This is a genomic window from uncultured Tenacibaculum sp. (genome assembly GCF_947502995.1).
In the GTDB taxonomy this organism is placed as follows: Bacteria; Bacteroidota; Bacteroidia; order Flavobacteriales; family Flavobacteriaceae; genus Polaribacter.
On the sequence record NZ_CANNBW010000010.1, the window covers coordinates 1 to 168,242 of the forward strand.

Consider the following 168,242-nt stretch of genomic DNA (forward strand, 5'->3'; position numbering starts at 1 on the left):
AGTTCGCTTTTTCTTGGATTCATTGTTATTCATAAAATAAGTCTAAATTGTGTAAACTTATTTCAGGACGGGACATGAATAATAAAAAAGCTAACCGACAAGGCTAGCTTTTTTTATTATTTAATTTTTTTCTAGAATTTTAATCAATTTAAATGATTTCAATAGATGAAATAATCCAGGAATAATAATTAATCCACCAACGATTAAAGAAATTCCGAGTACTCGAATTACTGAGTCAGGCGCAACATTTTCAAGAAGACTCATACTGTCGTTTTCAATTAAGAGTAAATGAGGAAAATGAGGAATTAAAGCCACAGCGATAATCAGTATCACTTGCAATCCTGCATAAATTCTGCTATTAATTCTATTTCCTTTTTTCACGGCAAACCATAAAGGAATTAATCCTAAAGCAGAAAGAAGAATCATTCCTACGCTAATAGGGTTTTTAATAATTCCATTTACAAAATAAGTATCAGTAATATATCCGTAAGCAATTGTAATGAAACCAAGTAAAACTACAACAATTGTAGCAATTTTAGCTTTTCTAACATATACAGGATATCCTTCTTGATCAGCTTCACCAATTAATAATACAGCAGATAAAAAAGCACACAAACTAGCAAAAAATAGCCCGACTAAGAACGAAAAGATATTAAACCAAGGTGTAATATAAGCTTCAGCAAATGTTGGCAGAACTTCTCCTGTAGGAAGTACAATTTTACTACAAATCATTCCTCCAAAAATCATCCCAAGAAAAATCGGCGTAACTAAACTAGAAACACGGAATAACCAATTGTAAATACGTTGAGATTTATCCACATAAGCATCATAATGTCTAAAAATAAAAGCAACACCACGTAAAGTAATTCCAATTAACATTAAAGTAATAGGAATATGTAAAGAAGTAACCATTACTTTATAATATTGAGGAAAAGCAACCCAAAGAATTACAATTAAAATGATAATCCAAATATGATTTGCTTCCCAAACCGGTCCCATTACTCTATAAATTGTCTTTTTAGCGATTTTCTGATTATCTTCAGAAGAAAATAATTCAATAATTCCAGCACCAAAGTCGGCGCCACCCAACAAAACATATAATAAAAGAGAAAAGGCTAAAAAGAATAAAACAACAGCTATCATACACTTAATTTAGGTGAGTTATTTAACGATTTAATTTGCCTGTTTAACAACCAAGCTAGGGTTATAGTTAAAATAGAATACAAGAAAACATACAAATAAAAACTATACTGAATTCCAGGCATAGGAGTTACAGCGTCTTTAGTTCTCATAATTTTGTGAATAATCCAAGGTTGTCTTCCAACTTCAGTAACAATCCAACCAGCTTCTAAAGCAATGAATCCAGCAGGTGCTAAAAAAGCAAATAATTTCCAGAACAGTTTTTTATCTAACCACTCTTTTTTCTTGCTATTTACAAAGAAAAAGAAAACTCCAGCCATGAGTAAAAGTCCGCCTAAACCAACCATAATTTGAAATGCATAATGTACAATAGCTACATTCGGAATTTCATCTTCAGGAAAGTCATTTAAACCTTTTACTTCAGCATCAAAATCACCAAAAGCTAAAAAAGACAAAGCTTTCGGAATTTCAATCTTGTATTTTACTTCTTTTTTCTCCTGATCTACAATTCCACCGATATATAAAGGAACACTTTTAGAAGTTTCGTAGTGTGCTTCCATAGCGGCTAATTTTACAGGTTGACGTTGCGCAACATCTTTTGCAGAAATATCTCCGCTAATCGGTTGTAAAATTGCAGCGATTGCACCAAATGTAATGGCTATTTTAAAAGCTTTCTTATGAATTTCAGTTTGTTTGTTCTTTAAAATCTGAAAAGCATGAATACCAGCAACTGCAAATCCAGTTGCAGTAAAAGCAGCTAAAACCATATGTAAAGCTTGTGTGAACCATGCTGGATTAAGTAATGCTTTTACAGGATCAATATTTAAGAATTGTCCATCAACATAGTCAAAGCCAGATGGAGCGTTCATCCAACCATTAGCAGAAACCACTAAAATTCCAGATGCAACACCCGCAATTCCAACAATAACTCCTGTAAACCAATGAAATTTTGGAGAGATTTTATCCCATCCATATAAATAAAAACCAAGAGCAATTGCTTCAACAAAAAAAGCTGCTCCTTCAAGAGAAAAGGGCATACCGATTATGGGTCCGGCATGTTCCATAAATTCGGGCCATAAAAGTCCTAGTTCAAAGGAAAGTGCAGTGCCCGAAACTGCACCAGTTACAAAGAAAATGGCAACACCTTTTTGCCATACTTTAGTTAATTTTAAATATACTGGATTTCCTGTATTCAACCACTTTTTGTGAGAGACAATCATAAAAAAAGGCATAACCATTCCGATACAGGCAAAAACAATATGAAAAATTAGCGTGAATGCCATTTGAAGTCTTGCAGCATCTATATTTTCCATAACGAAATGTTTAAAAGATAAGTCTCGTAAATTTACGAAATTCTCCTGTTTTTCGCTAGTATTTTAGTGCTGAAAAACCTTAAAAAATTAGCGTGTTGCTAATGAGTTTTTTATAGTTTCTGTTTGGAAATTATTTCCATTCCAAGTAAGCGTTTTTTGAAGTGTAGATGTAGTTGAATTGTTCTCAGGATTGTAAATAGATTCAGCCATTATAATCCTGTTTTTTTGTCCATTTTTCTGATTAGGGAAAATATATTCTACCCACGGTTCTGGTCCATCACAATGCGAATTTTCTAGTTGAGGTAGTTTTATAACATTCCCATCTGTAGTAATACACAAATAATGAGAAATTAAAGTAGAACAACATGCAGTATGAGAAGTAGTAATACGAACAACTTGTTTTATATTATTAAAGTTATTGGTATTTAAAACATGAACTGAAGTTTCATCGTAAGACATTAAGTTTACAGATAATTCTAAGATGGTATTATTGTCTTTATCTTTTAAAAAGATTGGTAAGTTTTGATTTTCATGAGGAAATTTATCCCAGTATTCTCTTCGAGTTGTTGAATCAATTTCAGTGATGTAAAAATCATCAGTTTTTTCAAATTGTTGACTAAAAGTATTTAGTCCTAAAAATAAAGCTAATACAATTACTAAATTTTTCATTTTATTATTTTTTAGTAAAAGTATTAGCCTTTAATTTATTATAAAATCAGTATTGAGTAACCCTGATCTTTTAATGAGTGAACATGATCACGTAGTTATTTTATTAGTTTTAATTGTATTCTTTTTCTTTTAATATCTATTTCTAAAACTTGTACTTGTACTTGCTGTTGTAAGCTTACTATTTTGTTGATATCATCAACGAAAGTATCAGATAAATTAGAAATATGAATTAGTCCGCTTTCTTTAATTCCTACATCTACAAAACAACCAAAATTAGTAATGTTATTTACGATTCCTGGTAAAACCATTCCTGTGCGTAAATCGTCTATAGTTTTTACATTATCATCAAAAGAAAATGCTTTTGCTTTTTCTCTGGGATCTAAACCGGGTTTTTCTAATTCTTTTACAATGTCTTTTAAAGTAGGTAAACCGAATTCAGCAGTAACATAATTATTCAATTTAATTTCTTTCAACTGTTTTGTATTACCAATAAGATCTTCAGTTTTTAGTTTTAAATCTTTAGCTATGTTTTTAACTAAAGTATAACTCTCTGGGTGAACACTAGAATCATCTAATGGATTGCTTCCTTTTTTAATGCGTAAGAAACCCGCTGATTGTTCAAAAGCTTTTCCTCCTAAACGAGCTACTTTTTTAATATCATTTCTTGTTTTAAAAACACCATGCTGATTTCTATGATTTACTATATTTTCAGCAAGTTTAGGTCCAATTCCAGAAACGTAACTTAATAAAGAAGCACTAGCTGTATTTACATTTACTCCAACTTTATTTACGCAAAGCTGCACTACAGTATCTAATGATTTTTTCAATTGATTTTGATCAACATCATGTTGATATTGACCAACACCAATTGATTTAGGATCAATTTTTACTAATTCTGCTAAAGGATCAGCTAATCTACGTCCAATAGAAACAGCTCCACGAACAGTTACATCTTCCTTAGGAAATTCATCTCTGGCAATTTTTGATGCAGAATAAATAGAAGCTCCAGCTTCATTTACAACAAATATTTCCAAAGTTTTAGCAGCTCCAATATTTTTAATAAAACGCTCAGTTTCTCTCGATGCAGTTCCGTTACCAATAGAAATTGCTTCAATATTATATTTCTTAATTAAGTGTTCAATTGTATATGCAGCTTCTGTAATTTTATTTTGAGGTGCATTTGGGTAAATAGCTGTATTATGTAATAATTCACCTTGTTCATTTAGACAAACTACTTTACAACCTGTTCTAAAACCGGGGTCTAAAGCTAAAATTCGTTTTTCACCTAATGGAGCTCCAAGTAATAATTGTTCAAGATTTTTCTTAAATACTGTAATTGCAGATTCGTCTGCTTTTTCCTTAGCAATATTCATTGCTTCAGTAGTTAAAGAAGGTAGCAATAAACGTTTATAAGAATCGTCAATGGCTAATTGAATCTCAGCACCACATTCATTATTATTTTTAATTAATTTTCGATCTACTTTTTCAAGAACTCTATCATCATCTATTGTAATTTTAACTCGAATAAAACCTTCTTTTTCTGCGCGTAAAATAGCTAGTAAACGGTGAGATGGAATTCGACTTAAATTCTCAGACCAATCGAAATAATCTTTAAACTTTTGAGCATTTTCGTCATCTTTTTTCGTTTTTACAACTTTAGTTTCAATAGTAGAAAAACGTTCTAATTCTCTACGGATTAAATTACGGATATCACTACGTTCATTAATCCATTCTGCGATAATATGTCGAGCTCCTTCTAGTGCCTTATCTTCATTTTCTACATTGTTATTAATATACTTTGAAGCAATATAATCTAAGTCATCAGCACGTTGACTCATTATAATTTTAGCTAAAGGCTCTAGTCCATTTTTACGAGCAGTTTCAGCTTTAGTTTTTCGTTTCTTTTTATAAGGTAAATAAATGTCTTCTAGTGTAGTTAAGTCTTTTGCATTTAAGACTTTGTTTTTTAATTCTGAAGTTAATACCTCTTGTTCTTCTAAAGCTTTAAGAATAGTATTTTTTCTTTTTTCAAGAGCTTCAAAAGCTTCCTTTAAAGCAACAATTTCTCCAATTTCAACTTCGTCTAAATTTCCTGTTTTTTCTTTACGATAACGAGCAATAAACGGAATAGTACAATCTTCATTTAATAACTCAACTGTATTTTGAATACTTTTTTCTGAATATGAAGTTTGTGAGGATATATAGGATAAAAGTTGCATAATTTCAATTTAGGGATTCAAATATCAAAAAAAATAATGATTTATCTAGTGTCATTTTTTTCAGTTTTTTTAACATAGATATAGCTTACACTTTAGCAATTAATTACTAATTTTTCAATGCAATTTATTAACCTTAATTAAAACCAATTGTAATGAAGAACTTAAAATCATTAAGGCAATCTTTACTTGAAAAAAGCCTTGAACACAAAGAGTTAAACAAACAAGAACAACAAAATATCAGAGGAGGGTATTATACGTCTGAAGAAGAATGCTACGAAGATTGTAGAGGTTCTGGTAAAGGATGGGGGTATTGGTCTCATAAAGATTACTGTGTAAGAGGAAGAGATGGATATTACACTTGTTACGATAGTTAAAAAAGAAATCTAAAACGGCTTTTACAGGCCGTTTTTTTATTGAACTTAAAAAAATATTTCCTGTGCTAAACGATATGTATTTGTATGTGCTTCTACGATGATTTTAATATCTTGAGAATATCCACCACCCATACTACACATAACAGGTATTTTTAAATCTCTACAGGTTTGCAACACAAAACGATCACGTTCTTTACAACCTAATAAACTCACACTTAATTTACCAAGTTTATCACTTTCTAAAATATCGACACCACACAAGTAGAAAATAAAATCGGGTTGTTCTTGACTTATTAATTTAGGTAAGGTGTTTTTTAAAATGGAAAGATATTCTTCATCTTTGGTATCATTTTCTAAGGGAATATCTAGATCAGATTGTTCTTTGTGAAAAGGGTAATTTGTCTTTCCGTGCATGGAAAAGGTAAAAACAGAAGCATCATCTTTAAATATCTCAGCTGTTCCATTACCTTGATGTACATCTAAATCTACAATAAGAATTTTGTTGGCTAATTTTTTATTTTGAAGGTAACGAGCAGCAACTGCCTGATCATTTAACATGCAAAAACCTTCACCACTATTTGTAAATGCATGATGTGTTCCTCCAGCAATATTCATAGCAACTCCATGTTGTAAAGCATATTCAGAAGCTTTCATTGTTCCGTCGGCAATAATCATTTCTCTAGCAATAAGTTGTTCACTTAATGGAAAACCGATTTTACGTTCCTCTTTTTTTGACAACGTAATATTTAATAAATCAAAAAAATATTCAGGAGTATGAACTGAAAAAAAATGTTTGTTGTTAGGAATTTCAGGTTCAAAGAAATTGTCCTTTGTACAAGTTCCTTCATACAAAAGTTGTTGCGGAATTAGATCGTATTTCTCCATCGGAAAACGATGCTTATCTGGTAATGGATGATTATAAATTTCGTGGTGAGCGATCTTCAGCATAAACACTTTAAATTATAAGACTAAGTTATTGATAAAATATAATTTTCACTGAATACAGTGAGTTTTTATTTCTAATACAGCTTTAATTTTGTTAGGAAATATATGATTGAAAACATGAAAAAAAAGTATATAATCCTCGTCCTATTAATACTACGTAATACTTCCTTCTTTTTAGTTAATGCACAAACTACGAATGAAATTTCTGTAGTTAGAAACGGAGTAACTTTCACATTTGCTTTTAATTGTGATAATGGTCCGTGTGAATATGGAAAATTTGTAACTGGTGATTATTGGATTACCCCAAAAACTTCTTCTGGAAAAGTAACTATTACTAGAATAACTCCTGACGGAGAAATAAATGGAGCTATGTTAAATCCTGATCTATTAAGAAATTCTTCAGGAGAATTAATTTCGTTAGATAATCAAAAACAAGGAATTTTAAATATGTACGATCATTACAGTAGTGATTTAAATCTTATGACTCAACTTCCTGTTGATATTGAAGGGAATTCATCCGTTTTTAAAATTTCAACAAGAACCACCAATTGTGGAACGCGTGCTATTCAAGATGGTTGTATTGACACTGCAGTTGTATTAACGATTTTAAAAGAAGTTCCAGAAAACAGAGGAGCTAATTTGTTTAGACCTCCTTTTCATGGAAAGGAAAAACCTTTTTACATAACTGATAAGGTAAAATTAAATCGATTACCTAAATTGTCTCAAGTTTCTAATGGCAGTAATGGTGTAATTGGTGGAGAAAATGGTTATGAACATTGGTTGGTCCCTCAAATAGATTTATATCATGGAGGTATGGGAGAGTTTCACAGAGCAACTATACCTCATGCAGCACAAACTCCATATGCTGCAGATCAAGCTAAAGATTTTTTAGATGATTTAGGAAACCTTTTCGGAAAAGAATCTAATGAAGAAAAAAGAGCTGCTGTTTATTCGTTACTTCAAAAAGGCATAGACAATTATGCGATTTATAAAATGGGTGTTTCTTTTCAATCTGGTGCTGGACAACATTTAGGTAAAAAACCACCTATTACTTTATTAGGTGCATTGTATGATGACGCTGTAATTTTTGAAGATATAAGAAGCATTGCTTCAAATCAGGAAGCGATTGAGAAAAGATTTTTTCAAGAAGACGCACAAGTTAAAATGGGGAAGTCTGGTATGGCTATTTGGGGAGATGAATTAGGAGTTGAAAATACACATTGGTATTTTGCTAGAATGTATCCAAATGTTGATTCTCAAGGATCAGCTGCTGATCCGTATGGGTATATAGATGGTCCCGCTGGAGGAATTCATCCAGATGATTCACAAACACGTGATAGAAATTATATGGGAGTTGCAGGCGGACCGATAATTGGTTATGCTTTTTTACAGCATTTAATGCCATGGTTAAAATATGCAGCAGGAGATAATGAGGTGTTACTTTGGTCTGATCGAATTTATAAAGGTTATGGTATCGAAAACTTTGAAGGTGGACTTTGGACTTTACCTGATCCTGTTGCTCCTCGTGATCCGAGTGAGTCAGGAAGTTGTAAGCCTTTTAAATTATATTCTACAGGAATATCAGAATGTACTAAATACATGCAAACTTGGGGACCGAAAGAAAATAATTTAGAAGATTTTATTCCGCATGGAAAAGATCCGAAAACTAATGGAAGAATGCCAGAATTGCATGGAGAAAAAGTTAGTTTTAATAGGTTGCCGAACTTAACTAAAGATTTTTGGGATGAGCTTCGACCATGTAGTGATCCAACAAATGCAAGTTATCCTTGCGAAGGATTAGGTTCTTTACCTTCAGCTGTATTGAATACAGGTGAGGTTAGTATTGAAGAAAAACCAGAATTATCAATTTCTTTTTCAAAAACTATTTTCAAAGTGAATACAATTCATAAGTATGATAAAATAACAGTTCATTTATATTCTGTTTTGGGACAGGATTTAATTTCAGGGAAAAGTTTTGGAGATTCTATGATGTTAAAGCTTCCGATTCATATGTTTCAATCGAATACAGTATATATCTATAGAGTTTCTTTGGATGGAGAAATATATAGCGGAAAGTACTTAATCAAGCAATAATTTAAAAAAGAAGTTTAAAATATTTAATGTTTTAATAGTATTATGTCACTCTTGTTTTTATGGATTAGAAGAGTAGGAATAATTCCCCAGATAGAGAGATTTAGAATCTCAAAATTAAGTTTGATAAATAGAGTAGTAGAAATACTGCTCTATTTTGCTTTTAAAAAGCTAAAAATTTATAGGTATTAGAAGACTGATTATAGTAACTATAAATCATTTTACCATTGAATTCAAAAATATGACTGTTTTCTTGTTTGCCATTTTCTTGAACATAAGTATTTATAGTATCATACACATTTTTTTCAACAGGTACATCAATAAAATTAAATTCATTATCCAGTATTCCTTTGAAATAAGTTGCTTTTTTATTTCTGAAAAGATTTAAAATGTAAGAATGTGGATCTAAAAAACCTCTATAATTATTTACTGCATAAATAGATACATTATCTCCCATTTTTAAGCTCATCATAGGATTGTGTAGCGTAGCGGGTTTTTTCCCTCCAAGTGTAATTACAAAATTATCTTTTTGCTTCGCTACAGTTATTCCCATGTCACTATAGTAGATTTTCTTTAAAAATACTTTAGTTTCTTTTGTGTTCACTTTTTTATATTCTTTTCCTTGAATTATTACTGGAGCATTTTTCAATGGTAAAGGTTTGTTGTTACTAAAAGTAAATTCTTGAAGCTTTTCATCTGTTTTTAAATCATAAATTGCAATTCCAAGATTTTTTTTAGAACAAGAAGAAGTGAATAAAAAATCATTAAAAAGAAAAGAATTAGAAGCTTTGTTTCTACCTGTTGTTTTGTATAAAGGCTTCCTGAACTTTTTTAATGTATGAGTACCTTCTTTTAAATTTAAAGTGAGAATTTGACTATAGAATTTATTCTTGTCAAACACAATTTTGATTAGATCGTTTTCAGCATAAAGTTTTGTGTATTCTGCTGTAGTTTCTATAGAAATAGGTTGAATTTTATTCGTTTTTTTTGTCCCATATTCAAAAGATTGAATCTTAGTTATGGTGTAATCGTTATATAATGAATTATACAAAAGTTTTGTGAGAGAAGTTTTTCTGTTTTTTCCAATAAGTAATCTTTCATTTTTTAATTTAAAAGATTGATTTTTTGCTTCTTTATCGTTGGTGTAAGTTCTAACAATTAATTCAGAAGTACTTTTCTTTAAAAAAAGTAAATGGGATTTGTTTTCTTGATTGAAATTTTGAAGTAATGTAAGTCCTTTTGTATTAAATTGATCTTTATTAAAAACTACAGTATCATTTTTAAAATCAAAATCAATGATACCAAAGTCAGAAACATTGGTGTTAGCAACAACAAAAGAAAATTTATTATTCGCATTGTAAATTTTACCTACAACGCCTCTGTATTTTGAGTTCTTTTTAAATTTAAGTTCCTTTTTAACTTTAAATGTGTTGTCAGTTAAATACGCGTAAATATATTTCCTATCACTAATAAAAGTAGCAACATCTTTAGTCGATTTATTTACTACAGAGAAAGAGCCTTTAACTGTTCTGTTTTTAGTTCTCAAAGAATGATTGAACTCGCCAATACTTTTTTGACCTACTAAATTAAAACTTAGAAATATAAAACAAAGGGAAATAATAGCACTCTTCATATACACATCACTTAATAAGCTAATTTACGCAATCTTTACGAAGCTTTCAAGTATATCTAAAGGAAAACAAAGACAATTTCTTGTTTGTAATTTTCTATATTTGAATATGATAACATTACCTGTATTTGCATTTCCAGATTTTAATCTTTACAGTACTCCTCTTTTCATATTGGTATTACAAGCTTTATTGTTTTCAGGTTTGTTATTGATTAAATATTTTAAAAATAACAATACTTCAAATTTAATTTTAGCAGTTATTTTATTGTTAGTGTCTTATCAACAGATTTGTTATACAGTTGGATTTATGGGTTGGTATAACACGTATCGAACAACTAAGATTAATTATTGGTTAATTCCAATTAGTTTGGCATTAGCTCCAATGATATATTTTTATGTGAAGTCAATAACTCAATCTAATTTTAAATTTAAGAAATCAGATATCAGCCATTTTATAATGATATTAATATTGATTTTATTTCGAGTTTCTATTTACATTTATGATGCTTTACAACCAGGTTTTCATGAAAATCAGAATGGAGTATTAAAAATAGCTGTTGATGAAAAAATAGTTCAACCGATCTTAGTTTTTTTAGACTTTGCAGTAATGCTTTTGTATTTAGCTTTCACATTCCAATTATTCTTTAATTACAGGAAAAAAATCAATCAATTCTTTTCCAATACATATAAACTAGAGCTAAATTGGGTGCTAAGTTTTCTGGTTGTGTTTTCCGTACTATTCTTGTACAGTAGTATTCAAACTGTAATTAACATAGCTTTTGTAGAATTGAGTTACACGCAACAGTGGTGGTTAAACTTATTAATGGCTGTTAGTATGTTGTATATTGGGATTCGTGGATATTTTACAGATACCAATAAGTTGAATAATTTAAACTTTGAGTTTAATCCAGATCAAAAACAAGAAAAATTAGCTACTGACAAAAAGAAAATTTCGGAACAAGAAATTCAGATGATTGATGAATATATGAAAGTAGAGAAACCATACTTAAATTCTGAGTTGAATTTATCAGATTTAGCTTCAAATTTACAAATGCATCGTTCACAACTATCACAAATTATTAATCAAGGCTACGATAAAAACTTCAATGATTTTATTAATGAATTTCGAGTAAATGCTTTTAAAGAAGAACTAAAAAAAGGATCTCACAAAGAGCTTTCTCTTTTAGGAATTGCTTTAGATTGTGGCTTTAATAGTAAAGCTACTTTTAATCGAGTTTTTAAAAAACTAACACAAACTTCTCCTACAGAATTTCTTCAAAAAATATCAAACTAAGACGTCTCAAATCGTATTTGAGCCTTATAAATACAAGATAAGTCGTTGGTGTAACTATCTGTTTTCATCTTTGTGTCATCAAATCATAATACACAATTTTTAAGAGATGAAAACAATTTTTAAAACTTTAATTACACCTGTTTTACAAAAGCATTGGGGAATCGATTTACACTTTGCAATTATTCGTTTTGTTTGCGGAATGTTATTAGCTATAGATTTTGGAGCAAGCAAATTTGGAATGCCATGGACAGCGGCAGACAGAAACTTAAACTTATTTGAAGTATCAGCTTGGTTTCCTGAAGATGTAGCAGCTTACGGTGGAGTTTTTGCTTTATTTCCTGTGTTTTTTGCTTGGATGGGGGCTTTTAGTGAAGCTGTTGGTGGATTATTTTTGGCTTTAGGTTTAAAAACAAGAATAGCATCTTTTTTAATTATCTGTACTATGTTGGTTGCCATATTCATGCAAAAATGGAATCAAGGTACTTGGGGAATGTTACCAGCTATGGGATTTTTATGGGTTGCAACATATAATTTGTATTTAGGTAGCGGGCGCTTCGGATTAGATTACTTAATTTCTAAAAAACTATAAAAGATGAGAACTATAGTATTCATAGCAATAATTACATTCGGATTAATAGGTTGTGTGCAAAAACAACACATAAAAACGGTAACACTAAAAGTAGACGTTAGAGATATAGCAGATGTAAAAACAATTGGAGTAAAAGGAGATTTTACAGACCCAAGATGGAAAGTTGAAGTTCCGTTAACAGATGAAGATAAAGATGGAGTTTTTGAAACTACATTAACTCAAAAAACAGCGGTTTATGCCATACAGTTTAAAGTGATTAAAAATGGTTCTATTTACGAACTTAAAGGAAAACCAAATAGAGTTTTACAATTTGAGTACAAACCAGAAACAATAATTTACGAAGTAAAATATAACGATCCAGAATTCATAATTAAAAGAAATTAAAAAGAGCTGCATTTAGCAGCTCTTTTTAATTTAATCAGTAAATTTTCTAAAAACATACTGTTTTCTTTTAGCATAATATCTTCCTAAAATGAAGAAGTCTTTATATTTAAAAACGGTTTGTGCTTTTTCAACATCATCGTAAACTGTTTGGTCATTTTCACGAATTTTTTCAAAAACATTTTCTGCTATTTCTCCTTCTTTATGATTAAAATTTTTGTCAAGTAAACACTCTATACGAGTAGATTTTGTGTTTGTTGAAGAATTGTAAGCAAAAACAGCAGGATTAAAAAATACAGAAACACTTCCAAAAGAAGCTACAGGTAATCCGCCAAAACCACCCATCATCATTGCTCCACCGCTGGCAACTTCTTTATATCCACCTAAAGTAATTTGATAATTTTCTCCACGCTTTCTAACTGCTATACCTACTTCACCAGAATTTATTTTTCGTAAAAACTGTTTTGTTTTCTTAAGTTCTCTGTATGTAGAAAACGAACCACCTTCTAAAATAATCGGAGAATTTTTAAAATCTATAGGCTGATCTTTAACAATGTTAAATGACTTTACAAGTGTATTAGTATTGTAATCTAAAATATTTAAAGCTAGTTTACTTTTATTCGATGTAAAAAGAAAAATGTGTTTGCCTTGAATAAAAGAATTTGAATTCTTCTGATGAATTTTGAATTCTTCCATTGGTTTCTTAAAATCACGAACATCAATTTTAAAATCATCAAGACTAATTGAAAGTATTTGAGTTACAGAGCTATTTTGATCAAAAGAAAAAACAATAGTATTATCTCTGATATACATTTTTGTTTTATCACCAACCAATTCAAGGCTATTAGGTAATTCGTCATCTATCTTTTTAACTTCTACTCCGTAATTTCTTAATAAATGCACAGCATTTGTTTTATTACCTTTTTCTGTTAAGAAAGGAATATTATTTAAGTGAACTTCATTCCTTTTAATTTCATTATTATCAAAAGTATAAATACATAAAATTCCCCAATATGGTCTGATAGAAAGTAAGTAAAACTTGTTGTTAGCAGAAACAGTTTGTAAAATTTGTTCGTCGTCTTGTTCTAGTGTAAATTCTTTTGTTGTTGTAGTTTTTGTATCAAAAGAAAAATTCATTAAAAGAAATTTACTTTTTGTTGGATTCGATAAAAATATAGTATGGTTATTTCCAGAAATACTATTTCCTACTAGAACTTTGAATTTTCTTCTTTTTCTGTCGGAAGCTAAGCTATCAATTACTTTATAATCTTCGTTTAACTTATACCCATATACATTTTTGGCATCTGCAATAAACAACGAAATTTCGTTGCTTTCTGGGTCTACAATAGGAATAACATCTTTAATATCGGTCCCATTTTCCTTCATTGAATTTCTAAATACAGCGATTTTCTCTTGTGAAAAAGAGAAAAAGGTTACAATAGTAAAAGCTATTGTAACCAGTTTTGTTTTTCTTAGCATATGTTTTTATTTATTTTAACAAACTTGTCCTCCGTTTTTTACTTTTTGTTGAGGTTCAACAAAAGCTAAAGAACCATCCTCAGCATCTGTCATTAAAATCATTCCTTGACTTTCAACACCTCTAATTTTTCTTGGAGCTAAATTACAAAGTACAGTTACTTGTTGTCCGACAATATCTTCTGGTGAAAAGCTCTCTGCAATTCCAGAAACAATAGTACGAACATCAATTCCTACATCTACTTTTAATTTTAGTAACTTTTTGGTTTTAGCTACTTTTTCAGCTTCTAAAATAGTACCAATACGAATATCCATTTTAGTAAAGTCGTCGAACTCTATAGTATCTTTTTGAGGTTCTACAGCTTTATTTGCAGCTTCATTTGCTTTTTTAGTAGCTTCTAATTTTTCTAATTGAGCTTCAATAGTTTTGTCTTCAATTTTAGAGAATAATAGAGGAGCTTTACCTTCCATTATTTTGTGCCCTGTTGGTAGTAGTATTTCTTTTGTAGTTACATCGTTCCAAGAATTTTCAACATCTTTAGTAATGTTCAAAATGCCTTTTAATTTTTCAGAAGTAAATGGTAAAAATGGCTCAGATAAAACAGATAACGCTGTAGAAATTTGAATGGCAACAAACATAATTGTTTTTACGCGTTCTTCATCAGTTTTAATTAATTTCCAAGGCTCTTCATCTGCTAAATATTTATTTCCTAAACGAGCAACATTCATAAATTCTTGAGAAGCTTCTCTAAATCTATAACGTTGAATCGATTTTTCTATAATATCAGGAAATTGTTGTAATTTCTCTAAAACTTCTTCATCTAATTCTGTGAACTCATTAGGTGCAGGAACAACTCCATCATAATATTTATTGGTAAGTACTGCTACACGATTGATGAAATTCCCAAAAATATCTGCTAATTCATTATTGTTCTTTGCTTGAAAATCTTTCCAAGTAAAGTCATTATCCTTATTTTCTGGTGCATTAGCAGTTAATGTATAACGTAACACATCTTGCTGGCCAGGAAATTCTTCTAAATATTCGTGTAACCAAACCGCCCAATTTTTAGAAGTAGATAATTTGTTTCCTTCTAAGTTTAAAAACTCATTTGCAGGAACGTTTTCTGGTAAAATATAATCTCCATGCGCTTTTAACATCGATGGGAAAATAATACAGTGGAATACAATATTATCTTTTCCAATAAAGTGCACTAATTTCGTGTCTTCGTTCTTCCAATAATCTTCCCAGTTTTTTCCTTCTCTTGCAGCCCATTCTTTTGTAGAAGAAATGTATCCGATAGGCGCATCAAACCAAACGTACAAAACTTTTCCTTCAGCGCCTTCAACAGGAACAGGAATTCCCCAATCTAAATCACGAGTTACAGCACGCGGACGTAATCCATCATCAATCCAAGATTTTACTTGTCCTAATACATTGGCTTTCCAGTCATTTTTATGACCTTCTAAAATCCACTCACGTAAAAACGGCTCGTGTTTATCTAAAGGTAAAAACCAGTGTTTTGTTTGTTTTAACACAGGAACATTTCCAGTAATTGCAGATTTAGGATTAATTAAATCTGTTGCATTATGACTTGTTCCACATTTTTCACACTGATCACCATAACTTTCTTCATTTCCACATTTCGGACAAGTACCAATTACGAAACGATCGGCTAAAAACTGATCCGCTTCGGCATCATATAATTGTTCAGAAACTTCTTCGATAAATTCACCATCAGCATACATCTTTTTGAAAAATTCAGAAGCTGTTTCATGATGAATTTTGTTTGAAGTTCTAGAGTAGTTATCAAAAGAAATTCCGAAGTCTTCAAAAGATTGTTTAATAATCGCATGATATTTATCAATAATCTCCGTTGGAGTTACGCCTTCTTTTTTAGCACGCATTGGTATAGCTACACCGTGCTCATCTGAACCACAGATGTAAGCAACATCGTTACCTTTTAAACGTAAAAAACGCGAATAAATATCAGCAGGTACATAAACCCCAGCTAAATGTCCAATATGAATTGGTCCATTAGTATAAGGTAATGCAGCTGTAATCGTATATCTTTTAGAAGAACTCATGTTAAAATTATAATCTTATTTTGGGTTACAAATGTAGTTAATAATTCGTTTTTACTTCTTGTTTTTATAAACTATAACCGTTATAAAATCTACTTCAATATTTTTATTTAGATTTATTATAAATAAATTATCTTTGTCGAAGAAAAAATCACTAAATAATGAATTTTAAGAGTTTTATACTATGTGTTTTTGTAGTTGGAATGCTGCAAGCGCAAAAGAGTAAAAATATATTTTTAGATAGAGCTTTTTGGAAATCTAAACCAACATTAGAACTTGTAAAGACTAAAATTTCCGAAGGAAATGATCCTACAGCATTAAGCGGAAGTAGTTTTGATGCAATTTCTTACGCTTTATTGGAAACTTCGGACGTAGTTAGCAACGATATTATAAAGTATTTACTTACGATTAAAGGAAATGGAGTGAATAAATTAACTCACGATGGACGAACTTATGTTTTCTGGGCTGCCTACAAAGATCGTTTAGATTTGGTAAAATATTTAGTTGCTAAAGGAGCTAAATTAGATGTTATTGATAGTCATGGTTATACTGCGTTAAATTTTGCTGTGTCTACAGGAGTAAAGAATATAGCATTATTTGATTATCTAGTTTCTAAAGGAGTAGATGTAAAGAAAGATAAAGATTTACATGGAGCCAATGCATTATTATTAGCGATTCCTACTCAAAAAGACTTTAAACTGATTGACTATTTCGTGTCAAAAGGTTTAAGCTTAAATGCTACTGATAACGATGGAAACGGAGCTATAAACTATGCTGCAAAAAAAGGAAATCAGAAGATTATTGATCAATTAATAGCAAAAGGATTACCATACAAGAATAAAAATAAGATTGGAGGAAATGCCATGATTATGGCTACACAAGGAGGAAGAAGAGGTTATAATTCTTTAGCTTTTTTCAAATATTTAGAAAATAAAGGAGTTGCGCCAAATGTAACAACAACTAAAGGATTAACTCCGCTTCACAACTTAGCGTATAGAAATCAAGATGTAGCTTCATTACAGTATTTTATAGACAAAGGTGTAAGTTTAGATCAACAAAATGAAGAAGGTAATACACCGTTAATGAATGCTAGTTATAGAAATTCTCTTGAAGTAGTTCAATTATTAGCAGAGAAAACAAAGAATATTAATGTTCAAAATAAAAAAGGACAATCTGCATTAACCAATTCATTAAGAAATAAAACAACTGTAGTTAACTATTTGCTTGAGCAAAACGCAAATGTGTTTGTTGAAGATGCTAAAGGAAACAATTTAGCTTTTTATTTAGCTGCGTCTTACAATGCTAAAAAAGAAGACGAATTTGTGTCGAAAATCAATTTGTTAAAAGCAAAAGGATTTGACTTTACAAAACCTCAGAAAGATGGAAATACATTATTCCATTTAGCTGCTGATAAAGGGAATTTACCATTATTAAAATTCTTACAGAAGTTTAAAATCGATGTGAATGCTAAGAATAAAGAAGGACAAACAGCTTTACAAAAAGCAGTAATGGTTGCCAAAAAACCTGAAATAGTAAAGTTTTTATTAGTCAATGGAGCAGATAAAACCGTGACGACAAGTTTTGATGAAACAATATACGATTTGGCACAAGAAAATGAACAATTATCAAAGTTCGATTTAAGTTTTTTAAAATAAATAATACATGAAATTAATCACAAGAATAAGTTTAGTTCTACTATTATCATTCACAGTTTTCGCTTTTACAAAAAAGGAAACAGCAAAATATAAATGCATGATTCAGTTAAAGAATTATGATGGAGAAGGAGCATACATTGTAGTTTCTCTTTTAGATACAGAAGGAAAATATTTAGAAACACTTCAAGTATTGGGAGATGATGATGAATGGTATCATGAAATTTCTGAATGGTGGGATTTTTATGGAAAGAGAAGACCAGATATTGATGCGGTTACTGGCGCAACAATTAGCGGAGGACAACGTGCAATTAAAGTGGTAGAAATTCCGACAGATAAAATTGATGCAGGTTATAAAATTCGATTCGAAACAGCTGTTGAAGATCAAGAGTATTATGCAGATGATGTTCAATTTGAATTAACTTCAGAAAACGTAAAGAGTAAATTTGAAGGTAAAGGCTTCATTAGATATGTTAGAATGATGCCTCAAAAATAGAGGAGAAAATAATTATAAAAACTTTTTAAATTTTTGAAGTTTAATATAATATGACACTTTCAATTTGGAGATATAGTCATTTAACACTGGCTATATCTTCTTTCTTATTTATAATAGTTGCTGCAATTACAGGAATTATTTTGGCTTTTGAACCTGTTTATAATCAGTTAGAAACCTATTCGGTATCTCATCTTTCTGAGGTTTCAGTTGCAGAAATGATAACAGTATTACAAGAAGAATACGAAGAAGTTATTTCTGTTGAAATTGATAATAATAGTTTTGTAGTAGCGGATGTAATTACCAAAGAAGGTGAAAGTCAAACATGTTATATTGATCCGAAAACAGGAAAAAAATTAGGTTATTTAAAACCCAAAGCCTCAATTTATAAGTTTGCTACCACATTACATCGTTCTTTATTTTTGAAAAGTATTGGTCGATTTTTTGTTGGCTTAGTTTCATTTTTATTGTTTTTAATTACAGTTTCTGGACTCGTTTTAATTCTCAAAAGACAAAGAAGTTTAATGAAGTTTTTTAATAAAATTACGTGGGAAAATTTCTATCAGTATTTTCATGTAGTTTTAGGAAGGCTTTTTATAATTCCTTTAATCATTATAACAATATCTGGAGTATATCTTTCTCTGGAAAAGTTTAATCTTTTACCTAAAGAGAAAATCAGTCATGCTATAGATTTTGATCATTTAAAAGCTGAACCACAACAAAAGATTTCAAATTTTAAAATCTTTCAGCAAACAAAATTATCGGAACTCAGAAAAATAGATTTTCCATTTTCACCTGATGTAGAAGATTACTTTTTTGTACAAGCTACAGATAAAGAATTCACAGTAAATCAAATCACAGGCGAAGTTTTAAGTGAAGTAAATTATCCGTTTACAAAAGTAGTAGCCTATTACAGTTTACTATTACATACCGGACAAGGAAGTATAATCTGGGCGATAATTTTAGCATTCTCAAGTATAGCCACGTTGTTTTTTGTGTATTCTGGATTTGCAATGACATTTCAACGCATAAAAGGAAAAACTCGAAATAAATTCAAAAAGGAAGCATGTGAATATGTTATTTTGGTTGGTACAGAAAATGGAAGTACACAAATGTTTGCCAAAATGCTTTATAAATCAATGATAAATGCTGGTAAAAAGGTTTTTATTACCGATTTAAATAAGTACACTACTTTTGAAAATATGCAGCATTTAGTTGTGCTAACAGCAACTTACGGAGAAGGTGAAGCTCCGTCTAATGCTTCTAAATTCTTGAAATTACTTCAAGATAAAACAATTCATAATCATCCGTTTTCTTTTTCAGTAGTTGCTTTTGGTTCGTTGGCTTATCCTAAGTTTTGTCAGTTCGGATACGATGTTGATGCTGCTTTAACAACAAATGAAAATGCGACAATGTTATTACCAATTCATACAATAAATAATAAATCGTTTGAAGCATTTTCACAATGGAAACAAGAATTCAGTAATAGAATTCAAACTGAATTGAAACTCGATAAAACTATACTAAGCAAAAGAGAAAAAACAGTTTTAGTACCACTAGTAAAAAAAGTAACAAACGATTCCGCTAAAGAAACTTTTTTGTTAGAATTTGATTGTAATGAAAAGTTTACTTCCGGAGATTTATTAGGTATTTATCCGAATGATCAAGAACATGAACGTTTGTATTCTATCGCAAAAATTAATGATAAATTACTACTGAGTGTTAAGCGACACGAATTAGGGATTTGTTCTAACTATTTACACAATTTGGTAGCAGGAAATTCTATCAACGCTTTTGTAAAAAAGAATCCAACATTTCATTTTCCGATGAAAGTTCCGAAAGTAATTATGATTGCTACAGGAACTGGTATTGCGCCATTTTTAGGAATGATAAATGAAGCGAAATCAACAACAATAGATTTATATTTTGGATTACCTAACAAAGCAAGTTTACAGATTTATGAATCTGTATTAAAAGAAGAAAAACTATCGAAGATCAATTATGTGTTTTCAAGAGAAGGTGATAAAAAAGTATATGTTCAAGATGTAATTGCAGCGCAAATAGATCAAATCATTTCAGACTTACATAACGGAACAGTAATTATGATTTGTGGAGCCATAGCAATGCAAAACGCCATATTTTTAGTTTTAGAAACAGCACTTGAAAAAAACGGTAAAACTTTAAGTCATTATAAAAACAGAAACCAAATTTTGGTTGATTGCTACTAATTTTAGTTATTTGGTTCTATGAAGTTGATTACACCATCGTATCTTAAAAAGGGAGATACAGTTGCCATTATTGCTCCTGCTGGAATTTTAATACATAGAGAAACTGTTATAAAAAAAGCAGTTGACTTATTAGAAAGTTGGGGTTTACAAGTAGTATTGGGGAATCATGTCTTTGCACAGTCAAATCATTTTGCAGGTTCAGATGAAGAAAGAATCGAAGATTTTCAAAAAGCATTAGATAATCCAAATATTAAAGCTATTTGGTGTGCCAGAGGTGGTTATGGTTCTGTACGAATTATAGATCATTTAGATTTTAATCAATTTCTGAAACAGCCCAAATGGATTATCGGTTATTCTGATGTTACCGTTTTTCATAATCACATTCACAATCTAGGGGTTGAAACCTTACATGCGATTATGGGAACCAGTATGCAAGATGATATAGCCATAATTAACGAATCTATAGAAACTTTTCGAAAAGCTATTTTTGGAGAAGATTTAGCATATCAATTGCCATCAAATCAAAATAATAGAGTAGGAGTAGTGACAGGACAATTAGTTGGTGGAAATTTAGCAATTTTAGCTTCGATGTTAGGATCAAAAAGTCAGCTTAATACAACAGATAAAATTCTATTTATTGAAGAAATCGGGGAGTATGAGTATGCAATTGATCGCATGTTGTTTAGCTTAAAACGAACAGGTTATTTTACAAATATTAAAGGCGTAATTATTGGAGATATTTCGAAAGTAAAAGAAAATTCAATAAAATGGGGAATGTCGATCGAAGATTTAATTTTAAATGTATTACCTGAAAATATTCCTGTACTTTTTGATTTTCCTGCTGGACATGAACCAGATAATCGTGCATTGTTAATGGGAAGAATAATTGAATTGTCAGTAAACAACAAACAAAAATCAAACATCAAGTTTATAAATGAATAAAATAGAAGTCGAAATTTCTAATTTAGAGAAATATTAAAATGGCAAAACACAATGAACTAGGAAAAGAAGGAGAGTTACTAGCTTTAGAATTCTTAAAAGAAAAAGGCTATGAAATTCTTGAACAAAACTACAGATTAGGAAAAGCCGAAATAGATCTTATTATAACAAAAGAAAATTGGTTGATTGCTGTAGAAGTTAAAACTCGATCAACAAACTATTTTGGTAATCCTGAGGAATTTGTTAATGCAAAGAAGAAGAAAATATTAGTTGAAGCTATGAATTCTTATGTAATTGAGAACGATTTAGATGTTGAAGTAAGATTCGATATCATCGCTGTTTTAAAGAAACAAAATGATTTCAAAATAGAACATATCGAAGACGCCTTTTTATTCTTTTAAGTAGAGTTTAAGTTTTCTAATTTCATTTATTACCATAGATCAATTTTTAAGAAATAAGCATAATGTAATTTTGAAAAGTAGTATTAGAAGTTATAATTTATTCTAATTCTCAACCTCATATTTTCTTAAAAAACATAAAATAAATCACTATGCTTAATTTTAACTTTTACAATCCGACTCACATCGTTTTCGGTAAAGATAGATTGTCTGAACTAGCTACATTAGTTCCAAAAAACGCTAAAGTATTAATCACTTACGGAGGTGGAAGTATCAAGAAATTTGGAACTTTCGATAAAATCACCGAAGCTTTACAAGGTTTCGAAATATTTGAATTTGGAGGTATAGAACCAAATCCACAATTAAATACATGTGTCAAAGCAGCAGAACTTATTAAAGAGAATAATATTGGCTTTATTTTAGCTGTAGGTGGAGGTTCTGTATTAGATGCAACTAAATATATTTCTATTGCAGCGAAATACGAAGGAGACGATTATACATCTTTAATTAAACACGGATTTTCACCTATTCCTGTTGAAGATGCTGTTCCTTTTGGAGCTGTTTTAACTTTACCTGCTACAGGTTCTGAAATGAATGCTTTTTCTGTGATCAGCCATGAAACTGGAAAGTATGGAATTTATTCTCCTCTGTTTTATCCGAAGTTTTCATTTTTAGATCCAACATTAACTTACACGTTACCAAAGAAACAAGTTGCCAACGGAATTGTAGATACATTTATTCATGTAGTTGAGCAATACATTACTTTTCCTGTAGATGCGAGATTTCAAGATAGAACTGCTGAAGGTATTTTACAGATTTTAGTTGAAATTGGAGAACAAACATTAAACAATCCTGAAGATTACGATACGAGAGCAAACTTTATGTGGTGTGCGACAATGGCATTAAACGGATTAATCGGTTCTGGTGTTCCACAAGATTGGAGTACACATATGATCGGTCATGAATTTACGGCTAAGTTTGATATTGATCATGGAAGAACTTTAGCGATGGTTTTACCTTCACTTTTAAGAGAAAGAAAGGACAAAAAGGAAGCAAAATTATTACAATATGCAGAAAGAGTTTGGAACATTACTGAAGGAACTTCAGATGAAAGAATTGAAGCTGCAATTCAAGAAACAGAAAAATTCTTTAATAGTTTAGGTGTGGCTACAAAGATTAGTGACTATGATATTCAAAAAGACGAATTAAAAGACATTATTTCTCAATTAGAATCTCATGGAATGGTAGCTTTATCTGAAACTGGAGATTTAACTCTAGATATTACTGAACGCATTTTAGAGAATGCTTACTAGTATATCTTAGGACTTATTTATAAAAAGAAAAACGACAATCAAAATTGATTGTCGTTTTTATATATGTTGAGTTTCTGATATTATTCAGAAGCTGTTTTTTCTTTATTTAAGAATTCTTTAATGTCTTCTATAGCATTAGGAACAGCGATAATTTTTTTGTTCTTATCTAAAATAAAGTACGTTGGCGTAGCATCTATTCTATATTTTTGAACCACTTCATTATCGAACTTATACGTAGGATGTGTACCTAAAACATTATGCCAGTTGTATAATTTGTTTTTAGCCCAAGAATTGAAATCAAGATCATTCTCTTCTATAGCAAAAGCAATCACAGAAGTATTATCGTATTCTTTCATGAATTCATGTACTTCAGGCACTTCTTTAACACAGTGTCCACATTGAGTACTCCAGAAAATCATTAAGTAATATTCACCATCATCTAAAGTTGATAAAGAATAATCTTTTCCGTCTTCTTTCCAAGAAAAATCAGGAGCAGTACGTCCAACAGAAACACTTAATTCACCTAATTTCTTTTCTTTAAATTGAGCGTCTTGTAAATCTGATGGTAATTTATCATAGTAATCTGCAAAAACTCCATCTACAATTTCTGAGTTTCTTTGAATTGTGAAACGAGTGATTAAATACTCTAAAATTTCTTTTTTAGTAGCATCCTTCTTCACAATCTTCATGATTTTGTCAATAGACTCTTTGTATAATTTTTGCTGTAATGTTTGACTTTCAGCAATGTTTAAATAAAATACATAGTTTGTAATCTTATCAACAACAAAAGGTGAATTGTATAATGTTTTATCTGAAAAATCTATGTTATCAAAAAAGCTGTTTAAAACATGATCTAAATATTCCTGAGTATCATCAAAAATATCATCAGAATTTGTAGCTTCAGAAGCTTTAATGAAAGTATTTACTAACATACCTTCAGATTTACCTTCGTAAATTTCTTGAACTTCTTCTTGCTCTTTGTAAGCTTTCTTATAAGCTTTTTTAGTTTTCTTTTCGTCAGATTTTAAGTATTCAACCTGTAAAGAATCAATAGCACGTTGAGTTAATGATAATGCTTCTAAATATTCTCTATATACTTTATTTTCTCTAGATTTTGTAAATACTACAGATTCTTCTGGAAACTGAGGATTAAAAACAAATTCTATATTTTCTTTATTAAAAAATAAATCAACAAAGCCAGCACCTGTATTTCTATAACTTACTCTATAAGCTCCAACTTTAGCATCTGCAGGAAGTTGTAATTCAAAACGTCCAACTTTTTGCGTGCTTCCTCCTAAATCAACATCTTCAAACTTGATTGTTGAATTGCTAATAAATTTTTGTTTAGCACCATCAATTCTATATAGTACAACCCAATCACTTTTTTCTGGAGGAGTCATTGTCCCTTTTATAGAAAATTGCGCGTTTGCAATTGAGGCAACAAAAATTAGTAAAACAAAAAATCTTTTCATCATTAATAAGGGATTTTATATTAAAATAATATTTAAATTCTGCTTCTAGTATTCCAATAAGCGTACCAAAATTACTATTTCTTATTTAATTTAAGTACTTTAGGTTCAAATTTATTGAACTTAATGACCGTAAAAAACAAAATAGTTTGGTTGACTGGAGCTTCTTCTGGTATAGGAAAGTCCCTAGCCATCTTACTTTCCTGCCAAAATACAAAATTAATCTTATCTTCAAGAAACGAAACGACTTTAAATGAGGTGAAATCTCTGTGTCTTTTTCCTGAAAATGTAAAAATATTGCCTTTAGATTTAGAAGATTATGAAAATTTATCTGATAAAGTTAGTACTGCGATAGCGTTTTTTGGAGGTGTAGATATCTTAATTAACAATGGTGGAATAAGTCAAAGATCTTTAGCAAAAGACACGAATATTTCTGTCGATAAAAGATTGATGGATATTAATTATTTGGGAACTGTTGCACTAACAAAAGCTATTTTGCCACATTTTGTGAAAAAGAATTCTGGTCATTTTGTGGTAACTACAAGTATTGTTGGAAAAATAGGAACGCCGTTACGATCTACTTATGCAGCAACAAAACATGCACTCCATGGTTTTTTTGATAGCTTACGTGCAGAAGTTTTTAATAATAATATAAAAGTAACTTTAGTTTGTCCTGGTTTTGTTACTACAAATGTTTCTAAAAATGCATTAACTGGTGATGGAACACCACAAGAAACTATGGATAAGGCTACGGCAAATGGTATACATCCAGATCGTTTTGCAAAGCTAATGCTAAAAGCTATTCAAGCAGAAAAAGAAGAAGTATATATAGCTGGAGCTAAAGAGAAATTAGGAGTTTATGTTAAACGTTTTTATCCTAAATTATTATCTAAAATGATTTGTAAATTAAGTGTTACTTAAAAAAGCCAATACTATCAAAATAAGAGATAATAGCTTCTTTCATTAAAACAGTTTGTTCACCAGGTTTTAAATTTGGTAATTCAGTTAGTGTTTTATAATGTGGCCAACCTTCATTATCGAAATAATCAAACTCATAGTATCCGTAAGGTTCTAAAAGTTTACAAATAGCAATATGCATAAGGTTTATTTTTTCATCTTTTTTGAATTTCCTTTGACCTTGACCCAATTCTTGAACACCTATGAGGTATATGATAGCATCTATGGTTAATTCATCTCCTTCTGCAAATTGATTTGTAAGTTTATTAACTATAAAATCCCATTTTTCTTTCAAGTTTATAACCTTTTCCATTTGTATTTTATATTACAAAGCAAAGATACAAACGAGATACTTATATTTGTTAAAATTCTTAATAACTATGAATACTCTAGATATTATTATTGCTGCATTACTTCTTTTCGGATTTGTAAGAGGTTTAATGAAAGGTTTGTTCGTGGAGGTTGCTTCTTTAGTAGCTTTAGTGGCTGGAGTATACGGAGCTATTCATTTTTCTTATTTTTTAGGAGATTGGCTTAAAGATAGCTTAGATTGGGAAGAGAAATATATCACATTAGTAGCCTTTGCAGGAACTTTTGTGATTATAATTTTAGCAATAGCGTTATTAGGAAAAATCTTAACCAAGATAGCTGATTTTGCTTCTTTAGGTATTTTAAATAAAATCTTAGGTGGAGCTTTTGGAGCCTTAAAAATAGGATTAATTTTAAGTGTTATTTTTATTTTCTTCGGAAAAATGAATGACACAATTCCGTTTGTGAAAAAAGAAAGTTTAGAAGAATCAATCTTATTTCATCCAGTTAAAAAAATTGCTCCAATGATTTTTCCATCAATTATAAAAGATGATGAGGGGCAAACTGATGATAATGAAGAAGAAACTACGATTTAGTTTTAGGTGTAAACCCCAGAATAGTGTAATTACTTTTTTTTCCTTTTTTACATATTTCCTCTTTTAAATGTAATTCAAGTGTAGTTCCTTTCATCACACTTAAAGCATTAAAAATTTCCTGTGTTTCGGTATTAAAGTATAGTGTTTTATTAGATTGAGGAAGATTGATAATACTACTTCCTTCATTTGAAACTTTTAAAATTTTACATAAAACAGCATTTACATTTTTTTTATTGCAATTTAATACTTGCTTACTTTTTCCTAAAATTTTAGCGTTTATAGTTAAAGTGTTAGGAGTAGTTTTATTTTCCGAATAAGCTACATCTCCAAACTTAGGTTTAGCTATTTTTTTCTTTTGTTGTTGAGCAGATAAAGTTGTATTACATGAAAAGAACACTAATAACGGAATTAAATATAAAGAGGTTGTAAATTTCATAAATGAAAGATAAAAAAAATAGAGGCTTTTTTACAGCCTCTATTTTATATGAAAGTTTATTTTTTAATAATTTTAAAACGCTTAGCAGTTTTTTCTCCTTTGATATTGATTAAATAGATTCCAGAAGAAACGTTAGATGCATCCCAAACATAATTAGATTTAGGAGAAACGTTTTGTTTTTGGTGTACTACCTTTCCAGAAATGTCGAATACACTTATCGAGATTTGATCATCTGAAGTAATAGTTTGTAAGTTAAAGTAGAAAACTCCATCTGAAGGATTTGGCCACGCTAAAGTTTTTAACTGTCCATCAATAGAGGCTAAAGAAGCTTCTTGTTGTACATCTTCAGATTCATTATTTAAACTGATGATATCACCAAAAATTTGGAAAGTTTGATCAATAGGAGCTCTACCTAAAGCAACAGTAGATGGTGTCCAATCTAAAGCTCCTCTTCCAAAAAGATTAGCAGGATCTCTTAATAAAGTAACTTGTCCCACTCTGTTATCTTCAGAAGACCAAAACCATTGGTTTCCTGTAGGTAAGAAAGGTAAATTTACATAGATAGAAATCCAGTAATTTCCACTTTCTAATGTTAAAGCTTCAGGAAGTAATAAGTTTAAGTTAGGATCATTAAGTTCAGAAATTGGAGTTAAATCTGAAGTATTGTATACTTCGTCTCCAGGAACTCCATCATTATCGTTATAAATAATTACATCTACACTTGAGAAATTAGGCACTCCATTATTTCCACCAAAAGCAAGAATTCTATTTATTACCCAACTATTACCTTCAGGAATTGTAAAATCATCGGCAGCTTGAACTACACCGTTAAAATCAACAAAGTTTTGAGAAGGAATAGATGAAACTACTTCATTATTTTGTTCGTAAATAGGAACTTCAGAAATCGTAACTGTAAATCCTGTAGAAACTTGTTCTCCATTAGAAGAAGCAATTAAACCTATAGAAGCCACACCAATTGCATCTGGTGTATATGATAACGTTAAAGTATTTCCATTTAAAGTAGCAGTAACTAAATCTGTGTTTGTATTCGTTACTTCAATTTCTATTGGTAAATTTTCAGATTGAACAAATAGACCAGTAATATCTATTTCAGTATCAGGACTGTTTTTAGGTAGGTTTACATTATCAATTAAAAATGCATTAGATAATGTAACTTCTGGTAATGGATTTGCTGTAATAGGAAAACGAGCACTAAATAAACCGTTACCGTGCGAAGCAACAGCAATAAATCCGTCTTTTCTTGTAACAACTTCATCAGTTACTGCATTTCCGATAGCGTTATTTTCTTTTCTCCAAACAGTATTTCTACCATTTAAATAATCGGTGTAATATAATCCTGTACTAGTTGCAGCAAAGATTTTTTGATTTCTTGAATACTGATTTTCTTTACTACCTAAAAAAGCTGTACTTCTTACAGAAGGTCCGTTTCCAGATCCATCAGGTCTTTCTTCTAAATTACCGCTAATATTAATCCAAGTTTCACCAGCATCTTCAGTAAAGAAAACACTAGGAATACCATAATTAGAGAACGTTACAATTACTCTATCAGAATTAGAAGGGTCTACATTAATATCATTAACAAAACCATTAGGCAATCCTTTACCACTAGAAATATCAATAGCTGGTTGGTTATCAATATTTGCATTATCCATTCTATAAATAATACCTGTGTTTGTTCCGTAATATAACTTGTTAGCTACTGGGAATTTAGAAATATCTAAAGAAGTAATTCTGCTTCCAGCAGGTGTTTGAGAAGTTTCAATAGAAACCCAATTTACACTTGCTCTTCCGTTAGAGAATAAAGGAATTCCGTCTAAGTTTATGTTTCTCCAGATACGACCTTGAATAGGCATATACATTATATTATCCTTATTAGGATCTAAAATGAACGGATTGATAAATGAAAAGTCATTATTACCAGGACCAGCAGGTCTTACACTTGTGAAAGATTCGAATTCTCCATTTTCATCGAAATTAAGACGGAAAACATTTCCTCTTTGAGAAGATACATAACGCGTTCTACCATTGTTTGCAATAGCACTATAAGCACCATCTCCTCCAAAATCTTCTTCCCACGTTGCATTAGATGCGGTAGAATTTGTAAACCATGTACCATTATCTTGGAAACCAGCAACTAAATCATCTGAATTTGCTTCAGGATCAAAAGCTACGTGATATGGTTGTGTTGTAATGTAACCATTATTTAAAGAAGTCCATTCTACAGGCTCTATTCCTGGATTGTTTGCAGTAATATCTTCACTTATAAAAACACCTCCATCATTTCCTGATAATACTCTGTTTGGGTTTGAAGGATAAAACACTAAAGCATGTTGATCTGGATGTTGATTCGTATACAAACTAACATTGTTTAAAGGAGAGTAACCAGCAATCCAACTTTCCTGACCAGCAGGTGTTGTAAAACCTGTAGTAGATCTATACACATTTGTTGCTCCTAAGAAAACAATATTACTATCAGTTGGGTGAACTTTAATTAACATATTATATCCACCTTGTATGTTAACATTTCCTACATTACCACCTATAGATGTTAATGGAATGTTTGAAGTTAAATCAACCCAAGCTTCACCTAAAGAAGCTGCTGAATTGTCGTATCTAAATAAAAAACCTCTTTCTCTATCTTGATCTGTTGGATCTGCTGAAAAGAAGTATACTGTATCTTCGTTTGAAGGATCTATTCCCATAACAGTTCTACCATAATCTGCTGGGAAATTTAAAGGAGTAATATTAGTCCAGTTGTCTCCATCAGTAGAAGTAAAGAATCCTGCATTAGGTGTTCCGCCAGAATCGATTGTTGCATAAATTCTTCCAGTTGAAGTGATACTAACTTCTACTGTGTTATCAAAACCACCAGCTAAAACTTCTGTGAAAGAATTTCCTCCATCTTGAGATCTGAATAATCCATCAAATGTAGCTACGTATAAATCACCATTAGTTGGATTTACAGCTATAGAGTTAATTAAATCAAAGCTAGATTCAAAGCCACCAACGTTTTCATTTCTAGTTGCTCTTAATAATTCCCAAGTTCTACCTTGATCTTGAGATTTATAAACACCACTACCTTGATAGAATCCACCTCCAGCACCAGCAGAGTTTCCTAAGCGTTCACCAGAAGCAAAGTACCAAATATATCCTTTATTTGGTCTTGGATCTTGAACAATAGTAGTGATACTAGGACTTTGGAAAGAACGTGTAACTTTTCTCCAAGTTTCACCGTTATTTTCAGATCTCCATAATCCACCAGAAACACCACCAGCAAGAATTATATTTTCATTAGTTCTATCTATTGCTAATGCTCTAGTTCGACCACCAACATTAAAAGGTCCTCTATTTTGCCAATTAGAGAAGCTTCCGTTTGAAGATCTAGAATATAATCTTCTTAAATCGTTGCTAGGAGTAATTTTTGTAGCGAATTTTAATTCAGCTTTACGAATTCCTTCAGGAATTTTTCCTGTTAAAGGATTTTTTAATCTTTCAAATTCGTATTCAGCTCTTTCAATAGCATTGTCTGCTTGACGTTCCATTGGAGTTTTAGAATTCGTAGCTCCTGTTTTACTATCAAACATTTTTTGGTTTTTGTAAACCTGACTCTTTTTAATTTTTTTTTGATTTGGACTAGGTTTAAGGTTTTGTGCATTTAATGTACCACCAATACCAAGCACAAGCAGTGTTAAAACACTGCCTCTGAGTAATTTTAGATTCATGTGAGGTTAATTTTAAAAAAGTCGAAGTTAGTTTTAAAAAACAGATCTTTTTTGTGAAAGAAATCTTAAAAAAAATAACAAAATGTTAATGTTTTTAGGAGGTATAAACTTGTTTTTAGGTATTTGCTTGTTATGTAGTGGTTTATGTTTCTGGGTAAAAAAAGCATCTAAAATGAATTAGATGCTTTTGATATTTTTTTTGAAAAGAATGTCGTTTTTCTATAACATTGTTACTTTTCCTGTATGTAAAGAGTAAACTCCACCTACAATTGAAATTTCACCGTTATCTTCCATCTCTTGTAAGATTTTACTTCTCTCGCGAATTCTTTCAATTGTTAACTTTACATTGTTTTCAACAGTTTTAGCAACAAAAGCTGGGTTTGAAGAATCTGCAACGCCATCTACTTGTTCTGAAGCCATTTTTGCAGCAGGAGTTATATTAGCTAACATTTTAGTAATGTTACCTAACTCTACACCATCACAAGCAGCTTTTACAGCTCCACAGCTTTCATGCCCTAGTACAAAAACTAATTTACTACCAGCTACAGCACATGAATATTCCATGCTTCCTAATATGTCTACATTTTCGAAATTTCCTGCTACACGAGCCACAAAAACATCTCCAATAGTTTGGTCGAAAACTAATTCTACCGGTACACGAGAATCGATACAAGATAAAATTACTGCTTTAGGAAATTGTCCACCAGTAGTTTGTTCTACTAGTGAAGGAACATCTGATGCAGTTAAGTTATTAGCAATATAACGTTGGTTACCTGCTAATAAATCGTCTAATACAGATTTGGGAGTTAAATCACTTTGCAGTTCTTTTGTTAATGCTGTATTTCTCATTTTATTTCTTTTTAATGGTTATCTTTTATATTGTTTTTTACCCAATCTAAACATTCAGAAAAGGTTTTAAATGTATGTTCTTTAGATACTAAATCAGGAATTAATCCGATTTTTTCCATCATGTATCTTGGTTGTTCAAGTACATCTACGAACAAGACTTGAACACCGTCTTTTTCTAAATCGATAAGAATATCTTCTAAAGCAAATAAACCAGATTGATCTACATAAGGCATTCGTCCCATTCGAACTATAACCGTTTTAGCTGTATCTGGTATTTGTTTTGCGAGTTGCTGAAAATTACTTGTCGACCCAAAAAATAAAGGTCCGTTAATGTGTTTTATAAATACTTCTTCTGAAAGTTGATCTGGAAACTCAGCTTCATCTTCCCAAGCTTCTTCTTGAAGTGAAGTTACATCGGAACGTTTGGCAGTAACATCACCAATTTTCTTCATGAAAATTAACGAAGCGATTACTAAACCAATTCCAACAGCATAAACTAAGTCCCAAAATGTTGATAATAAAAGTACCACCAACATGATGATAAATTCTGAACTCAACTTTATAGGTCCTAATTTAACATCTTTAGGTAGGTTTGGAATTGCGCGTAATCCTTTGTAATCCATTACACCAATTCCAACAGTGATTAATACACCTGCTAATACAGCAGCAGGTATTTTAGAAGCTATTGGACCTAAACCTAATAATATGATTAATAGCATAACACCAGCAATCATACCAGAAAGTTTAGTTTTTCCTCCAGATTTAATATTTACAACAGTTCTAATTGTAGCACCAGCTCCAGGAATACCTCCAAAAATTGCTGCGATACTATTTCCAATACCTTGACCAACTAACTCTTTGTTTGGTTTATGTTTGGTTTTAGTCATGTTATCTGCAACAACAGAAGTTAATAAAGAATCTATTGCTCCTAATAAAGCTAATGTGAAAGCGGTGAAAATATAAGGTTTTACACTACCGAGATTAAAACCTGTGAAGATTTCAAGATTAGGTACAGGAAATCCGCCAGGTATTTCTTCAATAGGTCTGTATTCTAAATTAAAGATCAAAGCAATCGCGGTCATAATAACTAAAGCAACTAACGTGCTAGGTATTGCTGTTGTGATCTTTTTAAACCCGTAAATAATGATAATAGTACCTAAAGCTAAAAGCAATTCTAAAAGATTAATGCTTTTTATTGCTCTAGGTAATACTTTTAATGCACCAATTACTCCTGAAGATTCTTTGCCCGCTAAAGTTTTAGCTTCTTTTAAAATAGCTTCTTGAGTAATTTCATTAGAACGTTTAATTGTTTCTTTAAAATCTTCTAATACTAATATTCCTTCTCCGGCCTCATCCTTTAAGATGTTTTGTAAGATGATTTCTTGAGCTTGAGGCTTAAATTGTTCTACGAAAGAAACATCTTCTTTGGCATAATATCCTATAGATGGTAAAATTTGAGTAAATAAAATAATAACACCTATGGCTGTCATAAAACCAGAAACTACAGGATAAGGTATATATCTTATGTATTTACCAAAACCAAGTAATCCTAGGCCAATTTGTAAAAGACCAGCTAATAAGAATACAGTAAGAATTGTTGGTAAAGCTTGGTTAATATTACCATCATTTGCTGCTATAATTGTTCCAATAACTACCATACTTACAGCTGTCATTGGAGCTGTAGGTCCTGATATTTGTGTATCTGTACCTCCAAAAAGAGAGGCAAAGAAAGCAATAATTATGGCTCCATATAGCCCTGCTGTTGGTCCTAAACCAGAAGAAACACCAAAAGCTAATGCTAGCGGTAAAGCTACTATACCTGCTGTTATACCTCCGAAGAGATCACCTTTAATATTAGAAAATAAGTTTTTCATTTTCAGTTAGATTGAATTTTTTGTTAAGTTTTTATTTATACCATAAAAAATAGTATTTCATAATAAATTAGTTAACTCAGATTAGGGTTAAGTTTAAAAAATTCAATATAACTAGGAGGATTTTCAACAGTTCCTCTTTCGGAAATTAACTTGATATTAATATTTCTTTCTTTTGCTTTATATGCAAAGTCTTCTAAAATTTCTATAATATCATTATCTAAGTATCTTGTTTTAGTAACATCTAGTTCTAAAGCTGAATTTTGAGGTAAGCTGTCTAATTCTTTCAAAATAGCACCTTTGTTAAAGAAAGTAACTTCTTCAGCTAATGTCATTTTTATTTTTCCATCATCTATATTTTCACCTTCTTTGTGTAAGAAGTGAGAGTTTTGAAAACTCTTAAATAAAATTACAAAAATACCAACAGCTAAACCTAAACCGATTCCTAATAATAAATCGCCAGTAATTGCCATCGGTAAAACAGTAGTCATAAATGGTAGCCATTGTTTCCATCCTAATTTGAACATAGTTTTAAATGTAGATGGTTTAGCTAATTTAAAACCAACAACAAATAATACAGCGGCTAAAACAGATAAAGGAATTTTATTTAATAATGTTGGAATTAAAATGACAGAGATTAATAATAAAAACCCGTGAATAATTGCTGATATTTTACTTTTTCCACCTGATTGAATATTAGCAGAACTTCTTACAATTACCTGAGTAATTGGTAGCCCTCCAATTAAACCTGAAATAATATTTCCTGTTCCTTGAGCTATTAATTCTCTATTGGTAGGAGTAACATTTTTGTCTGGATCTAACTTATCTGTAGCCTCAACGCATAATAAAGTTTCTAAACTAGCTACTATAGCAATAGTAAATGCTATTACCCAAACATCTTTGTCTCCAATTGCAGAAAAGTTAGGGAAACTAAATTGTCCTTTAAAACTATCGAAACTATCTGGTACAGGTACAGAAACTAATTGTTTTTGTAATAGTTCTAAAGAACCATCTTGAGTTACAACATAGAATATAATTCCAACTACTACGGCTACTAATGGTCCTTGAACTAATTGGAAAATTTTACCTTTTTTAGATAAAACATTAGACCATAATAATAAAATTCCTAATGAGATAATACCAATTAGTGTAGCACCGATACTAATGTTTCCACTGATTAAGGCGTTGATAGAATTTAAAAGTCCAGATATTAAATTTTTCCATTCAACTTGAAGAAAAGAATAATCTCCAGTTGGATTTTTATCCATTCCAAAGAAATAAGGAATTTGCTTTAAGATGATAATTATTCCAATACCAGTAAGCATTCCTTTAATTACAGATGAAGGGAAAAAGTAAGCGATAATTCCTGCTCTGGCTACTCCTAAAAGTATTTGGATAATACCTCCTAAAACCACAGCAACTAAGAATTTTTCGAACCCTCCATTTTCTAGACCTCCAAGAGTTACTATTGCTGCTAATACAATAGCTGCTAAACCAGCTGCTGGTCCACTAACTCCAATACTAGATCCACTAATACTTGCTACTACAATACCTCCAATGATACCTGCAATTAATCCAGAAAATAATGGCGCTCCACTCGCCAAAGCAATACCTAAACATAAAGGTAGTGCTACAAAAAATACCACTATACTAGCGGGTAAATCACTTTTTATCGTTTTAAACATGGTGAAATGTATTTTTCAACCTGTGAAAAAAGGTTGAATATTTATAATTAATTTTTTAAAATATTTGAATTGAAAAACCGAAAAATTAACTATAAATTTCTGGAGGAGGAGAGTCTAGTTTTTTGAATATAGAGTTATATCTTGTCGATATATATACTATTGAATTTTGAATCTTAGTTTTAGAGTAAGTTTTAAATAAAGGAGAAGGAGTTACAATTTTTGCCTCATTATCTTTTGTTATTTCAGTTTCTTCACTGTCTTCATCCATATCTATTTCTAATGATACTTCACAGTTAAACTTGGTGATACTGATGTAAGTAGGCAATACAATAGATGTAAGCAAAATAAAAGAAAATACGTATGTATAAAATACCCTTATCATTATTATAAATATATCAAATATAAAAAACTTGAGGGTATGAGTATTGTTAAAATATTAAAAAAGATCTAATATTTTAATATTATTGCTTTTTAGCCATCCTATTTTCCCGTCAGATAAACGAATTTTTTTCCAATTATCGACTTCGTCTAATACAATAACTTTGGTTCCTTCATGAAGTGAGAAAACTTCATCTCCATTTTTTGTAGGTTCATTTTTCACAGATACTTCATCAGAAAATACAATAGCTTCTACAGTGTTTGACGTTTTGCTGAATTGATGATAAGTAATAGCTAAAGAAATAACTAACAAAATGAAACTTAAAATGCTTGTTGAAAAGAATATTCTTTTACTAGATGGAGTTATAGAAAAATAATAAAGAATAAATAATAAAGAGGCTAAAAACGAAATAACTACAGCTATAACAGCCCAGCCATTGAAGCTAATTTTGCTAATGTAATTTTCGTTGAATTTTTGTAAAACAGACTTTGGTAACTCTTCAATTCTATCCAGAGTTAAACGTTTAGCAAATACAAGATTATTCTTGGCATCTTCATTTAAAGGGTCTAGCAATAGAGCTTTTTCGTAATTATAAATTGAAGGACCTACTTTGTTAAGCTTATAATAACAATTACCAAGATTATAAAATAATTCAGAAGAAACGTTTTTAGATTCTATTATACTTTTATATAATTCTACAGCTTGTTCGTAAGAACCGTTTTTATATAAGTTATTAGCTTTGTTAAAAAGCTCATCTGTGTTCTGTGCGTTAGCAAAGTTGGTAGTTACGACCAAGGTAAGTAACCAAATTATTCTCTTCATCATAATTGTTTGTCTAATGAGGTTATTACTTGTTTAGCTCTATTATACTCTTCATTCATCTGAGTATTTGTTATTGGAGTATATCTTGCAAAATCACATTGTTTTAATACTTCAATAAAATCATCTATTGTAGAAGTTTGAACTTGTTTATCGTCTAATAATTCGGTGATTTTTTCTCTACTGATATCAGAAGTTTCAACATTTAATTTTGCTTTTAGGTAATTGTGCAAGGCTCTTTCTAAAGCTTCATAGAATTGTTCTTTATTACCTAATTGTTGACTAGCTTCAGATAAATACTTTTTTGCTAATTTGTCTGCTTTACGTTGTTTGTTTCCAATAATATCAGCATCTCTTTCGCTTTTCTTTTTTCCAATTAGAATAGCGACAGGAATAGCAATTAATGGTAGAAGTAATAGTAAATAAAATGGAATTGATTTGAAAAAGTTTGATGTATCAATTACTCCTAACGATGTAGAAGTTTGTATAAATCTAAAGTTATTTCCAGTTACTTGTATGTCTTGTTTTTTTACTTGATTTTTAGTCGTTGATACTAATTCTTTTCCTTCAGTAACATTAACAAATAAATCATCTGTACTAATCGTATGATATTTATTGTCTTTAGGATTGAAGTATGAAAATTCTGTACTAGGAATTTTATATTTTCCTTTATATTGAGGTACAACAGTATATGTGTCGGTAACAGATCCTTTTAAACCAGAAGTAGAAATTTTCACATTCTCTTTTCTCTCTGGTTGGTATACTTCAAGTTCTTTAGGGGTTTCAACTTTTGGAAGTTCGAATAATTTTAAATTACCTAAACCAAAAACCTTTACTTTTAATTCTGAAGATTCATTAGCTTTTAATGTGTTTTTATTAGAAGTTAATGTATATTCAAAACTACCAACCGCCCCAGTAAAACTATCAGGCTTTCCTTCTTCAGGTAAAGCTTTAGCTTTAATTATTTTTTTTGCAGATGCGTATTGTTTTCTTACTCTTCTTGTGATTGGGTTTCCGAAAAAATCGGCTCTTCCTGTAGGAACTGCAACTAATATATCCATCTTCATAGGATCAATAGTTAAGTTTCCAGATTTTGTAGGAATTAGTAGAGCTTTATGTAAAACAGCGTATCTGTATTGTTCGCCATTGTACATAGCTGTTTTAAAATCGTAGTTTTTGTTTTTTATTTCTTGATTCCAAAAACCAATATATTGAGGAGATTCTGTAATAGCATTGTCATAAATACCAACATTATTACTAAAATACAGTCTGTATTCTACATAAATACCTTCCCCAACATAAGGTCTTCCTTTAGAAACTTCTGCAACTAAATGAATGTTTTGTTCAGCTATATAATCAGGATCGTTTGGATTTTTAGGTGTTTTCACTGCTCCAGTAACAATAATTTTTACTGGTTCAGATTTTAAAGTCTCTCCATTCAATTGAATACTTGCTGATGGTAGATTAAATTCTCCTTTTCTTAAAGGTTGAATTATGTAAGTATAAGATTGAGAGAAAGTAGACTTTCCGTTAATCCAAGATTGGCTAACTGATTGACTAGGTCCTCCAACAATTTTAAAATTCTTAAAACTAGGTGGAGTGAAATTGTCTGCACCTTGCTTGTTTATAGCAAATTCAACACGTAAACGTTGATTCAGTCCAAGTTTATTCTTGCTTACAGTTGCTGTTAATTTAGCATCTTGAGCAAAAATTGATAGCGAAACTAATGCTAGTATAAATGTTATAAACTTCAATTTCATTTGTTATTCAAAAACGCACAAAAATAATTATTTTTCTGAAGTATAAATTAATTGATTTTTAAGATTTTGATCCTTAAATTTTTCTTAATTCTTACCAGTCTTTTTCTTGTTTTATTTTTCTGCCTTTTGATTTTTTAACGTTCATTTTCTTTTGAGTCTTCTTTTCCTCGTTATTTAAGCTTTCTAAAAGCTGTTTCATTTGTTCAGGTGTCATTTTACCTGGGCGAGGTTTTGGTTTTTGTTTGTTCTTATCTTGTTTGTCTTTTTTCGGATCTTTCTGGTCTTTATTATCCTTTTGATCTTTATTGTCGTCTTTTTTATCTTGATCTTTCTTATTCTGATCCTTTTGATCTTTGTTGTCCTTTTTCTGGTCTTTATTATCCTTCTTGTCTTTTTTATTCTTGTTCTTGTCGTTTTTATTTTGCTGTTGTTGCTTTTTTACTTGCTTTTGAGCAGCAGCTAAATTATAACGAGTTTCATCATCATTAGGGTTATTTCTTAAAGCATTTTTATAAGCTTCTACAGCTTGTTCAAACTGTTTTTGCTCCATCATTGCATTTCCAATATTATGGAAAGCTTCAGCTTTTTCTGCTTTAGATTTAGATGTTTTGGTTGTAAGTTCGTATTGAGATACAGCTTCTTTAAAATTCTTTCCTTGATATAAAGAATTTCCATAGTTGTAACTCGCTTTATCGTATTTACTGTTTTTACCTAAAGCTTTTCTGTACGCAATAGAAGCTTCATTGAATTTTTCTTTATTATATAACTCATTTCCTTCGCGTAATAAAGATCTGGCTTCGCGTTGAAGTTTTAATGTGTCTTGTTGAGCACTTGTTAAAGTGCTTGTTAGTAATAAGAAAACAGTACAAAAATTAATAAACAATCTCATGGTTATGATTCCTTTTCGTTAAACAAGTCTACTTTTTTAATCCATTTTGTTTTTCTTTCAAAGAAGAACATATCTATTACCAAGAATAGTATTCCAATACCGATGAACCATTGAAACTGATCTTTATAATCAGAAAATTGCGTGGTTTCAAACTCACTTTTTTGAGCATTTGAAATAATTTTCTCGATCATTTTTACAGGTTGTTCGGTTTTGTTTCCGTCAATATATTTTCCATTGGCTACGTTTGCAATACTTTCTAAAACGTCTGCTTTACGCTTGGTAATTACAGTTTCACCTTGTCTGTTCTTCTTATAACCAATATGTCCACCATTAAGTTCGATAGGAATCGGACCACCAGTTTCTGTTCCTACACCAATTGTGTACACTTTTACACCTTCATTGGCTATATCTTGAGCTTTTTGTTTCGTTTCTTCTTGATGATCTTCTCCATCAGAAATAATTACTAAAAACTTGTTAGTTTGCTCTTCGTTATTGTAATAAGTTTTAGAAAGATCTAACGCTTCATTAATTGCTGTTCCTTGACTAGAAACCATATCAGGATTTGCGTTTTGTAAGAACATTTTAGCTGCTGCATGATCGGTTGTGATAGGAAGTAAAGGATATGCATTTCCGGCATAAATAATAATTCCTACACGATCGCTTCCTAGCTTATCTATAATTTTAGAGATGATTTGTTTTGATTTTTCTAAACGGTTTGGAGCAATATCTTTAGCCAGCATACTTTTAGAAACATCTAACGCAAAAATAATGTCTACTCCTTCACGCTTTACAGTTTGAAGTTTTGTTCCCATTTTAGGGTTTACCAAAGAAATAATTAAAAAACTTAATCCGACTAACAAAAAGATAAGTTTTAAAACAGATTTAAATGTAGAAGCATTAGGAGCTAATTTTGCTAATAACTCTGTGTTGGTAAACTTCTTTTGGGTATTTTTTTTCCACCATAAAACCAATAAAAAAATGACAGTCATTATTGGAATAATAATGAAAAGGGAAAAATATATTGGCTCTTCTATCTTATACATGTTATATAAAGCTTTTAAATAACGTGTTTCTTAATATGAATTCTAAAATCAAGAATATTCCTGCTAAAATCACTAAAAGGCGATACTTTTCTGTGTAATTATAATATTTAAATTCTTCAATTTTAGTTTTCTCTAACTTGTCTATTTCATCGTAAATTTCTTTTAAAGAAGTATTGTCGGTTGCTCTGAAATACTCACCTTCAGTTTCATCGGCGATAAATTGTAATAATTTCTCATCAATTTCAACTTTCTGATTTCTAAAAGATAATTTACCTGTTCTTGGGTCTTTAGCCCATGGGAACGGAGCCATACCATTGGTTCCTATACCGATAGTATATACTTTAATTCCTATTTCTTTTGCTAATTCTGTAGCAGTTTTAGGATCTACAAAACCAGCATTGTTTACACCATCTGTAAGTAAAATAATTACTTTACTTTTTGCCTTACTTTCTTTTAGTCTGTTTACTGCAGAACCTAATCCCATACCAATAGCCGTTCCACCTTCTAATTGTCCCCATTTAATTTCTGAAATGGTTCTTTTTACGATAGATTTATCACTGGTTATTGGTGTTTGTGTAAAACTTTCTCCTGCATAAACTACAATACCTATTCTATCGTTTGGTCTTCTATTAACAAAATCGATAGCAACTCGTTTTAAAGCTTCAAGTCTGTTAGGTTTTAAATCTTTAGCTAACATACTAGCAGAAACATCTATTGCCATAACGATATCAATACCACGATTTGTTTTTGTTTTTTTACTAACAGAAACATTTCTTGGTCTAGCTAAAGCAACAATTAAAGCGACTAATGCTAAAAGTCTAAAAACATGTAAAAATGGTTTCAGTTTTGGTAGTAAAGAACCACTTGCGTCAAAACCTTTTAGGTTAGGTACTGAAAGTAATGTGTTCTCTTTTTTTCTGTTAGAAAAAAGCCACAAAGCTAAAAGTGGTACAATAATTAATAACCACAAAAATTCTGGATTATGGAATTCAAAATTATTGAACATTTGTTACTTGAGGTTTTAATGAGTTTATTTCTGAAGCTGTTTTAGATACAGAGTAAATAATTGCAGTTATAATTAAAAGCAATACAGCAATAGTAATTATTTTAACGAGTATAGATGGTTTCTTTACTATTGGTTTTTCAACAATAATAACAGGTTCTAAATCTACTTCAGTAGTTTCAGTGTCTACACTATTAGGCTTTAAGTTATCAATTACATACTTAGCAATATTTCTATCAGCTTCTATTTCGTGAGCTAAAGGTTTAGATTTTGCGAACTTAACTAAGTCTGCTTGTTTTAGTAAACCGTTTAGTTTATCAATTGTTTCTTTTTCTGCGATAATCGAGTTTGAATCTTTGAAGTCTGTTAAGCTTTCTATAAGTCCGTCAGAAGTCGTTTCTAAAGCAGGAACATGAAGTTCACGTTCAATAAAGTTTCTGATAATATGAGTTAACTCACTATAATGTTCTTTAATTTGATTGTTTTGCCACAATAATTTTCCATCAAGTACCTTTAAGTTCTTTAAAGCTTCTTGATAAGGAGATAAAAGTTGCTCAGAAGTTTGAATTTCATCATCATTAGTTCTCTTTAAGGCAAAATATAATACAGAGCCTACTAAGAGAAGTATGGCTAAAACCCAAAATACAATATGTTTGTAATCGCTGAAACGAAGAGGCTCTCCTTTAATTCCTTTAATAGCAAACATTTTTACTTGAGTTGTATCTACAGGAACAGTAGCTACATTAATTAATAAACTATCTGTAAAAAAGGTTTGATTTCTAATAAAAATTTGTTGTCTAGGGATATAAAAAGATCCACTATCAAAGCCAGTTAAAATATATTTCTGAACAAGTTTGTTTTTTAATGTATCTAGTTTAAGGCTATCTATCATTTCTAAACCATTCAATTCTAGTTTAGGAATGATTACATTTTCTGTACCATCTATAGATAATTTATATTGAAACTGTTCACCTATACGAATATTCGTAGTATCCACTTCAGCCTGAACAGGGCCAGTTTGCGAAATAGCTTGAATAGAAAGTAATAATACTATGTATAGTAATAAATTTTTCAAATTATGCTTTGTTTTTAAAATAACTTAATAGTTTTTTGACGTAATTTTCGTCAACTCTTATGTTTATAGTTCCTAGTCCACTTTTCTTAAAAGAATTTTGAAATTCATCTTTCAAACGAAGTGCATTAGCTTTGTATTTATTTCGTAAAGATTTAGAACTGGTGTTAATTAATCGTACTTCTTTAGTTTCATTATCTAACATTGGAACCATTCCTAGATTAGGAATTTCTTCATCAAACTTATCGTAAATACGGATTCCTGTTAAGTCATGTTTGTTTCCAACAATCTTTAATGTTTTCATGTAGTTCTCATCAATAAAGTCAGATAACATAAATACAATAGCTTTTTTCTTCATTACACTCGATAAGAATTTTAAAGCTTCGTTTATATTAGTCTTTGTACTTTTTGGAGAAAACTCTATAAGTTCACGTATGATTCTAAGTACGTGGCTTTTCCCTTTTTTGGGAGGTATGAATAACTCAATTTGATCAGAGAATAAGATTAATCCAACTTTATCATTATTTTGAATTGCTGAAAAAGCTAATGTAGCAGCAATTTCTGTTACAGTATCTCTTTTAAATTGAACTGATGTTCCGAAAGATTCTGATCCAGAAACATCTACCATGAGCATCATAGTAAGCTCGCGTTCTTCTTCAAAAACTTTAACATAAGGTTCATTGTAACGCGCAGTTACGTTCCAATCAATAGCCCTAATGTCGTCACCGAATTGATATTGACGTACTTCGGAGAAAGTCATACCACGACCTTTAAAGGTCGAGTGGTATTCTCCTCCAAAAATGTGATTAGACAAACGTTTTGTCTTAATCTCTATCTTACGAACTTTTTTTAATAACTCTTTGGTATTCATATTAATTTAACCATTCTAATGGTAAAGGTGGTAGTTGAATTTCAGTATCAACAGAATCTGATTTTACTGAAAATAAAGGCGCTTCTTGAATAGTGATATTTACATTATTCTTTTTAGCGATCTCTTTAATTACCTCCTTCATACTTCTTTTTTGACACAATACTAAATAGTTCATTTGAACATTTGATTCTGTTTTTAAATCGAAACAATCTACCCAAAACGAAGGTTTGTCATTTTGGTAAACTATAGCTTGTGTGTTTTTTTGTTGTTTAGTTTCTAGAATTTCTTTTTTTCCTGTTAGTGTTTTGTACGTTGTTAATTTGAAAGTCATTCTTAGCAAAAATTTAAGGGATTAATTTAGTTTTGTTGAATGGCTAGTTTTGTTGATTTTGGTTTTGTTGTTACGGAACTTGAACTTCGTTAATAATTGCGTTAATAATATCTAAAGAGGTCATGTTCTCTGCTTCTGCTTCGTAGGTAATACCAATTCTATGACGTAAAACATCTTTAGTCATGGCACGAACATCTTCAGGAATTACATATCCTCTTCGTTTTATAAATGCATAACATTTAGCAGCTTTAGCCAATGCAATACTACCACGAGGAGAAGATCCAAAACTTATTAAAGGTTTAAGTTTTTCTAGGTTATAGTTTTCTGGATAACGTGTTGCAAAAATGATATCTAAAATATATTTTTCTATTTTTTCATCCATGTAAACCTCATTTACGGCTTCTCTAGCCTTAAGAATTTGATCTAAAGAAATAACTGGGTTTACTTTACCAAAGCTATTGTTTAAGCTTTGTCTCATAATTAATTGTTCATCTTGTAATTTAGGATAATCAATTACAGTTTTTAACATGAAACGATCAACCTGTGCTTCAGGTAACGGATAAGTACCTTCTTGTTCAACAGGGTTTTGAGTTGCCATTACTAAGAAAGGTTCATCTAATTTAAAAGTCTCATCTCCAATAGTAATTTGTCTTTCTTGCATTGCTTCAAGTAGTGCAGATTGAACTTTTGCAGGAGCCCTGTTAATCTCATCAGCTAATACAAAGTTTGCAAAAATAGGTCCTTTCTTAATAGAGAAATCATTATCCTTTACGTTATAAATCATAGTACCAATAACATCAGCAGGAAGTAAGTCTGGTGTAAACTGAACTCTACTAAAACTACCTTGTACAGCTTTAGATAATGTATTAATAGCTAAAGTCTTTGCTAAACCAGGTACACCTTCAAGTAAAATGTGTCCATTTCCTAGTAAACCGATTAAAAGTCTTTCAATCATTGTTTTCTGACCTACTATAACTTTATTCATTTCGTTGGTTAAAAGGTCAACAAAAGCACTTTCTCTCTCTATTTTTTCGTTAATCGCTCTAACATCTACGTCCATGTGATAAGAAATTATTAGTTATGATTTTAAGTGAACAAAGCTACAATATTAACAATTTTTTTCTTGTTAAAGTGAGGTTAAAGGTATTTGAAGATTTTAATAAATAAAACGACTCTTAATTAATGTCTTGATATAATTTTAACACTTTTTAATATTTTAATTTACTAAATTGAAGGCTTAACCGAATATTAATTAAAAACACTTCTTATCTATGAGAAAAAAATCATTAGAGAAAAATCTTTTTTTCTTTTTATTAACGTTTGTGAGTTTTAGCTTATCGTCACAAACTATAAAGGGGAAAGTAATCGAAGCTTCCGGGGAAAGCATTCCTTTTGCAGATGTAATTGAAAAAGGAACTACTAATGGAACTTCAACAAACGGGGACGGGGAATTCAGTATAACTGTAAAAAAAATACCAACTACAATAGTTATATCTTCTTTAGGTTTTGCAAGCCAGGAAATTAAAATTACTTCTGCATCAAAATTTATTAACGTAACATTAAAAGAAGATTCAGATGTTTTAGAAGAAGTAGTAATTTCAGGATTAGCTACAACAACCAAAAGATCGAATTTAGCCAATACAGTTGCAAGTGTATCAGCAGCTCAGTTAGCACAAGTAACAAATCAATCTGGATTTGATAGTGCCTTGTCAGGAAAATTTACAGGAGCAGAAATTAGAGCAAATTCTGGGGCTCCTGGTGGAGGAATATCTATGAGATTAAGAGGAGTAACTTCTGTTTTTGGAAACCAACAACCTTTATTTATTGTAGATGGAGTTTATGTGGATAACTCTTCAATTTCATCAGGTAATAATATAGTGAGTGAAGCAGCAGGAGGAGGAAATACCTCTACAAATCAAGATGATGCTTCAAACAGGATTGCCGATATTGATCCGGAAGATATTGAAAATGTTGAGATTTTAAAAGGAGCATCTGCAGCTGCACTTTATGGTTCGAGAGCAGCAGGAGGAGTTGTTATTATTACTACTAAAAGAGGAAAATCTGGTAAACCTAGAGTCTCTTTTTCTCAAACAGTAGGATTAAGAAGTCCAACAAGACTGTTAGGTTTAAGAGATTGGGATCAGGCAGAAATAACTGCTGCTGGTGGGCCAGCAAATGCAACTTTGAATGATTATGAAGCAGAGCTTTTTGATCATACAAGAGTTTCTACAACATCGAGATTTACTACTTCTGGAGGAAATGATAAATCGGATTATTTCTTTGGAGTTACGCATAAAGATGAGCCTGGTTTAGTAGAAAATACAGGATATGAAAAAACATCATTTAGATTAAATTTAGGTCAGAAATTAACAGATTGGTTAGATATTTATGTTACGTCTAATTACATCAATTCTGAGGCAGATAGAGGTTTTTTTAATAATGGTAATGCTAATAGAACTGTTGGTTATGCCTTGGCTTTTACATTTCCTTGGGAAGATTTATCTCCAGTTAATGGTGTTTTTCCTGCAGGAGCGGCTGGGTCTAATGTTTTAGAAACTGTAGCGAATACAACAAATAGAGAAAATGTAAATCGTTTTATAGGAAGTGCTAAATCAAACTTACAAATTTTAGATTCTGACATGCATAGACTAAAGTTAACTTTAGAATTAGGTTTTGACCAATATACTTTAAGAACAACAAATATTTTCCCAAGAAGTTTGTCATACTTTAGAGATCCAAGTACATTAAGAGGTGCTGCTATTTCTGGTACTACGGTAAATACAAATTATAACCTTTCTGCATTTTTAGTTTATAATTTAGACTTTGAAAATGGTTTAGGGTTTACGACTCAGGCGGGTACTTTCTTACAAGATTTTGATCGTAATACTGTAATCACTGTTGGAACAGGATTTAATGGTTCTTTAACTAACTTAGGACTTGCGGAAAATTCTTCTGTTACTCAGGATATAAGGTTACAAGAAGATACAGGTTTCTTTGTTCAAGAAGAAATTAATTATGCTGATAAAATTATTGCAACATTAGGTATCAGAGGTGATAAGTCTACAAATAATGGAGATGCAGATGAAATTTTCTATTATCCTAAAGCGAGTTTAGCAGTTAATGTTCATAAATTAGGGTTATTTGAATCTGAAGTTTTTTCAACAATTAAACCAAGAGTAGCGTATGGTGAGGCTGGAAGATTTCCTCCTTTTGGAAACAAGTTTACGCTGACATCTGGACAATTTATTGATGGTAATTCTGGTTTAGCCCCTGGAACATTAAGAGGAAATCCAAATATCAAACCAGAGCGTCAAAAAGAATTAGAATACGGTTTAGACTTAGGGCTATTTAATAATAGAGTTGTTTTAGAAACTACTTTTTATAACAAAGAAATTGAAGATTTAATTATCCAAGATCAAATCCCTACTTCAAGTGGACAAACAAGTGAGTCTAAAAATGCTGGAGCTTTAGCTAATAATGGTATCGAAATAGGTTTAAATGCGAGCATAATAGAGAAAGAAGATTTTTCTTGGAGTGCTAATTTGAAATGGTGGAAAAACACTTCTGAAATCACTCGTTTAGATGTTCCTGCTTTTGCGACAGGAGGATTTGCATCATCATTAGGAACTTTTTACATTCAAGAAGGATTTAGTGCTACGCAAATTGTAGGAACATACGATAGTACTGGTTTAACTCCAGAAGCTATAGCACAAATAGATCCAGAAGGAGATGGATTTGCTGTGTATGGTAATGCAGAGCCAGATTTTCAAATGTCGTGGCAAAACCAGATTAGTTATAAAAACTTCGATTTAACATTTTTGTGGCATTGGAAAAAAGGTGGAGATGGAATTAATTTAACGACTTTACTTTATGATTTAGCAGGAACTACTTGGGATTATGATGATACTGGTTTAGATCCTTTAGGAGTACAAACAAATGGAGAGTATAGATCTAGTTTAGCTTTCGTTAATCCAGCACCGGTAATCGAAGATGCAGGATATATTAGATTACGTGAAGTAGGTTTGTATTACACATTTGACGAAAATGTATTTAAAGGTTTTGAAAGAGTGAAAGTTGGAATTTCTGGTAGAAACTTAATTAATATTTTCGATTATAACAGTTACGATCCTGAAGTTTCTAACTTCGGAAATAATGTTTTAGCAAACAATGTAGAAGTAACTCCTTATCCAGCTTCTCAGTTTATTAACTTTCATTTAAATGTTAACTTCTAAAAAAAATACAATGCTTAAAAATAAAATTTCAATTTTAATATTAGTGTTCACAGCTGTTTTTTTTACAAGTTGTGAATTAGAAGATTTGCCTAACGAAAATGCTCCTACTTTAGAGAGTTTTGCAGATGGTGCTTCTCAGGCTGATGTTCAATCTTTAGCAGTAGGATTAGAGGCAGTAATGAGAAATGATTTAGAATTTCACTATCAAACAATTAGTTATATCGGTAGAGAGTATTATGATTTAACAGGAACAGATCCAAGATATACAGGAGAGTTGTTAAAAGGTCCTTTAGATAATAATGGATTTTTAACTACACGTGCTTATTCTGCTTGGTATAGAGTTGTAAAAGCAGCAAATGTTTTAGTAACTGCTGTAGAAAATTCTGAAGCAGGTTTTTCAGATGCGACTAAGCGTTCTTATTACGGATATGCAAATACCATTAAAGCTTATGCGTTATTAATGGTTGCTAATCGTCAATTCAGTAATGGAATTAGAGTAGATGTTGCAGATCCAGATAATTTAGGTCCGTTTTTAGGCTATCCTGAAGCTTTAACTGCAATAAGAAATTTATTGAATGATGCAAATTCAGATTTAACAAACGGTGGAGGAACTTTCGACTTTCCTATTAGTTCTGGTTATGATGGGTTTGCTACACCAGCAACATTTGCTACTTTCAATAGAGCTTTAGCGGCTAGAGTAGCATTATATCAAGGAAATAAATCAGATGCTTTATCATTATTAGGTAATTCGTTCTTTGATATTTCAGGTGCTTTAAATGTAGGAGTTGCTCATGTTTTTGGAGCTACAGGAAACGATGTTTTAAATGCTCAATTTTATGTTTTAGGTCAATCTGGTCAAGAGTACATGATTCATAATTCTTGGATTGCAGATGCTGAAGCTGGAGATACAAGAGTTGCAAATAAATCATTTATGCTACCAACACCAAGAATGTTTGATGATTTAACAGCAACACATCAAATGGCTTTATATACGAGTAATACCGATCCTGTATATTTAATCAGAAATGAAGAGTTAATTTTAATTTATGCAGAAGCTAATATCGGAACTAATAATGCTGAAGCTGTAAATGCAATAAATGTGATTAGAAACGCTGCTGGATTAGCAAATTATTCTGGAGCTACAACAGATGCTGCTTTGGAATTAGAGGTGCTAAACCAAAGAAGGTATTCTTTAATTGGAGAAGGACATAGATGGGTTGATTTAAGAAGAACAGGAAGATTAAATGATATTAACTTCTTGCCTTTAGATAGAATGGGAGATAATGCTTTAGATGCGTTTCCAACTCCATTTAGTGAAAATGTGAATTAAAATAGAAACAACAATAAAATGAAAAAGCAATCTCAAACGAGATTGCTTTTTTTATAGCTCAAGCTTGAGGTAAATATTTTTATTTTTTAATGAATCGTATTGTTTTGTCACCTTCAGTTGTACTTATTTTGGCAATATAAATACCTGAATTTAATCCTTGAGAGTTTACCAAAGTTTCTTGAGTGTTTAAGTTTTTATAAGATCTAACTTCTTTACCCAGAATACTGTATAATTTAATTGAAGTAATCGTAGATCCACTAGTTTTAACGTTCCAATTGTTAGCTGATGGATTTGGAAACACTGAAAAAGAACTTAGTTTGTTTTCTTCTACGCTAGCTGTAGCAGATTCTTTGTAGAAATAAATATTATCAATCCAAATATTTCCATTTCCATCGTATTTAAACTGATCAATTTGAGTTAAATCTACAATGTCACTAAATTCAGTCAGAGGAATATCAACGCTATTCCATGTTTCAACAGAACCAGATGGGATTAATAAGTATTCTTTTTCGACAGCAGGATTAACAACTGCCGAAGAATTAATTAAGAAAATACCTAAATCAGTTGAGCTCTTAGCCCAAAAATCAATATGTAAGTGTGTTTTTCCAGATACATCTACAGGGCTTGCCAAAGCATGTCCTTGATAATTTAATCCAGCTAGTTTAATTGTATTGTTGGCGTTTACCATAACTTCAGAATATGTTGTAGACTGCCCCCAGTTAGGGTTGAAATTTGTTCCAGAAACATTACTGTATGTATCACTGTAAATTGAAAGTATTTCAAAAGTCGTTTCGTCTCTAGATGGTGCTGTAGCAGCTTCAGCTGGCTCTTCTATTGTACAAGCATTTGGACAAGAGCCTCCGCAGTCTACTCCTTCTTCATCTCCATTTTTTAATCCATCAGTACATGTTGCTGCAATAACTACTCCACCAGAAAAATCATCGATTAAATATGCGTCATCGTTTCCTGCATTTGCGTCACCAGCATCAGGGAAAATTACTAATCTAGTATATTGAGATAAACCAGAGCCAAAATCTACACTAATATTTTGCCAGCCAGTACCGGTTGTTGTGAAAGGTAATTCTGTATTACCATTAGGTCCTTCAAATTTTAATAAATGATTTCCGCTAGAACCAGTTCCAGTTCCTAAAGGATTTATCCTAAAAGTTATTGTGTTATTGGCGTCATCCGATAAATCGATAAATTGAATTAAATCTAATGCTGCTCCGTCCCATGCATTGTTAGCTCCAACAATTTTCATTATTTTATTACTTGCATCACCTGGATCAGATTCATAAGTAACTACGGCGCCATTAAAAGCAGAAAAATTTTCATCTGCTGTATCTGTAAAATCTATAGGAAAAACTTGAGAAAATCCTACATAAGTTACAAGTAGAAAAATAACGGGGGTAATTTTTTTAATCATATCTATGTTTTTAAGTGAAATGTGTTATACAATTTACACAATTTTCATATTAAAAACAACTGTATATATCTGTTGGTTAGTTTTTTACAGGTAAAATCCCTTTTTGTTTCTTAGTAAAAAAGAAGTTGAAAGATTGTTATTCGTATTTATCGAGTGTAAATTTAGAGTCAGCAAAAGTTCCATAAGTAAAATATTGAACCCAGTCGCCAAGATTAAAATATTTACTATTTTCATTAAGTGTGATATCAAGAGGTAAATGACGATGTCCGAAAACAAAATAATCGTAATGCTTTGTTTCTAACTTACGTTTGCAATACTGAACTAACCATTCTTTTTCTTCCCCTAAAAACTTAAAATCCTCGTCTCCAGAAATCATTTTGTTTTTTACCGACATATATTGTCCTAAGCGAACTCCTAAATCTGGATGTAGCCATCTAAATAACCATTTAAAAAGTGGAAAAGTAAAAACCTTCTTCATTCTTTTATAACCAAGGTCATGTGGACCTAAACCGTCTCCATGTCCAATTAAAAAAAGTTGATTGTTAATTTTAAATTCTTGAGGTTTAAAGAAAACGGGAATGTTTAACTCTGTTTCAAAATAATCTTTCATCCATAGATCATGGTTTCCAACAAAAAAGTAAATTGGAATTCCATTATCTCTCAGTTGTGCTAATTTACCTAAAATGCGAACAAATCCTTTAGGAACAACAGTTTTATATTCGAACCAAAAATCAAATAAATCACCTAAAAGGAAAATAGCTTCAGCATCTTTTTCTATTTCATTTAGCCAATTTAAAAACTTCTTTTCTCGAGGAAAGCTTTTTTCTCTTGTAGGCGCTCCCAAGTGTTGATCTGAGGCAAAATATACTTTTTTATCTGTTGAGATATCTATTGAAATCAAACCTAAAATTTTGGTAAAAATAACTATTTTATTTAGCTAACTTTGTAAAAAAGCACTTATATGAAGATTCTTGCTACAAATATTGGAGAACGTAAAGAAATAGATTGGAAAGGTAAAAAAGTTACTACTGGAATTTTTAAATATCCTACAAATCAACCAATTTATTTAAATGTAGAAGAGGTAAAAGGCGATGCAATATGTGATAGAGAACATCATGGAGGAATAGATCAGGCGGTGTATGCGTATTCTGTAAAACATTACGATTACTTTAAAGATTTATATCCTGATTTAAAGTGGGAGTATGGAATTTTTGGAGAAAACTTAACTTTAGATGATATAGAAGAAACTAAAGTTCATGTTGGAGATACATACAAAGTTGGTGAAGTTATATTAGAAGTGACTAAGCCTAGATATCCTTGTATGAAGCTCGGAGTTCGTTTTAATGATATGAAAATTGTAAAACAGTTTTGGAATACAACTAAAAGTGGAGTGTATTTTAAAGTTTTAAAAACTGGTGAAGTGAAGCAGGGTGATCTTTTTGAATTAATTCAGACAGACACAACTAAGCCAACTATAGCTGATATTTATTTACAGAAAAAGAAAAGTAAGTTTTCATGAATCCTTTTGATGATGCATATTTTATGAGAAAAGCATTACAGGAAGCTGAACTGGCTTTTGATAAAGGTGAAGTTCCTGTTGGCGCAGTTATAGTTTTTAAAAATCAAATTATTGCGCGAGCTCATAATTTAACAGAACGTTTGAACGATGTTACAGCTCATGCAGAAATGCAAGCTTTTACCTCAGCAGCAGATTTTTTGGGAGGTAAATATTTAAGGGATTGTACATTATATGTAACTCTTGAACCTTGCCAGATGTGTGCAGGTGCAAGTTATTGGACGCAAATTGGAAAAATCGTTTATGGAGCCAATGAACCTAAATCTGGATTTACAATTTTAGGAACAAAATTACATCCTAAAACTAAGGTTGTATCTGGTGTTTTAGAAGAAGAATGTGCAGAAATTATGAAGAAGTTCTTTATTCAAAAACGTAATTTGAATTAAGCTGTAATTCTATTAAAATAAGGTTTGTTGTTTCGTGCCGTTTTCATGTTCTAAAAGCCATTTTTTTCGCCATACACCGCCTACATATCCAGTTAAAGATCCGTCAGAACCTATAATTCTGTGACATGGAATAATTAAAGAGATAGGATTTTTACCATTTGCAGAAGCTACAGCTCTTATAGCTTTAATATCACCTAATGCTTTAGATTGTTCTAAATAACTTCTAGTTTTTCCAAAAGGAACTCTTAATAATTCATTCCAAACTTTTCCTTGAAACGTGGTGCCTTTAGGAGATAAAGTTAATTCAAATTCTTTACGGTTTCCAGAGAAATATTCGTCTAGTTGTTGAACACATTTTCTAATTTCTATTGATGAAATATTTTCTGAGACAGAATGTTCATCTTCTATGAAATAAATAGAGTGAATTGATTTTTCATCTCCAGTTATTTCTAGAGTTCCAATAGGAGATGAGTAATATGTTGTTTCTGTATTCAATTTAAAGTATTTGCGCGTTTGCTTTTTAAGTAGTAAAGTTAGTTAAAATCAGTGAGTTTTTAGTTTGTTATGTCTTTTAAAAAGTAGAAGAAAGTTAATATCATTATATATCTTATATAAATAAAAATAGCAGTTTAGGTTAGATCCAAAACCGCTATTTAATATTTAGTTATTTTTCTGTTTTATTAAATATTTTAAAGTATTGGAATATCATTTCATTTTCATCCATTGTGCTAAAAATTGTTGTAGTCATTTCGTTTTGCATGGCTTTTTCAGATGCTAATTTAGCGGATTCTAAATCTGTCCAAAGGATAATGTCTAAAAACTTTCCTTCTTCAGAAATGGCTGTTTTTCTTGAAATAAAACCAGGTTGCTTGCTTGCAAATTCATTAAGCTTTAAAACAGATTTTTTACCTTGTTCAATGTTTATTCCGTCTTTGAATTTCCAAAGAACCATTTCCATGATGTTTGCTTGTTCCATATTACTTTTCTTTTTGTCTGACTGTTCACAACTGAAAATCGTAAAAACCAGTAGACCAATGATTAAATTTTTCATGGCTCAAAAGTAAAGCAGGAGGGTGACAGCCCTATGTCAACTATGTTTGAAAGCTCTCAAAATATTCTTGAATTTTGAAATATTCTAATTTTTCAAATTGTAATGAAGTCCAATTTAAGTGAATGATTCTGTCCAATCTAAATTCTCTTAATTCATTTCGGAGGTGACAAAAAGCAATTACAACCCATACATTATTAGTAAAATATATCGCTTGTGGTTCAATGTTTCGTTTGGTTTGTTCGCTTTTGTATAATGAATTATAAGTGATGAATATTTGGTTTTTTGAAGAAATAGCGTTCTGAATGTTGAATGTCTGACAGCCAATTACTCTCAATAATTTCATCCTTTTGAAAGTTAAAGGTTCTTGAAGATAGTAATTCGACTTTTTCTTTTTGATAATTTTTAAGAGTTGCCTTTATTTTAATGAATAACGAATTGAAATTTTCAGACAACGATTTGTCTCCTTGATTTTTAATGAATGTTTCAAATATAATTAAACTATTTGCTTCTTCTTCAGTAAGAGATATTGGTGGTAAATTATAGCCATCAACTATAAAATAACCTACTCCGTTTTCAGAACCAATTGGAACTCCAGAATCTTGTAATGTTTTAATGTCTCGATATACAGTTCTTAGGCTGATTTCAAAACGTTCAGCAATTTCTTTTGCCTTTACTACTTTTTTAGATTGAAGTTGAATTAAAATTGCAGTTATTCTAGTAAGTCTATTCATTTAATCACTATTTATATAGCTATACTAACAGTAACTATATCATTTAATTTTAAACAGGCTTTTTTTCTAATTTCAGCTTTTATAGGAAGTAGATAAGTGTTTTCTTTTGTATCGAACCAAATAGCTGTTTCCCATTGAAGTTCATTGATTTTAGCAGTTGCTTTCATTCTTCCCCAACCTTCTTCTTGCCATTTTAGATGATTGCGTATTTCTTTAGAAATGCTTTTGGGTAAGGATATAAAAAACCAACCGCCATTCCACATTTTTCCAGAAAAGTTGTATTTAATCTTTGCTTGCAATTCTTGTTAGGTTTTGTAGGTTTCTGACTTTATTACTACAATTAAAACATCTCTCCTTTTTCTTTCAAGAAAGCAAATATTTTTTTGTCAACTTCAGAGATAATGTTGGTATGAGAAGAATCTAACCATTGTAATTCTTCAATTTCATTATCTGCTAGTAAAGTTCCTTCAAATTTTGCTTTATAGCAAGTCATTTTAACTAAAACTCCTTCTTTAGCACCGTCTGATTGCGCTTTAAAAGTTCCAAGATACTCAATAGTGTCTTTTAATATAATAACACTTAATTCTTCTTTTATTTCACGAATAAGCGTTGCTTCATCAGATTCGTTACCTTCTCTTTTCCCTCCAGGAATATAAAACTTTTCTTTTCCTTTAGATCGAGTACTAAGAATTTTACCATTCTTAGTTTCTATCCACGCAACTTTGTCAATTTCTTTCATGTTATATTTTGAAAACCTGTTTTGAGTTTTCTGTAGTGATTTCAGAAATTTCTTGATACGATTTCCCGTAAATATCCACCAATTTACCTACAACTTGAGTGATATAACTACTTTCATTTCTCTTTCCTCTATAAGGAGTAGGAGCCAAGTAAGGTGAATCGGTTTCTAGAACAATATGTTCAATATCTATTTCATTTAAGAACTTGTCAATTTTTCCATTTTTAAAAGTTGCTACACCACCAATTCCTAATTTCATGTTGTATGAAATTGCTTGTTGTGCTTGCTCAAAAGTTCCCGTAAAACAGTGGAAAATTCCATGTAAATCGTCTCCTTTTTCTTCTTCTAAAATTTCAAAAATTTCATCAAAAGCTTCTCTACAGTGAATTACAATTGGAAGTTGTTTTTCTTTTGCCCATTGTATTTGAGTTTTAAAAGCTTCTTGCTGTTGAGTTAAAAAGGTTTTGTCCCAATATAAGTCAATTCCTATTTCTCCAATACCGTAAAAATCACGTTTGTCAATCCATTCTCTTACGTGAGCTAATTCCTCTTTATAGTTTTCCTTTACAGAAGTTGGGTGAAGTCCCATCATTAAAAAAACATCATTTGGATAATTCTTTTCCAATTCAAACATGCTTTCTGTGTGCGAACTATCAATAGCAGGAATAAAAAAACGAGAAACACCGGCATCTTTAGCTCTAGTCATCATTTCATCTCTATCGTCATTAAATTGCTCTGAATATAAGTGAGTGTGTGTATCTGTAATCATGTGATTTTAACTGTATCTTTGCAGCGACAAAAGTACAAGAAATGGCAAGTTTGAAAAAAGTATTACGTAAAAAGAAATACGTTCGAATAAAGTTGAAAAAAATGAAAACAAATCACCTTGAGTTGAAAGCTGAAATCAACGGTGTAAAAGGTGTTTTTATTTTAGATACTGGAGCTTCAAATTCTTGTGTTGGATTAAATTTAGTTGATCAATTCAAATTGGTTTCTGAAGTTAGCGAAGTTAAAGCAGCTGGCGCTGGAGCAACTGATATGGAAACTTATAAATCTGTTGATAATAGATTAAGAATAGGAAATTGGAAATTGAAAAATTGCGATTTAGTTCTTTTTGACTTAAAACATGTAAATGCTGCATTAACGATGCATAATGCTAAAGAAGTACATGGAATAATTGGCGCAGATGTTTTAGAGAAAGGAAAAGCTCTTATCGATTATGATAAGAAAGTATTGTACTTAAGAAAGATTAAAAAGAAAAAGCAACGAAATTTATCGTTGCCTTTTTAATACTATTGAATTTATTTCGGAATTTCGTAGGTAAATTAATGTTTACAATTTTATTCCTTGTTCAATAAGTTTATTAGTTACTTCATCTTGATCATTAATTTCTGAAATATCAATATGAACATGATCGTAAAATATTTTTCTGAGTTCTTTCATTAAATCTTCTTGAGAAGTTTCTGAAATATTTTCGAATGTAATAAAGTAACTAGAGCCTTCAGTATTTAAATATTGTCCTAAATAAATATTTTGATCAGTATTTAAGCCAATAATATTATTAATCGATTTGGTAAAATCTTTTAAAATAGCTTTCGAAGGCTGTTTAAATATTGTGTATAATTCTTCTATTTTTACTTTTCTGGCTTTTAAAGAGATGTTGTCTAGATTAAGCATTATGTCTTCAGTCACATCAAGACCTCCTTTGGAGTTCGTTTTTAAACTTTTTAAAGTATTTGTAACTCCATCTAAAGACCACCAACCAAAAATAAAGGATAATAAGTTGTATTTAAGTATGTGCTTTTTTTGATTTTCTTTTTTAAGTAAATATGCAGGTGACGCAGTAAAAATATTACCAACAATTAAAGATATGCTGTATTGATAAACAATAAAACGATGTCCGTTATCGATTCTTCGTTGTAAACTTTGAATATCTAAATTGTCTACATTTTTTAACTTACAAGTCAGTTTATTCATTCTTTTTATAGCTTTTAAAACAAAAAAACCTGATAAATGATAAATCAGGTTTTTTTTTGTTGTTATTAAGTTTTTCTAATTAAAACTAGCTCAATACTTCTTTAATACGCTTTACAGCTTCACGTAATTGTAATTCTGAAGCTGCATAAGACATACGAATACAGTTAGGTGCACCAAAAGCATCACCAGTAACTGTAGCTACATTTGCTTCTTCTAATAATAACATAGAAAAGTCTGAAGCATTGTTAATCTCTTTACCTTGTATTGTTTTTCCGAAGAAAGCAGAAATATCTGGGAAAATATAGAAAGCTCCTTCAGGAACGTTTAATTTAAAACCTTCGATTTTTTCTAATAAACCAAGAACAATATCTCTTCTCGATTTAAATTCATCTACCATGTATTGAACAGCACTAGGCTCAGCAGAAACAGCAGTAATTGCAGCTCTTTGTGCAATACAGTTAGTTCCAGATGTAATCTGACCTTGCATTTTAGTACAAGCTTTAGCGATCCAAGCAGGTGCTCCAATATAACCTATTCTCCAACCTGTCATAGCAAAAGCTTTTGCTAATCCGTTTACGGTAATTGTTCTATCATACATACTTTCTATAGAAGCAAAACTAAAAGGCTTTGTTCCGTAATTAATATGTTCGTAAATTTCATCAGACATCACGAAAATCTCTGGATATTTTTCTAATACTTTGGCTAAAGCTAAATACTCTTCCTTAGTATAGATTGTACCACTCGGATTGTTTGGTGAGTTGAATAAAATTAATTTCGTTTTTGGTGTAATTGCAGCTTCTAATTGCTCAGGAGTAATTTTGAAGTTAGTTTCAATAGTTGAAGGAATCTCAACAGAAACAGCTTCACATAATGTTGCAATTGCAGAGTAGCTTACCCAGTACGGACAAGGTAATAAAACTTCATCTCCAGGATTTAACAATACTTGCATTACGTTAGCAATAGATTGTTTTGCACCTGTAGAAACTACGATTTGATTTGGAGCATAATCTAAATCATTATCGCGCTTGAATTTTTTGCAAATAGCTTCTTTTAATTCACCATATCCATCTACTGGAGTGTATGAATTATAATTCTCATTTACTGCTTTAATTGCAGCTTCTTTAATAAAGTCAGGTGTATTAAAATCAGGCTCTCCTAAACTTAAGCTGATAATATCTTTTCCTTGACCTTTTAATTCTCTGGCTTTAGCAGCCATGGCTAATGTTTGCGATACAGGTAAACTGTTAATTCTGTTCGATAATGCTTCTGACATTGTTTTAGTTGATTATGCTAGTTGCGGTTTTTTTCCTAGTTCGGCAATATGTCTTAAGTGTTCTAATATTGCTCTTCGTGTTGTTTTATATTCGTGATAAGGTAAATTAAATTCCTTAGCAGTCTCTTTTACTATTTTCGCTATTTTACTGTAATGTATGTGCGAAATATGAGGGAAAATATGGTGTTCCACTTGATGATTTAAACCACCTGTGTAGAAGTTAATAAACCAGTTTTTAGGAGCAAAATTTGCTGTGGTATATAACTGATGAATTGCCCAAGTATTTTTCATGTTACCATTTTCATCTGGTAAAGGAGTATCTGTAGAAGGTACAATGTGTGCTAATTGGAATACAAAACTTAAAATGATTCCTGCTGTATAATGCATCACAAAGAAACCAATTAAAACTTTCCACCATGCAACATCTAAAACTAATAATGGAAGAACTAACCACATTGCATAATAAATAATTTTAGTAACAATTAATTTAGTCCATTCCACTTTTGGATTAGGGAATTTCCCATAAGATAATTTTCTTTTCAAGTAACTGTGCATTTGCTTGAAATCTGTAGTAATTGCCCAGTTTATAGTTAATAAACCATATAATACTGGAGAATAATACTTCTGAAATCTATGGAAAGGTCTCCATTGTGTGTGCTTAGAAAAACGAATAATTCTACCAGCATCCATGTCTTCATCATGATCTTGAATATTCGTATATGTATGGTGTAAAACGTTATGTTGAACTTTCCAATTATACACGTTTCCAGCTAAAATATACATACTACTTCCCATTAGGTTATTCACCCATTTTTTACTTGAGAAAGATTCATGATTACTATCGTGCATAACATTCATACCAACACCAGCCATACCAATTCCTATTACAATAGTTAATAAAAATCTAAGCCAGTTAGGCATATCAACAGTTAATATAACAGCAAAAGGAGCCAAGAAAAGCGTAAACATGATAATTGCTTTTAAGTACAATTTCCAGTTCCCTGTTCTTTTGATATCATTTTCTTTAAAGTAGTCGTTAACTCTTTTATTTAAAGTTCGAAAGAACTTTGCTTTATCTATTCTTGAAAATTTAATCGAATTCATGTCGTAATTTAATGGGGTAAAAATAAGTGTTTTTCGCTCATGTTTATCTGATAACGAAAGTTTTTAACGATAATTATTGATTTGTAAAAATCTTAACTATATAAACAAATGTTATTACTTTTGTCACGCAAATATAATAGCATGGATATCATTTTAAAATACTTTCCTGATTTAACTGAAAATCAGTTACGCCAATTTACACTTTTACAGGAATTATATGAAGATTGGAACCTAAAAATTAACGTTGTTTCTAGAAAAGATATTGATGAACTGTATCTACGTCATGTACTACATTCTTTAGGTATAGCAAAAGTGATGGAGTTTCAGCCAGGAACAAGTGTTATGGATGTAGGAACTGGAGGAGGTTTTCCTGGTGTACCTTTAGCTATTTTATTTCCTGAAACGAAATTTCATTTAGTAGATTCTATAGGGAAAAAGATTAAAGTTGTGAATGAAGTTGTAGAAGGTTTAGGATTAGAAAATGTAAAAACTACACATGGAAGAGTAGAAGAGGTTGATGAAACTTATGATTTTATCATAAGTAGAGCAGTTGCACAAATGGAAACTTTTCATAGATGGGTGAAAAATAAAGTTCAAAAGAAGCAAAATCACGAATTAAAAAATGGAATTTTATATTTAAAAGGTGGTGATTTAACTGAGGAATTAGCAAAGTTTCCAAAAGCTACGATTTATGATTTACCAGATTTTTTTGATGAAGATTTTTTTGAAACCAAAAAAGTAGTGCATTTACCAATAAAATTTAAAGGATAAATAAAAAAACCAGAGTTTTAAACTCTGGTTTTTTTATTTATAATCTAATTGATTATTAGTTCGATTTTGTTGGTGTTGGAAATTTAGGTACAGTAATTTTTAAATTTCCTTTTAGTTGTTTTAATGCCTCTTTTACTGCGCGTTCTAATTGAGGATCTTTACCTTGAGAAAGAGATAAAGCATCTTGGCGTACAAAAATGTCTGGAGCTACGCCTGTGTTTTCAGCAATCCATTCATTTTTTACAGGATCAAAAACGGCATTGTCAGGAGCAGTAAGAGAACCGCCATCAATTAAACGATAATGAGTAGAGGATTTTACTAAACCTCCCCAAGTTGTTGCACCGATTAACAAACCAGCCTTTTGTTGTCTGAAAACCCAAGGGAAATAATCTCCTCCAGAACCTGCAAGTTCGTTTATTAATAAAACTTTAGGTCCTAAAATTCCTGCTGGTAAACGCATTGGTTTTCCATTTGGAACTTCGTTTGTAAGTGCAGCTCTAGGTTTTCTTGTCATTAAGTCTACCATATAGTCATCTAATAAACCACCGCCGTTAAAACGTTCGTCAATAACAGCACCTTCTTTATCTTGTTGAGCAAAGAAATATCTATTGAAAGAAACAAAACCAGCGCCACTTGTGTTTGGTACCCAAATATAGGCTAGTTTTCCACCAGATAATTTATCAACTAAACGACGATTATCTTCAACCCAAGTTCTTTGTCTTAAAGAATTTTCACTTCTAATTGGTTTAACAATTTCTTTCCAGGCACCTTCAAAGGTAGGTTTAGAATTAATATGAATCACAGTTTGTTTGTTTGCGGTTCCATCTAAAAACTGATAAATATTATCTTTTGAAGTAATTTCGTTATTGTTAATTCCAACTAAATAATAACCTTCTTTAATGTTCATTCCAGGTTGATCTAAAGGTCCGTTTAATCCTGGGTTCCAACTTTCAGAAGTATAAATTCGTTGAATTTGCCATCTATTATTTTTGATGTTAAAATCAGCACCTAATAAACCGCCAGATGAGCGATCTGTTTTAGGGAAATCTCCACCACGAACAAAACTATGTCCAACAGATAATTCTCCGTTAACTTGATCTAAGATATAGTTTAAATCAGAACGATGTTTTATGTGTTTTACTAAAGGTTGATACCTTTTGTATACAGTGTTCCAGTTTCTTCCATGTAAATTAGGGTCGTAAAAATAATCACGTTCATATCTCCATGCTTCCTCAAACATTTGATTCCATTCGCTAAGTCTATCTAACTTCATGTTAAAGTCGATTTTCACAGTTTTAGCAGCTTTTGCATTTGGAGCTGTAGTTTTAATTACTTTCCAAGTTCTTCTAGAAGAAAGAAGCATGTGTTTTCCGTTAGGAGAAATTGCACGAATACGTATTCTTTTTCCAAACTCTTTTGATTTCAATTTCTTTAAATCAAATTTATAAACAGCTTCTCTATCAGAAATAAAAGCAGATCCACTAGGTCCAGCTGTTATAGAAAAATAAGAGCCATTTGGCATTGGTAATGGTAGAATTCTTCTAGCAATATCATTAAAATTAATGACAACTTCTTTTTTGTTTTTTTTCTCTTTCTTATCTCCTTTTTTACTAGGTGTTTTTTCTTTTTTAGTTTCTTCTTTTACAGCTTCTTCGTCGCTTTTAGCTTTAAAAGGAGAACTGTCTTTTTCATTCAGATTAACAATATAGGCAGCATAATTTGGTCTTGCAGTCATAGAGCTTGTGTTAGCCCATCCTGATCGTAAGGCCAAATCTGTACTAGCAAGAAAATAAAGATGTTTATGGTCTAAATCCCAAGCAGGCGAGAAAGAATCAGCAAAATTATTAGTGATTGCTATTGTTTTTCCAGTTTTTACAGACCAAATTTTTATTTGTCGTAAAGAGTTGTCTCCCGCTTTTGCATAAGCTAACCAGTTAGAATCCGGAGACCAAGTTACACCTAATCGTCCTCTTTCAAGATTAGTTCCTGCATTATCTATAGTTTGAACTTTTTTAGTTTCAAGATTTACAACTCTAATTCTAGTGTCATCATCAGTAAATGCAATGTGTTTTCCATCAGGTGACCAAACAGGATTCCAAGCCATTTTAGAAACACCTATCGAAATTGTTTTGTTTACAATGCTACCATCTTGGTTTGTAATATGAAGTGCATAACCTTTACCGTCTTTATCTGTAAACCAAGCAATTTTGTTTCCTTTAGGAGACCATATTGGAGCTCTATCTGCTGCGCCTGAAGATTGAGAAATGTTTCTAGAATCACCAAATTCAACAGGAGCAGTAAAGATATCTCCTCTTGCGCTCATTAAAACTCTTTTTCCATTAGGAGAAATACTAGCAAAATCTACTCTAGAGTTAACGTTTTCCCACTTAGTAGCCGTCCAAGGAAAATCTCCTTTTAATTCTATTTTTAGTTTTGTAACCTTTTTTGAGTTAAGGTTTAAAGTGTGTAGGTAGCCGTTTTGTTCAAAGATTAATTGTTCTGTATCACCATTTAAGGATTTTACTGCAGTTCCTTTAAATTTAGTGATTTGATTAACTGTTTTTGTGTTTATATCATACGACCAAATATTAGCTGTATGAGTTCTGTCTGAAAGGAAATAAATTTTATCTTTAATCCAAACAGGTTGTTTATCGGTTGTTTTTTTATTTGGGATTAAAATCTCTTTTTGAGATTTAAGGTCTAAAATAATTAAAGGAGTATTTTGGCCTCCACGATAATCTCTCCATTCTGTATCCCAACGAGACATCCTATCTATAGCTATTTTATTTTCGTTAGAATTGTATGAACCTGAAAAAGCCCATTGATCTGAAACTTTTGTTGCTGGACCACCTTTAACAGAAATAGTGTATAGTTTATTGTAAGATTTCGGAGCTGTATTTCTTGGAGAAGCGAAAAGGATGTTCTTTCCGTCATTAGTCCAACCACGTACACTTGATCCTGAAGGATGCCAGGTTAATCTTTTAGCTTCTCCTCCTGAAGTTGGAACGATAAATATATCGTTTCTGCCAAAACGATTTGAAGTAAAAGCAACCCATTTTCCATCAGGAGAAATATAAGGGTAACTTTCTACGGCTTGAGTTGAAGTTAATCGAGTAGTTTGGTTGGTTGTTAAATTTGTTGTCCAAACATCACCTCCATAGGTGTATGTAATTTGGTTTTTTGAAATAGTTGGTTGTCTTAGCAATCTTGTTTCTTGAGCTATTGCAGTTAAAGTTGATAAAGACAATAGTAATAAGATTACTCTTAAATGCTTTCTCATTAGAATTCGTTTGGTTATAAATAAAAGTTGTTACTGTAAAGTACAGAATATAAGACGAGTAATTTAGATTAAGGTTAGTTAAAAAAAAGTTAATGATAAAAAAAAGACAACTCGTATAAGTTGTCTTTTAGCATGTGATTTTTTGTTTGATGTTGTAGATTAGAATTTTATAATCTAAATACTTTATGATTTTCTGTTACACCACCACTTTCTACTTGTAAAAAGTAAATTCCAGATGCCAAATTCGGCATATCTATCAATACAGTATTATTTATAGATTGTTTCGCTCCTTGTGCAACTAATTTACCTCTGTAGTTATAAAGTTTATAATTTACTCCAGGTAGTTCTTCTTGTAAAGTATTGAGGTTTAATTTATCTGTAAAAGGATTTGGGTAAACAAACCATTTTTTGCCATTACTATCTCCATCAGGAATGCTAGTGTCAACTATACAGCCTGTGGCAATAGAATGCGAATCTTTTATTAATTCAGGTATTTTTTGGTCTTTAAAACTTTGATTATTACTATGATTGAAAAAAGTATTATCTATAACTGTGTCTGATGCTCCTAGATAATCTTGTAATAAAGTCGCTATCGTTTGTCGATAATCAAATTGTATAGTTTCTATCTGGTAATTATTATCATCTGTAGCTTCTGATAAATCTACATTAACACCAGATACACCACCATTAACTGGTTTTCCGAAAATAAACATTGGAGCAATTTCTCCATGATCAGTTCCTAAATTTCCATTTTCTTTAGCTTTTCTACCGAATTCAGAATATGTTAACCCTACTATGTCGTCTCCTAAAGATTGTTCATTAACATCTTTTATGAATGTAGTAATTGCAGATGATACTTCGCTTAAAAGTTCTTGGTGTTTTCCTTTAACATCACCATTGGTTTCTATTTGACTGTCATGAGTGTCGAATCCACCAATACTAACTAGATATACTTTAGATTGTAATCCACCACTAATTAAACGAGCAACAGTTTTTAATTGATTAGATAAGTCGTTGTCTTCGTAAGTAGCAGAAACGGCATTTTTACCTCGGTCAAAAGCATCGGAAATAGCCTTAGAGTATTTGTTTGAAGTTTTGTTTACATCAATAATATAGCTTAATTCAGTACCAAAGTCACTACTAGGAATAGTTGAAGGTGGATCACCACCTAAACTACTAATTTCAGTAAAAAAACCAGCTGGATCTTGCCCAGTTATGTTTATTGAAAGTCCGTGTTCTTCTGCTCCATGGAACCCTAATTCAGTTTTAGAAGATCCCATTTGTACACCTAAAGGATACGCTGCTTCTGTTTCTTCTGGATAAAACTTCTCCATGAATCGCCCAATCCAACCAGAGTCATTTCCATTATTCCAGCTATTTCCATCGTTTCCTGTAGAGTAAATATCTTTTGAGGCAAAATGACTTTTATTTTGAGATGGATATCCTACAGATTGTAAAATTCTAAGTTCACCAGCATCATATAAAGATTTAAATCCAGTAAGGGCTGGGTGTAAACCTAATTGTCTGTTTCCTGATAACGTAGAATCTAAAGTGATAAAACTATTAGCTCCTGAGTTAGGAATTTTTATTGTTGGTCTTAAATTAGCATACTTGTCGTATTCATTTATTGGGATAGTTGTATTTAAACCATCATTTCCTCCAACTAAGTTTACTAATACTAACTTTCTATTTGATATGTCTCCACAATCTATTGGTAAATCTACTGTTTTTAGTAATGCATTAATTTCGAAAGGCATTAATCCAAGAGCAGAGGTAGCTGTGGCTAGTTTTATAAAGTTTCTTCTTTTCATGATGTAAGTTTTGGGGATAGAGTATTACATTAATTGAAATTCTGGTGCATTTATCATTTGTATAATTAATGCGTGTAATCTAGTTTTTACAACTGTATCATCGCCAGTGTTTTTATATTGTAACCAAGCGTCTGTCCAGTAATAATCTGGGAATCCTTCAAGTAAATTTTGAGCGAAATAAGCAACTCTTTCATCACTAATATCTTCAGGATATAAAAAGCTCGCTAATTCAGTAATTAGTTCATTTGCTAATAAAGGTTCGGTTATGTTATTATCAATAAAATCAACAATATTTATTTCTACTCTAATATTGTTGTTGAATCGTATTTTGTTTCGTCCGGTCAATAAACTTTCAATAAGTTTATATCTAGCTAAAACGGTATTAGAAGAAAACCAATGTCTGTCGAAATCTGGACTTTGATAATGTGCTGGATATCCGGCAACAGAATCAGGAGACCATAATAGCATTCCTCCAGAGGCTAAATAAATGCTATGAACAAAATTGAAGAATTGATAAAAATCTTCAACTTCAGTTGCTGGGTCAGGAATCTCCATTTTAAAGAATGAAATAATTTCATTGATTAGCTGTAAAGGACTTTTTATAATACTACCAATAATGTTATCGTTAGCATTAGTGTCATCTAAATCATAAAAATGATTAGATGTTAAAAGCTTTTTTAAGATTGGAAGAATTTCATAATCACCATCTTTTAATTCTGTGGCTAGTGGTTTAATCACGTTTTCTTCTATGGTGTCATTCCATTCACTCTTAACGAAATATCTGTAAAGCTTTCTAATAAATGAAATAGCAGTAGCTTCTTTACTAAATACCATTTCTACAAAATCGCTAAGCTCTTGTACAATACCAATTTCTGTATCACTTCCTATGATGGTAGTGTTGTCAAAAGCGTGGCTAAACGTTTTGTTCTCTTTATCATGTCTATTAACATCTATTCTACCTTTTGGTATGTTTGTGTCAATATCAATTAAGCTTCTGTCTGTTTGAATTTTTATTCCAGAGAAAACTTTTGCTGCTTGCTGAACATCTAATTCTGTATAGTTTGTGTAATCCCCACTTCCAATTTGTTCAGCCTTTAAAATTGTAAAAAGTTCTAAGAATTCTCTAGCATAATTTTCATTAGGATTGTTAGCGTTATTTTGAGTGTTGTCTAAAAAATCTAACATAGAATTATCAAAAGTGATTTTTTTTGATAATGTTTTAAGATTTCCTAATGCGAATTTTTCTAAAAGTAAAAGATGATCGTAAAAATTAGTTGAAAAACCAGAACCATCATCTTTAGAAACAGTAAACGACGTGTGTAAGAAGAAGGTCATTTTCTGAATTAAAGAATTCTGATTCATTCCATTATACCACCACCAAGAAGTTATAATTCTTCTTTTTCTGAAATGTCCATCAAAGGTATTTGGATGTTCTGTAGAAGATGTCCAATTTCCATCAGGAGCAGTTTCAGGTCTAGGATCATAAGGCTCAGGCCAAAGATTGTTTTGACTAGTGATTAATAGATTAAAAGCTTCTTCTGGAGTTAAAGAGGCAAATTGTTGTAAAGTTTCTTTACTATAATCAAAAGATGTTCTACGTAATAAATGCTTAGCTTTTCTCAAACCTAATGGTTCAGAATGCTGATCTAAATAATTCATGTTATGGGGATTAAGTGTTGATATGTAATATTTTATGTATTAAATATCAGTTATAAAATTAATAACATTTTTGTTATAAACGAAAAAAGACCAGAAATATTTCTGGTCTTTTTAAATTTATAATCTTTAAGTTAAATCTTAACCTAAGAATGGATATCTGTAATCAGTAGGAGAAACAAAAGTTTCTTTGATTAATCTTGGAGACACCCAACGTAATAAGTTTTGTGCAGAACCAGCTTTATCGTTTGTTCCAGATGCTCTAGCCCCTCCAAATGGTTGTTGTCCTACAACAGCTCCTGTTGGTTTATCATTAACATAGAAGTTACCAGCACAGTTCTCTAAAGCTTTAGTAGCTTCAGCAATTGCATATCTGTCTGTAGAGAAAATAGCTCCAGTTAATGCATATTCAGAAGTTCCGTCAACTAATTCTAATGTTTTAGCCCAATCAGCATCTTCATAAACATAAATAGTAACTACAGGTCCGAATAATTCAGTAGCCATAGTCGTGTATTTTGGGTTTTTAGCTAAGATTACTGTTGGCTCAATAAAGTAACCTTTAGATTTATCGTAATTACCACCAGCGAAAATTTCAGCATCATCATCAGCTTTAGCTTGGTCGATATACTTAGCTAACTTATCAAAAGATCCTTCATGAATTACAGCAGTGATAAAGTTGCTCATGTCTTCTGGAGATCCCATTTTAAAAGAAGCAATATCTTCTTTTACGTAACCTAAAACTTCATCAGCAATAGATTTAGGTAAATAAACTCTAGAAGCAGCAGAACATTTTTGTCCTTGGAATTCAAATGCTCCACGAGAAATACCTGTTGCTACTTGTTTTGGGTTTGCAGAAGGGTGTGCAACGATAAAATCTTTACCACCAGTTTCTCCTACAATTCTTGGGTAAGTTTTGTATGTGTGAATGTTTTCTCCGATTTTTTTCCATAATTCTTTGAAAACAAAAGTTGATCCTGTAAAGTGTAAACCAGCAAAATCAGGAGAAGATAATACAACTTCAGTAATTTCAACTGGATCACCGTAAATTACATTAATAACTCCATCTGGAACACCAGCTTCTTTAAAAATATCTACAATTACTTTAGCAGAAAAAATTTGACTGTCAGAAGGTTTCCAAACTACTGTGTTCCCCATCATAGCAGCTGATGCAGGTAAGTTAGCTGCAATTGCAGTAAAATTAAATGGAGTGATTGCGTAAACAAATCCTTCTAAAGGTCTGTATTCAACTCTGTTCCAAATTCCATCATCAGAATTAGGCTGTTCGTTGTAAATATCAGACATATATTCTACGTTAAAACGTAAAAAGTCAATTAATTCACATGCCGCATCAATTTCAGCTTGGTGAATAGTTTTAGATTGAGCAATCATTGTCGCCGCATTAATCTTTGCACGGTAAGGACCTGCAATTAATTCAGCCGCACGTAAAAATATTGCTGCTCTTTGTTCCCATGGCATTTGAGCCCAGTCTTTACGAGCTTCTAAAGCAGAGTCTATAGCTTTTTGCGCATGTGACTTATCTCCTACGTGATACTGACCAACAACGTGTTGGTGATCGTGTGGAGGAGTCATGTTTTTAGTATTTCCTGTTCTGATTTCTTCACTTCCAATATACATTGGTACGTCAACAGATCCGTTAAAGTATGCTTTATATTGTGCAGAAACGCTTTCTCTTTCTGGAGAACCAGGAGCATAAGCTTTTACAGGTTCATTTACAGCTATAGGTACATTGAAAAATCCTTTTCCCATGGTTGTTTGTGTATTGAATTTATATATGATAATTTTGGTGTAACAAAGTTACAATTTTTAGATCTTTTTGTAATGATAGTTTTTATAATGCTACTAAAAAAGGAATAATCTATTTTTAAAGGGAAATTAAATGTGTACAGTTGCTTACTTACCATTTGGGAATAATGATTTTATTTTAACGTCTAACAGATATGAAGATCCGAAGAGAAATACCATAGAGCCTCAAAAATATGTCGAAGATAATGTAGAGTTGTTTTATCCAAAAGATAGTTTAGCTAGGGGTGCTTGGGTTGAAATAAGTGGAAAAGATCGTTTAGTTTGTTTGTTAAATTGAGGATTGGAAAATTATGTTAAGAAGAGTAAGTATAGGCATAGTAGAGGGATTATAGTAAAGCAATTATTAATTTCTGATAATGCTGTAGAGTATGTTGAAAATTTAGATTTAAATAATATAGAGCCATTTACAATTGTTTTAGTTGACTGGAATAATGGGTTATAAGCTTATGAGTTAGTTTGGACTGCAGAGAAAAAAATATTTAAAAAATTATCTCAAGAACCACATATTTGGTCAAGTTCAACGTTGTACAATGCTGAAATGAAGCAACAAAGAAAACTTTGGTTTGCTGATTGGCTTACGGATAATGAAAAATTTAATCAAAAATCAATATTGAGTTTTCACCAAAATGAAAACTTAGGAACTTCTGAAACTTCAATTAAAATGAAGCGAGAAAATGTTGAAACAGTTTCTACTACTTCTATACTAAAAATTAAAGAAGAGGTTTCTTTAAAATATGTCGATTATGTTACAGAAGCAATATCTAGTGTGTTAGTTTAACATAAAGGTTATTACTGTTAAAACTGACATCCCTAAACTTGCAAGCATCATAAAAGTAAAATTCACAAAAAAGTATTTTATCAAAGTTTTTAAAAAACCTTGTTTGTAAAATCTTTTCATGGCTATGAAAAGATAAATCATAAAAGCAAAAATGAGTGTTGAAATTACAGTAGATCCATTAACTTCCATTTGTTTATGCATGGTGATATCAAATAAAACAAACAAAATAAAAACGATAAAAAAGACAGTTTGAATATGGAATATAAAGACTAAATGTTCCACATAGGTGAATTTTCTTCGAATGTAAATTAGCTTAAAAAATAAAGCGAAAATTGGTAATAAAATAAATAAAGCAACAGATGTCTTAGAGACTAAATTATCTAGAAAAGATTTAACACCATCTCCATCATTAATAATTGATGCAAAAGTTTTTGCTTTTGAATATTTAAGTCGGTTTCCGAAGTTTTTTTCAACATTTAAACTGTCTAAAGCTTCATCTATGGATAACTTAGGATTCTTAGTGTTGAATTTTATAAAGCTATCAAAACTATTTGGTTTTTTAATACTGTCTGCAGTATAAGTAACCCCTTTTGTTTCATCCTGTATACTTTCTCTCATGCCGGCTTGTAAGCCTTCTTTAAAACTTCCGATTCCAGCGTTTATATATTGTTTTTTATTGGTTTCGATTTCTTTTTTTATTGAATCGGAAACTTGTTTCACGGTTACTTTTTTCTCGGTTTTTACATCTGTAGATGATAACTTTCGATATTCTTTAATAGTATTGTTTAACCCAATAAGTAGAAAAAATAAAACGGAAGTGGTTAAATAAAAACGGAAAGGATTGCTGTATTTAATTCGTTTACCTTCTATATAGTCTTTTGAAACTTTACCTGGGTTGAATAATAAGGGGCTAAGTGTTCTCCAAAATTTAGCATCCCAAGAAAAGAATCCAGCAAAAACTTCTTTAACAAAGCTTCCAAAAGTTATACGTTTATCTTTGTTTTTTTGTCCGCATGCAGGGCAAAATAATTCATGTCCTTCGAATTCGTAACCGCAATTTAAGCAGTTAGGTTCGTTACTTTTAATTGGTTGATTTTTTTTCGACATTAATTTAGCGTCGGTGTAGTTGTTAGTTGAAAAGTTGGTATGTTTACTAAAAACTCTTCAAGAGTTTCGGTATTAATCATTTTATATTTTCCTGTCATAGATCCAACAGAAGAAAGTAAAAAGCAGTTAGATCTGTAATTGTATTCTTCATTAGGTTTTATTATTGGCATTTGCCCAACAACACCTTCTCCTTCTACATATTCAGTGTCATTTAAGGCGTCAAAAATTGTCCAAAAACGCTCTAGTAACTGTACAGTTTCTTTAGAGTTATTTTTTATAGTAACAAAATAACTGAAGGCGTAATGTTGCATATACCCTCTGTAGATAGTACCATTGAATGCGGTTTTAACTGATATTTTAATTCCCTTCGTGATCTGCTGAAACATATATTAAATATACTGCTTTTTATTTACAATAGCAATTTGGTGCAAATTACCTGTTTTGATCAAAGTATCCAAGTCCAACACCAATTACTCTATCAAAAATACCACCAAAAGGTCTGTAGTAAATTATAGCATTGTAGACATTTTCTGTTTGAAAAAAAGATCCGTTAATTTCTGTAGGATCTACTTTCCCATTAGTGTCTACTGTGACATAAGTGTAGTTGTAAAACCCTTGTTTTAAAAGGATTTTTGCTTCATAAATTTCTTCATCAGAATTATAGGTCATTTTATTTTCTCCTTCTAATTTAAAATCATTAAAAGCCCCATACACATAAACATCTTTATTATAAGGTTGGTATACTTCTAGTGAAAAATGCATCATAGCATAATCGGCTTCTGAAGCTTCATCTTCAGCATCTAAAGTTCTGATAGTAAATTGTCCATTGATGTCTGGAAAATATGTGTAAGGCCTATCGTTTCTTTCTATGTTAGGATACAGGTAATTATGGAAAAGATCTCTTCTTTCTGTTTTTATGATATTTACATTGGTGTTTCTAATATATTTATTATCAAAATTGAAGTATTCATTTCCTCCCCAGAAATTTGTTTTTATAGTGTTGTTATATACAAGTTGATTGTTTCTTATAAACAAAGGAACTAAGTTAGTCACGGCTGTTTCCCATATGTTGTTTTGTAAAAGCTGAACTTTTATTTCTTGACTAGGATTATTAATGAATAAATTTTCATGGTTTACAATAAATTGAACAGTTTGTTGGGTGTTTACTGTTTTTGTGTTTCTACTTCTAATGACATTTACACCTACAGTAGTTATGTCTTCATATAAAACAAATCTTCGTGTAAATACAACTTCATCGTAGTCATTTAAAATGGATAGTAAATAGTTGCCACTTTTGGTGATTGTAGTGTTTTGATTTGGTATAGTGAGTTTGTAATGAGTGTAGTTTTGTAGTGTGTTAAATGAGTTTGTAACATCTATAATGTAATTTTGATCGAAACCATTTATGTATTGATTAGACTGAAGATTGCTAGGTTTCCAGTCGTAAGTCATGTGTTGAATTTTGTACTGATATTCTTTGTTATCGGCTTCTAAGTCATCAAAAGATAATTCTAAAACAGAGCCTAATCTTGCGATTGGAGCTGGATTTTTATTTCCTCTTGGTTTTAGTTGGATGGTTTTAATTTCTTGAGCTTCTGTATTAAAAATGAATACTAAAAATAGATTTAAAAAAACAATGATTTTTTTCATGTTAACAAAAATATCAAAATGTAAGCCAAAGAACAATTGTTTTATTTAGAACAAATATAAATAAGAGGGTGATTGTAAGATATACTCTTAATTCACTACTTGGTCGATTATAAAATAATTAAATTTGCGTGTTTTTTAAGAAAATCAAATACATTAGTTACTATGTCAAAAGACATCCGTATAAAAAAAGGGCTTGATATAAAGCTCGTTGGCGAAGCAAAGCAGGTAACTACCGAACTTCCATTAGGTAGTGTTTTTGCTGTAAAGCCAGATGATTTTCACGGCGTTATCCCTAAAATTTTAGCAAAAGAAGGAACAGAAGTAAAGGCAGGTGAGGCACTTTTTTACGATAAAAGTGACGAGCGTATTTTATTTCCTAGTCCTGTAAGTGGTAAAGTGACAGAGATTGTTCGTGGAGCTCGTAGAAAAGTTTTAGAGATAAAAATTACAACTAACGGAAGGCAAGATCATAAAGACTTTGGTAAGGTAGATGTAGATGCAATGTCTGGTGAAGAGATAAAAAATCACCTATTTGCTTCTGGATGCTGGCCTTTTATCAAGCAGCGTCCGTATGATGTTGTTGCTAATCCAAATCAAGCACCAAAAGCAATCTTTGTATCAGGATATAACAGTGCGCCTTTAGCTGCAGATTACGATTATGTTTTAGAAGGTAAAGAAGCTGAATTAAATGCTGCTTTAACTGCATTAACAAAATTAACTGAAGGTAAAGTTCACGTTTCTGTTGGTTCTGCTAAATCACCTCTAGCATCAACTAAAGGAGTAGAGTTACATAATGTTAAAGGACCACATCCAGTAGGAAATGTAAGTACTCAAATTGCACAAGTTAATCCAATTAACAAAGGCGAGGTTGTATGGGTGGTTACTCCACAAGATTTAGTTGTAATAGGTGAGTTACTTTTAACAGGTAAGTTAAATGTTACAAGAAAAGTTGCATTAACTGGTTCTAAAATAAACGAACCTAAATATGTTTCTGTAATTGCTGGAGCACAAATTTCTGATGTAGTAAAAGGAAACTTAAATAACGATAACACAAGAGTTATTAGTGGTAACGTTTTATCTGGTTTAGAAGTAAGCGAAGATGGATTTTTAGGTTTTTATGATAACCAAGTTACTGCTATTCCTGAAGGAGACGACTATGAGTTCTTCGGTTGGAATAAACCAGTGTTTAATAAAATTTCTACTTCCAGAGCATTAACTTTTTCTTGGTTAACTCCTAAGAAAAAGTATGATTTAAATACTAATACTAACGGAGAACATAGAGCATTTGTAGTAACAGGAGCTTATGAGGAAGTTTTTCCGTTAGATATCTATCCGATGCAATTATTAAAAGCTTGTATGTATAAAGATCTTGATGAAATGGAAGGTCTAGGAGCTTATGAAGTTGCGCCAGAAGATTTTGCTTTAACAGAGTTTATTTGTGTATCAAAACAACCACATCAAAAGATTATTCGTGAAGGATTAGATTTGATGATGAAAGAATTAGGATAAGATTATGAGCTTAAAACAAAATTTACATAACTTAAAAGAAAAGTATAAAGGAAAAAAAATAGCGCCACTATTTAATGGTTTCCATACTTTTTTATACTTGCCAAATGAGACTACTCATGGAGGAACTCACATTAAGGCAGCAGATGATTTAAAACGTACAATGAATACTGTAATCATGGCTTTAATTCCATGTTTATTATTCGGTATGTTAAATGCAGGTTACCAACATCACTTAGCTACTGGTGAAGTAGAAAGAGTTACAGGTTTTTTTAGCGGTAACTTTTGGAGTTTATCAAACTTATGGATAGGAGCAATTAAAGTATTACCACTTGTAATAGTATCTTATGTTGTAGGTTTAGCAATAGAATTCGTTTTCTGTATCATTAAAGGACACGAAATTGAAGAAGGTTATTTAGTAACAGGAATGTTAGTTCCGTTAATCGTACCAGTAGATTTACCATTGTGGATGCTTGCTGTAGCAGTTGCTTTTGGAGTTGTTATTGGTAAAGAAGTATTTGGAGGAACTGGAATGAATATTTTAAACCCAGCATTAACTATTCGTGCATTTTTATTCTTTGCATATCCAACTTGGATGTCTGGAGATAAAGTATGGGTTCACGATGCCGTAAACAGAGCAGGTAGTGCAGATGCTATTTCTGGTGAAACTATTTTAGGTAGTTATGCACAAAATCAGGAAGCAGTATACTCAATGTTCGAGAAATTTTTCGGATTTATTCCTGGTTCTGTAGGAGAAACTTCTACATTCTTAATCTTATTAGGAGCTGCATTCTTAATCTTTACGAAGATTGGTAGTTGGAGAGTTATCGTTTCAACTTTTTTAGGAGCAGCAGTAATGGGATTAATCTTTAATGCAGTTGCAAGTAATGGAATTATTGCAGATACAAGTAAGTTTTACGGGTTAATGAGTGCTTCTTGGTATGATCATTTAATGATTGGAGGTTTAGCATTTGGTGCTGTATATATGGCAACAGATCCAGTAACGGCTTCACAAACTAATAAAGGAAAGTGGATTTATGGTTTCTTAATTGGATTTATTTCGATTATGATTCGTGTATTCAATCCAGCTTACCCAGAAGGAGTATTCTTAGCGATTTTATTAATGAACGTATTTGCTCCAACAATTGACCATTACGTAGTTCAAGGTAATGTGAAGAAGAGATTAAAACGTGCTAAAGTTAAAACTGCTTAATTATGAGTAATAAGACAGATAGTAATTCATATACAGTACTATTCGCCATCGGAATGGTGTTAGTAGTAGGTGCGTTGTTAGCTTTTACAGCGTCATCGTTGCGTCCAATGATTGATGCTAATAAGAAAATAGAAAAACAACAAAACATCTTATACGCTATGGGTGTAAATGAAAACGAAGGAACTAGCGTTACATTTATATCTAAAGATCAAGTAAAAGAGGTGTTTAAAAAACATATCGAGAAGCAGTTAGTTATTGAAGGAGATAAGATTTCTGAAGATAATGAAGCTTTTTTAATTGATGTTAAAAAAGAACAGGCTGCAGCTAAAGATGGTAAAGTAAGAAGATTACCATTATTTATAGGTTCTAAAGATGGTAAAATGTCTTACATCGCTCCAATTAGAGGTAAAGGTCTTTGGGATGCAATTTGGGGATATGTTGCAATGGATAAAAATATGGTAGTTCAAGGAGTTTTCTTCGATCATAAAGGAGAAACGCCAGGTTTAGGAGCTAACATTAAGCAACGTTTCTTTATGGATGATTTTGCTGGTGAAGATTTAATGAGTAACGGTCAATTCAAAGGAATTGCAGTTTCTAAATCTAATGCAGATCCTAAAAATGAAGATAAAACTGATAATGAGGTAGACGCAATTGCAGGTGCTACAATTACTGGTGACGGTGTTGCAGCAATGATCAAGTCTGAGTTGAAATTGTACGTGCCTTACTTTAAAACATTAAAATAATATGGGACTTTTATCAAAGAAAGACGCAAAACTAATCACTGATCCGTTAGCGGATAATAACCCGATTACAATTCAGGTATTAGGTATTTGTTCTGCTTTAGCAATTACAGCAGAATTACAAGCTTCAATAGTAATGTCTATTTCTGTATTATTTGTATTAGGAGTAGGTAACGTGGTAATCTCATTAATGAGAAATATTATTCCATCAAAAATTAGAATTATCGTACAGTTAATTGTAGTTGCTGCATTAGTAATTATAGTAGACCAAGTACTAAAAGCTTTTGCTTACGAGCTAAGTAAAACACTATCGGTATTCGTCGGGTTAATTATTACAAACTGTATTATTATGGGGCGTTTCGAAGCATTTGCTTTAGGAAATGGACCATGGAGATCATTCTTAGATGGTATTGGAAATGCTTTAGGTTATGCAGTAATCTTAATTATTGTAGGATTCTTTAGAGAGTTGTTAGGTTCTGGAACTTTATTAGGATTTAAAGTTTTAGGAGATCCAATTGAAAAAACTGGTTTATATGCTATCGGATATGAGAATAACGGATTTATGTTATTATCACCAATGGCTTTAATCGTAGTTGGAATCATTATTTGGGTACAACGTAGTAGAAATAAAGCATTAATCGAAGATTAGTCTAACACACATTAAAAGAAAAAATTATGTTAGAGTACATAGAATTATTTTTTAAGTCGATATTTATAGATAACATGGTATTTGCTACGTTCTTAGGAATGTGTTCTTACTTAGCAGTATCTAAAAAAGTATCAACAGCTGTAGGTTTAGGAGCAGCAGTTATTTTCGTATTAGCTGTAACAGTTCCTGTAAACTGGTTATTAGATCAATATTTATTACAACCAGGAGCTTTATCTTGGTTAGGTGAAGAATATGCAGGTTATGATTTAAGTTTCTTATCATTCATTATGTTTATCGCTACGATTGCTACTATGGTACAATTAGTAGAGATTATTGTTGAGAAATTTGCACCAGCATTATATAACTCTTTAGGTATTTTCTTACCATTAATCGCTGTAAACTGTGCGATTTTAGGAGGTTCTCTGTTTATGCAGTCTCGTGAGATTCCAACTTTAGGATTATCTTTTGTTTACGGAATTGGTTCAGGAATCGGTTGGTTCTTGGCTATTTTAGCAATTGCTGCTATCCGTGAGAAAATCAGATATTCTCAAGTTCCAGGTCCATTAAGAGGATTAGGAATTACATTTATCATCACTGGTTTAATGGCTATCGGATTCATGAGTTTCGGTGGAATGTTAACTGGTGGAGACGATGCGCCTAAGAAAGAAGGAGCTACTACTAAAGCAGAAGTGAAGGTAGAGGTTAAAGAGGATGTAGATAAGAAAGCTGAAAAATTAGCAAATAACACTAAAGAAATTACAAAGTAATGATGTTTTTAGAAGTAAGTACAGGAGGAACAGTTGCAATAACCGTAGTCGCTTTTTTAGCAGTTACTTTGTTATTGGTAGCACTGTTATTATTTGTAAAGCAAAAATTAGCACCGTCTGGTCCAGTTAAAATTACGATCAATGGTGAAAAAACTATCGAAGTACCATCAGGTGGAACGTTATTATCTACATTAGGTAATCAAAAGATTTTCTTACCATCTGCATGTGGTGGTGGTGGTTCTTGTGTTCAATGTGAGTGTCACGTAAATTCTGGTGGAGGTGAAGCTTTACCAACAGAAACACCTCACTTTACAAGAAAAGAATTACAACACGGTATCCGTTTAGCTTGTCAGGTTAAAGTAAAACAAGATATGGATATCTCTATTCCAGAAGAAATTTTTGGAATTAAGAAATGGGAGGCTGTTGTTGTAAGAAATTATAACGTAGCAACTTTTATTAAAGAGTTTGTAGTTGAAATTCCAGAAGAAATGGACTACAAAGCAGGTGGATATATTCAGATAGAAATACCTCAATGTGAAGTGAAATATGAAGGTATGGATATTACTGCTCACCCAGATGATCATCCAGGTGAACCAGATAAATTCAAAGCAGATTGGGATAAATTTGGATTGTGGCCATTAGTAATGAAGAATGATGATACTGTAGAAAGAGCATATTCTATGGCTTCTTACCCAGCAGAAGGAAGAGAAATCATGTTAAATGTACGTATTGCAACTCCACCATGGGATAGAGCTAAAAATGCATGGATGGATGTAAATCCTGGAGTAGCATCTTCTTATATTTTTAACCAAAAACCAGGTGATAAAGTAACCATTTCAGGACCTTATGGAGAATTCTTTATTAATGATTCTGAAGCAGAAATGTTATATGTAGGTGGTGGAGCTGGAATGGCACCAATGCGTTCTCACATTTATCATTTATTTAGAACTTTAAAAACTGGTAGAAAAGTAACATATTGGTATGGAGGTCGTTCTAAAGCAGAGTTATTCTATATCCACTACTTTAGAGCATTAGAGAAAGATTTTCCAAACTTTAAATTTTATTTAGCGTTATCTGAACCTTTAGAGAAAGATAACTGGAAAGTTAAAACTGATATTAATGATGAATCAGGTGACGGTTTTGTTGGTTTTATTCACCAAGTTGTAATAGACCAATATTTATCGAAACATGATAGTCCTGAAGACTTAGAATTATATTTCTGTGGACCACCATTAATGAACAAAGCAGTACAAAAAATGGGTGAAGATTTTGGTCTTGACGACGAAAATATCCGTTTTGATGACTTTGGAGGATAAGAAAAAATCACATACAATAAAAAAACCAGCACGAATGCTGGTTTTTTTTTATATTTAATTGATGATTTTTAAAAGAACCTTGTCCCTAATTTTTTTTATAAGTGTTTTATCTAATGCCCAAAAGTTAGATTCAACCTATTTTAACTTCAAAAATCAAATAGATACAATTGTTGATTATAATGATAAAATGAAATCTATAATCGACAAAGCAGACAGTTTATCTGAAAAAGATAATGTTGCAGCTGAAGAATTTTATTTACATGCCGAAAGTATTTTAGATGAAGATGATTTAGTTAATAAGGCACATATTCTTAAAAAATTGGGATTAATCTATAGGAACAGAGGTGATTTTGATAAGGGAATGAAATATGGAATGGAATCTAAAAAGTTTTATTATGAACTTTTAGATACATTAAAAATGGCAGATGCTAATATTCATATTGGAGTTATACATAAAGCAGTTGGTGATTATAAGTCGTCTGTTGTTTCGTTTAATGAAGCTATACGTTTAGCTTCTTTTAAAAACGATAGTATTATCATTGGAAGGTCATATAATATGTTGGGAGGATCGTATCGAGCTCTTAAAAAAATAGATTCTTCTTTTGCTTCATACCGTAAAGCTATAGCCATTTTTAAAGCTAAAAATGAAGAGAGAAAATTAAATGATGTCAACAGCAATATGGCTATTCTATATGGAATGCAAAAACAGTATGACAAAGCTTTAAAAATACATTTAAAGAGCCTAGAATTCCTGAAAAATACAGATGATAAATCTAATATCGTAATAGCATATTCTATAGTCGCTTCAGAATATTATATCTTAAAAGATTATGAAAAATCTCTAAAGTATACAGACTCTTCTATCGCATTGGCTAAACGTGAAAAGTTTAAGCAAAAACTTGTAGGAGCTTATAGAAGAAGAAGTCATATTTTTAGAAAAAAGAAAGATTTTAAAAAAGCATATGAAAATCATGTGCTTTATAAAAAGTATTCCGATTCTGTTTACACAGTAAAAAAGAGAAAAGAAATAAAAGAATTAGAACTTAAAAATGAGTTCGAGATAGAAAAAAAAGAATTAGAAACTGCTGCAAAAAGAAAAGAATTGAAACTTAGGTTATATGTATTGCTAACAATATTGATTCTGTTTTTTACTATAATTATTGGTTTCTTATTATGGAGAGATTACAAAGCCAGAGCAAAAAGAATCAAAGATAAGTTTGAAAAAGAAAAGCTTAAAAAAGAAGTTTTAGCACAAAAGATTAAAGTGTCTGAATCTGAATTAAAAGGATTAATAGCAGATAATACGATGCGATTAGAGTTTATTAAGCAATTATCTAAACAAATTAAGGAAGATAAAGATGTTTCTAATTCAGATAATGTAAAATCATATGCGAATAGCTTATTGCTAAAATTACAAAGTCAAATAAGTACAGAAAATAAATTGTCTTCACTTCAAGATAAGATTAATGAAGTAAATCAAGGTTTCGACCAAATTATTATTAAAAAGTTTCCTGATTTAACAAAAACAGAGCGAGAAGTTTGCTCTTTTTTACGCTTAAATTTGTCAATTAAAGAAATTGCTTCAATAAGAAATGCTAGTATTGACTCAATTAAAGCATTAAGATATAGAATCCGAAAGAAAATGGAAGTGCCTAAAAATCAAGAGTTAGAGCGTTTTATTCAGAGTTTGTAAGTGCTTTGTCACTTTTTGTCACCATGTATTTTTTTGTTATTTACACACTTCTTATACATTTGCCATATAAATAGTTTTAAAAACTACAGGGTAATTTCCCTATTTTAATAATCCCTAATTTAATTTGATTTAAATTGCCCAAATTAGTAGTATGCACCAGCAATTTTATTGCTGGTTTTTTTTTGAAATTTGTTAGATGATAAAAAAGTATGTCATATTCGTTTTTCTGTTTTGTGTCATTTTAATAAATGCACAAAAGAATGATTCTATTTATGTAAAGATTAAAGAAGATTTAGATACTATAAATACTTATGATAGTAAACTAAGTTACTTAATTACCAAAGGAGATTATTACTTAGAGAAAGATTTAGATCGATCGATCTTATATTTCAAAGAAGCTCAAAATTTAGTTTTAGATACCGATTCTGTTCAACAAGCAAAAATCTTACGTTTTTTAGGAAGTGTTGCTTATCGTAAAGGCGATTATACAGAAAGCTTAATGTACTACATGGATGCTAAAAAAGTATACAGAAGCCTTAAAGATACATTAAGCGTTGCAGATCTTTTTTTAAGAGAGGGAAGAGTATATAAGTATTTAAATGAAAACAAAAGAGCTATTGAGAATTATAGAAAATCAATTTCTTTAGCAATTTCCATAAAAGATTCTACTTTGTTAGGTAGATGTTATACAAGTATGGGAGGATCTTTCAGAAGGATAAGAAAAATAGATTCTTCATTACACTATTACAATAAGGCGCTACAAATTTTTAGAAAAACTAAAAACGAACTTCGATTAAGTAATGTTAATAATGATATGGCTATCCTTTATGCTTTTCAAAATCGTTATGATAAATCACTGCAAGTACATCTTAATAATATAGATTTTATTAAAAAAAATCATAGTAAAAGAAATGTAGGGATTACGTATTTTAACATTGGTTATTCATATTTTAAACTTAAAAAAGATAAAAAATCTTTAGCGTATTTAGATTCTTCAGAGGTAATAGCAAAAGAAGAAGGTTTTAAGTACAGGTTATCTAAAGTAGCAGATATTAAGAGCAAAATATACTATCGTATAAAAGAATATGATAAAGCTTATGCTTTTCAGGTTTTATATAAAAAATATTCTGATTCTATTTTTAATTTAAAGAAACAAAAACAAATCAAAGAGTTAGAATTAAAAAGAGAATTTGAAGTAAAGAAACGAGATTTAGAAATTCTAGCTAACAAAAAAGAATTAGAGTTACGATCTTATGTATTAACGACTATTTTAATACTTTTCTTTACAATCATTATAGGTTTGTTACTTTGGCGAGATTATAAGGCTAGAGCAAAAAGAATTAAAGATAAATTTGAAAAAGAAAAACTTAAAAAAGAAGTTTTAGCACAAAAAATTAAAGTTTCAGAATCTGAATTAAAAGGATTAATAGCAGATAATACAATGCGATTAGAGTTTATTAAGCATTTATCTAGTCAAATTAAAGAAGATAAAAATGAATCTAATTCAGATGAAGTTAAACATTATGCTAATGGTTTATTATTAAAATTACAAAACCAAATAGGAACAGAAAATAAATTAACTTCATTACAAGATAAAATCAATGAAGTTAATCAAGGTTTTGATAAAATTATTATAGATAAGTTTCCAGAACTTACAAAAACAGAAAGAGAAGTTTGTACTTTTCTTAGATTAAACTTATCTATAAAAGAAATTGCTTCTATAAGAAACTCAAGTATCGATTCAATAAAATCTTTACGATACAGAATAAGAAAAAAGATGAAAGTTCCTAAAAACCAAGAATTAGAGCATTTTATTCAAAGTTTATAGGAGATTGTCACTTTTTGTCACCACATTTTTTAAAGGTTTTTAACTAAGGTAATTACATTTGCAACGTGAAGAGTTTTCAAAAACTACGCGGGGGTGGTTGTCCACCATTTTAATAATCCCTAATTTAATTTGAATAAATTACCCTAAGTAAGTAGTTAGTAAAAACCAGCAATTTTTTGCTGGTTTTTTTCGTTTGTAACCTATTATTTTTTAATTCTTGAAAGAAAAATGAAAGTTAATTAAGTTAAAAAAGTAGTTTTTAAAAAAATGTAATACATTTAAGTCGATTTAGCACTTAACCCCTAAAATATCTAATGCAAAAATTTAATCTAATAATTGTTGATGATCATTCTATGTTTCGAGAAGGCCTAGAAGGTTTGGTTGAAACAGAAGAGAGTTATAATATCGCTTTAAGTGTTAAAAATGGGAATGAAATTTTAAAGTACTTAGATATAAATTCGGATAAGGATGTCGATTTAATAATTTCTGATATTTCTATGCCAGATATTAATGGAATCGAGCTAACAAAATTAATTAAAGAAAAATATACTAAAGTAAAGGTCTTAATAATTAGTATGCACATGAATGCTGATATGATAGAAGAATTAATTCAGTATAATGTTGATGGATATTTATCTAAAAATGCTACCAAAAGAGAATTGTTAGAAGCAGTAAAAACCATTTTATCGGGTAAACGTTTTTTTTCAAAAAAAATTAAAGAAGTTTATTTTAAAAAAAAGCAAGCTGATGAAAAAGAAAAGATAAAACTAACTAAGAGAGAAATAGACGTTATTACATTAATAGCTAAAGAGTATACAACACAAGAAATAGCAGATCAACTTTTCTTAAGTAAACATACAATAGAGAGTTACAGGAAAACACTTATTTCTAAATTAGGAGTAAGAAATTTAGCTGGACTAACTCGTTATGCAATTAAAATGAAATATATAGAGTAAAAATAAATGTTATTCTTCAATTCTCTAATCAACTCGATTGACTAATAAAGAGCATTACCATCATCTGCATGGACATTTGTTTTCGCCCATGCAATTTCAGGTGATTTTTCAAACAATTCTGAACTTCCTCTATTTAACATGCCGATTCCCCTTGTTCCCTTTTGTCCCTAACTGTATTATTTCTTTTACTGAGGGATTAGTTTTAACAACTACAAAATTAGAGATCAACAAAAAGTTTTACATCCCTGAAAACAGTGAAACTTAATTTTAAGAGGTGTTTTTAATGATAGAAATTAAATTTTGTTAAAATAATATCTTTTAATAACATAATAATATATGTTAAATAGAGTTTTTTTACGTTTTTTACCAGCGAAGAGCTGTTAATGAATAATTATGAATAAAATATCCCCAATACTAATTTTGTTGTGTTTTTGGAGTAGTTTCTCTCAAAATACAAACTTAAAACTCTTAGAAAAGAAAGATAGAAAGTCTATGAACGAGATAAGTAATCTTTTTTTTAAAGAAAGTAAAGAAAAAGAAGCATATACAAAAGCTTTAAAATTGATGAAAGAAGGAAATTCTGATTCAGGAAAATCTTTGGCTACAAGTTTAATTTCTTCTTATTTTTCTAGAATGCATAGTTTAGATTCTGCAATTTATTATGCAAAAAAAACATTAGCCTATAAGAATTTTTCTACTGATTCAATTAAGCGAAAGCGATACATTATGGGAAGTATGAATTTAGCAACAGGCTATTTTGCTAAAGGAATAATAGATAAAGCTAAGAAACTTTATATAGAAGGAATTCAAAAAGCAGAGGAGTGGGGCGACATGAATAATTATTACGGTTTTATAGTAAACTTAGGGAATTTATACTATATGAATCGAGAGCATGAAAAAGCTTTAGAATTCTATGAAAAAGGCTCAAAAAGTCCTCAAAATAGAGTAAAAATGATGTGTAATTCATCAATAGGTAATGTTTACGCAACAGCATTTAAAGATTATAAAAAATCCAACGAATATTATCATAAAGCTTTATCACAGTTAAAAGGTAATTTATATTTTGAATTAACTTTAAAACTTAATATAGCACACAACTTACTTAAAATAGGGAAGGAGAAAGAAGGTATAAATGAGTTAAAAAATATTATTAGCGAAAGTAAAAAACTAGGATATTATAATCAAGAAAGACAGGCTAACGAATATTTAGTTGAAGTTTATGTTAAAAATGGAAATTATAAAAAAGCAGAAAGTTTATTAATGCCTCTTTTGAAGGATTATATAAAGAAAGGTAATTTAAAAGATGAATTAGATTCTTATGATTATCTACGAAAAATAAAAGAAGGTGAAAAATTATATCAAGAAGCGTTTCAATATTCTGAAAAGTATACTACTCTTAAAGATTCAATAAATAAGTTGCAAAGAGAAAAAGAGATTAATGGTTTAGAAGTTAAATTCGAAACTTTAGAAAAGGAAAAAGAAATAGTTTTACTTAAAAAAGAGCAAGAATTTAAGGATAAAGAAATAGCTCAACAAGCTATGATTAGAAATATAATTTTAGGAACTTCACTTATAATTATAATAGCAATATTATTGCTTTTAAGATTTTATTTTCAACGTTTAAAAACTCAGAAAATTCTAAATGAAACTCAAGAGGCTTTTAATTATCAGAAAGTGAAAAACTTAATGAAAAAGCAAGAGTTAGAATTGGTTAAAGCAGCTATTGAAGGTCAAGATGCAGAGCGAAAAAGATTAGCAAGAGGTTTGCATGATTCAATAGGTAGTAATATGGCAGCAATAAAATTACAGTTTGAAGAGTTATCAGAGGATTCAAAAAAACTCCAAAAGATTAAAAATGATCTAAGTGATACTTACGAGCAAGTAAGGGAATTATCTCACAATCTGTTGCCTAGAAAAATACGCCAAAATGATTATTCAGAAGTTTTAAACGAATACATTAGTAATATTGATGAAATTTCTGATTTGAATATCAATTTTACAGCCTCAGACACTGAGATTATAAACAACATAGATAAATACTTACAAAGTGAAATTTTTGCAATACTTCAAGAATTGATTTCCAATACAATTAAGCATGCAAATGCAAATTCAATAGATATCAATTTAGAAATTGTTGAAGATAAAATCTATTTAACGTACGAAGACGACGGAAAAGGATTTGATATTAATTCAGTAGAAGATGGAATTGGATTAAAAAATATTAAAGATAGAGTGGAGCAATTGTCTGGAAATCATATTGTAGACTCACATCCAAAAAGAGGTAGTTTATTTAGAATAGCATTCGATAAAGACATTTATATTGTACAAGAAGTAGTGTAGTTAACGTTGTTTTTTTAGTGTGATTTTCCGTTTTTCATTTCTTGTTTTAATAAAAAGGTAAACTGTTTTTTAACAAAAAAATCTTTGTATCTTTAACGTTTGTAACTTTAAAACAAATCTTATATAATGGATTACGGAAAAGAATTTGAAAAGTATGCTACTAAACACCACGGTATCAGTAGCACATATTATAATAAAATAACAAGTAGCTTAACTCCATATATCATTGAAGAGCGTCAATTAAATGTTGCACAAATGGACGTTTTTTCGCGTTTAATGATGGATCGTATTATTTTCTTAGGAACAGGAATAAATGATCAAATCGCAAATGTGATTCAAGCTCAGTTATTATTCTTAGAAAGTGTAGATTCAAACAAAGATATTTCAATATACATTAATTCTCCAGGAGGTGGAGTTTATGCTGGTTTAGGTATTTACGATACGATGCAGTTTATTAAACCAGATGTAGCAACAATTTGTACTGGTATGGCAGCTTCTATGGGAGCAGTTTTAATGTGTGCAGGAGAAAAAGGTAAGCGTTCTGCATTACCACATTCAAGAATAATGATTCACCAACCTTTAGGTGGAGCACAAGGACAAGCTTCTGATATGGAGATTACTGTAAAGGAAATAGGAAAGTTAAAAACTGAACTTTACAATATTATTTCTAATCATTCAGGGCAACCTTTCGATAAAGTTCATGAAGATTCTGATCGTGATTATTGGATGAAAGCAGACGAAGCGAAAGAATACGGAATGATTGATGAAGTGCTTAGCAGAAAATAAGCTAAGATTATAATAGAAAACGTAGTAAATAAATATGTCACAAGATCAAAATTTAGAATGTTCGTTTTGTGGACGCAAAAAAGCGGAAACAGATTTATTGATTGCAGGTATGGATGCCCATATTTGTGACCGTTGTATCGAGCAAGCTTATGGAATAGTGCAGGAGGAGATTGCAGAAGCAAAAACAACAACTCTCTCTAATGATCTAATCTTAAAAAAACCAATTGAAATAAAGTCTTTTTTAGATGAATATATTGTAGGACAAGAGCAAACAAAAAAAGCAATGTCTGTTGCAGTATATAATCACTACAAAAGATTATTACAGTCAAAATCTCCAAACGATGGAGTAGAGATTGAAAAATCAAATATTGTCTTAGTTGGTGAAACAGGTACAGGAAAAACATTAGTTGCAAGAACTATTGCAAGAATGTTAAATGTTCCTTTTGCTATTGTAGATGCAACTGTATTAACTCAGGCAGGATATGTTGGTGAAGACGTTGAAAGTATTCTAAGTAGATTATTACAAGCTGCAGATTACGATGTAGAAAAAGCAGAAAGAGGAATCGTTTTTATCGATGAAATTGATAAGATTGCTCGTAAAGGTGATAATCCTTCTATTACAAGAGATGTTTCTGGTGAAGGAGTTCAACAAGCCTTACTAAAGTTATTAGAAGGTGCAATTGTAAATGTAGCACCTAAAGGTGGAAGAAAACATCCTGAGCAAAAATTCATACAAGTAAATACTAAAGATATTTTATTTGTTGCAGGAGGAGCGTTTTCAGGTATAGATAGAATTATCAGTAAGCGATTAAATATGCAAGCTGTAGGATATAGCGCTTCAATAGATGAAGATAAAATCGATGAGGATAACTTACTTCAATATATCATTCCAGCAGATTTAAAATCTTTTGGTTTAATACCAGAAATTATCGGTCGTTTACCTGTTTTAAGCTACATGAATCCTTTAGATGCTAAAACATTAAGAGCGATTCTTACAGAGCCTAAAAACTCAATAATAAAGCAATACACAAAGCTGTTCTCTATGGATGACGTTGAGTTTTCTATGACAGAAGATGCGTTACAATATATTGTAGATATGGCTGTTGAATATAAACTAGGAGCAAGAGGTTTACGTTCATTATGTGAAGCTATTTTAACAGATGCAATGTTTGAGTTACCAGGTTCAGATACTAAAGAATTTGAGGTGACAAGAGATTATGCCGAAGAGAAATTAACTAAGAAAGCTTTACAAAAATTAAAAGCAGCATCTTAAAGAATTTTTTATTTCAAAAAAATATAAAAAGCATTGAGTTTATCTCGATGCTTTTTTTGTTAAATAGTTTTAAAACTGAATCTTAAATAACTGAAAAAGATTGTTAAATAAGGTTTTATTAAATTTGAATAGTATAAATATTAGTTTTCATTGAAGAACAAAACTATATTTGCGCTTCAATTTTTATAGATGATTACCCAACAAACCATAGAAAGAGTTTTCGAAGCTGCTCGTGTAGAGGAGGTGATAGGTGAGTTTGTACAATTAAAAAAATCAGGAAGTAGTTTTAAAGGATTAAGTCCTTTTACAGATGAAAGAACTCCTTCCTTTATGGTATCTCCAGTAAAACAAATTTGGAAAGATTTTAGTACAGGAAAAGGAGGAAATTCAATTTCATTCCTTATGGAACACGAACATTTTACTTATCCTGAAGCAATACGTTGGCTAGCTAAAAAATATAATATTGAGATAGAGGAGACTGAGCAGAGTGATGAACAAAAAGAGCAAATGAACGAACGAGAAAGTATGTTTCTGGTTTCAAAATTTGCAAAAGATTATTTTCATGATGTTTTAATGAATACTCAGAAAGGACGAGCAATCGGACTTTCATATTTTAAAGAACGTGGTTTTAGAGAAGATACTATAGAAAAGTTCGATTTAGGATATTGTAAAGATGAGTGGGATAACTTCACAAAAGCAGCTTTAGCTAAAGGATACGACTTAAAATATTTAAAATCTACTGGGTTAACCATTGTAAAAGAAGGTGGAGAAAAAGTAAGAACTTTCGATAGATTTAAGGGAAGAGTAATGTTTCCAATTCATAGTATGTCTGGTAGAATACTTGGTTTTGGAGGTAGAATTTTAACGAACGATAAAAAAGCTGCAAAATATTTAAACTCACCAGAAAGTGATATTTACCATAAGAGTAAAATACTTTATGGTTTGTATCAAGCAAAGAAAGAAATAGCTAAGCAAGACAATTGTTTTCTAGTAGAAGGATATACTGATGTGATTTCTTTTCATCAATCTGGAATTGAGAATGTTGTAGCTTCTTCAGGAACAGCCTTAACTCCAGATCAAATTCGATTGATAAACCGTTTAACTAATAATATTACGGTACTTTTTGATGGAGATGCAGCCGGTATTCGAGCTTCTTTACGTGGTATAGATCTTATTCTCGAGCAAGGAATGAATGTAAAAGTGGTTACTTTTCCCGAAGGAGAAGATCCAGATAGTTTTGCAAAATCAAATTCCGATGCAGAGCTTAAAAAATATTTAGAGGAAACAGCTCAAGATTTTATTGGTTTTAAAGTTTCCTTATTAATTAAAGATGCTCAAAACGATCCGGTTAAAAAAGCAGGATTAATTCGAGATATTGTAACAAGTATTTCAAAAATCCCTGATGGGATTCAAAGAGAAGTGTATGTGCAAGAATGTGCTCGTATTATGGATATTTCAGAGCGAGTACTTTTTAGCGAATTAGCACAGTTAATTAATAGGGGAGGTGGTGAAACTAGAGTAGAAAGAAACAGAAATCAGGCTTCTGCTAAACCACAAATGCAACCTGTAAGGGAAAGTTCTAAAAAACCTAAAATAGATAGCCTCTTAATTTATGAAAAAGAGATAATAAAGATTTTACTTTTACATGGGAATAAAGAGGTAGAATTTATAAACTGGGTAAACGCTCATGATAAATATGGTCGACCTATATTAGAAAAGGAAGAATATATTAATACGGTTTCTAATGAACTATATTTGAATTTACAAGAAGACGAAATAGAGTTCTCTAACGAGGAATTTAGGGAAGTTTATTACGAAATTATACATCAGCTCAATCAAGACGAAAAAATCATCATAGATAAGCTTATTGTTAGTGAAAACTCAGATGTAGCTATGCTAGTTACTAACATACTTATGGATGAAGAGAAATATCAATTAAGCGATTGGAGTAGAAAAGATATTATTCTCAAAGATGAAGATGAAAAGTTACCTAAACTAGTAACTGATGTTATTTTAAATTTGAGAAGATCTCTAGTAGAAAATAAATTGAGAGATATTATGGAACAGGTTTCTGAAATATCGAATTCATACGAAGAAGAAGAGGGTAATGTTTCTAGTTTGAAAAATTTGAATGAACTTAAAGAAGAGGTCGTAAATTATCTTGAACTTAAAAAATTATTGTACGAAAAGCTTAGTAGAGTGATTTAACCTTTTGATTTTTAACATTTTTTTATATATTCGTAATCCGAAAGAAAAGAAACAGAAACAAAAAAGAATCAGAAATAAATCTAGAAACTATGAGAAAATTGCTCCAAATTGGTCAATTGATCGTGTTGTTCATTGAATTACCATTTCAAATTTCAAATGGACACAAGAAAAAAGCGTATAAAAAAATTAAACAATTAATGATTTCAGCTAACTTATTGTAGTTTGATAATCAGTAAAAAAACAAAAAAACCATATATTTTTATATGGTTTTTTATTTTTATGTGTTTAACTATAGTTAGCTATATGGAAATCAAATTCTATTTTAATTCATTTGGAATTTCACAAACAGGAATTGGAACCATTTTATGTTGATTAATTGTATTTAATCGAATGTAAATACTGAATACTTCTTTTTCTCTACCAGAAAAATCATCGGCTTTTTTACCTGCATCTTGCATTTTCATTGCCCATTCTAATTCATCATAAGAAGCTCCTATTTGATCTTCATCTGTTCTGCTGTCACCAAAAAGTCCATCTGTAGGTTGTGCTTTTTGGATAGATTCAGGTACTTTCAAATATTCACCTAAAGCATATACTTCAGATTTTACTAAATCAGCAATCGGACTTAAATCTACTCCACCATCACCATATTTCGTAAAGAAACCAACACCAAAATCCTCTACTTTGTTACCTGTTCCAGCTACTAGTAAACCATGTAAACCAGCAAAATAATATAAAGTAGTCATTCTTAAACGTGCTCGTGTATTTGCCAAAGCTAAATCTAATTGAGCAGATTGTTCAACTTCTGGAGTTACGGTTTTAAAATCTTCAAAAGTAGATGTTAAATTAACTCTAGCTTCAGAAACATTAGAAAAACGTTCTTTTAATTGTGCAATATGTTCTTGTGCACGGTTTACTTGGCTTTGTGCTTGGTGAATTGGCATTTCTACACATAAAGTTGGTAATCCTGTACTGGCACATAAAGAAGATGTTACAGCAGAGTCAATTCCTCCAGAAACTCCAACTACAAATCCTTTTACTTTTGCATTTTCAGCATAATCTTTTAACCAGTTTGTAATATGTTCAGCAACTTTAGGTGTATTCATGTTATACGATTTTAGTAAATTCGAAGTTTAATATTTAAACGTAAAGATAGCGATTTCATGCGTAAAATTATATGCCTTTTTATTGTAGGATTCATAATATTATCCTGTAAAAAAGAAGAAAAATTTAAAGTAGATGTGTCTAAAATTACAGTAGATTCTAAACTATATCGATTTGATATCGATTTTTATACAGCTACTGAAAAAACATTGCCAAAGGTTAAAGAAAAGTATCCATTACTTTTTCCTCACAATAACGATTCTGTTTGGGTAAATAAAATTCAAAATAAAGATGAACAAGAGCTTTTTACAGAAGTTCAAAAAAAATATACAGATTTTACATCACAGGTTCAAAAATTAAAATCACTATTTCAGCATGTTAAATATTATAACACAAAGTTTGTAGCACCAGTTGTAATTACGATGCTAACAAATATAGATTATGATAATAGAGTTGTTTATAATGGTGATTTTATGTTGATTTCTTTAGATTGTTATTTAGGAGCATCGCATGAGTTTTATAATGATTATCCGCAGTATGTAAAGCAAAATAATACAGAAGATCATATTATAGTAGATGCAGCAAATGCAATAGTTAATGTGCAATTACCACCAAATACCGAGCGAAGTTTTATTAATAAAATGATTTATGAGGGAAAAAAGTTGTATTTGCTCGATAGATATTTGCCTAATATCTTAGATAAAGAAAAAATAGGTTACGCATCTGAAAAGTTTGATTGGGCAGTAAATAGTGAAGAAGATATTTGGAAGTATTTTATAGAGCGAGATTTATTATATAGTACTGATAGTAAATTGAACAAACGCTTTTTAGATATTGCTCCTTTTTCTAAATTTTATTTAGGAGAAGATAATTTATCTCCAGGTAGAATTGGAGCTTGGGTAGGATGGCAAATAGTTCGTTCTTACATGCGAAATAATGACGTATCTTTGCAGGAACTTTTATCAAAAAGAGGAGACGAAATTTTTAAAAAATCAAAGTACAAACCTAAGCGTAAATAAATGGCAATAGCACATACTTCTGAAATAAAATTTAAAATAGCATTAGACGAAAATAGAGTTCCTGAAGAGATTACATGGAACGCTGAAGATGGAGGCATAAAAGAAGCAGAATCTAAAGCTGTTATGTTGTCTGTATGGGATCATAAGAAAAAAGATACATTGCGTATGGATTTATGGACAAAAGATATGCCTGTAGATGAAATGAAGCAGTTTTTTCATCAAACTTTAGTTTCTATGGCAAATACTTTTGAACGTGCTACAGACGATACAAAAATGAGCGCAACTATGCGTGATTTCTGTGATTATTTCGCAGAAAAATTAGAACTGATTAAAAAGTAAGTCTTAGACTTAATTTTAAAGTATATAAAGTGCGGATAAACCACATAAAAAGTGTGGTTTATCCGCACTTTTGTTTTGTTATAAATCTATATTTTAGTTGTTATTTAAAAAAAGATGAGAATAAAGTCGTTTTTATACATAGCCTTTTTAATTGGTTTTTATAAAATTAATGCTCAGAAAACTTTAGAAGGAGTTTATCACAGAGATATTTTGTTTAGTTATGAGAAGTATGAATTTTTTAAAGACGGAGTTTTTACCTTTCAAAAAGGTGGTGATTTAGGAGTTTCATTAAAAGGAAAAGGAAATTATAAAATAAAAAATGATAGTCTCTTTTTGAACTATAATTTAACATCACTTAAAGAGAATAGTTATTTTAAATCGAAAAGTTATTTTAATGAAAAAGATTCAATTACTTTAGAGTTTAAGGTGTATAATCTTAAAGAAAAACCATTAAAAAATGTAATGATTTATTCTTTAAATGAGGAAAAAGAGTCTGTAGATGCAAGTGAAGATAAAGATGGAAGTAGAATATTAGTTTTTAAAAAAGGAAATTACAAAGACAAAGTTGAGGTTTTTATAGATGGTGAATTTTTAGGCAGACAAATATTAGTATTAAGAGCTGATAGAAATTATATTTTAGAAGTCTACATGAGCAACAGTGAATCACAAGGATTTTATCACCCGAAGGCAATTAAGGGAGATATTCAAACGTATAAAATTTTAAATTTTGAGGATAATTTTATAGAATTAAAAAATACTGAAGTCAATTTTAAACTAATAAAGAATAAGAATTAAAAAATTACAGCTATGAAAAATATAAAGTATTATTTATTGATTATTTTAATTGGGTTTTGTTTCTCCTGTAAAAATGGTACAACAATACATGTTATTAATGAAAGTGGAAAAACTTTAGGAAATATTAGTATTGAAACAGGTTTTAGGTCAGAGTTATTAGAAGAAATTAACGAAGGAGAATCACAAAGTTTTTTCATTGATTTTAATGAGCTTAAAACTAAAACTGATGGAATAATGATGTTAAAAACTGATGAAACCTATTCTAATCAAATATATTCGTTTGGTTGTTATTCCAGTGGAATTCCTCCAAATAAAGATATTACAGTGATTCTTAAAAAAGATACAGTTGAGATTAAATAACTTAATATAATCAAGGACGGTGTTCCTTGATTTTTTTTATGATAGTTTTATAGTCTTCTTTATTTTGTACAAAGTCTAACTCAGAAACATCTATCACTAAAATATTTAAATTTTGTTGTGTTTTTATAAAGTTACTGTAACCATCATGAATTTTCTCTAAATAAGAAGCTTCAATATTTTGCTCGTATTCACGCCCACGTTTTTCAATATTCTGTAATAATCGATCAGTGTTTTGGTATAAATACACATATACATCTGGCTTTACAATTTCCTTATACATTAAATCGAACATTTTTCGATATAATTTGTATTCGTCATTTTGTAAAGTAACTTGAGCAAAAATCAATGATTTGAAAATGTAATAATCAGAAATTACAAAGTTTTTAAACAAATCAAATTGAGCTAAATCATCAGAAAGTTGTTGATAGCGATCAGCCAAAAAACTCATTTCTAAAGGAAAAGCATAACGCTCTTGATCTTCGTAAAATTTTGGTAAAAACGGGTTGTCAGCAAAACGTTCTAAAACAATTTTAGCATTAAAATCATTAGAAATCATAGTAGCTAAAGTCGTTTTTCCTGCACCAATATTTCCCTCAATAGCAATGTAATTGTATTGTTCAGAAATAGGAATTGGTCTTTCTAAAACAATATCTAACTGTTTAATTTCAGAAGTATCTGAACATTCTTGTAAACAGTTCACTATTTGTTTTTTAGCTATAGGGTGAATTACATTTTTAGCGATTTCAGCAAGCGGAGCTAAGGCAAATTTACGATCCAACATTCTAGGATGTGGAACAATTAATTCTTGAGTAAAAATAATTTCATCCTCAAATAATAATATATCCAAATCAATTAATCTATCAGCATAAGAATCAGAAGTTTTTCTAACTCTTCCCAATTCCTTTTCTATCCATAAGAGTTTCTGAATAAGTTGTTCAGGTGGTAAATAGGTGGAAACTTTAATACAAGTGTTATAAAAATTGTCGCTATCAAATCCCCAAGAAGCAGTTTCGTAGATAGAAGCAATTTTTAAAATAGAACCGACTTCTTCAGCAATTAAATCAATTGCATTTTGAAGATTTTCAGTCTTATTTCCTTGATTAGTACCTAATGATAAATATGTAATACGTTGTATTCTCAATGCCTTTATTTCGTTAGGCAAAGAAACAAAACCTTATAGGATTAATTTAAATTTTTACGTTGTTTTTTTGAACAGTATACACTAAAAAAAATATGACTACGTTTGCTAGTATAATCAATCCCTAAAATCATGAAAACCAACAAAATTAAACTGCTTTTTGTATTACTTTTTACCATTCCTAACTTATTGTTATTCGCTCAGAACACATATTATGTTGCAACTAATGGAGATGATAGTAATACAGGAACAGAAAGCAATCCATTTAAAACATTTAACAAAGCTGTATCTGTAATGTCTCCTGGTAGTACTTGTATTATTAAAGGAGGTGTTTATGAAGAGCAATTATTTGTAAATAAAAATGGATCGGCAGGAAATTATTTGAAATTTAAAGCTGCTGATGGAGAAAATGTAACTATAAAAGCAACTACTTTTATTAATGGCTGGCAATTACATTCAGGAAACATTTATAAGACATCTGTAGATATGTCTATTGAAGAAAGATTTAGAAATGTATATCATAACCAAGCTCATATGGATTTGGCGAGATGGCCAAATAATGAAGATAATAATAGATTTACAGTAGATTGTAAGTTTATAGAGAATGGAGGAAACAACTTTTTTACGTTAACCGAAGTTCCAGATTTTGATTGGACTGGTGGTTTGGTATATTATATTGGAGGACATTCTGGAACGAGTTGGACTAGAAGAATTACAAGTAGTACAACAACGAGAATTGAACATGGTGGTGTAGATATTACCAAATGGCCTTTCGATCCTCATAATCCAACTATTTTAAGAAACGGACATAGAGGTCAGTTGTATTTATTTAATAAGCTAGAAGCTTTAGATTATGCCAGAGAATGGTATTATGATGAAGGTGCTAAAACATTATATTTTCAAACAGCAGATGGATCAAAACCTAGTGATGATACTGTAGAATATGCCACTCATAAATTTACTGCAGAATTAAGAGGTGATTATATTAAAATCGAAGGAATTAAGTTTTTCGGAGGAAGTGTAAAAATTAGAGGAGATTTTAATGTTTTTGAAAATAATGAGGTAATCCATGGAAGTGAAGGTTTCGATAATTTAGCGAGTACATCCGCTGGAGTTGGTGAATCTGCTATTGAAGTTTTAGGTCCTAGTACAATTGTGAGAAATTGTAGAATAAATCATAGTTCGGCAAACGGAATTTCAATTCAGAATTGGGCAGGAGCACATAATTCAATTATTGAAAACAATACTATTTCTAACATCGATTATCTTGGAATTCATGCTACTCCAATCAGATCTACTGCTAATAACGTAAAAGTATTAAAAAATACAGTTTTTAACTCGGGAAGAGATGGAATCTATGTAAGCGGAAATACTTGTGAAGTTGCTTATAATGATGTTTCTAAATCACAATTAATTAATGCAGATTCTGGTGTGTTTTACACCGTAGGAAATAATGATTTAAAAGGAACAGAAGTGCATCATAATTGGTTTCACGATTCTAAACCACCAACTTATGCGGGAACAAAAGCTGCAGGAATTTATTTAGATAATAATAGTAAAGGATATGTAGTACATCATAATGTAGTGTGGAATGTGTCTTGGTCTGGTTACCAAGTAAATTGGGCAAATTGGAATTTAGATTTTTTTCATAATACATTATGGAATTGTGGTCAAGCAATGGCTTCTTGGGTAAACGGTTACGAACAAAAGAATAACAGAGTTTATAATAACTATTCTAACGTAGGTGATTGGTTTGATGAAACTGGTTTTGATGTAAAAGACAATTTAATTACAGCTGCTTCTCCTTTTGTAGATGCTGATGCTCAAAATTTTCTTCCTACTGAAACTGGTTTAGTAGTAGATAAAGGTGTGGTGGTTTCTGGTTTTGAAAAATCATTTAACGGAACAGCTCCAGACTTGGGGGCTTATGAGTATAATGGTACTGCTTGGACAGCTGGTGTGAATGCTATAGAAGATACAGGAAGTACTTTAAGTTCTGAAGATATCGTTAAAGATGATTCTATTGAAATTATGTATCCGAATCCTGCTCATGATGTATTAAATTTGAGTTTTAAGAATTCTCTAGACTTCAGCAATTCATCAATTGAGATTTATTCAATATTAGGAAATAAAGTAAAATCGTTCGATATTGAAAAGAGGGTTGTTGATGGAAAAGTAACGATACCAATTTCAACTTTAACCACAGGAAATTACCTAGTAAAAGTAATTCTACCAGATGGAATAAGTAATAAGATACTAGTAAAGAAATAAGAGCAAAAAAAATCGTCAATAAATAAATTGACGATTTTTTTTTGCTTTATATAAACAGAAAATTAACTTTCTTTCTTTTCTGTTCTAGATTTTCTATCGTCTCTGCGATTATCACGGTTACGATTATCTCTACCTTTGTTGTCGTTATTTCTTGGTTTAGAAACATATCCTTCAGGCTTTGGTAATAAAGCTTTTCTAGATACTTTCTCTTTACGAGTTTTAGGATCTACACCAAAGTACTTCACATCAATAATGTCACCAATTTTTACTACATCGTTAACATCTTTAGTGCGTTCCCAAGCTAATTCTGAAATGTGTAATAAAACTTCATTACCAGGAGCTTCTGTATATTCAACAACAGCACCAAATTCTAAAATCTTAATTACTTTAGTTTCGTAAATGCTTCCTTTTTCAGGTTTAAAAGTAATCGCTTTAATTCGCTCTAAAACTTTATCAATACCTTCTTGGCTTGTACCTAAAATTTCTACGATACCTTCTTCAGTAACTTCATCTTCATTAATTACAATAGTAGTTTCAGTTTCTTTTTGTAATTCTTGAATATGTTTACCTCCAGGTCCAATCATAGCACCAATGTAATCTCCTGCAATACGAACAGTAACCATTTTTGGAGCGTGAGCTTTTACTGAAGCATTTGGTGTAGCAATCGTATTTGTTAATTTCTCTAAGATATGTAAACGACCATCACGAGCTTGTTTTAATGCATTTACTAAGATTTCATAAGATAAACCTTTAATCTTAATATCCATTTGACAAGCAGTAATTCCATCAGCAGTTCCTGTTACTTTAAAATCCATATCACCTAAATGATCTTCATCTCCTAAAATATCAGATAAAACTGCATAACGATCACCATCAGAGATTAATCCCATAGCAATACCAGAAACTGGTTTTTTAAGCTGAACTCCAGCATCCATTAATGCCATTGTACCAGAACAAACTGTTGCCATAGAAGACGATCCGTTACTTTCTAAAACTTCAGAAACCACACGAACGGTATATGGACAATCTTCAGGAACCATACCTTTTAAAGCACGTTGCGCTAAGTTTCCGTGTCCTATTTCACGACGAGAAGTTCCACGAATTGGACGAGCTTCTCCAGTTGAAAATGGAGGGAAGTTATAGTGTAAATAAAAACGCTCTTCATCTTGAATTGTTGGAGAGTCAATCATGTTAGCATCTCTAGAAGTACCTAAAGTAACTGTTGCTAATGCTTGAGTTTCTCCACGTGTAAAGATAGATGAACCATGAGTTCTTGGTAAATAATCTACTTCACACCAAATTGGTCTTATATCTGTAGTTGTACGTCCATCTAAACGTAAACCTTCATTTAATGTTAAATCACGAACAGCAGCTTTATGTGCTTTACTGAAATACTTAGAGATTAAATCTCCTTTTTCTTCTAATTCTTCTTCAGAAAATAAAGCTAAAACTTCGTCTTTTACTTCAGAAAAAGCTTGACCTCTTTCTTTTTTAGAAGTTCCTTTTTTAGCGATTTCGTAACATTTATCGTAAGCTGCAGCTTTAATTTTTTCTTCTAACTCTTCATCAGTAACAGCAGCCTCGTATTCGCGAGTTTCTTTTTTACCTATTTGATTTACTAATGCTTCTTGCGCTTCACATTGTACTTTGATAGCGTCATGTGCTACACGAATTGCATCTGCCATTTCTTCTTCTGAAACTTCATCCATTTCACCTTCAACCATGGCAACAAAGTCTTTAGAAGCACCAACCATTAAGTCGATATCAGCTTCTTTTAATTGAGAAGGACTAGGGTTAATAATAAATTCTCCGTTTACTCTTACAACTCTTACTTCAGAAATAGGAGCTTCAAAAGGAATATCAGATAATTGAATTGCAGTTGATGCAGCTAAACCAGCTAAAGCATCTGGCATAACTTCTGGGTCATGAGACATTAATTGCATCATTACCTGAGTTTCTGCATGATAATCTTTTGGGAATAATGGACGTAATACCCTGTCTACTAAACGCATTGTAAGAATTTCTTCGTTACTTGGTCTAGCTTCACGTTTCATAAAACCACCTGGGTATCTACCCGCTGCGGCAAATTTCTCTCTATAGTCTACGGTAAGTGGTAAAAAGTCAATTCCAGGATTAGCTTCTCTTGCCGAAACTACAGTAGCTAAAATCATGGTATCTCCCATACTTACAACAACAGAACCATCTGCTTGTTTTGCTAACTTTCCTGTCTCTAAGGTAATGGTTCTTCCATCTCCAAGTTCAATAACTTGGCTAAATACTTTTGGAATCATAAAGTGTTTTTTTCAAATAAATTACGTTGTTAGTTGTAGTTGTGTTGTGTGTGTGTTGTTGTTATTTCAATGGAAGTTTTAAGTTTAAAAAGTTAAAACAACTTTCGCTAAGATAATAAAAAAAGAGGCTGAAAATTCCAGCCTCTTTTAGATAGGTATTATTTTCTAATTCCTAATTCCTTGATGATTGCACGATATCTGTTGATATCTTTCTTCTTTAAATAGTCAAGTAAACTTCTACGCTTACCTACCATTTTCACTAGAGAGCGCTCTGTGTTAAAATCTTTACGATTTTTCTTTAAGTGCTCAGTTAAGTGGTTAATTCTGTGAGTAAATAACGCGATCTGTCCCTCAGCTGTTCCAGTATCTTTTCCGTCTTTACCGTGCTTTGCAAAAATTTGCTCTTTTACTTCTTTAGTTAAATACATACCAATATTGTTTAAATGATTTTAATGTATCAAAATTTTCATTGAAGTTGCAAAAGTACAACTAATTTTCCTAAAAAAATAATTAAAGTTTATTAAACCTTTTCCTTAATGTTAAGTCCAAGAATCAGATTAACTTTTAAATACTATTAATTATGACAGCGAAAGTTTTAAAATTCGGATTAATGATGTTGCTAGGTGCTATGGTTTTTATTTCATGTTCTGATGAAGAGGGAGTTACCATGAATGATTCTGTAGAATTAAGTATAGAAGATATTCAAGATGTAGTGGTAGCAGATGATATTACTTCTGACATCGATAATATTTTAGAAGACGATGATATCGATTTTAATTTATTAGGTAGAAGTACAGATAATTCAAGTAGTAGTGTAGCTGATTGTGTAACTAGAACAGTTGAAGCTGATCCAACGTCAGAAACATTAACAATTACCCTAGATTTTGGAGGTAATTGTACAGGACCAAGAGGTAAAGAATTATCAGGTAAAATAGTTATTGTATATCAAAAAACAGATACAGGTTACTCTAAAGAAGTTAGTTTCGATAATTTCTCTGTAGATGGTAATGTGATTGAAGGATCTAAGTCTGTAGTAAAAGTAAAAGATAATGGTAATGGAAATAAAGAAGCAACGCATACGGTAAATATTTCTTTAACATTAGCTACTGGAGAAACTGTAAGTTTAGAAGGAACTAGAGTAAGAGAAAAGATAGCAGGTGACGATACATTAACTAGAGGAGATGATGTGTATTTAATTTCAGGTAGTTGGAAGTTTGTAAATAAACTAGGGAATGAGTTTACTGGAAATATTACAGAAAAATTAAGAAGAGAGTACGCTTGCAAATTCATAGTAAGTGGAGTTACAGAAATTACAAAAAATGGAGTTGCTTATACTTTAGATTTTGGAGATGGTTCTTGTGATAATAGTGCAACAGTTACCAATAGTGCTGGGGAATCGAGAGAAATTACACTTAGAAGGAGATAATTAGAGTTTTTTTGATGTAAAAAGACCAGCAATTTGCTGGTCTTTTTTAACTAATCTTAGCGTTAGAATTTAGAATAACGTACATGTAAATTATTTTGTAAAATTAACAGCATTTCTACCTTTATAACTAATAGAGAATTTTTCCCAGTAACCAATATTTGTTCTATCGCAAGTAATAACGGAACTACCTCCATTTGAAGATAAATACTTACCATTATGACCACGAATTGCTACTTTATTACTACCTATGAATTCTAGCGTAAATACTTCCCAAGCATCAATATTATTTCCAATACAAAGTACTTTATTGCCAGGTCTTACAGATAAATATTTACCACCAAATCCTTTTAGAGCAACTTTGTTGTTATGTAATTTAATAATTCTAAAATGCTCAAGAGTACCAACACGAGTTCTATCAAATTTAGGTCCGTTTGTGTTAGGAACTCCTTCATTAGAACTTAGAAACTTATTATTATCTGCTTTAAAAGTAACCACATCATGAATTTGAGGATACATTTTCTTTAACGAAATTTTATCTTTAGCTGATAAATAGCTTCTATTTGCAGTATATGTAGCACCGTTTTTCTTTGTAATTGTTGGTTTTCCATTTTTAGAAAAAGCATAAGAGCTGTATAGCATAATACTAGAAAAGTCAAAAGAAGAGTATTCTTTTCCATCTCTACCTCTTTCAGCATAGGTTTGAAAATTATGTTGTTTACCATCTCTAATATTGGCATTATTGATAGTAATGTGTTCATTTCTATCTACTCTAGATTGTTCATGCCATAAGCCAACAGCATGCCCTATTTCGTGTATAACAGATCCAGTGCTGCAGCCATTAGCTAGTGTTATGTACTGCTTCCCACCTGTTCTACCAACAAAAGAAGAACACCCGCTTCCTTTTCTAAAAGTTATATAGGCATTACTCATAGGGGTAATGCTTTCTCTTTTTACAAATGCTAAGTTTGTTCTAGCTTCTATGTGGGCAATTGCATTACTTATCCTATTTTTATTAGGTAGATCTGATTTAATATTATAATATACAATGTTTTTAGTCCATCTCCCACCAGTTCGTCCTGTACCTTTGTTTAATAAATTGTTGTTTAATTGTTCTTTAGTAAATACAATATCACCTTCAACAATGTATTCGTCTCCGTATTTTTCGGCTTTTAAAGTTTGGTTATTAAAAACTATGTCAACAATCTCATCATAATTTTCTTCTGGATGAGCGAGTTCTACTTGATTTTTTATTTCATCAGGTGTTTCTATAAGTGAATCCTTTTCTGTATTACACGATACAAATAGAACTCCCGAAAAAATTATAAGTTTTAAAGAAGTAAATTTTAATAATTTCATTTTTTAGTTTTATTATTGATTAATACAGCTTCAAGTTGTTCTGCTGATAACATTCCTTCTATGTTTTTTAAAATAAAATTGTTTTTGTTCAAAAGCATAATCGTTGGTGTTGAAGAAATTCTGTAGTCCATTAAAACAGCATCATTAGCAGCCAACATATTAAAATGATATTTTTTTTCTTTTATAACTTGTTGTAGTTGGCTTACTGTGGTGTCATACTGTAAGGTTACAATATAAAATTCGTCACCAAATTTTTTAGCGAACTTTTCTAATTCAGGATAAAAAGCGATACAATGATCACAGGTTCTATCTGTAAAGATTAATATTTTTTTATCGTATTTTAATAAGTCTTTAGTAGTTATTGTTTGCCCATCTTTATTTAATAATGCAAAATATGGGGCATATTCTTCTTCTAAAGGTTGTATGTAATGAATTTCTTTTTCATTTAAAATACTATCGTTAATAATTACAGGATTATCAACTATGCTAGCAGTATTGTTAATGTTGTTTTCTTGTGTTGGTTTTTTTTGACAAGAAAAACAAAGTACTATTATAATTAATATAAAATTAATTTTTGTTTTCATTATTTCTTGTATTTAAAACAACTACTTTAAGTAAACCTTAAAGTAGTTGTTTATAAACAAATTATTGTTATTAAAGGTTTCTACAATTTTCTCTACGAATAGAATATCTCCAATACGTACTAGTTACATCAAAGTTGTTTTTTGCTCTATCTTTAGCAATATCATCAGGGAACGCATATTTAGCTCCACCCTTATGGTATGCTTCACCAGCATGCTTATTGTATGTAAAAGATTTTCTAAACCCAACTGTAGCAGGTCCGTCAACAGTAAGGCTCACCTCGTAGCGTCTTGTAACTTCTCTTTGCTCACCGTATAATACAAAGTCACATACCTTATTTTTTGGGATAATATTTCCCTCGTCAAAGTTTACAATATGAGATCTGGTAGATGTTTTAGTAACAGCCTTTGAATTCTCTCTACTCATAGTACCTGAAAAAGAAACTGTTTTATTAATTTCAGCACCAATACCGAAAAACTTTTTAGATAAAGTTAAACCAAAAGATACACCTAAAGTTGCACTATTTGTTCTGGTTCTTGTAATAGCAGTTGAATTTGTTTCGTCATACTGATAAAATCTTTGGTTACTTAGTTTTCTTGGTGAATTTTTCCATCCTCTTTTCTCTACAGATGTTAATATTCTTGGACCTTGAAGTCTTCTGCTCGACATAAAATTGGGTCTTCTTCTTCTTTTCAATACAAAATCAAATGGTATTTTTTTTCCATATTCAGTACAAGAACCTGAATTGAATCTATCGCTATTAACTCTACGGCATCCTATTAAGAAAGTTTCAGGCATTTGTAATGCATTTTTATGATTTGTAAAGTTACGATCATAATGGTTATTTCTAGCGTATCGTTCTCTTACCTTAGCTATATTACTACTTTTAATGCCATATCGGTCTAAGGCTTTATCTGAGACTCTATACCTTTCTTGATAATCAACATTTCTTGCTCGCAAAGAATTATTAGAACCATCTAATAAACCTTGCTGTTTTAAAAAATCTTCTTCAGGAATTCGTTCGCCTTTTTCATTATAAACAAAAGCTCCTTTTTCAAAAGGGTCGTCTTGTAATTCGGAAGAAACATTTTCGTTTTGTACTTCAGAAGAAGAATTATCTTCTGGAAGTAAGTTTCCATCTTCATCTGAACATGAAGCAATTGTTAATGCTGTTACAGCAATAATGAGTGTTTTTTTTGCTATGAAATTTACATTCATGATAATTTAAATTTTAATTAAGTTTAAAAGAGTCGTTCTCTTTTCGTGGTGTAAAATTATTTGAAACAAATGCGTAAAAAGTATTATTTTTTCTTGAAAAGCTAGGCAAACGTTTGCCTAGCTTTTCAAGAAAAAATAATGGTATTAAAGTTTTTTTTAAAAAAAGGTAGGGTAAATTGATAGTTAGTTGTTTATAATTTATATTAATTATGAATCAATAATTTAACTTTTTTTATGTCGTATTGTGATTAAATAGTGTTTTTTATTGATGATAACCAACTATTTTTATGAAGAAAAACATCCCTACATTAAAACAAATAGCAGAAAATTTAGAGTTGTCTGTTTCAACAATTTCACGAGCATTAAATAACAATGGAAGCATAAGTGATTTAACAAAAAAAAAAGTAATAGAAGAGGCAAAAAGACTAAATTATGTTCCAAATATTATAGCTAAAAATTTTAGGGATAAGAGAACAAAAACTATAGGAGTTATAGTTCCAAATCTTATGCATAGCTTTACTGGTACTATTTTAAAAGGAATTCTTTTAGAAACAGAAAGAATAAAGTATAAGACAATTATTTGTGAAACCAACGATAATATTGAAAAAGAAAAAGAATTATTAAATAGAATGTTAGAATTTGGTGTAGATGGCATTCTAATGTCGTTATCTAAATTTACTACTAATTTATCTCCTTTATTAAAAGTTTTGGAGAAAAAGCCAATCATATTGTTTGATAAAGCTTCGGACAAAATACCATGTACACAAATAGTGACTAATGAAGTAAAAGGAGCTTTTAATGCTGTAGAGCATTTAATTAATATAGGTAAAAAACGTATTGCTATTATTAAAGAAAAACAAGGGTCGTTTAATTCTGAGAAGAGGTTTATAGGTTACTTGAAAGCATTAGATCAGTATCGTTACCCGTTAGATGAAACACTTATTTTTGATGTTTCAAATACAACTATTGAGGAAGGAGAATTGTTAGGAGAATATATAGTTAATTTAAAAGAAAAACCTGATGCAATTTTTTGTATTACTGATTCTTTAGCTATTGGTATAATTAAAACGTTGAATAAATATAATATTGTTATACCAATTGAAATCGCTGTAGTGGGTTTTAGTAACTCCGATTCTTCTAGAGTAATAAAGCCAAATTTAACAACTATTAAGCAGTCCGGATATAAAATAGGAAAGTTAGCAGTAAAGCAATTGATAGAAGAAATGAGAAGTGAAAAAGACTTTTTTTCGAGTAAATCGATAGAGGTAAATACAAAATTGATTGTTCGAGAATCGACTTTTGTATTATAATTTGTACTAGAATTAAAAACCTCATTTCTTAAGAAATGAGGTTTATTATAATATGTTCAAAAAAACTTTTATTAAGCTCTTACAGGTTGATTTTGTATTAAATCTAAGTATAAGTTTACTTGTTTTTTTAAATCTTTACGTTCGTAAATAGCGTCTAAGAAACCGTGTTCTAAAACAAATTCAGAACGTTGGAAGCCTTCTGGTAATTCTTTACCAGTAGTATCTTTTACAACACGAGGACCAGCGAATGCAATCAACGCATTAGGTTCTGCGATATTAATATCTCCTAACATTGCAAAAGAAGCAGTTGTTCCTCCAGTAGTTGGATCTGTACATAAAGATACATATGGAATTTTAGCATCTGCTAATTGAGCTAACTTCGCAGATGTTTTTACCAATTGCATTAATGATAATGAAGCTTCCATCATACGAGCTCCACCAGATTTAGATACCATTAAGAAAGGAATGTTGTTTTGAATAGAATAATCGATAGCACGAGCTATTTTTTCTCCTACTACACTTCCCATAGAACCTCCAATAAAAGCGAAATCCATACAAGCGATTACTAAATCTTTTCCTTGAGATTTACCAACTGCAGTTCTAACAGCATCTTTTAATCCTGTTTTCTCTTGAGCACTTTTTAATCTGTCTGGATATTTTTTAGTGTCTTCAAACTTTAAAGGATCTTTAGCAACTAACTTTTCATTAAGTTCTTTGAATTCATTGTTGTCAAAGAATAATTCAAAATATTCTCTACTTCCAACTCTTACATGATACCCATCTTCTGGACTTACATATAAGTTTCTTTTTAATTCTTCAGTATCAATAATTTTACCGCTAGGCGTTTTGTACCATAAGCCTTTTGGTGTGTCTTTCTTTTCTTCGGTAGGGGTATGAATCCCTTTATCTTTTCGTTTAAACCAAGCCATAATCTAGTTTTGTTTGTTTAGTGTCAGTTTAAGAAACTTATCCTTATTTAGGGACAGGTTAGTTTACAAATGTAAAAGTTTTTTAATTACTGAGTATTCTTTTTAAATTAAAATTAATAATGAATTGGTTTTGAGTTTTTTATATAGTAAAAAAGCCTCTTAAAATTTAAGAGACTCTTTTGTGTAAAGTTGGTTATAACTTATAAAAGCTACTATAAAGTATTTATGCTATTTAAATCTTCGAAAGCTTGCTTTAAACGAGTTTTGAAAGTTAATTCTCCTTCTCTAAGCCATTTACGAGGATCGTAGTATTTTTTGTTAGGAATATCATCTCCATCAGGATTACCGATTTGTGTTGCTAAATAGTCAGCGTTTTTCTTCATGTAATCACGAATCCCTTCATTAAAAGCATATTGTAAATCTGTATCAATATTCATTTTAATTACACCGTAACCAATTGCTTCACGAATTTCTTCTAAAGTAGAACCAGAACCTCCGTGGAATACAAAATCAATTGTATTTGCGGGTACATTATATTTTTCAGAGATATATTCTTGAGAATTCTTTAAGATTTTTGGAGTTAATTTTACATTACCTGGTTTGTAAACTCCGTGTACATTTCCAAATGCCGCAGCGATTGTAAATTGATCACTTACTTTTAATAACTCTTCGTAAGCGTAAGCTACTTCTTCAGGTTGTGTATATAATTTAGAACTATCAACATCAGTGTTATCTACACCATCTTCTTCACCACCAGTAATTCCTAATTCTATTTCTAAAGTCATACCCATTTTACTCATACGAGCTAAGTATTCTTTACAAATTTCGATGTTTTCTTCTAATGGCTCTTCTGATAAATCTATCATATGAGAACTGAATAAAGATTTTCCAGTCTCTTCAAAATGCTTTTCACTAGCATCTAATAATCCATCAATCCAAGGTAATAATTTCTTAGCAGCGTGATCTGTATGTAAAATTACTGGAACACCATAAGCTTCAGCCATTAAATGAATGTGTTTTGCTCCAGCTACAGCTCCAGCAATTGCTGATTTTTGATCTTCATTAGACAATCCTTTTCCTGCGTTGAATTGTGCTCCTCCATTAGAGAATTGAATAATAACAGGAGAATTAACTTCTTTTGCAGTTTCTAAAACAGTGTTAATAGAATTAGATCCTACTACATTTACAGCTGGTAAAGCGAAAGCTTTCTCTTTTGCTAATTTAAAAATCTCTTGAACTTCGCGTCCAGTAGCAACTCCTGGTTTTATCATTTTTTTGTTTTTTAGTTTGTGTTGTAATTTCAATTGAAACAAAACTACATAATTTTTGTATTAAAAAAAGAAAAACAAAAGTTAGATTACGATTACGTTTTAGTTGAGGTGTCTTTTAGAAAGGATAATTAATTCCGATATTAAATACAGAATTTGCGAAATTGGTATTTTGAAACCATCTATTATTTGCTAAATATGGTTCTCTAACTTTAAACCCAAGATCTAAACGAGCGACTAAGAATTTAAAATCATAACGAACTCCAAAGCCAGTTCCAACAGCCATATCTGTTAACGATTTAATACCTTGGAATCTAGATTCAGCATCTACTCTAGATGAATTAGTAATATCCCAAATGTTTCCAAAATCTAAAAAGATCGCACTTTTTAAACTTCCAGCGATATCAAAACGATATTCAAAAGATGATAAGAATTTTAAACTACCAATGTTGTACTCTAATCCCGGAGCTCTTCTACCAGGACCTAAATCGTAAGTTTGCCAAGCTCTAATGTCGTTAGATCCTCCAGCAAAATAACTTCTAGAAAAAGGAATACTAGAATCATTATAAGTAACAATTGCTCCTAAAAAAGTACGATGAGCTAAAACATTGTTCTCTCCTAAATTCCAGTATTTTTTGTATTCAATGTCTGTTTTAAAATATTCTGCGATAGGAATTTTAAAAACAGTAGTTTGTCCGTTACTATTGGTTTGATTAGATAATAATCCCATTACATTTCCAGAGTTAGCGAATCTGATTCGGAAATATGAGAAATTAGAATCTTTAATGTTTTCCTGATTATTATAAGTAAAAGTGTATGCTATTTCTGGGATCAGGAAATCAGATGTAATAATATTGTATCGGTTTAAAATATTTAAATTATCTCTAAATGCTTCAGGGTTTGTTGTTCTAAAGTTTTCATCTAAAGATATTTCTCTCATTTTATCAACTATAGCATCATTATTTTCTGGAGCAGGTTCAGGTAAATTGAAAGTTGAATCGAAAATATCGACTACTTCTTCTAGTTTAGCATATTCAGATCCATAAATATTAAAGTAGTTTCCAACATTTAAATTTCTAATATATTGTGCATTCAAAAGTTCTAATTGAATAGATTTCTTTTTGTTGAATTGCCATCTGTAATCTATTCCAGCAGAAATATTTTGTTTGTCTAATGCTATGTTTTTTTGAATGCTTAAACCAGTGCTAAAAATAGTTCTAGGTTGCATACGTTTAGGAACAAGTCTATGAAAACCAAATGGAGCCATAAAACGAGGAACTTCTAACGATAAGTTTCCTCCAAACTCCCATCCTGGTCCATTTGCAGAGTTGAAAAAACCACCTTGAAGTGAAAGTTGAAATATTTCAGCGCCTTTAAAAGTATTTCTATTTGTAATTGAAAATTTACCTGAAATATCGAAGTTTCGAATGTTAGATCTTGATAATTCAGCATCTACACCGATAGAATATTTTTCGATAGGTGTTAAGAAAATATTAGCTTCAAGTTCTTCATCATTAATAGAACTATATCGAATAGATGTTGTTTTAAAGTTTTTTAAACCTCTTAAATGTAATTGAGTTAATCTTCTTAAAGAATCAGTATAAACCTGGTTTGGTCTTATAAAAATAGATTGTGTTAAGTGTTTCGGATTGTATCTCAACTTACCATGAGATAAGAAATTAATGTCCTTAAATTTTGCTTGATTATAGTAAGGCTCATTTCTTTTGGCATAAGAATAATCAGTATAAATATTGATATTCTTTATTTTTTGAATTTTAAAAGGTTTGGATATATATTCTCCGTTCCTTTCAATTAACTCATCTTTAATTTCTATTTTAACATTTGTCTTCTGATAGTTTTTTAAAGTATCAGGCTCAAACGATAATGAGTTTTCGTTGAATTTATAAACACCTCTATTTCTAAAAAGTTTAACAATTCGGTCAGCTTCTTTAATGAAATTTTCATCTTTATACTGATCTCCTTTTTTTAAGAAGTTCTTGCTTGCATGTTTTTTATAAATAGAATCTAAAATTGGCGATTTTATATCTGTATAAATAGAATCTAAAAAAGAAGGTTTACCTTTTTCTATAAGATAAGTTAAGGCTCCTTTTTTTCTTCCAACAGTATCTTTTTTATAGGCAACTTTAGCTCTAAAATACCCTTCAGTTGTATAATAGGCTAAAAGTTTACCAGCTGTTTTTCTTGTTTTTTTATCATTAATTATAATTGGAGCTTGTCCGTTATTCAAATACCAATTGTTTAAGCCAATAAATGTATTAGCAACTGCTATACTTTGTTTTTCTGAAAAGACATCTTTGAAAAGATTATACCATTTCGGATGGTTTTTTTCCCACTCTTCAACATCTTTAGATCCTTTAGGGTTTCCTAAGTTGTAAAAGTAAAGTGAAAGAGGTAAACCGATAGCTCTAGCGTTTCTTTGTTGCAGTAGTAAACTGTTTAAACGATCGTCGTTTTGTTTAACGCTATCAACAATTATAGTGTTTTTAGTAAGTAGTAATTCATTTTCAGGAACGTGTTTAATTGTGCTACAAGCACCAAAAAATAAGAGTAATAAAAAATAAAAACTGTGTTTTTTCATTAACTTTACACGTCGAATTGAATTGTCAAAAATACCATTTTTACAATTAAGAGCTGTTAAAAAACTGCCAATGAGCTTATCAAAAAACCAAATTAAGTTAATCAATAGTTTAAGACAAAAGAAATATAGAAAAATTAATCAACTTTTTATTGCTGAAGGTATAAAAGTGGTTAATGAATTATTACAATCTAGTTTAAAAGTAAATACAATTTTTGCTACTGAAGATTATGAATTAGATGAAAAGTATGTAAAGCTTACAACTATTATTTCTGAAGCTGAATTAAAGAAAATTACAGCATTAAAAACACCAAACAAAGTTTTGGGTGTTTTCCATATTCCGGATGGAAACAAAGCAAATGATGAAGGTTTGATAGTTGCTTTAGATGCTATTAATGATCCTGGTAATTTGGGAACAATCATTCGTTTATGCGATTGGTTTGGAGTTCAAAAATTAGTTTGCTCTACAGATACTGTAGATTGTTACAATCAAAAAGTAATTCAATCAACAATGGGGTCTATTAGTAGAGTAGATATTTCTTATGAAGATTTAGAGAATTATATAAAAACAACGAGCTTACCAACATTTATTGCTGATATGGATGGTGAAAATGTTTACACAACTACTTTACCAAAAGAAGCTGTTTTGGTCATGGGGAATGAAGCAAATGGAATTTCCGAATCCATTCGAGCAATCATACAAAATAAACTAACAATACCACGTTTTGGTGAAAGTAACCAAACAGAAAGTTTAAATGTAGCTACAGCTACATCTATATTAATCAGTGAGTTTAAAAGAAATTTAAAATAACCCGTTGATTTGAGAATCAATTCGATCAATAATGTATCCTAAATCTTCAGGGTTGTCTACAAAGTCTAATGTATCAACTTCAATCACTAATAATTTACCTTTATTGTACGTGCTAATCCAAGCTTCATATCTTTCATTTAACCTACTTAAATAATCGATACTAATAGAGCTTTCATAATCTCGACCTCTTTTGTGGATTTGTCCTACTAAAGTAGAAATATCTGCACGTAAATAAATTAATAAATCAGGTGGGTTTACTAAGTTTTCCATTAATTCAAATAGAGAAGAATAGTTACTAAAATCTCTATTTGTCATTAATCCCATTGCATGTAAATTCGGAGCAAAAATGTGTGCGTCTTCGTAGATTGTTCTATCTTGAATTACATTTTTTCCTGATTGCCTTAAATCTAAAATTTGACGGAATCTACTGTTTAAAAAATATACTTGTAAATTAAATGACCAACGTTCCATTTCACCATAGAAATCATCTAGATAAGGGTTCTCATCTACCGATTCAAAATGTGGTTCCCAATTGTAATGTTTCGCTAATAATTTAGTAAGTGTAGTTTTACCAGCCCCAATATTTCCTGCTATAGCTACATGCATGCGATCCTAGTTTTTAGATGGGGTCAAAATTACATATTATTCTTCGATTATTTCATATTAACAGGTTAATTTATATCCGTAACCTCTAACATTAATAATTTCAACTGTTGGGTCTTTTTTTAGTCTTTTTCTTAGCTTCGAGATAAATACATCCATACTTCTAGCATTAAAAAAATCGTCGTCACCCCATAGTTTTTTTAATATAAATGAACGATCTAAGATTTCATTTTTCTTTTCTGTTAAGTAGTATAGCAATTCACTTTCTCTATGAGTTAACAGTTCAACTTCATCATTAAAGTATAATTTTTGCTTTTCGTAATTGAATGTATACTCACCAATAATTATTTTTTCTAGATTCTTTTTTAAGTTAATTCTATCTAGTAAACTATGAACTCTTACGATTAATTCTTCCATCGAAAAAGGTTTCTTTAAATAATCATTTCCACCATGTTGAAAGCCATCGATAACGTCTTTAGTTTGTGATTTTGCAGTGAGAAATATAATTGGAATACTGTTGTTTTCTTCTCTAATTTCTTTGGCTAAAGTAAAACCGTCTTTTTTTGGCATCATTACATCTAGAACCAAAATCTCGGGTGATTCTTTAGTATACATATCGTAGGCTTCTTCACCATTTACAGCGTGAAAAACTTCAAAATCTCTAGTCTCTAAGCTTTCTTTAACAATTTGACCTAAGCTAGGTTCGTCTTCTGCTAACAATAATTTTATCTTTTTACTCATAAGGCATAGTGATTTTAAATGTTGTTTTTCCAGGAATAGAGTGTAATTGAATGCTTCCGTTATGCTTTTCAATAATTTTTTTAGTGTAATATAAACCGATTCCAAAACCTTTTACATCGTGTGTGTTTCCTTTAGGAACTCTATAAAATTTATCGAAGATTTTATCTTGTTGGTTTTTGTCTATTCCTTTTCCGTTATCAGATACAGTAATCTGAAGGTTTTTTGCAGAAGATTCAAATTCAAGATGAATTTCATCTCCTCCATATTTTATTGCATTATCAATTAAATTAGAAACAGCATTTTCTAAATGAAATTCATCAACTTTAATCACTAAATCTTCAGTGTTTGAAATGAAGTTTATTTTTTTATCAGTTGTAAACAACTGATGTTTTCTACTTAATTTTTCTAATAAACTTACAATTTCAACAGCTTCTTCTTTTAATAATAATTTTTCGCTGTCGAGTGTAGCGGTTTCTAAAAGCTTTTCTACCATTACATGTAATTTCTTAATCTGACTTTCAGAAATAGAAACATATTTTTTAGTTTTCTCTTTATCATCAATGGCATTAAAATTATTAATAGCTTCTAATGCAGTAGAAACTGTAGTAATTGGTGTTTTAAATTCGTGAGTGATATTACTAATTAAATCATTTTTAATTTCTGCTAATTCTTTTTGATCATTAATGATTTTTAATAGATAGAATAAACTAAAAACAACAGCTAATGATAATAATAAAGACAACAAAATACCTGTAGAACTTCGTTTTAAAGCTTCAGATGAAGGATTGCTATACTTCATTTTGAATTTCTTATCAGGTCCAAGAAATGTTGATTTAGATTCTATTATAGCATATTCTTCTATCGGTTGAGGAGAAAAAGAAGTATGAATAGTATCTTGTTTATAATATTCGAAAGCGTAGTCTACATTAATTTTTTTCTTAAGAAGTTCATTTTTAAGAATAGTATCAATTTTTCCATGATTCATGGTGTCATTTTGAATCGCAATAAAAAGAGTTTGTATCCCTTTAATTAATTTTAAGCTGTCTGCGGCTTTTTTTCCTTTAAAAACTCTAATGTTATCTCCTGATTTTGAAAAACCTCTTGTTTCAATGCAATTAATACTATCAGGACAATCGATAATATCTTTATGAATGTGATTAGAAAGTTTCTTTTTCTTATTACTAAAAAAACTATCTATAGCAAAAGCAGTATTTCGATATTCATTTGAATTGTCTGAAGTAATAACTAATGACTTAAAAGTTACTCTTGTGCTATCTTTTGATTCTTCTTTAGTTTTTTTATGTTCCTTTTTTTTAGGAATATTATTAATGTTATCGATAGATAAAAAGACATCTTCCATAACATTTTTAATTTCAATGGAGTTCGTAGAATTATTTTTGGGCGTGATAATAGAGAAGTGATTCGCTTTAGATAAATCTGTGAAATACTTTTCTAAAGCATTGTCTAAACTTATCTGAATTTCATTCATTACCCTTAGTTTGTTTTGTTGGTAGTTTTTATAATTCCAATAAAACTGCACAGCTATAGTAGTACATATAGTAACTACTATAAAGTAAAGAATCCAATTGTGTTTTTTAGTATTCATGCTTCAAAGGTACATTTCTAATTCTATAAAAATAAGTCGGTTAACACTAGTTAACACTAGTTAACTTAGAAAGAAGAATAATGAGAACATCTTTGTAGTGTAAAACAAAAAAATCAACTCATCATGAAAAAAATACTGATTACAATACTATTAATCGTAGGAGTAAATATGTTTTCTCAATCTTCTAATGAAATAAAGATAAAAACTTCGTCTTTAATTTATTCTGTAGATTCTGTAAGTGAATTAGAAACTATTAATTGGAACGAAGTTAAAGAATTTTTCGAAGGAAATACGAAAGAAGAGGAAGTAACTTTAGGAATAAAAGTAAACGAGTTACACAAGAAAAATTCAAAAGTTAAAACAAAGCAAAGTTTTGAAATAAAGGGAAAGGTTAAAGATTTAGACAAGTTGATACATATTATGAAAAAGTATCAAGTAAAAACTACAGCAAAGGCAAAACCTTTATCTCTAATCTATACAGTAGATTCTATTGAAGAGTTAAAAACAATTGACTGGGAAGAAGCAAGAACTTTTTTTAAAGATAATGATGAAGATCAGAAAATTACTTTAGGCTGTAAGGTAAAAAGAGTAAAAAAAGAAAAATCAAAATTAGATGTAAAGCAAAGTTTTATTGTTTCAGCTGAAGCAAAAGAGTTAGATAAATTAATTAAAATGATGATTAATTATACATCATCTCAAGAAAATAGCAATAAACAAACAGTAATATAAAAAGACAAAAAAATGAAAATTCAATTTCTATTCTTAGCTATACTATGTTCATTAACAACTATAGCGCAAGATTTTCAAGGAAAAGCAACTTATAAGACTCATAATAATATAGATCTTAAAATAAGTACAGGAGATAAAGCACCGAATTCAGATCTTCAGAAACAGCTTCAAGAAAAAATGAAGAAAATGTTTCAAAAAACATATACTTTAAATTTTACCAAATCAACATCAACATATACTCAAAATAAAGAGTTAGAGCCAGCAGCTCAATCAGGAGGAGTTCAAATTATGATGTTCGGAAATGGTGGAGGAAACGATATTCTTTATAAAAATACTGCAGAAAAGAAGTATGTGAATAAAACAGAGGTGTTTAGTAAAGAGTTTTTAATAAAAGACAAGTTGTCTGACGAGGTATGGGAAATGAGTGGAGAAACAAAAAAAATTGGAAATTATACATGTTATAAGGCTACGAGAACTAGAGAAGAAGAGCAAATAAGTCACATAATGACCGATGGTGAAACTGAAGAGAAAAAACAAATGGTAACAGTTAATACTGTGGCATGGTATACACCAGAAATTCCAGTAAGTAATGGACCAGATATGTTTTGGGGATTACCAGGTTTAATTTTAGAAGTACATGAAGGTAAACGAACCATAGTTTGTTCAGAGATTGTTTTAAATCCTACTGAAAAAGTAAAAATTAAAGAACCTAGAGGAGGGAAAAAAGTAAATCAAGAAGAATATGAAAAAATAGTGAAGGAAAAGGTTGCTGAAATGAATGAAAGATTTAAAAATAATCGTGGAAACGGAGAATCTATAAATATACAAATAGGAGGGTGATTTTTTTAAAGAAGCGATTTTAAACCTTTACAATTTTTTTAAGTCTTAGTAAGGATAACTAAGGTTATCTTTAACAAGAAAAGAACAAAATTAATCACGTAATTATGAAATCGCTTTTTACTTACCTCTTATTGTTTTCTGTAGCATTTGGTTATGCTCAAAAAAACTTTCACGGAAAAGCTGTGTATAAATCGAAAACTTCTTTTGATATGAATCAATGGGGAAATCGTCAGTTATCCGAACAACAAAAGAAAAGAATCATGGAAAGAATGAAGAATATGTTAGAAAAAACATATACGCTTCATTTCAATAGAACTTCATCATTGTATGAAGAAGAAGAAAAATTAGAAGCACCAGGTGGTGGAAGAGGAGGTTTTCGTTTTGGAGGTTTTTCTAGTGGAATTCAATATAAAAATACACAAGACAAAAAGTTTTTAGAAGAGAGAGAATTTTTTGGAAAGAAGTTTTTAATAGAATATCCGTCTGAAATGCCAAAATGGGAAATGAGTGGAGAGCAAAAACAAATAGGAAACTATTTATGTTATAAAGCTACTATGGTGAAAAAAACTGATGAGTTCGATTGGCAAAACATGAGAAGAAGAGGAAGAGGTAGAAATAGAGGTAAAGACAATAAGAAACCTGATAGTACAAAAGTTAGAAAAGTTACTGAAGATATAGAAATGCCAAAAGAAATACTAGTTACGGCATGGTATACACCACAAATTCCTGTAAGTAATGGTCCTGGAGAATATTGGGGATTACCAGGTTTAATTTTAGAAATAAACTCTGGGAAAACTACAATTTTATGTACAGAAGTAACTTTAAATCCTAAAGAAAAGAAAGAAATAGAACCTTTAACTAAAGGAGACGAAGTAACAAGAGAAGAGTATAATGCTATAGTGAAAAAGAAGATGGAAGAAATGAGAGAAATGTGGAGAGGCAGAAGAAGAGGTAGGTCTTAGTAAGTTTTATGAATTAATCAAACTTTAATAATGAAAAAAATATTTTTTCTGGCGATCGTAATGGTTGCCTGTTATACTAGTGCCCAAATTAAACTGACAGGGATAGTAAAAGACAGCATTGGAAACCCGCTAGAAATGGCAAATATGTTGGCTATAAATCAAAAAGATAACAAAGTAGATTCTTACGGGTTTACAGATGCTTTTGGTAATTATAAACTGAATTTGCAGAAAAATGCTAGTTATATCATTAAAGCGAGTTATGTAGGGATGAAAACAGGTGAATTTAACATTAGCACTAAAGAAACTGATATTAAAAAAGATATTGTTTTACTTTTTGATAATACTTTAGATGAAGTAGAAATTATTTCTAAAATGCCTGTAACGGTAAAAGGTGATACAATTGTGTACAATGCAGATTCCTTTAAAAGCGGAACAGAAAAAAAGCTAGAAGACGTACTAAAAAAACTTCCTGGAGTAGAGGTAAACGATGAAGGAGAAATTCAGGTTGAAGGAAAAACAGTAAGAAAGGTAATGGTAGAAGGGAAAGATTTTTTTGATGGAGATTCTAAACTTGCTACTAAAAATATTCCAGCTAATGCGATTGATAAAGTTGAGGTCTTAAAAAATCATAGTGAAGTTAGTCAGATGAGTCGTGTTACTGATAATGAAGATAATATTGTTATAAACCTAAAACTAAAAGAAGGAAAGAAGAATTTTTGGTTTGGAGAGGTTTCTGCGGGAATAGGAATGGCAACAGAAGATAGCCGATATATCGTACATCCAAAACTGTTTTATTACAGTCCGAAATATAGTTTAAACTTAATTACAGATTTTAATAATATTGGAGAAGTTCCATTTACACGTAGAGATTACTTTAAGTTTACTGGAGGATTCAGAGGAGCTGGAGGAAGAGGTACAGGTTTTAATGTAGCGTCATCTGATATAGGTTTCTTAACACTTCGAAACAACAGAGCTAAAGAAATCGAATCAAGATTTGGAGCAGTGAATTTTAGTTATTCTCCAAAAAAGAATTGGGATTTAAGTGGATTCGGAATTTATTCTGGATCAGAAGTAGATATGGAAGAAAATACAATAAGAAATTATATCAATGAAAATGTTGATGCCTCTACTTTGCCACCATTCGATACGACAGACCCAAATTCGATTAGATTTATTAATACAGAAGAAATAAATAGTGTTTCTAAACAAAGGAGTGATTTAGGTTTACTAAAACTGAGTTCAAGTTATCGCCCAAATACCGATAATCAATTTGATTATGATGTTTTCGCTAAAATTTCAAATCAAGAAGAAATACAAAGTTTAAATTCTACACGTACCTATTTAAATGATGCAGATGAGTCTATTCCAATTCATCAATTATCTAGTCAGAATCCGTATTCAATTAGCCAAAATTTGAATTATTATTATACATTAAATGACAGTAATATATTTGCTTTAGAAGCTCAATATTTATGGCAAAATGAAGATCCGTTTTATAATGCTGAGCTAGAAAATTTATCTTTTTTCAATGTTTTAGGTTTAGTTGATGAAAGTCCTGTTCCTTTTGATGTTTCTCAGAATAAAAGAGTCAAAACAAATAAATTAGATGCCAAGTTAGATTACTTTTATGTGATTAACCCGAAGAGTAATTTAAATGTAACTTTAGGAACTACTGTAAGTGATCAGCAATTCAACTCTAATATTTTTCAAGTTTTAGAAAATGGAACAACGAATTCTATAAGTAATGTAAATTCAATTAATGATGTAAATTATACTTTCGATGATTATTATGCTGGTTTACATTATAAGTTTATTACAGGGATATTTACTTTTAATCAAGGATTTACAGCACATCAGTATTCAGCAAAAAACACACAACTAGGAAGTGTTTTTGATAACAGTTTCACAAAATTATTACCAGATGCTTCTATTAAAGTAGCACTTAAAAAGTCGGAAACTTTACGATTAAATTATAGTCAACAAGTAAGTTTTACAGATATAAATAGAGTTGCCGAAGGTTTTGTATTTAACAATTACAATAGATTATACTCAGGAAACAGAGAATTAGAGAGTTCTTTATCACACAATGTAAACTTGAGTTATTTTAGTTTTAATATGTTTAATTACACAAACATTTTTGCTAGCGTAAATTATAGTAAACTAATAGATGCGGTAAAAGGATTAACTACGTTTAATGGAGTAGATCAGGTATCAACATCAATCAATTCTATATTCCCAGATGAAACAATTTCAGCGAATGCTAATTTTCAAAAAAGTTATCGAAAATTTAAAGTTACAGTTGGAGGAAATGTAGGTTATTCAGTTTCAAACAACCTGTTTTTTAATCGTTTTACAAATGAAAATGAGAATAGAGAGTCAAATTCATTTACTCAAGCTTATAGAACAAGATTTAGTACAAACTTTAGAGAGTTTCCAAATTTTGATGTAGGTTATAATGTAAGTATTAACAGGTACGATCAAGGAGGAATCGTAAATACATTTACTACACATAGTCCTTTTGTTAATTTCGATGCTTTTATAACCAGAGATTTAATATTTAATACAAAATACACTTATAATAATTATAGAAACCAATCTGAAACACTAAATGATTTTAGTTTTTGGGATGCAGATTTAACCTATCAAAAGAAAGATAGTAAGTGGGAATACAAAATGATGGTAACAAATATTTTAGATACAAAATCTTTAAATCAAGATAGTTCTAATACCATTTTTAATAGCTCTTCTGCTTACATAATCCAACCAAGATATATTACTTTTTCAGTGAAATATAATTTATAACTATTGTTTTGAATCAATCAAAAAAGGCGAGGTATTCCTCGCCTTTTTAATTTTTAATAAAAAAATTATTTAATAATAACTTTTTTTACTTCGGTTTTATCATCTTTTATGATTTGTAATAAATACAAACCAGAAGTCACATTTTCGTAACTAAGTTGTTCAGCAAATTTATTTGTAGCATTACTAAATTCTTTAGTTCCAACAAGTCTTCCGCTTAAATCGAATAATTGAACTTTTACAGTGCTTAAAACTTCAATGTCAAATACTAAATTGAAAGTTTTGTTTTCCGTAGGATTAGGAAAAAGACTAAAATTAGCAAAATCAATTACATCACCTGTAGCAACATCTGGATTATTAATAATTGTAAAATTTGTAGCATTTACATTGTAAAAAATATTATCCACAGCTTCAATCATTATTCTAGCCTCAGTCGTAGCCATATTTGGAATAATAACTGTTTCTATTCCATCATTAGGGGTATTATCAATAATCACAGTTGGAAAAGTAAGACCACCATCTGTAGATAACTTAATACGTACATTTTTACAGTTTATAGGAGCTTGATCTGTTGTAGATTTATCCCAAATAATAGTTTGGGCAGTTGCTCCGTCCCAGCTAACTTCAGTGCTAGGTGTAGTAACGGTAAAAGGTTTTACATCTATAACAGAAACTTTCATACTATCGAAAGCAACAGCACCACCACCTGTTTGATTATCTCTTACAGTTAATGTAAAATTCATTTCTCTTTCTACTTCAGGAATAACTTCCCAAAAAGAGAAAAATTCACCTGAAACAATAGTTTCTAATTTTGGTAAATATCTATTTGGAGAAGATGTTGGAGCAAAAGATCGAAAAGAAGCTCCTCCTGTACTTGTTGAAGAAGGTGGAGAAATTACAATTTCATTATCAACTTGTTCCCAACAATACGTTAAGTTAGCTGAAGAATCATTATCAGATCCATTACCTCTTAATATTAAAGGAGTTCTTTTAGGTACAGTAAAATCTGAACCAGCATTTGCTACAGGTGCAGTATTTCCAGTGCTAGAGTTTGTACTACAAGATGTACTATTTTGCACAAAACTAAGCATCTCCTGAATACTTATCGTATGAAAATAATCATCACTATTATCTTGAACATTATTGGGGAAACAAATACCTGCATAGGCCATAATCGTAGAACCACTTCCAGGTTCTATAGCTGTGTCATCATTTCTGTTTCCACCTACACAACTACCTGTGTCCCCATTAAAAGTATGATTTCCTCCGAATTGATGTCCTAATTCATGAGCTACAAAGTCAATGTCGAACGGATCGTTAATTGGAGAGTTTAAACCTGTCATAGCACCAGCTTTAAATCCATCAACACAAACCGATCTAAAACGAGCAATTCCTCCTAAACCTGTTGCAAAAATATGACCTACATCATAATTGGCTGTACCAATTACATTATCACATAAATCTTGATTTTGATTTATAAGTACAACAGAATTATCATTATCTAGGTTGTCAGTAGCAGCATCTAAATTGATTAAAGGATTTGCACCACCAACTAAAACAATATTCATATGTACAGATAAATCTCTTTCATAAATTCCATTTACTCTTGTTATTGTGGTATTCATTGCAGACAAAACAGCAGCTCGTTGTTGTGCTTCAGTTCCGCTATTTAAACCTTGTTCATTGATATGGAATTGAGAATATTCACCTGTACAGGTTAAAGCTAATCTGTATGTTCGTAATGTACCATCATTAATAATTTTTTTACCAAACTGTTTAGCAGGTTGTTCAATTTTATTTTCACCTAAAAGAGTACAAGCTGGACGATTACTGTTCTGGTTTAAATCAGATCTACTGTATAACATGTATGTTGAATTGTCCTTCGTGTAAGGATCAACATAATAAGTGGGCTTATTTATAGGGTATAAAGTAATATGAACACCGTCACTACCAATACTTAATTTACCGCTGGTTTTATTATCAGATTTACTTGTAATTGAATATGATTTTATAAAACCGAATTCAGGAGCTAAAGATTCAGAAAAATTTGAACTTTCTTTAATTGAAAACTCAGAAATATTATTGTTAGAATCAGGAAGCAAGATAGTTTTTTCTGTTCCTCGACTTTTCAGATTCAGTTGATTTTTAAAGTCATTAATATTTAATGAAAAAAGACTATATTTTTTAGGAAGATGATTAGCTTGTCTAGACTTTTTTGTTAATAAACTAGAGTTGTTTGGGGTGATTTTTTTCCAAGTATTCTGCGAGTTTATAACATAAATACTAATAAAAAATAGTAATAGTGTTTTTCTCATGAAATTTTAATTTGAGTGTATTTTAATGATTTTAACTAATTATCGCTTAGCGAATAAGTATGGGGCTTAAGCAAATGTATAAATAAAAACGCTGTATTAATAAAAATATTCTGAAAAGACTAGATCAATAAATCCATTACACTTTATATAAATTATTTTTTTTCTTTACTTTTTTGTCGAAATTTGTTATTGTTAATTACTAATTAGGCAATGAATAAAAAAGTCTGTTTAATAGATTTATCTCAAAAAGATTTTAAAGATACTTGGGATTTACAAACGAAAACCTTACAAAGTATAGTAGATTTAAAAATTAAAAATAGAAGAGAGGAACTAAATATTCCTACATCAAACTATTTTTTATTTGTTGAACACCCTCATGTGTATACTCTTGGTAAAAGTGGAGATATGAAACATCTTCTATTAAATGAAAAACAATTAGAAGAGAAAGATATTTCGTTTTATAAAATTAATAGAGGTGGAGATATCACATATCATGGACCAGGTCAAATAGTCGGTTATCCAATTTTAGATCTAGAAAACTTTTTTACAGACATTCACAAATATCTACGTTTACTAGAGGAAGTAATTATTAAGGTTATTGGTGAGTATGGTTTAAAAGGAGAGAGAAGTCCTGGAGAAACAGGTGTATGGTTGGATGTTGGTACTCCTTTTGCAAGAAAAATTTGTGCAATGGGGATTCGTACAAGTAGATGGGTAACTATGCACGGTTTTGCACTTAATGTAAATACAAATCTTGGTTATTTTGATCATATTATTCCTTGTGGAATTAATGATAAATCAGTTACTTCTATGGAAGTTGAGCTTGGTGCAAAGTTAAATTTAGACGAGGTGAAAGAAAAAATACTTTTTTACTTTAAAGAACTTTTTGAAGTAAATGAATTCATAAAAAAAGCGAGCTTATAAGCTCGCTTTTTAATATTTATGATTTGTTGTGCTATAATTATTTTCTAGCTTTAATATCAAAAGAGAATTCGATAATATCATTGATAGCTTTATCTTTTAAGTTATCAAAGAATTTTCCAGAACCATACTTAACACCAAAATCAGTTCTGTCAACTCCAAAAGTTTCACTCTTTAAAGTAACATCATTTCCATTTTCAGTTAATGTAGCAGGAATTGTAATACTTTTAGTAACATCTTTAATAGTTAAGTTACCTGTAATATGTAATTTACCATCTTTAACTTCAGAGCTAGCAACTACAAATTTAGTGCTTGGGAATTTTTCAACGTTAAAAAAATCTTCATTCTTTAAGTGTCCTTCTAAACCAGCTTTCTTTTTTCCTTCTAAATCAGAACAAGAAATTGTATTCATATCTAATACGAATTCTCCAGCTTTTAAAACACCAGCTTCAACATCAAATAAACCTTTTTCTATAGTGATTGTACCATTGTGACCTTCTCCAACAGGATGAGCTCCTTTCCAAGTTACAGTTGATTCTGCTACGTTTACATTGTAAGAGTTAATAGGGTTAGTTACCTTTTGCTCAACTTTTACTTCTTCTTTAGCTTCTACTTTTTTTTCACCTTTACAAGACGTTAAAGCTATAGTTACTACTGCTAATGATAAGATTAGTTTTTTCATTTTTAGATTGTTTTATATGAATTTGAAATTTATATTCCATGGCAAATATATTTATTATTTATTGCCTGAGGAATTATTTTTTGTCTTTTGTATCTATCACAATGGTTACTGGACCATCATTTAATAAATCTACTTTCATGTCTGCTCCAAATATTCCTGTTTGAACTTGTTTTCCTAATTGTTTTTCGAGTTCTTTTACAAATTTCTCATACATTGGAATCGCAAATTCAGGTTTAGAAGCCTTAATATAACTTGGTCTATTTCCTTTTTTCGTTGATGCGTGTAATGTAAACTGACTCACTACAATTGCTTCGCCATTCGTCTGTAATAACGAAGAGTTCATTACATTATTTTCATCATTAAAAATTCTAAGATTTACTATTTTTTTAGTCAACCAAAGTATATCTTCATCTGTATCTTCATCTTCAATACCAACTAAGATGAGTAATCCGTTTTTTATACTCGCAACAACTTTATGATCTACAGTAACGCTTGCTTTTGAAACTCTTTGAATTACAGTTTTCATAATTTAATTATTGTCTTCCAGATAAAATATCAGTTCTATAATTTTCTTCTTCACCTTCTAAGATTTGTAGATAACTTTTATATCTCGACCAAGAAATCTCTTCTCTTTCTAAAGCATCTTTTACAGCACAATGTGGTTCGTTTAGGTGAATGCAGTTATTAAATTTACAATCTTGTTTTAAAGCGAAAAATTCAGGAAAATAATCACCTAACTCATCTTTTTCCATATCAACTACTCCAAAACCTTTAATTCCAGGAGTATCTATAATAGAAGCATCAAAACTTAAATCGAACATTTCAGCAAAAGTTGTAGTATGTTGTCCTTGTTTATGTTGATCAGAAATTTCTTTTGTTCTTAAGTTTAAAGTAGGTTCTATATAATTTACTAAAGTTGTTTTTCCAACACCAGAATGCCCAGAAAACATGCTTACCTTACCTATCATCATATCCTTAATTATATCTACATTTTTTCCAGTTGTTGCTGAAGTTTCTATACATGTATATCCGATAGGTTCGTAAATATCTTTTAAATATAAAATCTCTGCTTTTTGTTCAATAGTATAAGCATCAATTTTATTGAAAATAAGCACAACATCTATGGAGTAAGCCTCTGCTGTAACAAGAAAACGATCGATAAACGTTGTAAATGTAGGCGGATTATCAATAGTAATGATTAGGAAAACCTGATCTATATTAGATGCGATTATATGCGTTTGTTTGGAAAGATTTACAGATTTTCTAACGATGTAATTTTGTCGTTCTAAAATGTTTGTAATAATTCCAGTTTCTTCGTTGTTTTTTGTTTCAATAGTAAACTCAACATGATCTCCTACTGCGATAGGATTCGTGCTTTTTATTCCTTTTATTCTGAATTTACCTTTGATTCGACATTTATAAAAGGTGTTATCACTCTTAACCCAATACCAACTTCCTGTTGATTTGTATACCGTTCCTTTCATAAAACAAAGATGAGAATAAATTAGCGAATCTATGCTATAAGATTATGTTGTTAAGTCATTTATTTTTTCAGGAACACTTCCTCTTTCTCCTAATCGGATCATACCAAAAATAATATTAGCAATAATTCCTGGATTAGTAATCAATGAAGCAATTTCTGAAACACTTTGATCTCTTTTAGTAATTAGTTCAGGGGTTTGACTCTCTGTAGATTGAGCTAGTTTTACGGCAAAATCCCAAGCGCCATCTCTAGCAATTTCCATACTAAAATCAACCAAAAAGTTATCAAATTTACTGGTGAATTTTAATATTTTTCTCAAAAAAGGCCAAATTGTAGCTAAGTCATTTTCAACATCTGATACCAATGAAGAGAGAATTGTATTTATTTTATTGAAATCGTTTTTTAAGCTTTCAATATTTTCCCCTTTAGTTACTTCGTAGGCAGCTATTCCTAAATCTAAATTAATGTGTGCATTCATTCCTATTAATAAATGCTGTAGCACAATCGGCCAAAATTTTTCAGATAAGTTAAATGCTTTTTTCCAAGATAATGTAATTGGTTTATTAGTTTTAAAATTGTAGTAAGCATCAATATATCTTGTGGCGAAAATTACATCTAGTTTTTCCATTCTAGGTCCATCATCAAAGAATCCTTCGGCAATACCTTCTTTAACTCTTATAGTGACTTTTTTATAAAGAGCAGCAAAATAACCAAGAGTAGAAGAAGTTTGTTTTGATTCGGTAATGATGTTTTCTAATGTGTTGATAACATCATCAATTGTATTGATGGTTCTCATAGTCGGTTAATTTAGGATATTAAAGAAAATAAAAAAAGCGCAGTTTTGCGCTTTTTTTTATCCGTTAATAATCTTTTTCTGATGATTAATACTTTCTTGGTGAATTGCTTTGAATATCTTTAAAACAAATTCTTCGCTTAAATTGTTTTCTTCACCTTCTAAAATCATTTTGCCTAAGATTTCGTTCCAACGTTTTGTTTGTAAAATAGCAACATTCTTTTCTTTCTTTAAAGAACCTATTTTATCAGAAATCTTCATTCTTTTTCCCATCATTTCGATTAATTGGTGATCTACTACATCGATTTGAGTTCTTAAGGTGTTTAAAGCATTTTTAAAATCAACTTCAGTATCCGTTTCTTTTCTGATTTTTAAATCTTCCATCATTTGGATAAGTGTAGTTGGTGTAATTTGCTGTTTAGCATCACTCCAAGCATTATCTGGATCGTAGTGTGTTTCAACCATTAATCCATCAAAATTTAAATCTAAAGCAGTTTGACAAATATCAAAAATGATATCTCTTCTACCTGCAATATGAGAAGGATCACAAATTAATGGTAAATCTGGGTAACGATTTTGTAATTCGATAGGAATTTGCCAGTTTGGATTGTTTCTGTATCTCGTTTTCTCATAAGTAGAGAAACCTCTGTGAATAGCACCTAGTTTAGTAATTCCAGCAGTATAGAAACGTTCAAAAGCTCCTAACCATAATGGTAAATCTGGATTTACAGGGTTTTTAATTAACACAATCTTATCAGTTCCTTCTAAAGCATCTGCAATTTCTTGAACGATAAAAGGACTTACCGTAGTTCTTGCTCCAATCCAAAGAATATCAACATCATGTTTTAATGCTAATTCTACATGGTTTTTGTTCGCAACCTCAGTAGTTGTTAACATTCCAGTTTCCTTCTTCGCAGTTTCTAACCATTTTAAACCTAAAGCACCAACACCTTCAAAATTTCCAGGTCTAGTTCTTGGTTTCCAAATTCCAGCTCTTAAAACTGTAGCATCACTATCTTTTAATTCGTGAGCGATCTTTAATACTTGATCTTCAGTTTCAGCACTACACGGTCCTGCTATTACTAATGGATGATTTAATTTGAAATCATCTAACCATGTTCTTAATTCTTGTTTGTTTTCCATTGTGAGTCTCGTTTAATGAAGTTTTACTTCTTGTATTCCGTTTAAAATTTGTTTAATATGATTGGTATTTTCCATCTCAGTGTAAATGGCTGAGAAATTATTTTCTTCTAATAATGTTTTAAAATGCTCTAAATTTTGAATGTATTCTGTTAAGGTTTCTATGACATTGTCTTTGTTTTGTTCGAAAATAGGTGTCCACATTGCAGGTGAACTTTTTGCCAAACGAACTGTAGAAGCAAATCCACTTCCTGCCATATCGAAAATATCTCGTTCGTTTTTCTCTTTTTCGATTACTGTTTTACCTAACATAAATGAACTTATGTGAGATAAATGTGATACATAAGCAATGTGTTTGTCGTGAGAAACAGGATCCATATATCGGATTCTCATACCTAAGTTTGAAAAGATTTCTAAAGCTTTTTCTTGAAGTTTAAAAGCTGTTTTTTCAACCTCGCAAATAATATTTGTTTTACCTCTGTATAAATCGTTCAAAGCAGCTGAAGGACCAGAAAATTCAGTTCCCGCAATTGGGTGAGTTGCTAAGAAGTTTCTTCTTTTAGGATGTTCTTTAATTACTTCACAAACTTGTTCTTTGGTAGATCCTACATCAAAAACCAAACAGTTTTCAGAAATAATATCTAGAACTTTAGGGATTAAAGTCAAAGAAACATCTACAGGAACAGAAACAATAACAATATGTGCATTCTTTAATTCTTCAAAAGAAGCACCTTTATCAACAATACCTTTTTCAATTGCCTCATTAACATGTGCTTCATTATTGTCTACTCCAAACAGTACTGCTTCAGCATATTTCTCTCGAATATCTTTAGCCAAACTACCACCAATTAATCCAATTCCTATTACAAAAACATTCATAATTTTCTTAATTGTTATGATTTTCCAATCGGTTAATAGCTTCTTTAATTTGATCTTTATTTACGCATAAAGAGAAACGAATATATCCTTCTCCTTGCGAACCAAAAATAGTTCCTGGTGCGGCGAAAATGTGATACTTATATAACAATTCATCAATAAATTCTTCCGATGTTTTCCCTGAAGGAAGCTTTGCCCAAACAAAAAGACCGCTTGTGTTTTTATTAAAAGTGCAGCCTATTTTTTCTGCTAATTGAAAAACAAGAGCTTTTCGTTCTTTATACAATTCGTTTTGTTGTTGAATCCAACTTTTAGAAGTTTTTAAAGCTTCTATAGCTCCTTTTTGTACTCCGTAAAACATTCCTGAGTCCATTTGTGTTTTTACTTTAAGTACTTGGTTGAGAAAATTAGCATTTCCTAACAACATTCCTACACGCCAACCTGCCATATTAAATGTTTTACTTAAAGAATTTAGTTCTAAAGCCACATCTTTTGCTCCGTCCAACTCTAAAATACTAGTTGGTTTTTCATTTAAAATGAAACTGTACGGGTTATCATTTACTATAAGAATACTGTGTTTTTTAGCAAACTGAATTAGTTTTTTGTAAGTGTCTTTTTTTGCATTTTCACCTGTTGGCATATGTGGGTAGTTAATCCACATTAATTTTACTTTTGACAGCTCTAAACTTTCTAATTCATCAAAATTAGGTTGGTATCCGTTTTCTTCAGAAAGATTATAGTATACAGTTTCTGCACCAATAAGATTTGTAACAGATGTATACGTTGGATATCCTGGATTTGGAATTAAAACTTGATCACCTTCGTTTAATAAAGCTAAAGAGATATGCATAATTCCTTCTTTACTCCCCATTAAGGGAAGCACTTCATTTGAAGGGTTTACAGTTGTGTTGTAGTGTGTTTTGTAAAATAATGAAATAGCTTCTCTTAATTCTGGGATTCCTTGGTAACTCTGGTATTTATGAGCACCGTTTTCGTTAATTCCATTGGTAATAGCTTTAATAACTTCTGAAGGTGGTTGTAAATCTGGACTTCCAATTCCAATATTAATAATTGGTTTTCCTTCAGCCATTAATTCTCTAACTTCTCTAAGTTTTCTTGAGAAGTAGTATTCTTGTACGGTATTTAAACGATCTGCAAATTGTATCATGATCTTCCGTTTTTATATTCTCCTAATATTTTAAAATCTGTAGCCATTATTTCTATAATTGCTTTGGCTTTAGCGTAATCTTCATACGTATCGAAAGTAACATCAACGAAAAAAGCATATTTCCAAGGTGTTTCGATTTTCGGTAACGACTGAATTTTAGTTAAATTCAGTTTACAATCGCTCATTACATTTAATATCGCAGCTAAACTTCCGCGTTTATGATCGAGTTCAAACTTTAACGATGCTTTGTTAATGTTTTCTTTTCCGTTTTCTGGATTAGATGTCTGTAGAATTACAAAGCGAGTAGCGTTGTTTTTAATCGTTTGAATTTCATCTTCTAAAACTTCTAAATTGAAAATATCTGCAGCCATTTTTGGAGCAATAGCAGCTACACCTTTTAATTGCCTGTCTGCAATTCGTTTTGCTATTGCAGAAGTATCTACATCTTCAACTAATTTTATATGACGATGTTGTTTAAAGAATTCTTTACACTGTAATAATGCCATCGGATGAGAACAAACCTCTTTAATTTCTTCAATAGATTGATTCGGTAATGCCATTAAATGGTGGTGAATAGGTAAGTAATATTCACCTGAAATATGTAAGTTGTATTTATCTATTAATGCGTAGTTAGGTATAATTGAACCAGCAATAGTATTCTCGATAGCCATTACAGCTTGTTCAGATTTTTTACTAGTTAAACTTTCTACAAGAGCATCAAAAGACAAGCATTTTTCTAAGCTTATATCTTCTTGATAAAACTTGTCGGCAACAATATGATGGTTGCTTCCTTCTATTCCTTGGATGGCTATTTTTTTCATTTTAATCCATAAAAAAAGCCTCGAAATATCGAGGCTTTATAATTTATATAATTTAATGTTATCTTAAATCTATGATACAAAGCCTCTCCTCTTACTAAAATAGTAAAAGTAAAAATAGAAACCTTGCCATACATTTTGTAACATAACTCTTAACTTAAATGTCTGAAACAAATCTATATATTAAAATGATAAAAACAAATAAATGATTTACGAAAGTTGAATTTTTATGATTTTGATAAAAAAAGTTGTTTAATATTTAAAAACTCAGAAAAGTTATTGAGTATTTGTGCATTAAAAAATATTTTAAATAAAAAATTTACGTTCTTCTAAAGATAATAGTCGGCAACTTTTAGATAAAAATTGATGTCGATATTTTGCAATTAGATCATAAACAGCATTACTTAAGAAATTTGGAACATATTTTAAGTAAGAAACATAATACCATTTAGAGTTTAAATAACTTAAAATTTTTAAAAATCCATTTGCTTTTGTGTAAAGTGTTTGGTTTTCAATTAAGAAAATAGAATCTAATTGCTCATCAATATGAAATTGCTTTTTAATTTGTATTCCAATATCCGATTGTTGTGAAATAAAACGTAATTGATCAGAAGGTTTTTTTCTTAATAGAAATAAAATAGATTGATTGCAAAAACCACAAGTTCCGTCGTAAAACACCAAAGTATATTTATCTAATAGTTCTTTAGTTTCCATAGGTTTTATTTCTATAAAGTAGTAAATACGATAAAAAGAATAATACAGATACAATTGCTGTCATTAAAAAACCGTAACTATAAGAATGATGTAATCCTCCAAAATAATCTAATGCTTTAACCTGATTAATATTACAATACACTAAAAAGAAAAAGGCTATCTCGAAAGTTTTCTTAGATTTTGTGAATGCTCCTAAAAATACAGCGACTAAAACAATAAATATTGCGCCAAGAATAACATTAAGAACACTGCTAAAGTTTAAGTTTATAGCATATCGTATTAAAACAGGTAGCGCTATACATATAGCTACAGATAAACCAGCTATAATTCTAGAAATTGCTAATCTTCTTAAAGGATGATATGAAGAATTGGTAAAGAAATGTGTTCTAAAGGTTTGATCTTTCGTAACTAAATCTGACCATACTGTTACTTGTAAAAACCATAAAATTGGTAATATGTATAAATGAGCTATATTTAAAGGAATAAAAAACATACTTGTAAATCCACAAATTGTTAATATCCACAAATACGATGGGTTTTTACGTATAATCATTAATAATTCTGCTTGAATTAACGGAGCTAAACTGTAAGACATTTCAATACCGTGATGTAAATTCCCAAGTTTAAAGTCAGCACTCTTATATTTAGTTTCTTCAGAAACAAGAATAGTTTTTCTTGGAGATTCTTTATAGTTAAATCTATGAAAGAAAAAAGAAGCTATTGTAGAGGCTAAAACAGCAATTAAAATCCAAAGTAATCTACTATATACATACCAACTTGGAAAAGAAAGTGAACTCATTTGAAATGTTTTTTCTGGATTTCTACTTCCAGAGACAAAACCAATAGATAATCCAATATCCTTTTTATTAAAAGTTTCTTGCACTTCATTTGCAACACTACTTGTTACATGTTGAATTCCAAAAAGATCTGAAGAAATAATAGAGGTTTTATCGTTTGCTGCTGAAAATAATGTAGCGAAGAACAAGAATAAAAACACACCATATTGAAGCATTCTTTTAGTAGGAAAAATAACTTCTAAAACTACAGCTAGATTAGCAATTAAAAATAATGTTGGAATAGCTATTAATATATAAGGTGTAATAAAGCTTGAAATATTAAAAGCATATGTGTTGCCATACAAGAAAAATAATGCAATTCCTGTGATAAAAATGATGAATAAAATGGTTAATAAAACTAAAAAGTTACTTGTTACTTTAGAGAATATATAAGTAAGGTTTGAAACTTTAGTAGTTCCTATTATATGACCAATTCGTGTTTCTATATCTTTTTTAATACTTCCATTAACTAAGAAGAATCCGCATAATGATAAAAATGTACTTGCTAGTATTGCCGTTACAAATCCGATCCATTCTGCTGTATAATCGCCAGTATATCCGCCAAAACTTACTGTAGTGTAATTTGCATCTGGAGAAGGCACAAAATTAAAAGCGATAAATAAACTAAAAGCTATAGTTAGTAGAAAAGAATAACTTCTAACATACTGCAAGTAATTTCCTTTAATAATATTGAAATATTGTAACATCATAGTTTTAGTTTTTAGTTAAATAGATATAAGCATCTTCTAGAGTAGGAATAACCATTTCTCCAATTTGATTTACTGCATTTGAAATGTATCGAACTTTAAATTCATCATTCATTCGGTAAGAACTAACCACATTAAAATTACTTTTAAAGTTGATGATATTAGCTCTACTGATTGTGGTTTCATAAACTTTACCTTCTGCAAGTTTGGTAATAGAATCTTGTTTGTCTTTAATGATAAGATTACCTTTTTTCATAATAGCAACTTCATCTGCGATTGATTCTATATCGGAAACAATATGAGAAGATAATATGATGATTCTGTTTGTAGCTAAATCTGAAATTAAATCTCGGAAACGTAATCTTTCTTCTGGATCTAAACCAACAGTTGGTTCATCAAAAATTAAGACTTTCGGATCATTTAATAATGCTTGTGCAATTCCAATTCTCTGAATCATTCCTCCAGAGTATGTTTTTAGTTGATTTTTAGCTGCATCAGTTAAATTAACTTCTTCTAATAATGTCTCAATTCTATGATGTAAGTTTTTACCACCGACACCTTTCATTGCAGCCATATATGCTAAAAATTCGTAAGCATTTAAGTTAGGATATACTCCAAAATCTTGAGGTAAATAACCAAGTGTTTGGCGCATATAATTAGGATGTTTTACCACATCATTTTCATTTAAGAAAATATCACCTTGCGTTGGCTTTGTAATGGTAGAAATCATTTTCATTAATGTTGATTTACCAGCGCCATTCGGCCCTAAAACTCCTAAGATTCCAGATGAAATATCAATAGAATAATCACTTAATCCTATTTTCTTTGAATTGTATTTTTTCGTAAGATTTTTTATCGTTAACTGCATGTTCTTTAATTTTATGGTGAATATTCTATTGATATTTTTGTTTTTTATTGAAAGACTATCCTTTACTAATCATACGTTGGAAGTTCTCTTTCTTAACGTGTACTTGTGATAATGGAATAGATTTTTGAGTCTTATCTTTTTCGTCTACTTCTTTAAAACGATTATTAAACTCTTTAGCTGTACAATAAGAAATTGTGTTTGTGTTTGTAGATTCGAAAGGACTATTAGTTTCTAATACTAATCCTGGTAACCCGAAGAAAGTATGAGGCCCACCGTTTACTGGAATTTCTGGAGTAAACCAAACATATATATCAGCATTTCCTTTTAAGTGAGCTTTTTTACATTGGTATCCGTTAATATCTTTTTGCTCATCAGTAAATTCCCACTTAATGTTGTTACTTTTTTCTTGGAAAAAGATGTCTTTACCCATAAAGTTTTCTTTTCCTTTAATTTCTCCTTTTTTGTTCTTTAAAACATAAAAAGTATATCCTGTTGTACTTAAATTTTTAACTTCAGAAACAGAATCTAAAACGAATAAAGATTCTTTAGTTTTTGTGTTGATATAATATGTACTATGAACTTTGTAATCTCCCATCATTTTTAAAAAGCTTGATAATTTTTGAGGATCTTGGATTTGCTTTTTCATCATTCCAACCATAAAGTCAGATACACATCCACTGGTATAATTTACTTTAAGTACTTCTTTTTTATTTGATTGAGCGTTAGTGTTTAATGCGAAGATTGCACAAATGATTACTGCTAAAGTTTTAAATGTTTTCATGGTATTAAATTTTAAAAGGTTATATTTTTTAATTTTTATAAATTGAATTTTATTCCTGCTATGAAATAGTTTAATGATTGATTATTTACCAGCGTTGTGGTAATACCGTTTCTGATGATGAATTGTGAGTTATAAGCATCGTTTTCAAAGATGTTTAACAATTCTCCTAAGTGTCGTCCTTCTATACTATAAGTGATTTTACCTCTAGTATATTCAAATCCTAGATTAATGTTCTTTCTAGAAAAAGTAGTGTTGTTTATAATGTTATTATCGTATAAGAAACTAATGTTTCCTTTGTAAGATTTATCTTTAAATAAGATTGAAAAAGAACTGCTTGAGTATCTAGAATCGTAAGATAAATTTTCAACTTCATCAGTAATAAAAGATAATCTTGTAGAAAAACTAAAATTTATAAAACTGTCTGTTATTGTTTCTATATTTAATCTTGGAGCTATATTTTGTGTTGTAATATTTACATCTTGTTGCCCGATTTTAGAGGGATATTTAGCTCCAGAATATGATAAAGAAAGATCAACTTTTGTAGGAAACTTAATTGGTGCTACTGTTTTAGAGTAAAAAGTTTCTATAGAATAGTCTTGTGCTCTTTCGGCAATGAAAAAATCATATTCCGAAATACCGTTTTGTTGTTGTACAAAAGCTCTTCTTAAAGAATTATTCTGTGTTTCATAATTAAAAGAGATAGAGAATATTTCTGCATCAAAAAGATTATCATAATTATAACTCGTATAGAATTGGTCTGAATAATTAAAACCTAAAGGAAAAATTGAATTTCCATTCCAGATACTATTAAAAGGTTGTATTGTGTTTATACCAGATTCTATTTCATTGAATTTTCTTTTTCTAGAATAACTAATGTAATATCTATGCATTTTACGATCATAATCTACCCAAAGTGACATTGGTATAAAAGTGTCATTTTGTTCAGTAATGTTGTTTAATGTGTTAGAAAAAGCATCTGTTCCTAAAGAAAATTGATAATCTAATCCTTTTTTAATAACATCGTTACCTCTTACTTTTAAGTTTACGATGTAATTATTGCGATCTCTTTCTATAAGATTTATACTATTATTTTTATCGAAGATTTTTTCTTGAGTTCTGTAATAATCCAGTGTTAACCTTGGAATAAAGATTTCAGATACTTTTAATCGTAAACCTAAACCTCCAGAAAATTGATTCTTATTAAACTTATAATCTTGTTCATCGTTAATTGTAGATGAATTATCTGTAACGTTATAATCGTTCAAGAAATTTGTTCCTTCATGATATAATGCTGTATTTGCCTCTAAAATTAGATTCTTTCTAAGTTTACTTTTTAAATTTAATTGATGATATCCTGAGAAGACCTCATTTAAATTACTAGATGAAATATTGTTAGAACCGCTTGCTGTTCCGTTAGTGAACAACTCATTTTCAATACTACTTTTATTCGTGTCATCTATATAATTTGCATTTAAATTATAACTTAAAATTGTTTTATCTGAAACTTTGTAAGCTAAACCTAAAGCGCCTAAGAAAGATTGAGTTTTTGTTCTTGTATTATCTGTTGTGTTTAATAAATTCTCGTTGTTTAATGTGCTTGTGTTTTGTAAAACACTACTAATTCTATCTGGAGCAAAGTGATAAAATACTCCTGAAGTTTTTAAACGTTGAGTTTGATTTCTTAAAGTTAGGTTTGTGCTTGAAAAGAAATTTTTTTGAAGGTTTTCGTTTGAAGCAAATAACATTCCTAAACTCTGAGCTTGATATGGAGAGAAAGGTTGTCCTACACTAAATAATTTCTTTATTTCGTTTGATTTTATTGTTGTTTTACCAATGTTGTTGGTGTTTTGTGTTAAGAATGCGTTTAAAGATTGAGAGAATAAAAATCCTTTTGCACGTATTTCATATTTGTTGTTGTAACCGTACTTAGTTTCTAAAGAACCATTCATAATTGTTTGATTCTTATTTTTCGTGTCAATATTTAATACACTTTCTTCTTCATCTTCAAAATCTAAAGAGAAATCATCACTATAGTTATTAATTACACTAATTCCTTCTATGATTTTATTTTCAATATTTTCTAAAGCAATACTATTTTGATTTTCAAATGAAGGTTTTTTGTTAACTAAAATTTTATCTATGTTTTTTCCCTTATAAATAATAGTTCCATCATCAGAAAGTCTAAAGTTTGGTATTTTCTTTAGTATGTCTTTTAAATTGTCGTTATCGTATAAGTTAAGTTTATCTAATTCTAATTTAACAGTATCTTTTGCTTTTTTACTAGACACTAGAATTACTTCATCTAAAGAAGTTAGATTTTCTTCTAGCGTGAAATTTTTAATAATTGAGTTTTTGTTTAGATCTTCAGTTGTAAAGTTGTATTGTTTTTTAAGAAAAGCAATGTGAGATACTTCTAATGTATAACCCGAATTTACAGCAGCTTTTATCTCATAATTTCCTTGATCGTTAGTTACAGTATACTCTATAATCTTCTTTTCTGTATTGTAAAGAATTACAGCTGCACCTTCTATAGGAAGTTGATTTAAGTCTATCACTTTTCCTGAGATAACCTTACTTTGAGCAAAACCTAATAAGGTTTGTATTAAGAAAATAAGGATGATAATATGTTTACGATTTAAATTCATTTTGGTATGAGTTATACAATGTTGTTTTTATAACCATATACATTGTAAAGCTATGTATTAGGTCAAAAAAATTATTCTTTCTTTCTTTTTCTTGTTGTTCTTAGCAGTATAGTTAAAAGAACATATAATGTTAATGCGCTAAAAAATACGGCAGGAATGAACCAATTACCTAGTATTTCTGTTACATTCTCATTTGTCTTTAACATTCCTAAGGCTACAAATTCTCCGTCTTTTAAAAATAAACCAGTGTTTTCTGGATATCTAATTTTTAAATACATTAAAATACCAAAGCCTAATAAAAGAATGTATAGAATAGCAAAAACGCTATAAACAAATCCATTTTTTATATTTAAAAATATAGCTTCAAATATATGTTTAGGATTAAAAGTTCTTGTTGCTTGTTTTAATTTTTTGTCAGCAACTAAAGGTTTTAAAACTACCTCTGGATCTCCTAAATCTTGTGTTATTTTTAATATTTTTTCCACTTCGTTTGTATTGCTATTATTTAATATACCTTCATATATATGGCTATTAAACTCCATTAATACATCTTGTTTATCGTTATCCGCTAACACAGAAATCGTTCTACGAATTCTTCCAAAATAATTATCGTAGATTTTTTGAGCCGATTTGTCTTTAAACTCTATGTTTTTCATTTTGTTAGCTTTTTAATTGATGTTTCAAGTGATTGCCAATACTCAATCATTTCGTCTAATGTTTCAACTCCAATAGCAGTAAGTTGATAATATTTTCTAGGAATTCCTGATTCTTGTTCTACCCATTTTGAAGTTACTAATCCTTCTTTTTTTAGTCGATTCATTAATGGATACAATGTGCCTTCAGCAATCTCTATAGTTGTATATTTCTTTACCTGTTCAATAAGTTCGTAGCCATAAAACTCATTATCTCTTAGTACATTTAACAGGATAAAAGCTAATGTACCTTTCTTTACTTGCGACTGCCATTTTTGAACAAATTCTGAATTCATAATTCAAATATATAAAAAAAATACATTGTAATGCTATGTATTGTGTTAAAAAATGTTAGACTCCTCTGGTTTCTAGAGACTTTGTCTTGATTTTAATATTGATTTTTTCAATGAACTTCAATTTAAGATGCTGTCCGAAAGCGATAAAATTTAATAATATCATTATCGAACCAAAAGTATAAAACTCCATAAATACCGCGATTCCTATGTGTAATAAAACAACTAACCACAATGTTACTTTTCTTGAGAATTTAGTAAACATTAAAATTGGGTATAGTAATTCTAAAGCCACAGTTCCCCACCCCAGTATTTTAAAAAACATTGGATATGCAATTAAAGGTAATGAGTTTTCAATTACACTATCAGAAGTGTAAGTGTTTATAACGAACCATATTGCATTTCCATCAATCCAATCTGTACCTAAAGCTTTTCCTAGTCCTGCGAAGAAATATACCAGGCACAAATGAATTTGTAAAAATCGTATGATAAATGAATACAATGAACTTTGTATGTCTTTCTTAAATAACAAACTAGAACATACAGCTAGATTAATAAATAATGTAAACGACATAAAATAATCTGCTCCGTAAGAGAATAAGTAAGCTGAATTAATTAATGTAAAGTGAATAAACCAAGCAACAAAAGCAAACCCTGTTCTTTTAAAGTTTAAAAGTATCGCAATTAAACTGCTTATGTAAATAAAGATAAAAACAAGTAAAGTTGCGTTAGCATTTAAACCGAAATATGAAAAGCTTTTGAAAAACCAATTTAATACAGGTTGATACCAGAATGCATATCTTTGATTTACTTGACTTTTAATAATTCCTTGATCACTAAAAATATGAAATACATCAGGTAATACTGTAAGTATATTCACTAAAGCAAAAACGGTAATTAGTTTAATTACAAGCGTTCTATTTATGCTTATCGAATTTTTAAAAATGAAAGATTCAATTTTAGTAATCATAATACTATTGTTATTTCTTTAATTAATTTTTAGCTATTTTCTCTTTTTTCGTTGCCGAAAAACCTAATATACTTTTACGTTTTACTCCATAACCTAAATCTCTTGCAGTTTGTAAATCCATATATTTACTTAAGTGTAAATACACATCAATTTTATCAATGTCAGGATTTGCAGAGAACAAATAAGAAGATATAGATCGAAGAATAACATCCCGTTCTTCTTCATCAAAAATGTTTGATTTAAAATGCAGATTAGCACATTCAAATTTTAATTTAGATTCTTGTGTAAGAAGAGGTAATTCAATTCTATTTCCATCAGCAACAAAAGCAATATCAACTTTAGTTTCAGCAACATTTGGTGAGAAAAAAGAATATCCTCTGTTAGTTCCTGTGAAAATTGAATAAAAGTATATGAAATCGTTTACTGATTTAGAACATTCAAATAAGCTACTAAAGTCAACAATGGCTTGACCAGCCGGATTTAATGTTTCGTACGATTTTTTATCCTTAAGCCCCGTGAAACTTGTAAATCCAACAACCAACATAAAAGCAATATGCGTAATAAGATATCCGATTAGTATGTATTTAAAAGTTTTCATGAAGTTTAATTTAAAGATTAAAAAAGGAAAAGGTTACAAGGTGTAACCCTTCCTTGTTTTTAAGAATATTAGTTTCTTATTTATCAGCAGGAGCAGCAGTTTCTTTTGATCCTTTGTAAACGAAATCTCTAGAGATAAAAGTCCACTCTTCTTTCTCAGCAGCAGCAAAAGCTTCAAAACTTTCAGCAGTGTTGATGTTTACATCATTCATGTCTACTGGTTGAGCGTTTACAGTTGTAGTTACAGATCCGATTACTAAAGCAGTTAAAGCGATTCCTCCGATTAATTTTGATACTAAATTTTTCATGTTTAAAATATTTAAAAAGGTTAATTAAAAACAATCATAGTTTTAAGACGTTAATTGATCATCGGTCTAACCTCTGGCCTTCGGTATTTGTTACACTTCAAAGGTAGTTACTATCTCCTCTCTTAATGCTACACTAAAGGGTAGTTAGTGTTTAATGTATTGAAAACTACACTTTTGGGTAGTGAGTAAGAAGCGTCGTTTGAAGTGTTTATTGTTACTAATGATTTGTTCTTATTATAGAAGTCTATTAATCCTTCATATGGTAATGCTACAGGTATAGTCTCAGATCCTAAGTAATTAATAGATTTACCTATAACTTCTGCTTTTATACCTAATAGACGTAATACTCTTAACAATTTACTGTCACATTCAGCAAAAGCAATATTATCTTCATGCTCACAAATAGGAGCAATGGCACATACCATTAACTTTTTAAATAAGTTGATGTCCCCTACATTTTTTTTAATCGCAAATCGGCCGATATGAAATATGTTATTTACATGATCTTTTCTTACAGCTAAAAAAGGATTAATGCCAAATATTTTTTGAAGAGGTAAAATATCTTTAAAGTTCCATTTCAAAACTCGAATAGCTCCATTTATAGTTCCTATAATGTCTTTCGATACAAAAATTTCTGAATTTGTATAATAATTTAGCTCTTCATAATATATAGAGTCTATATCTTCTTTATGATTTTCTGGTAGAACTTCATTGCTGTGATGATTGTAATTTTCATGAACAATAAATTCTGCTAATTCTATTATTTGATGCATTTCTAATTTTTGTAGATAGTTTTTAGATGGTAACATAGTTGGTTATTTTACCTTAAAACTATCTACGGATTGAGGCAATTTTGTTACACTCAAGTGTAGTAATGTTCTGGTTTACAAAAAACTACACAAAAGTGTAGTGCGAAAAATTGCGAAATAAAAAAAAGATTTATATTTGAAATACTAACCAACCTTCTATATATGGCTAATGTTAATGATTTTTTTTACAGCAAAAATACCGTTAACGAAATTTCAGATGACGATCAAAAACAAACTGTTGATTATCTAGAACCGGTAAAAGCTTTTGCTAGAACGACGTATAAAAGTATATACATTATAGATTACGAAAAGAAAGGGTTTGAATATGTTTCAGATAATCCACTCTTTTTATGTGGGCATACTGCAGAAGAAGTAGAAAAGATGGGGTACGCTTTTTACTTTAAGTATGTTACAGAACCAGATTTAGATCTTTTATTAAAGATTAATACTATAGGTTTCGATTTTTATGAGAAAATTCCTGTAGAAGAAAGAAAGAATTATACAATATCTTACGATTTTCACTTAAAGAACAATGAAGGGAAAATAATTTTGATTAATCAGAAGTTAACACCTTTATTTTTAACCAATGATGGGAAAATTTGGAAAGCTTTGTGTATAATTTCTTTATCTGCAGAACAAAACTCGGGGAATATTAAAGTTTATAAAAAAGGGGACAACAAAATCTTTAAATACGATCTAGAGGGCGATTTTTGGAAAACTACAGAGAAAATAAAATTAAGTAGTAGAGAAAGTGAAATTTTAAGATATTCTGTAAGAGGATATACAATTAATGAAATTGCAGAAGCAATTTTTGTATCACCAGATACAGTTAAGTTTCATAGAAGAAAACTATTTGACAAGTTAGAAGTAGTGAACATTTCTGAAGCAATTGCTTATGCTACAAATAATAGATTAATCTAATTATTCATAATTGTAGATAAATAAAACTCTGGGAATTCTTTATGTTCTTTACCTGTTGCAATGTTAAACAATAAATGTGTACACATTGAAGCAACGATCCATGAAGCTATAGAAAGTTGCGGTGGAGGTAAGGGTTCTTTTTCGTTGATGTATTTTTCTAAAATTTCTTCAATCCAGTCGTGTGGATTCCCCCAGAATTTTAAATAACTAGTAGCGTATTTAACTACGTTTACTTCGTTAAAATCTTCGTTTGCACGTTTAAGGGTTTTTAAAGATAAACCTTTAGGAGAAATTACAGTAACCAAACCTCCCCAACCTAAGTTGTATGGGTGAAGTACAGGAATATTATTTTCTTGACAAATTTCATCAAATAATAAAGGGATATCAGAAGAAAAATCTAGAGCGTTAATTGCTATTTGATGACCTTCAATACATCCTTTAATGTTATCTTCTGTAATGAACTCGTTGTATACATTAATTTCAGCATTAGAGTTAATGCTTAACAATCTATTTTTAATAGCTTCTACTTTATCAAGAGAGATGTCTTCTTCAGTATAATTCTGACGATTTAAGTTAGAAAGCTCTACTTGATCACCGTCTATAATGGTAATTTTCTCAAAACCTAAACGTAAAGCACATTCAGCAATTACGCTTCCAATCCCAGATCCACCAAGAATAATAGAACAGTTTTTTATAGTATCTTGTTCTTTTTCACTTAAATATAGCCTGTTTCTAATGTATCGTTCATTCATTTTATTGGGATTTATATCAAAAATACTGTGTATAAATTAGAGGTCGACTACACAAAAGTTTAGTTATTTTGTTTAATAATAAAATTAAGTGCCATTTCTAGATATATTTATATTTAGTTGTATAATTGTTGATATAAAAATTGTTAATATGTCTACACTATACAAAAAGATACTTGTTTTAGTTTGTGTTAGTTTCCAAACCCTTTTTGCGCAAAATAGAACCAATAATAAAGATATCGTAATTATTGAAAGCCAGAAAGCTTTAAAGGCTTTTGGAGAAAAGAAAATAACTAAGTTTAAAGGAAGTCTAATTATAAAAAATGCTTCTGATTTATCACCTTTAATTACTCTTAAAGAAATAGGAGGAACGTTGATTATTGGCGATCACACACCTACGGGAGAAATTCAAAATCCAGAACTAACATCACTGAATGGACTTCAAAATTTAGTAAAGATAGGAGGGAGTTTATCATTTCATTCTAATCCTAAATTAAAGAATTTCGATGAATTGAATAATCTTAAATATATAGGTGGTTCATTAGAAATAATGAATAATAAAGCGTTACTTAGTTTAGATGGTTTTAATGCGGTTACTTTCATTGGAGAAAGATTAGATATTTGGATGAATCCATTGCTGGAAAAAATTCATACGTTTTATAATATTAAGGAAATTAAAAGCCGTCTTTCTATATATGATAATAATAAACTAAATGATATTAGTGGTTTTTCTAAAGTGAAAAAAATAGGAAATGATTTAATGATTAAGGAGAATGATAAACTTACAGATTTAAGAGGGTTTGATTCTTTAGAAGTAATTGAGAATAGATTAGAACTTAATAGTAATTACTTCTTAGTAGAGGTAAATACATTTAAAAATCTGACTAAGGTCGGATTTTTGCAAATGAGAAATAATACACGTTTGAAAAAAATCTGTGGATTAGAAAAACTAAAAGTTACTAAAGATAAACTTGATATTCAATATAATTATGTGGATTTTACTATAGTTAACGGTAAATTTGATTTGAGTAATTGTAAATGATCAATCAACGTTTTTTAATATTACTACTTGTAAAAAATAAAAAAGCTTCTCGATTGAGAAGCTTTTTGCGGTCTGGACGGGACTCGAACCCGCGACCCCATGCGTGACAGGCATGTATTCTAACCAGCTGAACTACCAGACCGTTGCCTTAATGCGGGTGCAAACTTACTAAAACTTTTTAAATAGATAAAGTATTAATTGAAAAAATGTTTTTGAAGTGTGTTTTTACTTTAAAATTCCAAAGAGAACTTATAAGTATTATTGGTGTGATTTTTTGAAGATAAAATTCAAGTATAAAAAAAGCTTCTCGATTGAGAAGCTTTTTGCGGTCTGGACGGGACTCGAACCCGCGACCCCATGCGTGACAGGCATGTATTCTAACCAGCTGAACTACCAGACCGTTGCCTTATTGCGGGTGCAAATATATAATCTTTTTTCATTTCTGCAAAAAAATAATTCAAAAAAATTACGTTTTTCTTCTACTTACTAAATAACTCGTTAAAATTGAGTCATATCCATCATGAATATCTACAGGAACATAATTTATTTTATATTGTAAACATTCATTTTTTAAATCATTGAAGAAAGATTCCGTTTGTTTTTTATAATTGTCTTTAACACTATCAGGATAAAGGTTTATTTCTTGATTAGTTTCTATATCAACAAACTTTTTAGGTCCATCTTCAAAATCAAAATCTAATTCTAACTTTTTATCATAAGTATGAAATAACACAACTTCGTGTTTATTATACTTTAAATGTCGCAGAGCATTAAATAATTCTTCTTGATTTTTATTAGTTTGAAACATATCTGTAAAAACAAAAATTAAAGATCTACGATGAATCTTTTCTGCAATTTCATGAAGATATTTATATGTTTCTGTAGATTTAGAACTAGTTTTTGATGTTAATGTCTTTTCTAGTTCATTAATAATGAGTTTTCTATGACGTTCGCTTCCTTTTTCAGGAGCATAAAATTCATACGTGTCAGAGTAAATACTTAAGCCAACTGCATCTCTTTGTTTTTTTAAGATTTCAATTAATGAAGCAGCAGCAACACAAGAAAATCCAATTTTATTAAGATCATCAAATTTTTGAACTTGTTTAATTGGATAATGCATAGATGAAGAATTATCTATAATAATATGACATCTTAAATTAGTTTCCTCTTCGTATTTCTTAGTGTATAGTTTTTCTGTTTTAGCAAAAAGTTTCCAGTCAATATGTCTAGTGTTTTCTCCTTTATTATAAAGTTTATGTTCAGAGAATTCCACAGAGAAACCATGAAACGGACTTTTATGCATTCCAGTTATAAAACCTTCTACAACTTGTTTCGCAAGAAGTTCTAAGTTTTTTATTTCTGAAGATTGAAGAGATGAAAGTTGTATACTCATAAGTTTTTAAAAATAAAAAAGGTTTGACGATCGTCAAACCTTTTTTATTTAATTTTTCTATAAAATTTATAGTGCAGCATCAATTTTGTCAGTATATGCTTTTTTAGGAGCAGCACCAACTTGCTTAGCTACAACTTCACCATTTTTAAAAACTAATACAGTAGGAATATTTCTAACTCCGTACTTAGCTGCAAATTCTTGGTTAGCATCTACATCTACTTTACCAACAACAGCTCTACCTTCATATTCGCTACTAATTTCATCTATGATAGGTCCAACCATTCTACATGGCCCACACCAAGTAGCCCAAAAATCAACTAAAACAGGTTTGTCAGATTTTAATACTACTTCTTCAAATGATGTATCTGTAATTTCTAATGCCATTCTTTTGTCTTTTATGTATTTATTGTCTACAAATGTAATAATTTATTTCACTTTTTTCAATAGTGTTTAAATTGGTTTTTCTTATGTATCAATTGATTTTGTAAATATTAACGGAGATAAATTTTAAAAATGAATATATATATATTAAATTTGACGCTGATTTTTTTGAGGAAAGATTTGTTCTGATTGCGACCTCGTAAAAAAATGCTAAAACAGTAATGTTTGCTATATTTTACGACAACTTCCTCAGAAAAAGTTTATTAATCCAAAACGAAAAAAAGATAACATGCCATATTTTTTCACATCAGAGAGTGTATCTGAAGGACATCCAGATAAAGTTGCAGATCAAATTAGTGATGCATTAATTGATAATTTTTTAGCCTTCGATCCAGAATCTAAAGTTGCTTGTGAAACTTTAGTGACTACTGGTCAGGTAGTTTTAGCAGGTGAGGTGAAGTCTAATATTTATTTAGATGTTCAAAAAATCGCTAGAAATGTAATTAATAAGATTGGTTACACGAAGAGCGAATATATGTTCGATGGAAATTCTTGTGGAGTATTTTCTGCAATTCATGAACAGTCAGATGATATCAATAGAGGTGTAGATAGAGCTAAGAAAGAAGAGCAAGGTGCAGGAGATCAAGGTATGATGTTCGGTTATGCGACTAACGAAACTGAAAACTATATGCCTTTAGCTTTAGATTTATCTCACTTAATTTTAAAAGAATTAGCAGAGTTAAGAAGAGAAGGAAAAGATATTTCTTATTTAAGACCAGATGCTAAAAGCCAAGTAACTATTGAGTATTCAGATGATAATGTGCCTCAAAGAATTGAAGCAATTGTGGTTTCTACACAGCATGATGATTTTGGAGACGATGCTACAATGTTAGATAAGATTAGAGAAGACATTAAAAATATTTTAATTCCAAGAGTAATAGCTAAATTACCAGAGAGTATTCAAAAGTTATTTAACGACGATATTAAATATCATATTAATCCTACTGGGAAGTTTGTAATTGGTGGACCTCACGGAGATACAGGTTTAACTGGAAGAAAGATTATCGTTGATACTTATGGAGGAAAAGGTGCTCACGGTGGTGGAGCTTTTTCAGGAAAAGATCCAAGTAAAGTAGATAGAAGTGCCGCTTATGCTACACGTCACATCGCTAAAAACTTAGTTGCTGCTGGTGTTGCAGATGAGGTTTTAGTTCAAGTTTCTTATGCGATTGGAGTTGTAGAGCCAATGGGAATTTTTGTAGATACTTATGGAACTTCAAAAGTAGATTTAAATGATGGTGAAATTGCGAATAAAGTGTCTGAGATTTTTGATATGAGACCTCATGCAATTGAATCTAGGTTAAAACTTAGAACCCCAATGTATAGTGAAACTGCTGCCTATGGTCATATGGGAAGAGTAAATGAAGTAGTGTCTAAAACATTTGTTCAACCAAATGGTGAAGAAAAAACATTAGATGTAGAGTTATTTACTTGGGAGAAATTAGATTATGTAGATCAAGTAAAAACAGCTTTTAGTTTGTAAAAAAACTTGATAATATTATAACGTTAAAAGTCTAGATTATGTAAAGTTTTCTAGGCTTTTTTTGTTTATTTGTGTACCAATTATAAAATTATTAACTATGAAAAAAATCAATTATTTTTTATCGATTTTAACACTTTCTATTTTAGCTACAAGTTGTAGTAATTCAGTATCTGATGATTTTGATGATATGAATCAAGATGTTGCAGAAAAAAGATTAAATAAAATTTCGTCTAATCTGAATGGAGAAGATATTTCTGTAGGCTTTTCATATGATAGCAATAAGAAGTTAACAGGAATTACAGGTGTTTCAAGAGATGAAACAAACTCTATTCAGTATACAAATACAGGTGATTTATTAAATGTTTCTGCTCAAGGACTGAATGAAACATTAAATCTAGAAGAATTGTTTCAATCACCATTTAATGCTTATGAATTAGGACAAGTTGTAAGTTATGATGATAATAGAAACCCTTCTCAAATTTCTTTTGAAGATCAGGTTTACAATTACAATACAGGGCAATATGAAACTATTGGTTTAACAGCTGAAATTCTTTATGACGATGCTCCTAATATGTATTTTTATACTTTAAAAGCTGCTGGAATTATTGATGTTTTAGATAAAGTTCAATTAGATTTCAGTATGAATGCTCAAGCTTCAGAAATTATTAAAGCTAGTCAATTGTTACCAATGAATAATCCAGTAAAATTTATTTACAAGAATCAAAATGGAGGTGTAGAAGCTACAATTGATATTAGTTATACTTATGATCAAGATAATTATCCTATTAATGCAATTGCAGTTTTAAATGCAGGATCTTCTTCGGAAACTGCCGCAGTTAACTTTTCTTACGAGTAAGAAAGAATTAATATATAAACAAAAAAGCATGAGAGTTAACTCTCATGCTTTTTTGTTTATGCTTTAAAAATGTAACCTTTAAAAATGTTACAAAATCAAGTCCTGAAACATCTATATTTTTGATTTTTAGTAATTTAGTGTTTTGTGTTCTGTTACAAATTTTAAGTTTTTTATCGTATTTATATAGTAATTTTGTAACAGAATTAATCATAGGGGATTATTAAAACAAAACATTATGGGGAAAATTTTACTTATTAAAGTTAGAATATTTTTTAGAAAAGCTTTGAAAGCTTTAGCAGAATCGGGGAAAGCTGCTAGTTATGCAATCAAGCATTAAGATATTTTGATGAAGAGAGAGAAAGAAAAGGGCTGCACTTATAGTGTGGTCTTTTTTAGTTAAAAAAATCAAGGCCGTATATAACGACCTTGTTTTTGATGATTTTCTTAATACAATTTATTGAAAACTCTTCTTTTTGGTTAGTAACTTTTTTTAGACATAGTTTGTGTAAATTCCCACCTATTTTATGAAAAATAAATGTTACTTCAAATGTATAAGAATAATTAAAATAAGGTGAATTTTACATGGTGACAAAAAGTGTCATGTTTTGTAACTTATAGTTTTACAGGGTTTTATTTTTTTTGAACAGTAAAGGTTTTGGGAATAAATTTAAAAATTTGAATAAAAAAAAGCAGTGAAAAACACTGCTTTAAAATCTTACAAAATGATTTTTTATTTTATTTCCATAATATAAGGCATTCTAGCTTGAATACCTTTTAGGTTTTTTAGTTCGTTAATTTTATTAAATAAACGATAGTTTTCATCGCCTAAAGCTTCTCTTAAAATTTCTTGTTTATTTACTTTTCCAAAAGGAGAAATATTAAACATCTCTTTAATGTCAGTTTTGTAATTCGGGTAGTTTTTAATTCTATAGTCACTATTTAATTCTGCTAATTGAGCAGCAGCATTAATGGCATGATCTAATCCACCTAATTCATCAACTAAACCTTTTGAGATAGCTTCTTTTCCAGACCAAACTCTACCCTGAGCAACAGCGTCTACTTGTTCAAAAGTCATTTTTCTTCCTTGAGCTACTCTATTAACAAATGTCTTATAAATTTGTTCAACGCCTTCTTTAGTAACGTCGTAAAACTTTTTATTCATTGGTTCAAAAAGACTGTACTGAGCACTTTCGTTAGTTGAAACTTGCTCTGCATTTATTCCCATTTTCTTAGAAAGTTCATATGCATTTGGTAGTGCGCCAAATACACCAATTGAACCAGTAATGGTTGTAGGTTCTGCTACAATTAAATCTGCGTTACAAGCGATATAATATCCACCAGAAGCTGCTAAATTACCCATTGATACTACTAAAGGTTTTTCTTTTCTGGCTAACTCTAATTCTCTCCAAATTAAATCAGATGCTAATGCACTTCCACCAGGAGAGTTTACACGTAAAACAATTGCTTTAATGTTTTTGTCTTTAACAGCTTTTTTGATAGCTTCATTAATAATTCCTTGACCAATAACATCTTCATTTCCTTGTCCATACATGATTTGACCTTGAGCATAAATAACAGCTATTCGGTCTTTTGCTAATGAAGTTTTTCTACCTTTTCCAGACTTAATATAGTCTTGAATAGATATTGTAGCGTATTTACCATCTACAGCAGCTTTTAACTTCTCTTCATACTCATCTTGATAAATAAAATTATCTATAAGTTTATTTGTTTTTGCTAATTCAGCATTTCTACCTTTAGAATTATCAGCTATACTGTTAACTTCTTCTTCAGTTATTTTTCTAGATTTACTAATATCTGCAGTGATTTCAGACCAAATAGACTTTAAGAAAGAAGTTGTTTGTTCACGGTTAGCTTCACTCATTTTGTTGTCTAAGTAAGGTTCAACAGCACTTTTATATTTACCATGTCTAATAACTTCCATTTTCACTCCATACTTATCTTCAAAATCTTTATAATATAAAATTTCAGTAGATAAACCAGTGAAGTCTATTTGTCCAACAGGATTTAAATAAACACTATCGGCTACAGAACTTAAATAGTAGTTTTTTTGAGTATATACATCGTTATAAGCATAAATGAATTTTCCTGATTCTTTAAACTCTTCAAGTTTTTTTCTAATTGCTTGAGTTTGGGCAAAACCAGCATTTACAAAAGTTGAATTTAAACTGATTCCTTTAATGTTATCGTCTAGCTGTGCGTTATCTAATGCATTAAAAATTTTGTTTAAAGCTAATCTAGTTTCATCAAGTTCTAAAGCTTCTAAGATTGGGTTTTTTTCATCTGGAGCATAATCTTTAACAACAGCACTTAAATCAAGTTCTAAAATAGAATTTGATTTTACAACTACAGTTTCTTGTTTTCCTGCTAAAGAAGCTATACCGATAAACAAAATAAAAATTAAAAATAGGCTAATAAAAAAACCTAAAATGGCGGCTAATAAGTTTCGTAAAAAATTCATTTTATTAATAATAATTGCGTGCAAATATACGCTTTTTAAGGTGGTTAATTATCTCAATGTCATACGGTACTTTCGTTGAGCAAATTGAAAATAATTAAAGAGTTTGTAATTTACATCGTATCCGTAATTAATATTTGCATTGTAGTCTATAATATTCTGATAAATATTAGGATTAAATCTCGTTGGATCTGAAACTCTAGAATTCCAAATTGGAACTAAAAAACGATTTCTGTTTTCTAAATAAGCTTGTGTGTAATAACCAACAGGTTGAGCTATTGTATTTAAATATTGATTAAAACCAATATCAAGAATTATAATTTCATATTCTAAACTATCATTTTTAATTACAACAGGTTCTTCCTTTATTTCTGAATTAGAAATTTTTTTTGGAGTATTACAATTACTTATAAAAAGAATAATTGCTAGCCCTAAAAAGATATAATAGAGTTTAGTTTTCATACAAAAATCGATTTACCCTATAAGATACGAAAATTGAGAAGATGTCTTTAATTTTTAATTTGTTAATGTTTTGTTATTAGTTAAATTCTACTTGGTTAAATAAGTTATTTAATGTGTTTTTAGATTTCTCTTTCCCGTCTTGTAACCAATTAAAGTATTCGTCCTCGTTAGGTGTATAACCAACAGGTGTGTTTAAAATTTGTTTTCCATCAGAACTCAATAAAACATAGTAGGGTTGTGTGTTAGTTTTAAAGAATACAGTTTGGAAGTGTGACCATTTATGCCCGTAGTTAGAAAGTTGTCTTGTACCTCCATTAACTCTATTTACTATAATTTGCTCTTCTTTAGGGAGTTCTTTTTTGTCATCAACATAAAGAGATATTAAAACATAGTCGTTTCGTAATACATTATCTATTTTTTCTGTAGGCCATACATGTTCTTCCATTTTTCTACAGTTTACACAAGCATAACCTGTAAAGTCTAACATGATTGGTTTATTTGTTTTTTTAGCGTAAGCTAAACCTTCTTTTAAATCTTTGAAACAAGTTAAATTATTTGGACATTCGTTAGGGTATATATAACTATAACCCACAGGTGGAGCTAAACCACTTAAAAGAGATAAAGATGAAAAAGTTTTTGTCTCTTTGTTTACCATAAATCCTGAAGCTAAATAAATTGTAAAAGCAGCTACTAAAATTCCGAAAGTTATTCTTGAGAAACCAATTTTTTGAAATGGAGAATCATGTGGAAATTTGATTAACCCAAATAAATATAAAGCTAAACCAGCGAAAATCAAGATCCATAAAATTAAGAAAGGTTCAATTTTTAAAATATTCCAGTGTGCTACTAAATCTGCATTAGATAAAAATTTAAATGCCAAGGCTAATTCTAAGAAACCTAAAACAACTTTAACAGTTGTCATCCAACCACCAGATTTAGGTAGTGATTTTAACATGTTCGGGAACATTGCGAAAAGAGTAAAAGGAAGTCCTAATGCAACTCCAAAACCAGCCATCCCAGAAGTTAATTGCCAAGCACCACCATCAGAAGATAAAGAACCTGCTAGTAAAGAACCTAAAATAGGTCCAGTACATGAAAATGAAACTATAGCTAAAGTTAATGCCATAAAGAATACACCGATTATCCCTCCGGAATTTTCTCCTTCAGTAGTTTTATTAGTCCAGCTACTAGGTAATGTAAGTTCATAAAAACCAAAAAATGATCCAGCAAAGAAAACAAATACAATAAAGAAGATAACGTTTAGCCAAACATTAGTTGAAATTTCGTTTAAAATATCTGGATTGATAGAGTCTAATAAATGGAATGGAACACTTAATAATAAGTATACGGCTAATATAAAGAATCCATATAAAAGTGCTTTAGAAATTCCAGAGCCTTTAGAGCTATCTTTTTTAGTAAAAAAGCTAACAGTAAGAGGAATCATAGGGAAAACACAAGGAGTTAATAATGCAAGTAAACCTCCTAAAAAACCTAAACCGAAAATACTAAATAAAGAAGAGTTGTCATTTTTTTTCTCAATAGTAGTATTGTCATTTGTTGCTCCTACAGCATTTAAATCAACAGAAGGTTCTCTAATATCGTTGCTAGATAGACCATATAACATTTCGGTAGCTTCATCATTACTTAAATCTGCTACTTTAACTGCTTTTTTTCCGGCAGAAGCTTTACTTTTTTCAGAAGTGAAGAAAGTTAAATCTTCAGATCGAGGAGGCAAACAACGAGTATCATTACAGACCATAAATTGAACATTAGCTTCAATTTTAGCATCTTCTTTAAGTAAACGTATTTTTTGTTTGAATGTAGCTTTATTTGCAAAGTACTTAATTTGCATTTTAAACACTTTATCATCTTCTGTAATTCCTTTCTCTTCAGAAGTTTTTCCTACAAGTTCGTAACTATCGTTAGGAGTAAAAGAAAATATAGTTGGTCTTGGTCCTCCTTTAGGAATGTCTTGTGCGTATAAGTGCCATCCGCTATCAATTGTGGCAGTAGAAATTAAATAATATTCGTTGTCAGATATTTTTTCAGTTTTTGTTTTCCATTTTACTGGATCTAAGATTTGCGAAAAACCAACATAACTGATTAATATAGCGAATAGAAAAAAAGCTTTTTTCATTGTGTTTTAAATTTGTAGCTACAATTTGTAAAAATAACTTTTTTCAAATAATAGACTTGTCCCTGTTTTTGTTAAATTTAAAACAAATTTTAACAATGAAAAAACGTTGCTTTTGGGTTAGTAATGATCCATTATATATTGAATATCATGATAAAGAATGGGGAGTTCCTGTTTACGATGATGAAACATTATTTGAGTTTTTGCTTTTAGAATCTTTTCAAGCAGGTTTAAGTTGGATTACCATTTTGAAAAAGAGAGAGAATTTTAGGAAAGCTTTTGATGGTTTTGATTATAAGAAGATTGCAAATTATAATGAAGATAAATTCAATGAATTAATAGTAAATGAAGGGATTATAAGGAATAAATTGAAAATTAAAGCAGCAATAACTAATGCGAAAGCTTTTATTGAAGTTCAAAAAGAATATGGTTCTTTTTCTAAATATATTTGGGGTTTCTTTAATGGAAAACCAATAAAGAATAATTTTAAAACTAGAGAAGAAGTTCCAGCAACTACACCCTTGTCTGATGAAATATCAAAAGCACTTAAAAAAAGAGGTTTTAAATTTGTAGGATCAACAATTATTTATGCTTTTATGCAAGCAACAGGTATGGTAAACGATCATACAACAGATTGTTTCAGGTATAATGAAGTTTAAATGAATAATATGTTAAAGATAATGGCTAAAAAAACTAAAGATCCAGGATTTGGTTATAAATCAGCTAAAAATGTAAAAGGAACTATCAATAAAGATGGAAGTTCTAATATTATTCATATCAATCGTAAGTTTGGTGTCGATGATTTATATAGTTTTTTTATCAGTTTAACTTGGTTTCAGTTTTTTATTATAGTCATTCTTAGTTATACGGTATTAAATATTTTCTTCGGAATTATATATATACTCATCGGAATAGAACAAATAACACCATCTACAGGAGATACTTTTAGAGATTTTCTAAATGGTTTTTTCTTTAGTGCTCAAACCTTAACAACTGTTGGTTACGGAGGAATTGCTCCGAAAGGATTAACAGCTAATGTTATTGCTGCCTTTGAAGCTTTAATTGGTTTGGTGAGTTTCGCTTTTGTAACAGGATTACTTTATGGTCGATTTTCTAGACCTAAAGCAGCTATTCGTTTTAGTAAAAATTTAATCGTTAGAGAATTTAATGGAGGTAGAGCTTTAATGTTTCGATTAATGAATAGCCGAAAAACAATAATGATTGAACCGAAAGTGACGGTAACATTATCTTTAAATCAGAAAGATGAAAACGGTCAGTACAAAAGAAGTTTTTTCGCTTTAGATTTAGAGCGTAATAAAATTATGTATTTACCTACAGTGTGGACAGTCGTTCACATCATAGATGAAAAAAGCCCGTTATATGATTTGTCTAATGAAGAAATTAAAAATTTAGATGCTGGTTTGTATATATTAATTCAATATCACGAAGAATCGTTTGGGCAAACAGTATATCAAGCAACATCTTACAAATTTTCACAAGTAGAAACGGATGTAAAATATGCTCCATCTTCTGGATTTGATGAAGAAGGATATACGGTTCTAGATCACGATAAACTTAGTGATGTAGAAAAACTTTAACCTCTTACTAAATATTTCGAAAGAAATAAAAGACCTATAGTAACTATAATTCCAATAGCAACATAAAGAGCTGCGTTTTGATAATATTTTTTATTGTTTTTAGCATCTTTTTTATAACTAAATATCATTAACGCAGTAAAAGCAATAATAAAGAATGCGGCAAAAATTATTCTACCTGTAGTAAACATTTTAGAAGCTATAATTAGCATAAAATCGTGTGTTAAATATATTAGAGTGTGTACAATCTTTGTACATTTAACAAAAGTACTAAATAAATGAAAAAAAAGAATTTAATTGTTTTTGATATTGATGATACATTAACAAGTAGTGAAAAAAAGCATACAGATTCATTGCTTTTTGCTATGGATAATATGGGGATTAAAAATGTAGATACAGATTGGCGAAATTATGCTAACGCTACAGATAGTTATATCGTTAAAAAAAATTTTGAAAGAGTTTTTCAGAAAGATTTCTCTTTAGAATTACTTGAAGATTTTGAAAAAGTAATGACAGATCATTTTGTTACATATCCTGATTCAAAAGAGGTTTTAGGAGCAAAAAAGATTGTAGATTTTTTTGAGAAAGAAACCAATTACGGAGTTTGTTTTGCTACAGGTTCATTATTTCAGCCTGCATTATTAAAGTTAGAACAAGCTGGAATAATATTTTCTCAAGACGTTTTAGAAACCTCAAATCAAATTTATACAAGAGAAGGAATTGTTTCTTCTGCTATAGATAAAGCAAAGAAGTATTATGATGTAACAGATTTCGATCATGTTATATCTTTTGGCGATGGCTTATGGGATGTTACTACAGCAGAAAATTTAGGTTTACACTTTGTTGGAGTAAATAAGAGAAATGTTGAAGATTTTAAAAAACAAAATGTATTGTATCACATTGAAGATTGGACAAGCTTCGATTTGAATAGAGCAGAAGAAATATTTAAAATAAACTAAAAACAAGAATCAAATTAAATGAAAGATAAAATTCAAGCAGTAAAAGAGTTTCATACAGCTTTTGGTTTAGGTATGAATGAAAGTCCTAAAGTTGATATAGGAGATGATAGAAAATTACTTCGTTTTAATTTAATGAAAGAAGAAAACGAAGAATATTTAGAAGCTGTACAAAATAACGATTTAGTTGAGACAGCAGATGCTTTAGGTGATATGTTGTATATTTTATGTGGTACAATAATAGAGCATGGAATGCAATATAAAATCGAGGAAGTTTTTAATGAAATTCAACGAAGTAATATGAGTAAATTAGGAGAAGACGGAAAACCTATTTACAAAGAAGATGGTAAAGTATTAAAAGGGCCAAATTATTTTAAGCCAGATATTAAAGCTATTTTAGATAAATAAAATAATAGTAAAGGGCTTATTGATTCATTTCTTCACTAATGTCTGGAGCAGACATTTTTTTCAGTGTTTCTTTAAGCTCTTCAACACTTCCAACCATTTTTTCAATATATCCTTCTTCATCAATTATTAAATGTGTTGGAAAATGAGAAATTTCCATTTCATTCTCAATAAAGTCTCTTTGATTTGGAATTACAGGATATCTAAACTCATTTTTAATTAAAAAACTTTTAAGGTCACTTGGATCATCGAATGCTAAACTTAAAAATATAACATCTTCATAAGCTTCGTATTCGTCATATAAATTGTTTAACTCTTTAAATTCTTTAATACTAGCATTATCATCCATATACCAACACTTCATGATAATAATTTTTTCTTTAGTGTTTTCGGTAGTAAACTTAGTTCCGTTTAAATCTGTGAAATTAAATTCAGGAAGTCTAGTTCCTTCTTTTGTATAATAAGAATATATAATTTTTGAAGTGTCTTTTATAGATTCAGAAATTTCGTTTTGAGAATCATCTAAACTATATAGTTGATACATTTCTTCTCCAGATAATAACTTTATTGGCGCATAATCTCCAGAAGTTAAGTTAGATAAAAAATCTCCTTTATCTATTTCTTCCCCATCAGGATTTAAAGCAATAAAATTACTAGATAAATCAATGTTTTCTTTGAAGTAGTCTTTCCAGTTTTCCTTAGAAGCTAAATAATTGTCTAAATCTTCAGGAAACATTTCATTGTCAATAGCATTTGTATTGTTATCAGAAGGTGTATCATCTGAATTTACTTCATTGTTATCATCAACAACAGCCGAAGACTCATCCGCAATAGAAGTTATGATGTCTTTTTTAGGGACAAAAACACTATCTAATACATAATAAGTAATGCCGAATCCAGCCGCTATGGTAACGATCGAAATGATAAGATTTTTCATACTAATAACACCTAATGCTTTTAAACAAATATATAAAAAGCAAGGGGAATGTTAAAAAATTGTTACTTATAATCAGGGATTAACTAATTTTTAATCTCCAATTATGTACATCCTCATCAAGATTATATTGAATGTTAGTTAGTTTTTCTTTAAAAAGAGAAGCATAAGATTTTTCAATTTTAGGTAAATCGTAAGATTCTCCTTTGTGACTAAAACCAATAATTGGATTTATTACTGTTGCAGTACCAGTTCCAAAAATTTCTAATAAAGCATTGTTGTTTGCTGCTTCTTTAATTTCAGCTACAGAAACTCTTCGAACTTCAACTTCTATGTTGTTATCTTGAGCTAGCTGAATTACAGATTTTCGCGTAATTCCGTCTAAAATACGGTCATTGTTAGGCGCAGTAACTAGTTTATCATTAATTCTAAAGAAAACATTCATAGTTCCTGCTTCTTCTAAATATTCATGCGTGTTAGCGTCTGTCCAAATAATTTGTTGGAATCCTTTTTCGTGAGCTAATTTTGTTGGGTAAAACTGAGCTGCGTAATTTCCAGCAGCTTTTGCAAAACCAACTCCACCATCAGCAGCTCTACTGTATTCTTCAGCAATTAAAACACGAACTTCACCCGCATAATATGCTTGAGCAGGAGAAAGTATAATCATAAATTTATATTCATTAGCTGGAGAAGCAGAAATAGCTGGCTGTGTAGCAATTACAAAAGGACGGATATACATAGAGTTCCCTTTTCCTTTTTTAATCCAATCTTTTTCTAAATTTAATAACTGAGCTAAGCCATCCATGAAATATTCTTTTGGGAATTCTGGAATAGCTAAACGGCTAGAAGATTTATTAATTCGTTTGAAATTTTCCTCTGGTCTAAATAAAAAGATATCATCATTTTCATCTTTGTAGGCTTTCATACCTTCAAAAACAGCTTGCCCATAATGAAATACTCTCGCAGATGGAGCAACAGAAATATTACCATAAGGTTTTATTTCTGGAGTTTGCCATTCTCCATCTTTATATTCGCATTCAAACATATAGTCTGTAAAGACAGTACCAAAAGATAAATTATTAAAATCTACACTATCAATTTTAGAATTTTGTATTGGGGTAACTTTAATGTTTGAAGAAGAGCTCATAAAATAAATTTTTAGGTACGCTAAATTACAAAATAGAGCGCACTTAAATTCTAATTCAGGAAAGGAAAAAATACTCAAAATTGTATCTTTGCATCAAACTATGTTCAAATTATTGTAAATGAGAAACTTAATTATTGCTTTTTTTAGCGCGACTTTATTGTTAACATCTTGTAAAACAGAAAAAAAAGAAACTTCTAAAGAAGTTGAAAAAGAAGTAACTGTTGAAAAGAAGAAAAGTGAATATGCTTCATTTGGTGAAAAAATTTCTTCAGAAGGAGCTTCAACTTCAGAAGAAGCTTTAAAAAAATATCAAGATTTAAAAGTAGGAGATACAGTAACTATCAAGTTTGCTTCTAAGATCAATGAAGTATGTTCTAAAAAAGGATGTTGGATGAAATTACCATTATCTCAGGAAGAAGAGATTATGGTACGTTTTAAAGATTATGGATTTTTTATGCCTTTAGATAGTCAAGGTAAAGAGGTGATTGTTGAAGGAAAAGCATTTGTGAAAATTACACCTGTAGATGAATTACGTCACTATGCAGAAGATGCTGGAAAATCTAAAGAAGAGATTGAAAAAATTACAGAACCTAAGCAAGAAATGGCATTCTTAGCTCACGGTGTATTATTAAAGTAAACTTGAAGAGAGAAATTATTATTACTTCGGATGGTTCAACAACCATCCATTTACCTGATTGGAATGAACAATACCATTCAAAACATGGTGCTATACAAGAAGCGTATCATGTGTTTATAAAGAATGGATTAGAATTATTCAAGGCAAAGCCAATTTCTATTTTAGAAATTGGCTTTGGTACAGGTTTAAATTGCTTTATTACTTATTTAGAACACACAGCAAAAATTAATTATGTTGGAGTAGAAGCTTATCCTGTAGCCAAAGAAGAGGTCAATAAATTGAATTATGTAAAAGAGCTGAAAGCAGAAGAAAAAACAGAAAAGTTTCAATTAATTCATGAGCTAGCTTGGGAAGTTAAAAATGAAATCGATTCAGATTTCTCACTAACCAAACGCGAACAGTTTTTTCAAGATATTGATGATGAAAATGCTTTTGATTTAGTTTATTTTGATGCTTTTGGAGCAAGAGTTCAGCCTGAATTATGGTCTGAAGCTATCTTCGAAAAAATGTATAAAGCAACAAAAAAAGAAGGAGTTTTAGTAACTTATTCTGCAAAAGGAAGTGTAAGAAGAGCTATGGAATCTGTTGGTTTTACTGTAGAACGATTACCTGGTCCTCCAGGGAAAAGAGAAATGTTAAGAGCAATAAAGAAATAATTTTATTGTGGCTAAGACAAGATTCAACATAAAGATGATAGTTCTTTATGTAGCGATTTCATTTTTCTTTTTTAGTATCGGAGTATTTTTACTCAAAGACTTCAATGTAGATGATATTCTAGGAGTAGTGTTTTTATTTGTTACAGCTATCATGATTTTGATATTTGCGGTCAGAAAACACTTCAATTATATCTATGCAGATCATAACAGATTAATTTTAGTCAAACGCTCTAAAAAAGAAATGTATTGGGTAAAAGATATTCAAAAAGTCCACTTAAATTCTATTGAAGGAAATGGAGTTATGAAAGTTGATTTTGTAACTAAAGAATCACTTTTTCTCGATGAAAATATTTATGTAGATCTTTGGAAAATTAAAAAGATTTTAGAGAAAAAAATAAGGACTAAAGATAGAAAAAGTAAGATTTTTAAAAATCCAAGTAATAGAAGAGTTTTAGGCTCCATATTTAATCATTTTAGTCTTGTAGCAGCTTTTATCGTATTCTTTGGTCTTTTATTAGTGTTTAAATCAAATAGTTTTCAAGGGCAATTTATAGGTGTAATTTGTCTTCTTTGTTTCTGTTTTACAGGTTTATTCTTTTTTTACTTTTCAATTGAAAATAATTGTTTGATCGTTAAAAATCATATGTATTTCTGGTATAAGAAAAAATACAGTTTAACTAATATTCTAAATTTAAGCCGTGAACATTATCAAAGTGATGTTTATGCAGAAAAGTTAGTAATTACAACTAAAGAATATAAAACAATAAAGTATCTTGCAGCTTCCTACAGAAGAAAAGATTGGAGATTATTTTTTAAAGATTTAATAAGATAAAATGAAGTTTCAAAAACGATTTGGTAATAGAAAAAGAACAAATTCCAAAAGAGGATTGTTTTTAGTAGTACTTTTAGCTTTAGCATTATACTTGTTTTTTAATGCAGATAAAATCTTATCTCGAATTCTATAATGAAACCATTCAAATTTAAAGAGTTTACAGTTCATCAAGATAAAGCAGCTATGAAAATAGGTACAGATGCTGTGTTATTAGGTGCGTGGAGTGATATTAATTTTTATCCAGATTCAATTTTAGATATTGGTTCTGGTACAGGAGTAATCGCGCTAATGTTAGCACAAAGAACAGATGCAATGACTATAGATGCTATCGAGATTGATGAAGCTGCTTACGAACAATCTGTAGAAAATTTTGAACGTTCAGAATGGGGAGATCGTTTGTTTTGTTACCATGCATCTTTTCAGGAGTTTGCTGATGAAATGCAAGAAGATGAAGAAACTTATGATGTAATCATTTCTAATCCTCCTTTTTATAATGCTGAGTTTCTTTCCGAAGATGAATCAAGAAATAAGGCCAGATTTACAAATACAGCATTATCTTTTGAAGAATTAATAAAAGGGGTTTCAGTATTATTAAGTGAAACAGGAGAGTTTAATGTAATAATTCCATTTGAAGAAGAAAAGAGTTTTGTTGATTTGGCAAAAGAACACAAGCTTTTGGTAAATAGAATTTGTAGGGTGAAAGGTAACGTTAATTCTGAATTGAAAAGAAGTTTATTAGCATTTTCGTTTGAAGATAAAGAATTAATTGAAGAAGAACTTGTAATAGAAAAAGAAAGGCATCAGTATACTGACGCCTATATTGATCTAACTAAAGATTTTTATTTAAAAATGTAATTCACAATTTTTAAATAATTTGATCTAATATTGTTTCTGTTGTAGAAAGTAACGATTCTATTTTTACACTTTCATAAGCATCTGGATGTGCGTTTGCAAAACTTCCACTATCATTATCAAAGTAAGAACCAGATTTATTTTTAAATTCTTCTGAAGTAGCTAATTCGTAAAGAATAGAGGCGCCTTTATTTGCAGAAGACCAATGATTTCCATATGCTTCTTTTACCATTTTAGTATTTAATAAAGAACCTGGGTTTACTGCAATTGTAATAATTTCTTTGTTCGCTTTCGCAAAAGCAAAACTCCACATTGTTAAAGCTAATTTACTTTGAGCGTATACTTGTTGAGCTGTTAAATCTACTTTTCCTTCTAATGCATTTAAATCTACAGTCGATTGAGCTGCAGAACTTAAATTAATAATTCTAGGATGACTACTTTTTTTAAGGAGAGGAATTAATTGTTGTGTAAAAACATACGGAGCAAAATAATTTACTGCAAATCTAAGATCTAGACCTGCATCATTTTTTTGAGTATGACTTTTAAAAACACCTGCATTATTAATTAAAACATCAATATGATTTATTTCTTTTAGTAATTTTTTACTAAGATCTATAACGTCATTTAAAGCTGAAAAATCAGCAGTATAGCCAAAAATATTCTTATTGTTAGTTGTTTGTTTTAATTCTTCAATTGTATTTAAAACTTTAGTAGAATTTCTACCATGAATGTAAATAAGATGTCCTTCATTAGCTAGCTTTTCAGCAGTAAGTTTACCAATACCATCTGTGCTTCCAGTGATAAATATATTTTTTTTCATTGTACTTTAGTTAGAAAACAGATCTAAAAAAGACCTGTTGTGATTTTATAATTAAGCTAAATCATCTTTTTCTTCAATAAGATAATGATGACTTACAGATCCTTCTGTTCTTGCTTTTAAATTTGGTGCATATTCAGGATCATTCATAAAAGCAGTTGCAGCTTCTTTAGACGGCCAGCTGATTACTATTCGCAGTGCTGCTTCTTGTTTTTTACCTTCAACTTGTTCGTGTGAAGTAGTTCTAGCTAAGTATTTACCTCCATGTTTTTCTACTAATTTATTAGCTGTAGGCAAATAATCAGGAATCCAATTGTCGTTTGTTGGTGTTACATCCAATACTGAAAAATAACTCATTTTTTATATAATTTTAAGGTTTGTTTACAACGGTTTCTTATTTCCAGGTTACAATTTCATTAAAATCTCTTCTCGATTTTGGGTGTGCTGGTTCTTGTTTTCTATATCCAAAAGCAACCATATACGATAAACCATATTTTTCGGTGTCTACATCAAATTTTTCTTGTAAAAGTTTCTCTACTTTTTCTTGATGAAATCCTTCTATTGGACAACTATCTATTCCAACTAAAGCAGCAGAAGTCATCATGTTTCCTAAAGCGATGTACGTTTGTTTAGAAGCCCAGTCAAATAACTTTTTATCGGTATCTAAATTGAAATCTCTTTCTTGAAATTCTCTGTAAAACTTAGAATACATTTCAATAACATCTTCAGGAAGTTGTTTTACATCTTTCATCATTCTCATAATGTATTCGCTATCCCATTTTGTCATAGGTGCTTTCATGCTAAGTCCTAATACAAAATGACTAGCAGTATCTAGTTTTAATGGAGCTCCCCAAGCAACAGGTTTAAGTAGGTCTCTTAATTCTTGATCTTGTACTACGATAAAATGCCAAGGTTCGAAACCAAAAGAACTCGGAGATAAGTTAGCTGTTTGAAGAATGAAATTGATTTCTTCTTCTGTTAGTTTTTTCTCAGCATCAAACTCTTTAGTTGCGTGTCTGTATTTAAAAGCATTTATAATGTCTTCTTTGGATATGTTATTGATACTCATAATTATTTTTTACTATAAAAATTATAGTTACAAAATTATTTATAGTTTTGTATTCACGCAATAACAGTCAAAAAGGATAGTTTAATTTTTTATATATGTATTCAATAAAAGGAAAGAAATATCCATGTTGTACAAGTGTTACAATGGGAATAATTGGAGGGAAATGGAAAACTGTAATCTTATTTTATTTAATTGAAGGAAAGTTAAGATACAGTGAATTACGAAAGAAAATGGGAACAGTAACAGAAAGAACATTAAGCTTACAGTTACAGCAATTACAAGACGATGGTGTAATTAAAAGAGAAGTTTTTTCTACAAAACCACCATTAAAAGTTGAATATTCATTAACGGAATTCGGAAAAACATTAATTCCAATTTTAGAGTCGATAGCACAATGGGGAGATTTTGTAGTAGAAAATTATGCAGATAAAGAGCAAACTGCTTAAAAATAATTTTAAACAGTTTGACTTTAAATTTAATATATTTTCGATTGAATAGTTTCTGGAATAGCTTCTTTGTGAACTAATACAGAAATAGTTTTTAGTAACAATGCTTTTTTCGACATGTACATGTAACCTCCTTGTTCATTATTGCCTTCAGAGTTTTTTAATATGTAGTATGTTTTTCCAGAAGTATCAATAGCTTTTCCAATTAAATGCATATTATGATCATCAGTTGTCGATTTGTCTTCAAAAGTTTGCTGTCTTAAATCCTGAGTGATTTTTAAAGCTTCTTGTTCTTTTGTTAATTCAGCAACTCCTTTCTCAAAATTAAAATTAGGTTCAGAAGCATCACCATCCCATGCTAAAGAATAACCTTTTTTTAATGCATTTTCAATTACAGATTCAAAGTCTTGAATGGGTAAATTCAAATATTTATTATCTCCCCAGTTCGCAGGAATTTTTAACGTTGAATTTGTATAATATTTTAGGTGACTATAACTTGTAATTTCTATATAATCTTTAGGGATAATTCCTAAATAGAAATCAGCAAATGTTCTAGGTGTAAACTCTTTTCCATTATAATTAAATTTTTCTGGAGCCTTTCCTAAGTAAGCATTTAAAACACCTTCTAATGATTGTTTCCAACTATTAGGTTTTATTCTTCCATAACCACTAGTTGCAACAGAACTTATCATGGTTTTTATTAAGTTATCCATTTCTACATGGTCATGTTGCCAATCACCTTCAATGATTCCATTATAAACTGATTCAGGAACTGCACCATAAGTCTCATATCCTTTGAGTACACTAAAGGTTAAATCTCCAGCATCTAGCCAACTTTTTCCTTTGGTTTCGATAAACTTTTTAGATTTTCCTAAATAGGCAGGATGTACATAAAACATAGGCGATAACGAAATGGATGGCTTTCCCTTACGGATAGCTTCTGTCTCTAGAAAAGAAGTAGTTGCAAAACTCCAACAAGTTCCTGATGATTGTTGATCTTTAAGAGGACTGGATTTTACTTTATAAATTACTTTAAATTTCTTTCCCTGTTGTGAATATGATAAAAAATTCACGAATAAAATACCTGATAGTAATAGAAGTTTTTTCATTTGATTTTTAGTCTTTTGGTAAAGACTATGTAGATTTAATTTTGTGACTCTTTTTTGATAAGGGTAGGAATTTTTATTGATAAAATGTTTAATAAATATAAAATTAAACTTAACCTCAATGAGAAAAATGAATCGCAACATTATATACACTCTTTTTGTATCTGTTGCTTTGTTTTTAACATCGTGTCAAGAGACAGGTGATACGAGTGTAGTAACTACACCAACAAATTTAAATGCTAATCTATCCGAATGTTTATGGGCGCCTTTTAGTCAAGGAGCAAATTTTGTTTTATCTATTGATTTTTCAAATAATGACGTAATCGTTTACAACTCGAATAATGAAACTGTAGATGAAGGTAGTTGGGCTTTTACAGATGGTAGATTTGTGTTATCAAACCTAACCGGTGTTTTAGCAAACTATAATGGAGCTTGGGAAATTATTGAAGATAGAAATGTGTTTTTTGAATTACAGAAAGATGGAGTAAAGATAAATTTCGAGCAAGATTGTAATTCAAATCAATCTAAAAATTATTAGACTATTTAAGTTTATTAAATAGCCTAATAATAATTAAAAAGAAACTTTTTTAAACCAAGGAGAGTGTATATTACCCCATTACACTTTCTGGATTGTATCCCAAATAGGGTACATCTTTTTCAATGAAAATTACGCCATAGTCTTCGAGCTCCTTTAAAATAGGCTCATACACTTCTTTATTTATTGGTAACTGAACGCCTGTGGTTGTAATTTTCTTATTTAATATTTGTAATGTAGCAATAGCTACTGGAAGCCCTACAGTTTTTGCCATAGCAGTATAAGTTTGATCATCTCCTTTTATAATCATACTGCTTTCTATTTGATGCTTTCCTTTTTCATCTTCATAACCAAATTTATGATGCATTACAATCATATCTTTATCGTCAGGTTGTAAAGTCCATGAATCCATTAATATTTTTTGAAGAATTTGAGCGGGACTAGCATTTACTAAACCTACTTTCTTATTCGGGTTAAAAAGATCTAGTTCAACAAATTTATCCCACATTACATCATCTTGATCAATTTTTAAATAAGAACGGAATTTTAATTCAACAGAATCTGAAGGTGAATAGGCTAAGAATAAGTTGGTAAAATCACGGTAACTCATGTGTTCAGAGTTTTCTATAGTATAAGTATCATCAGTCATACCTAATTGAACAAAACTATTCCAGGCTCTTGAAAAGCCAACTTTCCTTATTGTTCCTCTGTACATGGTAGGAATATCATCTAAACCATAAATACTTCTATATTTTAGAGAATCTCTATTGGCATAAGCTTCAAATTTTCCGCTTCCATTAATGGTTAGGAATTCAGTTCTTCTAAATAATTTATGGTAAGGAATATACTTATAAGTACCTTCTTGTATAAACATTGAAGCACCACCTTGTCCAGCTAAAACTACATTTCTAGGATTCCAAGTAAACTTGTAATTCCATAAGTTATCATCACTTTCTGGCGCTACCAAACCACCACAAAAAGATTCAAAAAGTAACATTTTAGCTCCGCTTTCTCTGATTTTATGAATTACTTGCATAGCACTCATGTGATCTATACCAGGATCTAAACCAATTTCATTCATAAAAATTAAACCATTAGCTTTCGCTTGTTCATCTAAAGCTTTCATTTCTTTAGATATATATGAAGCAGTCACCATATGTTTTTTAAACTCTAAACAGTTTTTAGCAACTTCTATATGTAAGTGAGCAGGAAGCATAGAAATAACAATGTCAGAATTTTTTATTGCTGCTACACGTTGTTCCTTATTAAAGACATCTAAAGAGATCGCCTTCCCATTAGGGTGATTGTTTATTTTTTGTTGAGCATTTTCGATAGAAATATCTCCAATAGTTATCTGTAAATTCTCCGAATTAGATTTATCTAATAAGTATTTTATTAAAGAAGAGCTAGATCTTCCGGCTCCGATAATTAATATTTTTCTCATAAAATAATGCAGTACTTTTGTGAAAAAGGACTAAAGTTTTTAGTTGTTTAAAGTTTGAAATTTAACAAATATACTAAATATGTATAAAAATTTAACATTAACAGCATTTGTTGGAGCACTTGCTGTCATATTAGGAGCCTTTGGCGCACATGCATTAAAGGAAACATTAAGTGAAGCAGAATTAAATAGCTTTGAAACTGCAGTACGATATCAGTTATATCACGTGATTATTTTATTAATAGTTAACTTAAATCAGGCTTTTTCCCTAAAGGAAAAAAGAATAATGTCGTATCTTTTTTGGATAGGAATCTTATTTTTTTCAGGTTCAATTTACGCAATGTACTTAGCTAAAGTTCCAGCTAAAAGTATTTGGTTTATAACTCCTTTAGGTGGATTATTATTGATTTTAGGATGGTTTTATTTAGGAGTAACTTTCTTCAGAAAATCGGCTAAAAAGTAAAAAATCAATAAAAAAATAAATACAGTAATCTGTTTAAACAAAAAGGTTTATTTTTGTCACATATTAAACACAACTTAAAATTATAGAGATGAATAATCTTGATACGAAAACGATTTCGTTAGAGCACCTTGGAATCAAGAGCGACACGGTTCGTTATCAACTAACTTCTGACGAGTTACATAGTTTAACTATAGAGAAAGGACAAGGGAAAGAAACTGTGTTTGGAGCTATTGCTGTCAATACAGGAGAATTTACAGGTAGATCTCCGATGGACAGATTTATAGTAAAAGATGATATCACAAAAGATGAAATTTGGTGGGGAGATATCAATATTCCTTTTGAGTCAGGTAAATTCGACCAATTATACGACAAGGTGACTGCATATCTTTCAGATAAAGAAATCTTTGTAAGAGATAGTTATGCTTGTGCAGACGAAAACTATAAATTAAACATTAGAGTAGTAAACGAATACCCTTGGAGTAACATGTTTGCTTACAATATGTTTTTACGTCCGACAGAAGAAGAATTAAAAGATTTTTCTCCAGAATGGACTGTAATTAATGCACCAGGTTTTATGGCTGACGCTGCTATTGATGGTACTCGTCAACATAACTTTGCGATCTTAAACTTTTCTAGAAAAGTAGCTTTAATCGGTGGAACTGGTTATACAGGAGAAATCAAGAAAGGAATTTTCTCTGCATTAAATTTTATTTTACCAGTAAACAAGAATACATTACCAATGCACTGTTCTGCAAACGTTGGTAAGGATGGCGATACCGCAATTTTCTTCGGATTATCAGGAACAGGTAAAACGACTTTATCTACAGATCCAAACAGAAGTTTAATTGGAGATGATGAGCATGGATGGACTGCTGAAAACACAGTATTTAATTTTGAAGGAGGTTGTTACGCTAAAGTAATTGATCTTTCTCAAGAAAAAGAACCAGAAATTTACGGAGCTATTAAGAAAGGAGCAATTCTTGAAAATATCATCATGAATGATAAAGGCGAAGTAGATTTTGCAGATACTTCTATTACACAAAATACACGTGTAAGTTATCCAATTCACCATATTGAAAATATTAGAGTACCATCTACAGGAAAGAATCCAAAGAATATCTTTTTCTTAACTGCAGATGCATTTGGAGTGTTACCTCCGATATCTAAATTAACTCCAGCTCAAGCTGCTTACCACTTTATTTCTGGTTATACAGCTAAAGTTGCAGGAACAGAGGCAGGTGTTACAGAACCTGTGCCAAGTTTCTCTGCATGTTTCGGAGCACCTTTTATGCCATTACACCCAACACGTTACGCTGAAATGTTAAGCAAGAAAATGACTGAAGCAAACGTAAATGTATGGTTAGTAAACACAGGATGGTCTGGAGGACAGTACGGAGTTGGTTCAAGAATCGCTTTAAAATATACAAGAGCTATGATTAGCGCTGTATTAAACGGTGATTTAGGAAATTATACTTACGAAGATTATCACATCCATTCAGTATTTGGAGTAGCTCAACCTAGAACTTGTCCTGGTGTGCCAGATAAGATTTTAAGTCCGAGAGCAACTTGGAATAATGATGAATTATATTATGAAACTGCATTTAAATTATCAAATGCGTTCAGAGAAAACTTTAAAAAGTTCGAAGAATATGCTAATGAAGAAATCAGACGTGGAGGACCTCAACGTTATGGTTACTAACATATTTAGTAGTTGTTAAGTATAAAAGCGGTTGTAGTCATACAATCGCTTTTGTTTTTTTACAACTTTATGTAGCAAAAGACTCATTTATTATTGTAGTGATTAACGTATAATTATTACTTACTTTTATATTAAAATTCAATCAAATGGTTATTCAAGGAAATATTGTAGATATTTTAAATAAAAAGATTTTTAAAGGAGAAATTGTAGTTGAAGAAGGTAAAATAAAATCGATAACAGAAAGTAATCATAATGTAGAGAATTATATTTTACCAGGTTTTGTAGATGCACATATTCATATTGAAAGCTCAATGTTAGTGCCTTCTGAATTTGCAAAAATTGCAGTAACTCATGGAACAGTAGCAACTGTTTCAGATCCGCATGAAATTGCAAATGTTTTAGGAGTTGCAGGAGTTGATTTTATGATTGAAAACGGGAAAAAAGTTCCTTTAAAATTTAATTTCGGAGCGCCATCTTGTGTACCAGCGACTTCTTTTGAAAGTGCAGGAGCAGTTATAGATTCTGATGATATTAAAAAGCTTTTAGAAAATCCTGATATTAAATATTTAGCTGAAATGATGAATTACCCAGGAGTAATTTATGAAGATGCTGAAGTTATGAAAAAAATAGAATGGGCAAAGCATTATAATAAACCAGTTGATGGTCATGCGCCAGGGGTAAGAGGTGAAGATTTAACGAAATATATCTCAGCAGGAATTTATACAGATCACGAATGTTTCACTTATGATGAAGCTTTAGAAAAGCTGCAAAAAGGAATGAAGGTAATTGTTCGTGAAGGTAGTGCGGCTAAAAACTTTGAAGCTTTAATTGATCTTTTACCAGAACATTATGAAAACATGATGTTTTGTTCAGATGATAAACACCCAGATGATTTATTATTAGGTCATATCAATCAATTGTGTGAAAGAGCAGTTGCGAAAGGAATTGATGTGTTTAAAGTTTTACAAGCTGCTTGTATAAATCCGGTATCTCATTATAATTTAGATGTGGGTTTATTAAAAGAAGGGGATGAAGCTGATTTTATTGTAGTTGAAAACTTAGAGAAATTTAAAGTGCTACAAACTTATATTGACGGAGAATTAATTGCTGAAAACGGAAAATCAAATATTACATCTGTTGAATTTGAAATCTTAAATAACTTCGATACTGATAAAAAACAAGTCACTGATTTCGAATTTCATTCAGCTTCAGAAAAAATAAGAGTTATTGAAGCTTTAGATGGAGAATTGGTAACAAATGAAATTGAAGCGACTTCTTTAATTAAGAATGGAAATCTAGTTTGTGATGTAGAAAATGATGTTTTGAAAATGACGGTTGTAAATCGTTATCAAAACTCAGAACCAGCTATTGCATTTATAAAAAACTTTGGATTAAAAGAAGGTGCGATTGCAAGTTCAGTAGGACACGATTCTCACAATATTATTGCTGTTGGAGTGTCTGACGAAGCGATTTGCAAAGCGGTGAATTTAATTATCGAAAATAGAGGAGGAGTTTGTGCGGTTTCAAACACTGAAAAAAAAATAGTATCGCTTCCTGTAGCAGGAATCATGAGTGATTTATCTGCTGTAGAAATTGGGAAATCTTATGCTGAATTAGATCAAATGGCTAAAGATTTAGGAAGTAAACTAAGAGCGCCTTACATGACTTTGTCTTTTATGGCATTATTGGTAATTCCTGCTTTAAAATTATCAGATAAAGGTTTGTTCGACGGAAATACATTTAAGTTTACTTCATTAGAAATTAAGTAAATTTCAATTTTCATAAAATTAAAAAGCACAACATCATGTTGTGCTTTTTTGTAGTATATGTCCCGTCCTGAAATAAGTTTACACAATTTAGACTTATTTTATGAATAACACTGTACCCAAGAAAAAGCGAACTCA

157 protein-coding genes and 2 tRNA genes are annotated in these 168,242 nt (G+C 30.3%); 66 read left to right on the plus strand and 93 right to left on the minus strand.

The window, feature by feature from the left end; translation table 11 throughout:
- Positions 1 to 120: 120 nt before the first annotated feature.
- The 4 genes from Q1A46_RS09405 to Q1A46_RS09420 form a co-directional block, all read right to left on the minus strand.
- Positions 121 to 1,143, minus strand: coding sequence for a cytochrome d ubiquinol oxidase subunit II (locus Q1A46_RS09405; protein WP_299677173.1), 1,023 nt, complete (start codon positions 1,141 to 1,143; stop codon positions 121 to 123).
- Positions 1,140 to 2,453 (minus strand): cytochrome ubiquinol oxidase subunit I, encoded by a 1,314-nt coding sequence (locus tag Q1A46_RS09410; protein WP_299677176.1) that lies wholly within the window; start codon positions 2,451 to 2,453, stop codon positions 1,140 to 1,142. Before Q1A46_RS09410 ends, Q1A46_RS09405 begins: the two co-directional genes overlap by 4 nt.
- Before the next feature lie 87 nt (positions 2,454 to 2,540).
- Positions 2,541 to 3,122, minus strand: coding sequence for a hypothetical protein (locus Q1A46_RS09415; protein WP_299677179.1), 582 nt, complete (start codon positions 3,120 to 3,122; stop codon positions 2,541 to 2,543).
- A 95-nt stretch (positions 3,123 to 3,217) separates the two neighbouring features.
- On the minus strand, positions 3,218 to 5,341 hold the full coding sequence (locus Q1A46_RS09420; protein WP_299677182.1) for a Tex family protein: 2,124 nt from the start codon (positions 5,339 to 5,341) through the stop codon (positions 3,218 to 3,220).
- A gap of 152 nt (positions 5,342 to 5,493) precedes the next feature.
- Here Q1A46_RS09420 and Q1A46_RS09425 point away from each other — a divergent pair, with 152 nt between their 5' ends.
- Entirely contained in the window at positions 5,494 to 5,715 is a 222-nt protein-coding gene (locus Q1A46_RS09425; RefSeq protein ID WP_299677185.1) for a hypothetical protein, read from the plus strand.
- A gap of 45 nt (positions 5,716 to 5,760) precedes the next feature.
- Here Q1A46_RS09425 and Q1A46_RS09430 read toward each other — a convergent pair whose 3' ends face one another.
- Positions 5,761 to 6,663: a histone deacetylase gene (locus Q1A46_RS09430; protein ID WP_299677188.1), complete on the minus strand. Its 903-nt coding sequence runs from the start codon at positions 6,661 to 6,663 to the stop codon at positions 5,761 to 5,763.
- A 114-nt stretch (positions 6,664 to 6,777) separates the two neighbouring features.
- Here Q1A46_RS09430 and Q1A46_RS09435 point away from each other — a divergent pair, with 114 nt between their 5' ends.
- On the plus strand, positions 6,778 to 8,754 hold the full coding sequence (locus Q1A46_RS09435) for a hypothetical protein (protein WP_299677191.1): 1,977 nt from the start codon (positions 6,778 to 6,780) through the stop codon (positions 8,752 to 8,754).
- 160 nt (positions 8,755 to 8,914) lie between these two features.
- Here the strand turns inward: Q1A46_RS09435 and Q1A46_RS09440 are convergent, their stop codons facing one another.
- Positions 8,915 to 10,297, minus strand: coding sequence for a hypothetical protein (locus tag Q1A46_RS09440; RefSeq protein WP_299677194.1), 1,383 nt, complete (start codon positions 10,295 to 10,297; stop codon positions 8,915 to 8,917).
- 193 nt (positions 10,298 to 10,490) lie between these two features.
- Between Q1A46_RS09440 and Q1A46_RS09445 the strand changes: the two genes are divergently transcribed.
- From Q1A46_RS09445 to Q1A46_RS09455, 3 genes are all read left to right on the plus strand, one after another.
- Positions 10,491 to 11,675, plus strand: coding sequence for an AraC family transcriptional regulator (locus Q1A46_RS09445; protein WP_299677197.1), 1,185 nt, complete (start codon positions 10,491 to 10,493; stop codon positions 11,673 to 11,675).
- A gap of 106 nt (positions 11,676 to 11,781) precedes the next feature.
- The gene (locus Q1A46_RS09450; protein WP_299677200.1) at positions 11,782 to 12,264 is read left to right on the plus strand and encodes a DoxX family protein; all 483 of its coding nucleotides are present in this window, start codon (positions 11,782 to 11,784) and stop codon (positions 12,262 to 12,264) included.
- A 3-nt stretch (positions 12,265 to 12,267) separates the two neighbouring features.
- Positions 12,268 to 12,648, plus strand: coding sequence for a hypothetical protein (locus Q1A46_RS09455; RefSeq protein ID WP_299677203.1), 381 nt, complete (start codon positions 12,268 to 12,270; stop codon positions 12,646 to 12,648).
- A gap of 30 nt (positions 12,649 to 12,678) precedes the next feature.
- Here Q1A46_RS09455 and Q1A46_RS09460 read toward each other — a convergent pair whose 3' ends face one another.
- Positions 12,679 to 14,124, minus strand: a complete 1,446-nt coding sequence (locus tag Q1A46_RS09460; protein WP_299677206.1) for a hypothetical protein — start codon at positions 14,122 to 14,124, stop codon at positions 12,679 to 12,681.
- 15 nt (positions 14,125 to 14,139) lie between these two features.
- On the minus strand, positions 14,140 to 16,206 hold the full coding sequence (gene metG / locus Q1A46_RS09465) for a methionine--tRNA ligase (RefSeq protein ID WP_299677209.1): 2,067 nt from the start codon (positions 16,204 to 16,206) through the stop codon (positions 14,140 to 14,142).
- A 158-nt stretch (positions 16,207 to 16,364) separates the two neighbouring features.
- On the opposite strand from metG, the gene Q1A46_RS09470 reads away from it, so the two are divergent.
- The 6 genes from Q1A46_RS09470 (at position 16,365) to Q1A46_RS09495 (ending at position 23,226) form a co-directional block, all read left to right on the plus strand.
- Entirely contained in the window at positions 16,365 to 17,858 is a 1,494-nt protein-coding gene (locus Q1A46_RS09470) for an ankyrin repeat domain-containing protein (RefSeq protein ID WP_299677212.1), read from the plus strand.
- 7 nt (positions 17,859 to 17,865) lie between these two features.
- Positions 17,866 to 18,351 (plus strand): DUF2271 domain-containing protein, encoded by a 486-nt coding sequence (locus Q1A46_RS09475; RefSeq protein WP_299617857.1) that lies wholly within the window; start codon positions 17,866 to 17,868, stop codon positions 18,349 to 18,351.
- 50 nt (positions 18,352 to 18,401) lie between these two features.
- On the plus strand, positions 18,402 to 20,576 hold the full coding sequence (locus tag Q1A46_RS09480; protein ID WP_299677215.1) for a PepSY domain-containing protein: 2,175 nt from the start codon (positions 18,402 to 18,404) through the stop codon (positions 20,574 to 20,576).
- Between the two features lie 18 nt (positions 20,577 to 20,594).
- Positions 20,595 to 21,518 carry an LD-carboxypeptidase gene (locus Q1A46_RS09485; protein WP_299677218.1) on the plus strand — a complete coding sequence of 308 codons (924 nt, stop codon included), beginning with the start codon at positions 20,595 to 20,597 and terminating at the stop codon, positions 21,516 to 21,518.
- 38 nt (positions 21,519 to 21,556) lie between these two features.
- Positions 21,557 to 21,916, plus strand: coding sequence for a YraN family protein (locus Q1A46_RS09490; protein ID WP_299677221.1), 360 nt, complete (start codon positions 21,557 to 21,559; stop codon positions 21,914 to 21,916).
- A 149-nt stretch (positions 21,917 to 22,065) separates the two neighbouring features.
- Entirely contained in the window at positions 22,066 to 23,226 is a 1,161-nt protein-coding gene (locus tag Q1A46_RS09495; protein WP_299677223.1) for an iron-containing alcohol dehydrogenase, read from the plus strand.
- Between the two features lie 80 nt (positions 23,227 to 23,306).
- Here the strand turns inward: Q1A46_RS09495 and Q1A46_RS09500 are convergent, their stop codons facing one another.
- Entirely contained in the window at positions 23,307 to 24,701 is a 1,395-nt protein-coding gene (locus Q1A46_RS09500) for a TlpA disulfide reductase family protein (protein WP_299677226.1), read from the minus strand.
- A 120-nt stretch (positions 24,702 to 24,821) separates the two neighbouring features.
- Between Q1A46_RS09500 and Q1A46_RS09505 the strand changes: the two genes are divergently transcribed.
- The gene (locus Q1A46_RS09505) at positions 24,822 to 25,616 is read left to right on the plus strand and encodes an SDR family oxidoreductase (protein WP_299677229.1); all 795 of its coding nucleotides are present in this window, start codon (positions 24,822 to 24,824) and stop codon (positions 25,614 to 25,616) included.
- Here the strand turns inward: Q1A46_RS09505 and Q1A46_RS09510 are convergent.
- Positions 25,609 to 25,965 (minus strand): hypothetical protein, encoded by a 357-nt coding sequence (locus tag Q1A46_RS09510; RefSeq protein WP_299677232.1) that lies wholly within the window; start codon positions 25,963 to 25,965, stop codon positions 25,609 to 25,611. The genes Q1A46_RS09505 and Q1A46_RS09510 overlap by 8 nt on opposite strands.
- 67 nt (positions 25,966 to 26,032) lie before the next feature.
- Here Q1A46_RS09510 and Q1A46_RS09515 point away from each other — a divergent pair, with 67 nt between their 5' ends.
- Positions 26,033 to 26,557, plus strand: coding sequence for a CvpA family protein (locus tag Q1A46_RS09515; protein WP_299677235.1), 525 nt, complete (start codon positions 26,033 to 26,035; stop codon positions 26,555 to 26,557).
- Here Q1A46_RS09515 and Q1A46_RS09520 read toward each other — a convergent pair.
- The 15 genes from Q1A46_RS09520 to Q1A46_RS09590 all read right to left on the minus strand — a co-directional run bounded on the left by Q1A46_RS09520 (position 26,547) and on the right by Q1A46_RS09590 (position 44,368).
- Entirely contained in the window at positions 26,547 to 26,993 is a 447-nt protein-coding gene (locus tag Q1A46_RS09520; protein WP_299677238.1) for a hypothetical protein, read from the minus strand. The genes Q1A46_RS09515 and Q1A46_RS09520 overlap by 11 nt on opposite strands.
- Positions 26,994 to 27,049: 56 nt before the next feature.
- Positions 27,050 to 30,736 (minus strand): T9SS type A sorting domain-containing protein, encoded by a 3,687-nt coding sequence (locus Q1A46_RS09525; RefSeq protein ID WP_299677241.1) that lies wholly within the window; start codon positions 30,734 to 30,736, stop codon positions 27,050 to 27,052.
- 219 nt (positions 30,737 to 30,955) lie between these two features.
- Positions 30,956 to 31,585, minus strand: a complete 630-nt coding sequence (locus Q1A46_RS09530; protein ID WP_299677244.1) for a carbonic anhydrase family protein — start codon at positions 31,583 to 31,585, stop codon at positions 30,956 to 30,958.
- An 11-nt stretch (positions 31,586 to 31,596) separates the two neighbouring features.
- Positions 31,597 to 33,459: a SulP family inorganic anion transporter gene (locus Q1A46_RS09535; RefSeq protein ID WP_299677247.1), complete on the minus strand. Its 1,863-nt coding sequence runs from the start codon at positions 33,457 to 33,459 to the stop codon at positions 31,597 to 31,599.
- A gap of 71 nt (positions 33,460 to 33,530) precedes the next feature.
- Positions 33,531 to 35,141 carry a SulP family inorganic anion transporter gene (locus tag Q1A46_RS09540; RefSeq protein WP_299677249.1) on the minus strand — a complete coding sequence of 537 codons (1,611 nt, stop codon included), beginning with the start codon at positions 35,139 to 35,141 and terminating at the stop codon, positions 33,531 to 33,533.
- An 85-nt stretch (positions 35,142 to 35,226) separates the two neighbouring features.
- On the minus strand, positions 35,227 to 35,523 hold the full coding sequence (locus Q1A46_RS09545; RefSeq protein WP_299677252.1) for a hypothetical protein: 297 nt from the start codon (positions 35,521 to 35,523) through the stop codon (positions 35,227 to 35,229).
- A 54-nt stretch (positions 35,524 to 35,577) separates the two neighbouring features.
- Complete coding sequence (locus Q1A46_RS09550; protein ID WP_299677255.1) at positions 35,578 to 36,345, minus strand: tetratricopeptide repeat protein; 768 nt, start codon at positions 36,343 to 36,345, stop codon at positions 35,578 to 35,580.
- Positions 36,342 to 38,099 (minus strand): BatD family protein, encoded by a 1,758-nt coding sequence (locus Q1A46_RS09555; RefSeq protein ID WP_299677258.1) that lies wholly within the window; start codon positions 38,097 to 38,099, stop codon positions 36,342 to 36,344. The genes Q1A46_RS09550 and Q1A46_RS09555 overlap by 4 nt, the downstream gene beginning before the upstream one ends.
- Positions 38,100 to 38,190: 91 nt before the next feature.
- A complete protein-coding gene (locus Q1A46_RS09560; protein ID WP_299677261.1) occupies positions 38,191 to 38,988 on the minus strand; it encodes a tetratricopeptide repeat protein in 798 nt (265 codons plus the stop codon).
- Positions 38,989 to 38,990: 2 nt separating this feature from the next.
- Positions 38,991 to 40,031: a VWA domain-containing protein gene (locus Q1A46_RS09565; protein WP_299677264.1), complete on the minus strand. Its 1,041-nt coding sequence runs from the start codon at positions 40,029 to 40,031 to the stop codon at positions 38,991 to 38,993.
- Between the two features lies 1 nt (position 40,032).
- Positions 40,033 to 41,037: a VWA domain-containing protein gene (locus Q1A46_RS09570; RefSeq protein ID WP_299677267.1), complete on the minus strand. Its 1,005-nt coding sequence runs from the start codon at positions 41,035 to 41,037 to the stop codon at positions 40,033 to 40,035.
- A complete protein-coding gene (locus tag Q1A46_RS09575) occupies positions 41,027 to 42,109 on the minus strand; it encodes a hypothetical protein (RefSeq protein WP_299677270.1) in 1,083 nt (360 codons plus the stop codon). The genes Q1A46_RS09570 and Q1A46_RS09575 overlap by 11 nt, the downstream gene beginning before the upstream one ends.
- A gap of 1 nt (position 42,110) precedes the next feature.
- The gene (locus Q1A46_RS09580) at positions 42,111 to 42,977 is read right to left on the minus strand and encodes a DUF58 domain-containing protein (protein ID WP_299677273.1); all 867 of its coding nucleotides are present in this window, start codon (positions 42,975 to 42,977) and stop codon (positions 42,111 to 42,113) included.
- A gap of 1 nt (position 42,978) precedes the next feature.
- Complete coding sequence (locus Q1A46_RS09585; protein ID WP_299677276.1) at positions 42,979 to 43,308, minus strand: hypothetical protein; 330 nt, start codon at positions 43,306 to 43,308, stop codon at positions 42,979 to 42,981.
- 70 nt (positions 43,309 to 43,378) lie between these two features.
- Positions 43,379 to 44,368 (minus strand): MoxR family ATPase, encoded by a 990-nt coding sequence (locus Q1A46_RS09590; protein ID WP_299677279.1) that lies wholly within the window; start codon positions 44,366 to 44,368, stop codon positions 43,379 to 43,381.
- 211 nt (positions 44,369 to 44,579) lie between these two features.
- On the opposite strand from Q1A46_RS09590, the gene Q1A46_RS09595 reads away from it, so the two are divergent.
- Complete coding sequence (locus Q1A46_RS09595) at positions 44,580 to 47,540, plus strand: SusC/RagA family TonB-linked outer membrane protein (RefSeq protein WP_299677282.1); 2,961 nt, start codon at positions 44,580 to 44,582, stop codon at positions 47,538 to 47,540.
- 10 nt (positions 47,541 to 47,550) lie between these two features.
- Positions 47,551 to 48,870: a RagB/SusD family nutrient uptake outer membrane protein gene (locus tag Q1A46_RS09600; RefSeq protein WP_299677285.1), complete on the plus strand. Its 1,320-nt coding sequence runs from the start codon at positions 47,551 to 47,553 to the stop codon at positions 48,868 to 48,870.
- A 79-nt stretch (positions 48,871 to 48,949) separates the two neighbouring features.
- Here Q1A46_RS09600 and Q1A46_RS09605 read toward each other — a convergent pair whose 3' ends face one another.
- Both Q1A46_RS09605 and Q1A46_RS09610 read right to left on the minus strand, forming a co-directional pair.
- Positions 48,950 to 50,296 carry a T9SS type A sorting domain-containing protein gene (locus Q1A46_RS09605; protein ID WP_299677288.1) on the minus strand — a complete coding sequence of 449 codons (1,347 nt, stop codon included), beginning with the start codon at positions 50,294 to 50,296 and terminating at the stop codon, positions 48,950 to 48,952.
- A 136-nt stretch (positions 50,297 to 50,432) separates the two neighbouring features.
- Positions 50,433 to 51,188, minus strand: coding sequence for a UDP-2,3-diacylglucosamine diphosphatase (locus tag Q1A46_RS09610; protein ID WP_299677664.1), 756 nt, complete (start codon positions 51,186 to 51,188; stop codon positions 50,433 to 50,435).
- 69 nt (positions 51,189 to 51,257) lie between these two features.
- Between Q1A46_RS09610 and Q1A46_RS09615 the strand changes: the two genes are divergently transcribed.
- Together Q1A46_RS09615 and Q1A46_RS09620 are read left to right on the plus strand one after the other, a co-directional pair.
- Positions 51,258 to 51,815 carry an MOSC domain-containing protein gene (locus Q1A46_RS09615; RefSeq protein WP_299677291.1) on the plus strand — a complete coding sequence of 186 codons (558 nt, stop codon included), beginning with the start codon at positions 51,258 to 51,260 and terminating at the stop codon, positions 51,813 to 51,815.
- On the plus strand, positions 51,812 to 52,258 hold the full coding sequence (locus tag Q1A46_RS09620) for a nucleoside deaminase (protein ID WP_299677294.1): 447 nt from the start codon (positions 51,812 to 51,814) through the stop codon (positions 52,256 to 52,258). The genes Q1A46_RS09615 and Q1A46_RS09620 overlap by 4 nt, the downstream gene beginning before the upstream one ends.
- A 12-nt stretch (positions 52,259 to 52,270) precedes the next feature.
- Here Q1A46_RS09620 and Q1A46_RS09625 read toward each other — a convergent pair whose 3' ends face one another.
- The 7 genes from Q1A46_RS09625 to Q1A46_RS09650 form a co-directional block, all read right to left on the minus strand.
- Positions 52,271 to 52,753 (minus strand): methylated-DNA--[protein]-cysteine S-methyltransferase, encoded by a 483-nt coding sequence (locus tag Q1A46_RS09625; RefSeq protein WP_299677297.1) that lies wholly within the window; start codon positions 52,751 to 52,753, stop codon positions 52,271 to 52,273.
- Positions 52,754 to 52,922: 169 nt separating this feature from the next.
- On the minus strand, positions 52,923 to 53,309 hold the full coding sequence (locus tag Q1A46_RS09630; RefSeq protein ID WP_299677300.1) for a hypothetical protein: 387 nt from the start codon (positions 53,307 to 53,309) through the stop codon (positions 52,923 to 52,925).
- A 40-nt stretch (positions 53,310 to 53,349) separates the two neighbouring features.
- The gene (locus Q1A46_RS20960) at positions 53,350 to 53,652 is read right to left on the minus strand and encodes a helix-turn-helix transcriptional regulator (protein WP_373456510.1); all 303 of its coding nucleotides are present in this window, start codon (positions 53,650 to 53,652) and stop codon (positions 53,350 to 53,352) included.
- On the minus strand, positions 53,567 to 54,040 hold the full coding sequence (locus tag Q1A46_RS09635; RefSeq protein ID WP_299677303.1) for a YafY family protein: 474 nt from the start codon (positions 54,038 to 54,040) through the stop codon (positions 53,567 to 53,569). The genes Q1A46_RS20960 and Q1A46_RS09635 overlap by 86 nt, the downstream gene beginning before the upstream one ends.
- A gap of 11 nt (positions 54,041 to 54,051) precedes the next feature.
- On the minus strand, positions 54,052 to 54,339 hold the full coding sequence (locus tag Q1A46_RS09640) for a DUF1905 domain-containing protein (protein WP_299677306.1): 288 nt from the start codon (positions 54,337 to 54,339) through the stop codon (positions 54,052 to 54,054).
- A 41-nt stretch (positions 54,340 to 54,380) separates the two neighbouring features.
- Entirely contained in the window at positions 54,381 to 54,779 is a 399-nt protein-coding gene (locus tag Q1A46_RS09645; RefSeq protein WP_299677309.1) for an NUDIX domain-containing protein, read from the minus strand.
- Position 54,780: 1 nt separating this feature from the next.
- Positions 54,781 to 55,545, minus strand: coding sequence for a TatD family hydrolase (locus tag Q1A46_RS09650; RefSeq protein ID WP_299677312.1), 765 nt, complete (start codon positions 55,543 to 55,545; stop codon positions 54,781 to 54,783).
- Positions 55,546 to 55,586: 41 nt separating this feature from the next.
- Between Q1A46_RS09650 and Q1A46_RS09655 the strand changes: the two genes are divergently transcribed.
- On the plus strand, positions 55,587 to 56,066 hold the full coding sequence (locus Q1A46_RS09655; RefSeq protein ID WP_299617718.1) for a retropepsin-like aspartic protease: 480 nt from the start codon (positions 55,587 to 55,589) through the stop codon (positions 56,064 to 56,066).
- A 42-nt stretch (positions 56,067 to 56,108) separates the two neighbouring features.
- Here Q1A46_RS09655 and Q1A46_RS09660 read toward each other — a convergent pair whose 3' ends face one another.
- From Q1A46_RS09660 to Q1A46_RS09670, 3 genes are all read right to left on the minus strand, one after another.
- The gene (locus Q1A46_RS09660; protein ID WP_299677315.1) at positions 56,109 to 56,753 is read right to left on the minus strand and encodes a hypothetical protein; all 645 of its coding nucleotides are present in this window, start codon (positions 56,751 to 56,753) and stop codon (positions 56,109 to 56,111) included.
- 85 nt (positions 56,754 to 56,838) lie between these two features.
- Positions 56,839 to 58,026, minus strand: coding sequence for a pyridoxal phosphate-dependent aminotransferase (locus Q1A46_RS09665; RefSeq protein WP_299677318.1), 1,188 nt, complete (start codon positions 58,024 to 58,026; stop codon positions 56,839 to 56,841).
- A 12-nt stretch (positions 58,027 to 58,038) separates the two neighbouring features.
- Positions 58,039 to 59,130, minus strand: a complete 1,092-nt coding sequence (locus tag Q1A46_RS09670) for an acyl-CoA desaturase (RefSeq protein WP_299677322.1) — start codon at positions 59,128 to 59,130, stop codon at positions 58,039 to 58,041.
- A gap of 141 nt (positions 59,131 to 59,271) precedes the next feature.
- On the opposite strand from Q1A46_RS09670, the gene rsmG reads away from it, so the two are divergent.
- Positions 59,272 to 59,901, plus strand: coding sequence for a 16S rRNA (guanine(527)-N(7))-methyltransferase RsmG (gene rsmG / locus Q1A46_RS09675; RefSeq protein ID WP_299677325.1), 630 nt, complete (start codon positions 59,272 to 59,274; stop codon positions 59,899 to 59,901).
- Positions 59,902 to 59,956: 55 nt separating this feature from the next.
- Here the strand turns inward: rsmG and Q1A46_RS09680 are convergent, their stop codons facing one another.
- The 4 genes from Q1A46_RS09680 to pruA all read right to left on the minus strand — a co-directional run bounded on the left by Q1A46_RS09680 (position 59,957) and on the right by pruA (position 68,415).
- Complete coding sequence (locus Q1A46_RS09680) at positions 59,957 to 63,181, minus strand: S41 family peptidase (protein WP_299677328.1); 3,225 nt, start codon at positions 63,179 to 63,181, stop codon at positions 59,957 to 59,959.
- A 167-nt stretch (positions 63,182 to 63,348) separates the two neighbouring features.
- Positions 63,349 to 64,992: a DUF1501 domain-containing protein gene (locus Q1A46_RS09685; RefSeq protein WP_299677331.1), complete on the minus strand. Its 1,644-nt coding sequence runs from the start codon at positions 64,990 to 64,992 to the stop codon at positions 63,349 to 63,351.
- A gap of 24 nt (positions 64,993 to 65,016) precedes the next feature.
- The gene (locus tag Q1A46_RS09690; protein WP_299677334.1) at positions 65,017 to 66,651 is read right to left on the minus strand and encodes a DUF1800 family protein; all 1,635 of its coding nucleotides are present in this window, start codon (positions 66,649 to 66,651) and stop codon (positions 65,017 to 65,019) included.
- A gap of 138 nt (positions 66,652 to 66,789) precedes the next feature.
- Positions 66,790 to 68,415, minus strand: coding sequence for an L-glutamate gamma-semialdehyde dehydrogenase (gene pruA, locus Q1A46_RS09695; protein ID WP_299677337.1), 1,626 nt, complete (start codon positions 68,413 to 68,415; stop codon positions 66,790 to 66,792).
- A 130-nt stretch (positions 68,416 to 68,545) separates the two neighbouring features.
- On the opposite strand from pruA, the gene Q1A46_RS09700 reads away from it, so the two are divergent.
- The 3 genes from Q1A46_RS09700 (at position 68,546) to Q1A46_RS09710 (ending at position 69,250) form a co-directional block, all read left to right on the plus strand.
- Positions 68,546 to 68,749, plus strand: coding sequence for an NRDE family protein (locus Q1A46_RS09700; RefSeq protein WP_299677340.1), 204 nt, complete (start codon positions 68,546 to 68,548; stop codon positions 68,747 to 68,749).
- A gap of 3 nt (positions 68,750 to 68,752) precedes the next feature.
- Entirely contained in the window at positions 68,753 to 68,914 is a 162-nt protein-coding gene (locus Q1A46_RS09705) for a hypothetical protein (RefSeq protein ID WP_299677343.1), read from the plus strand.
- Between the two features lie 96 nt (positions 68,915 to 69,010).
- Entirely contained in the window at positions 69,011 to 69,250 is a 240-nt protein-coding gene (locus tag Q1A46_RS09710; protein WP_299677346.1) for a hypothetical protein, read from the plus strand.
- Here the strand turns inward: Q1A46_RS09710 and Q1A46_RS09715 are convergent.
- The 3 genes from Q1A46_RS09715 to Q1A46_RS09725 are packed head-to-tail and all read right to left on the minus strand — an operon-like array spanning position 69,242 to position 72,007.
- The gene (locus tag Q1A46_RS09715; RefSeq protein WP_299677349.1) at positions 69,242 to 70,357 is read right to left on the minus strand and encodes a DUF3667 domain-containing protein; all 1,116 of its coding nucleotides are present in this window, start codon (positions 70,355 to 70,357) and stop codon (positions 69,242 to 69,244) included. The genes Q1A46_RS09710 and Q1A46_RS09715 overlap by 9 nt on opposite strands.
- Entirely contained in the window at positions 70,357 to 70,743 is a 387-nt protein-coding gene (apaG, locus tag Q1A46_RS09720; RefSeq protein ID WP_299677352.1) for a Co2+/Mg2+ efflux protein ApaG, read from the minus strand. The genes Q1A46_RS09715 and apaG overlap by 1 nt, the downstream gene beginning before the upstream one ends.
- A 46-nt stretch (positions 70,744 to 70,789) precedes the next feature.
- Positions 70,790 to 72,007 carry a DUF5103 domain-containing protein gene (locus Q1A46_RS09725; RefSeq protein ID WP_299677355.1) on the minus strand — a complete coding sequence of 406 codons (1,218 nt, stop codon included), beginning with the start codon at positions 72,005 to 72,007 and terminating at the stop codon, positions 70,790 to 70,792.
- Positions 72,008 to 72,169: 162 nt separating this feature from the next.
- On the opposite strand from Q1A46_RS09725, the gene Q1A46_RS09730 reads away from it, so the two are divergent.
- The 13 genes from Q1A46_RS09730 (at position 72,170) to dnaG (ending at position 89,282) form a co-directional block, all read left to right on the plus strand.
- Entirely contained in the window at positions 72,170 to 73,516 is a 1,347-nt protein-coding gene (locus Q1A46_RS09730) for a Na(+)-translocating NADH-quinone reductase subunit A (protein ID WP_299677358.1), read from the plus strand.
- Positions 73,517 to 73,520: 4 nt separating this feature from the next.
- Positions 73,521 to 74,726, plus strand: a complete 1,206-nt coding sequence (locus tag Q1A46_RS09735) for an NADH:ubiquinone reductase (Na(+)-transporting) subunit B (protein ID WP_299677361.1) — start codon at positions 73,521 to 73,523, stop codon at positions 74,724 to 74,726.
- 2 nt (positions 74,727 to 74,728) lie between these two features.
- The gene (locus Q1A46_RS09740; RefSeq protein WP_299677365.1) at positions 74,729 to 75,469 is read left to right on the plus strand and encodes a Na(+)-translocating NADH-quinone reductase subunit C; all 741 of its coding nucleotides are present in this window, start codon (positions 74,729 to 74,731) and stop codon (positions 75,467 to 75,469) included.
- Between the two features lies 1 nt (position 75,470).
- Entirely contained in the window at positions 75,471 to 76,115 is a 645-nt protein-coding gene (locus Q1A46_RS09745; protein WP_095074484.1) for an NADH:ubiquinone reductase (Na(+)-transporting) subunit D, read from the plus strand.
- Positions 76,116 to 76,141: 26 nt separating this feature from the next.
- The gene (nqrE, locus tag Q1A46_RS09750) at positions 76,142 to 76,882 is read left to right on the plus strand and encodes an NADH:ubiquinone reductase (Na(+)-transporting) subunit E (RefSeq protein ID WP_299677412.1); all 741 of its coding nucleotides are present in this window, start codon (positions 76,142 to 76,144) and stop codon (positions 76,880 to 76,882) included.
- A 2-nt stretch (positions 76,883 to 76,884) separates the two neighbouring features.
- Positions 76,885 to 78,198, plus strand: a complete 1,314-nt coding sequence (gene nqrF / locus Q1A46_RS09755; protein WP_299677667.1) for an NADH:ubiquinone reductase (Na(+)-transporting) subunit F — start codon at positions 76,885 to 76,887, stop codon at positions 78,196 to 78,198.
- A gap of 187 nt (positions 78,199 to 78,385) precedes the next feature.
- A complete protein-coding gene (locus Q1A46_RS09760; protein ID WP_299677415.1) occupies positions 78,386 to 79,891 on the plus strand; it encodes a tetratricopeptide repeat protein in 1,506 nt (501 codons plus the stop codon).
- Between the two features lie 196 nt (positions 79,892 to 80,087).
- Complete coding sequence (locus Q1A46_RS09765) at positions 80,088 to 81,719, plus strand: tetratricopeptide repeat protein (RefSeq protein ID WP_299677419.1); 1,632 nt, start codon at positions 80,088 to 80,090, stop codon at positions 81,717 to 81,719.
- A 314-nt stretch (positions 81,720 to 82,033) separates the two neighbouring features.
- Complete coding sequence (locus tag Q1A46_RS09770) at positions 82,034 to 82,675, plus strand: response regulator transcription factor (protein WP_299677422.1); 642 nt, start codon at positions 82,034 to 82,036, stop codon at positions 82,673 to 82,675.
- Positions 82,676 to 83,068: 393 nt separating this feature from the next.
- Positions 83,069 to 85,015, plus strand: a complete 1,947-nt coding sequence (locus Q1A46_RS09775) for a histidine kinase (RefSeq protein WP_299677425.1) — start codon at positions 83,069 to 83,071, stop codon at positions 85,013 to 85,015.
- Positions 85,016 to 85,141: 126 nt separating this feature from the next.
- Positions 85,142 to 85,801, plus strand: a complete 660-nt coding sequence (clpP, locus tag Q1A46_RS09780) for an ATP-dependent Clp endopeptidase proteolytic subunit ClpP (protein WP_299677428.1) — start codon at positions 85,142 to 85,144, stop codon at positions 85,799 to 85,801.
- Between the two features lie 34 nt (positions 85,802 to 85,835).
- Complete coding sequence (clpX, locus tag Q1A46_RS09785; RefSeq protein ID WP_299677431.1) at positions 85,836 to 87,074, plus strand: ATP-dependent Clp protease ATP-binding subunit ClpX; 1,239 nt, start codon at positions 85,836 to 85,838, stop codon at positions 87,072 to 87,074.
- 189 nt (positions 87,075 to 87,263) lie between these two features.
- Positions 87,264 to 89,282 carry a DNA primase gene (dnaG, locus tag Q1A46_RS09790; protein ID WP_299677434.1) on the plus strand — a complete coding sequence of 673 codons (2,019 nt, stop codon included), beginning with the start codon at positions 87,264 to 87,266 and terminating at the stop codon, positions 89,280 to 89,282.
- Positions 89,283 to 89,599: 317 nt separating this feature from the next.
- On the opposite strand, the gene nadE is transcribed toward dnaG, so the two are convergent.
- On the minus strand, positions 89,600 to 90,388 hold the full coding sequence (gene nadE / locus Q1A46_RS09795; RefSeq protein ID WP_299677437.1) for an NAD(+) synthase: 789 nt from the start codon (positions 90,386 to 90,388) through the stop codon (positions 89,600 to 89,602).
- Between the two features lie 57 nt (positions 90,389 to 90,445).
- Here nadE and gldB point away from each other — a divergent pair, with 57 nt between their 5' ends.
- From gldB to Q1A46_RS09815, 4 genes are all read left to right on the plus strand, one after another.
- On the plus strand, positions 90,446 to 91,405 hold the full coding sequence (gene gldB / locus Q1A46_RS09800; RefSeq protein ID WP_299677440.1) for a gliding motility lipoprotein GldB: 960 nt from the start codon (positions 90,446 to 90,448) through the stop codon (positions 91,403 to 91,405).
- Complete coding sequence (gldC, locus tag Q1A46_RS09805) at positions 91,406 to 91,744, plus strand: gliding motility protein GldC (RefSeq protein WP_299677443.1); 339 nt, start codon at positions 91,406 to 91,408, stop codon at positions 91,742 to 91,744.
- A 114-nt stretch (positions 91,745 to 91,858) separates the two neighbouring features.
- Entirely contained in the window at positions 91,859 to 92,539 is a 681-nt protein-coding gene (locus Q1A46_RS09810) for a hypothetical protein (protein ID WP_299677446.1), read from the plus strand.
- Positions 92,540 to 92,551: 12 nt separating this feature from the next.
- Positions 92,552 to 92,899 carry a hypothetical protein gene (locus Q1A46_RS09815; protein ID WP_299677449.1) on the plus strand — a complete coding sequence of 116 codons (348 nt, stop codon included), beginning with the start codon at positions 92,552 to 92,554 and terminating at the stop codon, positions 92,897 to 92,899.
- Between the two features lie 10 nt (positions 92,900 to 92,909).
- Here the strand turns inward: Q1A46_RS09815 and folK are convergent, their stop codons facing one another.
- Positions 92,910 to 94,040, minus strand: coding sequence for a 2-amino-4-hydroxy-6-hydroxymethyldihydropteridine diphosphokinase (gene folK, locus Q1A46_RS09820; RefSeq protein ID WP_299677452.1), 1,131 nt, complete (start codon positions 94,038 to 94,040; stop codon positions 92,910 to 92,912).
- Positions 94,041 to 94,169: 129 nt separating this feature from the next.
- Between folK and Q1A46_RS09825 the strand changes: the two genes are divergently transcribed.
- On the plus strand, positions 94,170 to 96,308 hold the full coding sequence (locus Q1A46_RS09825; protein ID WP_299677455.1) for a T9SS type A sorting domain-containing protein: 2,139 nt from the start codon (positions 94,170 to 94,172) through the stop codon (positions 96,306 to 96,308).
- 62 nt (positions 96,309 to 96,370) lie between these two features.
- Here the strand turns inward: Q1A46_RS09825 and Q1A46_RS09830 are convergent, their stop codons facing one another.
- Complete coding sequence (locus Q1A46_RS09830) at positions 96,371 to 98,599, minus strand: polyribonucleotide nucleotidyltransferase (protein ID WP_299677458.1); 2,229 nt, start codon at positions 98,597 to 98,599, stop codon at positions 96,371 to 96,373.
- Positions 98,600 to 98,757: 158 nt separating this feature from the next.
- Positions 98,758 to 99,027, minus strand: a complete 270-nt coding sequence (gene rpsO, locus Q1A46_RS09835) for a 30S ribosomal protein S15 (RefSeq protein ID WP_095074460.1) — start codon at positions 99,025 to 99,027, stop codon at positions 98,758 to 98,760.
- Positions 99,028 to 99,179: 152 nt separating this feature from the next.
- Here rpsO and Q1A46_RS09840 point away from each other — a divergent pair, with 152 nt between their 5' ends.
- Positions 99,180 to 100,025 carry a hypothetical protein gene (locus Q1A46_RS09840; protein WP_299677466.1) on the plus strand — a complete coding sequence of 282 codons (846 nt, stop codon included), beginning with the start codon at positions 99,180 to 99,182 and terminating at the stop codon, positions 100,023 to 100,025.
- 90 nt (positions 100,026 to 100,115) lie between these two features.
- On the opposite strand, the gene Q1A46_RS09845 is transcribed toward Q1A46_RS09840, so the two are convergent.
- The 3 genes from Q1A46_RS09845 to Q1A46_RS09855 form a co-directional block, all read right to left on the minus strand.
- Positions 100,116 to 101,381 carry a M12 family metallopeptidase gene (locus Q1A46_RS09845; RefSeq protein ID WP_299677469.1) on the minus strand — a complete coding sequence of 422 codons (1,266 nt, stop codon included), beginning with the start codon at positions 101,379 to 101,381 and terminating at the stop codon, positions 100,116 to 100,118.
- Positions 101,378 to 101,965, minus strand: a complete 588-nt coding sequence (locus tag Q1A46_RS09850; protein WP_299677472.1) for a thioredoxin family protein — start codon at positions 101,963 to 101,965, stop codon at positions 101,378 to 101,380. Before Q1A46_RS09850 ends, Q1A46_RS09845 begins: the two co-directional genes overlap by 4 nt.
- A 70-nt stretch (positions 101,966 to 102,035) precedes the next feature.
- A complete protein-coding gene (locus tag Q1A46_RS09855) occupies positions 102,036 to 103,181 on the minus strand; it encodes a hypothetical protein (protein ID WP_299677474.1) in 1,146 nt (381 codons plus the stop codon).
- Positions 103,182 to 103,468: 287 nt separating this feature from the next.
- On the opposite strand from Q1A46_RS09855, the gene Q1A46_RS09860 reads away from it, so the two are divergent.
- Positions 103,469 to 104,491, plus strand: a complete 1,023-nt coding sequence (locus tag Q1A46_RS09860) for a LacI family DNA-binding transcriptional regulator (protein ID WP_299677477.1) — start codon at positions 103,469 to 103,471, stop codon at positions 104,489 to 104,491.
- Between the two features lie 71 nt (positions 104,492 to 104,562).
- Here Q1A46_RS09860 and accD read toward each other — a convergent pair whose 3' ends face one another.
- The 3 genes from accD to Q1A46_RS09875 form a co-directional block, all read right to left on the minus strand.
- Positions 104,563 to 105,420, minus strand: a complete 858-nt coding sequence (gene accD, locus Q1A46_RS09865) for an acetyl-CoA carboxylase, carboxyltransferase subunit beta (protein WP_299677480.1) — start codon at positions 105,418 to 105,420, stop codon at positions 104,563 to 104,565.
- A gap of 212 nt (positions 105,421 to 105,632) precedes the next feature.
- The gene (gene fbaA, locus Q1A46_RS09870) at positions 105,633 to 106,691 is read right to left on the minus strand and encodes a class II fructose-bisphosphate aldolase (RefSeq protein ID WP_095074457.1); all 1,059 of its coding nucleotides are present in this window, start codon (positions 106,689 to 106,691) and stop codon (positions 105,633 to 105,635) included.
- Positions 106,692 to 106,806: 115 nt separating this feature from the next.
- Complete coding sequence (locus tag Q1A46_RS09875; RefSeq protein WP_299677486.1) at positions 106,807 to 109,287, minus strand: BamA/TamA family outer membrane protein; 2,481 nt, start codon at positions 109,285 to 109,287, stop codon at positions 106,807 to 106,809.
- A gap of 70 nt (positions 109,288 to 109,357) precedes the next feature.
- Here Q1A46_RS09875 and Q1A46_RS09880 point away from each other — a divergent pair, with 70 nt between their 5' ends.
- On the plus strand, positions 109,358 to 110,095 hold the full coding sequence (locus tag Q1A46_RS09880; RefSeq protein ID WP_299677489.1) for an RNA methyltransferase: 738 nt from the start codon (positions 109,358 to 109,360) through the stop codon (positions 110,093 to 110,095).
- Here Q1A46_RS09880 and Q1A46_RS09885 read toward each other — a convergent pair.
- From Q1A46_RS09885 to Q1A46_RS09895, 3 genes are read right to left on the minus strand one after another with little or no spacing between them, the layout of a single operon-like run.
- Positions 110,087 to 110,701: a deoxynucleoside kinase gene (locus Q1A46_RS09885; RefSeq protein WP_299677492.1), complete on the minus strand. Its 615-nt coding sequence runs from the start codon at positions 110,699 to 110,701 to the stop codon at positions 110,087 to 110,089. The genes Q1A46_RS09880 and Q1A46_RS09885 overlap by 9 nt on opposite strands.
- A gap of 57 nt (positions 110,702 to 110,758) precedes the next feature.
- Positions 110,759 to 111,439: a response regulator transcription factor gene (locus Q1A46_RS09890; protein ID WP_299677495.1), complete on the minus strand. Its 681-nt coding sequence runs from the start codon at positions 111,437 to 111,439 to the stop codon at positions 110,759 to 110,761.
- Entirely contained in the window at positions 111,432 to 113,045 is a 1,614-nt protein-coding gene (locus Q1A46_RS09895) for a cell wall metabolism sensor histidine kinase WalK (protein ID WP_299677498.1), read from the minus strand. The genes Q1A46_RS09890 and Q1A46_RS09895 overlap by 8 nt, the downstream gene beginning before the upstream one ends.
- A gap of 123 nt (positions 113,046 to 113,168) precedes the next feature.
- Here Q1A46_RS09895 and Q1A46_RS09900 point away from each other — a divergent pair, with 123 nt between their 5' ends.
- The 4 genes from Q1A46_RS09900 (at position 113,169) to Q1A46_RS09915 (ending at position 118,378) form a co-directional block, all read left to right on the plus strand.
- Positions 113,169 to 113,774, plus strand: a complete 606-nt coding sequence (locus tag Q1A46_RS09900) for a hypothetical protein (RefSeq protein WP_299677501.1) — start codon at positions 113,169 to 113,171, stop codon at positions 113,772 to 113,774.
- A 12-nt stretch (positions 113,775 to 113,786) separates the two neighbouring features.
- Positions 113,787 to 114,614: a GLPGLI family protein gene (locus Q1A46_RS09905; RefSeq protein ID WP_299677504.1), complete on the plus strand. Its 828-nt coding sequence runs from the start codon at positions 113,787 to 113,789 to the stop codon at positions 114,612 to 114,614.
- Positions 114,615 to 114,718: 104 nt separating this feature from the next.
- Entirely contained in the window at positions 114,719 to 115,576 is an 858-nt protein-coding gene (locus Q1A46_RS09910) for a GLPGLI family protein (protein ID WP_299677506.1), read from the plus strand.
- Positions 115,577 to 115,606: 30 nt separating this feature from the next.
- Positions 115,607 to 118,378 (plus strand): TonB-dependent receptor, encoded by a 2,772-nt coding sequence (locus Q1A46_RS09915; protein WP_299677509.1) that lies wholly within the window; start codon positions 115,607 to 115,609, stop codon positions 118,376 to 118,378.
- Positions 118,379 to 118,443: 65 nt separating this feature from the next.
- Here Q1A46_RS09915 and Q1A46_RS09920 read toward each other — a convergent pair whose 3' ends face one another.
- On the minus strand, positions 118,444 to 120,690 hold the full coding sequence (locus Q1A46_RS09920) for a reprolysin-like metallopeptidase (RefSeq protein WP_299677512.1): 2,247 nt from the start codon (positions 120,688 to 120,690) through the stop codon (positions 118,444 to 118,446).
- Positions 120,691 to 120,900: 210 nt separating this feature from the next.
- Here Q1A46_RS09920 and lipB point away from each other — a divergent pair, with 210 nt between their 5' ends.
- Complete coding sequence (lipB, locus tag Q1A46_RS09925) at positions 120,901 to 121,614, plus strand: lipoyl(octanoyl) transferase LipB (RefSeq protein ID WP_299677514.1); 714 nt, start codon at positions 120,901 to 120,903, stop codon at positions 121,612 to 121,614.
- Positions 121,615 to 121,651: 37 nt separating this feature from the next.
- On the opposite strand, the gene Q1A46_RS09930 is transcribed toward lipB, so the two are convergent.
- The 19 genes from Q1A46_RS09930 to Q1A46_RS10020 form a co-directional block, all read right to left on the minus strand.
- The gene (locus tag Q1A46_RS09930) at positions 121,652 to 122,293 is read right to left on the minus strand and encodes a YceI family protein (RefSeq protein WP_299677517.1); all 642 of its coding nucleotides are present in this window, start codon (positions 122,291 to 122,293) and stop codon (positions 121,652 to 121,654) included.
- 73 nt (positions 122,294 to 122,366) lie between these two features.
- Positions 122,367 to 122,819, minus strand: coding sequence for a D-aminoacyl-tRNA deacylase (gene dtd, locus Q1A46_RS09935; RefSeq protein ID WP_299677520.1), 453 nt, complete (start codon positions 122,817 to 122,819; stop codon positions 122,367 to 122,369).
- Between the two features lie 7 nt (positions 122,820 to 122,826).
- Positions 122,827 to 123,777, minus strand: coding sequence for a ribosome small subunit-dependent GTPase A (gene rsgA, locus Q1A46_RS09940; RefSeq protein WP_299677523.1), 951 nt, complete (start codon positions 123,775 to 123,777; stop codon positions 122,827 to 122,829).
- A 42-nt stretch (positions 123,778 to 123,819) separates the two neighbouring features.
- Complete coding sequence (locus Q1A46_RS09945; RefSeq protein ID WP_299677526.1) at positions 123,820 to 124,572, minus strand: DUF5995 family protein; 753 nt, start codon at positions 124,570 to 124,572, stop codon at positions 123,820 to 123,822.
- A gap of 57 nt (positions 124,573 to 124,629) precedes the next feature.
- Positions 124,630 to 125,712 carry a bifunctional 3-deoxy-7-phosphoheptulonate synthase/chorismate mutase type II gene (locus tag Q1A46_RS09950; protein WP_299677529.1) on the minus strand — a complete coding sequence of 361 codons (1,083 nt, stop codon included), beginning with the start codon at positions 125,710 to 125,712 and terminating at the stop codon, positions 124,630 to 124,632.
- 12 nt (positions 125,713 to 125,724) lie between these two features.
- Positions 125,725 to 126,588 carry a prephenate dehydrogenase gene (locus Q1A46_RS09955; protein WP_299677532.1) on the minus strand — a complete coding sequence of 288 codons (864 nt, stop codon included), beginning with the start codon at positions 126,586 to 126,588 and terminating at the stop codon, positions 125,725 to 125,727.
- Between the two features lie 7 nt (positions 126,589 to 126,595).
- Entirely contained in the window at positions 126,596 to 127,753 is a 1,158-nt protein-coding gene (locus Q1A46_RS09960; RefSeq protein ID WP_299677535.1) for a pyridoxal phosphate-dependent aminotransferase, read from the minus strand.
- On the minus strand, positions 127,750 to 128,574 hold the full coding sequence (locus tag Q1A46_RS09965; protein ID WP_299677539.1) for a prephenate dehydratase: 825 nt from the start codon (positions 128,572 to 128,574) through the stop codon (positions 127,750 to 127,752). The genes Q1A46_RS09960 and Q1A46_RS09965 overlap by 4 nt, the downstream gene beginning before the upstream one ends.
- A 303-nt stretch (positions 128,575 to 128,877) precedes the next feature.
- On the minus strand, positions 128,878 to 129,285 hold the full coding sequence (locus Q1A46_RS09970; RefSeq protein ID WP_299677542.1) for a thiol-disulfide oxidoreductase DCC family protein: 408 nt from the start codon (positions 129,283 to 129,285) through the stop codon (positions 128,878 to 128,880).
- Entirely contained in the window at positions 129,275 to 130,831 is a 1,557-nt protein-coding gene (locus Q1A46_RS09975) for a hypothetical protein (protein WP_299677545.1), read from the minus strand. Before Q1A46_RS09975 ends, Q1A46_RS09970 begins: the two co-directional genes overlap by 11 nt.
- Positions 130,832 to 130,835: 4 nt before the next feature.
- Entirely contained in the window at positions 130,836 to 131,696 is an 861-nt protein-coding gene (locus Q1A46_RS09980; protein ID WP_299677548.1) for an ABC transporter ATP-binding protein, read from the minus strand.
- A gap of 55 nt (positions 131,697 to 131,751) precedes the next feature.
- Positions 131,752 to 132,477, minus strand: a complete 726-nt coding sequence (locus Q1A46_RS09985) for a GLPGLI family protein (RefSeq protein ID WP_299677551.1) — start codon at positions 132,475 to 132,477, stop codon at positions 131,752 to 131,754.
- Between the two features lie 35 nt (positions 132,478 to 132,512).
- The gene (locus Q1A46_RS09990) at positions 132,513 to 135,122 is read right to left on the minus strand and encodes a carboxypeptidase-like regulatory domain-containing protein (RefSeq protein WP_299677555.1); all 2,610 of its coding nucleotides are present in this window, start codon (positions 135,120 to 135,122) and stop codon (positions 132,513 to 132,515) included.
- A 71-nt stretch (positions 135,123 to 135,193) separates the two neighbouring features.
- Positions 135,194 to 135,778 (minus strand): HAAS domain-containing protein, encoded by a 585-nt coding sequence (locus tag Q1A46_RS09995; protein ID WP_299677558.1) that lies wholly within the window; start codon positions 135,776 to 135,778, stop codon positions 135,194 to 135,196.
- On the minus strand, positions 135,775 to 136,110 hold the full coding sequence (locus tag Q1A46_RS10000; protein ID WP_299677561.1) for a PadR family transcriptional regulator: 336 nt from the start codon (positions 136,108 to 136,110) through the stop codon (positions 135,775 to 135,777). The genes Q1A46_RS09995 and Q1A46_RS10000 overlap by 4 nt, the downstream gene beginning before the upstream one ends.
- A 55-nt stretch (positions 136,111 to 136,165) precedes the next feature.
- Positions 136,166 to 137,077, minus strand: a complete 912-nt coding sequence (locus tag Q1A46_RS10005; protein WP_299677564.1) for a hypothetical protein — start codon at positions 137,075 to 137,077, stop codon at positions 136,166 to 136,168.
- A 22-nt stretch (positions 137,078 to 137,099) separates the two neighbouring features.
- Complete coding sequence (locus Q1A46_RS10010; protein WP_299677567.1) at positions 137,100 to 137,675, minus strand: hypothetical protein; 576 nt, start codon at positions 137,673 to 137,675, stop codon at positions 137,100 to 137,102.
- Between the two features lie 76 nt (positions 137,676 to 137,751).
- A complete protein-coding gene (locus tag Q1A46_RS10015; RefSeq protein WP_299677570.1) occupies positions 137,752 to 137,982 on the minus strand; it encodes a hypothetical protein in 231 nt (76 codons plus the stop codon).
- Between the two features lie 128 nt (positions 137,983 to 138,110).
- Positions 138,111 to 138,791 (minus strand): hypothetical protein, encoded by a 681-nt coding sequence (locus Q1A46_RS10020; protein ID WP_299677573.1) that lies wholly within the window; start codon positions 138,789 to 138,791, stop codon positions 138,111 to 138,113.
- Positions 138,792 to 138,953: 162 nt separating this feature from the next.
- On the opposite strand from Q1A46_RS10020, the gene Q1A46_RS10025 reads away from it, so the two are divergent.
- Positions 138,954 to 139,712: a response regulator transcription factor gene (locus tag Q1A46_RS10025; protein ID WP_299677576.1), complete on the plus strand. Its 759-nt coding sequence runs from the start codon at positions 138,954 to 138,956 to the stop codon at positions 139,710 to 139,712.
- Here the strand turns inward: Q1A46_RS10025 and Q1A46_RS10030 are convergent.
- Entirely contained in the window at positions 139,709 to 140,464 is a 756-nt protein-coding gene (locus tag Q1A46_RS10030) for a ThiF family adenylyltransferase (RefSeq protein WP_299677579.1), read from the minus strand. The two genes, Q1A46_RS10025 and Q1A46_RS10030, sit on opposite strands and share 4 nt — an antisense overlap.
- A gap of 148 nt (positions 140,465 to 140,612) precedes the next feature.
- Here Q1A46_RS10030 and Q1A46_RS10035 point away from each other — a divergent pair, with 148 nt between their 5' ends.
- Positions 140,613 to 141,503, plus strand: a complete 891-nt coding sequence (locus Q1A46_RS10035) for a hypothetical protein (RefSeq protein WP_299677582.1) — start codon at positions 140,613 to 140,615, stop codon at positions 141,501 to 141,503.
- Positions 141,504 to 141,571: 68 nt separating this feature from the next.
- Here the strand turns inward: Q1A46_RS10035 and Q1A46_RS10040 are convergent.
- The 4 genes from Q1A46_RS10040 to trxA form a co-directional block, all read right to left on the minus strand.
- A tRNA-Asp gene (locus tag Q1A46_RS10040) sits at positions 141,572 to 141,645 on the minus strand.
- 184 nt (positions 141,646 to 141,829) lie between these two features.
- A tRNA-Asp gene (locus Q1A46_RS10045) sits at positions 141,830 to 141,903 on the minus strand.
- A 66-nt stretch (positions 141,904 to 141,969) separates the two neighbouring features.
- Positions 141,970 to 142,896 (minus strand): DUF58 domain-containing protein, encoded by a 927-nt coding sequence (locus tag Q1A46_RS10050; RefSeq protein ID WP_299677585.1) that lies wholly within the window; start codon positions 142,894 to 142,896, stop codon positions 141,970 to 141,972.
- A gap of 66 nt (positions 142,897 to 142,962) precedes the next feature.
- Positions 142,963 to 143,280, minus strand: a complete 318-nt coding sequence (trxA, locus tag Q1A46_RS10055; RefSeq protein ID WP_299677588.1) for a thioredoxin — start codon at positions 143,278 to 143,280, stop codon at positions 142,963 to 142,965.
- Between the two features lie 286 nt (positions 143,281 to 143,566).
- Here trxA and metK point away from each other — a divergent pair, with 286 nt between their 5' ends.
- A complete protein-coding gene (gene metK, locus Q1A46_RS10060) occupies positions 143,567 to 144,820 on the plus strand; it encodes a methionine adenosyltransferase (protein WP_299677591.1) in 1,254 nt (417 codons plus the stop codon).
- A 97-nt stretch (positions 144,821 to 144,917) separates the two neighbouring features.
- A complete protein-coding gene (locus tag Q1A46_RS10065) occupies positions 144,918 to 145,676 on the plus strand; it encodes a hypothetical protein (protein ID WP_299677594.1) in 759 nt (252 codons plus the stop codon).
- Between the two features lie 730 nt (positions 145,677 to 146,406).
- Here Q1A46_RS10065 and sppA read toward each other — a convergent pair.
- The 3 genes from sppA to Q1A46_RS10080 all read right to left on the minus strand — a co-directional run bounded on the left by sppA (position 146,407) and on the right by Q1A46_RS10080 (position 150,751).
- Entirely contained in the window at positions 146,407 to 148,179 is a 1,773-nt protein-coding gene (gene sppA, locus Q1A46_RS10070; RefSeq protein ID WP_306420516.1) for a signal peptide peptidase SppA, read from the minus strand.
- Between the two features lie 24 nt (positions 148,180 to 148,203).
- Positions 148,204 to 148,614 (minus strand): DUF6146 family protein, encoded by a 411-nt coding sequence (locus Q1A46_RS10075; RefSeq protein ID WP_299677597.1) that lies wholly within the window; start codon positions 148,612 to 148,614, stop codon positions 148,204 to 148,206.
- Between the two features lie 76 nt (positions 148,615 to 148,690).
- Positions 148,691 to 150,751 (minus strand): thioredoxin family protein, encoded by a 2,061-nt coding sequence (locus Q1A46_RS10080; RefSeq protein WP_299677600.1) that lies wholly within the window; start codon positions 150,749 to 150,751, stop codon positions 148,691 to 148,693.
- A gap of 95 nt (positions 150,752 to 150,846) precedes the next feature.
- On the opposite strand from Q1A46_RS10080, the gene Q1A46_RS10085 reads away from it, so the two are divergent.
- Positions 150,847 to 151,407, plus strand: a complete 561-nt coding sequence (locus Q1A46_RS10085; RefSeq protein ID WP_299677603.1) for a DNA-3-methyladenine glycosylase I — start codon at positions 150,847 to 150,849, stop codon at positions 151,405 to 151,407.
- Between the two features lie 9 nt (positions 151,408 to 151,416).
- On the plus strand, positions 151,417 to 152,346 hold the full coding sequence (locus tag Q1A46_RS10090) for an ion channel (protein WP_299677606.1): 930 nt from the start codon (positions 151,417 to 151,419) through the stop codon (positions 152,344 to 152,346).
- Here Q1A46_RS10090 and Q1A46_RS10095 read toward each other — a convergent pair.
- On the minus strand, positions 152,343 to 152,555 hold the full coding sequence (locus tag Q1A46_RS10095) for a hypothetical protein (RefSeq protein ID WP_299677609.1): 213 nt from the start codon (positions 152,553 to 152,555) through the stop codon (positions 152,343 to 152,345). The two genes, Q1A46_RS10090 and Q1A46_RS10095, sit on opposite strands and share 4 nt — an antisense overlap.
- Positions 152,556 to 152,621: 66 nt before the next feature.
- On the opposite strand from Q1A46_RS10095, the gene Q1A46_RS10100 reads away from it, so the two are divergent.
- On the plus strand, positions 152,622 to 153,302 hold the full coding sequence (locus Q1A46_RS10100) for an HAD family hydrolase (RefSeq protein WP_299677611.1): 681 nt from the start codon (positions 152,622 to 152,624) through the stop codon (positions 153,300 to 153,302).
- Positions 153,303 to 153,320: 18 nt separating this feature from the next.
- Positions 153,321 to 153,707, plus strand: a complete 387-nt coding sequence (locus Q1A46_RS10105) for a nucleoside triphosphate pyrophosphohydrolase family protein (RefSeq protein ID WP_299677614.1) — start codon at positions 153,321 to 153,323, stop codon at positions 153,705 to 153,707.
- A 16-nt stretch (positions 153,708 to 153,723) separates the two neighbouring features.
- On the opposite strand, the gene Q1A46_RS10110 is transcribed toward Q1A46_RS10105, so the two are convergent.
- Together Q1A46_RS10110 and Q1A46_RS10115 are read right to left on the minus strand one after the other, a co-directional pair.
- On the minus strand, positions 153,724 to 154,641 hold the full coding sequence (locus Q1A46_RS10110; protein WP_299677617.1) for a TlpA disulfide reductase family protein: 918 nt from the start codon (positions 154,639 to 154,641) through the stop codon (positions 153,724 to 153,726).
- Between the two features lie 79 nt (positions 154,642 to 154,720).
- On the minus strand, positions 154,721 to 155,785 hold the full coding sequence (locus Q1A46_RS10115) for a branched-chain amino acid aminotransferase (protein ID WP_299677620.1): 1,065 nt from the start codon (positions 155,783 to 155,785) through the stop codon (positions 154,721 to 154,723).
- A gap of 118 nt (positions 155,786 to 155,903) precedes the next feature.
- Between Q1A46_RS10115 and Q1A46_RS10120 the strand changes: the two genes are divergently transcribed.
- From Q1A46_RS10120 to Q1A46_RS10140, 5 genes are read left to right on the plus strand one after another with little or no spacing between them, the layout of a single operon-like run.
- Positions 155,904 to 156,422, plus strand: coding sequence for a DUF4920 domain-containing protein (locus Q1A46_RS10120; protein ID WP_299677623.1), 519 nt, complete (start codon positions 155,904 to 155,906; stop codon positions 156,420 to 156,422).
- Positions 156,423 to 156,424: 2 nt separating this feature from the next.
- Positions 156,425 to 157,078 (plus strand): tRNA (5-methylaminomethyl-2-thiouridine)(34)-methyltransferase MnmD, encoded by a 654-nt coding sequence (gene mnmD / locus Q1A46_RS10125; RefSeq protein ID WP_299677626.1) that lies wholly within the window; start codon positions 156,425 to 156,427, stop codon positions 157,076 to 157,078.
- A 34-nt stretch (positions 157,079 to 157,112) separates the two neighbouring features.
- On the plus strand, positions 157,113 to 157,910 hold the full coding sequence (locus Q1A46_RS10130; protein ID WP_299677629.1) for a hypothetical protein: 798 nt from the start codon (positions 157,113 to 157,115) through the stop codon (positions 157,908 to 157,910).
- 1 nt (position 157,911) lies between these two features.
- Entirely contained in the window at positions 157,912 to 158,043 is a 132-nt protein-coding gene (locus Q1A46_RS10135) for a hypothetical protein (RefSeq protein WP_299677632.1), read from the plus strand.
- Positions 158,043 to 158,765 carry a tRNA1(Val) (adenine(37)-N6)-methyltransferase gene (locus tag Q1A46_RS10140; protein WP_299677635.1) on the plus strand — a complete coding sequence of 241 codons (723 nt, stop codon included), beginning with the start codon at positions 158,043 to 158,045 and terminating at the stop codon, positions 158,763 to 158,765. Before Q1A46_RS10135 ends, Q1A46_RS10140 begins: the two co-directional genes overlap by 1 nt.
- A 10-nt stretch (positions 158,766 to 158,775) precedes the next feature.
- On the opposite strand, the gene Q1A46_RS10145 is transcribed toward Q1A46_RS10140, so the two are convergent.
- Genes Q1A46_RS10145 through Q1A46_RS10155 form a run of 3 tightly spaced genes read right to left on the minus strand, consistent with a single transcriptional unit; the run spans position 158,776 to position 160,648 of the window.
- On the minus strand, positions 158,776 to 159,582 hold the full coding sequence (locus Q1A46_RS10145; RefSeq protein ID WP_299677638.1) for an SDR family NAD(P)-dependent oxidoreductase: 807 nt from the start codon (positions 159,580 to 159,582) through the stop codon (positions 158,776 to 158,778).
- A gap of 51 nt (positions 159,583 to 159,633) precedes the next feature.
- Positions 159,634 to 159,936, minus strand: a complete 303-nt coding sequence (locus Q1A46_RS10150; RefSeq protein WP_299677641.1) for a DUF1330 domain-containing protein — start codon at positions 159,934 to 159,936, stop codon at positions 159,634 to 159,636.
- A 37-nt stretch (positions 159,937 to 159,973) separates the two neighbouring features.
- Positions 159,974 to 160,648, minus strand: coding sequence for an NAD(P)H-dependent oxidoreductase (locus Q1A46_RS10155; RefSeq protein WP_299677644.1), 675 nt, complete (start codon positions 160,646 to 160,648; stop codon positions 159,974 to 159,976).
- Positions 160,649 to 160,743: 95 nt separating this feature from the next.
- On the opposite strand from Q1A46_RS10155, the gene Q1A46_RS10160 reads away from it, so the two are divergent.
- The gene (locus tag Q1A46_RS10160) at positions 160,744 to 161,094 is read left to right on the plus strand and encodes a helix-turn-helix domain-containing protein (RefSeq protein ID WP_095074385.1); all 351 of its coding nucleotides are present in this window, start codon (positions 160,744 to 160,746) and stop codon (positions 161,092 to 161,094) included.
- 29 nt (positions 161,095 to 161,123) lie between these two features.
- Here Q1A46_RS10160 and Q1A46_RS10165 read toward each other — a convergent pair whose 3' ends face one another.
- Positions 161,124 to 162,203, minus strand: coding sequence for a C1 family peptidase (locus Q1A46_RS10165; RefSeq protein WP_299677648.1), 1,080 nt, complete (start codon positions 162,201 to 162,203; stop codon positions 161,124 to 161,126).
- 118 nt (positions 162,204 to 162,321) lie between these two features.
- Here Q1A46_RS10165 and Q1A46_RS10170 point away from each other — a divergent pair, with 118 nt between their 5' ends.
- The gene (locus Q1A46_RS10170) at positions 162,322 to 162,738 is read left to right on the plus strand and encodes a hypothetical protein (protein ID WP_299677651.1); all 417 of its coding nucleotides are present in this window, start codon (positions 162,322 to 162,324) and stop codon (positions 162,736 to 162,738) included.
- Between the two features lie 70 nt (positions 162,739 to 162,808).
- Here the strand turns inward: Q1A46_RS10170 and Q1A46_RS10175 are convergent, their stop codons facing one another.
- Positions 162,809 to 164,179 carry a saccharopine dehydrogenase family protein gene (locus Q1A46_RS10175; protein WP_299677654.1) on the minus strand — a complete coding sequence of 457 codons (1,371 nt, stop codon included), beginning with the start codon at positions 164,177 to 164,179 and terminating at the stop codon, positions 162,809 to 162,811.
- Positions 164,180 to 164,258: 79 nt separating this feature from the next.
- On the opposite strand from Q1A46_RS10175, the gene Q1A46_RS10180 reads away from it, so the two are divergent.
- The 3 genes from Q1A46_RS10180 (at position 164,259) to ade (ending at position 168,107) form a co-directional block, all read left to right on the plus strand.
- Positions 164,259 to 164,639: a DUF423 domain-containing protein gene (locus tag Q1A46_RS10180; protein WP_299677657.1), complete on the plus strand. Its 381-nt coding sequence runs from the start codon at positions 164,259 to 164,261 to the stop codon at positions 164,637 to 164,639.
- Between the two features lie 88 nt (positions 164,640 to 164,727).
- Positions 164,728 to 166,338 (plus strand): phosphoenolpyruvate carboxykinase (ATP), encoded by a 1,611-nt coding sequence (gene pckA, locus Q1A46_RS10185; RefSeq protein ID WP_299677659.1) that lies wholly within the window; start codon positions 164,728 to 164,730, stop codon positions 166,336 to 166,338.
- Positions 166,339 to 166,484: 146 nt separating this feature from the next.
- Positions 166,485 to 168,107, plus strand: a complete 1,623-nt coding sequence (ade, locus tag Q1A46_RS10190) for an adenine deaminase (RefSeq protein WP_299677661.1) — start codon at positions 166,485 to 166,487, stop codon at positions 168,105 to 168,107.
- Positions 168,108 to 168,242: the final 135 nt, after the last annotated feature.

What these genes read in the sequence shown, in the direction of transcription:
- Q1A46_RS09850 (WP_299677472.1), bottom strand. Translation starts at nt 101,965, where the DNA reads ATGAAAACAAAAATTAATTTTATATTAATTATAATAGTACTTTGTTTT.
- fbaA (WP_095074457.1), bottom strand. Translation starts at nt 106,691, where the DNA reads ATGATAAAACCAGGAGTTGCTACTGGACGCGAAGTTCAAGAGATTTTT.
- Q1A46_RS09875 (WP_299677486.1), bottom strand. Translation starts at nt 109,287, where the DNA reads ATGAAAAAACACAGTTTTTATTTTTTATTACTCTTATTTTTTGGTGCT.
- Q1A46_RS09425 (WP_299677185.1), top strand. Translation starts at nt 5,494, where the DNA reads ATGAAGAACTTAAAATCATTAAGGCAATCTTTACTTGAAAAAAGCCTT.
- Q1A46_RS20960 (WP_373456510.1), bottom strand. Translation starts at nt 53,652, where the DNA reads ATGAAATTATTGAGAGTAATTGGCTGTCAGACATTCAACATTCAGAAC.
- Q1A46_RS10180 (WP_299677657.1), top strand. Translation starts at nt 164,259, where the DNA reads ATGTATAAAAATTTAACATTAACAGCATTTGTTGGAGCACTTGCTGTC.
- Q1A46_RS09840 (WP_299677466.1), top strand. Translation starts at nt 99,180, where the DNA reads ATGACAGCGAAAGTTTTAAAATTCGGATTAATGATGTTGCTAGGTGCT.
- Q1A46_RS09740 (WP_299677365.1), top strand. Translation starts at nt 74,729, where the DNA reads ATGAGTAATAAGACAGATAGTAATTCATATACAGTACTATTCGCCATC.
- Q1A46_RS10160 (WP_095074385.1), top strand. Translation starts at nt 160,744, where the DNA reads ATGTATTCAATAAAAGGAAAGAAATATCCATGTTGTACAAGTGTTACA.
- Q1A46_RS09515 (WP_299677235.1), top strand. Translation starts at nt 26,033, where the DNA reads ATGAATACTCTAGATATTATTATTGCTGCATTACTTCTTTTCGGATTT.
- Q1A46_RS09525 (WP_299677241.1), bottom strand. Translation starts at nt 30,736, where the DNA reads ATGAATCTAAAATTACTCAGAGGCAGTGTTTTAACACTGCTTGTGCTT.
- nqrE (WP_299677412.1), top strand. Translation starts at nt 76,142, where the DNA reads ATGTTAGAGTACATAGAATTATTTTTTAAGTCGATATTTATAGATAAC.
- Q1A46_RS09970 (WP_299677542.1), bottom strand. Translation starts at nt 129,285, where the DNA reads ATGGAAACTAAAGAACTATTAGATAAATATACTTTGGTGTTTTACGAC.
- Q1A46_RS09550 (WP_299677255.1), bottom strand. Translation starts at nt 36,345, where the DNA reads ATGATGAAGAGAATAATTTGGTTACTTACCTTGGTCGTAACTACCAAC.
- Q1A46_RS09580 (WP_299677273.1), bottom strand. Translation starts at nt 42,977, where the DNA reads ATGAATACCAAAGAGTTATTAAAAAAAGTTCGTAAGATAGAGATTAAG.
- Q1A46_RS10005 (WP_299677564.1), bottom strand. Translation starts at nt 137,077, where the DNA reads ATGATTACTAAAATTGAATCTTTCATTTTTAAAAATTCGATAAGCATA.
- Q1A46_RS09880 (WP_299677489.1), top strand. Translation starts at nt 109,358, where the DNA reads ATGAGCTTATCAAAAAACCAAATTAAGTTAATCAATAGTTTAAGACAA.
- Q1A46_RS09405 (WP_299677173.1), bottom strand. Translation starts at nt 1,143, where the DNA reads ATGATAGCTGTTGTTTTATTCTTTTTAGCCTTTTCTCTTTTATTATAT.
- Q1A46_RS09825 (WP_299677455.1), top strand. Translation starts at nt 94,170, where the DNA reads ATGAAAACCAACAAAATTAAACTGCTTTTTGTATTACTTTTTACCATT.
- Q1A46_RS09615 (WP_299677291.1), top strand. Translation starts at nt 51,258, where the DNA reads ATGAAGATTCTTGCTACAAATATTGGAGAACGTAAAGAAATAGATTGG.
- Q1A46_RS10025 (WP_299677576.1), top strand. Translation starts at nt 138,954, where the DNA reads ATGGCTAATGTTAATGATTTTTTTTACAGCAAAAATACCGTTAACGAA.
- Q1A46_RS09950 (WP_299677529.1), bottom strand. Translation starts at nt 125,712, where the DNA reads ATGGAAAACAAACAAGAATTAAGAACATGGTTAGATGATTTCAAATTA.
- Q1A46_RS10105 (WP_299677614.1), top strand. Translation starts at nt 153,321, where the DNA reads ATGAAAGATAAAATTCAAGCAGTAAAAGAGTTTCATACAGCTTTTGGT.
- Q1A46_RS09460 (WP_299677206.1), bottom strand. Translation starts at nt 14,124, where the DNA reads ATGCTAAGAAAAACAAAACTGGTTACAATAGCTTTTACTATTGTAACC.
- Q1A46_RS10050 (WP_299677585.1), bottom strand. Translation starts at nt 142,896, where the DNA reads ATGAGTATACAACTTTCATCTCTTCAATCTTCAGAAATAAAAAACTTA.
- Q1A46_RS09490 (WP_299677221.1), top strand. Translation starts at nt 21,557, where the DNA reads ATGGCAAAACACAATGAACTAGGAAAAGAAGGAGAGTTACTAGCTTTA.
- Q1A46_RS09955 (WP_299677532.1), bottom strand. Translation starts at nt 126,588, where the DNA reads ATGAATGTTTTTGTAATAGGAATTGGATTAATTGGTGGTAGTTTGGCT.
- Q1A46_RS10090 (WP_299677606.1), top strand. Translation starts at nt 151,417, where the DNA reads ATGTTAAAGATAATGGCTAAAAAAACTAAAGATCCAGGATTTGGTTAT.
- Q1A46_RS09660 (WP_299677315.1), bottom strand. Translation starts at nt 56,753, where the DNA reads ATGAATAAACTGACTTGTAAGTTAAAAAATGTAGACAATTTAGATATT.
- Q1A46_RS09980 (WP_299677548.1), bottom strand. Translation starts at nt 131,696, where the DNA reads ATGCAGTTAACGATAAAAAATCTTACGAAAAAATACAATTCAAAGAAA.
- Q1A46_RS09845 (WP_299677469.1), bottom strand. Translation starts at nt 101,381, where the DNA reads ATGAAATTATTAAAATTTACTTCTTTAAAACTTATAATTTTTTCGGGA.
- Q1A46_RS09735 (WP_299677361.1), top strand. Translation starts at nt 73,521, where the DNA reads ATGAGCTTAAAACAAAATTTACATAACTTAAAAGAAAAGTATAAAGGA.
- Q1A46_RS09500 (WP_299677226.1), bottom strand. Translation starts at nt 24,701, where the DNA reads ATGATGAAAAGATTTTTTGTTTTACTAATTTTTGTTGCCTCAATTGCA.
- Q1A46_RS10065 (WP_299677594.1), top strand. Translation starts at nt 144,918, where the DNA reads ATGAAAAAAATCAATTATTTTTTATCGATTTTAACACTTTCTATTTTA.
- Q1A46_RS09930 (WP_299677517.1), bottom strand. Translation starts at nt 122,293, where the DNA reads ATGAAAAAACTAATCTTATCATTAGCAGTAGTAACTATAGCTTTAACG.
- Q1A46_RS09520 (WP_299677238.1), bottom strand. Translation starts at nt 26,993, where the DNA reads ATGAAATTTACAACCTCTTTATATTTAATTCCGTTATTAGTGTTCTTT.
- nqrF (WP_299677667.1), top strand. Translation starts at nt 76,885, where the DNA reads ATGTTTTTAGAAGTAAGTACAGGAGGAACAGTTGCAATAACCGTAGTC.
- Q1A46_RS09855 (WP_299677474.1), bottom strand. Translation starts at nt 103,181, where the DNA reads ATGAATGTAAATTTCATAGCAAAAAAAACACTCATTATTGCTGTAACA.
- Q1A46_RS10120 (WP_299677623.1), top strand. Translation starts at nt 155,904, where the DNA reads ATGAGAAACTTAATTATTGCTTTTTTTAGCGCGACTTTATTGTTAACA.
- Q1A46_RS09595 (WP_299677282.1), top strand. Translation starts at nt 44,580, where the DNA reads ATGAGAAAAAAATCATTAGAGAAAAATCTTTTTTTCTTTTTATTAACG.
- dtd (WP_299677520.1), bottom strand. Translation starts at nt 122,819, where the DNA reads ATGAAAACTGTAATTCAAAGAGTTTCAAAAGCAAGCGTTACTGTAGAT.
- Q1A46_RS10165 (WP_299677648.1), bottom strand. Translation starts at nt 162,203, where the DNA reads ATGAAAAAACTTCTATTACTATCAGGTATTTTATTCGTGAATTTTTTA.
- Q1A46_RS10095 (WP_299677609.1), bottom strand. Translation starts at nt 152,555, where the DNA reads ATGCTAATTATAGCTTCTAAAATGTTTACTACAGGTAGAATAATTTTT.
- ade (WP_299677661.1), top strand. Translation starts at nt 166,485, where the DNA reads ATGGTTATTCAAGGAAATATTGTAGATATTTTAAATAAAAAGATTTTT.
- dnaG (WP_299677434.1), top strand. Translation starts at nt 87,264, where the DNA reads ATGATTACCCAACAAACCATAGAAAGAGTTTTCGAAGCTGCTCGTGTA.
- Q1A46_RS09590 (WP_299677279.1), bottom strand. Translation starts at nt 44,368, where the DNA reads ATGGACGTAGATGTTAGAGCGATTAACGAAAAAATAGAGAGAGAAAGT.
- Q1A46_RS09570 (WP_299677267.1), bottom strand. Translation starts at nt 41,037, where the DNA reads ATGTTCAATAATTTTGAATTCCATAATCCAGAATTTTTGTGGTTATTA.
- Q1A46_RS10130 (WP_299677629.1), top strand. Translation starts at nt 157,113, where the DNA reads ATGATAGTTCTTTATGTAGCGATTTCATTTTTCTTTTTTAGTATCGGA.
- rsmG (WP_299677325.1), top strand. Translation starts at nt 59,272, where the DNA reads ATGGATATCATTTTAAAATACTTTCCTGATTTAACTGAAAATCAGTTA.
- pruA (WP_299677337.1), bottom strand. Translation starts at nt 68,415, where the DNA reads ATGGGAAAAGGATTTTTCAATGTACCTATAGCTGTAAATGAACCTGTA.
- Q1A46_RS09775 (WP_299677425.1), top strand. Translation starts at nt 83,069, where the DNA reads ATGAATAAAATATCCCCAATACTAATTTTGTTGTGTTTTTGGAGTAGT.
- Q1A46_RS09635 (WP_299677303.1), bottom strand. Translation starts at nt 54,040, where the DNA reads ATGAATAGACTTACTAGAATAACTGCAATTTTAATTCAACTTCAATCT.
- Q1A46_RS09730 (WP_299677358.1), top strand. Translation starts at nt 72,170, where the DNA reads ATGTCAAAAGACATCCGTATAAAAAAAGGGCTTGATATAAAGCTCGTT.
- Q1A46_RS10000 (WP_299677561.1), bottom strand. Translation starts at nt 136,110, where the DNA reads ATGAATTCAGAATTTGTTCAAAAATGGCAGTCGCAAGTAAAGAAAGGT.
- Q1A46_RS09700 (WP_299677340.1), top strand. Translation starts at nt 68,546, where the DNA reads ATGTGTACAGTTGCTTACTTACCATTTGGGAATAATGATTTTATTTTA.
- Q1A46_RS09680 (WP_299677328.1), bottom strand. Translation starts at nt 63,181, where the DNA reads ATGAGAAAGCATTTAAGAGTAATCTTATTACTATTGTCTTTATCAACT.
- accD (WP_299677480.1), bottom strand. Translation starts at nt 105,420, where the DNA reads ATGGCTTGGTTTAAACGAAAAGATAAAGGGATTCATACCCCTACCGAA.
- Q1A46_RS09605 (WP_299677288.1), bottom strand. Translation starts at nt 50,296, where the DNA reads ATGATTAAAAAAATTACCCCCGTTATTTTTCTACTTGTAACTTATGTA.
- Q1A46_RS09990 (WP_299677555.1), bottom strand. Translation starts at nt 135,122, where the DNA reads ATGAATTTAAATCGTAAACATATTATCATCCTTATTTTCTTAATACAA.
- Q1A46_RS10075 (WP_299677597.1), bottom strand. Translation starts at nt 148,614, where the DNA reads ATGAAAACTAAACTCTATTATATCTTTTTAGGGCTAGCAATTATTCTT.
- Q1A46_RS09815 (WP_299677449.1), top strand. Translation starts at nt 92,552, where the DNA reads ATGAAAAATATAAAGTATTATTTATTGATTATTTTAATTGGGTTTTGT.
- Q1A46_RS09670 (WP_299677322.1), bottom strand. Translation starts at nt 59,130, where the DNA reads ATGAATTCGATTAAATTTTCAAGAATAGATAAAGCAAAGTTCTTTCGA.
- Q1A46_RS09560 (WP_299677261.1), bottom strand. Translation starts at nt 38,988, where the DNA reads ATGAGATTGTTTATTAATTTTTGTACTGTTTTCTTATTACTAACAAGC.
- Q1A46_RS09480 (WP_299677215.1), top strand. Translation starts at nt 18,402, where the DNA reads ATGACACTTTCAATTTGGAGATATAGTCATTTAACACTGGCTATATCT.
- Q1A46_RS09920 (WP_299677512.1), bottom strand. Translation starts at nt 120,690, where the DNA reads ATGAGAAAAACACTATTACTATTTTTTATTAGTATTTATGTTATAAAC.
- Q1A46_RS09910 (WP_299677506.1), top strand. Translation starts at nt 114,719, where the DNA reads ATGAAATCGCTTTTTACTTACCTCTTATTGTTTTCTGTAGCATTTGGT.
- Q1A46_RS09565 (WP_299677264.1), bottom strand. Translation starts at nt 40,031, where the DNA reads ATGTATAAGATAGAAGAGCCAATATATTTTTCCCTTTTCATTATTATT.
- Q1A46_RS10100 (WP_299677611.1), top strand. Translation starts at nt 152,622, where the DNA reads ATGAAAAAAAAGAATTTAATTGTTTTTGATATTGATGATACATTAACA.
- Q1A46_RS09945 (WP_299677526.1), bottom strand. Translation starts at nt 124,572, where the DNA reads ATGAGAACCATCAATACAATTGATGATGTTATCAACACATTAGAAAAC.
- Q1A46_RS09915 (WP_299677509.1), top strand. Translation starts at nt 115,607, where the DNA reads ATGAAAAAAATATTTTTTCTGGCGATCGTAATGGTTGCCTGTTATACT.
- Q1A46_RS09860 (WP_299677477.1), top strand. Translation starts at nt 103,469, where the DNA reads ATGAAGAAAAACATCCCTACATTAAAACAAATAGCAGAAAATTTAGAG.
- Q1A46_RS09475 (WP_299617857.1), top strand. Translation starts at nt 17,866, where the DNA reads ATGAAATTAATCACAAGAATAAGTTTAGTTCTACTATTATCATTCACA.
- Q1A46_RS10030 (WP_299677579.1), bottom strand. Translation starts at nt 140,464, where the DNA reads ATGAATGAACGATACATTAGAAACAGGCTATATTTAAGTGAAAAAGAA.
- Q1A46_RS09505 (WP_299677229.1), top strand. Translation starts at nt 24,822, where the DNA reads ATGACCGTAAAAAACAAAATAGTTTGGTTGACTGGAGCTTCTTCTGGT.
- Q1A46_RS09530 (WP_299677244.1), bottom strand. Translation starts at nt 31,585, where the DNA reads ATGAGAAATACAGCATTAACAAAAGAACTGCAAAGTGATTTAACTCCC.
- Q1A46_RS09760 (WP_299677415.1), top strand. Translation starts at nt 78,386, where the DNA reads ATGAAATCTATAATCGACAAAGCAGACAGTTTATCTGAAAAAGATAAT.
- Q1A46_RS09540 (WP_299677249.1), bottom strand. Translation starts at nt 35,141, where the DNA reads ATGTTTAAAACGATAAAAAGTGATTTACCCGCTAGTATAGTGGTATTT.
- Q1A46_RS10135 (WP_299677632.1), top strand. Translation starts at nt 157,912, where the DNA reads ATGAAGTTTCAAAAACGATTTGGTAATAGAAAAAGAACAAATTCCAAA.
- Q1A46_RS09455 (WP_299677203.1), top strand. Translation starts at nt 12,268, where the DNA reads ATGAGAACTATAGTATTCATAGCAATAATTACATTCGGATTAATAGGT.
- Q1A46_RS10010 (WP_299677567.1), bottom strand. Translation starts at nt 137,675, where the DNA reads ATGAAAACTTTTAAATACATACTAATCGGATATCTTATTACGCATATT.
- Q1A46_RS09685 (WP_299677331.1), bottom strand. Translation starts at nt 64,992, where the DNA reads ATGAAAAGAAGAAACTTTATAAAACTAGCCACAGCTACCTCTGCTCTT.
- rpsO (WP_095074460.1), bottom strand. Translation starts at nt 99,027, where the DNA reads ATGTATTTAACTAAAGAAGTAAAAGAGCAAATTTTTGCAAAGCACGGT.
- Q1A46_RS09470 (WP_299677212.1), top strand. Translation starts at nt 16,365, where the DNA reads ATGAATTTTAAGAGTTTTATACTATGTGTTTTTGTAGTTGGAATGCTG.
- Q1A46_RS09710 (WP_299677346.1), top strand. Translation starts at nt 69,011, where the DNA reads ATGAAGCAACAAAGAAAACTTTGGTTTGCTGATTGGCTTACGGATAAT.
- Q1A46_RS09430 (WP_299677188.1), bottom strand. Translation starts at nt 6,663, where the DNA reads ATGCTGAAGATCGCTCACCACGAAATTTATAATCATCCATTACCAGAT.
- lipB (WP_299677514.1), top strand. Translation starts at nt 120,901, where the DNA reads ATGAATAAAAAAGTCTGTTTAATAGATTTATCTCAAAAAGATTTTAAA.
- Q1A46_RS09725 (WP_299677355.1), bottom strand. Translation starts at nt 72,007, where the DNA reads ATGAAAAAAATCATTGTTTTTTTAAATCTATTTTTAGTATTCATTTTT.
- Q1A46_RS10175 (WP_299677654.1), bottom strand. Translation starts at nt 164,179, where the DNA reads ATGAGAAAAATATTAATTATCGGAGCCGGAAGATCTAGCTCTTCTTTA.
- Q1A46_RS09600 (WP_299677285.1), top strand. Translation starts at nt 47,551, where the DNA reads ATGCTTAAAAATAAAATTTCAATTTTAATATTAGTGTTCACAGCTGTT.
- Q1A46_RS10155 (WP_299677644.1), bottom strand. Translation starts at nt 160,648, where the DNA reads ATGAGTATCAATAACATATCCAAAGAAGACATTATAAATGCTTTTAAA.
- metK (WP_299677591.1), top strand. Translation starts at nt 143,567, where the DNA reads ATGCCATATTTTTTCACATCAGAGAGTGTATCTGAAGGACATCCAGAT.
- Q1A46_RS09745 (WP_095074484.1), top strand. Translation starts at nt 75,471, where the DNA reads ATGGGACTTTTATCAAAGAAAGACGCAAAACTAATCACTGATCCGTTA.
- Q1A46_RS09555 (WP_299677258.1), bottom strand. Translation starts at nt 38,099, where the DNA reads ATGAAATTGAAGTTTATAACATTTATACTAGCATTAGTTTCGCTATCA.
- Q1A46_RS09765 (WP_299677419.1), top strand. Translation starts at nt 80,088, where the DNA reads ATGATAAAAAAGTATGTCATATTCGTTTTTCTGTTTTGTGTCATTTTA.
- Q1A46_RS10110 (WP_299677617.1), bottom strand. Translation starts at nt 154,641, where the DNA reads ATGAAAAATCTTATCATTTCGATCGTTACCATAGCGGCTGGATTCGGC.
- Q1A46_RS10145 (WP_299677638.1), bottom strand. Translation starts at nt 159,582, where the DNA reads ATGAAAAAAAATATATTTATCACTGGAAGCACAGATGGTATTGGTAAA.
- Q1A46_RS09830 (WP_299677458.1), bottom strand. Translation starts at nt 98,599, where the DNA reads ATGATTCCAAAAGTATTTAGCCAAGTTATTGAACTTGGAGATGGAAGA.
- rsgA (WP_299677523.1), bottom strand. Translation starts at nt 123,777, where the DNA reads ATGAAAGGAACGGTATACAAATCAACAGGAAGTTGGTATTGGGTTAAG.
- Q1A46_RS10140 (WP_299677635.1), top strand. Translation starts at nt 158,043, where the DNA reads ATGAAACCATTCAAATTTAAAGAGTTTACAGTTCATCAAGATAAAGCA.
- gldB (WP_299677440.1), top strand. Translation starts at nt 90,446, where the DNA reads ATGCGTAAAATTATATGCCTTTTTATTGTAGGATTCATAATATTATCC.
- Q1A46_RS09995 (WP_299677558.1), bottom strand. Translation starts at nt 135,778, where the DNA reads ATGAAAAACATAGAGTTTAAAGACAAATCGGCTCAAAAAATCTACGAT.
- Q1A46_RS09510 (WP_299677232.1), bottom strand. Translation starts at nt 25,965, where the DNA reads ATGGAAAAGGTTATAAACTTGAAAGAAAAATGGGATTTTATAGTTAAT.
- clpP (WP_299677428.1), top strand. Translation starts at nt 85,142, where the DNA reads ATGGATTACGGAAAAGAATTTGAAAAGTATGCTACTAAACACCACGGT.
- Q1A46_RS09960 (WP_299677535.1), bottom strand. Translation starts at nt 127,753, where the DNA reads ATGATACAATTTGCAGATCGTTTAAATACCGTACAAGAATACTACTTC.
- Q1A46_RS09410 (WP_299677176.1), bottom strand. Translation starts at nt 2,453, where the DNA reads ATGGAAAATATAGATGCTGCAAGACTTCAAATGGCATTCACGCTAATT.
- Q1A46_RS10080 (WP_299677600.1), bottom strand. Translation starts at nt 150,751, where the DNA reads ATGAAAAAAGCTTTTTTTCTATTCGCTATATTAATCAGTTATGTTGGT.
- Q1A46_RS09630 (WP_299677300.1), bottom strand. Translation starts at nt 53,309, where the DNA reads ATGAAAAATTTAATCATTGGTCTACTGGTTTTTACGATTTTCAGTTGT.
- Q1A46_RS09495 (WP_299677223.1), top strand. Translation starts at nt 22,066, where the DNA reads ATGCTTAATTTTAACTTTTACAATCCGACTCACATCGTTTTCGGTAAA.
- Q1A46_RS09535 (WP_299677247.1), bottom strand. Translation starts at nt 33,459, where the DNA reads ATGAAAAACTTATTTTCTAATATTAAAGGTGATCTCTTCGGAGGTATA.
- Q1A46_RS09650 (WP_299677312.1), bottom strand. Translation starts at nt 55,545, where the DNA reads ATGATTACAGATACACACACTCACTTATATTCAGAGCAATTTAATGAC.
- Q1A46_RS10015 (WP_299677570.1), bottom strand. Translation starts at nt 137,982, where the DNA reads ATGAAAAATTTAGTATCAAAATTAATCGGAGGAATCGCTTTAACTGCT.
- Q1A46_RS10170 (WP_299677651.1), top strand. Translation starts at nt 162,322, where the DNA reads ATGAGAAAAATGAATCGCAACATTATATACACTCTTTTTGTATCTGTT.
- Q1A46_RS09770 (WP_299677422.1), top strand. Translation starts at nt 82,034, where the DNA reads ATGCAAAAATTTAATCTAATAATTGTTGATGATCATTCTATGTTTCGA.
- nadE (WP_299677437.1), bottom strand. Translation starts at nt 90,388, where the DNA reads ATGAATACACCTAAAGTTGCTGAACATATTACAAACTGGTTAAAAGAT.
- pckA (WP_299677659.1), top strand. Translation starts at nt 164,728, where the DNA reads ATGAATAATCTTGATACGAAAACGATTTCGTTAGAGCACCTTGGAATC.
- Q1A46_RS09435 (WP_299677191.1), top strand. Translation starts at nt 6,778, where the DNA reads ATGAAAAAAAAGTATATAATCCTCGTCCTATTAATACTACGTAATACT.
- Q1A46_RS09415 (WP_299677179.1), bottom strand. Translation starts at nt 3,122, where the DNA reads ATGAAAAATTTAGTAATTGTATTAGCTTTATTTTTAGGACTAAATACT.
- Q1A46_RS09975 (WP_299677545.1), bottom strand. Translation starts at nt 130,831, where the DNA reads ATGATGTTACAATATTTCAATATTATTAAAGGAAATTACTTGCAGTAT.
- Q1A46_RS09585 (WP_299677276.1), bottom strand. Translation starts at nt 43,308, where the DNA reads ATGACTTTCAAATTAACAACGTACAAAACACTAACAGGAAAAAAAGAA.
- Q1A46_RS09900 (WP_299677501.1), top strand. Translation starts at nt 113,169, where the DNA reads ATGAAAAAAATACTGATTACAATACTATTAATCGTAGGAGTAAATATG.
- Q1A46_RS09690 (WP_299677334.1), bottom strand. Translation starts at nt 66,651, where the DNA reads ATGAATTATTTAGATCAGCATTCTGAACCATTAGGTTTGAGAAAAGCT.
- apaG (WP_299677352.1), bottom strand. Translation starts at nt 70,743, where the DNA reads ATGTTTCAGCAGATCACGAAGGGAATTAAAATATCAGTTAAAACCGCA.
- Q1A46_RS09965 (WP_299677539.1), bottom strand. Translation starts at nt 128,574, where the DNA reads ATGAAAAAAATAGCCATCCAAGGAATAGAAGGAAGCAACCATCATATT.
- Q1A46_RS09420 (WP_299677182.1), bottom strand. Translation starts at nt 5,341, where the DNA reads ATGCAACTTTTATCCTATATATCCTCACAAACTTCATATTCAGAAAAA.
- gldC (WP_299677443.1), top strand. Translation starts at nt 91,406, where the DNA reads ATGGCAATAGCACATACTTCTGAAATAAAATTTAAAATAGCATTAGAC.
- metG (WP_299677209.1), bottom strand. Translation starts at nt 16,206, where the DNA reads ATGAGTTCTTCTAAAAGATATACGATTACAGCTGCATTACCTTATACT.
- Q1A46_RS09890 (WP_299677495.1), bottom strand. Translation starts at nt 111,439, where the DNA reads ATGAGTAAAAAGATAAAATTATTGTTAGCAGAAGACGAACCTAGCTTA.
- Q1A46_RS09485 (WP_299677218.1), top strand. Translation starts at nt 20,595, where the DNA reads ATGAAGTTGATTACACCATCGTATCTTAAAAAGGGAGATACAGTTGCC.
- Q1A46_RS10035 (WP_299677582.1), top strand. Translation starts at nt 140,613, where the DNA reads ATGTCTACACTATACAAAAAGATACTTGTTTTAGTTTGTGTTAGTTTC.
- Q1A46_RS09545 (WP_299677252.1), bottom strand. Translation starts at nt 35,523, where the DNA reads ATGATAAGGGTATTTTATACATACGTATTTTCTTTTATTTTGCTTACA.
- Q1A46_RS10085 (WP_299677603.1), top strand. Translation starts at nt 150,847, where the DNA reads ATGAAAAAACGTTGCTTTTGGGTTAGTAATGATCCATTATATATTGAA.
- Q1A46_RS09985 (WP_299677551.1), bottom strand. Translation starts at nt 132,477, where the DNA reads ATGAAAACATTTAAAACTTTAGCAGTAATCATTTGTGCAATCTTCGCA.
- Q1A46_RS09665 (WP_299677318.1), bottom strand. Translation starts at nt 58,026, where the DNA reads ATGTCAGAAGCATTATCGAACAGAATTAACAGTTTACCTGTATCGCAA.
- Q1A46_RS09715 (WP_299677349.1), bottom strand. Translation starts at nt 70,357, where the DNA reads ATGTCGAAAAAAAATCAACCAATTAAAAGTAACGAACCTAACTGCTTA.
- Q1A46_RS09450 (WP_299677200.1), top strand. Translation starts at nt 11,782, where the DNA reads ATGAAAACAATTTTTAAAACTTTAATTACACCTGTTTTACAAAAGCAT.
- Q1A46_RS09645 (WP_299677309.1), bottom strand. Translation starts at nt 54,779, where the DNA reads ATGAAAGAAATTGACAAAGTTGCGTGGATAGAAACTAAGAATGGTAAA.
- Q1A46_RS10115 (WP_299677620.1), bottom strand. Translation starts at nt 155,785, where the DNA reads ATGAGCTCTTCTTCAAACATTAAAGTTACCCCAATACAAAATTCTAAA.
- trxA (WP_299677588.1), bottom strand. Translation starts at nt 143,280, where the DNA reads ATGGCATTAGAAATTACAGATACATCATTTGAAGAAGTAGTATTAAAA.
- Q1A46_RS09655 (WP_299617718.1), top strand. Translation starts at nt 55,587, where the DNA reads ATGGCAAGTTTGAAAAAAGTATTACGTAAAAAGAAATACGTTCGAATA.
- clpX (WP_299677431.1), top strand. Translation starts at nt 85,836, where the DNA reads ATGTCACAAGATCAAAATTTAGAATGTTCGTTTTGTGGACGCAAAAAA.
- Q1A46_RS09885 (WP_299677492.1), bottom strand. Translation starts at nt 110,701, where the DNA reads ATGCATGTAGCTATAGCAGGAAATATTGGGGCTGGTAAAACTACACTT.
- Q1A46_RS09620 (WP_299677294.1), top strand. Translation starts at nt 51,812, where the DNA reads ATGAATCCTTTTGATGATGCATATTTTATGAGAAAAGCATTACAGGAA.
- Q1A46_RS10150 (WP_299677641.1), bottom strand. Translation starts at nt 159,936, where the DNA reads ATGAGTTATTTTTCAGTATTGGATGTAACACCAACAAACGACAATTGG.
- Q1A46_RS09810 (WP_299677446.1), top strand. Translation starts at nt 91,859, where the DNA reads ATGAGAATAAAGTCGTTTTTATACATAGCCTTTTTAATTGGTTTTTAT.
- Q1A46_RS09445 (WP_299677197.1), top strand. Translation starts at nt 10,491, where the DNA reads ATGATAACATTACCTGTATTTGCATTTCCAGATTTTAATCTTTACAGT.
- Q1A46_RS10020 (WP_299677573.1), bottom strand. Translation starts at nt 138,791, where the DNA reads ATGTTACCATCTAAAAACTATCTACAAAAATTAGAAATGCATCAAATA.
- Q1A46_RS09905 (WP_299677504.1), top strand. Translation starts at nt 113,787, where the DNA reads ATGAAAATTCAATTTCTATTCTTAGCTATACTATGTTCATTAACAACT.
- Q1A46_RS09895 (WP_299677498.1), bottom strand. Translation starts at nt 113,045, where the DNA reads ATGAATACTAAAAAACACAATTGGATTCTTTACTTTATAGTAGTTACT.